Genomic DNA, 230,686 nt, shown 5'->3' on the forward strand with positions numbered 1-230,686 from the left:
TTCACAAATGCGCGGCGCTTCAGGACGAAACTTCCTCTGATGTGGGAGGAGATCTGTCGGAAGCGAGCGCGCGGATTTTGTCGATGGCGGCGTTCGCGGCGCGGCGACTGAGGTAGGACGCTTCATTGAGATCGTACGCCTCGGTTCTGGGAGCAGGACGGGGCGATCGACTGTTGGTCATGAAGTCGATGCGCCAGCTTCCATCCTGGAATTGAAAAGCGTACATGAGCGAACCTCCCGTCCTCGGGGTTCATGGCAGCGTGCAGAAGAGCGCGGCCGACGGTAAGCCGGCCGCGCCGATGCGTTGATCAGGCGAATTCCTCGGCTTGCTGATCCTCTTCCGGGTCGCCGTCCTCGTCGGTGGCGCCGATCTCCGTATCGGAGCCGTCGACGTTTTGGCCCTCGCCCTCGTCCTCCTCGGCGCGTTCGGCCGCTCGGGCGAGTTGGTTCGCGATCTCTTCTTGCGACAGAGCGAACCGCGCGGCCGGTAGCACGAATGTGGCGCCCGCGAGCTGGTCGATGAGGGCGGCGCGGGTCTCCTTGGCGCGAGGACGCGGCAGCACCGAGTGCAGCGCGGCGGCCTTTTCGAGCGCCGCTTTCGAAAGCGACGAGAGGAATTCTTCCGTCGCCATGTTCGGCAGATGCGCGTCCGCGCCGATCGCGTCGCCGACAAGGCGCGCGGCGACGCCGCTCGAATGATAGCCGGGACGGCAGGTGAGGACATGGGCGAGCATGTCGCGCGCGGCCTTCCGAACGAGGGCGGCCTCTTGGGTGATGCGGCCCTCGACGGCGAGGCGACGCGTGAGGCCTCGACGCAAGGGTGCGGAGTAGCCGCTCGCTTTCACATCGACATTCTCGGCCGAGAAGGCGACGACGAGCAGGCTGAGGAGCGTGAAATCGTCGATCTCATTCTCGGCGAGCGCTCGGGCGAGAGCGTCCGTGCGCAAATCGCCGATGATCGCGAGGCCTTTTTGCGTGATCTCGGGACGCGTGCGGGTCGGCTCGGAAGCCGTCTCCACGGCGCCGGCGCGCGCTCCGCTCTTCGCGGTCTTCGGTTCCGCCTTGGGCAGGCGGTAGGCGATTTCTTTCACAGAGCCTTCGCGGGGGTCGACGTAGAAGCCGATCATGTCGCTCTTTCTCGATTGGCCCCAGACCCGCTCGGCTTTCGGCGGGAGCTTCCCCTGGCCATATTCGTCGATTTGCAGGAGAACGCCATTCTTCGGCAGATTGGCTTCGAGCCATGCGGTCTGCGCCGCGAAGTAGGCTTCTACCTGAGTGGTGTAGCGAGAGTCCTGGCCGTCCTGCTCGAACAGGTCGTCCTCCCAGACGATGCCGAACGCCTGCTCCTCGTCTGGCCCGAACTTCGCGTGCTTCGCGTAGATGCGCCGCTTTTGGAGCGCGCGAGCGACATCGAGCCAAGTCACCGTGTCCTGGCCCTTCTTGGGCTTGTGCTTCTTCCATACGGAGGCCTGTTCGTCGGCTCCAACCGCGGCGATGATGCGGAGCTGACTTTCCTGCGGCATGTCGCCTTTGGCGATGTGATCGAGGATCGCCGGATGAATGTGGGCGAGGAGGCGCAATTTCTTGATGGTGCGGACCGGCAGAGCGAGAGCATCGCCGATCGCGTCTTCGGTCCAGTGGTCGGAAATGAGCGCTTCGATGGCGCGCCATTGATCGACCGGCCCCATCTGAGCGCGGGCCACGTTTTCGGAGAGGGAGCGGAGATTGTCGGCCCCGTCGTCGGCGCCGCGGACGAGGACGATGATCTCGGGGAGCTCTGCCGCGATCGCGGCGCGGACGCGCCGATCACCGGCTACAATGACAAGATCGTCGCCATCCGCGCGCACGACGGGCGGCTGCGTGATGCCGATCTTCTGGATGTTGGCGATGAGCTGTCGATCGGCGTGCTCGCCGGGCGCGGTGTGGCGCGGATTGTTGGGATTGGGCTTGAGATTGCGAGGATCGACGTGACGCAATTCCATGATGATGATCTCCTCTTTGAATTTCAAATTGCCGGTCTTCTTCTCGAAGACGAGGATCGAACGCCCCGGTCGCGGACGGCGGGGCAAGGGCGCGCGGAACGCGCGGGAGCGAAGCGACGAACTCTTGCGGCGACGGCCGCGCATGGGGCAGAGCGCCTTTTCTTTGTTCTTCGTTTCGTTTTGACGGAGCTTCTTCGCCCTCTTCGCGTGACGCGGGAGAGCTTCAGCTCACTGTGAAAGATCGAAGAGCGATCCTTGCCGCGGCGTCGGAACGGCCGACGGAGCCAGCGTCGATGTCGTGATCGGCGATGGCGTCGGACCGGCGCGAGGAATCGACTCGTATTTGGCCTTCAAGCGCGCGAGCAGCTCGCGCTCACGGCGCGCGATCTCGGCGTCGCGTCTCGATTGTTCAATCGCGAGAAGATTTGTCGCCGCTATGCGTGATTGGACGAGTATCTCGACGTCGCAAAATGTGAATTCCGCGGCGCCATAACAGGGCCATCGCAGCGTCTGTTCGAGGAATCCTATCTTCCTCTCGGAAGTCACGAAAAAGTTGTTATAAAATCTGGTCCGGTCATGATGAGCAATGTTCCCAAAGCTGTTGGAGAGGCGCACATAAAGCCGGTCGGTGAAGGCGCTTTGTGGACAGTCGTCCGCGAGAAATTTCAGCAGCGCGTTGGCGAACCACGCCTTGTCGTCGGTCGTATGGAACTTGGTCGGCGTGAAGTCCGGGGCCGTCAATTGTGGCGTTCGGAGAGATCGAATGATTGCGGTCGGGAGCATGTATCGTCTCCTGATGAGAAGGGGAGCGCAGCGATCGGCGACGCAAACTCTCGGGGATCGCCCGCGCCGAGGCGTTCGGACCAAGACCATGCCGTCCGAGCCCGCGCCTGGTCGTCAGACCTTCGGGATTTGATGGACGCGCCAGCGTGGCGCGTCAGGCCGCGGAGCTGGCCTCGGCTCGGCCATCGTCGTTCGCGGCAAGAGACGCATTGAGAGCGGCCAGCTCGTCGCGCTTCGCGTCGAGCTCGTCTTCATAGGCGAAGGCCTCGTCCAAACGCCGGCGATAGGCGGGCAGGCGCTCGGCGGCGTCGCGCATGGCGCGCTTCTGCTCGGCCAACTCCACTTCGAAGCGCGAGAGGCAATATTCGAGACGAGAGATGATGCCGAGCGGCGTCAGATCGTGAGAATATTCGATGTCGAGATGTTGGCCGGCGCGCTGCATCGTCAACTCGAGATCCGCGAGCTTCTGGCGCTCGACGGATCTCGCCGTTACGGACAAATCGAAGCCGCCGATATTGGCGATACGCCAGTCGCCGCCCGCGCCTTCGAATTCCTTGGCGCGGATGCCTCTGAGCAGGGCGGCGCCGGCGTCCTTGCGTTCGACGAAACGCTCGCCGTTCACCTCCATGCGGAAGGCGTCGCCGCGGGTCGGGATTCGCCGGGCGATGTCCTGCTCGATCTCGCCGATTCGCTTTTCGGCGTGGCGGAGCGAGGCCTCGGTTGAGGAGATCGTGCGGCGGACGGCGTATTGATCGTCGAAATGCGCGTCGCGCAGACGCTCCAGCCGAGCGATCTCGGCTTCGAGCCCGGCCTTCCGCATGAGCCTCGGGTCGCCCGATGCAATGGCCTTCGCCATGGCGAATTGGTTGACCTGCGAGCCGGCGTCCTCCAGCCGACGGATGCTGCGGTCGCCGGACATGGCCATTTCGATGAAGCGGGCCTTCCGCTCCAGCAATTGCCAGCCGGTGGCGTCGACGCTGCCCTTGGTGGCGTAGGCGTAGAGCTCGATCTCGTCATTCTCGTTGCCCTGGCGCTCGATACGGCCCTCGCGCTGCTCGATGTGCGAGGGGAGCCACGGAACGTCGAGGTGATGAAGGGCGACCAGACGGCGCTGAGCGTTGACGCCGGTTCCCATCGTGTCGGACGATCCGTTCAGGATGCGGATCTTGCCGGCGTTGATGTCCTGGAAAAGGCGCTGCTTGGCGCTCGACTTCTTGTAATCCTGCATGAAGGCGATCTGCTCGGGGGGAACGCCGAGCGCGACGAGCCGCGACTTGATCCAGCGGTAGGCCGAGAAGCCGCGCGTCGCCTCCACATTGAGCGTGCCGAGATCGGAGAAGATCATCTGCGCCGCGCCGGGCAACAGGTAGGGAACGCCATCCGCCCGCGTGTAGCGGCGGTCGGAGGTCTCGCGCCAGATCGCAAAGACGTTGTCGATCAGGGCGTTGAGCTTGTTGCCATCCTCATTGGCGTGGCCGGGGAGGACGAAGCGCAGATCGATGGCGGCGTGGCGACCGTCGGTGATGACGGAGAGGAGAATGTCGTCGCCCTTCTCGGGCTTCCCCTTGCGGGCCTCGATGACGGCGATGCGCTGGGCGAGGATTTTCTGATAGGCCTTGAAGGCGGCGGTCGGCTCGGCCGTGACGATCTGGCGCTTGCCGCCCTTGACGCTCGGCAGGCGGAGATAGTGGCGCAGATCCGATTTGAGCACGACGTCGGCGACCGAGCGATACATGGCCATGAGGTCGGCCACATTGACGAATTCCGAAAAGCGCGTTACCGGCTTGTAGAGGCCGGACGGCTGCAGCTCGAGCTCTGTGCGCGTCTCGCCAAAGGTCGCGGCCCAGGCGTCGAACTCGTGAATGCCCCTTTCTTCTAGCGTCTCCGGCTGCATGAAGCGCTGGAGCGTGAACATTTCGCCTAGCGTGTTCGTGATAGGCGTGCCGGAGGCGAGGAGCAGGGCGCGGCCGGGATTCTTCTCGTCGACGAAGCGGGATTTGACGAAGAGGTCCCAGGCGCGCTGCGATCCGTCCGGATCGACGCCCTTCAGGCTCGTCATATTGGTGGCGAAGGAGAGCTTGCGAAACTCCTGCGCCTCGTCGACGATGAGCTGGTCGACGCCCATCTCGCCGATGGTCAGAAGGTCGTCCTTGCGGCTCTGCAAGGCATCGAGCTTGGCTTGAAGCCCTTCCTTCATGCGCTCGATGCGCTTGCGCGAGATGCGGTCGTCGCCGTCGATCTTCTCCAGCAATTCGGAATAGCTGGCGAGATGGTTCTGAACGAGCGCCTGCTCGAAGGCGGCGGGCGCCGGCACGAATTTGAAGGCGCTGTGGGTGATGATGATGCAATCCCACTGCGCCGTGGCGGCGCGAGCGAGGAATCGCTGGCGCTTGTCCTTGGAGAAATTCGTCTCGTCGGCGACCAGAATGCGGGCGTTCGGATAGAGCAGGAGGAATTCGCGGCTCGCCTGCGCCAGGCAATGGCCGGGAACGACCAGCATCGCCTTGGCGACGAGGCCGAGCCGCTTCTGCTCCATGATGGCGGCGGCGATGGTGAAGGTTTTTCCGGCGCCGACCGAATGGGCGATATAGGTCTTGCCGGCGCTGACGATGCGCCAAATGGCGCGCTTCTGGTGGTCGTAGAATTTGATGACGCTGCTCGCGCCGGGAAGCTGCAGATGGCCTCCGTCGAAATGCCGCGGGACCAGATTGTTGAACTGTTCGTTGTAGATGCGGGTGAGACGCTCGGCCCGCTCGACATTGGTCCACACCCAGCGCTCGAAAGCCGTCTTGATCTTGGCGAGCTTCTCCTTGGCCGCCTCGGTCTCGGCGGCGTTCAGCTCGCGCCGCTCTCTGCCGTCCTCCTTCCAGACGTCGTAGATCTGCGGGATCGAGGAATTGAGCGCGTCGCCGAGCAGCAGGCCGGCGTTGCGGCGCGCCGTGCCCCATTCGGAGGTCGCCTCGGCGCGGCCGGAGAAGGCGGAGAGCTCGACGGTCCAGGAGGCGATCTCGACCGTGTGGCGGATCGAGGCCTTCACGCCGATGACCTCGGCGACGAACCCCATGACGACGTCGATCGGGATCCATGGCGCGCCGAGCCGGGCGGAAATATCCGAGGGCTTCAGATCCTCGGGCTGGACCGGGCCGAGCGCCTCGACATTGCGCCGATAGCGCGCATCTCGCTCGGCCGCGGCGATCGCGGCGGTGAGCTTGGTGCGTACTGGACCGGACAGATAGGCGTCGGCGGTCTGCCAGCTCTCGAAGCCTTCGATCGTCGTCTGCGGGTCGAGGAAGACGCGATCCCCGAGTTCGGCGAGCGCTTCGTCGCGCGAACGGCCGAGGAGGTCGGCGATGCGGTCGATGTCCACATGGCCGAGCTCGTGCAGGGTGACGGCGAGGGCGTCGGCCGCGCTTTCGATCGTCGGCGTCGCCGGCGGATGCAGCACGCGTTCGGAGAAGATCGGCCCTTTTGTCGCCGTTCCGGTCTCGACGTCATAGTCCTCGATCGAGGCGACGAGCCAGACGTCGGGGTCGTCGAGGAAGGGCTGGAGATTGGGGCGGCGCTGCGTCTCGCGCGCCTCGCCGGTCTTCGGATCGGTCGTCTCGGTGATGGTGGTGAGATTGATCGCTCCGAAATTGCGCAGGAAGCTGTTGTAGGCGATGCGCAGGCGCGTCTGGGCCGGACCCCAGGGCTCATTGGCCTCCTGGGCGCGCAGGACCTCGCGGATGGCGTCCCGGATCGGGATGAGAGCGCGAATGATGCGGGCGTGCTTTGCGGGAATGCCTTCGGTTCCCTTGCCGCCGCGCACCTCGATCATGCGCGGCGCGCCGTCGATGATCTGCGTCAGCGCGTCGTCGACAATGACGAAGCTGCCCTCCTTGATTGTCGCGCCTTCCGCGGCCGTGCCGATGCGGAGGGCGGGGCGGCTCGGCGCGGTCGCGGCCAATGCCTCGCTCGGCTGATGGATCCCGCGCGGCAGGCGCGAAACGGCGGCGTCGAGCGCTTCGTCGAGCGCGGCGCGGTCCTTTCGCTGGCAGGTGTAGGTCGGCCCATAGGCGCTGCTGGTTCGCGCATGGAGCCCCATGACCATCTCTGGATGGTCGATGAAATATCGATTGATCGCGAGCGGCTCCTCGCCATCCTCGGCGGGGACCGCCTCGGCGAGGTCCTGCCAGAGCGCGCCGGCGGGCTCCTGGTCGGCGGCGCGCCTCTGCAGGAACAGAATGTCGACGACGACGTCGGTTCCGGCGGCGGCGTTCATTGCCCCCTCGGGAAGCCGGATCGCGCCGACGAGATCGGCTATTGTCCCGATATGGGCGCGCGCCTTGTCGTCGACCTTGTCCATGGTCCAGCGGCTGGTGACAAAGGCGGCGAGGCCGCCCGACTTCAACCGTTCGATCGACCGCGCGATGAAATAATCATGCAGTGAAAGGTCGAGGCGCTCGGCTCCGTCGAGACGCGCGCGCCGGTCGCTGAACGGCGGATTGCCGATGACGAGCTCGAAGCTCTCGGAGAGGCGCGCCTTCGTAAAATCCTCGCGCCGGATCCAGGCGTTCGGAAACAGCTGCGATGCGATGCGTGCGGTGGTGGCGTCCATCTCGACGCCGGTGAGGCTCGATTTGCCGGCGAGCGCTTCCGCCATGAGGGAGAAGAAGAGCCCCGTCCCGCATCCGGGCTCCAGGATCGCGCCGCCGGCAAAGCCCATGCGCTGGACGGCGCGCCAGATGGCGCGAATGATGAACTCGGGCGTGTAATGGGCATATTGCGTGGCGCGGGCGAGGCTCGCCAGCTCTTCGCGCGGGACGAGCCGCTCCAGTTGCTCGCCCAGATCCTCCCAGCCCTCGGCGAAGCTCTCGCCGGCGCGGCGGAACATCATATTGGCGAGGTCCCGCGCGCCGAAGCCGACGAAGCGGCTCAGGACTTCCTGCTCCTCCGAAGTCGCATTCCGCTTTTCAGCCTCGATTTCGAGGGCGAGCCGGATGGCGGCGAGATTGTCGGCGGCGCGGGCTTTCCAGCCGTGAGCGAGCTGGCGGTCGCCGCGCAGCACGAAGTCCTGCGCGGGGATCGAAGGCGCCGCGACGGCCGGCGTTTCGTCTTCTTCGGGGAGATCGGTCGAGGGGCGAAAACTTCCGCCGTCGAGCGTCAAGCCGCCGGAGAGGCTGGTGGAATCGAACAGAGAAAGCGTCAGCTGATTGCTGTCCTTGGCCATAGCGAGAAATCCTTTCGGCGAGCACGAAAAAGCCCGGCGCGCGCTGGGCGGCCGGGCGTGGGCAGTCGGACGAATGTGCGAAGGGGACGGTTCGGGCAGGCGGCGGTCGCCGCACTCACCAAGGCCCGAAGGCGGCTTCGATGGCGGAACGCTCACGTCGATCGACGAGATCGAGCGCTCGAATGTGAAGCGCGGAGCCGGTGCGCGCGCGCGCGACGACATGGGACCAGGCCTCTCTGTCGTCGCGAAATTTCGGCGGACCTTGCTCCGGGTTGTCGAACTTCTGCAGCTCGATGCGAGGCGCGCCGTCGCGATAGCTGCCGCAATCGGATATGACCCAACCATCGCGGCGCGCGGCGTCGTGGTCGAAGGCGTCGAGGCCCAACGCCGCGCCGGTGGCGGCGTCGCGATTTTCGGATTCAGTCGTGCTGAACTGTTGCATCGGAGTCTCCTCTCGATCTTCTTCTCGAAGACCCCGATCCCGCACCGAGGACGAACGGCTGGGGCAAAGGCGGCGCCTCGTGCGCCGGGATCGATCCGGCCCAGCGAAGCGGCCGGAGCGGCCCACCCTTTGCGGCGGCCGTTCGTTCGCGGTAACGCCTTCCATTCATGTTCTTCTTTTTCGATTTCTCCTTTTCACACCTACGAATTGCGCGGCGTCACGAATGGGGCCGAAGGAGCCGAGCCGCGGGCGTCTTGTCACGCGCGATGCGTTCCGAGAGCCAGCGCCGACAATCGATTCTGTCGACGACGCGCTGCGCGCCGAGATCAAGCAGGCAAGCTGCGCCACCGAATGCGTCGAACGAGGGGAACACGCAGCCCTGACTCCAATGGAACCCCCATAGGCCGGTCAATCCTAACGTTCTCGCACAGCGCTGAACGAACGCGATCACTTGTTCGGGATCGCCGTCGTCCCCGGAGACGATGCGAAGACATCCTCTATCGGCGTCGCTGGTTTTCACCGCGAAGCAGACGCGCTCATATCTGGCGTCGAGCTCCTCGGCATATTGCTCATAGAGAGCGAGAGCCGGTGGGACGAATTCGGAACGGCCGAGTGGTAGAACGCAGGAAAAATGCGTGTAGGAGCGGGACATGTCGATGTCTCCTCTGGGAGGCGCGAAACGGATTGTGAAAAACGCGAAGGCGAGAACCGCGGAATTCAGCCGGGACCCGCCGCGTCGCCGAAGGCGCCGGCGGGCAGGCGCCAGCGCTCGGGGGACGTGCGTATCGCCGGCGACCAAAGCTCGGACATGGCGAGCTGCACGAGATCTGGCCGAGCGAGCGCGGCCGGATAGGGTCTGCCGCGATCGGCGACGGCATGGATGGGAGCGTCGCGTTTGACGGTGCAGCCGAAGCGCCGTTCATATACGGCGATCGTCTCGAAGCGCTCCGGCGCCATCCATCTGACCGTCGCCAGCTGATCGGGCGAGGCGAAGATGCAAAGCATGCAGGAGACGCGTCCAAAGCCGAGCTGATAGGCGACATGCGGAACGACGCCGTGACGCCGGAGCAGATCCCAGACTTGTCGTTCCTCCAAGCCGTGGATCGGACGCCAATGATCGACGTGGCGAGGCCGGCGGGTTCCGCCGCGCGTATCGGTGCGATGCGGTTCGAACGTCAGATAGCGAGCCCTCGCTGGGCTCTCCTCGGCGCGCTCGCCGGTGACGACGAGCGCGCACTTGCCGAGAAAGCGGGGCGAATTGCAGATCACGCTTCGCATCACGTCGATTTTCGCGACGGAACTGCACCAGCGAAGCCGCAAATCGGCCGTAACCTGGGGGAAGCGCAGACGCGTGCCAGGACCGCCGCGGCCGCCGAATGTCGCGAGGCTTCCTTCGGTCGTCTCGAACGTTACGGAGGCGGTGGGCTCATTGTCACGCAACATCTCACGACGCAGACCGCCGTCGCGCCACGAGAAGTAGAGCGGAACGCCAAAGGCCGCAGAAATCGCACGGCAATAGCCCGCGGTGATCGGCCAATCGAACGTCGGCGGCCCGCGACCGTCGACGTCGTGATGGTGCAATTCGATTCGCGCGGGATCGGCGCCCTGATCGAGAAGATGAAGGAGCGCTGCGACCGAATCCTTTCCGCCGGACAGCGCAATCAATATGTAGTCGTAGCTCCTCAGATCGGGAGCAATGGAGGATTGGAGGCGAGAGAGAGCATGCGGATGCTCGCCGTCTTCGGGGTTCGTCGATAGGGCGCGCATCATGGCGATCACGCGGCCTCGACGAGGGGCGCGTCGCTATCAGAGGCGTCCTGTTCATCGGAATCGCTTCGGCTTTCGGCGAAGTCGGGATGAAAGGCGAGGCAATAATCGGCCGCCTTCTGCGCCGCCGCCGCCGCGCGAAAGATTTCACGCTTGTCACTCTTCAAACGCTCGATCCAAAATGATAGATAGCTCGCATGGTTCTCGATGTCCGTGGGCAGGCCGAGCTCCGTATTGATCATGCAGCTCGACAGGTCGGCCACGAGTTCTTCGAACGCGTATTTCGCCGAGCCAAAGCGTCCACTGAGATCACGGTTCAGCCGATTTTTAGCGCCAGAAAAATGGGTCAGCTCGTGCATTTGGACAGCGGCGTACGCCTCGGGCGAACTGAACGCACGCTCCATCGGCAGCTGAATATGGTCGGTCGACGGGCTATAGAAGGCCTGGTCGCCGCCGATGCGAACGACGGCGCCGCTGTTGCGCAGAATGATGTCAGCCGCCTCGAAACGACGCCACGGCGCCTCTTCGATCGTCGGGGGCACAAACTCGGGAATACCGTCGATCTGCGACCCGTTGAAAACAGTGAAGGAGCGAAGCAGCGGAATGTTGCGCGTATGCTCCTCGCCGTCCGCCGGCGCGTCGCGATCTTCGACGCATAGGCTCTTGTAAAAGTATATGGTCGCGCCCTTCTCGCCGGCCCGCACTTGCCAGCCCCTATCCTTCGCCTGCTTGTAGCTGCAAAAGCGAGGATCGCCGCTCGCGAAGGAAAATCGCGACATACCCAGCAAGAGCACGTTGATCCCGCGATACCGGCGTCCGGTCGTGGCGTTGATCGGCGAGAGCGGACCGGCGGCCTTGTCGGGGTTCCAGGGTCGGCGCCAAGGGGCGACGCCCTGTTCAAGCGCAGCGACGATGCGATCCGTCACTTCGCGATAGTGATCGCGGCGCGCGGGCGCGCGAGCTTGGCTCTTCTTGAAACCGCTCATTGGTTCGTCCTTTCCATTCTGGTCTCGGAACGAACCTCGACGCCCCGCATCACGGCGGCCGGGGCAAGGGCGGGCTCGCCGCTCGCGGCGAGAACGGGCGCGCGCGCCTTTACCCTTGCGGCGGCGGACGCGCATGCGGGAACGGCGCTTCGCGCTGTCGGTCTGTTTGTTCTTCGGCTGTCGGTATTTTCTGCATGCGCCGCCTATCAGGCGGCACATCCGCTCTGCGTCTCGCGACGAACAATCCATTCGACACGCCTTCGAGGAAAAGTCATCGAAAGCGCTTGCGCCAGTGTCGTGGAGCGTCCAATAGTTACGAAATCTTATTCGTCATGAACTTCGAGGAAAATTCGAATGACGGCTTCAGAGGCAGAACCTTCTCGTTCGATCACGCTCGCGGCCGAGGTCGTCGCGGCCTTCGTCGCCAATAACTCCCTGCCGATCGGAGACCTGGCTTCGCTCATCCAAGCAGTACGCGGAGCGCTGGAGAACCTCGGCAACGCGTCGATCGACCCGGCGACGCCAGCGGTGAAACGAGAGCCGGCTGTTTCGATCCGCAAGTCCGTCACACCCGATTTCATCATATGTCTCGAAGACGGAAAGAGCTTCAGATCGCTGCGACGCCATTTGACGGCGCTCGGAATGAGTCCGGAGGAGTATCGGGCGAAGTGGAACCTTCCTGCCGACTATCCGATGGTGGCGCCCAATTATGCGGCGCAGCGATCGGAAATGGCAAAGAAAATCGGGCTCGGTCAGCTTCGCGAGAAGGCCGCGCCGCGCCAGAAAACCGTCGCCGCCGCGCCGGTCAAGCGTGGACGTCCGGCTAAGAAGAAGGTGTGATCGGCGACCGGCCTGGCTCTGGCAATAGTGCGCCATTCGAAGTGGATCGAGTGGCGCACGGCGCGACGTTTCGTGGCGACTGTGCGACCGGTCACGGATCGGATCGAACAAGGTCCATGACGAGTATTTCGTCAGCGCCGTAGACGAGATGGTTTCCGCATTCTTCGCATTCGTAGCGGCGGGCGTCCGGCTCGCAGCAATCTCTCACGGCGCCGCAGGCGAGACAAAATCCCTGCATCAGCTCCGACGCCTCCTCGATCGCTTCGAGGGTGAAGCGATGGGCGATGATTTTTCCTGAAGTCGAGTAGCGAATGGGCATGAAAGGACTCCATTATTTGGCTGTCTTGGAATTTGCCCAGGCCGATGCGCCTCGACAGGACGTCGACGGGCCGTTGGAATTTTGGGCTGGCCGTGGGCAGTCGGGGCGCGGCGCCATCCCGCGGAGGCAGGGCGCGCGCGATAGCGTCGCCTCTCGCTCGTCTGTTTAAAAAATCTCGAGCTGCTGTCGCGTCTGCTCGGGCGCGACGAGGCGGTAGTTATGATCTTTGATGTTGCGGATGTGATAGTATGCCGCGGACTCGGGATCCTGATAGAGGATGGCTGGTCGACGGCCGGGACGATTGGAGACGACCCGCATGGTCGTGAAGTCGCGGCCGTCCGCGAAGCGCACTGGCTCGTCGAAAACGATCGTCTGTCCGGGACGGGGACGCGGCTTTACAGCTCTGGCGCGTCGCGCTGCGGCGTGATCTCGGCAGCGCTTCCGCCACTCGAGCGCATATTCGTAGTCCGTCTCGGTCAAGAGGTCGAGAATAGCCTCTGGACATTCGGTCTCGCAGGGACCGGCAGATTCGCCTATATCTTTGTAGCCGAAGATGAATCCTTCTCGATCTCTGGGATTGTAGTCGACGAGGCAAACCAAGGCCCAAACGACGTGCTCTCCAGTGGCCTTGGTGACGCACTCGACCGCGGCGTAATAGACGCGCGGCGTCACGAACGCTGATTTCAGCACCTTGGAGACGACCTCCTGCCTCTCGAAAGTGAACTGCGCGTCGAGATAAGCGCCGGGTCCGTCGTGGCCTTCCAGCGATCGCATATAGAGCCAACCCATGATGACCTCCTTTGGAAAGGGAAAACGCGAAAGCAATCCGGCGGGAAACCGGGTCCATGAAGCGCGATGCGCGCGATGCGAGGTCGATCGTTCAGCGTTGTGAAGCGATCGATCGTGGCGGCGGATATTGCGAGACGTCGACCTCGATCTCCTTGCGCGCCGCCCATTGCTGGAATTCTGCGTATCCGCGCGCTCGGAAGGCGTCGACCGCGGCGATCACCTCCGCGTCGGAAATGCCGCTCTCGTAATGAGAGACGCGATCGAGGCGATCATTGTCGACAATCACGCGTGCTTTCGAGTGCCTGTCTCCGCCGATGCGACTGCTTCTCTTTCGCGATTTCTTGCTCGAAACCTAAAAGAGAAACGCCCCTTCGCGCACGGCGGGGCAAGGGCGCGCGGCACGCGCGGGAGCGTAGCGACGGCCCCTTGCGGCGACGTTCGCGCTAGGGGCAGCTCATTGCTTCACTGGGTCTTGATGTCTCTTCTCGCTTCACGCCATGCGAGAAAGTCCGTCTTGTTTCGTTCGAGCCATTGGAGCAGATCGCGCAGTTCGTCGAGCTGGTCGAGCAACGAGTCGAACTCGGATTGGCGCACGTTGCCGCATTTTCTCGGACCGGCTGTCCGTAGGAGCTGCTGGACGACGCGAATCGACGCTGCAAGAGCGGTGAGTGAGTGTCGTTTCTTTCCACCGGTTTCGCTCATCGCTTTCGCCTCAGCCATCCGAAGGATGGCTCACCGACATAGTTCCTCTCCCAAATATACCACGCGAAATCGACTCGTCCTCCGCGCGCTTTCAGCCCCGCGAGAATGACTGGACCTGGCGGCATGGAAGGGCGCGGCGTGATGATCAGCACGCGCCGCGGAAAGGTTCTCTCCAGCCATCTGGAGCGGCGGTCGCCGGAAATCCAGGAGAGGGGCAGGATCATTGCGACCTTTCGTCTCGCGATCTTGCGCGCGCGAATGACGAATTCCCGCGACTTTCGAAATGGCGGATTGCAACAGATGTTGTCCGGCGCCCGCCTTCTGGCCTCTTCGGATAGGAAGTCGACGGCGCGATCGCAGAACATGGATCGAGAAACCAGGTCCTCGCCCCAGGCGTCATTGTAGCCCGCGGCTCTCGCAGCTTCGACGATGCGTCCGAGCCCGCAGGCCGGATCGTAGATCGAACCTTCGAAGTCCTCCTCTTCGAAGAAGCGATGATCGACCCAGCTCTCCTCCACATACCAATCCTGAGGATGCCGCACCCAGAGATGGGCGTTGAGCGCGCGATCGGGCACGGCTGGGACGATTTCGACCGGCTCGGGCCGATCGTGGCGCACCCTGCGGTACTTGCGACGCGCTGGTGTGATCTGGCCGTCGCGATCGGCGAGGATCGAGGACGGCCGCGGGATCAGGTCGTTCATGGGACATCTCCCTATACGATGCGGGCGAGGAGACCTTCACGAACACTTCGACCAGCCGCAGTGACGACAGGTCATGCAGCCGTCTTTCTTGACGAGACCTGGCTGGCTGCATTTCGGGCAGAGCGCTCCGAGAGCGCGCGCCGGCGGATGTTCCTCGGAAGCGTGCGCCACGATCACTTCAGAGGGAGCGAGAAAGCCGGTGTCGATCATGTGGCGTTCGATGATCGAGCCGATCGCGGCGATGAGGGAGGGGACATAACGTCCCTCGCTCCAATGCCCGCCGCGCGGGTCGAACACGGCCTTCAACTCTTCCGCGACGAAAGCGACGTCACCGCCGCGACGGAACACGGCGCTGATCATGCGCGTCAGGGCGACCACCCACGCGTAATGCTGCATGTCCTTGGAGTTCAGGAAAATTTCAAAGGGGCGCCTTTCCCCATTCTCCTCGACGTCATTGATCGTCACATAGAGAGCGTGCTCGCTCTCAGGCCAGCGCAGCTTGTAGGTGGCGCCCGCGAGCTTCTCCTGACGCGGCGCGATCACCGGATGCGGGGGCGTCGGGGGAGCGGCGGACGCAGGCGCCGTGGTCGACAGGATGGAGCCGGTGATCTCATTGGGTCGATAGGTCGTGCAGCCCTTGCAGCCGGAACGATAGGCGTCCACGTAGATCGTCTTGAAGTCCTCGAACGAGATATCGGCTGGGCAATTCACCGTTTTGGAGATCGAAGCATCGACGTGGTCCTGAATCGCGGCCTGCATGCGAATGTGATCGGCGGGCGTCAGGGTCTGCGCGGTGACGAAATATTCCGGTAGTTCCGCGTCCGCGCCGAATTTTTCGCGGTAGAGCCGCACGGCGTAGTCGTCGACTTCCTGCTCGACGAAGGAATTGTCGGGTTGGCGGATCTTGCGCAGATAGGAAAGATCGAAGATCGGCTCGATTCCCGAGGAGACATTTTCCGCGAACAGCGAAATCGTCCCCGTCGGCGCGATCGAGGTGAGCAAGGCGTTGCGAATGCCATGCTCGAAGATTCCGGCTTTGATGTCGTCGTCGAGACTGCGAACGGTCTCCCCGGCAAGATAGGCGTCGCGGTCGAAGAGCGGGAATGCGCCCTTTTCTTTGGCGAGTCCGATCGACGCGATATAGGCGTGTCGATTGAGCAAGCGATTCCAGCGGGCCGCCATCGCGGCGGCCTCGGGCGTCCCGTAGGTCAAGCGGCACATGGCGAGCGCGTCGGCGACGCCGGTGACGCCGAGACCGATGCGCCGCTTGGCCAGCGCTTCCTCCCTGTGTTCGGGGAGCGCGAATCCCGACACGTCGATCGTATTGTCGAGCATGCGCACGGCAATGTTGGCGAGGCGTGCGAGGCCGCCCTCGTCGAGGTGGGCGCGCTCCGTGAAGGGGTCGCGCACGAGCTTGGTGAGATTGTTCGAGCCGAGGAGGCACGCGCCATAGGGCGGCAGCGGTTGCTCGCCGCAAGGATTGGTCGCCGCGATCGTTTCGCAATAATAGAGATTGTTGCGGGCGTTGATCCGGTCGATGAAAATGACGCCAGGATCGGCATAATTGTAATTGGCGCGCATGATCTGGTCCCAAAGGTCGCGAGCCCAGATCGTGCGATACACCTCGCCGCCAAACACGAGTGGCCAGTCCTTGTCTGCGTCGACCGCGTCCATGAAAGCGTCGGTGACGAGGACCGAGAGATTGAAATTGCGCAGGCGAGTCTTGTCGGCCTTCGCGGCGACGAAGGCCTCTATGTCGGGATGATCGCAGCGCATCGTCGCCATCATGGCGCCGCGCCGCGTGCCGGCCGACATGATCGTGCCGCACATGGAATTCCACACATCCATGAACGACAAGGGGCCAGAGGCGTCGGCCCCTACCCCTTTGACGAGCGCGCCCTTCGGGCGGAGCGTCGAAAAATCATAGCCGATGCCGCCGCCGTGCTGCATGGTGAGCGCCGCCTCACGAAGATGCGAGAAGATGGCGTCGAGATCGTCCTCGATCGTTCCCAGGACAAAGCAGTTGAAGAGGGTCACGCGGCGCGAGACCCCGGCGCCGGCGAGGATGCGTCCACCCGGCAGGAATTTGAAATCCTGCAACGCCGAATCGAAGGTTCCCTCCCATTGCTCGGGATCGTTCTCGACGCTCGCGAGGGCGCGCGCGACGCGGCGCCAGCTGTCTTCGACGGTCAGGTCGATCGGCTCTCCGGCGGGTGTCTTCAGCCGGTATTTTTCGTCCCAAATCTGTTGCGAGATCGCGGGCAGCGTCGCGCCTATCGGGCGCGATGGGGTTGCAGATATCATATTCATGATTTGCTCCTCGAGCAGTGAATGGTTTTCTCCGATAAAACCCCGAAGGCTGCCTCACGCCCGTCGGGGCAAGGGCGCGCGGAACGCGCGGGAGCCTCGGCGACAACTCCTTGCGGCGATGGGCGCGCAGGCGGCATATGCGTCTTCAATGATTTTCGGTTCTCGTTCCTTCTTGCGGCCTCTGCTCACGGCCGGCGCAAATGGCTCGGGAGCTTCCGCCAATCGACTGGCTGGCGTGGTGCGCCGCGGCGCCGCTCTGCATCGCGCAGGCGCCCCCTGACGCAGTGCTCCGCGGGTATGTCATCGACGTATAGCGACGGCGCTCCGAAGCCGCGCCGGAAAGCGCAGTAGGAAATGCTGACGCGCCGCATGCCGCGCGTCAGCGCGACGTACGCGAGCCGGCGCTCTTCATCGGCGTCACCGTAATCCGAGGGAAACACCCCCGCCTCCCAGGCGGGAAGAAACACATGCGGGAACTCGAGGCCCTTCGCCTTGTGCAGCGTCATCAGGCGCACGCGGTCGGTTTCGTCCTCGCCGGGGCGGCTGGTGGCGAGCGCCGCATGATCGAGGAGCTCGCGCCCCGTGTGGAACTCGCCGGCGAGCGAGATCAGCTCCTGGAGGTTTTCGAGCCGATCCTCCGAGCTCTCGGCCTTGCTGTCTCGCAGCATGGCGCGATAGCCGCTCGCGTCGAGCAGCAGCGAGATCTGATCGGCGAGCGTGTGCGAGCGATCCTCGCCGATGCGGCGCAGCTGGTCGGCGAACTGCAACCCGGCCGCGCGGCATTTCGCCGGCAGCTCGGCGGTGTCCAGGGCGCGCAGCAGCGAGACATTTCGAAACGAGGCCTCCGCCTCGACCGTCTCCATGGCCTTGGCGCCGAAGCCGCGGCGCGGCTCATTGATGACCCGGCGGAAGGCCTCGTCCGACTGGCGATCGTCGGGCGTCGCGGCGAGACGCAGAAGCGCGAGCGCGTCCTTGATCTCTGCGCGCTGATAGAAGCCGACGTCACCGACGATCACATGCGGAATGCGGGCGCGCATCAAGGCTTCTTCGAAGCCGCGCGACAGGAAAGAGGCGCGATAAAGAATGGCGATATCTTGCCAACCCGCTCCCTCGGCGTGACGGGCGAGCATCTCCTCGACGACGCCGGCGGCCTCGGCCTGGGCGTCGCGGTAGGCGACGACCTCGATCTTGTCGCCATGCTCCTTTCGCGTGTAGAGTGTCTTGCCGAGACGCTTCTTGTCCCGAGCGATGACCGCATTGGCCGCGGCGAGTATGTGACCCGTCGAACGGAAATTCTCTTCGAGCCTGATCCGCTCAGCGCTCGGAAAATCTTGATGAAAACGGCGGATATACTCGATGTCGGAGCCCCGCCATCCATAAATGGCCTGATCATCATCGCCGACGCAGAAGATGCGTCCATGTTGAGCGGCGAAAGACTTCAGCCAACTGTATTGGGCGAAATTGACGTCCTGATATTCGTCCGCGGCGAGCCAATCGAAGCGCGACGCCCAGCGCGCGCGATAGGCGTCGTCCTTGCGCATTGCGAGGGTCGGCCACAGTAGCAAGTCGCCGAAATCCGCCGCGTTCGCCTCGCGCATGGCGCGCTGATAATCGGCGTAGACGCGCGCGGCGGCCCGCAGCGCATGGGGATCGATCGGTTCGCGAGAGCGATCGCTTTTGGCGATCTTGCCTTCCACCCAGGCCGCGGCGCCGGCCGGCGTGATCAGATTGTCTTTGAACTTCGCGATACGATTGCACATGATCTTCAGCGGATCGCGTGCATTGGCGTCGCCGCCCTCCTCGCCATCGAGGCCTTGCGCCTTCATGACGCGTTTGACGAAGCGGCGGCTGTCCTCGGCGTCGACGATGTCGAAATTCGGCCGGAGCTCGGCGATCTCCGGCGCGTCGCGGAGCTGACGGGCGGCGAGCCCGTGATAGGTGCCGAGCCAGGAGGGCGCCGCCAGGCCGTCGAGCGCGGCGCGGATGCGCAACGCCATTTCGGCGGCGGCCTTGTTGGTGAAGGTGACGGCGAGAATGCGCGAGGCGGGAATACGGTCCACGGCGATGCGGTGCACGACCGCCGCCGTCAGCGTCGAGGTCTTTCCGGTGCCGGCTCCGGCGAGGACGAGGATCGGCCCCGTGTGCGCCGCCGCGCGCGCCTGCTCCGGCGTGAGGGTCGCGGCCATCCGGTCGAAGGCCTCGGCGGAGGGGCTATGCTCCGCCGGCGGTTCGTCGAAGCAGGGCTCGAAGCGGTCCCACTCCTCCATGCCGGCGAGCGGGTCGATGTCAGAGTATCTCGACATGGCAATTGGCTCCGTTGCAGCGGATAAGCTCTCCGCGGGAATCGTCGATGGTCGTGAAAACCGTGAAAAGATCGTCGAAGTAGAAGGCGCCCGTGTCGTTGCGTTCGCCGTCGACGACGACGCCCTCGACGATTTGCGAGCCATCGTCGGCTTCGACCTGAACGAGCGTGTCCAGGCGCCGTTCGCCGGTCGGGATGTGTCGGCAACGACGGCGCGTCGCCTCGGGCAGCTGGAAGAACGCTTCGGCCAGTTGGGCGAGCGTGTCGTCCATCGCGAGTTCGTCGACCGCGTCGGTGACGTCGATCGCGTCGCCGAGCTCACCGAGCCTTTGAAGGAAGAGTGCGCTGGCGAGCTTCGGCGGCCACGGCTCCCAGGGCGACATGCCGGGCGGCAGAGGCAGAGGATCGTCGTCGTGCGGATCGAGCGTGATCTGCAGGCTCGCTCTGATGTCGTCTCGGCTCCAGCCGACGACATGATAGGCTTCATTCGCCGCCGCCTGGCGATCGGCGCGCTTATGGAGGGCGTAGCTCTCGTCGGTCCACGGCGGCAGGCGGTAGCGTCGATCGACTGCCCGCTGTAGCCGCCGATCGAGCCGCGCGAAGCCTTCACCAAGATGTTGTTTTAACGGCATTATTGGATCGAATCCGCCGACCAACCCCTCGGTGGCGTCATGAAGAAGCTCGCGCAATGATTCCCGTGGCGTGAGCTTTCCCTCGCCTTCGCGCAGGGCCAGAACGGCGAGGCTGTGCTGGGCGACGCTGAGCGGCAGGTCCCAGGCCGAATATCCGCCCCAGCGATAGGTGCGCGACAGGCCGATCGCCAGATCCTCGTCGGTCCAGGCGTCCGGCTTCGGATCGAGCAGGTCGAGCCGACCGCCCGATTTGAGCAGCATCCAGGCGCGATGTGATGTCATTGTTTCGTCCTTTCTCGTTGGTCGAGCATGTCGTTCCAGTCGCTGTCCTCGACGGGCGGCCGCAGTCGCTCGAAGGCGACGCCGGCGGCCGCGGCGATCAGCTGGTGGCGGGCCGCGTAGCGGTCGCCGGCGGGATTGGCGTCGGCGGCGCTGCAGAAGCGCGCGCCCGGGATCGGCGCGAGGCGCGCGACGATCGCCTCGATCTCAGAGATCGTTTTCGGACCCATGCCGCCGCCGGTCGCCGCATACAGCGTGTCGGCGCGAATGTTCTCCAAGGCGGCGAGGCTGAGCGCGTCGATCGGCGCCTCGGCGAGGGCGAAGCGCGTCGGCGGCTCCGAACCGCCGGGCAAGCGGAACAGGATCTTGTCGCCGCCTCGCACCGATCCTTTGAAGTCCGGTCCGCGGATTTCGATATGGGTGACGGTTCGCCGGTCGTCGTGATGCGCGAACCAGGCGCTTCCGAATGGCCCCTCTCTCACGATGTCGGCGGCGCGAGCCGTCTCCAGGACGCTCGGGGGAAGGCAGCGCTCCTCGATGAGATACCGCCACACCGGCCAGCCGCGCCGAAGCCGGGGGCGCCGCGCCCATCTGATCGGGAGCGGGAGATCGGGGGATCGTCGCCTTTGGATGTCGGCGGCCGGAAAAGTCGGCTGGATCCCGGTGAACCGGCGGAGCACCTTGCGGACCTCGCCGAAATTCAGGCCGGGCTCGAGATGCTGCACCAGATCGAAGACGTCACCCTTCGCGTCGCTCTGCGGATCCCACCAGCCGCGGCCCTCGTGATTGACGATCAGGATTTCTCCCTTGCCACGCCGATATTTGAGGCAATGCTTCGTGCTCTCTCGGCGATCGAGCCGCCATGGCGGCGTCGAGCGCTCCAGCAGCGCGGCGCAATTCGTGCGCGCGCGCAAGATTTCGATCTCCTCGTCATGCCTCATGGTCTCTCGGCGCTCCCTTCGGGTTTCACGGGAAGGGCCGGAGGCCTCGAATCCTCCTTTTCCTTTCCCGAAACGCCGTCGGCCGACCGCGAGGCGGCCGCGCTGCAAGGGCGCGCGGAACGCGCGGGAGCTCAGCGACGAACCCTTGTCGGCGTGGCCGGCGCTAGCGGTAGCCATGTTCCCTCTTCCTTTGCTCCGGATTCCCATTCGTGATTCACTTGTGCGCGAATGCGAAGCAGGCGGGCGTGGAGGGCCGGCATGGCGGCGATGGACGAGATCGCGATCCTGTTGCAGGGCCGCAATGCGGAGGCGAACCGCCATCGGGCCTGGCGCGTCGAAGCCGGGCGCGATCTGTTCGGAAAATGGATGGTGCGCGTGTCATTCGGCCGGATCGGCTGCCGGGGGCGGACATTCGCGCGAGAATTCGCGTCGGAGGACGAAGCGCGCGCTTATGTGCGCGACGGGCTACGTCGCCGGAAAGGCGCCATTCGCCGCTGTGGGGTCGAGTATCGCATCATCGACGCGTCGCCGTCGGCTCTGCCTCTTCTCGCGACGCTCGGAATATCGAGCGCCCCGAAGATATTCGAAGCGGCAGGTCCTCGCCGTGAAGCCTGAACGGCCATCGGATGCCGCCGCGTCGCGGGAAACGCTCGTCGGCTCGGTCGAACGCGTGACATTTCACAATGAGGAGAATGGATTCGCCGTTCTGAAGGTCAAAGCGCGCGGCAAACGCGACCTCGTGCCCGTCATCGGCCATGCCGCTTCGATCTCGGCGGGCGAATATGTTCACGCCGTCGGCGTCTGGATCAACGACCGCACCCATGGGCTTCAGTTCAAGGCCGATTTTCTGAAGACCACTCCCCCGACGACGGCGAAAGGCATCGAAAAATATCTCGGCTCCGGCATGGTCCGAGGCATCGGTCCCAAGCTCGCCGCGAGAATTGTCGCCGCCTTCGGCGTGGCGACCTTCGAAACCATCGAAGCGGCGCCGGAAAGGCTGCGGGAGGTGTCCGGTATCGGGGAGTTTCGCGCGACGCGAATCGCTGCCGGCTGGGCCGAGCAGAAAGCCGTCCGCGACATTATGGTGTTCCTGCACTCGCATAGCGTCGGGACGTCGCGCGCCGTGCGCATCTTCAAGACCTATGGGTTCGACGCCATTCGGGTCATGACCGAGGATCCCTATCGGCTCGCCCGCGACATTCGAGGGATCGGCTTTCGGACCGCCGACGCCATGGCCATGAAGATGGGCGTCGCGCGTGACGCGCCGCAGCGCCTGCGCGCCGGCGTGTCGTTCGCGCTGCAGGAGGCGACCGACGACGGTCATTGCGGACTTCCCGTCGAGAGTCTGCTGACGCTCGCGGTCAAGCTGCTCGACGTCGAACAGGCGCTCGTGCGAACGGCGCTCGATCACGAGCTCGCCGGGTCGGAGGTGGTCGGCGACACGATCGGCGGCGAGCGCTGCGTCTTCCTGCGCGGACTTCATATCGCGGAGCGCGGCGTCGCCGACCGGCTGCGGGCGCTGCTGCGAGGCTCCCCGCCGTGGCCGGTGATCGATGTCGAAAAGGCCGCGCCATGGGTCGAAAAGCGGACGGGAAAGGCCCTGGCCCCTTCGCAGCGCGCCGCGATCGAGATGGCGCTCCGATCCAAAGTGGCGGTGATCACCGGCGGTCCCGGCGTCGGCAAGACGACTCTGCTCGACGCCGTCCTGCGCATATTGGTCGCCAAGGGAGTGAAAATTCTGCTCGCCGCGCCGACCGGCCGCGCCGCCAAGCGCATGGCCGAACAGACCGGCATAGAGGCGAAGACCATCCACCGTCTCTTGGAGGTCGATCCGAAATCCGGCGGGTTTCGGCGAGACGCCGACAATCCTCTCGACTGCGACCTGCTCGTCATCGACGAGACCAGCATGGTCGACACTTCGCTCATGTATGCCCTCGTCAAGGCGATCCCGACGCCATCGGCTCTCCTACTGGTGGGCGACGTCGATCAGCTGCCGTCCGTCGGGCCGGGCCAGGTGCTGGCGGACATCATCGAATCCGGAGCGATCCCCGTGGCGCGTCTGACGGAAGTGTTTCGGCAGGCGGCCGAGAGCCGCATTATCGTCAACGCCCACAGGATCAATCGCGGAGAAATGCCGGAATTGCCGCGGCGCGGCGAGGATTCGGATTTCTGGTTCGTCGACGCCGAGGATCCCGAGAAGGGAGCCGCCAAACTCGTCGAAATCGTTCGCGACCGCATTCCGCGGCGCTTCGGCCTCGACCCTATCCGCGACATACAGGTGCTCTGTCCGATGCAGCGCGGCGCGCTCGGCGCGCGATCTCTCAACGCCGACCTGCAGAAAGCGCTCAATCCTGACCCGCCGGCGAAGGTCGAGAAATTTGGCTCGATCTTCGCGCCGGGCGACAAGATCATGCAGACCGAAAACGATTACGACCGCGACGTGTTCAACGGCGACCTCGGGACGGTCGTGCGCATCGACGAGGACGAGGCCTCACTCGTCGTGAGCTTCGACGCTCGGGAGGTCGTGTATCCGTTCTGTGAGCTCGACGCCTTGGTCCCGGCCTATGCGACGACGATTCACAAGTCGCAGGGCTCGGAGTATCCTGCCGTCGTCATCACGCTCGCCACCCAGCATTACACCATGCTGGCGCGCAATCTCGTCTACACGGCGGTCACGCGCGGCAAACGTCTCGTCGTTCTTGTCGGGCAGCGCCGGGCGCTGGCAATCGCGGTGAGAAGCGGCTCTGGCAGGAAGAGATGGACGAAGCTGAGGGAATGGCTGATGGGCTGACATCGACGAGCAACGATCGGACCCCGGGGGAATGCTGGAGACGCCGGGCTCGTCGTCCAAAGCACGGACGAACGAGGCGCGTGAAAAATGCAAGCACGAGCGCCTCGCCGGCGAACGACAACTGAGCAGCGACAGTGACCTCGGGACGCAGAGCAAAAGGCGCTGGCCCGCAGGCCGAAGCGCAGGGCCGGGAGATTGTGCGTCTACACCAGACGCTCGAGAATTGGCGGGATTGCCGCCGTCTCGCTTACGCCGAGGGTTGGCCGGCGCTCGCCTCCAAAATCATCGACATCGAAATTCGCACACTGGAAACGGAAATTGCCCGACGAGCGCGTGAATTATTTTGAGGCCGCGACGCGAATAGCAGATCCGACATCCGACGGTCCGATCGTGTAGTTCTACCTGTCGGGTGGCCGGGCGGCGGCTCGGGCCGGCGAAGGGCGCCGCGCCGATTCGCGGACGCCTTCGACGGAATTAGAGCGGATACGCCTTAAACCGGCTCATATCCTGCGGCGGCAAAGAAATTTGCGCATTCGGTGGGGGGAACGCTCCTTCCGCAATGCGCCGATCCTGTTCCATAGGGCGAGGAGTTCGGCCTCGATCACTTCGAAGGTCGATCATGGACTGGTTTACCGGCACGCGTTGATGACCATGATCGCCTACGCTTGTCTCCAGTCCCGATCATCTCGTTGGGCGCGCTTGCGATGTCGCTCTTCTGGCCGGCCGTCAGTTTGAGCTTCAGCGGGCGTCCTTGGCGGTCGACTGGGCTCCCGAGCGCAGAACCCAGAATATGGCATTGAGCACCCGCCGATCGTCGCCCTGCGGCACGCTCCACGGCTTGTTAGGAAGATGTGGCTCGATCGCCTTCCATTCGAAATCCGTCAGGTCGCAGCTGCGCAGATTCATGCGCTCCCCTTTCAGGGAGTTGAATCACGCTCGCCTCGATTCTGAAATCCGGCTAGCCGTTTATGAGTTCACGTCCTAGCGAAAGCCTGATCCGTCCTAGGCTCAGGACCTGTTAATTTCGAGAGAGGCGTGATTCAAGGTCTCCGATATGGAGGCTTTGATGGGTGATTTGTTTTTGCTGAGCGAAATGCAGATGGCGCGAATTTCCCCTCATTTTCCCTTGGCGCATGGCGTGCCGCGGGTGGACGACCGCCGTGTGGTCAGCGGGATCGTCTACGTCATCAAGAACGGCCTGCAATGGAAGGACGCCCCGAAGGAGTATGGACCGCCCAAGACGCTCTATAATCGCTTCATCCGCTGGAGCCGGCTCGGCGTCTTCGATCGTATCTTCGCCGCGCTCGCAGGAGAAGGGCCGAAACCGGAGCGGATCATGATCGACTCCACTCATTTGAAGGCGCATCGGACGGCGGCGAGCCTCCTAAAAAAGGGGCTCTTTCCCGCTGTATCGGCCGCACGAAAGGCGGGCTGAACTCCAAGCTCCACGTCGTCTGCGACGGCGCCGGCAAGCCGCTCGTCATGATGCTGACCGAAGGGCAGATGAGCGATCACAAAGGCGCGAGGCTGATGCTCGACGCGCTGCCGCCGTCCTCGGCCCTGATCGCCGATCGCGGCTACGACAGCGACTGGTTTCGTCGAGCGCTCGCGGAGCGCGGGACCGAACCCTGCATCCCCCCGACGAAGAGCCGTAAGAAGCCTCTGGATTACGACAAGGGGCTCTACCGGCAACGTCACAAGATCGAGAACCTTTTCGCCAAGCTCAAAGACTGGCGGCGCATCGCTACCCGTTACGATCGATGCGCGCACGCCTTCTTCTCGGCCGTATGCATCGCCGCCGCTGTCGCCTTCTATCTCAATCAATGAGTCCTGAGCCTAAACTACGTAAGCTTTTTTGTCCGCCCCAACAGTGAAACTGTGGGGCGGATTGGATTTTTCCAAATCGTTGTGGATTGTTGTCGATCAGGAATTCTCGCTGAGCCGCGCTATAGTATCATGGGCCATGCAAACCGACAGCTTAGACCCAGAGGACGCGCTCATCACCGCCCTCACATTCACCCTCACACTTCTACGACAAGATCGGATTTCGTTTGTTGTCGCGCGCCGCGGGCTTACTCATATCGAACGCGACCTCATCCAACGATTTCCGGGCTTCGAAACTCGGATTCCTGATGTCGTCAGAAAGTGGCGTTTCAATCGAGCTCCGCTAGGTTCCAATGCACTCCGCTGATCATTGGGAGCGTAGCGCGTCTACTTTTCCGCTTGAGAACCGTTGCCTTTTATGATCGCTCCGCATCGAATGCACTGCGAAGTCAAGTCGGCACGCGCATGCAGGAGTGATCTAGCAGCTTCGATAAAGTAGGACGCTACTTGGTCTATACTCTCGACCTCCGGCTTTATGTAATCTAGCATGCTCAATATCGGCTTTATACCAGACCCGTCATTCGCATTTTTACTTGACTTTGTATGCCGCACCATTCTCATTACCTCCACTAAACTGTTACACTTTATGCCTTACGCTCGTCTGCTTCGGCCGTAGCATTCCGCAAATTATCGGAAATACGAATGTAGGTCATGCCCAAGTCCATAAACAATGTAGCCAGGATCGGCGGCGGCTGATCCTTCAATAGTCGCTCAATCATTTTGATATGAATCGTCGTTAGTTCCTGCAGAAATTCACGATATAGAATATCCATTGTCGCGTCTTCTTGTCGTTTTTCGCTCAAGTCCGGCTCTCGTACTGAGAAGGGGTATCCCACCTTCCTTCCACCCTGAAAAGAACCGCGATGCTTGCTTGATCCGAGACCGGCCTGGGATGCGGATCGAGGTATTTCACGAGCTCGAGATATGGCTCGGTCTCTCCGTCGAAGCGCATAGGCTCCTTGCCCTCGACCGGCTCGAAGCCCAGAACGCCGCGCCACATCCGCGCGTATTTTGGCTTCGCATGGGTCACCAGACGCTCGTAGCCCTTCTGCGCGACATGATCGAATATGAACCGAGAGCAATATTGGAGGACTCGGGGACCGCGATGCTCCTTTCGGAAGCAGGTGCGCTCCATTTTCGCGAAGTCCCGAAACCACCTCAGGCGTGCGGTTCCGATCGGCTCGTCATGGGCATAGGCGATCACATGCGTCGCCTGATAGTCGTTGCCATCGAACGTCTGACGCGCCGGAACGCCGTGCTCCTCCATGAAGCAAATGCTGCGAACGGCAAAAGCGTGGAGGAGTTGTTCATACTCGGTTATAACTTCGACCCGAATGTGGTTGTAAGAGCCAGTGTCCGCCATGTCCTAAGCCCCAGAAAGTGTGAGCTAAACTCCATGGCCGATAGTGGATGAATGCGAAAAGTCGTGGAACAGTGCTTATTTTCATCGGTTGTTCAAAAACGTTCGAACAAGGCGGGGAAAAAATGGCAGATAAAGAACCCCTGATGATGCCGGACCAAGAGCGCACGCTGCTCGCTGATCTGTGCAATGAAGCCGTCGCTCTCCACGGCGCGGACTGGGACGCGATTCAGCGGCATGTGTCTGACCGCCTCAGAGGGATGAGCGCGCTCGAACGAACGTACCTGATGGAAAAGGTCGAGCGGATTTTGGAAATTGGCGCAATGAATCGTTACCAAAATGGAATGCACTGACGTCATTCATCGATATTGAAAAGCAATCGGAAACCGCGGTCATAGGCCGATGGCCTCGCGTTCAGTTCCAGCTTTTCCCCAAACCACGGATTGGTGGGTCCGAGAACAGATGAGAGCCAATCAAAAACGAGACGCACAGGACGTGATTCCAGTCGCTGACGCACGGCGATTAAATACATAGGCACCGAAATCCGAGCGTCGAGGTTCAATGGAACAGAACTCGGTTCGAGAACCGTATAGCTCGCGAGCAGTCCTATCCCCATCCCTGATTTGACCAGCATGCCATAGGCGAAAGGATGATCGCAGAAGTGTGCGATCGTTCCGCGCTCGCAAAGGTCGAGCCAGCTATCCCAGAGACCTGTTCTTGCCGAGTAAAAATCCGATTGGATGAACCGGTGGCTCGAAATGTTTTCGTGCGTCGGCAACCCGAAATCTCGAATGTAGGTCTTCGAAGCGATCGGAATAAAGTGCAAAATTCCGAGGGGCTGGAGCGCCAGATCACCCGAGTCCACGCTTTTGAAGCCGACCATCATGTCCGTCTGATTTTCCTTCAGATCAGTGATGTTGAACGGCGTCTTCAGATGGACCTGAATTTTAGGATGCTCTCTGGAGAACGCCTCTAAGCTGGGCGCCAAAAAAATCGAGCTGAGAGCGTCCGTAATGCTGATACGAACGACGCCTTCTATTTCCCCCGCTTTGGATTTGATGCCGCTGCTGAGCGCGAAGAGCTGCTGATCTAATTTGCAGACCGATTGGGCGAGCAATTCCCCCTTTTCAGTAAAAATCAGGCCGTGCTTCGTCGGCACGACCAACTGCGATCCCATGAGGTCTTGCAATCGTTTGACCTGCCGGCTGACGGTGGGGTGGCTCATCCCGAGCATGTCAGCCGCGCGGTTGAACGAACCCGCCTTCGCGACGGCCAGGAACACGCGCAGCTCGCCCCAAAACTGGCCGCTCAGAATATCCTGATCCTCCATCGCTTTACGATGGAGGGACTTCTGATCGGACGTAAACGGTTCCATGTCACAACCCGCCCGCCGCAAAGGGAAGCCCCCGCGGTATTTGCCTGAGGCTTAACGTTTGCAGCAAAAATGTGTCGAGTCGAGATTTTTGTGTTATGAGAATGCCTTACAGTGGCGGTCTAGGTTAATTTTCCCGAGGAGGCTCGCGCCTGCATCCCGGATGATCGCGCTCGAATCGCTCTTTCAATCAATCGTCATCCCGCTGTTCACGAGCCGTCTGAGGACTCCGGTGATTTCGGCTGAAGGCTCGGCGCAACTGGCGTTGAAAAATAAAAGTGCTGACCCGTGAGCATCTGCGCCGGGGCGTCGATCGCCGCCGATGGAAAGCAAGAGCCCTGCGGCGTCCATTCATACGTCGATCACACCCGATTTCCGCGTGTCTCGATGACGGGAAGACATTCAGTCGCTGCGGCGACGCCTGAGGACCCTGGCATGACGCCGGAAGAATATCGCGGCGGGGCCTGCCTGCGGATTATGCTATGGGCGCGTCCGACTATGCGGCGCAGCGCGGGAGATGGCAAAAATGATCGGCCTCGGCCTGCTTAGCACAAAGGCCGGGTCACGCTCGGAGTGCCTCTGCGCCCGCCGCACGCGCACGTTTCGCCAAAAGGAAGGTGTAGTCGGGCGCATGAAATGAGCGCCTCGTCGCTAGACGACCTCCAGTTTTTTTGGTTTCCGCCACCGATAGATACTCGGATCGACGCCGGCCACCCGCGCAATCTCCATGATCCTCGCCACCGGAGCGGCAGCCGCCATGGCCTCTCGCTCCTTCTCGGCGAGAGAGTGTTTGCGACGTCGCTCGACTGACGTGATGACATCGATGCAATCCATGGCTCTCTGTAACTAACCTGTGGCTAGTCACAGTGTCATGCCCGACACGCCATTCGTAAGGCAGCCGCCTCCGGACGAATACTACGGACGCAGAATTGAGCTTATTCGATCGTCGCGAGTTCCACCGCGCGAGAGACATTTTGATTCGCGAGGAACCAGCGGTAGGAGCCTGCAATTCCGTCCTCCAGCGAGATTTCAGGTGCCCATCCCAGCGCCCGAATTCGGCTCGAGTCCATCAGCTTGCGCGGCGTGCCATCCGGCTTCGACGTATCGAACACGATCGCGCCCGTAAACTCGACAGCTTTGCGCACTGTCTCGGCGAGTTCGCCGATCGCAATCTCGAAACCGGCACCACAATTGATGTGCTCGTAGCCATCGTAATTGTCGAGGCAGAAGACGACGCCCCGGGCAAGGTCATCGACATGGAGGAACTCCCGCAGCGGCGTTCCGGTTCCCCAAACGACGACTTCAGAGCGTCGAGACTCCTTCGCTTCGTGGAACTTGCGAATGAGCGCGGGAAGCACGTGGCTCGTCTGGAGGTCGAAATTGTCATTCGGGCCGTAGAGGTTGCACGGCATGACAGAGATATAATGGCGACCATATTGTTTGCGGTACGCTTGGCAGAGCTTGATGCCGGCGATCTTCGCAATTGCATACCATTCATTCGTCGGCTCCAGAGGGCCGGTCAGCAACGCGTCCTCTTGGATGGGCTGCGGTGCGAATTTCGGGTAAATGCATGAGGATCCGAGAAAGACGAGACGGTCGACGTCTGCGGTATGGGCCGAATGGATGATATTCGCCTCGATTGCCAAATTATCATAGATAAAATCAGCAGGGTAAGTGTCGTTAGCGTAGATTCCGCCCACTTTCGCCGCGGCGAAGATTATGGCGTCGGGCCGATTTTGTTTCAGCCAGACTTCGACGGCGATCTGATTGCGGAGGTCGACGACTGAGCGATCAGCTTTCAATACTTCGTCGCCTCGCGCCTCAAGATAACGTGTGACGGCCGAGCCGACCATTCCTTTATGGCCGGCGACCCAAATTCTGCGACTGTTCATGTGAAATACCCGTTCTCGAAACACCGCCACAGTCCGTATAAATACGGGCTTTAAGCCTTTTTAATTATCGCCTTTTTTTGTGCTGTGCAATCGATAAAGTCACGATCCGACGGCACTTTTTTTTGAAATGATGAATGGGTTGAGATGCCGCCAGCGCTCGGACCATACCAGCTTTTGCATAGGCTCACCCTCTCCAAAAAAAGCGATCTTAACCCTCGAAAATCAAAGTTCCCCCACGATACTCGGCAACGTTCTGCTTCAAATGCCTCAGGATCGTGTCGTCGCTCGTCGGAATACCAAGTCGCTTCATCATTCGTTCGGCCGGCTGGGCGCCTACGCTGTGTCCGAACACCCGGATGAGTTCGGCGACCTCTCGGTCTTACGCGCGTAAGGCCTCTCTATATCGGATAGCTGCTCTGAGAATGTTTGGCCGTTCACACTCGTCGTCCAGGCACGCCAATGCTCGTATGGAGCTTTACGGTGATCACTGATCCTTGGACCGGGAAGTCCGGGAGCCCCAGACATATCGGCTATGCCGACGCGTCGACCGCGGTAAATGCCGATTTTAATTCCCCAGAAGCGCCGAAGTAAAATTCCCCAGTCCGGCGGGCACGGCGATCGGCCGGCGATCTGATCGGCGCCTCCGTTTTTGGGCGGTCGTCCGCGGCGCCGGAGCGTCGGCGGGATCGGGGCCGGCTGGATGCTGGCTTTTGTCCGAACATGTTCGGGCAAGAGGTCGGCGTGCTCGCGCAGGCGATAGCTCGAGCCTTCGATCTGGAAGACGACGGCATGGTGCAGGAGGCGGTCGAGAAGCGCCGTGGCGACAACGGCGTCGCCGAAGATGTCGCCCCATTCCGCGAAGCCACGGTTCGAGGTGAGAATCATCGCGCCTTTCTCATAGCTGGCGTTGACGAGCTGGAAGAACAAATTGCCGCCGCCCGGCGTGACCGGCAGATTGCCGATCTCGTCGACGATCAGCAGCGCGAAGCGGCAGAAGTATCGAATCTTTTCCCGCAACGTTCCCTCGCGCTCGGCTCTGGCGAGGACCGCGATGATGTCGGCGAGGGAGGCGAAGTAGACGCTGCGGCCGGCTTTGACCGCTTCGACGCCGAGCGCCAGGCAGAGATGGGTTTTCCCCGTGCCGGGCGGCCCGATGAGATGGACGGCTTCGGCGCGATCGATGAACTGCAACTCGGCGAGCGCCATGACGCGGCTCTTGTCGAGCGAGGGCTGGAAGGAGAAGTCGAAGCCGGCAAGCGTCTTGACGGCGGAGAGGCGCGCCATCTGAAGCGCCATTCGCACGCGGCGGTTCTCGCGCAGAGTGATTTCCTCGGCGAGGAGAATGTCGAGGACATCGAGCGCCGTGGCTTCGCCACGCTCGACGGCGCGCAGGGTGACGTCGAGGATTTCGAGGGCGCGCGGCATTCTCAGGCCGACGAGATTGCGTTTGACTCGGTCGATGATCGCGGAGGGCGCGGCGTTCATCGCGAGCCTCCCTGCGCAGCCAGGCGACGGCCCACCGCGTCATAGAAGGCCAAAGGACGTCGCGCAGCGTGATCGCCTGCGCGTCGCACGACGGGCTGCGGCTCTTCGGGCGGGCATCGGCGCGGCGCTGGCGACGACGTTCGACGATGCGCCGGATCGAGACGCTTCTCGCCGCGGCCTTCGAGCGGCGCATGTGTGGCGATCAGCTCGCCGTCTTCGAAGATGCGGATAGCGTCGGCGAAGACATGGACGTCGAGGACGCGCCGCCGGGTGGTGTCCGGCACGCTGTAGAGATTGCCGCCGACGCTGACCATGCCTTCATGCGAGGCGCGTCGTTCGAGCCGCAGCACCGCCTGATAGGCCATGGGCGGCAAAGCTTCGAGCGCCGCCTTCTCTTCGGCGAAGGCCTCATCGACGACGCGCTTCGTCGTGGCGTGGACGCGCGGATTGGCGACCGTGTCGAGCCATTTCCGGAGCTGCGCGTTCAGATCGTCGAGATCGCGGAATGAGCCGCCGAGCAAAAAATCCTCGCGGATATAACGGAACGGCCGCTCGACTTTCCCCTTCGTTTTCGCACGATAGGCTTTGCAGGCGCGCGGTCGGAAGCCGTAATGGCGGGCGAGATCGAGCAGCGCGCGATTATAAACGACGAGACCGTCCGGGTCTTCGCCGATGACGGCGGTCTTCATGCGGTCGTAGAGGATCTCGCGCGGAACGCCGCCGAGCGCCTCGAAGGCGGCCATGTGGCAGCGCAGGACGCTCTGCATATCCTGATGCAGAACGAAGCGCGCCCAGATGAAGCGGGAATGGCCCAGGACCATGGAAAAGAGCCAGACGATGCGCTTGACGCCGGGCGCGTCGAGGAACTCGAGGTCGAAGCGGGCGAAGTCGACCTGCGCCTGCTCTCCGGGCGGGGTTTCGAAGCGGACTTCGAAGCCCTTGAGGCGCGGCGGGCGAAGCTCTCGCAGCAGATCGGTGACTGCGGTGTAGCCGCCGGCATATCCATGCCCCTTGATCTCGCGCCACAACCGGCGGCCGCTCAAGGCCGGATAGGCGGCGAGGCGTTCCCGCAGATAGGCTTCGAAAGACGCGATCACGCGCTCGCGCGGCGGCCGGGCTTTGTAGCTGGGCGCCGTCAGCCCCGCGGCGATGTGCTTGCGGATGGTCTTCCGGTCGATTCCGAGCTGGCGCGCTATGGCGGACACCGAGTCCGCCAGCTACGCTTTAACATTAATAACTTACATAGAAATTTGCGGCTGGCCCCACTCTAGGCTCAGGACTCATTGATTGAGATAGAAGGCGACAGCGGCGGCGATGCATACGGCCGAGAAGAAGGCGTGCGCGCATCGATCGTAACGGGTAGCGATGCGCCGCCAGTCTTTGAGCTTGGCGAAAAGGTTCTCGATCTTGTGACGTTGCCGGTAGAGCCCCTTGTCGTAATCCAGAGGCTTCTTACGGCTCTTCGTCGGGGGGATGCAGGGTTCGGTCCCGCGCTCCGCGAGCGCTCGACGAAACCAGTCGCTGTCGTAGCCGCGATCGGCGATCAGGGCCGAGGACGGCGGCAGCGCGTCGAGCATCAGCCTCGCGCCTTTGTGATCGCTCATCTGCCCTTCGGTCAGCATCATGACGAGCGGCTTGCCGGCGCCGTCGCAGACGACGTGGAGCTTGGAGTTCAGCCCGCCTTTCGTGCGGCCGATACAGCGGGAAAGAGCCCCTTTTTTAGGAGGCTCGCCGCCGTCCGATGCGCCTTCAAATGAGTGGAGTCGATCATGATCCGCTCCGGTTTCGGCCCTTCTCCTGCGAGCGCGGCGAAGATACGATCGAAGACGCCGAGCCGGCTCCAGCGGATGAAGCGATTATAGAGCGTCTTGGGCGGTCCATACTCCTTCGGGGCGTCCTTCCATTGCAGGCCGTTCTTGATGACGTAGACGATCCCGCTGACCACACGGCGGTCGTCCACCCGCGGCACGCCATGCGCCAAGGGAAAATGAGGGGAAATTCGCGCCATCTGCATTTCGCTCAGCAAAAACAAATCACCCATCAAAGCCTCCATATCGGAGACCTTGAATCACGCCTCTCTCGAAATTAACAGGTCCTGAGCCTAGAGCGGATTCGCCTTAAACCGGCTCATATCCTGAGGTGGTGAAGAAATTTGCGCATTCCGTGGGGGAGAACTCCTTCAGCAATGCGCCGATCCTGTTCCATAGAGCGTCGACGGTCCGCTCCGCGGCTTTGCGGAGCAGACCTTTGAGCTTGGAGAAAGCCTTCTCGATCGGATTGAAGTCGGGACTGTAGGGCGGAAGATAGAGCAGCGTCGCGCCGGCCGCTTCGATGGCCTTGCCCACGCCTGCGCCCTTGTGGCTCCCCAGGGAACGAGGACCTGATCGACATAGGCCCGGAACCATTGACCATTGATCGGGCCGTCGAGAACCATCGGCGCCGTCAATCCGGTCAGGCGCAGGCCGGCGACGAATGTCGTCGTCTTCCAATGTCCATCAGGAACGTCGGCGCGCGCCCGTTCTTGCGCGCCATATTGGTCGTGGTCCAGGTCTCGTCGATGAAGACGAGTTTTTCGAGATCGTGATCGAGCTGGCTGTCGAACCAGGCTTCGCGCCGCTCTTTCACGTCCTCCCGGTCCTGCTCGCTCGCATGGGCGGTCTTTTTTTGTAAGTCAGACCGCAGCGGTCGAGGAAGCCCCACAGCGTCGCTCGGCTGGACTTTATCCCGCGTTCGGCGAGGAGCCGCTCCAACAGCTCGCTGGTGGTCAGGTCCGGCGTCGCCTCGATCAGCGCCAGCAGGAAGTCGCGATGCGGGTCGAGCTTGCAGCGTTTTGGCTGCCCCTGTTTGCGCGCGGCGAACCCAGACGATCGCGGTCGCATCGCCGACCCCGAAACGCGCCGCCGCCTGACGCGCCGAAAGGCCCTTCAACGCGGCATCGATCACCCGGTCACGCAAATCCTGGCTGTAGGCTCGAGCAATCTTTCCCCTCCGTCATACACATGACGTAAGGAATCAGGCTCTCGCCGATTCGGGAATCCCGTATTTGAATCGGAAAATGACGAACCCGCTCTAGGCCCCACCGGTTGCGTGCGGTCGGAACGCAGCAGCATCGCGTTGGCACAACTCGCAAATCTTTCGCGCGAGAGGGCTGTCGATCGGTCGAAAGATTGACGAACGCGACGACGTTGCTGGCCTCGAAGACGATCGCCCTGAGACGCGGCTGCGGAGGCTCGTGGAGAGTCGGAAGGCTGATGTCGCTAATCCGCTCGGCACGCGCGGACGTGAGTCGGCGGGCCTCGTAGCGGGCTTGGCGAGCGGTTAGCGGGTGAGGGGGCTCGGCGGGTTGATGGCAGGTGCCCAGTCGACGCGAGAGGGCGGTCGAGACATTTCGGCGCGCCGATTTCCCCACCTTGCGGACCCCGGTTCCCCACTTCCCCACCCCCCTAGAGGGGGTGTGGGTGGGGTGGGGTGCTGGGAACACCCCAGGATCACCGGGTTTCCCCACTTCGCTGGGGAAGGTGGGGAAGCATTCCGAGCACTTGCCGGCCGAATCCCCGGAGCTTATGCTCACAGCGAGCATAGCTGCTTCGCAAGGAGGCTCGCATGCAGGTCCGAACTTACGTCGACTCGCCGAGCCAGCTGGTCCGAGCGCTTGCCAAGCGGCGCGGCTCCGCGGTCCTGGCCGGGCAATCGGGAAAGGAACGCCCTAAGTGTGGCCGGTACCGGGCGACGACGAGCCGCCACGGGCCGCGTGATGATCTCCAAGCCGCCCGACCCGCCGTACGGGCCACGCCGCGCGACGATGCGCAACGCCAGCGGCGGGGTTATCGTGTTGGCGACGTTCAGCATCGAGGCGGGGGGGCGGCGGCCTCTCGGATCGCGCCGAGCGGAGCGCGCTGCGTGATCCTGGCGGAGCGCCCGCCCGCGGTGTTTCAGGGCGCGGCGAGGAATTCAGCGGCGAGGCGAGTGACCCACTCCCTGCGCGTCGTCCGTGCCTCGCTCCTCGACGAAAGCGCCCCGACCTCGGATGAACAGGCGGGGCGTTTTTGTGCGTGGATGGCGGCGCCGAGCTTGAGTGAGGTCCCGAATTGCGAGAGGATGGCTCGTCGAGCTGAGGGACATTTATGAAAAAGATTGTCGTCGCGTTCCTTTTGAACACTGCTTTATCGTCACATGCGCTCGCATTAGGCGGCGTCGTATGCCGTTCCGATGGCGCGGGTGTTAGTGGTTTCATCAATGATCAGCGTGACATCGTAGAGCCGATAAATTGTCTTGGGCAGCAAATTGCCGCGGTTAATAATCGTTCTGCCAGTCAACAAGCCATCGAAGCCGAGGCGCGCCAGATTGCCGAGTTGCAGAGGTTGGTTCGTGAGTTGTCGCAAGAGATCGGTGAGCTCAGGTCGACCCAAGGTCGACGACCCTAAAACGGTGCGTTGATCGCCGATCGCCTTCGGCGATCATGCTCACATGAAACAGCCCCTCCTCGTCCTCCTCGCCCTCGTCTCCACCACGGCCGCCGCGCTCGCGCAGTCATCGACTGTGCCGATCAGCGGCCTCCCGCCGGCGGCGACGCCGTTGTCAGGCAGCGAGATGGTCGCGGTCGTCCAGTCTGGGGCGACGCGGCGGGCAACCGTCTCGAACCTGTTCTCGGCGCGAGCCCTGACAGGCTCGCCCCACGAGTGGGTGTCAGCCGCCGGCTCGGATGGGCGCCTCACCTGCTCGCAGCCTGGGTTTGCGGACATATCGGGGGCGATCAGTCACCTTCAGCTCCCCTCGAGCGGGTCGTTGACGATCCTCGGCAATCCGACGGAGGCACCGGCGGCTGCACAAGACATGCCCGTTGGGGCCGGCGTCTTCTCTGCGCTTTCCAATGCCCCGAATAGCGTGAGCGGGTTCACGATATTCGGGGCCGAGCAAGCCGTGGTCCCGAATAACACGGCGCTGTCAGCGCTCCCGATCAGCTATGCGACGGCGGTCGCGCGTCTTGGATATTCGTCACTTGGCGATGGTCCGGCGCTCGTGTTCACGCCGTCGAACTCAGCATGCACGCTCAACGCCGGCGCCGGTGACGGGGCCTCGCAAGTGCCGTCGCTCGACGGCAAATGCTGGCTCGGGAATTTTGGCGGCGAGGCCAATCTTCTGCATTTCGGCGCGTCCGCGACGGCCGCGGACAATTCCACAGCAATCAACAATTGGCTGGCGCTTCTCGGCACGGCGGCGGGCGGGGACAAATGCCGGTCTTATACCGTAGCCTCGCCCGCCCCGGCATGCGTCATTCTCACGGCGCCCGCAGGCCAGTTCGATTTCAAGTCTCCGCTGGCGGCGCCTGCCGAGGACATAAACAAGGTCACTATCCGCGGGGGCGGCGGGATCACGACTTTCCGCTACACCGGCGCGCCGACCACGCCCGACCTGCTGACGTTCGGCAATCCCGCGCTCGGCGGGATGCACAATTCGAACCATTGGAATATCAGCAACATTCGCGTGACCAGCGCAACGACCATGACGGCAGGCGCCGCCATTCGGTTCAATAAGCTGTCTGACGCTCATTTGGAGAACATTTCGGTCGGTACGCTGGACCTCGAGTCCGATACGCCCGATGTTCGATTGAAGAATTGGGACGGCCTCTATTTCTACGGCTTCCATGAGGTTTTTCTCACAGGGTATCAGATTGCGTTCATGCGGAATGACGGCGTTCGCGCGCTCGGCCTCAACGCGCCTGTGAACGCGAATACGAACCTGATCATGTCCGGCGGTTATACCGATCTCAACGCGGGCGTCGGCATTCATGCGCTGGGGGCGGCCAATCTCTTCGTCGATAACGGCGAGTCGCTCGGGAACACCGTAGCTCAGGTCAAAATCGATAACAGGGGGAGCGTGGCGATCGGCTGCACCACGATGGCAGGGGTTTGCGGAAACCGTGAAATGCTTTTCGGCGCGCAATTCGTCGCGGACGGAACGCAGGTCGGCAGCAATTATGGGTATTACATCGACGACAACTTAATTCAGCCCGGAACGCCATTTCAGGTCAAGGGGCTCGTCGGGTCTGCTGGCACGGGCGCCGCCGATATATACGTCAAGAACTACCCGTCGGGGAACATCTCCATTTCGTCTCCTTTGATCGAGACTAGTCTTGCCGACGCGATCAAGGTCGACGACGCGACGACGCAGATACAAATCGCTCCGGAAACCATTATCGCAAACAATATCGGATACGCGATTAATGCGACTGTGCCGACGAATAATATATGGTTCAGCGGAAGAGCCTATAGCAACAACGGCGGCGCGAACGGCATGACCGCCAATGCTCGGGTGGGGTGGTATACCTACACTGGAACGTATCAGACCGACGGCAACGGAACCTACAGTGTTATAGAGCGTCTGCTCCGCCTGAATTCGAACGCCTATATGCTAGAAGTAGTGGCCACGATCTCGGATGTTGGTGATTCTCCTGCGAATTATTTCCGCATCGGATTGCTCAATGACGCCGATTATTGGCGGCCAGCTGAATTTTCCTTGATGCCAGCCACTATTCCATGCACGATACGCACAACTGTAGGCCAACAATACGCCGCAACAGGCGTATTATACGCATATAATCAGTATATTTCGATTGCAAAATACGACAATGCATCGCCGGCGACCGCAGTCGGGCAGATATATTGTAGCGGGATGGTCGCGACGCAGAAGTTCACGCCGTAGTGGTTGCGGGCCGAGCGTCACGTAGGGTGCTCACGCTTCTCGGCGCGGGGCTCCAGGCGCCGGTCGTTGTCGACGACGAGCTGTGGCCGCGGCTGCTGCGCCGCCAGCGCGTTCATCGCGCCGAGCATCGCCTCGCAAAACGCCTCCTCGAGGGTTTTCTTCGGCTGGTCGAGTGGGTCTTTCCCCTGTTGACTTCGTCAACGGGCTGCTAAGCTCCACGTCGTCTGCGACGGCGCCGGCAAGCCGCTCGTCATGATGCTGATCGAAGGGCAGATGAGCGATCATAAAGGCGCGAGGCTGATGCTCGACGCGCTGCCGCCGTCCTCGGCCCTGATCGCCGATCGCGGCTACGACAGCGACTGGTTTCGCCGAGCGCTCGCGGAGCGCGGGACCGAACCCTGCATTCCCCCGACGAAGAGCCGTAAGAAGCCTCTCGATTACGACAAGGGGCTCTACCGGCAACGTCACAGATCGAGAACCTCTTCGCTAAGCTCAAAGACCGCGGCGCATCGCTACCCGTTACGATCTATGCGCGCACGCCTTCTTCTCGGCCGTATGCATCGCCGCCGCTGTCGCCTTCTATCTCAATCAATGAGTCCTGAGCCTAGCGTTCACCTGCGGGGCAAAGCTACACGTGTATATTGGGGACGGGCTGCTCGGCGATCGGGGCGGCCCGGCGGATGCCGAGGTGCTCGCGGTCTACCACTTGATTTCCAACGTGGCATTGGCTATTCAAACTGTACACCTAGGACTTAAGAAGTAAGAAGTATGGGCGAGAGAAACGAACTTAAAAACGAAGGCTTCGTCAATAAACTGAAACGATACCGGGAGGCATCGGCCCGGGCCGAGGCATTGGCGCAGGAAGAAGGTGCCTTACTCCGGGGCATTTTCGAACAAGCCAACCGATTGGAGCGCGCGAGCGCAACCGATCGCACTTCCCAAGAGAGGGCTGAAGTCAACGCTAGCTGCCAGGCGGCCGTTTCCCGCCTGCGCGAAGTTCAGACTGCTCTTATTGAAGCGACCGCGTGTCTCAATATGGCTCGCCGGGCCTTAGAGCCGCTAGGAGCTTGAATCGGATGAATCAATTGTGGCCTCCATCAGGGCGGCCTGATTTTGCCGGAGGTCGCGATATGGAGCAACGAAAATTGACCTGCCCCTAAAAAATCCCACCTGCATCGATTAGAGTCCGTCCGATTGCAGGGACGGACACGATGAAGAAGAAACGGCTCACGGAAGAGCAGATCATCGGGATTTTGCGGGAGCAGGAGGCCGGCGCGAAGGCGGCGGACCTCGCGCGCAAATACGCGGTTTCGGAGACGACGCTCTACAATTGGAAGGCCAAATTCGGCGGCACTGCGGTCGGACGCAATTTGCGTAAATGTATTCGGCCTCTCGCGAGTGGCCGCTGTTGCGGCCAGGCCATGATGAGATTCGCGCGTATCGTTCCCACTAAATGGTACGGGCTCGGGAGCCCGTTTTTTTGATCGGGCTTACGATACGTGGATCGACTGTTCCGACTTTCATACCGCTCTCTTTCAAAAAAGAGCAACAACGAGAGCGCCGCGACGACTCTAAGCCGCCCGCGAGTTGGACAACGAGAGCGACTATGCATAGAATTCAGCCCGGATCTAAAATGCGAGGAGAGATCGTGTGATCGGTCGATCGTTTGATCATATCGTGAGTCTGGGAGCTCATTGCGAGACGGCGCATCACATCAGGCGGCTTACCGGATCGAACAAGGCGCATGTTTTCGACTGGTTTGTGACGCCGACGCTCTCCTTGGTAGAAATATTGGAGTGCGACTTCGCGGAGATGTTCCTCCCTGAGAATATGCGAGTTATCTTTGACGGCAAGGGCGTGCTCTGCAATAGGTATGGCACTATTCACTTTCACGACTTTCAGGACGGACACCCCGACGGAACCTATGTCCAAGAGCTCGTCGCTGCAGGCTGTCGGTCCAACCGGGACAAGTTCGCCTACCTTGCCAACCGATTCAGATCTATGCGTGGACGAGTTTTGTTTATCCGTGCGGATGATGGCTTTGTCAGCGGCGGTGATCGCAACGGCGACTTCACCGACGAATTGTTTTCGCGCTTTGTGGCGGCGATCGAACGTATTTTGCCGAACGTCGACTACAATCTGCTGTTATTGCGTAGCCAATACCGCGGCGAGCATCCCCGACTACACTTAGACGTCGCCGAAAAATACGGCGAGACCAGATGGGAGGGCAGCGACAGGGGCTGGGACGAGCTCTTCCTCCGTCAGGGTATCCATTTCGTCAAAGCCGAGGAACCGACGGTTTGAGTCACGCGGCGCAGGGCGCTTATCGTGTAGCACATAATAGTGCGCCGCGGCTTCGGCCGGGGCGACGTTTCAAATCGGCTGTCGCAGTCCGCGGTTGTTGAACCAATCGCCTCTTCGGGCGCGACGATCTCGTTGGCCGCAAAGCCACACCGCGGCCGCGTCGCCCGATCGCCTTGGCTTCATCCATCCAGATCGACATGGCGACATTTCGGACCGTAGCAACCCAGTGAATAAGGTGGGATTGCTGCCGTAGCTTCAAAACTGTTTCGGGCAACACAGCAAGCGTCCTGCCGCCAGTGGCCGGCGGGCTTGATGCGAAGACGACAAAACGTAAAGGCGAGTATCTTTGATAAATGCAACCCAGAAAAGTGTCTATCTCCTTTGAATCGTGCCCGAAATTCCATTAATACCCCGTGTCGCTCTTGCCAAGCCTAACTTGATCACCTATAGCTAGGCTAGCTTTAGCGGAAATCGTAACGACTCCCTTACTACCATCAACCTGGCATAAAGTAGACAATTCTACCACTCTTCCGTCTGCCTCGGAGATTGTGTGCCAAAAGGCAATACATGACGAAGATACTTCCTGTCATAATGTGCGGCGGGGCGGGCACGCGCGTATGGCCCGAGTCGCGGGAAACTCTCCCGAAACAATTCATTCCGCTCGTCGGCGAGCTGTCGACCTTCCAGACGACCATTCAGACGCTGTCGGACGAGGCGTTCGACAAGCCCGTCATCATCTCCAACGCCGATTATCGCTTCCTCGTCACCGATCAGCTGCGCGCCATCGGCGCCTCGGCCGATGTCGTCCTCGAGCCCACCCGGCGTGATTCGGCCGCCGCGGTCGCCGTCGCCGCCGGCGTCGCCGCGCGCCGCTCGCCGCAGACCATCGTCGTCGTGCTCGCCGCCGATCATGTGGTGCGCGACCCCAAAGGCCTCGTCGCTCTGTGCAAGAAGGCGGCGGCCGCCGCCNCGGACGGCTATATCGTCACGCTCGGCGTCAAGCCCGACAATCCGGCCACNGGCTATGGCTATATTCGCNCCGGCGAGCGCATCGCCGGCGACGTTTTCAACCTCGAGGCCTTCGTCGAGAAGCCCGATCGCGAGACCGCGCAGCGCTATATCGACGCCGGCTATTTGTGGAACAGCGGCAATTTCATCTTCCGCGCCGATGTGATGCAGGCGGAGATCGCGCAATTCGAGCCGGCGATCGCCGATGCGGCGGAAAAGGCGATCGACGCAGGCCGCGCCGATCTCGATTTTCTGGTGCTGGACGCAGAATCTTTCGCGCGCGCGCCCAAGACCTCCATCGATTATGCGGTGATGGAGAAGACGCGCAAGGCCGCGGTGATCGAGGCCGACATCGGCTGGTCGGACGTCGGCAATTGGCGCGCCGTGTGGGAGCTGACCGAGCGCGACGAACAAGGCAATTCGGTGCGCGGCAATGGCGTCGTGCGCGATTCGCGCAATGTTCATGTGCGCTCGGACGAGACGCTGACGACCGTCGTCGGCGTCGACGATGTCATTGTGGTGACGACGCCGGATGCGGTGCTGGTGCTGGGTCACGAGCATGGCGACAATGTCAAGCAGCTCGTCGATCAGCTGAAGCGCGAGAACCGCCGCGAGGCGGGCGAGCACAAGCGCATCTTCCGCCCCTGGGGCTTTTATCAATCGGTCGATTCCGGCGATCGGCATCAGGTGAAGCGCATTGTGGTGAAGCCGGGCGCGCGCCTGTCGCTGCAGAAGCATTTTCATCGCGCCGAGCATTGGATCGTCGTCAAGGGCACGGCGGAAGTCGGCCGCGACGAGGAGACGCTGCTGGTTCACGAGAATGAATCGGTCTATCTGCCGATCGGCTGCATTCATCGCCTGAGCAATCCGGGCAAGATCGACCTCGAGATCATCGAGGTGCAGACCGGCTCATACCTCGGCGAGGACGATATCGTCCGCCTCGCCGATTTGTATAGCCGCGCCTAGATCGTCTATAGACGGCCGTTCGGCCGATGTTGAAAGCCGCGAAAGTGGATTTGAATTAAGAGGGGTGCATGACGAAACGCGCGCTGCTGACGGGCATTACCGGACAGGATGGGGCCTATCTCGCACAGCTTCTGCTCGGCAAGGGGTATGAAGTCTATGGCGTGATCCGCCGCTCCTCGCATCGCGGCGTCGAGGACCATCGCCTGCGCTGGCTCGGCGTCGCCAATGACGTGCAGCTGCTCGACGGCGATCTCGGCGATCTCTCCAGCCTGCTGCGCATCGTCCAGGAGGTGAAGCCCGACGAGGTCTACAATCTCGCCGCGCAATCCTTCGTCGCCTCCTCCTGGCGCCAGCCCATTCTCACCGCCAACATCACCGCCGTCGCCGTCGCCAATGTGCTCGAGGCGCTGCGGCTCGGCGCCCCCGGCGCGCGCTTCTATCAGGCCTCCTCCTCCGAGATGTACGGCCTCATTCAGGAGCCGATGCAGAGCGAGAAGACGCCCTTCTATCCGCGCTCGCCTTACGCCGTCGCCAAGCTCTACGGCCATTGGATCACGGTCAATTACCGCGAGAGCTTCGGCATGCACGCCTCCTCGGGCATTCTCTTCAATCACGAGAGCCCGCTGCGCGGCATAGAATTCGTCACCCGCAAGGTCACGGATAGCGTGGCGCGCATAAAGCTCGGCCTCGCCAAGGAGCTTCGCCTCGGCAACATAGACGCCAAGCGCGACTGGGGCCATGCGCGCGATTATGTGCGGGCCATGTGGCTGATGCTGCAGCAGGAGACGCCGGACGATTATGTGGTGGCGACGGGCGTCACCACCACAGTGCGCGACATGTGCCGCATCGCTTTCGCCCATGCCGGCCTCGACATGGAGGCGCATGTGGTGATCGATCCGAAATTCTACCGCCCGGCGGAGGTCGATATTCTGCTCGGCGACTCGAGCAAGGCGCGCAAGGCGCTGGGCTGGGCGCCCGAGACCTCGCTCGACCAGCTCATCCGCGAGATGGTGGACGCCGATCTCGAGCGGTTGAAGCCGGGCGCGCGAGCCTGAATTCGGTCGGTGCCGTCGGACCGGAATGGACGGACGAACCAAGCTCGTCGTCGGGGGTTTGGAGATGATCAACCGGTGACGAGCGCATCGAGAGCAATCTCGTGTTGCGCCGTCCCACCGACCACGAGATCGCCAGTGCCGGATTCCCTTTTGCTCCCACGCCACATAAAGGCGGTCTGGCGCTCGACAAGCCGAAGAAAGTATCAAGGGCATATTTCGTCGATCTGCTGTATAGTGCCCAGGAGCAACTCGTTACAAAGCGAGGCATCAAGGATAGCGCCATGACTAGGATTCTCGTTACCGGCGGTTCAGGATTTGTCGGCTCCGCATTGACCAAGGCTCTGCGTGCAAGAGGCTTCACAGTCATCGGCACTGTATCCACTGAAAAGGGCGACTTTGTCCGCTGCGATTTGACGGATCCTGTGTTGGTGTCGGATGTCGTGAGCAAAGCCCAGCCGGACGTGATTTTCCACTGTGCTGCAATTTCGAGCGCCATCCATCCACTTCATCTAGAATATTACGGCACCAACGTCCTGGGCACAAAAAACCTACTTGCGGCGATCAAGGCCCTCGGGCGGCGCACGCGCTTTATATTTTTGTCGACAGCCGGCGTCTATGGCAATCAGAGCGTCGAAGAATTGCACGAAGCCCTGCAACCCAATCCCGTGCACGACTACGGAATGAGCAAGCTCTGCGCCGAATTTTGGATAAAACAGGCTGTCGAATTTTGCGATCCGACGATCTTCCGGCCGTTCAACATTGTCGGCCCAGGCCAGAACGATGCGTTCATTGTGCCAAAGTTGGCCAAGGCTTTTGCACAGGGCGAACGCCAGATCAGGCTTGGCAATCTCGACGTCTACCGCGACTATATCGAGATTACCGCTGCCTGCAGCGTTCTCGCCGATTTCATCGATCAACCGGCTGCGATCGGTGAAACCATCAATCTCTGCTCCGGTAAGGCGACATCACTGCGGGAATTGATCCGCGCCTTTCAGGCTGTTGCCGGCTATGAAATTGAAATTATTCAGGATATGGCGTTCGTCCGGACCAACGAATTGTGGCGCTTGATCGGATCCCGTGAAAAGCTGGATCGTCTATCTCCACGCCGAATGGCTCTGCGTTCGGTGCAGGAAATGGCCAGGGATATGTTTGATTATTACAAGGAGCAGCACGCAACGACCCTTCGCCCCTTGCGCGCGAGATTTGCGGCCGATTCAGCGTAAAGATGCGTCGCAGCGATTTGGATCGGCCTTCGAAGGGCGAAATGATCGAACCGATGCGACGGTAGCAGCGCCTGAGAGTGTCGCGCGCGTCATTGAACTCGCCGTTGACAGATCAGAAGGAATGACGAGAGCACGAAGCGTGACGGTGGTGGAACGCGACCTGCGCTCCGGGCACTCGTCCAGGGTGGGAGACGAATAGCCCGAAATCGACATTTTGGACCGTCAGGATGATGACACACGGGAAACGCTGACCTTCTGCGTTTTCCCTGCTTCGTCGAGCGGACTCGCAAACACATGCCGGCGCGATCTGCGACCAGAGCCATGCCCACCAGTTCCCCGAAGCAGTCTGGTCTCGAGCATGCGGCCGATACACCTTGATCGACCTCCAGTCTAGTGGTACGAATCAAACACTTAAGACCGCGTCAGCGACGCCAAGCCCAGAATGTGGTCCAACCAGCTTCGGACTCTTCCGTCTGATATGCAAATAAGAGGAGTGTTACACAAAATGAATTTGAGATCGCTTTGGCAACAAATCGCGGGCAAGCGCACTGAGTTTCAAGGCCATCTCGATCCCATCGAAGGGAATAGAGTTCGAGGCTGGGCGTGGCGGCCCGATGCTCCACAGGAGCCTGTCTGCGTCAGGATCCTGCTCGGCGAAAACGTTGTCGGGACTGCAGAGGCCAACATATATCGAGCCGACCTCAAGTCTGCGGGAATGGGCGAAGGGTATCACGGGTTCGAAGCGTCGCTGGATTTGAAAGGCGTCACCCAATTCCCCGATGGCGAAATCGTCTTGTCTTTGAGAGCGCAGGAGGATCCGACTCGAGAAATCGATTCTCGTCGCTATTCCTATCAGATGGTCACCGAGCAGGACGATCGGGGCGGTCAATCTAACGAGGACGGCCGCGTGTCAATCGCGGCGACGATCATCCCTCGGGCATTGTTCGCACATCGCCTGGCTTCAATGCAACCCGCCCGGGCGCGAGAGACCACTCGAGGTCGCGTGTGGATCGATCTGACGTTTTCGCTGCGCTGGACAGGCGGCGTTGCGGGTATGGTGCGGGCAGAACTTGAAATCGCCAGCGCGATGAAAAAAATCGATCCCAATGTCGGCTTTTCGGTTCAGATCGGCACCGGTTTCGCGGAGGTCCCACACGAACAATTACGTTGGTTATTTGAAGCGACCAATGTCACCGATGCCTATATGACGTATTTTGGGCGGCAAAAGGGCTCTTCCCCCAAAAGGCATGTCGTTAAGGTTGATGTCCCAGACGGAGACGCCTTCTTCCATCCGTTTGTAGAGCGCGATACGATAATTTCGACGGGCTTTATTCAGGATCACAAGGAACACTATTATTCTATTCTAAAGGATGAATTTCCGGGCGTATATATTTCCTATCTGATTTATGATATCATTTTGATTCATAGCAAAACTGCACATCTTTATCCCAAAGATGGCCAGAAGCTATTTTTCCGATACATGGACTGGGTCTCGCATCATTGTGACTTTTTGTTTTACGGTGGTGAAACTGCGCGAATGGATGCGATCACCCTCCAAAAGAGAGAGCATTGGCCCACTCCGCCAAACGTGGCGGTGAAGTTCGGCACGGATATCGTAAAGTCGACCGATCATAGCCGAGACGCGGATGTGTTGGCGCGGCTGGGCATTTCAAGTCCGTTCGTGATCTGCGTCGGTTCGATCGAGCCGCGTAAAAACCACGACACGCTCTATCGCGCCTATCTTCTGGCCATGCAACGGAAGCCCGAAGGTCTGCCAACCCTGGTCGTTTGCGGTAAACCGGTTTGGCGCGCGGACGACATTCTCCGCTTCCTGCATAGAGATCCTCGGGTGCAAGGCCGGATCATTCATTTGACGCCCTCGGACGAAGAACTCGCGGTATTATACAAAAATTGCGCATTTACAGTGCTGCCCAGCCTATACGAAGGCTGGAGTCTGCCGCTGCCGGAAAGTCTTGCGCAGGGCAAGCTCTGCATCGCGTGTGACACTCCCGCCCTGCGCGAAATCGGCGGCGATATGATTGATTACGCCGAGCCGTTCGACACCAGCACTTGGGCCGACAAGATTATTCTATACTCCAGCAATCAACAGCTGCTACAAGAAAAAGAACAAAAAATCCGAGCGCAGTGGAAGAATATTCTATGGTTCGACACGGCGCAGACCATGTATAATGCCGTTCGCAAATTCTCGGCGCAAACACCTGCCGCGCCCGCGAAAGCCCGGAGAAAGTGTCCGCTGACTCTCTGGGAGGAGCCGACAATCTGGATGGATATCACTTTGTCCTTCCTCCACTGGAAGGGTGGGGTCAATGGCATAATCCGTACGGAACTGGCGTACGCCTATCACTTGCATGTGCTGAGGCCCAATACGCGTTATTTTGCGTATACACATGACTATTTCTTCGAAATAGAGCATGAGCTGCTCGGCTGGCTCTTCCACGCGAGCAATATTTCCGCAGGCTATAAAAACTTTCATGAATTTTGGGAACCGCATGAGGCCGCAGGAACTGGGCATCGCAATCCCTTCCATTCGACGGGTCCGATAGCGTCCCATCCCGCCTATTTGCCTCGGTTCCCCGAAAACGCCATCATCTTTTTCGCCGCCATTGACGGCGATGGCACAGGCAAACTTTCTCGCAACGCCAAAGTCTTCGATGTCAGCTCGCGAGAGGAGCTCCATCTGACGTCCCAACTCGTCTATGATTTCACGCCCTTCCTCATCCCACAATTTCATCTTGAGAATACAGTGAGGAGCTACCAGCCATTCATCGAACATGTGTCGAAAACATTCGACCATATCGTCTATGGCGGCCGCACAGCGCAGCGAGATGGAATAGCAATTCAGAAGCAGAACGGCTGGCCTGTCCCTCCGAGCGCGTTCATCGAGTTCGGTTCCGACCTCGCGCTTGCCGACACGCGCGCAGCGGAGCCTTCTCCCGAGCGTGATCGCGCGCTTCTGTCGGCGATGGGATTGAATGGCAAGTTCGTGATGACCGTCGGCACGCTCGAAGCCCGGAAGAATCACGACATGCTCTACAAGGCCTATCTGCGAATCCTAGAACGATGCGACGGTCAACCGCCGTTCCAGATGGCCTTTGTGGGCAAAAAGGGCTGGAATACGGACGATGCAATCGCGAACATGTCCGCGGACAAGCGTGTCCGCGGCAATCTGGTCATCGTTTCTCCTTCGGACGAGCAACTGGACGCGATGTATCGTAACTGCTTGTTTACATTACTACCGAGCTTTTACGAGGGTTGGAGCCTCACTCTTCCCGAAAGCCTGTCCTATGGAAAATTTTGCCTGACCTCAGACGTCGATCCCTTGAAGGAGACAGGGCGTGATCTCGTCGAGTATATCAGTCCTTACGACACGTACGCTTGGGCCGATCGCATGGAGTTTTTCGCCCACCATCCCAAGGAACTCGCACAGCGCGAGCAGATGATACGTAAGCAATGGAAGCCTCGGAGCTGGCAGGACTCGACGCAAATGCTGATCGATATACTCGTGGAAGCCCACAAGGCCCGTTTTTACGAATTGCCTTCCGCGTCGGATGAGCTTCAACTCGATCGGCTGGCGGCAGCGGAAAGCGCTTAAGGACACGAGGCGGTCTCCGAGCTCACCCCGACGTGGCCCTCGCTGCCATAGAGGACGCGGCTTGCAGCGTTGACCTTCGTCAATCCCGACGGCGCGAGTTTTGGCGTCGTCGGGATTTTTCATTGGGTGCCGCAGAGCTTTTTCACCACCTCGAGAATCGTAGATTCTGGAGGTGGTGAATGCCGCGCTGGCGAACTGAGATTGTCGTACCAGCCTACTTTCGGCGGACACCATCCATGGTGAAGCGTGCAGGAAATGAAATCGGTTGGGTGCAAGCACCGCACGCGACGATCTTGCTCCCAAGATCGTTCCGAGATACTGTAATGGCGCTCATCGCCACCGGCGTGCTCGTGACCCACCTCGGTGCGAAGATCGTTTCAATTGATGCCGGAGATGAATCGCCGCTCGCAATTTGGCTCGGGGCGGGCCATCGCGTTTATAGCAGTCGGTCTCCGCTCATTCGGTCGGCGTAATCTATGGCCGCGACCATCGGGCGCCGGCGGCATCCGGACATTCCATGGGCGTGACCCGTCGATCTAAGCAAAACAGCGAATGCGAGGGAAGCATGAAGGTAGCCATATTGGCCAACTGCAACGGCGCTTCGATAGCGTCTTGCATAAAAGCGTTGAACCCAGGTTTTGACGCACAGTTCACGCTCGTGAGTTCGGATGTTGTGAGCGGAAACGAGTCTCTCGACGCGATCGCCGATAACTGCGACCTTATTTTCACTCAGCCTTTCGTGCGAAAGTTGCTTAAAGACCGACATTTGAAAAAAGCGCATTTTTTTCCGTTTATATCCTTTTCTGCATACCATCCAGACATGACGTTTGTCCGGGGAGGACTCCCATCCGGCAAATATGAAGCGATTAACGCCGAGAGCGGGATGACCACTTACCAATCCGCGATCGCCGTCTTCGGCTATGTTCATGGATTGAGTGTCGACGACATTATCAGTTTTTACAATCCTTGGGTTTATTCCCGGCTCGGCTATCTAGACGCGTGGGAGTCCAGCCGCGCCGACCTCTTCGGCGAAGCTCGTCTTTCGGAAATGCCCTTAGACGCCATGTTCGAGCGTTGGACACGCAACGGTTGTTTCATGTATTCATTCAACCATCCGCATCTTTCCGCGCTGGAAGACATTGCGATGGCTCTTCTCGACAAGGTCAAGATTCCCGCAGTGAGGCGCAATGTGTCGCAATACCTGGAAGACCCATTGCGCGTTATGCCGATCTGGCCGGTCTATCCGGAGATAGCCAGCCGCTATAACATTCCGGGCGATTATACTTTCATTAGGCCGGAACCGCTACGTTCATCGCGCGGCGTGATGTCCTTGCGCGAATTTGTCGAAGTATCCTATGAATCCTTCGCGCGATATGATCGGTCGACGATTCAGCCCCTAAACATGTCTTTGGACTTCATGCGTGAAAAATTGAATTCGACGCCTGCGGTCAGCATGCACGCCGAAGCGGCAAAGCCCGCAAAAGCGCGCTCTCAAAATCCATACAGCGATATTCCCGCTGTCCAATTTTGGAAAAAATCGGTCGCCGCCGTCAAGATCCCGGATCTCGATCCGGTCGTAAATCCGAAATTCAAGTTATCCAAGAACGCGAAAATTGCGACCGCCGGAAGCTGTTTTGCGCAACATATTGCCCGCACGCTCAGCAAAAGCGGCTTTGACTATCTCATTTCCGAAGCCGCCCCCCCTGGAATGAGCGCCGAACGGGCGCATGAGCTCAATTATGGGGTCTATTCAGCGCGTTACGGCAATATTTATACCGTGCGTCAGCTCGTTCAATTGCTCGATAGGGTTTTGGGAAAATTCCACCCACAGGAAGACTGTTGGGAACGACCGGATGGCAAATTCGTCGACCCCCTGCGGCCGCAGATCGAGCCCGAAGGATTTGCCGTGCCCTCGGAAGTTCGAGCGGCGCGAGACGAGCACCTGAAAGCGGTCACGTCCATGCTTCGTGACATGGACGTGTTTATTTTCACGCTCGGACTGACGGAAGGATGGCGATCCCGCCATGACGGCACCGTGTATCCTCTCGCGCCGGGCGTGGTGGCTGGAAAGCCGAGTCCTCACCTATACGAGTTCAAAAACTTCACGGTGTCCGAGGTCATTACCGACCTCGACCGGACAGTGGAGTTGATCAAGATCATCAATCCCGCCTGCAAGATCATTTTGACGGTTTCGCCGGTGCCGCTGATTGCGACCTATGAGCCGGAACATGCTCTCGTCGCCACGACCTATAGCAAGTCAGTGCTCCGCGTCGCGGCGGAACACGCCAGCAGAACACACGAAAACGTCGAGTATTTTCCCTCGTTCGAAATCATTACCGGAACTTACAGCAAAGGACGGTATTTCGACGACGATCTGCGCTCGGTAACCGAGGAAGGCGTAGCTCACGTCATGGGCGTCTTCATGCGGCACTATGCGGACGACGCAGAACAGCCGATTACGTCGCCGCCCCCGATCATGGACGAAGACTTCGCCGAAGCGAAGAGGAAGAAAGTGCTTTTTGGACTCGTCTGCGACGAGGAGGCAATCGCCAATTTTTGATAGGCCTACATCGAGCGTCCGCTTGCGTGACACATCATTCGATTCGACGCGTGATCAAAGCGGGCGACCTTCCTGCAGTGCACGTTGTCGCGGCGCGGCGATGTCACATTAACCTGACGCGGCCGCGCAACAACGGATCGGTGTCGTCTCAGGCGACGGTAGACGCGGACTTCCACGCTGCCATCGCCCTGAGGCGATGCAGACGGATGGCGAGCCCGGAACGACGGGAAGGTCTGGATGGAACGTAAGCGGTGCGAGCGTCCCACCTCGAAAAAGTTTGAGTGACGCCCGATCCTCTTCAAGTGATTTGGCCGTGAGGAGGGTCGGGCGATGGATCATTCCATGCTTGAAGCCATGCATGGTAAGCGCTGTTTTCAGGCCACGTCTTTCGGCGCAGCCGGCGCGGCGTAGGCCCATGGCATGAGTTCATTGAGTTTGCTCGTGAGATGGCCGTCGACGATCTTCGTGAGAACGTCAGGCATGTCGAAACAATCGTCGCCACTTGCAGCTTTCGTAAGCGTTCACCTGGCGCCATTCTGGCGGCGCATGGCGTGGAAGTGGTAGCGGTAGGACATGGATAGCAACATCTATGTCTACGCCTATTGACCTGCCCCCGATATTTCATCCAGCGGCGAGTTGAGTCCCGGCGGTTGATACGCCCGCGGGCGTGGGGTGAGCAACAGGCGATCGGCGGAGCTGGTCGGGGTTGCGCAGCCGATCGCCTGTTGCGGTGAGCGCGGCCGCATAGTCCGCCGGCGTCGCATAGCCGAGCGAAGAATGCGGTCGTCGGTGGTTGTAGTCGTGCGCCCAATATCGGATCTTCTCTCTCGCGTGGTCGAGCCCGAAGAACAGCGTCTCGTTGAGCAGCTCGTCCCGCATGCGACCGTTGAAGCTCTCGCAGAAGCCGTTCTGCATCGGCTTGCCGGGCATGATGAAATGCCACTCCACCTTGTTCTCCTCCGACCAGGACAGGACGGCGTTCGAGGTGAACTCGGTTCCATTGTCGGAAACGATCATGCCGGGCTTGCCGCGCCTTTCGATCAGCGCCGACAGCTCGCGCGCCACCCGCTTGCCGGAAATCGACGTGTCCGGGATCGCCGCCAGGCATTCACGCGTCACGTCATCGACGATGTTGAGGATGCGGAATCGTCGCCCACTGGCGAGCTGGTCGTGCACGAAGTCGAGAGACCATCGGGCATTCGGCTTCGCTTCGACGAGAATCGGCGCCCGTGTTCCCACGGCGCGGCGGCGCGCGCGGCGTTTCCTCACCGTCAGACCTTCCTCGCGGTAGAGCCGATAGATGCGGTTCTTGCCCGAGCGCTCGCCCCGCTGACGAAGCAAGACGAACAGCCGCCGGTAGCCGAAACGCCGACGCGCATTGGCGAGATCGCGCAGCTCGGCTCGAAGCTCGGCGTCGGCCGGGCGCTTCGACGTGTAGCGCGCCGTCTTGCGATCGATCGCGACGATCCGGCAGGCCCGACGTTCCGACAGGCCCATGACGGCCTGAAGGTGCGCGACGGCGTCGCGCTTGACGGCGGGCCCTACCATTTTTTTGCCAGGAGCTCGCGAAGCGCCGCCGCATCGAGCATCTGATCGGCCAAGAGCTTCTTCAGACGCGCGTTTTCCTCCTCCAGCGCCTTCAGCCGCTTGGCCTCGGAAACGTCCATCCCGCCGAATTTGGCTCTTCCAATTGTAGAGCGTCGTCTCCGAAACCGCGTATTTGCGCGCGAGGTCCGCCGCCTTCGCGCCGGCTTCCTGCTCCCGCAAAATCCCGATGATCTGCTCTTCTGTGAACCGTTTCTTCTTCATCGTGTCCGTCCTGCAATCGGCCGGACTCTAATCGATGCTGGTGGGATTTTTCAGGGGCAGGTCAGCGGCGCATTATCGAGGCGGCGGCGAATTATAGCTGTCCGCTCGGCGCCGCGTGATCCGTTCCAGGTCCCGTCGGCGTCATTGCGCGGGAGGCGTGGAAGATGGGTGACATTTTCTTTTCTTCATTTTGACGGTCGCTTCGACAAGGCCCAGTCCAGCGCGGGATTTTGGCCGCTCGGCATGTCGGGCTGCGGCGTGTCGGGGGGAAGCGTCGAAAGCGATTTGCGAAGCGCGCGATCCTTGGCGAGAGCATCATCGACGGCTGCGTTCACCCGCGCCTCGATCGCCTTCTGATCCTCTGAATGCCAGCGATCGAGGATCAGAGTGATCGGCCAGGTCGAGCCTTCGATTATCGCCGAGATTGTACTGCGGTTGGCGTGGTCTCGTGTAGCGCCGAACCAGAGCGCGATCAGGAGATACGCGAATATGGCCAGTTTGAGCATGGATCCAAAAAACTTTTCAAAGAGATTTCCCATCTACCCAATTCCCCAGTTTTTGCTTTCGGATGTGTCGCGGCGCGGACGTCCCGAACCGCCGGCTCGACGCCCCGAGGTATGATCGCGAGACACAGAAGTGGAGAAAGCACATACAGGATTCGATAAACGCCACAGCCGCCCGAGGACGGATCGCACGATGGCTCCACCAAGATAGCGACGCGTTCCCGCCAGATTATGGAAGATTATAGAACAGGAGGGACGACCATTCTAGATGCGCATGCGCTCGGTCCCGGCGCTCGGATCGCGTGAGAGCCGAGGCGTCTTTCGAAGCATTCCACACTCGGAGCGCGAGGCGCTCACGATGATAGATACTGTAACAATTCCAAGGACCAAGCGACGCTATTGACTTGGTGGGCCGGCTCCACGAGCTTCGTGATCGAACAGATGATCGCGCCGTTGCGATCTCGAGTCGGGTCGATGCAGCTCGGACGCTTCTCGAATAATCGAGACGAGTGTGTTCGCGCAGCGCGTTCTGCGAGGTGGGCATGAGTTGTGCGGGGATTGTCGGCGGCGCGGCCCTTATCGTCGCTTCCTGCGCGCCGTTGCGCGCGCAAGCCGATTGTTTCGGCGACCTCGCGGGGTGGGAGGTGTGTTTGCCCGGTCCAGCGCAGCGTGTCGTTACGATTCCCATGCCATCCGCCTCTACCTTCATCGCTGTGGAAGGCTCGGCGCAGCGGCTCGTCGGAATGCATCCCTCTTCGAAGAGAGCGATCGACGAGGGTCTGCTCGGACGCATGTTCCCCCAGGCGCGCGCCATCGACGCGTCTGTCGCCGGCGTCGGCGCGGATGGATTCATGCCAAATGTCGAGACGCTCGCTCTGCTCGATCCGGATGTCGTCGTGCAATGGGGCGATCGCGGCGACGACATTGTCGGCCCCTTGCGCAACGCCGGTATTCGCACAGCGCTATTGCGCTATGGAACGGAGTCGCTCGCGCGCGGCAATCTCGCGCTGATGGCGGATATCGCCGGCAAGCCGGAGCGCGCGAAAGAGCTGATCGCCTGGCGCGCTGCGACGATCATCGCCATAGAGAAGACGGCGCGCGACATTCCGGAAGCGCGGCGGCTGCGTGTCGTCTATCTGCAACGCGCCGCAAGCGGCCTCGCGGCGGCGGGCGCGAACAGCTACAATGATTTCTACATCCGCCTCGTCGGCGGCCGCAACGCCGCCGACGGTCTCGCCGGCGCGCCCGCGATCAACGCCGAGCAGATCGCGCAATGGGACCCGGATGTGATCCTGCTCAACGGCTTCGAGGAGAAGCTCACGCCCGCGCGCATTTATGACGACGAGATATTGTCGGCGACGCGCGCCGCGCGCGAGCGGCGCGTCTATAAAATGCCGATCGGAGGCTATCGCTGGGACCCGCCCAGCCAGGAGAGCCCGCTGACCTGGATGTGGCTCGCCGATCTCCTCTATCCCGAGGCCTTCCACTATGATCTGCGCGCAGAGATCGCGCGCGCCTATCGGCTGCTCTACGGCCATACGCCGTCGCAAGCGGATATGGACGAGGTGCTTCGCGTGCAGATCAACGGCGACGCGCGCTTTTATGATCGCTTCGCGGCGAGCGAGTCGAAATGAGCCTGCTCGTGACCGCGAGCGGCGACACGCCGCAAAAGCGCGCGCTTCCACGCTGGGTGCGAGCGCTCGCCGTCCTCGTGTTGCTTCTCGTCGCCGCGCTGACGGCGCTCTGCGTCGGACGCTTTCAGATCGCGCCGCAAAAGGCGATCGCAATATTGCTGTCGCGCGTCTCGCCATTGACGGCGGATTGGAGCGCGATGGACGAGCGCATCATTCTGCTCGTGCGCGCGCCGCGCGTTCTGCTCGCCGCGCTGTGTGGCGCGGGGCTCGCCGTGAGCGGCGCCGCGTTGCAGGGCGTGTTCCGCAATCCGCTGGTGGCGCCGCAAATTCTCGGCGTGTCGCCCGGCGCGGCTTTCGGCGGCGCGCTCGCCATCTCGCTCGGCTTCAGCGGCTTCGCGCTCATCGGAGCGGCTTTCACCTTCGGCGCTGTCGCGCTTGCGCTGGTCGGAGCCTTGGCGCGCGTCGAGGGCCGCAGCGACACGGTGATGCTGGTGCTGACCGGCGTCGTCATCGGGGCCTTGTTCGCGGCGCTCGTCTCACTGCTGCAGTTTCTCGCCGATCCGAACAGCTCGCTGCCTGCGATCGTGTTCTGGCTGATGGGCAGCTTCTCGGCCGCGACTTGGGCGCGCCTCGGCATTGCGGCGCCCGGCGTCCTCGCCGGCGCCGCAATGCTCTGGCTCATGCGCTTTCGCATCAATGTCCTCTCGCTCGGCGAGGAGGAGGCGCGCGCCCTCGGCCTTTCGGTCGAGCGCGACCGCTGGCTCGTCTTCGCCGCCGTCGCGCTCATAGAGGGCGCGGCGGTCGCCGTCGCCGGCGTCGTCGGCTGGGTGGGGCTGGTCGTGCCGCACGCTGCGCGTCTCCTGGTCGGCTCGGATCAGCGGGCGCTGCTGCCCGTTTCCGCGGCGCTCGGCGCATCCTATCTGCTGCTCGTGGACAGCCTCGCGCGCAGCGCCACGGCGGCGGAGATACCGCTCGGCGTCATCACCGCGCTGATCGGCGCGCCGGTCTTCGCCGCTCTGCTGCGGCAGACGCGCCGCAAGGAGCTCGCCGGATGATCGGTCTCGAGAAGGCCGGCGCGCAACGCGGCCGGCGGTGGATATTCACCGACATCTCCTTCATGCTCGAGGCGGGCCGCATTCTCGCCGTGCTGGGTCCGAACGGGCGCGGCAAGACGACGCTCATCAAGGCCCTCGCCGGGCTCGTTCCGCTCTCCGCCGGTCGCCGCATCGCGCCATCCGTCATCGGCTATGTGTCGCAGTCGATCGGCGCAGACATTCCCTATCGCGCTCTCGATGTCGTCGTCATGGGCCGGGCGCGCGGCCTCGGCCTGTTCGGCGCGCCCGGCGCCGCCGACTATCGCGCCGCGCTCGAGGCGCTGGAGCTCGTCGGCGCGCGCGATTTCGCCGAGCGGCCGTTCGACCGGCTCTCCGGCGGCGAACGGCAGATCGTGCTGCTCGCCCGTGCGCTCGCCACCGGCTCGCCGGCGCTGGTCCTCGACGAGCCGGCCTCGGCGCTCGATCTCGCCAATCAGAACCGCCTGCTCACCGTGCTGAGCGAGGTGAAGCGGCAGGGGCGTCACGCCATATTGTTCTCGACGCATCTGCCGCAGCATGCGCTGAGCGTCTCAGACGACGCGCTGCTCATGCTGGGACCCTCGGAACATTCGATCGGCCCGACGCGCGCCATTCTGAACGAAATCAATCTGACGCGCCTCTATGGGCTGCCCGTGCGGCGCGTCACCCTCGAGGATGAAGGCCGCGCGCCGATCGAGATCGTCGTCCCATTGTTCGCGGGAGCCACGCCATGACGGCCGCCGACCGCGAGACGTTGCTTGTGCTGAGCGGTGACGGACCGCCGCCGAAGGCTTTCGACGCGCCGCTCGCGGCTGGCGCGCTGGCCATGGTGCGGCAGACGGAGCTGGACGACTCGCGCCTCGCGGCGGCGCGCGGCCTCGTCACGACGATGCATCTCGACCAGGTGGAATTCGCGCGCCGCTCGGCTGCGCTCGAAGCCTTCTTCGATCGCGGCGGGCGGCTCGCCTTCATGGGCCATCTCGCGCGGCCATTCCTGCCGGAGCTCGCGCCTTTCGTTCCGCTCGGCGCCGGGCGCCGCGCCGATTTCGCGCTGGTCGCGCTCGACGAGCACGCCGTCTTCGAGGGGATCGACCGCGCGCGGCTGGAGACGCGGCGCGGCGTCGCTGGCTTCTATGGCCGCGGACATGCGCCGGCGCCGCCGGGCGGCCGCGCGCTGACCGGCGTCGGACCGCAGGCGGCGCCGATCGATTGGGTCTGGGACAGGCCCGCCGGCGGCGCGCTACTGATGCACGCCGGCAATGATCTCTGGACCGTCTGCGACGAGCCTTCCGTCAATGTCGCGCTCGCCGAGCGAATCGTCGCCTGGTGCGCAGGAGCAACGGCGCTGTGGTCATGACTCGCATTCTCGCTATTCATCCGGGAACGGCCTATCACTGCGAGACGCTGGAGGCGCCGCGCTATGCGCGTCTTTTCGACGCGCTCGTGCGGCCGGAGGAGCTGGGCGATATCGATCTGTCGCGCTTCGACATCGTGCTCGCGCCGTGCCGAACGCCCGCGAGCCGGCTCGCGCCGCATCGGGCGTGCCTCGAGGCCTATCTCGCCGCGGGCGGCGCCGTCGTCGCCATGGGCGAGACCGATCAGCATTTGTGGCTGCCGTCGATCCGCTTCACCAGCGTGCCGACCAATTGGTGGTGGTGGCTCGAGCCCGGCGCGAGCCTCGGCCTTTCAATCGCCGATCCACGCCATCCGCTGTTCGCGCGAATCGGCGCGAACGACATCGCCTGGCATTTGCACGGCGTCTTCGCGCCGCCCGATGGCGCGCGCTCGCTGATCGACGACGCCGAGGGACGCTCCGTTCTCTATCTCGACGAGGTGACGACGAAGGGCCGCATGCTGGTGACGAGCCTCGACCCGTTCTATCACCACGGATCGCACTTCATGCCGGCGGCGACGCGATTTCTCGACGGCTTTCTGCCGTGGTTGAAGGAGGAGTTCTGAGAACATGACCGACGATTCTCTGACGGTGCTCGATCATGGCGAGCCGATTGCGATCTCCTTCGCGGATATTCTCAAATATCACGGGCGCAGCTTCATCGGCGGGGCCGCGCATGGCTTCAAGGCGATGCAGCGCGCCTTTCCGCTGCTCTGCGCCGACGGCCGTCCGGAGCGCTACGAGGTGACGATCGCCACCGCCTTCCCGGGCCCCGGCGGCCGCGATGCGGTCGAAATGGCGACGCGCGCCGTCACCGGCGGGCGCTATACGGTCGATCTCGATCTCGGCGGCGCCGATGTCGTCGAGAGCCCGCGCGGGCGCTATTTCTTCCGCTTCGCCTATCGCGGCGCCAGCGTCGATGTCACCCTGCGTCCGGGCGTCGTGCGCGCCGAATTCATCGAGCTCGCGCGTCGTGGCGCAACGACGCCGGAAGACAAAGAGCGGCTCGAATGGCTGAAGCAGGACATGGCCGATCGCCTCATGAGCCTGCCGGCGGAAGAGGCCTATCACGCGGCGCCGCACGCGGCTTTGTGATCGGTTCGGACATCGAGAGGACGACAAAGAAGGCGGGCCTATGGCTCGCCTTCTTTCGGTCGGCCCGCCGCTCTGGTGAGCTTTTGCTGGCGCGAGCCTCGGGCTCGCTCGCCTCCGCATGCGAGGCGAGCGTGCGGAAGCCGCATCAGAAATTATGCGTGAGCTTGACGATGAAATTGCGCCCGGGCTCCAGCAGCGGATTGGTCACGCTGCGGCCGTAGGAGACATTGGCGAAAGTCGCGGCGTCGACATAAGCCGTATTGAAAACATTCTCGAGGCCGATGCTGAGGCGCGTGTCGCCGAGCTTCGGCGAGATCAGCACGCCGAGATCGAAGCTCGAATAGAGGTTCAGCACCACATAGCCGGACGTCTTGTATTCCTGCGTCGTGTCGATGCGCGTCTTGCCGGCGGCGGCGTTGAGCACGGCCTGCAGCGAATAGCCGGCGCCGGGCGGCGCGACCTGCACGCCGAAGCGCGCACGGAACGGCGCGATAGAGGGCAAAGGCCGCCCGGTCGTCGTGTTCGTGCCCTCGAGCATGGTGAAATTGCCGAAGAGATTGAGCTCTGGCGTCGCTTGCCAGCGTCCTTCGAATTCGACGCCATCGATTTCGGCGCGGCCGACGTTCTGGCTCTGCGTGTAGGTCGACACGCCCATATAGGTGACCGACTGCGTCTGCAGAAGATTGTGATAGACGCTGTGGAAGCCGGTGATGCTGGCGGTCGCTTCCGCGACATGGAGGCGAAGCCCGCCTTCATAGGTCACGCCGGTCTCCGGCTGCAGATTTGGATTGGGCAGCGAGGTCGCCGTCGAATTGAACAGCTCGGCGTTGGTCGGATGGCGGAAGGCCGTCGATATGTTGCCGACGACGTCGAGGGCGGGCGCGACGCGCAGCACGGCGCCGATGCTGCCCGTCGGCGCCAGCCGGTCGGTGTCGCTGTTGGCCACATAGGCGGACAGCAGCGCGGCCGAAGCGAGCGGCGACAGACGTGTGCGCGTGTTGAAATAGTCGAACCGGCCACCGGCGGAGACGGTGAGCGCTTCGAACGGCGTCCATTCGTGCAGCATGAAAATGCCGCCATTGGTCTGGAAGGATTCCGGCACGGATTGGGTGAGCGGGGAATATCGCAGCGCCGTCACCACGCCATTGGAGAGCGTGGCGGTGATGGAGGTTCCGAGGCTGCCGGGGCGGCGCTCGTAAAAAGCGTCGCCGCCGAATTTCGTCACCACCGAGCCGAAGCCGTCGATCGACCAGGGCGCCACGGCGAGCACGCGTCCGCCGATGACGACCGGCCCGATCACATGGCTGTCCGAGAACACCGTCTGCTTTGCGCTCGTCGTATTGATCGTGGCGAGATGCGTGTCGAAATAATTCACATAGGCGGACGCTTCGACATGGGAGATCAGGCCGCCGGTGAAATCGCCCGAATAGGCGAGGCGGCCCATCAGCAGCTCGTTAGGGCTCTGCCGCACATTGAGATACGGATATCCGGGCGCGCCGCCGACGCCGCCCGCGCGTCCGTCGGTCTCGACATAGCCACGAAAGCTCGCCGAAAAACGTTGATCCGGCGTCGGCGAATAGCCGAGCGAGAAATCGCCGCCGATGCTGCGGTAATCGCCGTTGCGCGCCACGCCCAACGGCGTCTCGTAGGAGAGGCCTTTACGTCCCGCGAGGCCGCCCCTCACCGAGAATCCGTCGCCGGCGCCCTCCGCCCATTCATAGGTGCTGAGCGCCGTCGCCGCGCTTGCGTAACCGAATGACGCGCCGCCGCGCCTGAATCGGAACGGCCCATCGACATTGCTGGAAGGCTGCCGCGTGACGACATTGACGAGCCCGGTGAGAGCGTCGCTGCCATAGAGCACGGAGGCCGGCCCGCGGATCACCTCGACCTGCTCGATTTCTTCGGGCGCGAAATAATTGAGCTGCAGCGTGTTGCGGCCATGCAGCCGATCGCCGTCGACATAGAGCGGCGAACGCATCGTGTTGGAGCTGAATCCGCGCAAATAGATCTGTCCGCCGATACCACCAGCGCGGGCGATGGCGACGCCAGGGGCCTGCGCGAGGATTTCGAGCAGGCCCGTCGGATTGGTGAGCTCGATCTGCTGCCGGTCGACGACGGAGATCGTCTGGGTGATCTGCGTCAGGCTCTTGGCCTCGGCGGGCGCAGGGCCGAGCGGTCCGACAATGGGCCGTCGTTCTTTGCGGCTTGCATCGATATCCACTGGTTGCGCCGCCACGTCGATGGTCGGCAACGCCTCCTGCGCGCGAGCGGCCCCCATGACGAGTGACACGAGGAGCGCCGACGCGACAGTGGAGGATGCTTCGAGAGTGACGCGCGACATGAGTTCGACCTCGCTCGGCTGTAATTCTTGGCCGACGACTACGGTCGTTGAGAAAGATAAACAAGCATACAGCTGCTGAAACAATTCCAATGAGGACCGCGCTCCTGGTCTCATTGGAAATATTCGTAAGTATCGATACCTCTATTGCGCGTGCGACATCCATAAATCATCTAAAAGCGCGAAAAGCAGCGACAGGACGCATCACGATTTGCATTGCCACAGAACACCGTCCTCGGCGCCGCGTGCTGCGAAGCAAAGTCAAAGACGTCGTCTCGGCGCAACAGATCTGCTCGAGGGCGACCGGCCCTGTCTTTGGAATGGCCGCATCGTGTCGGCGACGACGATCGTCGCCGTCGGCGTCAACGCCGAAGGGATGACGATCGCTTCTTCCACCAAATATAGACGCCAGTCGCGGACAGCATCACGACGGCCATGCCGAAAGCGCCGACGAGAATGCGATAGGGCATGCCGAACACGGCGCCCATATGGAGCGCAGCGAGCCAGGAGGTGAGCGTGACTCCGCTGCGGTCGCCCGTCGGCAGGCTCAGCGCGACAAAGTCGCCGGTGTAGGCGTCGAACAATACGGACGTCATCCCCAGCCTGTCGCCGAGATCCAGGCTCGATCGCACGCGGTATTGAATTAGGCCCTTGCCGAGCTTGTAATAGAGCGCATCGGCGCGCTCCACCTCGAAGCCGCGTGCGCGCGCCTGTTCGGCCATCAGCTTCACGCCGATCGCCTGCGCCTCTTCCCATTCGAGCGGCTTCGTCGCATCGTCGCGCTTGGGCCACGCGGGCCATGCCCATGGGGGCGGCGCACAATCGAAGAAGAACTTCGTCACTCCTGTGTAGACCCCGTTCAGATTGAAGAACACGCTCGACCAGACGAAGACGAGCAGCATAGCCCATAACCAGAGCCCGCTCGCGCGGTGCAGATCGAAATTGACCCGGTAGGGTTCTTCCTCACTTCCTGTTGCGGTGGCCGCTACACGGGAAGCAAACGCGCACGAAGGAGTTCTGGCCCCGCTCGACCATACATCGTTCGTTTGAGCGCTTTCAGGCGATTGATTTGTCCTTCCGTCGGGCCGTTGCTCCGCGGCTCGGTGATCGCATTTCTCACCGCGTCGATGTCTCTCTGCGCCGTGCGAGCGAAACGTTGCATCGCGTACAAGCCCGATTTCTGAGCGTCTCTCAGCCAGGCGACGAGCTTACCGACGTTCTTGCTTTTAAGCATGCCACGAAATCGCATGGCGAGTCGACGCATTGTCGCGAACTCTGGCCAGTCCTTCTTCATTGCATCGACTTTCGCAGCCTGATTGCCAGTCAACAGCCCGCGCGGCTTGATGCAGGGCGCCGCGGTAACAATCGGCGAGATCGAACGTCCGGTCGCGGGATCGACAGGTCGCGGGCTCGGAAGAGCCGATGTGCCCTTCACCGTCTTGCATTTCGGATTGCGCCATTTCGCGAAAAGTCGCTCGACGTTTGAAAAACTCCCTGTATAACCGCGCGTTTTGATTTCTTGGAAAAGGCGACGGCCGCGCACGCAACCTTCAGACCAGCGGCGCGATAGATAATCTTCGAAATGTCTTGGTGACGTTGTCTTTGGCGCGGCAGCGCTCCTTTCGGGAAGCGCATCGGCTCGGATCCATTTCATGACCGTGCGGCGATCGAACCCCGTTCGCCGAGCGATGTCCATCACATTTCTACCTTCCTCGTGTAGAGCGCGGACCCGATCGAAAACCGCTTGCCTCGATCGCTCGTTCGCCACTCTGATGAGGCGGCGGTGCTCGCCGCCGCCGTGCTTGTCTCTCACGCTGGCGACATCTTCACCGTCGGCCGGCAGCAAAGGACGAACCGAAATTCCGACCGCGCGGCCGAGTTGAGCCTGAATGGCCTCGCGCAGATTCTGCAGGATGTGAAAACGGTCGGCGATTTGCCGCGCCTGCGGCGCGCCTTCCTCCGCCCCTTGGGCGAACGACCCGCAGTGATCGCGGCTGATAATCTCGACGCCGGGATGCTGCTCGAGCCAGTCCGCAGTCGTGCCCGCGGCGCGTTCTGGAAATAGATCGAGCACTTCCCGCCGCTCCAGGTCCACCACGATGGTCCCGTATGTGGACCCCTTGCGCCACGCCCAATCATCGATGCCCACGACTCGTGTCGTCTCCTCCGAGCGCCGCCCCCTTACCCGTCGTTTGAGACAGCGCAGTATCGTGTCGTCGCTCGTCGGCATGCCCATTCGCTTGATCAAGCGCTCTCCCGGACGCCCGCCGGCGCCATGGCCAAGAAGATAAATGATTTCGGCGGCCCGCTCGGTGCGGCGCGCTCAAGGCGCCGCGACCTCGGGCAGTTGCGCAGTGAACGTCTTACGTTCGCAGGCTTCGTTTCGACACTGCCAGCGCTGGAGGCGAAGCGTCACAACAACAGGGGCGCCTTGCGCCGGCAGATCTTGCAGAACGCGCACATGCCAGCCGTGACGGCGTGTTGATCGCCTTCCACAATCCGGACAGACAGCAGACCGGACGGCCGCCGCCGAAATCCGCCACTCGCTGCCTAGCCGCCTGGCGTCCAAAATGTTTACGCCCTGCCCGAGGGACCAAATCGATTTCCTTTCCATACAGCTAAGCTATGGTCGCTCCCCGGGTCGATCAAGGGCGCAACAGGAAGTGAGGAAGACCCCGGGCTGGGTCAAGCTCGCCGTAGACGTGGCGTCTCCAGCGGTCGCGCACGAAGAACTGGACGCACTGCAGACGACCGGCGCCGCGCTTCTCGCTTTGCCGCCGTTCACCGGCAGGCCGGTGACGGTTCTCAGCGCGAGCAAGCCGATGAGCGAAGCCTCCGAGCTCGCTCGTGACAGCAACGCCAAGCGCGTCGACATTCTGCGCCTCAATCCTGGAGCCCGTCAGGTGTGGGTCGACAGCGACCACGCCATTCCGCTCGAGAAGCCGGAGGCGATCGTCAGTGCCGTCCGCGAGATCCTGTCGACCCTGCGCCGCCCCGAGCGCTGAAGGCGAGCGCCGCTACGACGTTCGGCAAGCACTCGGCGTGCTCATGCGTGGTAGCTGGCTCATGGCGTCAGATTGCGCGCCTCGCCCGATTCCCGGAAATGACGCCGTTCGTAAGCACTGGTACATCTTGTCCCTTGGTGAGCGTCGTCATCTCGCCTAGCTTGGCGCGGCAGTTCGGTCGCCTTCATAGCGGATGCGGTCGGTAGTTTTGGCGATCTTCGACAACGACGGGCCGTCAAAGGCGCCTCATGGCGCGATGCAGGGAGACCAGCAACGGAAATGGCAAGGCAATTACGATTTGCGCACGGCCTCCTATTTTCGCTATTCGCGTTTGCGCTTCATGGCGCCGACCGCGCGTCGGCCGAAGGCGCCTGCCCACCAGGATTTATCCCGGGCGGCGCTATGGTCCCCGGACAAGAAAACGCCGGTTGGACGGGTTGCCTCCACATGTACGACGTCGACGATGGCGGCGGTGGGCCGAGCAAGGGCGGAGATTCCGGTCCTCCTCCTTTCAATGCCGATGAGTTCCGCGCGCTTCTCGAATGGGAAAAACAAGTTGCGCGGGAAAACGAGGAGCGCCTCTTGAAGAGCAATCCTGTTTTGCGCGAATTGAAGCAAGGCGTATGGAAATTCTCACGCTCGCAGCCGAACGATCCCCGCCGGATATGCACCGCATCATTCCTCCAGTCGAATGGCGGCGTGTTGATCATGGATTGGGTGGGCGACGCCAAAGGCACGCTTCTCGCTTTTTTCGGCGGGGCGATCCCACCGACTGCTGACATCCGCACCGAGATGGTTACTCTCACCCAGTCCGGGCAAATCCAGAGAGTTCGCGCATCTCATGCGAGCTTGCCCTGGTCGGCAAAGATCGGAATGATCATATTCGCCGTCCCCTCCACACAGGCGCTGCTCAGCTCGATCGAGGACGCGCAGGATTATTCGGTGGAGCTGCAGGGGCAGGAAGTCATCCACGGGAAGTGGCACAGTGGTTCGACGGCGCGAAAGTGGTTGAGCGCCTGTGTCGGCAAGCGTGGCAAATGACTCGCGATCGGACTGTCGAGCGACTGAGCCATGATTAGAGCGAGAATGAGCATGCGCATTCTCGCCCGCCTCGTCGCAGCAATGTTGGAAAACCGGGGGCGAGATGGTCGAAACTCGCAAGACGTACAAAATCTCCACCCGGTTTGCCACGCGTCTTTGCGTCTTGGCCCTTTTCGCGCAAACCTCGGCCTGCAGCGCGGAATTGCCGCCGGACGTTCCAACGGTACTAGACGCGCGCAAATTCGTCATTTCACAGACCGACGCCGGATGCGACGATACCGAAAACACATACGTCATCAAGGATGACCGAATGATCGTGGTCTCGCAGAGCGGCAAATTCGCCACGATCATCTATGATCTCTATTGCGAGACTTACGCCGTTCGGACGCGCGTGTTCCTTCTGTGGCGGACTCTCCACGGCTACCGGCTGATGCACTTCGCAAAGCCTGTATATGAGCTTCATTGGGCCGACGACGTCGGATCCGAATTGGCGGAGAGGCCCACGGCGATAGGATACGAGGTCGTGACCAGACTTCCGAATGGGAAAATCGATCCGAACAGCCTGGAGATTACGAGCAATGAGCGTTGGGGCGCCCGTCAGGACTCTGGGGAGCAGGGATCATGGCGTTTCCTCCACAATACCGACCGCTATGCGCTGTCTTCGTTCGCGGTTGATCTTTACGGCGGACGCAGTCTCATGCCGACCGAGGGCGATCAACTGAAAGGCGAGCGCTTCATGCTTTTTCCGTCTGGAAAATAACGTCGCCGGGAGCATCGTCGCTTCTCGGAAGTGAATTTCTTACAACCGATGGACGCCATGGCTCTTACCTGCCGCAAATATCGTTTCGTAATTTCCTTCGTTCTCGCGATGGCTCTCGATGCGTCGGTCGAGGCGCTCGCCGCGAGCAGCCCGCTCGAAACGCTGCTCTTCGCCTTCGCGCAGGGCAAGCGGGACAGAGAAATCGCCGCGCTTGCGAACATCGAATGGAAGGGCTTCGCCTATCCCGAGGACTCCGAGAAAGACCTCAGCGTGACTTACCATTTGCGGGGGCAGTTGCGCCTGAGGGGATTTGGCGACGTCGATCTGCCGGTCGGGATCGGCGCGAGCGCGACGAGCAAAAGAGGCAATGAAGGCGACGCCTCGATCGACGTCATTTTCCACAGCGCCAAAGGGGCTCGCGGAATAGAGCTTCAGAAGTTTTATCCGAGCGGCAATTATCAGGAAATTCTCCAAAAGCAGCTGAGCGCCGGGACCGTGACTCTGCTTTCCGACAATTGCAAGACGGACGGATATGGCGATCAGCCCGATGACGAACACACTGCCTTTTTCCGGATCAATCTTCTCGCCGAGCCCAGGCCGATTTTTGTCCGCGCCGGTCGCAATGAGGATGGCGGCAAAAGCAGCCCAGGAGAGACTTTCTTTTCCTTCTCTCTGTTCACGCCCGGGAGCGATATGACGAAGAGATCCTGCGTCACCCGCATCGAGCCACTTCGATGAGTTCGTCGCGGTTCGGAGCACGAACGCAAAGGAGGATGATATGCGAACAGCTTTGTTGGCGTCCTTGTTGATCTTGTTTCTCACGAGCGTAACGGGGCGCGCCCTTGCGGTCGATTGCCCAAACGTGGACGTCGACAAGGTCAAGCGCGCTATCGGCTATCTGTCGGATTTCTACGGCGACGTGCCGTCCTGCCTCGATTGTCAAAGGCAAAGCAAGCCGATCGAGCGGCTGATCTGCCAAAACAGCGGATTGAGGCTCATGGAAATTCTGGACACCAAGGCCGCCGTCTACGCCTATGAGAACGCCACCAAGACGCAGACGACTCATTCGAAGCCGGACTGCTCCTTCGTTCGCAAGCAGCTTTCCAATAATTGCGTCGACGCGGTTTGCGCTTGCGCGAATTTGAAAGAGCACACGAACGACTCGCGAGGCGGAGAGTCCCCCTATTACGGCGAGACGCGTTGAAAGTCGGAGCGATCGCATGTCGATGGAACAACGTTTATGGTATTGATGGGTTTCCGATCGCTGGCAAAAGCTCTCGGTCTTGCGATTTCTCTTGCGTCGTGGACGGCAGATGCGAGCGGCAGGCTGCCAGTCCCGCCATCTTCGCAGATGTTCGCCTCGCATCGCGCATGCGTCTCAGAGATCGAGCGCCAATATGCCGATGACCAGCGACGCATCGCCGAGAAGACAGTCGAGGCCGATGGCTCCAGCCGGGAGACCTCGCTGGAAACATCGGGCATAGAGAGGACGGGGACCAACGACGTACGTTATCAGGCGACCATATGGTATCATCATGGGCGCGTTCGGACTGATCTCGGAAAGATCGAAACGAGCCACAGCTTCGAGACCCGCCTTCAGGAATGCAAAGGCGCGATGCTCCACATGAGTGGAGAGACAGGCTACACATTGAGCACGTTCGAGCCCTGGAAGAAGTCTGCGCCATGACGCAGACGACTCTATCGCGGCGGAAACTCCTTATCGGTGCTCTGGGCTCATGTCCGTTCGCTTATCCGGCGGTGAGCGGCGCGGCGCCCAGCGCCGCGGAGATATTTTCCGATCCGAAGATTGTCGCATTGCTCCACGCGGCCTTTCAGCGGGATAGCAAACGCGCCGCCGAGTTCGTGGCTGCTGGCGCGGATGTGCGCGCGAGAGGCGACAAGAACGTCACGCTGTTGCAATGGGCAATGCTCAACAAGAGCCACTTCGCCTTTCAAGTGCTGCTGAATATCGGCGCCGATCCTGCGCAGCCTGGAATCGACGGCGATACGGCTATCCATTTCGCCGCCATGGCGAATGACTTGGAATATCTGCGTCTTCTCCTCGCGCGCCATGTCGACGTTGACGCCCGCAATGGTCAGACCGGCAGGACGCCTTTGATGGCGGCCTTGATGGGGGAACGGGAGCAGCAGTTCGAAATGTTGCTCGCAGCCGGGGCGCGTATGAACCATGCCGACAACATGGGCAATACCATTCTGCATGTTGCGGCGCAACTCAACGATTCTGCGCGCGTTCTGAGATTGTTGCAGCAAGGAGCCCCGGCGACGGCGCGCAACCGGCAGGGCAAGACTTTCCAGACCTACCTCCTCATGACGCCGGAACGTCTGCTCAACCCAGAGGCATTGCAAGCGCGGCGGAAGATCATAGACTGGATGGCGCAGAACGACGTTCCCGTCGAACGCTGAACGGGTTTGCGCACCGGGAGGCTTCGGCTACGTGCGTATCAGCTTTGCGCGGATCGCCGGCGCATAGGTTCGCCCCACGCGCACTTCCGAGCCGTCGCTCAGAACGACGATCAGCGCCGCGAATGGCGCCTGCTTGATGCGCGTGATGGCGCTGCGGCGCACGATCGCTCCACGATGGATACGTAGGAACTCTTCGCCGTCGAGACGGCGTTCGAGCGAGGACAGGCTCTCCTGAAAGAGATAGTCCGCGCCAGAAACGTGGATGCGCACATAGTCGCGCTCCGCCTGGAAGCGGATTACATTGTCCAGCGTGACGCGCAAATATTCGCCTCGCGCCTTCACCCAGAAGTCGGTCGACTTTTTCGGCTGTTCGGTCAGAGTGCGCTTCAGGGAGGCGATCATTTCCTGCAATTCGGCGACTCGGTCGGCCTGAAGGCGTGCGCCCGCGGCGATCCGCGCGCGCTCCAAGGCGCGAGCGAAGCGTCCCGGCTCGATCGGCTTGGTGACGTAATCGACGGCGTTGGCCTCGAAGGCGCGCAGGGCGTGATGGTCGAATGCGGTGACGAAAACGACGACCGGCGGCTCCGGTCCGAGGCTCTCCAAAACGTCGAAGCCGCTGCCGCCCGGCATTTGGATGTCGAGCAGAAGAATGTCGGGCTGCGTTTGCTCAGCCGCGCGACGAGCCTCCCGGGCGTCGGCGGCTTCCTCGATCCGGCCGACCCATTCCATCTTCGCGAGCAGACGCAAGAGCCTGCGGCGCGCGAGCGGCTCATCATCGACGACGAGAATCGTGAGCTCGCTCATGCGAGCCGCCACGGGAGATCGATGGATGCCCGGTAGCGGCCGGGCGCGACCGGGCCGGATGAAAACGAGCCGTCGCCTTGAAAGCGGGCGTGCACGCGTTCCGCGACGTTGCGCAATCCGACTCCCATGCCGGCGGGCTTCTTGCCGTCATCATCCATCGGCATGTCGTTCTCGACCGTGAGGTGAAGCCTGTCTGCTTCCCGGCGCGCGCGCAGCGCGATCTCGACCTTGCCGACAGTGGCGCCGACGCCGTGCTTGATCGCGTTCTCGATCAGCGGCTGCAGGATCAGGCTGGGCACAAGCGCGCTGCGCACGTCCTCGGGCATGTCGATGCTGAACGCCATCCGGTCGGAAAAGCGCTCCCGCTCTATTTCCAAATATTCTTCTTGAAGAGCCAGCTCATCCGCCAAAGACACGTCATGCATGGGATCGAGCGACAAGGTCGTGCGGAGGAATGTGGAGAGCGACAGGACCATTCGCTCGGCGCGGGTGGCGGAGCCCTCCTCGATCAGGCCAGCGATCGAGTTCAGCGTGTTGAAGAGAAAATGCGGATTTACCTGGTATCGCAACGCGCGCATTTGCGCGGATAGCGCTTCCTCACGGGCAGCGGCTAGCCGACGTCCGCGGTCATGGAGTTCGAAACTGAAGATGAGGCTAACGAACAGACAGGACCAGCCAAAAAACAACGCCGCACCTAAGGCTGTGTCGTTGATGAAACTATTCCAGTCGTGGGTAGCCAGTTGTGGCAAAGGGTAGACGGCTTGAGCGGCGTAGCCCAATGCAGCCCAAACCGGCGCTGCTGCTAGGGAGATCAAGAAGGAGGAAATGACGAAAATCGGCAGGGAGCTTTCCGATGGCCCGCGACGGCTCGCCCATCTATCTAAGCAAAACAAAATATACGAAATCAAGGCTGTAATAAGCCATCCAGATCCATATCGAACAATTTTTTCTACAATATATACGACGCGCTGGGTATAGTCTACAGAGTCCGTTATTTTAAGCATCCAAAGAAGAACCGATGAAAGGAACGCGCCTCCCCAATAGATCAGGCCGAAGCGAATGGTGGCCTGACGGATTGCGCATGCGTTAGACGATCTCTTCATCACCCTTCATTCCCTCTTCGACCTACAGGGCCTTTCCATTCATCGACTCGTGTCGGCGTTCATAGGACGCCGGCAAAGCGGTCTTCGGCATACCGTTCGTCCCCCGACAATAGCGGTTCGCAGATTCTTGCCGCCGCTCGTCGCCGCGCTCGCGCTCGTCGCCGGAAGGCGAGTGAGCCCGCGCTCCAGCGATGCTACGAAGCTGCGAAAGGGACCACGGGGAAGTTTCAACATGGATAGATACGACATTTCGGACATAGCGCCAAACCTTCGGGGCAGCAGGCATTCAGGAGGCCCCGCGATTATCGAGCACAGTGCGACAGCGAGCATCGTTTTGTTCGCGGTGCGGACGAAAGACGCGGACGATTTTCTCGCTCGGGTGCGTCACATGCTGCCGGAGGGCAGCGTGCTGTATGCGCGGCGCGAAGTGACCCGCGCGCAAGACTCGCGCCTCACACACGGGCTGTCCACGCTGACCGAGCGACAACACGACATTCTGCGGCTCTTGATGCATGACCTGTCGAACAAGGAGATCGGCCGGCGATTGAAGCTGTCGCATTTCACGGTACGCAATCATGTCTCGCAACTGTTGAGACAGTTGAACGTCCCGTCGCGCAAGGCTGTCGTCGCTTTGCTGAATGACGCCCTCGCCGCCGATGCGCATGTCCTGCCCCTATCCGATTGACGGCGCCGGACGAGCGTGTTCCTCGCCCCGAGGCGTCATAGGACATTATTTGTCGCGTCTCTCGCAGGAGCAATGCGCGCATCGTACCGGTGCGTCGGCGTAATTGATTTCGCGAGGATCGGATGGCTCCATGCCTTATCCGACGATTTGGGATTTCAAAAACTATGCGAAATTGTTGCGCCTTGCTCATCCTGCTCCTCACCTTCGGCTCGGGGTCTGCGCAGGATTCAAAAAAAGCGCTCCAAGAGTGGATCGACGATCCGAGTCATGGAAGCTTCCAGGGGATGATCCCCCTGAGCGGCAAGAAGCACGGAGACTATCATCGCGGCTATCGCTGCCCGAGCTACGAAGCGGCGACTTTCGTCGTTTCTATCGTCGAGAAGGCCCATCTGCACGAGAAAAAGCCGAAAGTGTTGCGCGCCACGCTTTTGCGCTCGCTCGCCGGACAAGCCTGCGAACCCGCGGCCGCCGGACAATACCGGCCGCTCCAACTCGGCAACGTCTCGCAAATCGATAACGGGCCGGAGGCGGGCGAGGAATGGACCGCCCTACGTGTCCAGGCGCCGGATGGAGCGGAGATTGGACTCGTTTACGACGCGAGCATCTACGGGATCGATGACTGAAGCGCATGTGGAAATGGTGACCGCGATGATCGACTTCCCCGGCGGGAGCCGGCATAGGCTGGCTTGGCGCTATGGACTGGCGCTCGTCGCGATCACTTTCTTCGCCTTCTTGCCGCTGCTCTCTCTCTTCGCCGCGAGCCTCGTCGCGAGCGCCAACAGCTGCACGCTTGATGAAGGCAATCCGCACCCCTGCCTCATCCTCAGTTCGGACGCGGGACAGACCCTCTACAATATGGCGGTCGGCGGCTGGCTGATGATCTTCACCCTGCCCATCGGCGCCGGATTGTTCGTCTTGTGGCTGCTGGTCCTCGTGGTTCACTCATGGCGGCGACGTAAGCGGCCATCGTTCGACTGAACCGGCTGACACGGCGATGAATTTCCCCGCCACGCCGCCATTTTCCTTTGCTCATCGGGCGAACGCTATCCGCTCACTCATTCTTCGAGGTCGCGAAATGTCCAGAAAGACGCCTTCCCTGCCAGCCGGCGCCGGTTTTCGCCTAGTCACCGTCCTCGCGCTCGCATCTCTTCCCGCATTGGCCGCGTCGCCAGGTCCGTTCAGAGCCGTCGATCGCGACTCTCCGTCGAATTATTGGATCGAGGACCGTAGCTGGGGCGGCGGCGCTCGCTTTGTGTTGAATCTGAAACAGAGCCTAGCAGCGGACGCGGCGCACCGAGATTTTCTCGCCGGAACCGAATTCGAAACAAAAGTCCGGGCGCCGTCCCTGAAGTTTCTCGCGGGAGGCGACCCCGAATTTACGTTTGGTTGCGTCGACCGGGATCCGGCGAAAAGCTACTGGCGCTTTCGCGTGGGAATCACGCCGCCCGGATCTGGCATCACGAGCAAGGACGAGATCGCGTATGAGAAGGGCATAAAATATTACTTCGGCGCGCCGGGAATGCTCGTTCTCCTGGGCGAGGCGGACAAGGAGATAAAGCGCATTGCGCTTGCGCCGAGCGACGACGCGCTCGAAACCGCCGCTCTGACGCAAGACGATGTCCAAGCCATCCTGAACGCGTCCGTGATCCGCGCCAAGACGCCGCGGATTTTTTTCGAATCTGGAACCTCGGCGCTGAAAGCGATGATCGACGGTAATCCGAAGCTTCCCTGCGCCGCGCGGTGAGCTCGTGTGTCGATCGGCGTCCCCCCTCTCTCTGGAAAGTCAGGGGCGTAAAATGTCAAAAGCAAAGCGCACGGCGTCGCCAGAGCGTGTGTCGTCACGAACACAGGGCTCGGAGTCTCGCATCGCTCTCGGTAGAGGCCGCCCCTCGGCGGCCGACACGGCGATGAGTCCACCCGCCACGCCGCCGTTCTCTTTTGCTCATCGGGCGAACACTATCCGCTCGCTCATTCATCGAGGACACAAAATGCCCAGAAAGACGCCTTCCATGCCAATCGGCGCCAACTCCCTTCTCGCCACCATGGTCGCTCTTCAAATGCTCGTGGCGCTTCCCGCGATGGCCGCCTCTCCGGCGCCGCTCAGAGCCGTCGATCGCAATCCTCGGGCGAATTGGATCGAGGCCTTTGACTGGGGCGGCGGCGCTCGCTTTGTGTTCGATCTGAAACAAAGCCAGGAAGCGGGCGCGCCTTCCCTGAATTTTCTCGCCGGAGGAGCGCCGGAATTTTCTTTTGGTTGCGCCGACCAGGATCCGACAAAGAGCTACTGGCGCTTCCGCGTGGGAGCCACACCGCCCGGATCGGGCATCACGAGCAAGGACGAGATCGCCCACGAGAAAGGCATGAAATATTACTTCGGCGCGCCGGGGATGCTCGTTCTCCTGGACGAGGTGGACAAGGAGATAAGGCGCACTCCGCTTACGCCGAGGAACGGCTCGCTCGAAACCGCTGCTCTGACGCAAGACGATGTCCAAGCTATCCTGAACGCATCGGCGATCCGCGCCGAAACGCCGCGGATTTTTTTCGAATCCGCAACGTCGGCGCTGAAAGCGACGATCGACGGCAATTCGAAGCTTCCCTGCGCGACGCGGTGAGCTCGCGTGTCGATCGGCATCCGCTCCTTCTCTCTCAAAGGTCAGGGTCAGAAAATGTCAGAAGCAGAGCGCGCCGCGCGCTGCGTCGCCCAAGCGCTCGTCGTCACCATCGCAGTTCTGTGGATTCTCGCGTCGCTGCCCGTCGAAGCCGCTCCTCGGGAGAAACTCGAAGTCATCGACTCGAGCACTCGGTCGGAATGGATTATGGATGAGCGCGCCTGGGGTGGCGGCGTCCGTTTCTATTTTCCCAATGCGAAACATAAATCCGGCCCGACTGACCTGACGCCCAATTTTGCGCTCGGCTGCGACAGCATCGACCCCGGAAAGAGCGTTTGGCGATTCCTCGTAGAGCTCGCGCCGTTAGGCTCCGACGCTTCGGGCGAGGAGGAAACCGCCAATATGAAGAACAAGGCGTATTACTTCGGCGCGCCGGGCACGGCCATCCTTTTTGACGAAATAGACAAGGAGTTTAAGCGCGTTCCCATTCGAGCGACAGCCTGGGGCACATTGGAAACCGGGCGTCTGACGCGCGAACAGGTCAAGAGCTTCACGGAAGCGTCGCAGATCCGCGTCGAGACGCCAAGGGTCGTCTTCGATACGCGCGCTCTTGGGGCCAGTGGTCTCCACCTGATGCCCAAGCTTCCCTGCGCCGCGCCGTGAGCACGGAAGGAGTATCTCGATGTCGGATAGGCTGAAGCAATTTCTCGTCGTCGTCCTCATGACGGCCTCACCCGCTTACGCCGCATCGTCCAGCGTGACTGTGGACGAAAGCGGCGTAGTGGTCGCCGGCGCCTGGGGCGCGCGCAAAGCCTATGCGCCTCTGGATGCGGCCGGTATCTTGCCTGGCTTCCTCGGCGCCTGGGCCATGCGTCCGGAAATCTGTGGCGAGGCGCAGCGCTCATCCTCGTTCCCGGACCGGACCCCCAACGGATTCGTCTGGATCGCCGCCGATCGCATCTCCACCAAATCCGGCCCGCTCGTCGTCGCCAGCGCTTATGTCCGAACGCCAGAGACTTTGACGCCGCGAGACGTAGAAGCCGCTCTGGCCGAGAAGCGCAAAATCGTCATTTCGTCCGAGAGGGAGCGGAACGCCGCCGAGATGCTCGTCGAACTGCGCCCGCTTCGGCAAAGCGAAAGCCATATCTACCAGCTCAGCCTCTCGGACGAGAGGAAAACGCTCGTGATCGAGGAAGCCGGCCGTGAGCGCGTCACATTGAAACTTTGCAAATGAACCGTCTCATGCCCAAGACGACGGGAGAACTTCGGAGGGTCGCGCCTCGCTTCTCGGAGCGGGACAATATCCGCCACTGCGCCCATACGCGCCGGCTGACGGAAGCGGCTGGCTGAATCGGATAGAGGCCGGCAGCAGCGTGCAAGCGCCTGCGCCGGCGTTTCTCATTGCCGGCCCGCCCAGCGAAACGCCAGCACCGCGGCCGTTTCCTTCGGAGGCGCATCTTCCTCGCCGCTCAAGGCGTAACTTATGGGGACCTCGATATCGAATGGCGGCTCGGGCGCCGCCTCGGGAGAAAGAGCGATGGGAATTCGGTAGGTCTGCCGTCCGTCGGCGTCGAGCTTGACGTCCCAACCCTTCGAAGCGCTCGTGGCGCCGCCTCCCGGGACACAGCGCTTCGCCACGAACCTGCGGGCCCTGGCGTCGGACAGATACGCGGATCGCTCGCAGGTCCATGGATCGATGCGGATCAGCGCCGTCTCCACCTGCGAGATCGCGCCGGAAGCGAACTCGATCTCGAGCCATTCGACTCCCTTGCCGGGGACCTCATGGACATCGACCAGTCGCGCCGTGAAATGCGGCATGCGAACGGTATCGCGCCCGGCCGCCATTGCGCCCCCGGCCGCAAGGCTGAAGACGCCGACGACAAAGCGGCATAGAAAAAGTTTTCGTGTCGATATCATCCCGTGTCTCCCAAGAGACTTTTCCACTTGTGGCGCTGCTTCATACGCTGCTCTATCGACAGCGGACCAATCGCGAGACCGCCGACGGATAGGGCCGCACCGTCCGCCATTCGAGAACGGCGCTATCGGACGAAAGGGTGAGCTCTTCCGTAGAATCCCACTTTCCTCCGCCGCCCGAATTTCGAGTGTTGAAAATAATCGTGCGGCGCGAGCTCCCCATAGGGAGAACCCCGAGAGCGATCATTTCCCCTTCCGACTGATGCAGACCTTTGGAATCGATTGCGAGCACGGCGGTCGTTTCTCCCCCGGCGCAATTATGGGCCGAATAGGCCCATTTTCCGTGATATTGCAGGGGAATCTCGTGCAACGGGCGCAGCGTTTCCGCAGCATCAATTCCCTCGGGCGGGGCCTCGTCCGAGACTCCGACAGAGAATTCCAACCGTCCGTTGCTCTTGTGGCGGTAGACGTCCAGCAGCAGCGACGGATTGCCGTCGACGATGGCCGCGCTCGTTTCCTTGTCGATCGTCAACATGGCGCCGGCGATCTCGACGCAGTGCGTCGTCCCCGCAAAATAAGCGTCGACGCTGTCGCCCTTTCGGCGCAGACCTCTTACATGGACATTGAAGCGGTCCTGCTGGAGAATGGCGACCGCGTCGGACAAGGCTTCCCCCTTGTTGCTGACCTGATCCTCCGGCGCGATTTCCGTACAATATTCGGTGAGATAGTCGCGAGCTGCTTTATCGCAGCCGCCTGGTCCTGCAAAGCCGAGCGCAGACGGCCAAAGGCAATATGAACAGGCTAGAAAGCCGACCGTGGCGTTTTGCCGCCATCGTCTTCGAGACATCGCCAGTCCTCGCGTCGAGCCATTCGATCCGTGGCTATTCCCGGCGCCGCACGCGGTCAACATACATGAAGTACCGGTTCGCTTTTACGCTCAACTTCGACCCGCACCGACGATAGGTTCGACTGGCAAGCAGGATCTGACATGAGTGCGAACAATGTGCACCTTCTCTTCGACTTCGTTCATCAGCCGACTTTTGGTCGCTCTGACGCTGCCTCAAATTCTGTCAGCCGTGCCGGCATGGGGCGGCGCCGAAAATCCAATTGCTGAACTCGAACAGCATGAACTCGAACAGGCTGCGCTCGCGTGCCAGTCTCGGAGTTATCAAGAGTTGTTCACCACGATGATCCGGTCGGCAGCCGTGCGAAAAAAATACGCCGCGCCTCAGATCGATTATGAGGAACGCGGCAAAAAGAACGAGACGAGGAAGAGCGCGATTCCGAAAGAGAGCTACGACAAATTTCCGATCCAGATGTTCGATTTCTTTTGGAAAACGACCGTCCCGGCGAAGCCCGGCGACAAAGAAGAATATGTGATGATGGAGTTCAATCAGGGCCAGAGCAATCAGATTTCCGTCGAGTGGACGCGCGTGCATTACCGGGGACCGTACGTGGGCGAGGAGAATTTGGGGACAGCGTACGACCTCGACGGCAAGCCTTATCGTCCGGGAAGGCGAGTCGATGGCAAATTGCTTCTCTACCCGACCAAAGATTGCTGGGAGCTCGTCGCGGATATTCGTTATCTCAGATAGTGCCGAGACGGCGAGCGAGCTGCTGCACGTATAGAGGCAAAAGGCCGGCACATGACGGTCGGCGCGGTCGGAAGCCAGCCAGACTGGTTCAATGGAAATGCCTCATCGATTGAGCCTCCCTTTCGCCATAGGGCAAGGTCGGCGCTTTGCAGCGCTGTTCGCGTCTTGAAGACATTCGGCGGCGAGATCGTCGTCTAAGCGGGAAGGCTGCGACGCCGTGAGCTTTCGCGTTCTGTTAGGAGAGATCATCGTGTCGCTTGGATTCAATCAGCTCAATAGCTCTTTGACTGAACGTAAGCGCTGTTTTCAGGCCACGTCTTTCGGCGCAGTGGGCGCGGCGTAGGCCCACGGCATGAGTTCATCGAGTTTGCTCGCGAGATGGCCGTCGACGATCTTCGTGAGTACGTCAGGCATGTATGCCTGTGGATCGACGCCATTGAGCTTACATGTCTCGATGAGCGAGGCGACAATCGCCCAGTTCTCGGCCCCGCCGTCCGAGCCGGCGAAGAGAGCGTTTTTGCGATTGAGAGCCATCACCCGTTCATTCTGCCCATGTCGGGCAGGAGTTGGAAGTCCATTACCGGTGGCATCCGTATTTTGGCAGCAAGGTTGCTGTACGTCGGGTGGAGCAGCGAGCAACTGGGCAATTTCTCAAAGTGCTGGGGCCTGCCGGCGTTGTGGTCTCGATGGCAGGCTGGATGCTTGATCCCGCCATCTGCGCCGGAATGACGCTTGGCGGCCCGCGTGTCGATGTGGCCGCCCTCGTCGAGTTGGAGCGAGTGTTGATAGGTGCGATCAATCCCGCACAGTGCCGGAGCGATATTGCGATCGTTCCGGAGGAAGGCAATGCAGTCTCCCAAAGCGCCGGCAGTGGAGCCGGCTCGGCAGTTGACCCTGTTATTCGACAACACCAGGCTGGAAAGGCTCGGCTCGGCGGAGCGGGACGAGATCATTTTGGCGTTGGCTCAGATCCTGATGCAGGCAGCCGGCCTCAGCGTCGAGGAGCTTGACGATGACAAGCGCTGAAATCATTCCGGCGGTCATCCTCAAGAGGAAGGCTGTCGTCTACGTACGCCAGTCAACGCAATCCCAGGTGATGACCAATCTGGAGGGCAAACGGCGTCAATATGATCTGGTCGATGTCGCCCGCCAACACGGTTTCGTGGATGTTGAAATCATCGACGACGATCTCGGCCGGTCGGCGAGCGGAACGGTGGCGCGCCCCGGCTTCGACCGCTTGGTGGCGTGGCTGTGCGCCGGGAAGGTCGGCGCTGTTTTGTGCTTCGATGCGTCCAGGCTCGCGCGAAACGGCCGCGATTGGCATCACCTGCTTGAATTGTGTGGGCTCGTCGAAGCCCGCGTCATTGATGGCGAGGGGGTCTATAACCCGTGTCGCCCCAATGATCGCCTTCTTCTTGGCATGAAAGGCAGCATCAGCGAGTTCGAACTCGGCGTGCTACGCACCCGGATGTTGGACGCCGCCCGGTCCAAGGCCGGCCGGGGCGAGCTGCGCTTGTCGGTTCCCTTCGGCTACATCTGGCACCGGGAAGCCGGGCTCGGCCTTGATCCAGATCAGCGCCTCCAGGAGGTTATTCGCGTCATCTTCGTCCGCTTTCAAAAACTCGGGAGCGCGCGCCAGGTGCTGCTCTCGATGAAAGCCGATCAAATCCACTTCCCACGCCCCTCTGACGAGGGCCGCATGACGAGCTTCGACTGGACGCCGATCCGCTACCGTAACGTGATCGCCGTTCTCAAGAATCCCTTCTACGCAGGGGTTTACGTTTACGGGAAAAGTGAGAAACGCACCTCCATTGTCGACGGAAGGGCGCGGCGAAGCTACGGCCATGGCAAGCCGATCGGGACATGGGAGGTGATGATCAAGGATCATCACGAAGGCTATATCGACTGGGCGGAATATGAGCGCAACCAGAAGCAGCTCGCTCTCAACAATTATGGCAGTGCCGGAGGCGTGAAGTCCGGCCGGGGCGGCAAGGCGCTTCTGTCGGGCGTGATGACTTGCCGGCGGTGCGGACGACGACTGAGCGTCGCGTATACGGGCAATCCTCAGAGCCGGCCGGTGTATCGCTGCGACAAGCCAAACCTTATGATGGGGCTGCCACGGTGCATGACCTTTGGCGGCCCGCGGGTCGACGCGGCTGTCTCCCGAGAGTTGTTGCTGGCGGTGGAGCCAATGGCGATCGAAGCGGCGTTTGAGGCGGAGCGGATGCACCGGGAACAACAGGAAGACCAGCAACGCATCCTCGACATGGAAATGCAGCAGGCTCGTTATGAGGCGAGTCTGGCCGAGCGTCGTTACGCCGCCTGTGATCCTGACAATCGTATGATCGCTGCGCAGTTAGAAAAAAACTGGGAGACGGCGCTGCGGCGTGTCCGGGACCTGGAAATACGCCAGCCCGCGGAACGGACGTCAAACATCGAGGTCGACCCGAGCGCATTCTCGAACCTCGCAGACAACTTATCGGCAGCATGGCATGCGCCGAATGTTACGATGCGCGCCCGACAGAAACTGCTGCGGACACTGATCGCCGACATTATCGTCGACGTCGACGATGATGCGCGCGAGGTCGTGCTCACGATTCATTGGCGCGGCGGTCAGCATTCCGAACTGCGTGTCCGTAAACCACGGGCTGGTGAGCATGGATGCGCAACTACCGAGGACGCTTTGGCGGTGATGCGCAGCATGGCCGGTCGCTGGTCGGACGAGCATATCGCCGCGTCGCTCAATCGAATGGGCATGCCCACAGGCCAAGGCAAAACCTGGACAGCGCATCGCGTTGCTTCCGTTCGACGCGTGCGCGGAATCCATGCCTATCGATCTGCGGAAAAGGACGGCGAATGGCTCACCATGAGGGAGGCGGCAAAGCTGTTAGACGTCACACACCATACGATTCGGCGCCTGATCAAAACGGGTGTCCTTCCTGCGGTGCAGGTTGTCGCCGGAGCCCCGCATCAAATACGGGCCGACGACTTGGCGTCGGACCCGGTGAAAACCGCGGTGGCCCGTAAAGGCCGCCCGTGTCGCGCTGTTGACGCGGACACGCTTCCAATGTTTCCAGATACTTGAAGAAGGGGCGCACAATGACTCACGCATCGCGATCGGCCGGATCGCGCGCTCGACGACATTGGAGTCGAGCTCGATGCACCCATCGTCGATGAAACGCGTCAGGCCGTCCCAGCGCGACAACGCATAGCGGATCGCCTCGGCGAGCTTGGTCTTCTGGCTGATCAGCGCCAGCTTTTCTCGCAGCCAGAGCTCGAGCGCGTCGAGGATGGGACGAGATTTTTCCTGTCGCGCATCACGACGCTGGTCGGAGCTTCGCCCGCGGATTTCGCTTTCGACCGCGTAGAGCGCGCCGATACGTTCGAGCGCCTCGCGGCCACCAGAGACCTGTGCGAAGGCATCAGTGTCGCGGATCGAGGACCTCTAGAGACGCATCGGACGAGACGCGATATCGCCGAGGCCCATATGCTCATGTTTGCCGGGAGGACGGACGAGGCGCGGCAGCTCTATTTGAAATGCCGCGGCGAATTGCGCAATGAGGATATCGGATATCTCGTCTTCGTGGCGCCGACGTGGGAGCAGATAATTCGCGAGGAATTCAGTGAATTCTGCGAGGTCGGGCTCCATCATCCTTTGATGGATGAAATCGCCGCCATTTTCCTCGATACAGAGTGGCGACTTAGTACAGGGGCACCGGCGAAGCTCTGGTTGAGGGCGCAAACGAAGACGAACTCGTGACGCCGGGCGATGCTGCGCAATTGATGCTCGTCGGGAAGAGGCAAGCGTGGCGGCGCGCGAGTGGTCTATTATTTTCTCGACGACGCGATCCCGCTCTACGCGCTGCTGGTCAATCCGAAGAACGAAAAGACGGATCTGTCCGCCGAGGATAAGCGGGCCGCCACGCCGCTCGTCGAGGCGATCAAGGCCGCGAGGAAAAGGAAATGAGCGCGTTCGGAAAAGAGCTGATCCAGTCGCTCGGCGAAGCGCTGGCGCATGTGAAGGGCGATGGTCCGGCTGTTGTTCACGTTCCTGTGGATCCGCGCGAGATTCGCAAGCATGCCGGGCTGACGCAGGCGGAGATGGCTCCCCTCATGGGGATGAGCCTGTCGGGCTATCCGGAAATGGGAACAGGGCCAGCGCGCGGTCAGCGGCCCGGCCGCAATGCTGTTACGCGTGATCGCGACGGAGCCGGAAGCGGTGAAAAGGGCGCTCGTGGCGTGACGTTCGAACAAACGTCTCGCGTTCGTTAATGGCGAGGATGCGCCATAACCGGCCATTCGTCGCGGACGACCCGAGGGACCGCTTTCCCTGGATTTCGCGGACGTTCGCGGCGGCGGATCGCCTGGACATAAAGCTGCGGCTTCTGAGGCCCGGCTGAAGCTCTCGTGACGCGCTTCGTTCCCTGATGACGGTCGCGGCGTTAGCTATGCCGAGTTATCGATATGCGTTTGCGCGCGGCGGCGGCGAGAATTGGCGATTTCGCGCGCGATCGGAAGCCTGCGGTCGAAGGCCGGCTCGGCGATGCGTCCGACGAAGATCGCGGGATCGGCGCCGTCGCCGACTTCGACCTGGCGCATGAGGCCGAAGGCGTCGCCGGCGTCGAACACATTGGTCACTGTGCATCGGCGATCCGAGGCCCGGCGGCGCGAGGCCGCAATCGACGCGGTCAAAGGTGGACTTGCTCTGAAATGCTGAGAGCGTCGTTGCACGCCGATGCGGCTTTCCATCTTCGGGAGCTCGAAAGCGATCCTGCGCAGTCCATGCGCCGCTCGACGGCGAGTAGGAAGTGCGCCGTCGCGAAGGCGGTCCGCACGGAACAGCATTTACGCGAGACGTGGCGGAACCATGTGCGCGGCTTCTATCGGCAAGCATGGGGGACGTCACGGTCACGGCGCCCCTGACGACAGCAGAGAGCGCGGCTTAGGCTCGTTCCGCGCGCAGAGTCTACCATCGCAGGATTCTAATTTGCACCGAGAAGTAAAGCAGAGCCCTATTGGAGGCGCTGCGACAGAATGCGCAGCCCCTGAGCATCAGTATGTCACGGTCACAGCGATGACATCTGAATACGCTCCGACAGGCGGCGTCTGACCTGAGTACACCCGTCCGAAGATCGTGAGCGACTGCGCCGATGCGTTCCCGGTTCCCGCTACCGTGTTCGCGCCGATCAAGTCTCCCCACGGCGCGCTTCTCGCGCTATTGCTGTAGAGTCCATAGGTGATCGTGTCGCTGCCTGCGTGCATTTTGCGTTGCGTCGGATCGGTGGCTCCCGACAATCCGCCGGACAGGCCGACCGTATAGGGGAGACCATTGCTGCACGTCAGGCTCATCGTGGATTGCGCATCTATATTCGATCCGAAGCTCAATATGTTCCCAAAATTGAGATTGTTGGCGGATACGCTGCAATTCGCTTGAACAGTCGCGGATGCGGAAAAAGAGACCGCGCTCGATTTTGTCCCTTGGGTCGATACGCCGCAGATCGCGACGGGGCTGAGATTCGGATTTTGAAACATCTCCAAGCTCGTGCTCACGTCGATGAAGTTGTTCGTATAGGTTCCGACGCCCGCGCTCTGCTGGGAGGCGAGAACTGAGCCATATAATGTGACGCTGGCGGAGCCAGAGCCGCTCGTGATCGGAATCAGAATGGATAGCCCATTGGTCGTCGCGCTATAGGCCGGCACATAGGCGCTGTAGGATCCCATCACCGTCGTCAAGCTGGCGTCTTTGTAGATTTCGAACAACAGCGTCTTGGGTCCGCTGATGAGCTGACGTGGCGGCCAGGACGTCGACTGGCCGGGTCCTATGCTCAGGCAAACGGTCGCCGAGACCGCATTGGGGTTTGCCCCCGAACATATGATGGAAATAATCGAAGGTTGCGCCGGAGACGCAGCGCCCGAGAGCACATCCACGATGCCGAACGACATCGTGCCCGACGTCGAGCATGACATAGCCGCGACGGCTTCGCCGCTCGATGTCGTCAGGCCGAGGAAAGCGGTAACGAAAAAAAGAAGGGCGCTCGAGAAAAATTCGTTTATTCGCATGTCACTCGGATCTCCCTATTCGGCCCGGCCGTCTGCGGAGCCTCGAAAGTGCCGCGACAATCCCTGGTTCCAAGATCGATGATGATCGAATTGCTCGCTGTGAGATCGGTCACAAAGGCGCGGCCGTCATAGCCGACGACGAAGGCGCTATCGCTGTCGACGAGCTTGCCGCGGCTTCCGACTTCGATCGGCTTTCCGGCCTTGTCGGTCAGGACGAGGACGATGGGCTTGGCGTTTGCCTTCGCGCCGAAATCGATCGCGACGCCGCTGCGATATCGTGGCGCGACGACCTCTTGGGTTTTCACCGAAACCACGTCGACCGGCAGCGTCATCAGATCGATGTCGACCTTGTTGCGTTGATAGGAGCGGAGCGTCGGTATCAACAAGGTTCCGAGAACATTGGTTTCGCCGACGCGGCTATTGTCATGCGTCACCGTCACGCCGGGAGCGCCGGCGTTCACGATCGCAAAACTATCCTCGACCTTCGGCCCGATAGCGACATTCATGTCGGCGAGCGCGATCGCGCCTTCGAATTGCGCCGCGCCACTCACAAAATTCGCTTGTTGCAGGCCGTTGATGCGGGCTGTTCCGACAGGGGTTCGATAAGAGACCGCCCCGTTCGTCATCGACGTGGGTCCCTGGGTTCGGTTCAGCGACCACCCATAGCTCCCGATGCTCGCTTCCATGTTCTTGCTGGCTTGCGCATTGAAGCCGATACGGCCTTTTCCCGTTGTCGGATCGAACACGGTCTGCGCGCCGCCTCCGACTTGAACATTTCCGCCGATCGGGAAGGAAACTCCCGCGAAAACCCCTTTGTTTTCTATGCCGGAAATATTGCCGAAAACAGTGACGAACAAGCTTCCCTCATAGGGAAGCTGTCGCGAGTACGAAGCGGTCAATGTTTGAGAGGCCATGAGCCGGTTCGATTGCCAAGCCCAGATTCGATCCCTGTTGTCAGGCGTGATCTGCGCGAAGGTGAACGACGCATTGCCGCCGATTACAGGGAGTTTCGCGCCCAGAGAAATGCGATTGATCATGCGCGGCGGATGAACGAAAACGAGGTTCGCAGCCAGCTGTTGATTGGTTTGAGGAGTATAGAGATAGAATGAACGGGAGTCGGCGGCCCAACGGGCTGCGGTCGCAGAGGCGAGATCGTCGAAAGCGCCGAAGGTCTGCTGCGTGCTGGCGCTGAATGAAACGCCCAGCGGCGTCATCACATTATATGACGCATAGCCTTGGCCGCCGAGCGCTGTGAGATAGCGGGACCCCGAGACGGCGGCGGTCAGCGAGCCGAATCGTCCAAATTGCGTCGCCGCCCCGATGCTTCCATTGTAGAGCCCGGAGCCGAGTTCCGCATGCCCGAGCACAGTCAATTGGTCTGTCACGCCATACCGAGCGCTCGACGAGACGACGGGCCTGTTGTCGTAATCATTCGAGCGATAGGCGTAAAATTTTCGCGCGAATCCCGCTTCGAACGTGTAGTCGAAGAGGCCCGAGGCGATGAGGCGCTCGTTCGTGAATAGAGAGAGATCGGTTCTTGTTTCCCGTCCAGATGCATCTCGAATGACGACTTCGGCATTGCCATTCGCGGACGAAACGGGAAGATTGGCGATGCGAAACGGCCCCTCCGACACCTGTTGCGAAAATATAGGCATGCCGTTGACGAGCACGTCGACTGATGACGGCACCGCGGCGCTTCCCGAGATAGAAGGCAGCGCCGCGGTCACAATGTCCGGGCGCATGGAGAAATTTCTTTGGATCTGCATCCCGCCGAGTCGCATCGGCCTCGTCCAATCGAGGGCGCCGGAAATCGTGTCGCCGGCACGATACATGGTCTGCGTGTCGGGATCGGCGTATGCGTAAGCGGTCTCGAGTCTCAAACCGATGGTATTATTGGCGCGGTATAGATTGAAGTTGTTCGTGTTTCCGATGATGCCTGTCTGCGTCACGACCCCATAGGGACTGAAAATTCGGATATCCGTGGATAGGCTGGCCGCCGTGATCGCCGGCCTCCAATGTGTGATCGCAGTGGAGGACGAAGCGAACATCACATAATTCACCAAACCTCCCCATGACGACGTCGCGCTTGGAACGGCGGGACGTTCGCCGCGGCTGTCGTAAATTTTTGGAATGCGCTGATCGTCGGACAGATCGAAATAGAGCTGCTGCTTCGGCTCGTCGTAACGATAGGCCAATCCAGAACCATTCAGAACGACCATATCTTTGCGCCCGCCCGCGCGTGGCGGCTTGACCCCGATGTCCTCGAGATCGCCTCGCTCGACCGCGAAGACGCCGTCTGGCGATTTCCTGGCGGATACGAGCAGACCCGTCGATTTGCCATTTACGTAAGCTTCCAGACGGAGGTCCAAAGTCCCTGTGGACGCACGATCGCCTTCCATATCGGCGATCGTATTTTGTTCGAGCTCAAGGGCTCGCGCGCGGCTTTCGGTAAGCGCGCATTCTATGAAAATGCAGCTGGCGGCTATGATGCTGAGCCGCCGCAATGTCGAACCTATCGCGGTTTTGCGACGATGGATATGAACTCACGATCTACAGTAGCCGAAACTTTTCCGTCCCGGAGGTCGAACTTTCCTGGCAATTTCCAACGTCTTTCCGAGTGTCCTAATGCATAGCCCGCCAGCCCATTCGCGATGGGCTTGCCGTTCAGAGAGAGAGCAGAGATTTTGGCTCGACGATCGCCTTCGTTTTTCGCGACGAGGAACCGACCGCCGTCGCGATTCGTGACAAACCAGGATAGGCGAGGCTGACTTCGCGTCTCTTCATAGAAAAAAATGGGAATGACATAGCGCAGCGCCACTGCGATAATCCCGTTGCGTCGCATCGTGGCGTCGGGGATTTCGTCGACGACGAGACGGTAGCTTTCTTCACCTGCAATCGGCGCTTCGACAATTCTCACCACGCGTATCGTATATTCCGCGCCAGGGCCGATCTCGGCCATGGGAGGCGAACAAACGACATTTTGCGTCGGCTCCAGGACATCCTCTCCATGCTCCTGTCGCCAGACGAAAACGCGGACTTGGCCATTGATCGGTCGATTTCCGCTGTTTCGAAGCGTGATCGTCACCGTCTGTTGTGGAGCTGCCGCCTCGAGCGAGATCGGCGAAACTTCGAGCGAGGCGGCGGACGCGCCGTCGAAGACGGCTGCGCCGCAAAACAAAGAGAAAACGAAAAATAGCCGCTTTGATTTCACTGCAATTCCTCTGCGGACGATGAGGTCGAGCAGCGACAAAGGCGCCGGCATTTCTCGCGAAATGCGCCGGCTGCGCGATGTCTTCGATCACTCATGAGATTGATCGGGCGCCCCTCGCCGAAAAGCGAAGTGGCCTCGTTCAAAAATTCACTGTCACGGTAATCGTATCGGAATACGCATCGGGAGTGCTGAACTGCCCGGCCGGGATTTGCCCATAGACTGTCAGGAGCTGAGGAGCGCCAGTGCCAGTGCCCGAAACCCAGCCAGGCGCTACATCATCCCAATTTATCGAATATCCGGAGTTTTGAAAGAGCGAGTAATTCAAAAGCGCCGACGATCCTGCAGCCTTCATCTGACGCGTCGTGGTGCTCGCGCCATACAATCCTTGGTTCAATCCGACATTGTAAGGGGTGCCGTTCGTGCAGCTGACAGTGAGAGCGGACGTCGTTTGATTGAGGACTCCACCGTAATTGCCGAAGAGCATCGGGAGCGCCGAAACCTCACAAAGGCTCGTCACATTCGCCGACACGGTGAACGTGGTCGTGACGGTCGCCGCTTCGGCGTGATTCGCAAAAGCAAGCGCGATGATTGCTCCGCCGAGAGCTGATTTAAACGATCTATACATAATAATCCTCGTCGTATAGCGATGCATGAAGGAAAATTGAGCGAGATGAAGGTCGCGCACAAAGACATATACAATATATTGTCCCTTTAATATCATTATATATTCAGAATGCAAATGGGTGTTTTTACGCAAATAGTTCTATCGTGCGCAAAAACACGCGCTTTGGTTCGCCGGACGGGGCCGCGGGCGCAGCTGCCGGTCTCGACGGCAGCCTCTTTCGAGTTCCGAGTTCGTTCAACGCCCACCGCATAGCGGCGGCGGACCGACAAGCCGCCGACGGGCCCTCGTAGTCGATGATCAACTCTCTCGAAAAGGCTCCGGCTGAGCATAGGCGGCGAGAAAAACGCCGACTCCGGTGGTGATCGTGCGGTTGCGCTCGGTCGCCGACAATGCCGACTCGTCGCCGAGCATGGCCCGCAACTGAAGGTCGCCACGGATCAGGCCGATAAAATGCTTGGCGACGTCGCGGGGAACGGACCGGCGGAGCGAGCCTGCCGCCATTGCGGTCTCGAACACCTCCGCCAGTCGCGCGATCAGCCTGTCCGGCCCGTTCTCGTAAAAGAGCTTGCCGAGTTCGGGAAAGCGCGGGGCCTCGGCCGCGACGATCCGGTTCGTGGCCACCACGTCGGGCGACAGCAATAGATCGAGCACCGCGCCGGCAAGACGCTCCATTTTGCTTCTCAAATCCGCGGCGCCCGTCACCCCCGACACCAGGCCGGATGAAAACCGGTCGCCGGCCGCCCAGATCACAGCCGTGAACAATTCATCCCGGCTGCCATAATGCGCGTAGAGCGTCGCCTTGCTGACGCCGGCTTCCTGAGCGATCGCCTCCATCGATGTTTCGGCGAAGCCTCGGCTGAGAAACAACCGGTGAGCCGCCTCGACGAGGCGCTCGACCGTTCGCGGCCCTCTCGTCCTTACTTTCGGCCTGCCGGGCTCCGCCATTGCGATCCTCATTCGATATCCATAACTGAACGACATCGTTCAATAGTTGACGGTTCGCATGGTTATTGATAGCCTTTTGCGGTGGAAATGCAAAACCAACCCGTTCATTTGAACGGGGCGCGATGTTTCGGAAGAGATGGTCGCGGGGCTGCGCGCGCCCGTCCAATCCCACAAAGCACGCCGTCGCCGTCAGGGTAGGCAAGAGGGAATCATGACCAACATTGTCTGCGACAAGCTCGGCATTCGCTACCCGATCCTGCAAGGGCCGATGGCCTGGGCGTCGGACAGCAAGCTCGCCGCGAGCGTTTCCAACGCCGGCGGGCTGGGAATCATGGGGCTCGGCTTTTGCCCGCCGGCCGTCTTCGAGGCCGAGATCCGCGCGGCCCGAGCCCTGACGGAGGCGCCTTTCGGCCTCAACATCATCACCTGCCTGCCCGACGCCGACAAGCTGCTGGAAATCACCCTGCGCCAAGGGATCAGGGTCGTCGAGATCGAGACGTTCCCCGCCTATTTCGACACGCTTCCGCGTTACGTCGAAGCGCTCAGGAGCCACGGCGCCGCGACGATCGGCAAGGCGTCCTCGGTGTCGGAGGCCAAAGTGTTCGAAGCGGCCGGGGTCGATTTCGTTTCGGTCAAGGGGTACGACGGCGGCGGTCATATCTTCGGCCTCACCGGCACATTCTCGCTGATACCCCAGGTCGTGGACGCCGTTTCCATCCCCGTGATCAATTCGAGCGGCGTCGCTGATGGACGCGGCGTCGCCGCTTCGTTCATGCTCGGCGCCGCCGGCGTCGAGGTCGGAAGCCGCTTCCTGGTAGCCGAGGAATGCCCGATCCACGCCAACTACAAGAACGCCATCGTCACCGCCGGGGAAGGCGACACCGTTCTGACCGGCGTCAGCGCCGGCGACGGGGTGCGTGGCGTCAAAAACCGGCTGACGGATGAAATGCTGCGCCTCGAACGGGAACTGCCGCCCGACGACGCCGCGGAGCGCATCCGCGAGATCGGTCGTGGCGTCTTGCGCGCGGCGGCCGTCGACGGCGACGTCGAGAACGGCAGCCTCGTCGTCGGCCAGAACCTCGGGCTGCTCGACGCCAAGTTGCCGGCGCGCGTCATCATGCAGGAATTGATCGCCGGCTATTCGAGGGTCGCGCCTCGAGCAACGTGAACCGGGCAAGTTCGACCTGCTCCGCAAACGAGCGTCCGGGGAGACGAGTCGGCGTTACCGCCGTCCGCCGAGCGACGAGGCGTTGCCTCCATGGCCCGGACCGATGTCGTAGCGAGCGTCCGATCACGCGTCATCGAGCGGAGAAAATCCATGACGACCTATGAAATGCGCATCTACACGCTGAAATCCGTCGAGGCCGCCACGGCCTATCGCAAGATCTGGATCAAGCATATCGAAAGCCTGAAAGCATTCGGGATCGTCACACATGGCGTGTTTACCGTTGCGAGCGATCCGGCGAAAGTCGTCGCACTCGTCGGCTATCCCGAAGGTGTCGATCCCAAGGCGGCCTCTGATCGCTATATGGCCAGCGATCTGTTCAAGGCGGACATGGCGGGTTTCGACATCGCCTGGCTCTCCTGCGTGGAGACGATATTGCTCACCCCCGAGACATTCTCTCCTCTCCGGTGACGAAACTCTCGAAATCGCTCCCGAAGCCTTCCAGCTTCTGAAAGACCGCTTTGAGCCGGTCGCGCCGGACGAGGGTCGCGTGGAGACGTGGGCCATTAGAAATGCGCGACGAACCAGTCGCGCGCCGCCGGACAGGATTGGGCGAAGCTCTCGCAGTAAGGAGCGAATTGACCGCAGGGTAGCGTCGCAAATTTCTTTGGTTCGCCGGCCCGTTCGAATACTTGGCGCGAGACCTCGAATGGCATCAGCGTAAGCAAAAGCATTTTCTCTTGAGCGACGCGATCCCGCAGCCGCTGCAGGACGCCCGGCCCGGGGAATGTCGCCTTTCGGCGCAACCCGACGTTGGGCCTGTCGGCGCGACAGGGCTGCAATGGGGCATTTGCGGTCATTCGGCCACGCCGACAAAGCGGTCGCCGCTGGCAAAAAGCGTAGCGGAATGAACCGCAATCATCACTTGGCGGCTCGACGCTCATGAGAGCGAAAACATGCAGATCGAGCACCCGTCTGGACGCCGACTCGGACCCCGACGTCGGATCGACGCGATCTGGAGCTACGCTGAAACTTGCACTGCGACGCTTTGCCGAGCGTCGCGGCCCGACTTGCCCAGCGTCTCATGCCCGAGGGCGCCACAGCGTGAAGCCGGCCTCTCTCGATAGTGGGTGGATGCGGAATCCTTAGCCCGCTGGCTCGAGCCGATCCATTTGCAAATCCCCCGGCTCCGGAGTAACGCTCGGCCATTCGTCGACTATTTCAGCATCTTGAGCATGAACCAGCATCCGCCGCCCACCGACATGCCGCAGCCGCTGCGCTTCTCGAGCGGCGACTTCGCTTCGCCCGATCTCGCGCTCGAGCGTTTTCGCCAACTCACAGAGGACATCTGCGATGTGATCGTGCTCGGAGAGACGAAGGATTTTCACGTCTCTTCGGCGACCCTGCACCTGAGCGGCGCTCTGTTGCTCGAAGCGCGGTCGAGCGCTCTTCGTTACGACCGCACGCCTAGACATGTGGCGCGCGGGATCGATCATTTTCAACTGGTCATGTATCTCGGCGGCGGGGCCGAATTCTTGGCCTCGGACCACACCTATCTTCAGCGGGCCGGAGACGTCAGTCTCATCGACATGGGACAGCCGAGCCTGACGCGGGAAATGCAGGCGGACGACGGCGTCACCCGAAACATCAGCTTTGTCCTGCCGAGGGTGTTGCTTGCGCCGCTGCTGAGCGCGGCCGATAGCGGACCTACGGTCAGAATCATGCCGCGTGAAGCGCCCTATACGCGCATGCTGAGCGACTGCATGCTCGCGTTGCGACGTTGCGCTTTGGAGCTGACGCACAGTGAAAGTCAAGCGGCCGTCCAATCGCTGGCGCAGCTCGCAGCGGGAGGATGCAATCGGCGCTGGGAAGACGACCAGTCGCCGGCCAGCGCTTCCCAGGAATCATTGCGCGCCCGCATCAAGACTCATATCGAGAACAATCTCGGCGTGGCGTCGCTCGGGGTCGAACCTCTTTGCCGCGAGTTTGATTTGTCACGCGCCGGCCTCTATCGTCTTTTCGCGCCGCAAAGCCCGATGAGCTATATTCACGAAAGGCGCCTGCACCGCGCCTTCGCCATGCTGATCTCGCCCGCTTTCCGCACGTGGCGAATCCTCGATATCGCCTTGGAGTGCGAGTTCGCTTCGGATGCGACTTTTATTCGCGCATTCCGTCGACAGTTCGGCGTTTCGCCCGGCGAGGCGCGCAAGCTCGCCGAGCAGAAAGTTCTCGGCGCGCCCCCAGGCGGCGGCCCCTCGCATCCGCAGCCGGACGCCGAAGCGTCGCGCTGGGTCTCGCAGCTCACGGGCGCCGTGCTGGCGAGGAACGACCTTTAGGCGAATCCCATTCGCCTGCGTGTCCATCAAACAGCGCTGGTTCAACGCCCGGCCGAAGCCGAAGCGCACTCCACCGACCTAGGACGCGATGGCTTTTCTCCATCCCCATCCGTCATTGAAGTCACCAAAGAAGTGCGTTTTGTCGATGCCCAGTTTTATCGGGTTGCCGGAAACGTCGCTCGGATCGATGGGTTCGAACAGCGGATTTACGAGGCTAGCCGGCGGATTGCTTCCATCCTGCCATATCGTCGGATTGCCGCCCCGATAGTATTCGTTCGGTTTTATGACCAAAGGGTCATCCTTGCTTTTCAACACACGGATCTCGTACCAGACCTGGTCGTCGGCCGCGGGCGGGGTCGTGCTGCCGGGCGGAGTCCATCCGTGAACGCCGCCGTAATGCAGTGCGCCGTCCGGGCTGTTCGCGAACGGGTAGTGCCCCGGCGGATGAGGATAGGCACCGTCCCCAGCCCCCCAGGATCGATAATTGCGCCCAGGCAGTTCGAGACCATCCGGCCCCCATTGTGGATCGTTCTCCGCGCCGGTCCGATTGGGGCTGATGACCCACTGTTCGTAAGTGAGCGGCAGCAAGGCTCTATAGAAGGCGCGCTTCGCAGACACTGCGATCGCCTGCGCGAATGTGCGTTGAACAGCGGTTCCGAACGCCCATGATCCATTCGCATGCGCGCCGGCTTGCTCGAGCTTGCCCCAGTTGCTGAAAAGGATGTCTTCGATGTGGTTCGTGAGGTCAACCAGTTGATCGAAACGCGCGAGCAAATCCTGCGCGAGGAGGTCCGCCCGGTTCCATATCTTTTGAGAGTTCGGCCGGCTGCTGCCGCCGCTCTCATGACCTGGGCTCAAAGCGGAGGCGAGTCCGAACACATTCGCAACGAGGCCGAGCGGCGCCGCGATCTCCTCGGCCGGAGTGAAGCCCAAGATAGAGGATGCGACGGACAAGGAATACCCGACGATGTCCAACCAATCGAGGCTCGTCGTCTCATGCTCATGCCTTTTGGCGTTCGCGAGCGCATTGTCGATGACCGTTCGGGCTATCGATTGCAAATCGACATAGCCGCTGAATGTCGCGTCCCTGAATACCCGGCGCCATTGCGTGACGATGTTCTTCATCGCCGCCACATAGAGCATCTCGGTTACGAGCTGCGTACGCACATCGTCGAACTCGGCTTCCGTAAAAGCGCTCCCGGCCGGGTATTGCAAATTGCCGGTCGTCAGAGCGAGGCCATCCCAATCGGCGGATTTCTTCAGCACATATTGCGGACGAAGGTCGACAATTCCTGAGCCCGGCCAGAGCTGATCGGCAATATGCGCCATCGCAGCCCGATATCCGGCGCCTTCCGCATAGGGCCAGTCCTTTGCTGGCCCGAACGCCACTTCCCATAGCCGCGTCGCTTCGAATTCAGGGCTGGACGAGCTGGTCTGAACGCTCCACTGCCATTGCCGCGTGCGGATCAGCGTGCCCACCAACCGAGGGCGCGACTGAACCTGTCCGGTCTGCCCTTGGATGAAGTTGCGCCTGCCATCGTAGGGATGAGTGCTGGCCACCACCGTAAGGCCGCCGTTCGACGTGCCCTGGTTGTACTGCTGGAAACCGAACGCGGTGACGATGTCGTGGCCTGCGCCGCTGGTCAGCGCGCCGATCTGTCCGGCTACTGTCGGGTAGCCCGGATTCCAAACCCGATAGAGGGCGTTCGTGGGATTTTCGGACCCATCCGATACGGCGAAAAGCCTGCCGTCCCATGTCGGAAAATTCTTTGCTTCGACGTCGTCGTTGGCCCAGCTCGGAGAGCCGTTGGGCGTATTGCCCCACCACTGTCCCTGACCGAAGGTCTGCAGCACGAGAAGCGCACCGGACGCTTCGGCGCGGAAGTAATCCAGCGCGGCTGCAAGACCGATGACGCCGCTGCCGAACTTTCCGTGTTTCGGGTCTCCTCTCTCCCCCTCCACAGCGGCCCCCCTGGGAAGACAGAGTTCGAAAGTGAGATTGGCGCGCAGGTCTAATCGTTCGCCATCGAGCGCGACCAGCTGAAGCGCCGTCGCGCCATTCTGGATGCTCTCGGAAGGAAAGGCTCGGTCGCTGATCTTTATGACGTTGCGAGTGTAGCCGTCCGATCCGCTCGCCTCAGTATCGAGCGCCAGCATTTCGGGGGAAACGAAGGAGAACGCGTTGCCGGACGCCATTTGCAGATAGCCTTTCAGGCTCCCTCCCGAATCCGGAGCCGAAAGATCTGTGCTGTTCTGCCATGCCTGGCCCGGGTTGAGCCCCTTGCGGCCGATGACCGAAAAACGTCGTTTGGCCAGAATCCAGGCGCCGTCGGGACTTTCTGCAACGGCGCCGACGCTCCCGAGGATTTCTCGAAATAGCTTTTCGTCGACCGCTCCAGGAGTCCTGTGGCCCTGAGGGCGCGCGGTCACGATTACGATCTCGTCGCCGGTAAGCCGATTTATGTCCGCCTGCAGTTTCTGCAAGTCGTTCTCATTGTAGGAGAGATCGCTGATTTCGGTCAGAACCGTCTGATCGAGCACGAGCATGCGCAACCATTCGGAGGTCGATCCATAGTTCCGGCTCCCGATCCGAATATCGCCTTGCTCGTCGATGGTTTGAATAGGCAGACCCATCGGATCATCGGTCGGAACAACCGCGATCTCGACCTCGTCCACGCCGATGAGTTCGTCCGCCGGCGCCTCGTCTCCGCTGTTCAGAACTTCCGAGACCGCGAGTCGTACAAGGTAGCGGCCCGGCGTATTTCCGACGAACCTTGCCCGCGAATTCGCCGGATCGCTTATTTCCGCCTGAGCGCCGGTCGGTCCTTCGGCAATGCTCCAACGAAACCGAAGACGGCTGCCGTCGAATGCAGATTTCGATTCTGAACCGTCGAGAATTATGGAATTGCCGACGGAAACGATTCGACTCCGGCCTGCTCCTGCGAGTGGAGCAGTCTTGGCGATAGTGATCGAGCGCGCTATTCGGCTCGACACATAGTCGCCGCACGGAACATCCTCTACGAGAAGATTGTCCCCGTACGTGAGTCCATCATCGGCGCTGAGGTCTACTCCTGCTCGGAATCGATCGGAGCGGACGCGAACCTTCGCGCCCGATCCGGGATGCTCGAACAGCACCCGACCGTTGAGGACGGCTCGCTTCACCCGTGTCTGGCGATTTTCATCGAGCTCCAATTGCGCGTGACCGGATTCGGTGATTTGCCACGCAGTGAAAGAGAATCCGACCGTCTCCTGAGTCGCAGTAATGCATTCGCCGACTGCCGCCATGAATGTGCCCGGACCGAGATCGAAATCCGTGCCGCGTTCGAAAACGGCGCTTCGTACCCCCGAGACCGGTTCGCTGAAACGGCAGGTCACATCTCGACCATTTAGACGCGCGCGAAAATCGTCAGCCGGAGCCCATACGCTCACGGCCAACAACGGCTCTTCCAGATCGTGAATTTCGAGCGGGGAAACGATGTGGATGCTGCCTATTCTGCTTTCACTTTCGACACTCATTTGTTCCTCAGAAGAATAAGAGAAAAGGAAAAATGCTCGTTGGGAAGCTAGACGCCCGAGAACCTGCGCTGCCGCAGTCCAGGAATGCGAGGCGCCGCGAGACCTTTTTATCAAAAAAGGCGAGATGCCGCTTTGCCGGATGTTCCACAGCGATATGCCCGCCGTCTCATGTTGCGAGGCGGCGTCACGGACCGAGCCCGGCGAGGAGAGTGCCGGTGAGCTGTTATCGCCCAGCGGACAAAATTCTGGATCCGGCTGCGGGTGGGCCGGTTCTGGGGCAAAGACTGGAAATCGCGAGAATCGCTGTCTCGGAACGGCGAAGTTTGAAGATGCTGACGATACGCGCCAACAGGTCCGTGAAGCCGAGAACATTGGTCTCGATCAAACTATGATAGTCCGAGTCCGTGGCGCGCACCCTGTCTATCAGGCGGTTGGGCGAAGGGGACGTTTTGCACTGATCAATCGTATCCCGAGATCACCGCGTCGATTTCGATCCGCGCGTTGTCGCGCTCCAGCAGCAGCCGACGACGATCCCCCGGCGCGCCATGGAGCTTCGACAACACAGCCTCCTTACCGGCGCCCCGAATTTCAGCGCCGTTGACTGCGACGAGTTCGTCGCCGATTTCGGCTCCTTCTATGACTGCATCGGCTCCGGCGGTCCTCGCCTTGCGAACAAAGTTGCCGATGAAGTAGCGATCATCGCGCCGAACGAGGGTAAGACCCGGCTGATCGAGTTCGTGCAAATCAACGCTCCGCTGCTTTTGCCAATAGGTCATTCGGTTCGGGTAGTCGATTGTCAGCTTGTAATCTTTGAGCACATTCCCGCCGAGCCAGCCGATGACGGGTTTCGGAGCCGCCTTTCTCCAATTGTCCCAAAAGAAGTCGCCGAGCAATCCATCGGCGAAGACGCCGAGTATCGGGGCGGTCGCCAGTGCGCCGACATTGTCGAGGGAGAGCGCGCCGACCGTCATTCTCGGAATGCGGAACACGACGCCGTCCTTCTCGAAGGCGAAGTCGACCATATTGGCGTTGGCCGGACCGACCGCGCCAAAAGCGCGCCGCCAGTCAGGATGCTGCGCCATCCAACCCCTCGCGACATCGCCTCGCACCCAGCTGTAGCCGGAGCCAGCGTCGAGCGCGAGCGGGTAAACGCTTTCGCCGATTTTGGCCTGGATCGCGATGACGCCGGTCTTTAAATTGACATCGCACGGAACGGCGACGCCCTCTGGTTTTCGGGTCCCGGGCTCCGCGATAGCGAAGGAGTGACGACCATAGTCGAGAGTCACAATGAACTGCTGTAAGAGGCTCGTCGGCAGCATAGCTTCGACCGGCTTGGGCGCGAAGAGATGTCGAAAGTCCGGAACGCCGAGTCCGCCATCGCCATCCACGACGTCGCCCGCCTCCGCCATGATCGCGCGGTCCCCGACCCAGAGTCGTAGCGGTCGCCCTCGGTCGATGGCCAACTCCTGATAGAGCGTCCGCGTCAGAACCGGCGCAGCCATACCCATGTTGAACCAAACGAGCGCCTTACGCGCTCCCCCCTCGGGCGTCTCGAAGGCGACGTCCAGCAAAACACGGCTGGTGTCGAGGATCATAGGAATTTCGCCAGTCGTGAAAGCCGCGGCCGTTTGCGGCGGAGGGCCTTTTCGCGCCGCCTCGGCCGGCGCGACAACGCAACTCAGAAGCAAGGGAACAACCAAAAGCGGACAACGAGGAAAATCGGTCATGGCGAAGCCCAGCCACAGAATGAATCAAACGGCGTCTTTCAAGGATCCCGCCTCGTCATCCGGCGTATATTCCATCAGGTCACCGGGTTGGCAGTCGAGATAGTGGCAAATCGCGGCGAGCGTCGAAAAGCGAACGCCATTCACCTTGCCCGATTTGAGGAGAGAGAGATTCGCCTCGGTGATGCCGATCGCCTGCGCGAGCGTCTTTGAGCGCATCCGGCGTTTGGCCAGCATGACGTCGAGGCGCATGATGATCGGCATCAGACGAATCCATCCCGTTCCTGCTCGATCTCACGACCGAACTCCATGACGTCGGCGATGACGAATGCCAGCGCGCCGAAGATCAACGACATGACCTCGTCGAGGTGAAACCAGATCGGGTCACTCGTCACGCCCGCGAGCATGATGACGCGATTGGCGACGAATGGCGCGGCCGAGTAGAGAATGAGGCCTACGCCCATGAATTTTATTCGGCGCGCATTTTCGAAGGCGAACACGATCCCATCGGCATAGAGACGAAACAACCCGCGCGCCTCGTGAAGAATGAACATGATCGGCGCAGTGAGCAGGCAGATGGCGACGGCGCCCGCCAGCCGCTGGCTCGGGGCAAAGGCCGAGAGAGCCACGCGGCCGCCCGCCGGATCGGGCGCTCGTCCGATCCATAGTCCTCCCGGACCAAATGAGAGCAGCGGCCCGTCATAGAGCAGCGCCGCCATGGCGAGCGTCAGTGTAAACGCTGCAGCCAATGCGAAGGCGACGGTCAGCGCGGTCGCGAGCAGGTCGCTTCTGCGTCGGATTGCGACCCGTCTTGGCTGATCCTGCGTCGCAGCTATCGGCCGAGAGGGAAAGAGCGTGACATTGTCCATGTGGACCTCGGCATTCCGTTATTGCCATAGATAAATAATTATCGTAATGCAATAATATTATGCCGATTGGAGTTCCCATGTCCAGCCCAAACTGCCCATTTTGCGCCGTGTCGTCGCTGACCCTCGTCGCAGAAAACGAACTCGCCATCGCCATCCGTGACAAGTTTCCGATACGCCCCCTGCACACATTGGTCATTCCAAAGCGTCATGTCGCCGACATATTCGAGGCTTCCGCGGCTGAGCGAGAAGCCGTTCACGAACTCGCATCACGATGCCGCACGATGTTGATGGACGAAGATCCGACGATAGGCGGATTCAACGTCGGCTCGAACATCGGTGAAGCGGCGGGACAAAAAATATTCCACGCGCATCTTCATCTTATCCCGCGACGGGTCGGCGATACTCCGCCGCCACCGGCGCGTCCGGTCGCGTGAAGCGAGTCAAGGCATTTCTATGGCTTCCACGATTGTCCTCATTCGGCACGGCCGCGTCGCGATTGAATCCGACGGGCTCTTCTCACGCGAGGACTTCCTTCGCTTCGTTGAAGATTACGATGCTGCGCCCCTCTGCCCGGATTCTCGCCCTGCGGAAAAATTGACCGAACGGCTGCGACTTGCTCGCGGGTTGTTCGCGAGCGAACTGCCGCGCGCGAGAGAATCGGCGCGCATCCTTTTTCTCGATCGAGACGTTCGATACGACGCGATGTTCAATGAAGAACCGCATCACGTCGTTCCATGGCTCCAATTTCGAATGCCGCTCCTGGCCTGGTTCGCTTGGTCACGCGTCGGCGAAGCAATGAGTCCATCCCTGCATCGAGCGGTCGCCGCACGCGGATCGATCGCGGCGAAGCGGTTGATCGTCGAGGCCCATCACGGCCCCACAGCTCTGATCGGTCATGGCTGGGTCAATCGTTTCATTGCGCGTTCGTTGATCGAAAGCGGGTGGAGATGCTCCCTGAGACACGGAGGTTCAGAGCCGTGGTTCTTCCGTCTCTTTTCCTCATGCGAATGACTTCGGTGATGACCAGAAGAAAGGCTATGCTCATGAAAGTTCGCATTTGGGCTTGGAGCGCGACAATTTCCTTTCTCGTCGTTGTTATCGGTTTCGCGTGGAGCGCCACTCTTTTCGCTCAAATTCTCGCGGCGATCTCCATTTCCTGCGCGTTCGGGCTCGCGTGCCATGCCTATGGCGTAAGGCACGCCGTCGCACTTCTCCTCATTTGCTCGGCTATAACGTTCACCATCGAGAACATTGGCGTGGCCACGGGGCTGCCGTTCGGGCTCTATCACTTCACGATCGGCGCCGATCTACCGCGGATCGGCGTCATCCCGCTCGTCGTCGGCGGCCTATGGTTCGGCATGGGATATTGCTCATGGGTCGTCGCCGGCGCCCTGCTCGACCACGCCGACGGACGGCTGAACGAGAAAGGCAATGTGATCGCTCTACCCCTCGTCGCGGCTTTCGTGATGACGCAATGGGACGTCGTCATGGATGCGCCGAGCGCGACCATCTCTGGAGCATGGATATGGCATAGGGGCGGCGCCTTCTTCGGTGTGCCGATCTCCAACTTTTTCGGGTGGTTCTCGACTTCGTGGCTGTTCTTTCAGGCCTATGCTCTCTATCTGCGTCGGCAAGAGCCGGCGCTGGATTCAGCCCGTGCGCAGAGCCCCGAGTTTCGGGTGGCGGCCGTCTTGCTTTATCTGAGCGCCGGTCTCACTCATCTGACGCCCTGGCTTATCGGACCGGGCGGAGATACCGTCGACGGCGCTGGTCATGTTTGGCGCATCGATGACATACGTGAAAGCACCGTCGCCGTCATGCTATTCACGATGCTCTTCTCTTCCACACTCGCGTTGCTGCGCATCGGTCGTGAGCACGCTGGCCCCGCAAACGAGTCGTCCGCGCTTTGCGGTTTTCACCTGCGCGCCGTCGCCGCATTTGCTGACGAATTTCGCGATCAACGAGGCATTTCTCGGCGAGAAAATTACGGCGACGGACCTTGAAAATGGCAATTCGCGCCTCCGGATTCGATAGGCGGCGGCGTGCCTGCGTTGCGCCAAAACCTCCGACGCCACGCGGTGAACCCACGCGAGTCGATTGCCCAGATTTGGTCCGACATACTCCATCCATCAGATGACAGCCCAAGCCCTGTATCGACCGCGTCCGGTCAACTCGCGAAGGTTCGACGAGAGTTCGTCGATCATCGTAGTGGCGGCTTGTTGAGAGACCCGAAGCTCCTTGGCGGCGAGAGGGACAGTGACGACCGGCGAAGCGAGACACAATTCGACGAGCTGCGGCATCCTCGAATTGGTTCTTCGGCCTTTGCATTTTCTGAGCAGGAGCTCGCGCGCGAGCGTCAATCTGTCGAGTTCCTTCGAGTCCGCCTTCGCCATCGCTTCGATCGCACATGCGAATGCGATCAATCGAGTTTCCAAATCATCCCGGCCGACTCGCCGAAATTTGGCCTGTCGAAATCCAGAATGCAGCGCGGTGAGATGATGTCGTGTCTTTCCACGGGATCGGAGCAAGGCCGCGGCGAGCAAGGAGCCGAGCCAAGCGCTGCGCTGCAACGGCTCGATCTCCTCCCAAGCATCGAGCGCGACGCTTGCCGCCATCAATGGCGGAAGGTTCTGGCTGCGGCCCAAACGCTCGCGCCACTCCGCGAGACGGGCCTGATCGTCCCAATCTTCGTCGTAGACCAAACCAGAGTCGTCTCGCTTCGGCGGAGCCGGCTGGATTCGCTCTATCGGGCGTGACGTTCGCGCCAGCAATTCGTCGATTTCGGCGAATTCTCCTGTAATGATCGTCTCACCGTCCTCATCATCCAGCTCTCCATCCGCCGCTTCGTCCATGGCGCCCGAACCAGCGGTTGGCTCAAACACCGCATCATTCGATCTCCCTGCCCCACGTAGATTGGCGAGGCCCTCGGTCGTCAACGCCCAGGCCGGTTCGCGATCGGCTATGCGACGACGCGTGAGTAGAACGGCGTGGGCCCGCACGAGCTCGTGCGTCGGCGTGCGGACGTCCATTCCGGCGTCATGAAGCACGAGATCTTCGAGCTGCACGAATTCGCCCGCGCGCCACAAGGCGGCGCAGGCGTCGTGGAAATGCGCGCGAAGAATGAACGCTTCGGCGACGGGACTGGAACGAAGCCGCTCGTCGAAACGCGCGAGGGCGTCCGACGCGCTCTCGAAGGGCGCCTGCAGAGGCTCGAATGAAACCGAGCCGGGAAGATCTAACCCCATTTTTAATCCTGCACGAATCAAGACGATTATCAATTTAGTGCGAATGTAGCTTGAGTGATAGAAGATACATTTGTCTGTTTCGTCACCCTGATCGAAATGCGCCGCCGCGGCTGGCCGAAAGCAAGCCTCGGAACGGCTCCGGAGGCGAGCTTTCGGCGCGAATCGACGAAAAGGGCGTTTTGCAGGCCTTTCTTCTGCTCACCACTATGTCGCGGCGGCGAACTTCAGCCTTCGGATGCGCTTCGAAACGAACAGTTGTGGATAGTCGTCGGCAATGTAGCGCTTGGCTTGGCCCCTAGGACGCCCTGCCCTGTTTCGATCCGCGAGCCGCTTTAACGGCGCTGCAAGCGTTCGACCGATGAGAATCGGTGCTCAGGCCGTGTTGGACCAGAACGAAGTCTTCTTACCGTGCTTGCCGCGTATCCGGGCTAAGAAGGCTTGGTGCGTCTCATGCTTTCCGAAGTCAGCGATATTCGCCGCCAACCCCGCGCATTCCAGTAAATGGCGCACCGCGTGCCTGTAGCGGCTGGTTCGACTTTGATCGAGCGCGAATACGATCATGGCGCGCAACGCCAGCGTCGCCGCCAATGGATGCTTTCCGGCCAGGGCTTCGGCACCCGGCGACAAAATTTCATAGCGATCTCCGTCGAGATCCCGGGAGCGCTGTAGGACAAGCTTTGCCGCCCGATCGAGCGCCGGCCATGACGCCAGGAACCACAGCGCCTGTTGGAAATTGGCGTGGCTTTCGACGATGTCGAGCGCTTTTGTTTCCACCTCGATATCGTCGAAGTCGGGAAGGCGCTTCAAATGCTCGCGTAAATGCCGCTCTGACAGAAAGCGCTCGAAGCACGACCAGCGCGCTGATTGCGCCTCTTCGCTTCTACTCAGCGCGTCGAGCGCCGCTATGCGCGCGTCGTCCCATTCGAACTCAGGGCGGTCGGCGCGCTCGCGCTCGGCGGCTTCCACAATCTGCAGCGCCTCGTCGGCGCGGCCGGCGGCGGCGAGCCGTCGGGAAATTTCCGCCGCGATTTTCGGAAATTTCGTCGCTCGTGTGTCATATTGCGCGATGAAGGCGTCGACGTCGCCCTGCGCGTCGGCAATGTCCCTCAACGCAAACCGGATGACGCTGGCCTGATGGCGATTCTGGATATCGTCTTCAAATATCGGACCGCTCGACGACCAGCCGATTTTGCGTCTTTCGTGATTCGCGAGTTTTTTCGTCGGCTCGTTGGACAGCGTGATGAGACGCTGCTTCAAATGCACGAGACCGGAGTCGCCGAGCGAACCGCTCAACGTGGCGATGAGGTGGTCGTATTGTCCATAGTCGTTGGCGAGCAGCGCCTGATATGTGCGGTCGGCCAACTCCACTGCGTTACAACGTGCGGTCTCGGCCAAGCGAGCGAGGTCCTTTGCTCCTTGGTGAAAAACTCCGATGATCGTGCCGCTACTGTCGTCGCAGCGCGCGAACACCGAAGCGGCGAGCGCTGTGAAGCTCCACATGAGATCGAGCGCTACTTTCGGATCCGCCGGTCCGACGTGATCGACGATTGCGCGTCGCTGCGTTTCGAGATCGTCGACGAGAGCGCGGCGTTTCTGCCAATCGATGAAGGCGCTGGACCGGGAGATCGCGGCGAGGCGTTTGCGAATTTCTCGTGAGGCGTCGGCCGGACTGCGGGCGCCGGCAAGCGCAAGGCGCAAACGTCGCTTTACGGCAGCGTCGCCACTGCTGATTTCCATCAACAGTTCGGCGAGCCGCGCGGCGCCGAGCGCTTCGAGGTTTTGAGCGTTGAGCGTGTTTTTCGACGCCATGAGGGAGTTTATAGCCGAATCGAGTTTCGCGGAGGCGTCGCAACTGTGACGGGGGCGGTCCGGTGGGGTGCCCGGTTAATTAAGCCGCCTTAAAACCTCAGGTCAACTATTTAAGGAGGCGTCCAGTTGCTTAAATAAGATGCCTGGGTCATGCTGCGCCCATGAGCGTTCAGAATTCCCATAGCTCTCGGCTCGGTCGATACGTGGAGGCGACTGTCGGCGGCGAAGTTGTACGCGCCTTCGTTCCCCCTCCTCTGCCGCCGAGCCCGAACATCGACCTCCTGCCCCTTCTCGGTCGCCTCAGTGCCGCGGAACGTGCGCTCGGCCGGCTCGATGGAGCAGCCATTCTGCTGCCGCGGCAGGAACTTTTTCTCTACATGTATGTCCGCAAGGAAGCCGTGCTCTCATCGCAAATCGAGGGCACGCAGTCGACCCTCGCCGATCTCCTTCGGTTCGAGACCGAGGCGCAGTCCGGTCAGCCGATCGACGACATTCGAGAAGTCTCGAATTATGTCGATGCGATGATGTATGGCCTCGAGCGGCTCGAAGACTTCCCGCTCTCGCTTCGACTCATTCGTGAGCTCCACGCCCGCCTTCTGCAGAGCGGTCGTGGTGAGACGAAAGACCCCGGCGAATTTCGTCGCTCGCAAAATTGGATCGGCGGCACGCGGCCAGGCAACGCGTTGTTCGTGCCGCCACCCCCGAGCGAGGTCAGCGGCTGTCTCGACGCCTTCGAGCGCTTTATTCACGAAACTCGATCGCAATTGCCGCCGCTGATCAAAGCTGGCCTGCTTCACGTCCAGTTCGAGACCATTCATCCGTTTCTCGACGGCAACGGTCGCGTCGGGCGCCTTCTGGTGACGCTGTTCCTGTGCGCCAATGGCGTGCTGCGCACTCCCCTCCTCTATCTCAGCCTTTATCTGAAGACGCATCGCGCGGACTATTATCGTCTTTTGCAAGAGGTCCGCGAGAATGGCGCTTGGGAGAGCTGGCTCGAATTTTTTCTGGAGGGCGTTGCCGAAACAGCGAATCAGGCCTTCGAAGCGGCCGTGCGGATCGCCGGTCTTTTCGCGAGCGACCGGGAGCGGATAGCAGCGGAGAGCGATCGGACGGGGTCATCTCTTCGCATTCACGACTTGCTTCAGCTGCATCCGTTCGTCACCGCGAACGACCTCGTCGCGCGTGCCGGGTTGAGCGCGCCGACAGTCAATGCGGCGCTGGCCGATCTCGAGCGTTTGGGCATCGTCGCGGAGATCACGGGCCGTCGGCGTGGTCGCGTTTTTAGCTACCGCGCTTATCTCGACATTCTCGGCGAAGGAACGGCTCCGCTGCGAGGGTGAACTCCGTTTCTCGCCTCGGGTGTTTGCAGAGAGCGCCCCTCCCGTTCGAGGAGCCTTTCCTCGACGAGGCGCAGGTTGAACGGAAATCGGAAGTAGATCTGTGGTGGGAACGATGGCGCTCGTACTTCACGAGCGATGGTCTGAGGCCGAAGATCGCCCCTCTCCGCTTAGCCACCCGTCAAGTGACGTCGCCCTCTTCGCGCTCCCTGCCCTCTTTTGTGAACGGTTCGGGATCGACTTGGGGGCGTCTTGCGGGGCAGTCCCTTCCGACGACTGCGGACGCGATGGGGTATGACCTAGTGAGGTCGCGAGCGAGAAGTTGGGCCTCGGTCGTCGACACTCACCAAGCGAATTTTTGATCGGGCGGCCGTTGTCTCTCGACCGCCCTGTCCAGCTTTGATCTCGACGCGGGCGCGCGACGGCCGGTTGACCGCTCTCCGCCGAGTTGCACGCGGACAACTTAGGAACGAGCGTGACACGCTTTGGTTCAAAACAGGTCCGATGAGTGGCCCTGGACGCCTCCCGTCGAAACTTGCGGGTGATTTACGTGCAACACCACCTTCGTCCCCGTGAGAGCGTCCCGCGTGGGGGCGTGGATGCGCCCAAAAAAGGGCTGGTTGCAGTGAGGGGAGTGATAGTTGATTGCATTCCCGATTTGCGGCGTCGTCGAGAGCGCGATCGATGATGTGTGAGGGGCGGCCTCATAGGGCGCGTGGGAAACAGCGGCGCTCGAAAAGCGAATAGCCCGAATCGCCACGGCATTCGGCTCTCCGCAGAGGCCCGGTCGGGTGCGAATGCCACTCCGACACTCTGTCGTATTGTTGGGTGATAGAACTTCGCTCGCATCGATTCAAGTTGCACGCGTGCAACTCCCGAGGGGGCGCAACTGTTGGCCGAAGCCGGCGCGATCGAAGCGGCCGAGTTGTCCGCGTGCAACTGGGGAATAGGGCCGCCTGGCGGCGAAGGCGTTGGACGCGGCGGTAACCTCTCGTTAAATAAAAACTCCTTGCGATGTGGAGCGAATCGGCCCTTATACTTCGATCAGCGCATTTCAGGGCCAACAGCTGAAATTTCCGCAGATCCAGGGAAGTCAAATGCCGACATCGATCATAAGCCAGCAGCGGGGTCCCGACGACCTGCGGTCGCTGATCAATGCCGACGCCGCCGAGTTGTCGATGCGCCTTCGCGCGCAGCAGATCAGGGATTTTCCGCCGGCCGCGCAGAAGACCATTCGGCGATTTTCCCCTGCGGAGGCCGCACGCTTCATCGGGATTCACGAGGGCTATTTGCGACAGCTCGTCGCGGAAGGGAAGGGGCCTCCGGCCCAGCCGAACAATCGGCGGACCTATTCGGTCGAGGACATCGACGGCCTCCGCGCCGAACTCGACCACAATGGCAAAGGCGCGCGCCGCTATGTGCCGCATCGCAAGGACGGCGAGCCTCTTCAAATCGTCTCGGTGATGAACTTCAAGGGCGGAAGCGGCAAGACCACGACCGCTGCACATCTCGCGCAATTTCTGGCGTTTCGGGGATATCGCGTGCTGGCGGTCGATCTCGATCCGCAGGCCAGCCTCTCGACCTTTTTCGGTCATCAGCCGGAGCTCGACGTCGGCGAAGGCGAGACGATCTACGGAGCCATTCGCTACGACGCGCAGCGTCGCGACATGGCAGAGATCGTCCGCGCCACGTACATACCGAATTTGCACGTGGTTCCCGGGCAATTGGAGCTCATGGAATTCGAGCATGAGACGCCCAAGGCGCTCATGGGACGACAGGAAAATAGCTCGCTGTTTTTCGCGCGCGTCTCCGAGGCGCTCTCGCAGGTGAGCTTCGCTTACGACATCGTCGTGATCGACTGTCCGCCGCAGCTCGGCTTTCTGACCCTTTCCGCGCTCTGCGCCGCGACCGCGGTCTTGATCACCGTGCATCCGCAAATGCTCGACGTGATGTCCATGTCGCAGTTCTTGAACATGACGGGCAGCCTGCTCGACGTCGTCGCCAACGCTGGTGGCGAGACGCAATATGATTGGATGCGATATCTGGTGACGCGCTACGAGCCGAGCGACGGCCCGCAAACGACGATGGTGGGGCTGCTGCGCTCGATCTTCGGCTCCCGAGTGCTCACGCATCCGATGGTGAAGAGCACGGCGATCGCCGACGCCGGCCTGACGAAGCAGACGCTCTATGAAGTCGAGCGGCAGCAGTTCACGCGCGGAACCTATGACCGCGCGGTCGAAGCGCTGGATCTCGTCAATGGCGAGATCGAAGGCCTTATTCGCGGCGTTTGGGGGAGAAGCTGACGATGGCGCGGAAAATCAGCTTCGACGCGCCTTTGGAGGAGACGCGGCCTCAGGAGGCGGAGGCGCGCGCCGCAGCGCCGCATCCGGCGCGTCCGCTTCTCGGTCTCGATCGTCCGATCAAGCAATCGAGCGCTCTCGGCGCCATATCGCAATCCTTGGGCGACATTTCCGAGCGTGTGAAGCGGGCCGAGCAGATCGAGCAGAAGCTGGTCGCAGGCCAAACCGTCGTCGAGATAGACCCCAGTCTCATCGACGCCTCCTTCGTGCCCGATCGCATGGATTCTACGCCGGAACAGAATGCGGCGTTTCGCGAGATGATCCGCGAGCATGGGCAGAATGTTCCCATTCTCGTCCGCCCGAAGCCGCCGGAGCGTTTCGAGGTGGCCTTCGGCCACCGCAGATTGCGCGCCGCTCGCGAGCTCGGCGTCAAGGTTCGCGCCGTCGTGCGCGATCTGACCGATGAGCAGCTCGTCGTCGCGCAGGGGCAGGAGAATAGTGGACGGACCGATCTCACCTTCATCGAGCGCGCGCGCTTCGCGGCGCGGCTCGAGGATCGGAAATTCTCGCGCGAGATCATCATGGCGTCTCTCAATGTCGACAAGGCCGCGCTGTCGCGCCTCATCGCCATCGCGACGCGCGTTCCCGGCGCGCTGATCGACGCGATCGGCCCCGCGCCCGGATTTGGCCGCGTGCGCTGGCAGGAGCTGACCGAGCTTCTCGATGTGGAAGACAATCGCGCGCGGGCGCGCGCCATTGTGGCGGAGCCCTCGTTCGGGGATTTGGACACCGATAAAAGGTTCCAAACCCTCTATGACCGGTTGCGCGTTCGCGAAGCCCGCCTTCGCCCCGAGACATGGAATGCAGAGGATGGGACGCGCGTCGCGCGCATCATGCGCTCCGGCAAAAAGCTGACGCTCACATTCGACGATCGTGTGGTCCCGCAATTCGGCGATTTCGTCGCCGAAAGGCTGCAGCTTCTCTATGAGGAGTACAAGGCCGGCGGAGATCGCGGGAGCTGACGCTTCTTTCGCGCCGCGTATCTGGCGCTGTTTTAGCGTTTCACGAAACCAACGGAGATTGATCGCAAAAGAAAAAGGCCCCCGTCACGTCGCCGTTCCGGAAGCCCCTTCTTTGTGTTGGCGCTCGAAGAATCACACTTCCGCAAATCGCTGTCAAGAGTCGGCGCCGTTTCGGTGAGCGGATTTCTTTTGCCTGAATGAGGCAAAGGAACATGCAGACACGTCCAACGACGCCCTTCGGGCGGCGGCCGCTGTCGCTCGCCATGGTGGCGAGCCAGGCCGCGACCGAGAATTTTGCCGCAAGGCCGGGCGCATCCGAAACCATCGTCCATAAGTGGCGATTATTTCGGGCGCTCACCGAAGCCAAAGAGCCGCTCGGCGTCACCGAGCGCGCGCTATCCGTATTGCACGCGCTGTTGAGCTTCCATCAGGAGACCGCGCTCAGTCTGCCGGAGACCAATGCAAAGGCGGCGGAAGCCGGCTCAGCTGGCGGCGGCATCGTCGTGTTCCCGTCGAACAGGGAGCTTTCGATCCGCGCGCATGGCATGGCGCCGGCGACGCTGCGCAGGCATCTCGCCTGTCTCGTCGATGCAGGGCTGATCATCCGCCGTGATTCCCCGAATGGCAAACGCTTCGCCCGAAAAGGGCAGGGGGGAGCCATAGAGGACGCATTTGGCTTCGATCTCGCGCCGCTCGTGGCGCGCTCGAGCGAAATCGAGAACCTCGCCGAGGAGGTGCGGGCCGAGAACCGTGCGATCGCGCTGCTGCGGGAAAAGATCACGCTCACTCGCCGGGACATCGTCAAGATGATCGAGACCGGATTGGAGGAGGGCGTTTCGGGCGACTGGGACGGCGCGCACCAACAATATGCGACGCTCTCGGGGCGCTATGGGCGGGGGATTTCGCGCGCCGATCTGGAGGCTTTGGCCGGCGAACTTGTCGCATTGGCGACGGAAATCCACAAGCTGTTGGAAGCGCACATAAAAGCTCAAAATATGAGCGGCAATGAGTCTCAAACTGAGCGTCACATACAGAATCAAACCACAAACTTTTCTGATCTTGAACCTAGCCTTCAAGAAGGCAGGACCGATCCACCCCGGCCAAACCTCGAACAGAGCAGGGGGCCGATCGTTCGAGCGCCGGAAGTATCCTCGGAACGCTCTCAAACTGTCGATTCCAAGCCAGCGCTTCGAGCCTATCCGCTCGGCATGGTGCTGGAGGCCTGTCCGGACATCGTCGATTACGGCAGAGGCGGCGAAATTTCCTCATGGCGAGACCTGGCGGCTGCGGCGGCGACGGTGCGCTCGGCGCTCGGCGTTTCGCCAGACGCCTGGTCGAAAGCCTTGGACGTCTTGGGCGAGCATGACGCCGCGATCGTCATCGCCGCGATCCTGCAACGCGGCGATGAGATCAAGAGCGCCGGCGGTTATCTCCGCGTCCTGACCGAAAAGGCGAGGGCAGGGGAATTCTCGCTCGGGCCGGTGCTGATGGCCCTGTTGCGAGGAAAGGCAGCGAAGGCGGCGAGAGATCGCAAGAGGGCGGGGTGATGTCGGAATGGATTTCCGGACGAGCCTCGGCAGTCCGCTCGATCACCGTGTTTCGGCGCCGAGCAACCGAAGTTTTTCCGCGCGGTCGAGCAGGCTTTTGACGGAGGAGGGCGCCCAGCGGGCTCCGCCGCGCGGCGTGCGCTCATACATGGCCTCGAGCTGCGCGCCGATTTGTGCGAGCGTCAGATCGGGATTGGCCCGTTTGATCCCGGCGACGAGCGTGACGAGGCGTTCGCTGCTGACTTTTCGGCTAGCGGCTTGATGAAGGAGGCGGGGCTCGATCAAACCCTCGGCCACGAAGCATTTGACCGCGCGCTTGAGGCGCTCGACGGTCCATTGGGGCAGGGGAGCGCCGCTGGAGCTATCGCGCTTGGCGTTGAGCACGCGCACGACATCCTGCCAGCGGTGATCCGGGCGCATTTGCCGGACGACCGGCAGCCAATGTTCGGCTGTTCGATTGATGCGCTCGAAATAGTTCGCCGCCTTCGCGTCGACGATGCGCTGGATGGCGTCGCGGTCGCCGGCGCGGAGTTTTGGATTGCCGCCGATGCGGCCGCGCTTTTTGGCGGCGCGCAAGCCGTCTTTGGTGCGCTCCTGGATCAGCGCGCGCTCCAACTCGGCCACGGCGCCGAGAACCTGCAGGGCGAAACGGCCCTGCGGCGTTGTCGTGTCGATGGGATCGGCGAGCGATTTGAAATGCGCGCCCTTGGCGTCGAGCTCGGCGATCACGGCGAGGAGATGCGACAGTGAGCGGGCCAATCGGTCGAGCCGCGCGACGACCAGCACGTCGCCGCGGCGCACCCGCGCCAGCGCCTTGGCCAGCTCCGGCCGCGAGGCCTTGGCGCCCGACATATGCTCGCGAAAAATCTCGACGCAGCCGGCCGCCTTCAGCACATCGGTCTGCGCGTCCGTGACCTGATCCTCGGTCGAGACGCGGGCGTAGCCGATCAGCCGTCCCTTGATGTTCGAATCCGTCATCGGGAGGCGACTTCCGATCCGCCGCGGTCGGAGAGAAGCGACAGCAGGGCAGGGTTCGTGTAAATTTTCTCCCTGCCTGCCTCAATTTCCTGGAGGAGCCCGAGGGACACGAGGGCTTTCAGATAAACGGAAGCGGATTGGCGCTTGGCGATGCCCGCGCCGACCAGATCGGCGATTCGGCAATAGGGATTGACGAATATGATCTCGGCCAATTCGCGAGAATAGATCTTTGGCAAGTCGCGCCGAATTCGTTCGGCGGTCCCGTCGAGCAGGTTACGGATCGCCCATATTTTTGCGGTCGACCATGTCGCGGTTTCGCGTATGGCGGCGAGCATGAACAAGATCCATGGCTCCCACGCGTCGTCCGTCGTGACGGCGAGTAGGCCATCGTAGTAGGACTTTTTATTATCAATGATATAGCGGCTCAAATACAGGACGGGAATATCGAGCAGCCCTTGTTCGACGAGGAACAGCAGATTGAGAACTCGGCCCGTGCGACCATTGCCGTCTGTGAACGGATGGATCGCTTCGAACTGGTAATGCACGATGGCGAGCCGGATCAGCGGATCGACGCCGTCATCCGTGTGGATGTAGCGCTCCCAATTGGCGAGTTTGTCGCGCAGCAGTCCGGCTCCTTCGGGCGGGGTGTAGACCACTCGGCCGGTCGCCTCGTTCAGCAGCGCCGTGCCCGGGGTTGCGCGGATATCGAGGTCCACTCCTTTGATGGTCCGACATATCTCGATGGCGCTCCGCGTCGAAAGCGGGCGGTCCTTCAGACTCTCGAAGCCCTGATAAAGCGCCGTGCGATAGCGGAGCGCCTCCTTGGTCGCAGGGTCGACGCCGGTTTCCGGCCGGTTGGCGAAGCGGAAGAGCCTGTCCGTGGTCGTGACGATGTTTTCGATCTCGGAGCTTGCTTGCGCTTCGAGGAGCGGAATCGAATTGATCAGAACCGACGGGTTGGGGATTAGCTGGCCCGAGATCTTGAGTTCCGCCAGCGCCGCGCGGCCCCCGACGCAGGCCTTGAGAATGGCCTTGGTCTCGACGTCGTGGCGCGGCGGCAGAGCCGGAAGTTCATTGTAAGGGCGGGCAGGGTCGAACAACATGTCGAAGAAGCCTGTGTCGATCGACAGATTGCTCCCGACATGTCGATGAGATCGACAAATGCCGAAAACGTGTCGATGATTCGAGTTTCTATCGACATGCAAGCTCCAGCGCAATAGGCAAATACATAATTGTATGTGACAACAAATCGACCGTTTGAAACCGCATCCGAAGGCCGAAGTTCCGCGCCGTCACGAGGGGGCGAGCAGGAGAATGGCCGGAAAAATAGTCCTTTTCGTCGAATTGCGGGCCGAAAGCGCGCCTCCGGAGCCGTTCCGAGGCTTGCTTTCGGCGGCCGCCGTGACGCATTTCGATCCAGTCGGCGAAAGAGAAAATAGCATCATCTATCACTCAAGCTAATTTCAATTTAGATTGATACCTGTCTTGATTCACACGGAATTGAACTGGGGTTAGATCTTCCCGGATCTGTTTCATTCGAGCGCTTGCAAGCGCCCTTCGAGAGCGCGTCGGACGCCCTAGCGCGTTTCGACGAGCGCCTTCGATCCAATCCCGTCGCCGAAGCGTTCGTTCTTCGACCGCTACGCCGGCTAGATGGGACGGGCCGAGAAGGATCGTCAGGTCTGCCTCGCGCATCTCATTCGCCAACACTCTTGCAGCAACGCGCAATACGCAAACGACTGGAGCGCCGAGCTCTACGCCTATATCCACTCGGTGATCGAGACTGGAGGCCGCCGCGCCATCGACGCTTACGAAGCGATCGGCCTGACCCTCGCCGGAAAGCCACTCGCGGAGGCCGCCCCGTCCTGAGCGATCCCGCTCGCGCCGAAACCTCCCCCGTCCGCTGCAAAATCGGCCTCTCCAAAGCCAGCCCGCACCCACCTCGCGGCCGCCAGAGATGATGGAGCCTGAGCAATTACCTCACGCCCTGTCATCGACGAGGCCGCTCGATATTCATGTGGTGTGACAACCTTTTCCCTGACCATCGGGACTGACGAGCCCAAATATTTTCTGGAAAGCGCTTGCAAAGCTCACGCTGATGCGCAAAAAGCTCGCGCGCTGAACACCATTATGATGGATCATTTTCGCTTTGTTCTTCTGAGTTGCGAATTCATGGTCCTCGGTTACTAGATTTGAGGCCTTCGATGTTTCCTCGCCGTGCTTTCTTCGGACCGAATTATGACAATCGCGCTCGCGCAATTTTTCTAGCATTCGCCGCTATTTGCCTGTTGAGCATCGCTGGTCAGATATCCGCGGCCTCGGCTGAAGACGGAGTGGCGGACATCGCCGCCAGCGCTGGTCTCGATCGCCACGCATCGGTGGGGCAGACCATTCAGCTCGATGCCTCCGGGTCCACCAGCGCGAGCGGGCGTGCGCTGCGCTACCGTTGGGCGATCACCCAGCGGCCGTCGGGCAGCGCCGCAGGGATTTCCGACAGCTCCGCCGTACGGCCCGTGTTCAAGGTCGACGTCGCGGGTGATTATATCTTTTCGGTCACGGCGCAGGCCGAGGGCGGCGACGACGATCGCAGCTCGGCGCGAGCGAGCGTCGTAGTCTCGACACAAAATGTCGCCCCTGTAGCCGACGCCGGCCTCGATCGGAAGGTCTCGGTCGGTGCGACCGTTGCGCTCGACGGCGCGCGCTCCTTCGATGCCGACGGCGACGCGATTGCCTATCGATGGACGCTGCTGCGCCGGCCTGCGCATAGCGCCGCCGCCCTGTCGTCGACGACCGTCGCGCGTCCGACATTCGTCGTCGACTCAGAGGGAGCCTATGTCGCGCAACTCGTCGTCGTCGACGCCACGGGCAAGATCAGTTCGCCGTCGTTGGTGACATTCTCTACGCGTGTCGCTTTGCGCGGCCGCGCCAGCGCGGGGCCGGCGCAACTGCTCGCGCAGGGCGCCACTGCGAGGGTCGACGCCGACGGAACCTATCTGCCGCCCGGAACAGCGGCCGTCACCAATGTCGGCTGGACGTTGCTGTCGAAACCCGCCGGAAGCGCCGCGCGCCTCAAGACGGGACCAGACGCCCGTCAGGCCGTGACGCTCGACCGCTCCGGCGATTATGTCGTGCAGGCGACGCTACAGGTCGTGGCGCGGGGCAGCGAAGACAGCCATGAGCACAGCCGCGAGGGCGACCGTGGCGACGATCACGGTCGCCCTCGGAATCGGGACCGCGACCGCAGTCACGACGATGATCACGAAGGGAGTGAAGGGACCCGCTCGCGTGGCGGTGCGCGCCCGGTCACGAGCCTGCTGACCACCGGCAATGTTCCCCCTGTGGCGAACGCAGGCGACGATCAGCGCGTCGCAGCCGGAGCGAAAGTCACGCTCGACGGCTCGCGCTCTACCGATGTGAACGGCGACGCGCTCACCTATCGCTGGGCGTTGATCTCGCGACCGGCGGGATCTTCCGCCGCGCTCGACGATCCCACCTCCGTCAAGCCCGGTTTCACGGCTGATGTCACCGGTTCCTATTTCGCCGAGCTCATCGTCGACGATGGGTTCGGCCATGCGCGGCCGGCGACAGTCGTCATCACGACGGAGGTCGCCGCGCCGATCGCCGATGCGGGGCGCGATCCGCTGGCGCGCGCGGGCGACATCGTTTCCCTCGACGGCTCGGCGTCGCGCGATCCGGAAGGCGGCGCGCTCTCGGCCAGCTGGACGGTCCTCGGCCTCGGCGACCAGCTTCCGGGCGCGCTCGCCAATGCCTCTTCTCTCACGGCCGCCCTCGCCATCTCGCCGAGCGGAAAGGACCGCTCTTCCGGCCCGACGCCGAAGCTCGTCGTGGCGCAGTTCACCGTCGAGAACCGTCTGCTGTTCTCGACCGACGACGTCGTCGTCTCCACGGTGGAGGCGCGTCCTGTCGCCGCGCCGCGGCAGGTCGGCGTCGCCTATCGCGGAGTCGTCGTGGGGCTCGACGGCTCATCCTCCATCAATCCCAATCTTCCGGCGACGCCGAACGGCGGGCTCACCTACAAATGGTCGCTGCTGTGGCGCCCCGCCGGCTCTGCGGCGGGCATCGGCAATCCGACGAGCGCGCTTCCGACGTTGAAGCCCGACGCCTATGGCCGCTATGTCGTTCAGCTGATCGTGTCGGACGGCGTGCTCAACAGCCGGCCGCGCACGCTCGTCGTCGAGGTGACGGCGCAGAAGCCGGTCGCTGCGATCTCCGCCAAATCCCCCGTTCTCGTCGGCCAGACGGCGAGCTTCGACGGCTCGACTTCCGTCGACCCGGACGGCAATCCGCTCACTTTCGCCTGGACGTTGAAGAGCGCGCCGGGAGGCAGCCGCGCCGCGGTGACCGACGCCGCCGCCTCCGTGGCGCATCTCGTTCCCGACGTGGCGGGCTCCTATACCGTCCAGCTGGTCGTCTCCGATCCGTATAACGCCTCTGCTCCGACGACAGCGACGATCGTCGCGCAGGGCGGTTTCACCTTCACGCCGGTGCCCGCGCAGAGCGTCGCGCTCGGCTCGAGCGTCTCCTTCACAGTCGCCGCGACCGACTCCAGCGGCAAGCCGGTGAGCTACGCCTATTCCGGAGCTCTGCCTCAGGGGGCGAGCTTCGATGCGACCACCGGTGCGTTCAAATTCAGGCCACAGAGCAATAATCCACCCGGCTATTCCTTCACCTTCCAGGCGACGAATGGGAAGGATGTGATCACGCTGACCGTTCCCGTGACGGTGACGGGGACGCCGGTCGGAACGACGGCGAGCCTCACGGCCAAGGTCTATGACGCCGTGAATTACGCGAATGGCGTGTCGACTCCGGTCGTCGGCGCGGCGGTCTCGATCGGCTCGATCGGCGCGACCAGCGACGCGACCGGCGCGATCGCCCTTTCCGGCCTCCCCGCCGGGCAGGGGACGCTCGTCGTCGCGGCCAGCGGAGCCACGCCCGCGCCCGACGGCTCGTCCTATCTCGACACGGTCCTCCCGGCGCCGCTGATCGCCGGCGTCGTCAACACGCTCGACGGCCCGATCCTTCTGGCGCGGGCCTCCGGCGGGGGCAGCGTCGGCGGCTCCGGCTCGACGACGATCACCAATTCTGCGCTCGGCGTGACGCTGACCATCGCGCCCAATTCGGCCTTCACCGCCAGCGGGGCGCCCTATACGGGTCAGGTGTCCATCGGCTCGCTGCCCGCGGGCACGCCGATCGGCCTGCCGGCCGGCTTCGCGCCCTGTCAGCTGCTGGTCGTCTCGCCCACAGGCGTCACCTTCAATCCTCCGGCCCAGCTCACCCTCGCCAACAATGACAGGCTTCCGCCCGGCGCGCAGGTCGATCTCTGGGCCTTCGATCCGCAGCTCGCCAGCGCCCGCGTCGTCGGAATCGGCCAGGTCTCGTCGGACGGCGCGCGCATCTCCACACTCATCGGGGGCGTTCCGGGCGGCACAGTGCTCGCCATGACGCCCCGCCACGCCGGAATGGTCGAACGCAAGACGCAGCCCGCCGACATATTCAACCCCAGCGCGCTCGGCGGCGGCGATCTCGCGACGAGCTTCTCGCCGCCGGGAATGCGCGAGCTCGGCGCCGCGCGCGGTCTGACTTTCGTCTACCATTCGACGACGGCCAACGCCCGTCCGATCGTCGACGCCGCGGCGCAGTTCGGCGCTGGGCTCGGCCTGCCGCAGACGCTGACGAGCCGGCTCACCCTCGCGAATATCGCGCAGCAAACGGCTTCGACGACCAATTTATCGACCCCGATCGCGGGCGCCGGCCCTCTCGATCCGGGCCGCGACAATGGCGTCATACAGGCCGGCGTCGCCGATGCGACCAATCTCGTCTCGGGCTCTTATCGCTATTCACTGCTCACCATCGCCAAATTCGCCTGCTCGGCGGTCGGCGCGCAGGCGACGGGGACGCTCGTCGTCAATAATCAGGCGAAAAGCCCCTTCGGCGCCGGCTGGCAGCTCGCCGAGCTGCAGAAGCTCGAGAAGCAGGCGGACGGCTCGCTCGCCATCGTCGAGGGCAATGGCCGCACGCTGATCGCGCATCCGGAGCAGGCTCCGGATTTTCTGCCCGACCCGGTCTATATCCCCGTCAGCGGACCTTTCCTCGGCGCGACGGCCGATCTGCTCGGCAATGGGCTTCCGTCGATCCTGCGGCTCGGCTGGCGGGACGGCTCTCTCAACGTCATTCTCAATCGCGGCGGCCGGCAATTCGTCAAGAGCGCATCGCCGATCATCGGCGACGCCGGCTCGCAAAACGCCAATGGCACTCTCAACGTCGATGTGACGGATGTCGCCGCCGGAGATGTGACCAGCGACGGCAATATCGACGTCGCCTATGTCAACTCGCGGCACAATCTCGCGAAGATTCTCGTCGGCGGCTCGGGCGGCTCCTTCCTGCCCGTGCCGCTCGCCGTCGAATCCAACGGCGCCGGCGGCGCCATTGTGATGGGCGACTTTATCGGGGATGGCGGCGGCCATCTCATGATGAGCGAAAATCAGGGCGGCTACCCCGATCTTCACATCATCTTCAACGACGATAGGAACAATTTCACCTTCCATCACGACGCGCCACGACTGCCCGGCTACAATGTCACCCATGTCAAAGTGCGTCTGCCGGGCTTTCAGCACGACACAGTCGCGGTGCTGACCACCGACGGCTCGCTCTCCTTCACCTATGGCGGAAACGCCGATGGCTTCGGCGGCCATTGGTCGCGCGGGCCGAGCGGTCTCGGCTATTGGCAGGTGGACGGAGACGAGTGGGTCTTCGACACGATCAGAATGCCGACGGCGCTCGGGCCGGTCGGCCCGTCACGCGCGCTCGCCACCGCCGACATCGACGCCTCCGGCCTGCCCGCCTTCGCCGTCGCCGCCTCCAACGCCGTCTATATCGTGCAATGGCGCCAGACCGGAGCCGGCAACCAATATATCCGCCAGACGCTCACGCTTCCCGGCGGCCTCGCGCCCGACAGCGTGACGCTGGCTCCGCTCGCCAATGGCAATCGTCCGAGCCTCATCGTCTCGGCGAAGAGCGCGGGGTTCTATGTCTTCCTCAATGACGGCAAGGGAAATTTCAATCCGACGCCGGTGAAGATCGACACGCCCTTCCGCGTCGGCTTCGAGATCGACGTCGCCGATTTCGATGGCGACGGTGTCGCCGACGTCGCGGTCAACGACATCGACAATGATCGCGTCGCCATTTATTTCGGCAAGCCGCATCCTGACGGCGCCTTCGTCTCGCCGATCGGCGATTACACGCGGCTGGTGCAGAATGGCGACGGAAGCTATCGGCGCATCTACAATGACGGGACCACCGTCACTTTCGGCGCCGACGGCTTCCAGACCAGGCTCGTCGACGCCAATGGCAATTCGACGGACTATTCGTACAACGGCCAGGGCCAGCTGACGCGGATCGTCGGGCCGACCGGCGTGACGACGAGCTTTTCCTATTCCGGCTCATGGCTCGCCTCCAGCACCGACGGCGCCGGCCGCACGACGAGCTATGAGCACGACGCCGCGGGCAATCTCACCAAGGTCGTCGACCCGCTCGGCAATGTCACGCAATATCTCTACGATGGCAATCGTCAGCTCGTCACGACGATCGATCCGAATGGCGGCAAGACGAGCAGCAGCTATTCATCGACGGGCCAGCTGAAGAGCCAGACCTATCCCGACGGGAGCACAGTGAAGCTCGACGTCTCGCGCGCGCTCGGCCTCGACGCTTTGGGCGTCGATCTCGGCGGGCCGACCAATGCGGCTTTCGTGCCCGTTGAGGACCGCATCACGCAGATGGTCGACGCCAAGGGCAATCTCAGCGAGTCGGAGGTCAATGAATGGGGCGCGGTGGTGCGCGTCACCGACGTTCTCGGCCGCGTCTCGCGCTTTTATCGCGATGACGCCAATCATGTCGTGCGCAGCGAAATCCCCGCTGGCGCGAGCACGGGCGCAATATCGCCGAGCCCTCTCGGCCTGCCGCAGATCGGCGCCTCGGACACGCTGATCGAGGAATTTCTCTGGGACGAGCGCGGCAATCTCCTGCAGCGGCGCGAGGGCGTCGGACATGCTGCCGATCCGGTGAGCGGCAGCCTTCTCGAGCGGGTCAGCTCTTATGTCTACGAGCCGACCCACGACAAATTGATCCAGAAGACCGACCCCGAGGGCAATGTCTCCAAATGGAGCTATGATGCCAACGGCAATATGACGGCGATGACCGACGCGCTCAGTGGGGTCACGGCCTATACATATGACGCCCGCGGCCTCGCGCTCACCAAGACCGATCCACTCGGCCATGTGACGAGCTATGCCTACAACACCAGCGGCAATCTCGCGCGCACGACCGACACGACGGGCGCGGCCTTCGACCGCTATTACGACGGCAGCGGCAATCTCATCCTCACCGTCGACGCAGTGGGAACCGCGATCGCCCGCAATCGGGCCTCACGCTACGACGCGAATAATCGTCTCGTCCAGCAGACTTCCGCCGCCGGCCAAGTGACGGCGACGAGCTATGACGGCAATAGCAATGTCATTCAGATCGTCGATCCGGCCGGCAATGTCACGCGGCGCAGCTTCGACGGCGACAATCGTCTCGTCTCCGAGACGACGCCCGACGCCGGGACGAGCAGCTTCACCTATGACGCCAATGGCAACCGGCTGACGGCGACGGACGCCTCGGGCGCGGTGACGAGCTATGCCTATGACGCCGCCAATCGCCTCGTCACGGTCACCGACGCGCTCGGCGCGACGCGCAGCCTCGGCTATGATCTGCGCGACAATGCGGTGAGCGTCGTCAATGCGCGCGGTAAGCAGACGCAGCTCGGCTATGACGTCTACAAGCGCCTAGACCTACGCGTCGATCCGTTGGGCGGTCGCTGGCTGACCCGCTATGACCGCAATGACAATCCCGTCTCGCTCTCGACGCCCACGGGGCAAAGCCAAGCGCTCGCCTATGATCGGCTGCAGCGGCTGATCGGGGAGGGCGGGACGAGCTTCTCCTATGACGCCGCGTCCAATCTGGTGTCGACGCGCGGCGACAATGGCCTCGGCTATGATTTCGGCTATGACGGGCTGAACCGCCCAGTCGGCATGCAGACGGCGGGCTATCCGCTCTCCGTCGTCTTCTCCTACGCCTATGACGCGCTGTCGCGGCGCGTGTCGATGAACGACAGCCTCGGCGGCGTCACAGCCTACGCCTATGACGCGGAAGATCGCGTCACGGCGATCGGGACGCCATGGGGCCAGACCATTACCCAGAGCTACGACGGCGCCGGCCGGCCGCAGCGTCTCGTATTTCCCAATGGACTGGAGGCCGATCTTTCCTTCGAGGCGCAGACGGGGCGGCTCGCCAGCCTCGCACATCGGCCGACGCCGGCCGGCAATCCCCTCCTGAAATTCGACCACGCCTATGATCTGCGCGGCAATCTCTCCGCCCTCGCCGAGCTCTCGGGAACCAAGACCTTCTCCTATGACGCCGTCGAGCGTCTGACCGGCGCGAATTTGGTCGCTCCGCCGCAGCAGATCGAGAGCTATTCCTACGATCCGGAAGGCAATCGCATCGCCTCCCATATCTCGGCGAGCTACGCCGTCGACAACGCCGACCGTGTGCTGGAGAACGCCGACAATCGCTACGAATGGAGCGCCGACGGCCAGCTGACCAAGCGCACGCCCAAGAATGGCGGCGTCGCCTGGAGCTTCGTCAGCTCGTTCCGCGCCCGCACGAACCAGATGCGGCTCGACGCCGCTCTCGGCTCCGACGGGACGACCATCGGCTTCGTCTACGACCCGTTCGGGCGTCTCGTGTCGCCGCAATGGCCGGCTCCGCGTGGTAATGAGGAGCTCTATTACGACGGTCCCGACGTCGTGCTGGCGCGGCGGCGTCTCGCCAGCGGCGACCAATGGGTGCGCTATGTCCACGGCCCTCTGGACGACCAGCCGCTGGCGACGGAAGTCTATGCGCAGGGCGCGGCTCCGACGCCGGGGACGGGATCGCAGTTCTACTATCATGCCGATGGCGAAGGCTCGATCCGCCTTATCACCAACGCCGGCTCCACCGTCTTCAACCGTTACGACTATGACAGCTTCGGTCGGCGACTGGCGGTGGTGGAGAGCCTTCCCTTGCAGCCCTATGGCTGGAAGGGGCGGGAATGGATCCCCGGCCCTGACATTTATTACAACCGCGCGCGCTTCTACGATCCGGCGCTCGGGCGCTTCCTCGCCGAGGATCCGCTCGGCTATGGCGGCGGCGATTCCAACCTCTACAGCTTCGCCTGGAACAATCCGAAGAATTGGAGCGATCCGAGCGGGCTGAGCGCCGCGGCGGAAGAGGGGGCGATCGATCAGGCGACTGTCGGCGCCATTCTCGGCGGCGGCATCGTGACGACGGCGGAGGGGACCACCGCGCTGACGACTGGCGCAGACGCGGCCTTTGTGGCCGCGCGCAGCGGCAGCGCAGTTCAGAAGATCGGCGCGCGCATCGCTTGCACTTTCTTCGTGCTGGCCGACGCGCTCTCCTTCGCCAACGACCCATCGCTAGTCGGCGCCTATGACCTCGTGACCGACATGTCGTCCTGCGCGGTGAAGGCGGTGAAGAAACCGCAGCCTCCGACGCGCAAGTCCTCGCCGTCGCCGGGATGCTCGATCTCGGGCTTCTCGTCCTTCGAGGCGGGGACGCCGATCGAGACGGCGCAGGGCCGCCGGCCGATCGAGGAGATCGCGATCGGCGATCTGGTCGCGGCGCGCGACGGCTTCACCGGGGAGGTAGGCTGGCGTCCGGTGCGCGAGCTGTTCCGCCGCACGGCGCCGAGCATCGTTCATCTGACGCTCGACGGGCCGGATGGACGACGCGAGACGCTCAATGTGACGAGCGAGCATCCGTTCTTCGTGGCGGGCAAGGGCTGGACGGAGGTGCGTCGGCTCGAGAGGGGCGACCGGATTATCTCCGAGCACGACGCGACGCTCGCGGTGACCGATGTCTCAATGGAAGAGCAGCCGACGCTGGTCTATAATTTCGCGGTCGGACAGGACCATAATTATTTCGTCGGAGACGAGGGCGCAGAAGCGCATAATGCGCCAGGATGGTTCTGGAAAAATGTGTTGAACAACACGAACACACCCAATTCTATAAAGGGGTGGATTCAAACGGAACTAGCGAGAACGAAAGGGGATTGGTCACGAATAAGAAACCCGCCCGGAATGGATTGTGGTCACTACCCTTCGAACAGAGGCGCCCATGACCCGCGGTCACGCCTTGAGTGGGCCGCCGATAATAGAGCTCGTCCAGGCCTTACCGGAAGGAACCCGCTATGGCGATAGATCGCAGACATTCGAATCGCGTTCTCAGCGCAGCGGGCTTGGACGGCGAGCGTCTTGCCCAGGCGATTTCCTCCGGCAAAATAGTTTTCTCTGAGCCGGCAGAGCCTAGTTCAAAAGAATTCGTTGCCTTGATCAACTTAGCTAACGCTGAGCGGCGAAGCGAGAAATTTACTGGCGGAATGCTAAGATTTGGAAAAGTTTGGGCTTTAGAAAAGAACGACACATTAATGGAGTTCCAAATTGAAGATGAGCGAGGCAAAATTCGTAGTGCCGTTCCATTCTGGCCGGCTGAAAAATATGCAGCATACGCAAGAGACGCCCTCGGATTGACAGCTAATATACGCGAACTCGATATTCTGGAATATATTTTTAGTGTCTTAGCTGTTGATTTGCCAGCCAAAAAACTGTTTGCAGCGAGGTTTTGGCTTCCAAGCAAGCGTACCGTAGTCGATCCTCCGCGAATCCTTGCAAAGAAACACCTTGAAAGTATCGCGTGGTATTACAAGGTTGAGAGCGGTCCGTTGGCGTCGAAAATGTCCGATGAAGAATATCGTATCGCTCTCAAGGACGCTTACCATCGGCCGATGAAGTGCGGCCCCAAAGGTAAGCTGCCTTGACAGCGCCCCTGTTCCGCGAAGACGCTTCCCCAACGGGCTCGAAACCGATCTCTCCTTCGAGGCGCAGACGGGGCGGCTCGCCAGCCTCGCGCATCGGGCGACGCCGTCCGGCAATCCCCTCCTGAAATTCGACCACGCCTATGATCTGCCCGGCAATCTCTCCGCCCTTGCCGAGCTCTCCGGAACCAAGACCTTCTCCTATGACGCCGTCGAGCGTCTGACCGGCGCGAATTTGGTCGCTCCGCCGCAGCAGATCGAGAGCTATTCCTACGATCCGGAAGGCAATCGCATCGCCTCCCATATCTCGGCGAGCTACGCCGTCGACAACGCCGACCGCGTGCTGGAGAACGCCGACAATCGCTATGAATGGAGCGCCGACGGCCAGACAATTGCTCTTTCATCTGATCAGCCGGCTCTACGAACGAACCTCGATCATCGTCACCACCAATCTCGCTTTTGGCGAATGGCCGAGCGTGTTCGGCGATGCGAAAATGACCAGCGCGCTGCTCGACCGCCTCACTCACCATTGCGACATCGTCGAAACTGGCAATGAAAGCTGGCGCTTCAAGAACCGCGCCTGACGCCCCCGATCAAATCGCGAACCGAAACGCACTCGCCCCGGCTGCGCAACCCCGCCAGGCTCCGCCGGGGCGAGCGCTCGCGTTCCGCCCTATGAAAAATGGGGGTCAATTTTGAACGCCGATCGGGGGTCAATTTTGGATGCCGATTGACAGAGGAAGACCCACCGAGAGTGAAGCAGAGCCGAGTTAACGGCAACGCGACAGAAATGGCGTCCTTTGAAAAGATCGTCCACGCGCAGCATCGCCCATAACCCCAGCGCCCCAGCGTCTGGTTGTGCCCACGGAAAGATTATGTACGCTCACGCCGTTCGCGCCAGAACCCGCGGACGGAGGCCGGCTGCATTGGCTTCTATGAGCAATTGGATGATGGGCGCGTCAAGTCTTGCGAATATTCCACGCTTTGCGGCGCCGGAAATACCATTCTCAGGCACGCCCCCCGCGACGGCCCGGCGGCAATCTCGACATGACCACCGTGCAATCGCATGATCTTCTGAACCAGATCGAGCCCAAGGCCCGCGCCGCTCCCTGCGTGACTGAGACGGTAGAAGGGCTCGAAGACTTGTTCGTGTTCTTCCGGCGGGATGCCGTCGCCCTCGTCGCACACGTCGATCCATCCGGCACTAGCGACACGGACCGTGATCGTTCCACGTCGGCCGCCATGATCGATCGCATTCTGCACGAGATTGGCCAACGCTCGTTCGAGCGCCGTTTCGTCCCCCAGAGTCACGACGCTGTCGGCTTCTGGCTCGAACGCCATGTCATACCCCGCAGCAAAGGCGAGTGGCGCAAGGTCCAGAACGACCTTCTCGGCCATGACCGCTAGGTCCACTGGATTGCGCGAAGCGTCCCCCTGATCGAGGCGCTGAAGATCGAGGAGTTGCCCCGCCAACACTGCGAGGCGTGAGGTGTCTTCTAGCAACCGTGCCCGATCCGACCCGGCTGGCAGGGCAGAAATACGGGTTGTCAGAATGGCGATCGGAGTGCGCAGTTCGTGTGCCGCATCGGCAAGGAAGCGTTTGTGTCTCTCATATCCCCGATCGAGACGGTCCAGCGCCTGATTGACCGTCTTCACGAACGCAACCACCTCGGCAGGCACGCGATCCGTCGAAAGGCGCCCCCCGCTGCGGTCGATGTCAATGTGTTCCGCATCCTTCGCGGCTTTGCCCAATCCGGCCATCGCGCGGCGGACGGCGAAGGGCGTGACCAGAATAGTCGCCAGCGTCGTGAGCCCGATGATGGGCAGGACCACGTTGAGAAACAGCGGTTGCGCCGTCGCGATGACTTTACTTGCCGAAAGGCGTCCCTTCGCCGCCGCCAGCATCTGAAGACGGCCGGCTTTCGTCTCCACCCAACGAACGACAGCGATCGGTGGAGTGTCATCACTCGGATGCGCGCCCAGACGGGCCTGGTCGATGTGGTCTAGCGCGTTGGCAACGGGTACTAGATCGGACGGGACGGCGCTTTCGGATAGCCGATGCCCCTGGGCATCGCGGACGAGGAACCAGAGATCGGGATTTTCTGATCGAAGGCGCGTCAGATCGGGCGTAGCGGTCAACATCAGTTCACCTTGGGGCGCACGCTCGACAGCTTCGGTCAAGACATCGATCGTGCTGCCTTCGTATTCGTTGCCCAAGGCGCCACTGCGCCACATCAGGCCGATGACCGTTAGGATGAGCACACCAAGCAAAGCCAGCATGGCCGCCTGCGTGACCGCGAGATAAACGACGAGACGCCATTGGAGCGATCGGGGATACCGCAGCCTCATGGCGCCTCGCGTAGTAAATAGCCGACACCGCGAACGCCGTTGATGATGACGCCGCCATCGGCCAGCTTTCGCCGCAACCGAGATACCTGGGTGTCGAGTGCATTGGGCTGCACCTCGTTATCCAATGCAAAGACCGCCTCCATCAGCAAAGCGCGCGGCACCATGCGCCCCAGGCGGCGCAGCAGCGCTTCCAGTACGAGGATTTCCCGCCGTGTGAGATCCAACACCTTGTCTTCGATGCTGGCTTCGCGGTTCATGAAGTCGAAAGACAGGCGACCGGCACGAATGCTGGTTGATTGCACATTGGCGGGTCGGCGCAGCAGCGCGCGCAAACGCGCCATGAACTCGTCGAAGGCGAAGGGCTTTGCCAGATAGTCGTCCGCCCCTTGGTCGAGTCCCGTCACGCGGTCGGAGAGATCGCCGCGGGCCGTGAGAACGAGGACCGGCACGAAATTGCCTTGCGCCCGCAATTTCGGAATCAGGGAAAGGCCGTCCCCATCGGGTAATCGGCGGTCCAGCACCATGGCGTCGTAAGAGCACGCTCCCACAATTACCTCAGCTTCAAAGAGGGTTGGCGCATGATCCACAATCATGTCATGGCGGGTCAGCGCGGCACGCAGCGCAGAAGCCATCTCGGGCTCGTCTTCGACCAATAACACTCGCATGTCGCCGTTTCACTCTTCCAAGTCTGCATGGAAAATACAGGTGTCTTTTAAAGCGCCAACATGGCGGTAGCCTTGCAGAAAACCACCCAGAAGCCGGTTTCGCGAAATTTTATCACGAATGTTCCGCGACACACTGCCGACAGCGAACCGTGAGACATTTTCCGAAACGGCACTTCAGGAAAGGGCCGATTGGCTGCGCTCACACAGAGATATCCATAATGAATTCAAAGTCCTCCCAGGCTTCACCAGCCCTGTCATCCGCCCCCAAACCTAGTTCCTGTATGCCGTTTGCCGCCGCAATTCCATTCTTGCGCGAATGGATGCGCAGCCCGCGAAGCGTTGCCGCAGTTCTACCCTCCGGGCAAGCGCTGGCCTCGCTGATTACAAAGGACATCTCAGCGGTAACCGGACCTGTCCTCGAGCTCGGTCCCGGCACCGGCGTTTTCACCCAGGCGTTACTCGCACGCGGTGTGCGACAGCAGGATTTGACGCTGATCGAATACGGTTCCGACTTCGCCCGACTGCTCCAGAGGCGGTTTCCCGAAGCACGGGTGCTCTGGATGGACGCCGCCTTGCTCGACCGGCACGAACTCTATCGGGATGCTCCGGTCGGCGCTGTGGTCTGCGGGCTTGGTTTTCTGAACATGCCGCAAGAGAAGATCGCGGCGATCGTCAAAGGAGCCTTCCGCTATTTGCGCCAGGATGGGGCCTTTTACTTCTTTACCTACGGAGAGCGCTGCTCTGTCCCGGATGCGGTACTCGCCGAACTGGACCTGGAGGCCACCCATGTCGGCAAGACGTTTCGTAATGTGCCGCCAGCAGCCGTATATCGCATAACTCGGCGATGGCCGGGACAAGGATGATGCCGATGGACGCTTCCCCTCTCCTGGCGCAATTCCTCAGCCTCGGCCTGCTGGGAACTGTCCTTATCGCGCTGACCGAGAAACTTGCACCGGTGGTGCCGTCCTACGTGATGCTGATGCTGCTCGGCATGACCGTTGCTGACGTCAAGGCTCTTGTCGTGATGATCCTGGCAACTGCCGCCGGCTCACTCACGGGTTCCATGATCTGGTACGGAATCGGCCGCTCGATCGGCGGGCCGCGCATCGAGATGGTCGTGGCCCGCTTTGGCAAATATATCTTTCTCAAACCACAGGTTTATCAACGCCTCGCCGATGCCTACTGGCATAACCACTTCCGGGTCACCCTGATCGGCCAGATCGTTCCAGTGGCGCGGATTTACTTGGCGCTGCCCGCCGGTGTCCTCAGACTTCAAGCCGCCCCCTTTGTCGCGGCAACGGCCCTTGGCATTCTTATGTGGAACACGCCTTTTCTGGTGCTGGGATTTCTGTTGCGCGGCACCGGCCACGATCCTGCCCATGTGGGTTTTTGGAGTTCGATCATACTGGTCGCGTTGGAGATTGCGATCTTCTCCAGCGTTCGGCGCTTGGGCTTTCCACCGATAGACTGCGAACAGCCGGACGGTTCACTTCCAGCAAATATCAGGGCGGCGAAGCTGATTCGGCAATGAGTATGTCGCCTGGCGCGCAACCGAGAAACTCGCAGATCCGGGCGAGCGTTTCAAAGCGCACAGCTTTGACCCGCCCTTGTTTCAGCAGGGACAGATTGGCCTCGGTGATGCCAACATATTCGGCGGTCGGCCCCCCTTTGGTGGTGTAGCAGTTCGGGAGCAAGCCGCTCGCGACGCGCGCTTTTCATTGCGGCGTAGCGAGCGGCTTTGCGATCGGCGAAAGCGTCGAAGCTCTGCCGCAACGTCTTTCCGTCGATGGCGATGAAGCGGGACGGCGCGGCGGCGCCGCAACTGTCGAGACTTTCCGCATGACGGCGAAATGCCTGCTCGAGCTCGTTGGGATCGATCTGTCGCAGGATTCCGCGCACGGAGGTGTAGGCTGGCGCTCTTCGCAGGGCGGCGTCTGGGAACGCCGCATTGAGCACGCCGAGCCTCGCCTGGATCAGGGCGTGGATTTGCCGATACGACCGGGCGCCGCTCAGCATGGCGATGATCGAGAATAGGATGACGCCGACCTGGTTGTAAATTTTGCCTTCGGCGCGCCGCCGATCCGGGATGGCGGCAAGGCAGGATGCGAGATCGATCGTCGTCATGGGGCAACCTCTGATTCGGGTTGCTCCCCATAGATTCAGGCACTTCCAGGCATGAAAAGCGAAAAATAACATCAATTCATCAGACAAAGTATAGAGCGTTGAACAGCCCTGCTCGCCCATGCCACACGAGTCCAGACGCCGAGCGTTTCTTCGCATCCACTTCGACGTGCATGTAGAGCGGCGCCAGCCGACGTGGACGCGGTTTTTGTGTCGGAAACGTATCGAAACAGAAGCCGAGTCGTCCGCCGTTTCAATGAAAAAGCGGAACGACTTCATGCCCCGATGCGCCATGACCCGAATGGAGGAGCCCGACATGCCCTCGAGGCGCATGCTTTCACATGCGTGCTTTAAAGATCAATTGCCGAAGCGATAGCTCAAGCCGAGCTTGATTTCTCCCTCGCCGGACTCGCGCCTCAACTTCACGCCGGGTGAAATCGGCGTGAAATATTCGCGTTGCGTCGGTAGACCATCGACGCGATATTCGATCTTGGCGCGCCATCGGTCGTCTAACGCATATTCAACGCCGAGGCCCAGCGTAGGGCCGACGACAATATCGTTGCGATGAGCCGCAAAGGCGCCCGAGTAGTAATGTCTCGAGACATCCGCGAGGAACAATCCGCCTGTTGCATAGAAGAGAATGCGATCGAAGGCATAGCCGACGCGGCCACGCATCGACCCCTGTAGGCCGACCCTGTCCACGACGCTGTCGCCGAAGACCGTCTCCGCCGAGCTGCGGGCGTTCGCGAAATTGATATCCCCGATGAGGCCGAACACAAGCGGACCGCTGTGCCAATCATAGCCTGCGTGTAGGCCACCGATTAAACTGTCGCCGTGAATGGTCCTCGACGTGAGCGTCGCTCCGGTCGGGACAAACACATTCCGCAGGCGGGTCGCAGTCCGCGCATAGCCGATCTGTGCGCCGACATAGAAGCCTTCGAACAGAAAGACAGGCGGCGGGGGAACGAAAACAGGCGGGGGAGGGACGAAGTAGCTGCGCGGCAAATCAGCGGCGTCGGCGGCCGTCGTGCAGAAAATCAGGACCAGGGCGGTGAAGCGGTGTTTACATGTCATCTGCTGTTCTCGGTGGAGAAGATGAGAGTAGGTATGCGTAACNGACCTTCCAGGCATGTGCGGTCTGACCGCTAAATGAAGTCTATGCTTGCTAGATTGCATGAACATTGCAGCGACAGCGTCGATTGCATAATAAAATCTCTTGTCAGATAGATTTTTAATGCAGANATTATTTTTCTCCCGTTCGCTCGAGGATCGTCATGCGCAATCTTTTCTGTTCCGCCATCCCCGCTTTTTGCCTTGTCTGCGCCCGCCTGCAAAGGGGCTGGGGACGCACACTTCTGTCGCATAGCGACAGGCGACATCGCCTCGTCTGAGCAAGGCCGCAATCTGCTCGCCGAATAACACGCCAACGCGCTGCCAACCGCCAGCAGCCGGGCAGTGACGCTAAACGGGATCCGCCATGTCTTCCGATACCATTCGCGCTGCATACGCGGCCGCCGCGCTCGCCTCGACAACCCTTCTTGTCGGCTGCGCTTCCGACATCATGAAGAATTATGTCGGCAGGCCGGTCGAAGATGTCATCATCGATTACGGCCCACCCTCCACCGTGCTCGAACTCGGCCGTGACGAGCGCGCATATCAATGGCGCAAGGTTTCAACCGATGTAGTGGCCGGCTCGACCAGCGGTGAGATCAAGAATACTTGGCGCGGCGCGCGCTACGAAGAAACGGTGACACCGGGTTATGTCCAGGAGCGGGAATGTTTCTACACATTTTACGCACGCGGCGGGGGCAAGGATTGGTATGTGACGAGCTTTCGCAAGCCGAGGCTCGAATGTGAGTGAGGCGTTCGAGCCTGTCGGAAAATCGCCGCAAGGCAGCCTCGGATATCCGCTACGGGCGGCGCCTGCGCGTGACGAGACGTGAGGGATACAATGCGCATTCTGCTGCTCGAAGACGAGCCGGAGATGGCTTCCGTGCTGAAATCGGCGCTGGGTCGCCGCCATATCATCGTCGACCATGTGGCGACGATCGCCGACGCCGAGGCGGCCGCCGCCTTCGGTCTCTATGACGCGCTCGTTCTCGACCGCCGCCTGCCCGACGGCGAGGGGCTCGATTTGATCCCAAAGCTGAGGGCCAGCCATGTCGATGCGCCGATCTTGATGCTGACGGCGCTCGGCGGCCTGGACGACCGTGTCGCTGGCCTCGATGGCGGCGCAGATGACTATTTGACCAAACCCTTCGCCGTCGAGGAGCTGATGGCGCGGCTCCGCGCCTTGAAGCGCCGGCCAGCAAACCTGCGTTCCGAGACGATCGTGATAGGCCGCCTCACCTATGATTTTCACCACCGCGAGGCGCTGGTCGGCGACAAACCACTGGAACTGCTTCGCCGCGAGCAACTGGCCTTGGAGGCGCTGGTTCGCCGCCCAGGCAGGGCGGTGCTACGCGCGACGCTGGAGGAATCGGTCTACGCCATGGATGACGAGATCGGCTCCAATGCGCTGGATTCTCATCTTTCACGGCTTCGCCGCAAGCTCGACGAGGCCCGCGCCGGCGTCGAGATCAGGGCGATCCGCAATCTCGGCTATCTCCTGCGCGCCACCTCATGAAAAAGTCCAATCCATATTCGTTGCAATGGGTGCTGGTGCGCAGGCTCATCCTGCTGCAGGCAGCCACGCTGCTCGTCTTCCTCGGCCTGCTCACTCTGGTGTTTTTCATCGCGCAGCCGCGTCTTGCTGTCGATAACGAGGTGGCTACGCAGCTGGTGGCGGGCGCCTTGGGCCGAGACGGCGATGGTCGGCTCATTTTGCGCGACACGTTTGAGCTCGAGAGCTTCCGCAAAAGCTTCCCCGGCCTTTGGTTCGTGGTGCGAGACGAAAAGAGCCAGGAGCTCAGGCGAGGCAATGTCCCTGCCGCCTATGTTAGCGGCGGCGACGAGCTGCTCAGACAAGTCGATCGTGCAACCTTGACCTTCGAGCCGGAATGCCCGCACCCTGCCGCGTCCTACGCCAATCTGGATTCGCCCGCGGGGCGAGTAGGCGTGCTGGCGTCTACTATCGCCTCACGTGACGAAAATACGGGCGTCGAGATCAATGTCGACCTGCATATCGATCTCGCCCGTAACGCTGATGGCAGCACCAACTGGCTGCGCGTCGGGCCGATCCTGGTCATCGTCACGCTCGTCGCGCTGCTACCGATCGTCACTGTCATGGGTTTCACGACGCTGCTGACAACGCCGGCGGTCGTGCGCCGTTCGCTCGCCGGGCTTGTCGCCACCGCCGAGGAAGCCGGCGCCATCGACATCGACAATCGTGCCGTGCAACTGCGGACCGAGGACGTGCCGCAGGAGATCGCGTCGCTGGTGCAGGCATTCAACCGTGCGCTCGCCCGCCTCGGCGAAGGCTATGAGAAGCGCAATCGCTTCCTCATGGACGCTGCACATGAACTGCGCACTCCGATCGCCATATTGCGCACACGCGCTGAATTGCTGCGCGAGGATCCGGAAAGCCGGCGCCTGCTGAAGGATATCGAGCGGCTGTCGCATCTAGCGCAGCAATTGCTCGATCGTCAGGTGCTCGATCATTCTACCGGCCCGCGCGACGTGGTCGATCTGGTCGATCTGGCGAGGATGCTCGCCGCCGATTTCGCGCCGCTGGTGCTGGAGGCCGGGTATGAGTTCTCGTTCGAACCGTCCGACGGCAAAGCGCCGGTCTGCGTCCGGCCGCAGCAGATCGAGCGCGCCGTGGCCAATCTTTTGCGCAACGCCATTGAGCACGGCGGCGGCTCGGGCTGCATCACTGTCGTGGTCGACGAAACAGGCGGAGTGGAAGTCCACGACGAGGGACCTGGAATCCCTCTCGACGAGCGCGAACGCGTGTTCGATCCGTTCTATCGACTACGCCCGCGCTCGAGCGGTGCAGGTCTGGGCCTGAGCCTCGCTCTCGAGATTACGCGCCTGCACGGCGGCGCCATCGAAATCCTCGACGGCGCGTGGATAGGCACACATATCCGGCTGCAGTTGCCTCTGGCGGAAGCTAAGAAGCCTGCCATCAAATCCAGTTGCGTCGCGCGAACCAGTTGAGCTCCGCACTGCGCTCGAGACAACCTGACGAGGATCCCTCATTTAGATACGACTCTCGACACGGCCGCATTCTTGGTGGCCGCGAAACATCAGGAAACCAGTCGATGCCGTGCGAGGAGCTATGCCGGAAAGTGGGTGATGACGGCGTGAGGAGAGCGGCGTAACGGGGTTGGTGTCCAGCCTGTCACGTTGCTCTTAACTGAGCGAAAGCTCGCCCGCGTCTTTTCCGATAGTTAGCAGAAAACACGATTGCTCTTAACCGGGTCATCCTCACTTTCCGTGCTCGACCATTGACGAAAGCGGCAACATCCGCGCGCGCAGGAGTTCGGCTCCTGCGCGGCCATACATCGAGCGCTTGAGAGTTTTCAGCCGATTGATTTGTCCTTCTGTTTGTCCGTTGCTCCAGGCTTCCGTCACTCCATTCTTGACGGCTTCGATGTCGCGTCGCAACGTGCGGACGAAACGCTGGATGGCGAATAGCCCGGAGCGGTTCGCGTCGTTCAGCCAGGTTTCGAGCCCCTCGACGTTCTTGCTGCGAAGAATGCCACGAAAGCGCATGGCGAGTCCGCGCATAATCACAAAGTCCGGTGAAGCGTCTTTCAGAGCCGCCACCTTCGCCGCCTGAGCCGGCGTTAACTGACCACGCGGCTTCATGCAGAGCGCCGCCGCGGCAATCGGGGAGATCAGCCACCCGGTCGCTGGGCAATAGCACGAGGCGTCGCTGGCGCTTCGGCAAGGACGTCCCCTGTTGTCGTCGGCTCCGTTTTCGCGGGCTTTGGCGCGAGCACAGAAGATAACGACGGTGCGCCACGTTTCGTGAGCCCCCATCGCGCCAAAACCCGCTGCATATTCGAATAGCTGCCCAAATATCCTCTCGACTTGATTTCCTCGAACAATTGATGGCCTCGGGTGCACCCGTCCGACCAACGGTTCAGAATGTAGTCACGAAAATATTTCGCCGAAGTCGGGGTGGGCGTTCTTTCTCTTCGAACCGGCGCCGTGGTCGCGAGCACCCACTTTTTAGCCGTGCGCCAGCCAACGCCCAAATCCCTGGCGATATCCCGCACCGTCGCTCGCGCACTTTTCAGAATCTGAACGCGATCGAAGATCGCTTGCCTCGAGCGGTGATGTGCTTGCTTCGTAAGACGCCGATGCTCCGCCATCTCCAAACGTCCCTTCGTCGCGCGCGAGAGCGAGCCCTTGCGCTCATCCGCGGCGTCCGGCAAAGCCGGACAAGCCATCCCCCTGTCGGAGCGGCTCATTTGCTTCTCGATCATCTCCCTCAAATTTTGCAACAGATGGAAGCGATCGGCAACTTGCCGTGCCTGTGGCGCGCCTTTCCTCGCGCCCTGCGCATAAAGGCCACAACGATCGCGGCTGACAATCTCGACCTCGGCGTGCTGGCCGAGCCACACGGCTGTCGACGCGGCCGAGCGATCAGGAAGCACGGCGACGACTTCGCGCCGTTCGAGATCCACCATGATCGTTCCGTAGTTCACGCCCTTGCCCGCGCGGGCGCGGTGCGGGCAAACTCCTTGCTCACACCGCCGCCGGCTCGACGCGCAGCGCGGCGAGGAATTCGGCGAGCTTCTGGCGATCGGCCTCGGCGAGGGGCTTCAGCGGCGGCCGCGGCGCGCCGGCCGGCAATCCGCGCAGGGCGAGCCCGGCCTTCACGGTCGTCGGCAGGCCGCCCACCACGATGAATCGCAGCACCGGCAGAATGTCATAGAACAGCGCCCGCGCCCGCACGATGTCGCCCGCCTGCACCAGATCGAACAGCCGCGACGGCCGATCGTCGAGCAGATTGGGCGCGGCGGTGCACCAGCCAGCGGCGCCGGCGGCGATCGCCTCCAACGCCATATGGTTGGCGCCGTTGTAGAAGGGGATCGCGCCGTCCGACAGCTTATGGATCGCGTGCATGCGATTGAGATCGCCGCTGCTCTCCTTGATGAAGCGCACCGTATCGAGCTCTCGCACGAGCCGCACCAGAAATTCCGGCGACATGTCCACGCCGCTGGTCCCCGGATTATTATAGGCCATGATCGGCAGATCGGTCGCTGCCGCTATGGCGGCGTAATGATCGAAGATCTCGGCCTCGGTCAGCTTCCAATAGGACACCGGAATGACCATCAGCATATCGGCGCCGATCTCGCGGGCGTAGTGCGCCTTGGCGACGGCGGCGGCCGTCGTCAGCTCGGCGATTCCGACGATCACCGGAACGCGGTTGGCCACCGTCTCGACGCCGAGGCGGGCGCCATGGCGCCATTCCTCGTCGGTCAGATAGGCGCTCTCCCCGGCGCTGCCGAGGAAGGCGACGGCCGCCGGCTGCGAGCGCAGCAAATTTTCGGTCACGTGGCGGAACGCGCCGTCGTCGATCCCGCCATCAGCGGAAAAGGGCGTGACGGGATAGGCCACGATGCCGCGAATCACATTGGTCCGAGTCGCATTGGTCATGGCGATCCTCACTTCGCTTCTTCGCGGATCGCGAGGCGACCGGCGTTCTGAAGCATGGGGGCGTTCTCGCAGGCGAGATAGCGCGCGGGCTTGTCCAAATCGGCGTTGACGTGATGGTGCCAAGCCCAGACCGGAATATAGACGGCGTCGCCCGCCTCCCATTCGATGCGGCGGTCCTCGATCATCGAATAGCCGCGCCCCTCGAACACATAGAGAATGGTCTCATAAGTGTGGCGATGGCGGTTGGAGCGGCCGCCCGGCGTGAGCCCGCCGACCGTGAGGCTGATGGCGTGCGACGGCAGATCGATGAAATGCACCGGATGCTTGCGCTCGGCCGAATAGGCGGCGCGCGCATCGTCCTTCTCGACACCGCGATGTGCGAGCCGCTCCGGCAAAATCACCTCGAATATCGGCGGCGTCTTGTCGAAATCGGCCGAATGAAAAACCCGTTGGGCGGACATGGCCCGTCTCCCTATTTGGTTGCGACGGCCTGTCTTCATTCGAATATGAGGATCGGTCCAAGACTTGTTTTCGATAATGAAAATAGGTTTTGCCTATGATATAGGAGTCCGATGGATTTTCGACGGCTCCGCTATCTGATCCGCGTCGGCGAGGAGCGCAGCTTCACCCGCGCCGCCCGCTCGCTCAATGTCTCGCAGCCGACGCTCTCCCAGCAGATACAGGATCTCGAGGCGGAGCTCGGCGTCGCTCTTTTCACCCGGACAGCGCATAAGGTCGAGCCGACCGAGGCCGGCCTGCTGACCATAGACTGCGCGCGCCGGGTATTGGCGGAGACGGAGCGGCTGCGCGAGGCCGTGCAGGAATATCGCGGACTGAAGCGCGGCCGGCTGCGCATCGGCGTGACGCAGACCTTCAACGCGCTCTATCTGCCGCAGATCGTCACCGCCTTCGCGCGCGACTATCCGGCGATCGACCTCGAGATCCTGGAGCTCGCCAATGACGAGATCGACGCCGGCGTCGAGGCCGGGACGCTACATCTGGGCGTCGGTCTTCCTCGCGCGCACACCAAGAGCCGCTCCCAGCCGCTCTATGCCGACACACTCATGTTTGTCTGCGCACGCGGGCACAGGCTGGCCGAGGCCGAGAGCGTCCCGGCGGCGCGCCTGTCCGAGGAGAGCATAGCTTTGCTCGGCCATGGCTTTCGCACGCGGGCGGCAGTCGACGACTATCTCGCGGAGGCGGATATGACGCCGCTGCGCGTGATCGCCTTCAATACTTTCGCGGCCATTCTCAATGTCGTCGCCTCGGGCGATTACGTCTCTATCGTACCCGCCGACGTGCGCCATGTGTCAGGACTCGTCTCGGGCGTCGCGGCGCTGCATTTCGCGCGGCTGGAACCCGGCCCCGGCAGCCGCACGATCTGCCTACTGAGCGCGCCGGACGACAGGACAACGCCGGCGGTGATCCGCTTCGCCGCGCGCATTCGCGATTATTTCGCCGCGACGAAGCGATGACGGTCAGAGCTTTCGATGGTTCTGGAGCAAAGAGCGGGAGCGAAACATAATCCTTCGGAGGGCGGAACCGGACGCTGGGGTTACGGGCGATGCCGAGCGCGGACGTTCTTTTCAAAGGACGCCATTTCGACCGCGAAATCATCGTTCTCTGCGTGCGCTGGAATCTGCGATACGAGCTCGGCGTCCGAGATCTCGTGGAATTGATAGCGGAGCGCGGCTTGTTGTTGGTCCACTCGACCATCATGCGCTGGGTTCCGAGCCATCGCGATCGCCGACGTGGAGCGAGTATTGGACGGGACCGACCTTCATCGTCATCGATAGGCTCGCGCCAGAACAGGCCTCAGCAACGTCATGAGGAGGCCGGCGACACTGTCCGATTACGTAGCCGGCTGCGGGCGTTTGTCCCGCGCTTGCTATCCGGCCGTCGCACGGTGCTCCCGAAAGGCCGCAGCCAATGTCCGAAGCGCGGCGCGCGACTTGCGATCGGTGAGCGTCGAGTGCAGCACGATCTCCGACGACGGCAGGCGCGGCAACCTGAAGCGCTCGCCGATTTCGATGGCGCCGGGCGGAGCAAGGCGACAGGAAAAGATGGCCATGGCGAGTCCGGCCGAGACGGCTGCCGCCACCGCCGACGAGCCGCCACCCAGGAACACTTCCGTCCAGGCGATGCCCGCCTCATCGAGAGCACGGGTCGCAATATCGCGCACGCCGCAGGACGGCGACAGGGCGGCCAGCCGCAGAGGCTCGCCCTGCCGATGCTCGAAATTCGGCGCGGCGAACCATCCGAAATGTTCGGGGCCGAGGACCTCGCCATCACGCCGGTCGTCTTCGCGACGAATGATACAGGCGTCCAGTTCTCCGCGATCGAAGGCGTCGAGCAGCGTGCGCGAATTCTCCAGGCGGACTTCGATGCGCAGGCCCGGATCATGCGCGTTGAGTTGCGCCAGAAGGGTCGGAAGCTCCGGTCCGGCCACATGTGCGGCGATGCCGAGCCCGAAGCGGCGCGGGGTCGTGGACGCGAGCGCCGACAGCGCGGCTTCGTGCGCGGCAAGAAAGTCGCGAGCCCGGTCGAGAAAGAGGGCGCCATGCGCGGAGAGCCGGACGTGGCGCGGCGTGCGCTCGATCAGCCTTTGGCCAATCCGCTCTTCCAGGCGACGCAGCTTGACGCTGATCGCGCCTTGCGTGGAGCCGAGGGCCTCGGCTGCTCGCGTGAAACTTTGCAGGTCAGCGACGGCCACGAAAGCCTGTACCGACTCGACATCGAGGGATGCCATTTCAATCATCCAGATTTGTTGTCTCTAAAATACTCAGCCATACCATTCTTATATCGTCAAGTTTCGCCTACGATCAGGTTCATCAACAACAGTCCCTCGCAGGACTGCCGTGGCGCCCCGGCCTTAGCCGCTGTGGGTGAACGGCCGCGCGCGGGACGCCGAGCGATCTCGCGCTTGAAAGGCCTAATCATGTCTTTTACTTCCTCGCGGCAAGGCAACCTTGCCTTGGCCGCCATCTGCTTGTCGGCTTTGATGTTCGGCTTCGAAATATCAAGCGTTCCGGCGATCCTGCCGACGCTGGAGAAAGTTCTTCACGCCGACTTCCAGCAGCTCCAGTGGACGATGAATGCCTACACCATCGCCGTGGCGACGGTTCTCATGGCTGCGGGCACACTGGCGGATCGCTTCGGGCGCAAGCGTCTCCTCATCGTCGCCATTGTTGCGTTCGGCGGCACGTCCCTCCTGTGCGGCCTTGCCCCCGACATGACAATCCTCATCGTCGGGCGCGCGCTCCAAGGCGCGAGCGGCGGCGCCATGCTGATTTGTGGGATCGCAGTGCTCTCGCATCAGTTCAGCACGGCGGCCGATCGCGCCCGGGCTTTCGGCTGGTGGGGCATCGTTACTGGGTTTGGCCTCGGCTTCGGCCCGGTGATCGGCGCCGGGATCGCCGCCCTCATGGGCTGGGCCTGGGTGTTTCTGATCCACGGCTTCATCGCAGCGCCGACGGTCGTTCTGGCTTGGAGCGCTGTCCGGGAATCGAAAGACCCGAAGGCTCGGCGGCTGGATCTCGCTGGCGTCGCGACCTTGTCACTGGCCGTCTTTTGCGTCGCTTACGTCGTCACCCAGGGCAGCGAACTCGGCCTCACCAGCCCGATCGCGCTGGCGATCGTCGCCACGGCCACCCTCAGCCTCATCGCCTTCATCATTGTCGAGCAGATCACGCCGCACCCGATGTTCGATTTCTCGGTGTTCCGAATCCGGCCGTTTTCCGGAGCTCTGTTCGGCTCGATGGGCATGAATTTCAGCTTCTGGCCGTTCATGATCTATCTGCCGATCTGGTTTCAGGCAGGACTCGGACTCGATGGTCTGATCGCCGGCTTGGCGCTGCTCGCCTACACCCTGCCGACGCTCGTTGTGCCGCCATTCGCCGAACGCCTCTCACTGCGCCTAGGAGCCGGGGCCGTCATCCCGGCGGGACTGTTCGTGATCGGTCTCGGCTTTTTCACAATGAAGATCGGAACAGGCGGTGGTCCGGCGGCCTTGCCGACAACGTTGGTTGGCGCGTTGCTGGCCGGGATCGGCCTCGGAGCGACCAACACGCCGGTCACCAACACCACGACCGGATCCGTGTCGAGCGACAGAGCCGGTATGGCGTCCGGCATCGACATGAGCGCCCGGATGATCTCGCTCGCCATCAACATCGCACTGATGGGCTTCGTCTTGCTCGAGGGTGTTCTGAAGCGCCTGAGTACAGCGTCGGGATCATTCGACGCGGCGCAGCTTCGGCGCTTCGCCGAACAGATCGCGGCCGGAAATGTCGCCGCTCTAGATCAAGCCGCCCACGGAGCGTCGAAGGTGATCGGTCCTGCCGCACTGGCCGGCGGCTTTGGAGACGTGATGCTCTACGGCGCCATCGGCGTCTGGGTGCTGGCCGCACTCAGCTTCTTCACCTTCGGGAGGAGGAGAGATGTCGATGGCGCGTCATGAGGTCGGAGCCCGTCAGCCCGCCGGTCCTTGCGTCCTGCGCTATGCCAATGTCGGCGCGGTCGAGCGACGAGCGACCTCGACGAACAGATTTCCGGCCCGCGACAACGGGCGCGCGGACGAAGCGACGAGCCCGAACTCGCGATGCAGCGGTGAAGTGAGTTTCGAAACCCGGAAGCCGCGTTGCTGTTCCGGCAGGGTGGATTCCGGCACGAGGCTGACACCCGCGCCCTCCCGCACCAGGGCAATCGCGCTCGACCAGTCGCGCACCTCGATCTGCACGTTCTGGAGCGTCAATCCAGCCGCGTCGGCAAGCGAGCGGGCGTTCGTATGGCACCCGCCGGTGGCGAGAACGAAGGGCGCGGCCGCCAGTTCGTCGAACGGAAGCGACGGTCGTCGTGACAAGGGATGCGCCGCCGGCAGGATCGGAACCCAAGCATCCCGTCCGAGCAGAACGGCTTTTCTGGCCGAAGACGGGTTGAGAACGACCCCGAGGTCGATCGATCCCGTCGCGAGCCAAGCCTCCACTTCCAGGTCGTCGGTTTCGAGCGGCACGAGGTCGATACCCGGATGGAGCGTGCGAAAACGCCGAAGCAGGGGCGGAAGGACCGTGGCGAAGACGCTTGGAAACCCCGCCAGGCGGATGGCCCCGGTCTCCTCGCCGATCAGCGCCATTGCCTCCCTTTCGATCGCCTCCAGATGCGAAAGAGCCGTACGCGCATGGTCGAGCGCGCGCTCTCCGAAGGCGGTCAACTCGACACCCCGTGGTTGCCGAATGAGCAGCTTCACCCCGAGGCTCTCTTCGAGCGCGGCCAGGGCTTGGCTCATCCCCGATTGGGTGACGCCGAGCTTGTCCGCGGCTGCGGTGAAGCTGCCGGCATCTGCGACGGCGATAAGGCTCTGGAGCTGGGTCAGGTTCATAGTAGGTACACTTATACTAGAAAAATATTCGAGTAATTTTTATTATGCCATGGGACCTGCGAGTGTGGGTGGCTATCTTTCCCCTCAGCGAGGCCCCAACGATGAAGCTCTATTTCGCGCCCGACACCTGTTCGCTTTCGCCGCACATCGTGCTTCAGGAGCTCGGAATGCCCTACGAGCTCGTCCGCGTGGACAATCGGACGAAACGCACATCCACGGGAGAGGACTTCCTCGCCATCAATCCGAAGGGCTATGTCGCGGCACTCGAACTCGATACCGGCGAGGTTCTGACCGAAGGAGCGGCCATCGTTCAGTATTTGGCCGACCTGATGCCGGAGGCGGGATTGGCTCCGGCCGCCGGTACGCTGGCGCGGGTTCGGCTGCAGGAATGGCTCAACTTCATCACCAGCGAAATCCATTCCGGATCGAGCCCGCTGTTCAATCGAGCCTTGCCGGAGGAGGTGCTGGTGATCTTCCGGGACCGGCTGTTCCGGCGCCTCGACTTCATCGAGGTGAACCTCGCATCTCGGGATTATCTGGTGGGCGACGGCTTCACGGTCGCCGACGCCTATCTCTTCACCGTGCTCGGCTGGATGAAGGGGTTTTCGATCGATCTCGACCGTTGGCCGGCGACCACTCGCCATATGCAACGGATCGGCGCGCGGGCGTCCGTCCAAGCTGCTTTGGCACGGGAGGCGGAGATTCCTCCCGTCGAATGACACGCAAGTTCGACTTCGACCCGTTGATCGGAGAGCTGTCGGTGGTCGCGGCGCGCGGCAGAGAAGATTCAGGGAGCGTCGTCTCGTCGGAACTTTCCCGGCGCACAGCCGACGACCCGCCGGAAGGTTGTGCTGAAGGCCGCTTCGGATTCATAGCCGATGGAAAAGCCGATCGCCCCGACACTGTCGTTCGTTCGTTTGAGCCGCTCAGCCGCGAGCATCATGCGCCAGCGGATGAGATAGTCCAGGGGCGGTTGTCCAACCGCTTCCCGGAAGCGCGCAGCGAAAGTGCTGCGCGACATGCCGGCGATGGCTCCCAGTTCGGCAAGCGTCCAATGGCGAGCGGGCTCGGCGTGCATGGCGCCGAGCGCTCTCGTCAGCCTCGGATCGGACAGCGCCGACAACCATCCGGCGGGTTTGTCCGTTCCGGAGGCGAGCCAGAGCCGCAAGACTTGCAAGAGCATGATCTGGGCGAGGTGCTCCGCCATCAACATGCCACCTGGAGGCCGATCTTTCAGTTCCGCAGCCAGTTGCTCCAGCGCCCGGCGCAGAACGGCAGCTTGGTTCGAGGCGTCACGCACATGAACGATTGCCGGCAAGGACCCGAACAACATTCCGGCATGATCGCCCTCGAAAGAAAAGCGCCCCCCGATCAGGAAGAAGTCGCCGCCGCCGTTGCAGGTCGCGATGCCGTCGACAGCCTGATCATAGATCGTGGGAGATTCGATCGGGGGCAATGCGAGGTCCGTCGCGAAGAGGAACGGCCGGCCGCGCGTGAGCAGGAAGCAGTCGCCGACTTCGATCCGTCGCGGTTCCGGCTCTCCGTCGACCTGGACCCAACAGGCGCCGCGCATGACCGCGTTGAACTTGATGCCTTCATGCGGGGGAAAGCGAATCGCCCACTCACCGCCGGCGTCGAGGCCCGCGCTGATGGCGGTTTTCGGCTTCAGAAGCGACAGAACATCGGACAATGGGTCCAAGGCAAAAATCCAGACGATCGAGAAGGAACGGCGGATTATACGGCATGGATCGTGCGAACGCCACGGGTCATCATTCCTGAGAGCAAACATGCGGGCGAAACCGCACCTCTCGGAGAGACACCATGATCGACCATCAGAAACCGCTTGGATCCGGCTTTGGGGCAAGAAGCACAGCGACGGATGTTCTCGCCGATATCGATGTCGCCGGTAAACGCGCGATCATCACCGGAGGGTATTCGGGGCTCGGCCTGGAAACGACCAGGGCGCTCGCCGCATCGGGAGCCCAGGTCGTCGTTGCCGCGCGCAATCCAGCGGCAGCAGCGGTAGCCACGAAGGACATCGGCGGCGTGACGGTCGAGCCGTTGGACCTTTCGCACCTCGACAGCGTGCGCGCCTTCGCTGAGCACATCCTCACCGGTGGCCAACACATCGATATTCTGATCAACAACGCGGGCATCATGGCCTGCCCGGAGACGAGGGTAGGACAGGGCTGGGAGGCGCAGTTCGCCACCAATCACCTCGGGCATTTCGCGCTGACAAACGCGCTTTGGCCGCGGCTCGAAGGTGGTGCACGTGTCATCTCGGTCTCATCGGCCGGCCACCACAATTCGCCGATCAACTGGGACGACCTTCATTTTATTGGCGGCTACGACAAATGGCGTGCCTACGGCCAGTCGAAGACGGCGAATGCGCTCTTCGCCGTCCATCTCGGCCGGCTTGGGCGCGAGGCCGGCGTGCAGGCCTTCTCGCTTCATCCGGGAAAGATCTTCACACCGCTCCAGCGGCATCTGGCGCAGGCGGAGATGATCGCCGAGGGCTGGCTCGACGTGAGCGGTGCGCCAGCCGACCCGACCTTCAAGACGCCAGCCCAAGGCGCGGCGACGCAAGTTTGGGCCGCGACCTCGCCGATGCTCGACGGTCTTGCCGGTCTCTATTGCGAGGATTGCGATATTGCCGTGCGCGCCGAGACTACAAATCAACCGTTCGTCGGTATTCGAAATTACGCCGCCGATCCCGATCAGGCCGAGCGGCTCTGGACTGAACCGCGCCGGGATTGCCGGAGGCTCCAACCCTTGAGAGGATGGAGCCATGGATACGAAGAAGAAAACATCGAACAGATTTTCACCTGAGGTTCGGGACCGGGCGGTTCGGATGGTGCTGGAGCACCGCGGCGACCATGCCTCGCAATGGGCGGCGATCGCCTCGATCGCGGCGAAGATCGGCTGCACGGGCGAGACGTTGCGGAACTGGGTCCGCCAGGCGGAGCGCGATTCCGGCGCCCGCCCTGGCGCGACGACGGATGAGCGCGAGCGGATCAAGGCGCTGGAGCGGGAGAACCGCGAGCTGCGGCAGGCCAATGAGATCCTGCGCAAGGCGTCGGCTTATTTTGCGGCGGCGGAGCTCGACCGCCGCTCGAAACAATGATCGCCTTCATCGACGCTCATCGGGAAGCGCACGGGGTCGAGCCGATCTGCAAGGTCTTGCCGATCGCCCCTTCCACCTATTGGGCGCATGCGGCGCGCCGGCGCGACCCTGCGAAAGCCTCGGCCAGAGCGCGCCGGGACGCGGTCCTTCGCAAGGAGATACGGCGCGTCTATGACGAGAACTTCCAGGTCTATGGCGTGCGCAAGGTGTGGAGGCAGTTGGACCGGGAGGGCGAAAAGGTCGCGCGCTGCACCGTAGCGCGGCTGATGCGGAGCATGGGTTTGCAAGGGATCGTGCGCGGCCGGCCGGTCAAAACGACGGTGAGCGACCGCAAGGCTCCATGCCCGCTCGACAAGGTGAACCGGCAATTTCGGGCGGCGCGGCCGAATGCGCTGTGGCTGTCCGACTTCACTTATGTCTCGACTTGGCAAGGCTTCGTCTATGTGGCTTTCGTGATCGACGCCTTCGCTCGGCGGATCGTCGGTTGGCGCGCCTCGCGCACGGCGCATGCGGGCTTCGTGCTCGACGCGCTCGAGCAGGCGCTGCATGATCGTCGGCCGGTTCACAGCGGCGGCCTCGTCCATCATAGCGACCGCGGCGTTCAATACGTCTCTATAAAATACACCGAGCGCCTCGCCGAGGCCGGCGTCGAGCCATCGGTCGGCAGCGTCGGCGACAGCTACGACAACGCGCTCGCCGAGACGATCAACGGACTCTACAAGGCCGAGCTGATCTGGCGAAAGGGGCCGTGGCGAAGCTTCGAGGCGGTCGAGTTCGCCACGCTCGAATGGGTCGACTGGTTCAACAATCGCAGACTGCTGGAGCCGATCGGAAACATTCCGCCGGTAGAAGCCGAAGCGCGCTATTATGCGCAACTCGAGGAGCCCGCCATCGCGGCGTGACTCAGACGAAATGGCCTCCGGCGATCCCGGCGCGGTTCAGACGCTTTCCGCCGAACTCACTGGCATCGATGCCTTCGATGCATCGAGGTGATGCCATGCGGGTGGGCGGCGCCAAAGAGCGTGACAGGAGCGAAGACGCCGTGCTGGGGAAAAAACCTATTCATTTCATCTGTCTCCCGCCCGCAGTTCAGGAGAACGGAAGGCCGGGAAGTTCAGCTGTTACAAACAGAAATTCCCTTGTGCAGCTTGGCTTCCTGTCGCTGCACCGCCTATTTCAATACGGCCAGGGCCGGCTCGATCAGCGCCTCCAGTTCCGCTCGCGTCGCGCCATCCCGTGCCTGGAAGGAGATGGCCTGCAGAATGCCGTGATAGAAGGCTGCGAGCTGCGCGACGTTCGTGCCCGTCGGCAGCCAAGTGAGGATGACGCGGAAGACCCTCCTAAAGCGAGAATTCCTGATACGAAAAGTTGCTCACGCAAAATTTGCACCGCAACCCTTCGTCGTCGCCGTAGAGACGACGAATGACGACAAGCCACACAAGATCATCCTGCGGCGCGTGAAAGCGTTCAGCAAGGCGGAGTTGCGCAAGCTCGCCGGCGCAGCGCTCGAGAGTGGCGCCGCTGTCGTCTCCGATGGACTGAACTGTTTCGCCGCCGTGACGGAGGTCGGCTGCAGGCACACCGCGATCGTCACAGGGTCGGGAGCGAAAGCTGCAAAAATCCCGGCCTTCAAAGGGGTCGACACCGCCCTCGGCAATATCAAGGCGGCGATCGTCGGAACCTATCGAGCCGTCGGGAAGAAACATGTCCCGCGCTACCTCGCCGAATTCGAATACCGTTTCAATCGGCAAGACGATCTCGTCGACATGATCCCGCGCCTCGCCGTCGTCGCGACAGCAACAGCCCCGATGCTCTACCGCCTCCTCAAGCTGGCGGACTTTCAGCCGTAAGCAGGAATGCCTTTGTCACGGGACTGTCAGCAGATCTGATCGCCTTTCCGCTACTTCGGTCCGGTCAGCATCTTGTGAAGGACGCCCGCGAATCTGTCGAACCGCGCCGAACCATTGCGGATCGCGAGCACCAGTCGAATGTTCGGCACGGTCGGGAGCCCAACGTCTTTGGACATGATCGCATGATCGGGGCCGACCGCGCTCTTCGGGAGTATTCCCACTCCCAACCTCGCGCTGATGGCCGAGCGGACATTTTCGTAGGATGCGCTTGAATAGGCGATCGAATATTTAACGCCCGTCGTCTCCAGCGACTGAATCGCCGCGCGCCGATAGGCGCAGCCGTCTGGAAAGGTGACGAGCGGTAGCTCACAGCTCGGATCAAAACGATATCTCTCGCGGGCGACCCAGAGCAGCGGCTCCTCACGAATGATCCGCATATTACACTCACAGCCAACGCGGTTGTCCTCCGCCATGTCCTTGTAGAGAACGATATCCAGCGCGCCTCTGGAAAATTGTTCTTTCAATTGCTCCGACAGGCCGGAAACGACTTCGACGCGCAGATTGGAATTGCTCTCGACGGAGCGTGCGACGAGGGAGTTCAAATGCTCGACCTCGAAGTCGTCCAAGACACCCAGCACGATCCGGTCAGATGCATCCTGCTGTCTCATGATCCCTACCGTGTCGTTGAGCTTCACCAGAATCTCACGCGCCGGTCCAATGAAGCGATGGCCATCCTCGGTCAGTCCCGCGAAGTGGCCGCGATCACGAACGACGAGCACGCATCGAAGAATGTCCTCCAACCTTTTGAGGCCCTGCGTGATCGCCGACTGTGAGCGCGCGAGTTCGTTGCCGGCACGCTGAAAACCGCCATGGTCGCTGACCGCCACGAAAGCTCGAAGATGCTCGAGCGTGATCCTACGATCTCCCATGATCGCATCCGATCGCGCGCGGTCGTTCTGCAAATCGCTCATGCTCGCCTCATATGCTGTCGATGACAAGGCATATTAGGCGCACTTATATCGCCCGCAAATTACTAATTTTACTGCAAATGCCCATTCGCCCATAGTTCTTCACAACTCGCGAGGCTCGTGATGTTGCGGAATTCTCTCTCTGTTCTAGTGCTCGCCTTCAGCGCAATTTGGAGTTCAGCTTTCGTAGCCGGAAAGATAGCTCTCCGCGATTACGATCCTTTCACGGTGCTGGTCGTCCGCTTCACGATCGCGTCGCTCCTTCTCGGCGTGCTCGTCGTCGCCACGCGACCGAAGCCGAATAGGAACGCTGTCGAGACAGGCGTTCTGCTCGGCCTGTTGAACAACTGCGCATATCTTGGTCTGACGTTCTATTCGCTGAACTATATCTCGCCCGTTCTAGTCGTCGTCATCGTCAGCTGCGCACCATTTTTCACTCTGCTGCTGTCTTGGCTTTTCGAGAGCGAAGCGATGTCGCTTCGACAGGCGGCGGGCATAGCGCTCGGATTTTCGGGCGTACTCCTCGCCACCGGCGTCGATTTCGGGGAGATCGCGAGTCTCACGGGCATTGCTCTCGCCATTTTGGGAACTGCCTCGTTCTCATTGGCGACGGTACTGTTCCACGCGCGAGCACAGCACTATCCGATCAATCAGTTGAATCTCTGGCAGTCCGTGACCGGCGCGGTTGTCCTGTTGCCTATCGCCTATTTCTTTGGAAGACCTTTGATCGCGCCGACGACCGAGAGTGCTGCGGCCATTCTCTATCTCGTGATCGTGGTGACGATCGGCGGCATGGGACTGTGGCTACTGCTCATAAGACTGACCGGCGCCGCCATGGCGTCGTCCTACCACCTCCTCAATCCATTTTTCGGCGTCGTTCTATCCGCTCTCGTGCTCAAGACGCCGTTACGCATTCTCGATTTTTCCAGCGCTGCGATCGTCGCGAGCGGCTTGGCGCTGGTTATTTCAGCCCCAAGAAAGAAGGAGTAATACGATGACCATTACCGCAATAGATTCTCGTATCAGTGTTTCACCAACCGATTTCTTCGAGCTGCCTACCGTGCTGCGCAGGTTGCGGTGCAAATATCACGGACGGCTGCGCGAAGGGGACTGGTATTTCCTGAGGGTCAGGCAGCCAGCACTGCGCTCCAGATTTCGGGCGCAGTTCCGCCTGCGGCTTTGAATTTGCCCAGTGCGAATTGACCCTTCCTGATGCGATGCATGAGTTCGACGCCGGCGATCGTGATCGCCGCATGTCGGAACCGCTTGAACCCGAGCATCGGCCCCAAACGAAGCTTGATGGATCGGTGATCCTGCTCAATCAGATTATTCAGGTATTTCGATGATCGAATTCGAGTCCGCGCGCCGCCTCGATACTGCGCGAGAAGCTCGCGCGCCGCCCGATGGGACGCCTGATATCCGTCGAGCGTGATTTTGCGCGGCGGCCGACCGTGGCGCGCGAACGCGCGACGGAAAAACGCTTTGGCGGCGGCGACATCTCGCTTCGCGCGCAGCAAAAAATCCACTGTTTTTCCCACCTGGTCGACGGCGCGGTAGAGATAGACCCAGCGCCCCTTGATTTTCACGTAGGTCTCATCGACGCGCCACGATCCGCCGACTTGGCGCGCAAAACGGTTCCACCGCTTTTCGAACTCCGGAACGTAGCGCTGAACCCAGCGCATGATGGTCGTATGGGCCAACGACAAGCCGCGCTCCGCCATCAGTTCCACGAGATCTCGGAAGCTGAGCTTGTATCGCAGATACCAGCGCACGCAGAGAACAATGATTTCGCGGTCGAAATGGCGTCCCTTGAAAAGCTCGTTCACGCTCAGCATCGCCCATAACCCCAGCATCCGGTTCCGCCCTCGCAGGGATTATGTTCCGGTCACGCCGTTTGCACCAGAGCCCGCACGCCGACGCACGAGCTCGTGCGAGCCCATGCCGTTCTGCTGACGCGCCGTCGCATTGCCGATCGCGAGCCGGGATGGGCGCTGACGACCGATGGCCTCGCCAGTCTGCGTGGCGCAGGGAGACTGCACGGCGCGGCGTGCGAGCCAACCTCTGGTTCGGGCGCCATGGCCGAAACGGCGGATCGGGAGCTGGATGACGAGGATGACGAGACGATCCGTACAGGAGAATTCGCCGAAATCGATGCATTGCTGGCGCGAACGTCGCGGGTGATAGAGCGAAGCGAGCCCGCGCCTCTGAAGCGCGACGACTCTGGTTTGGTCTACGACGAAGATTGGGATGAGGAGGCCCGCCTCGCGGAGTGGCGCGAATGTCTGGGCCGCACTCAAAAGCTTCCGCCTTTGATGGCGGCAAGCGTCGCGCTCGATGCTTGGGAGGAGATCGAGCCGTTACAGCGTAGCGCTTGGCTCGGTCCCTTGCTCGCCGCGGCCTTGCTACGTTCCCGCGGAAAGACGCGGCACTGTCTCACAGCGCTGCATTCGGGGTTTCGACAGGCCAAATATCGCCGAGCTGGGCGAGATGATTTCGAATCACGATTGGCCGCGTTCGCATATGCGATCGAAACCATGGCGAAGGCAGACTCGAAGGAACTCGACAGATTGACGCTCGCGCGCGAGCTTCTGCTCAGAAAGTGCAAAGACCGAAGAGCGAATTCGAGGATGCCGCAACTCGTCGATTTGTGTCTCGCTTCGCCGGTCGTCAGCGTCTCTTTTGCCGCCAAGCAACTCCGGGTCTCACAACAAGCCGCGACGACGATGATCGGCGAGCTCTCGTCGAATCTTCGCGAGTTGACCGGACGCGGGCGATACAGGGCGTGGGCTGTCGTTTGAGGGCGTGACGCGCACGGACGAAGTTCGCGTTCGACACACAATTCATGGAGAGCAGAGCGCAGTGTGTCGGCGACATTTTAATCAGCAACCATCGTATATCGCGTTGTCCCATCCTCGAAGCTTTTCCATGAACTTGCTTGCCGCCGGTTGAATGTTGCCGGGGAACGAGCCCAAGCCAGGTGACGAAGTCGTGTCCGCGTTTGAAACCAGCCTTCGGCGGCGCGAAGGTCTCGATCGCCATGGCCGTAATCGGTCCCACGCCGGGCATCGTTAATAGGCGACGGCTTATCGCGCCTCGCTTGGCTTCTCGAGCCGTCGCTTTGCGCGCGAGCCCGATGCGCGGGCGAAGGGCGGCGAAGTCCAGGGCGAGCGCGTCGACGGCGGGAGCGGCCCGCCGTCGACCCGAGTGACGTCAGAAGGTCGCCCGGAGCGAGCCGAACACGCTGATCGGCGCGCCGACGGTGATGCCGGCGGCCGAATCCGAATGCGGATAATAGGTCGTGTCGAGGAGGTTCTTGATGTTGAGCTGCGCCTCCCAGGCGATCGCGTCGATCGTGAACTTGTATTTCGCCAGCAGATCGACGCGCGCATAGGCGGGCAGCTTCACCTTGTTCTGCAGATCGGCATACGCCTCGGATTTCGCGACGACGCCGGCTCCGATCGTGAGGCCGGGAATCCACTCGTCCATGGCCTTGGTGACGAGAACGGAGCCGTTGACGTCCGAGACGTTGCGATAACGCTTGCCGAGAATGGCGGCGTCGTTGTCGCGCGTGATCTTCGAATCGATGAATGTGTAGCTCGTCACGATATTGACCGTATCGGAGAGCTTCCCGACGTTTTCCAGCTCCACGCCCCTATGCGTGACTTCACCCGTCGCGATGACGAAGCTGGGATCGACCGGATTGATCGTCGCGATGTTGCGACGCTTGATCTCGAAGATGGACAAGGTCGAGGACAGGAGGCCGCCGAGCGTGTCGAACCGCGCGCCGAACTCCGCCTGCTTCGCGATTTCCGGCTTGAACGTCTCGCCGTTGATGTCCTTTCCGTAATTCGGGCCGGCGAGTCCGTCGGCGTAATTGGCGAAGACGGAAAAGTCGGGAGCCGGCCGCCACAATAGGCCGACGCGCCAGCTCGTATAGGAATTATAGACGTCATTCGGGTTGCGGACAGCTCCGGCGCGTGTGGTGTTGAAAGCCGACCCGGCCCTGTCGAAGCGAACGCCCGGCGTGAGGAAGATTTCACCGGGGACTCCGACGCCTGTCAAACGAATCTGATCCTGAGCGAACACGCCCCACCAATCCGTCATCAGGTCCTGAAAGAAGGGGACGCCGTAGGCGAATTTGTTCCCATAGGCCGGCGCGTGGAGATCGATCGGCGGACAGCAGGCGGAGAAATAGGGGCCGCTCGCCGAGAAGTGGTTGCGATCATATCCCACGAGAAATGTGTGCTCGAGCGGGCCTGTGCTCGCTTTCGCTTCGACGCTGACCGTGCCGAACAGCGCATAAGTGTTCCGGTCGCGCTGCGCGCTCTGGAATCGCGAGAGGCTGTTCTGACTGGCGTCGAGCCCGAGCGGCCACATCGAGTCGAAGCCGCTCAAGCCCGTCTGCCAGTCGAAGGCCGCTCTCATTTTTACAGAATCGGAGAAGCGATGCTCGAGGCTGGCGCCGAGCAATATCTCGTCAGAATAGGACCGGTCGCCTGGCTCGCCGAAAAAGCGGCTGCGCGGCACATTTGCCGGGGCGCTCTTGACGCCGGGAATGCCCGGGTCGACGGACGGAATTCCCCAATCCATCGCCGTCCTCGCGTGCGTATACTCCAGCTCGAATTTGACCTTCGTGTCCTCGCTCGGCCGCACCACGACAACCGGCGCTAGGAAGACGCGTCGCGCATTCACGAAATCCCGAAACGAGCCGGACGTCTCGAACGCGCCATTGAAGCGATAGGTCACGGCGCCGCCCGCCAGAGCCGGACCTGTGACATCGACCTCGGTGCGATATTTGTCGTAGGAGGCGAAGGTCTGCTTCAGCGAGTAGGACGGGGTCGCGAGAGGCTCCTTCATCACCAGATTGATGGAGCCGCCGGGGTCCTGGCGGCCGTAGAGCATTCCGGTTGGACCTTTCAGGACCTCGACCCGTTCGACATTGGCCATGTCGCGATAGCTGCCTGCGCGATTGACGTCGATCGGCATGCCGTCGCGCAGCACCCAGAACGTGTCGAATCCTCTGATCCAGAATTCATCGATCCCGCCGCCGAATCCTTGCCCGGGTGTGACTCCCGGCGTGTATTCGAGCGCATCGCGCAGAGCGAAGGACGCGGTGTCCTCGATCTGCTGGCGCGTGACGACATTGATCGTCGCCGGCGTGTCGGCGATCGGCGTGCTGGTTCTCGTCGCGCTGACCGAAGTCAGCGCCTTGTATCCGATCACCGGTCCGGCGGTCGTCTGCGTGACGGCCGGACCCGCGGCGCCCCGCGCGGAGCGGTCGGCGCCGATATCGATCGTCGGCAAGGTTTCCTGCGCGAGCGCGGCAGGGGCGCCGGCGAGCGCGGCGGCGAGGGCGGCGGCGGAAAGGCCGCGGGATTGGTCGAAACGGGGCATAATGATCTCCCGGCGCGGCGCAGGCGCGCGCGCAGTGAAGTGAGAAAAAGAGTGTGGTGCTGTGGCGGGTCAGGCGCGCACGGGCGGCGCGCGCGAGGACCAGGAGCTGCGCCAGCCGGCGGGCGTCGGAGCGCCGATCGCGGCATGGCGCGCGATGCGCGAGCGGATCGGCGGGCGCTGCCGGAGGACATATCCGTCCGCCTGGCACGGACCGAGCGCGAGCGCCTCGTCGAATCCCCGCGCGCCGCAGAAGGCGCAGCACTGGGCGTCGTCGCCATGGCGCCGCGGATGCTCCGCCTCGCCAGCGGCCCTCGCGCAGTCCATGCTCCGCGCCGACGTGGCGTAGCCCGCGTCTCGCGCCGGCGCTCGGCTCGTCGCGGCGGCCGGCGCGACACCTTGCCACGAAAGCAGCAGGAGGACGAATGCTGCGGCGAGGCGGCGCAGGAGCGTCGCGCTGCGGCGCCGCTCGCTCGATCGCCGATCCTCGCGCTGATGCATGTTGCGTCTTCGTCCGTTTGCCGGAGGCGAGCGGTCGCCGCGAATGTTCCGCTTATCGAGACATGTATCCGATCCACTCTTACGGCGTCCTCACGGCCGTTCCGCGCGCGATAGGATCGGCGACTGTTGCCGATCTGCCACAGCTGTTTCGCCTTTGGGAGAACATTGTTATGGTCGAAGCGCCACTCCACGCCGCTGCTTCCTCGCCGAGGAAATGGCATCAGGACGCCTCGAGATGCGGATTCTCATTGTCGAAGACGATCGCGATCTCTCGCGCCTGCTGCGACGGCGGCTCATCGGCGCCGGCTATGCCTGCGACAAGGCGGGAACGATGGGCGAGGCGCTGGAGGCGCTGCGGCAGCTTCCCTATGATCTGATGCTGCTGGACCGGCGATTGCCGGACGGCGACGGCATAACGGCGATCGGCCGCTCGCGGGGATTGCAGCCGGCGCTCAACATCATCGTGGTGAGCGCGATCGACGAGAGCGAGGAGAAGGTGCATGGTTTCGACGCCGGCGCCGATGATTATGTGACCAAGCCCTTCAACGGCGCCGAGCTGCTGGCGCGCATTCGCGCGCGCCTGCGCCAGAAGGAGGGCGTCAAGACGCTGCCGCTGCTCGTCGTCGGCGATCTCTCGCTCGATCTCGACGCGCGCCGCGCTTTTGTCGGCGAGGCGCCGCTCGATCTCAATCGGCGCGAGTTCCTGCTGCTCGAGGCGATGATGCGTCGCGGCGATTGCGTCGTTACGCGCGAGGAGCTGATGGGCCAGATCTACGGCTTCGATCGCGCGGTTTCGAACGGCGCGCTGGATACGCTGGTCTCGCGGCTGCGCAAGAGTCTCGCCGGCGCCGGGGCCGGCGTCGAGATTCTGCTCATTCGCGGGCGCGGCTACATGCTCACGGAGACCGACGGATGAAGGCCGCTCCTTCGCTCGCGCTGCGCGTCGCGCTCTGCCTGCTCGTCGCGCAGGTGCTCGGCGCGTCGATCACCATCATCGTCGTTCAGCTGCATTGGGCGACGCAACCAGAAGCGCGCAGCGGCGGGCAGTGGAACGACCTCGCCGAGCATCGGATGACGGATCTGATCGTGCAGTCCATCCGCCGCGCGGAGGACGGACGCCTCTTCTTCGAGCCCATCGACGCGTTGAGGGAGGAATATGCGCGCTCGCCGAAGCTCGAGATCGCCATTCTCTATGCGAGCACGAATGAGCCGATCGAGGGATCGGCGCCGCGTCTCGCCGATCTCTTCAGCCGGGCGCCGGCGGTTCGCTTGAAGCATTCGATCTTCACGCTGGCGGACGAGCCGGACATCGGCGCGCGCGGGCATGTCGAAGACGTACGCACGCCCTATGGCCGCATGCGCATCGCCATGTTCGGACATTTGTTCGACTGGACCGACGTGCTCGGCCTCGTCTCCGATATTTTCCCCGAGCATTTCAATAATTACGCGATCGACATCGTCGGCGTCATGCTGATCGGCTGGCTGGCTCTGAAGCGCGGGCATATGCCGTTGCGTAGACTCGCGCGCGAGGCGGAGCGGATCGAGCTCGACTCGCTGCATCAGCGCCTACCGACCGAGGGCGTGCCGGCGGAGATCATGCCGCTCGTCACAGCGATGAACAGCGCGCTCGCCCGCCTCGACGAGAGCGCCGAGCGTCAGCGCCGCTTTCTCGCCAACGCCGCGCATGAATTGCGCACGCCGGTCGCCATTCTCGTCGAGCGGCTCTATGGACCGGAGGAGCCGCAGCAGAAAAATCTGATCCGCCGCGATGTGGCGCGGCTCGAGAATCTCGTCGAGCAATTGCTTTCCAACGCGCGGCTGGACCGGCAATCGGACAAAAGTCTCGGGATGATCGATCTCGTCGCCATCGCCGAGAGCGTCCTCGACGACCATGCTCTTCTCGCCGCGAAGATGCGACGCAATATCGCGCTAGAGCACGACGGCGCCCAGCGTTCGGCGCGCGGCGATCGCCGCGCCGCGGAGAGCGTCGTCGCCAATCTCCTCACCAATGCGCTGCGCGCCGAGCCGGAAGGTGGAACCGTGACCCTGCGGGTCGGCGACATGACGATCGAAGTCGTCGATCACGGCGAAGGCGTGCCGGCGGAGGAACGCGGCGCGGTGTTCGAGCCATTCTGGCGCAAATGCGACGCGGAAGCGGGAACCGGACTTGGGCTCGCCATCGCCAAGGAGCTGATGGAAAAGCTCGGCGGTCGCATCTGGGTCGAGGAGACCCCGGGCGGCGGCGCGACATTCAAGCTGAAATTCTGGATGGCGCAGACAAAAGAGCTGGGGTCGCCGGAAGAACCGTATCCTTCTCCACGATTCGATATTCGATGCGCCCGTTCACCGGGGCGCGTATCGTCGTCTCGTCGAGAATGACCTTCAATCGGGCGATTTGCGCCTTCGCCTCCGAGTGTCGCGTTGCCTTTAACTCCGCGAATCCTGCGTTAGGAGCAACTGAATTGCCTTTAACGTGCGAGAGAAATCATGAACATCGGCGCTCGACCATGATGCCGTTGCTTATCCACTCATTGAAAACATGATAAAATCTATGGTTCTCTAGTGAGCAGCTTTTCATGTCAGGAATTCTCGCGTTAGGAGCAATAAAGCATCGAATCCGTGGCGCCTTTAAGAGCAATTTCTCGAATTAGGGGCAATCGAGATTTCTATTAAAATATTGAAACATATAGCATTTTTATTCGCGCAATTAAGGGCAACCCGACAGGAGCGGATTCCTCCATTCGTTATCGTGAGTGGCCTGTCGCGGCTGGATTACTCGCGTCAGATTCGAGCCGCAGCTCCTTCCCGTTGGAACGTACGGCCGAGCGATTCGTGGAAAGCTTTCGCGCGCGCCGTTTCTTCAACCAGATATAGACGCCCGTTACCGAGAGCAGCGTGACAAAGAGGCCGAGCGCGCAGACGAAAATCTGAAACGGCCGGCCAAACACGCGCGTCATATGCAGCGCATAGAGCCAGCTCTCGACCGTATTGCCGGCGTGCTCGCCGGTGGGCAGACGCAGCCGCACCAGCGATCCGTCGTTTCCGTCGAAGGCGATGACCGTGCCGCCACCTTTGGGCGAGCGCTCGAAGACGTCGCGGTCGGTTCGGATCTCATAGCTGTAGACTCCGCCCATCGAACTATAGGCGAGACCGAGCGGCGCCACGATCCGGAAGCCGCGCTCCTTCGCGAGTTCGGCGGCAAGGCGCTTGCCATTGGCGCGCGCCGCCCGCCAATCGAGGGCCGGCGCGTCGTTCACGCCGCGCGCCATCACCTCTTTGAGGATGACCATCGGCGATTGGTAATCGAAGATTTTCTCGGTGACCCAGAAATAGACCGGCTTCATGTTGAACAGCACGCTCGACCAGGCGAAGACGAACAGCATCGGCCACAACCACAGGCCGCTCGCGCGATGCAGATCGAAATTGACGCGATAGGTGCCGCCGCGCCATTTCACCAGCCAGGCCGTCTTCCAGCGGCGGAAAAAGCCGCCGAGCGAGTTCGGCAAAGTGAGATAGAAGCCGACAAAACAATCGATTGTCCAGGCGATCGCCACAATGCCGAGCGTGAAGGAGCCGAGGGTTCCGAGAACCAGCGTCCAATGCAGCTTGTAGATGAAGGGCATTAGATTGACGAGCCCTTCCGAAATATCGCCGCGTGTCCGGCGGCCGAGTTCCTGTCCAGTCCAGGGATCGAGGAACAATTGATCGAAGCCGGTGACAGGACCCGGCTTGCCGGTCGCCCGATCGATCGGATGCGCGAAATTGACGAGAACCTGATCGGGCTCCGCATAGAGCACGCTTCCGACGCGCCGATCGGGAACGATCGCCTGGGCGCGCTCCGCGAGAGTGGCGAGATCGAGCGGCGCGACGCCTTGTTGCGGCGCGGCGAAGAGCTGCGGAGCGAAAACGCGCTCGAGCTCGGTGTTGAAAGCGAGCAGGCTGCCGCTCAGCGCGACGACGATGAGAAATCCAGTCATCGCCAGCCCCACCAAGCGATGCAGAAAGACGAAAATCGAACGGATCATGGTGTGGCCTCCGAAAATAGCTTCAATCGCGCCGGCGGCCGTGCGTCCGCTGCGCCCGGCCGCCGGCGCGATCACATCAGAATTTTACCTTTAGCGAGCCGACGAAAGTGCGCGGCGCGCCATAGGCGGCGTTGAGGGCGCCGTCGCTGCTCTCCAAATATTTCGTGTCGGCGATGTTCATGACATTGAGCTGCGCCTCGATCGGAACATTCTGCAACACGAAGCGATAGCCGACCATGGCGTCGAAGCGCACATAGGCGGGGAGCTGCCAGGAATTGGTGGTGTTTCCCTGCCGCTCTCCATTGGCATAGAAGCCGCCCCCGAAGGTGAAGCCTTCCTTGCCGCCCGACGCAGTGTCGTATTTCACCCAGAGATTGCCGGCGTGGCGCGGAATTCCGGGCCAGCGCTTGCCGAGAATGGCGCCCGTGCCGGTGATATTGCTCTTGAGGACGATCGCGTCGCTGTTCGTGTAGCTGCCGATGATGCTGATATTGTTGGTGATCTGTCCCGCCACGTCCAATTCGACGCCGCGATTGCGCACCTTTCCGGCCGCGATCTGGAAGCTCGAATTCGGAAAGCGCGGGTCCGGCGTCAAAATGTTGGAGAGATAGATGTCGAAAGCGGCGATCGACCCGGTCATCCTGCCATCGAAGAGGCTCGCCTTGGCGCCGACCTCGAATTGTTGTCCTTCTTGAGGCTTGAACGGTGTGGCGTCGGCGCTTTGCGCGGCCGCGTTGGAGTTGGAGAACGACTCCGAATAGCTCGCATAGATCGAGAAACTCTCGTTGAGCTTCACCAGCAGGCCGCCGTTCGGCGAGATTTTCCGCTCGGTCCTGTTCCCCTTCCAGGACGGATTGTAGTGGCCGTCGCAGAACGGATAGCACTGCGCGCCGGCCGCCGATTGCGTTGCGCCGAATATCTCCGTGCCGCGGTCGAACGCCGCGTCGTAGCGGCCGCCGATCAGGAAGTGGATGAAGTCTTCGTAGGAGATGTCGTCTTGGACGTAATAGCCGAAGTTGATCTGATTGGAGCGAGACAAAAGGTTGCCCGAACCTTGGCCGATGAATCCGTGCAGCGAGTAATAGTCGATGCCGCTATAATTGGGCGCCCAGACGTTGAGAGCCGGGATCGGCTGCAATGGAAAGCCAGCAGGCGGCGTGCCAGGAGGATTATCGTCCTTGTAGACCTGATGATACCAGAGGTAGTCGAAGCCGAAGAGCAGCTTGTGCTTCAATGGTCCGGTTTCCACCTCGCCATTCACATATAGATTCAGATAATACATGTCACTATAGCCGCAGCTCCAGATGAGCTTGCGGTTCATTTGGCCGGTCGTGAGATTATAGCCGCGCGACAGGAGATAATATTGCATTTCGTCGGCGTGATTATAGTGGAAGCGGTTCGTCACCGACCATTGATTGTCGAAACGATAGGTCCAATCCGCCGCGACGAGAATGTGCTCCATCACATCGGGAAATTCGTCGTACCATTTCGGGTCGAGCTGCGTCCAATTGCGCGGAAGGCCGGCCGGGCGGCCGACGAAGCCCGGCACGGCGAAGCTCTGCGCCAATGCTGGGACCATCTGGCCGTAGCTGACGCGGTTGGCCGTTTGGAGATGGTCGTATTGGAAGGAGAGATTCGCTTCGAATTGCTCGATCGGCCGCCAGGCGAGGCGCGCCAGAACCGAGCCATTGTCGCGATGCCGGAAATCGATGAAGTCGTCGGCGCGGTCATAGACGCCGATCACCCGGTAGAGGAGCGTCTTCTCCTTGTCGAGCGGCCCGGTCGCGTCGATGGTGGTGCGTGAGAGGCCCCAGCTGCCGAACTGCTCCTGCATGCTGTAGGCGGCCTCCTCCTGCGGCCGCTTGGTGACGAAATTCACCATGCCGCCCGGCTGAATGCGGCCATAGAGCATGGCGGCCGGCCCTTTGAGGACTTCGACGCGCTCGATGAAGGCCGTGTCCGACGTGTTGGCCAAGCCGTTCAGCTTCAGCCCGTCGCGATAGGTGTTATTGCCGTTGGAGAAGCCGCGGATCAGGTAGGCGCGTAATAGGTGAACAGGCCCGTCTGCACGCCGGAGACGAATTTCACCGCCTCCTGAGTGTTGAGGACCTGATTGTCCTCGAGCACTTGTCGCGGAATCACGACCACGGCGCGCGGCGTGTTGATGAGCGGCGTGTTGGTCTTCGTCGCCGTGAAGGCGTTGGTGCGCGCATAGCCGGTCTGCTTGCCAGCGTCTAGGCTCAGGACTCATTGATTGAGATAGAAAGCGACAGCGGCGGCGATGCATATGGCCGAGAAAAAGGCGTGCGCGCATCGATCGTAACGGGTAGCGATGCGCCGCCAGTCTTTGAGCTTGGCGAAGAGGTTCTCGATCTTGTGACGTTGCCGGTAGAGCCCCTTGTCGTAATCCAGAGGCTTCTTACGGCTCTTCGTCGGGGGGATGCAGGGTTCGGTCCCGCGCTCCGCGAGCGCTCGGCGAAACCAGTCGCTGTCGTAGCCGCGATCGGCGATCAGGGCCGAGGACGGCGGCAGCGCGTCGAGCATCAGCCTCGCGCCTTTGTGATCGCTCATCTGCCCTTCGGTCAGCATCATGACGAGCGGCTTGCCGGCGCCGTCGCAGACGACGTGGAGCTTGGAGTTCAGCCCGCCTTTCGTGCGGCCGATACAGCGGGAAAGAGCCCCTTTTTTAGGAGGCTCGCCGCCGTCCGATATGCCTTCAAATGAGTGGAGTCGATCATGATCCGCTCAGGTTTCGGCCCTCCTCCTGCGAGCGCGGCGAAAATACGATCGAAGACGCCGAGCCGGCTCCAGCGGATGAAGCGATTATAGAGCGTCTTGGGCGGTCCATACTCCTTCGGAGCGTCCTTCCATTGCAGGCCGTTCTTGATGACGTAGACGATCCCGCTGACCACGCGGCGGTCGTCCACCCGCGGCACGCCGTGCGCCAACGGAAAATGAGGGGAAATTCGCGCCATCTGCGTTTCGCCGAGCAAAAACAAATCACCCATCAAAGCCTCCATATCGGAGACCTTGAATCACGCCTCACTTGAAATTAATAGGTCCTGAGCCTACGGCGTCGGTCTGTCAAAGGCCCGCCAGATGCGCATGTCGAGCGGCGAAGGCCTCCTCCGACTCCTGCTCCCAATAGCGCCGCGACGCGCCACTCGGATCGACTGGCCGCCCGAGCGCCTCTCGCTCATGCTGCCAACATATGTCGTAGGATGGGATGCGATCTGCGGCGAAATAGGCGGGCTTCTTACCATGATGGGCGAGACCGCCTGCGTTCAGACTGCAGGGCGCCCGCGCGGGATTGAGCCAATTTCCTGCAACGGGCTCTTCTTGCACATGGATTTCGCGAACGACCTGCTCGAACCAATATTCCGGTCGCGCCGCCGGGCCGCCATTGCGCCGACGACGCATGGCCAAGCTCTCCGCAATATGCGGGAATCGAGCAGCGATCTCGGCGTCCTCGACGATACGCGTCGGGCCGGAGATGGTGACTGCCGAAAACCAGCTATGATCATCCCACAAAAGCAGCGACGACCAAGGGTTCGACCAGAGCTTAGCGGCGTGGCCATGGACGGCGTTGCCGGCGAAATAGGGGACGAGCGTCAAAGTCTGGCTGTTGTGGCGGGCAACGAAGCCCGCCATGCCCAACTCACCGTTGCGCGGCGAAACGCCGGGCAGTCCGGATGCTGAGACTGTCGCCTGCAAAATCTCGAATTGGCATGCGAGCAGGCGATCGAGCGGCAGGAGCGGCGTCCAGCGCGTTCGCGCGACGTCTGTCGCGTCGCCGCGCGGTCGCTTGACGAAAAGATTTTGTGAGCATTGCGTGAACGCTTCCTCCACTCCGCCAACGAGGAACACAGCGATCGATCCCGTCGCGGCGGCGGCGCGACGCCAGGGATCGAGCGCGCCAGCAGCGAGCCCATAGTCATACTCGACCTGAGCGGGCTCCAGAGCTTCGACCGCAAACAGCGTAAGATGCAGACCCATCGCGTCCGGATCATATGGATGCAGCGCGAGGAGCGCCAATTTCCCGCTGCCGAGCGCAGACCCGACGACATTGATCATCGCCCCAGAAGCCGAGCGCGCGGCGGCCCGCACGCCCGGCTCCGCGCATAGTATCGAAGCGCCGCTCGCGAGGCGCCTGTAGGCCTCCGGCGCATGGCCGTCGCCAGCGAGCCAATCCTGCAATGCGCGCGCTTCTTCATCGTCTTGCGGTCGCGGCAAGAACGCGGCCGCGGCAATCGTCTCGCGATCGAGAACGACGAGTGGCGACGCCCCGTGACGAGCCTCCGCCATAGCGAGGGCGACATGTCTCACTCGCGACCACGACGCGCCGTGACCACCGCCGCCTGCGGCAAAGACAGCTTGGATCGCTGTCTGGGCGTACGCGCCCATCGTCGGATTGAGATATTGGCGGTACTGACGATCGTAAAAATTATCCGCCCCTTTCATCGTGGCGGAGCCCTGCTTGGATGCATTCGCGTCGCGCAAATATTGGAACACATGTTCCGCCGCAGGCCCCGGAGAGCCCGCGCGACGCAACCATCGCTCGGCGAAGGGCTCGCGCAGTCCTCGGGGGAGAGCTCCCACTAATCGACGCAGCATCGCGCCACGGCGGTTCGCCTGGCGCTGATTCTCACTGGCGATTTCGTAGGCGCGAGCGCGAAAGCCCGGAAAGGAACGGAATGATATCGACATGAGAGGTCCCAGATCTCAGGATAAAACGTGGAGCCATCCGATCGTCGCGAGATCGATCGCGCCGAAGCACCGGTACGATGCGCGCATTGCCTCTGATAAAGACGCGGAAAATAATGCGCTATGACGCTTCGCGGCGATGAACGCGCTCGTGTCACGCCGTCAATAGGATGGAGGCAGTCTATGTGCATCGGCGACGAGAGCGTCATTCAGCAAAGCGACGATCGCCTTGCGCGAAGGCGCGTTCAATTGTCGCAACAGTTGCGAGACATGATTGCGTACGGTGAAATGCGACGGCTTCAAGCGTCGGCCGATCTCCTTGTTCGACAAGTCAAGCATCAAGAAACGCAGAATATCGCGTTGTCGTTCCGTCAGCGTGGACAGTCCGTGTGTGAGGAAAACGTCGCGCGCCCCAAAGGCTTCGCGCCGCGCATAAAGCACGCTGCCCTCCGGCAGCATGTGACGGACGCGAGCGAGAATATCGTCCGCGTCTGCGGTCCGCACCGCGAACAGCACGACGCCGGCCGTCACATTATGCTCGATCGTCGAGCGGCCTCGAGATGTCCATTGTCCCGAAGGTTTGGAGCCATGTCCGAAATGTCGTATCTGTCCATGCTGAAGCATCCGTGTCATTCCCTTCCCAGCTTGGTAACATTGCTGGAGCGCGGGCTCATTCGACTTCCGGCGATGAGCGCGCGTGCGCCGACGAGCGGCGGCAAGAATCTGCGAACCGCTACTGTCGGGGAACGAACGGCATGCCGATGACGGCTCGATACGGATGGCGGATCTCGCCAGAGATTATCATGACTGCAATATGCAGCGGCGACGATCCGCAGGCGGTGGCGAATGAAACGGAATTTCAATGAATGGCGACACGAATCGAAGAATGGAAATAGTCTCGGGGTAAATCGAAGAGGAAATGCAGGATGACGAAGCGATCGTCCCACGAATGCGCCATCCGTCAGGCCACCATCCGCTTCGGCCTGATCTATTGGGGAGGCGCGTTCCTTTCATCGGTTCTTCTTTGGTTACTTAAAATAACAGAGTCTGTAGACTATACCCAGCGCGTCGTATATATTGTAAAAAAAATTGTTCGATATGGATCTGGATGGCTTATTGCAGCCTTGATTTCGTATATTTTGTTTTGCTTGCATAGGTGGGCGAGCCGTCGCGGACCGTCGGAAAGCTCCCTGCCGATTTTCGTCATAGCCTCCTTCTCGATCTCCCTAGCAGCGGCGCCGGTTTGGGCTGCATTGGGCTATGGCGCTCAAGCTGTCTACCCTTTGCCGCAACTGGCGGCCCACAATTGGAATAGTGTCATCAACGACACAGCCTTAGGTGCGGCGTTGTTTTTTGGCTGGTCCTGTCTGTTCGTCAGCCTCATCTTCAGTTTCGAGCTCCATGACCGCGGACGCCGGCTAGCCGCCGCCCGTGAGGAAGCGCTATCCGCGCAAATGCGCGCGTTGCGGTACCAGGTAAATCCGCATTTTCTCTTCAACACGCTGAACTCGATCGCCGGCCTGATCGAGGAGGGCTCCGCCACCCGCGCCGAGCGAATGGTCCTGTCGCTCTCCACATTCCTGCGCACGACCTTGTCGCTCGATCCCATGCATGACGTGTCTTTGGCGGATGAGCTGGCTCTTCAGGAAGAATATTTGGAAATAGAGCGCGAGCGCTTTTCCGACCGGATGGCGTTCAGCATCGACATGCCCGAGGACGTGCGCAGCACGCTTGTGCCCTGCCTGATCCTGCAGCCGCTGATCGAGAACGCGATCAAGCACGGCGTCGGCGCCACTGTCGGCAAGGTCGAGATCGCGCTGCGCGCGCGCCGGGAGGCAGACAGGCTTCACCTCACGGTCGAGAACGACATGCCGATGGATGATGACGGCAAGAAGCCCGCCGGCATGGGGGTCGGATTGCGCAACGTCGCGGAACGCGTGCACGCCCGCTTTCAAGGCGACGGCTCGTTTTCATCCGGCCCGGTCGCGCCCGGCTGCTACCGTGCGTTCATCGAGCTCCCGTGGCGGCTCGCATGAGCGAGCACACGATTCTCGTCGTCGACGATGAGCCGCTCGCGCGCCGCAGGCTCTTGCGTCTGCTCGCGAAGATGGAATGGGTCGGCCGGATCGAGGAAGCCGCCGACGCCCGGGAGGCTCGTCGCGCGGCTGAGCAAACGCAGCCCGACATTCTTCTGCTCGACATTCAAATGCCGGGCGGCAGCGGCTTCGACGTTTTGGAGAGCCTCGGACCGGAGCCGCCGGTCGTCGTTTTCGTCACCGCATTCGACCATCACGCCTTACGCGCCTTCGAGGCCAACGCCGTCGACTACGTCACCAAGCCGATCGAGCCGGGACGCTTCGCTCGCGCCTTGGAGCGCGCGCGGATCGCCGCNGGCGCACGCCTTCAGGCCGACCGAGTCGCCGAATTGCAGGAAATGATCGCCTCCCTGAAACGCACTCTGACCGAACAGCCGAAAAAGTCGACCGACTTCTGGGTGAAGGCGCGAGGCGAATATTTGCGCGTCACGCTGGACAATGTAATCCGCTTCCAGGCGGAGCGCGACTATGTGCGCATCCACGTTTCTGGCGCGGACTATCTCTTTCAGGAGAGCCTTTCCTCGCTCGAACGGCGTCTCGACGGCGAAGAGTTCCTGCGCATCCATCGCGGCGCGATCGTGCGCCGCAGCGCCATCACGCGGATCAAGCAGGCGCCATTCGCGGCGCTGATCGTCGTTCTGAGCGACGGCTCGGAAGTGCGCGTGGGACGGACCTATGCGCCGACGATCCGCGCGAGGCTCATGCGAGCATAGCGTGAGCGGCGTCTCGGCGGACTTCATAAGACCGCGCCGCCGTCCTTTCAGCGCGGTTGGCGATGCAGGATCGACAGGATCTCGCGGACAGCGGCGACGACCGCCTCCGGCTTCTCGAGCGGAATGGCGTGACCACTGTCGACCCACAGCTGGCGGGCGCCGGGATTGAGGCGGAGAATGTCGACTCGCTTTGCATTGCTGTCGCGAGCGAGCTCGGAGGTTTCGCTCATCGGCGCGCTCGCGCTCAGGACCGTCACCGGCCTTCCGGTGAACGGCGGCAGAGCGAGGAGCGCCGCGCCGGTCGCCGGCAGGGCATCCAGCTCTTCCTGCGCGACCGCAGGAGACGCCACATCGACGACGAGCTTGACCCAGACCGGCCATTTCTCGCGCGCGCCAGCGCCGCTCAACTGCTCTGGATGCGTCGAATCGACCAGCACGAGCCCCGCCACCTCGTCGGGATGACGACGCGCGTAGAGTTGGACATAAAGCCCACCGATAGAATGACCGACCAGCACATAGGGCGGCGCGATCCCCTTGGCCCGAAGGGTCGCGCGGAGCTCCTCGACGATGGTGACGCCGGCGCGCGGCGTCGTCGCCGGCGCGCTCGCGCCAATGCCGGGACGATTATAGGCGAAGACGGTGGCTTCGGTCGCGACGTCCGACAGAACCTTCGACCACCACTCCAATCGACCGCCGAGTCCGCTTTCGAACACCACGGCCGGCCTGCCCTTTCCCGCTACGACGTGCTCGACCTTTCGCTCCGCGAGAACCGACGTTGCGACGCCATCCATCGAGGCGCAGCCGCCGACTGCGAGAATCGTGACGAGAAATGTCGCGACGATTCGGCCAGAACGTCGAATGCGAAGCAAGGCGTCCCGCGCTGCTTTCTCTCGCTTGCGCCGAGTCTCGACCCTCATCGTCGATCGTCCCGCGACATCGACGCCAGAACGCGGCGATATGCAGGGACCATCGACTGCGGATCCGACGCCCGACGCGCTTTGATTTCGTTCTCGATCAGGCGCTCGAAAATCGCCACGAAGTCGTGCCTTCTCGTGTCGGACGAAGCGCTTCCGTCGAAGTCCCCGCGGGCGAACCGAATCTGAAGCAGGATCATCGAGCGTGATCTCGCCTTGCTCGACGTCGCTCTTGCCCCACGTCACATATTCAGCCTTCGTCATGTTCGCCTCGAAGGCAGGGCGCTGTGGTTCCTCGGAGACCCTTGTCGCCGCCGCCTTCGGCGGCTGTGCGCAAATTGGGATCGTACCAATTTTCATCGCTCATTCCTACACTGGAAAGGCTAGAGCGCTTTCCGATCGAACGGAATCGTTCGATCGATCAGAATTCGCTCCCACGCGAGAATCTAGAGCGCTATCCGATCCAATCGGATTGGATAGCGCTCTAGGGAGACGTCGTTTTTTTGAAAGTCTGGCTTCGGCCTGCTTCAGTAACACTCAATTGGACGCGCGCGCCTAGAGCGGATTCACCTTAAACCGGCTCATATCCTGAGGCGGCGAAGAAATTTGCGCATTCGGTGGGGGAGAACTCCTTCAGCAGTGCGCCGATCCTGTTCCATAGGGCGTCGACGGTTCGCTCGGCGGCTTTGCGGAGCAGAGCTTTGAGCTTGGAGAAGGCCTTCTCGATCGGGTTGAAGTCGGGACTGTAGGGCGGAAGATAGAGCAGCGTCGCGCCGGCCGCCTCGATGGCCTTGCGCACGCCAGCGCCCTTGTGGCTCCCCAGGTTGTCCATCACGACAATGTCGCCCGGTGAGAGCGTCGGAACGAGAACCTGATCGACATAGGCCTGGAACCATTGGCCATTGATCGGGCCGTCGAGAACCATCGGCGCCGTCAATCCGGTCAGGCGCAGGCCGGCGACGAATGTCGTCGTCTTCCAATGTCCATGTGGAACGCCGGCGCGCAGCCGCTCGCCTTTCGGCGCGCGCCCGTTCTTGCGCGCCATATTGGTCGTGGTCCAGGTCTCGTCGATGAAGACGAGCTTTTCGGGATCGAGATCGAGCTGGCTGTCGAACCAGGCTTCGCGCCGCTCTTTCACGTCCTGCCGATCCTGCTCGCTCGCATGGGCGGTCTTTTTTTGTAAGTCAGACCGCAGCGGTCGAGAAAACCCCACAGCGTCGCTCGGCTGGCCTTTATCCCGCGTTCGGTGAGGAGCCGTTCCAACAGCTCGCTGATGGTCAGGTCCGGCGTCGCCTCGATCAGGCCGAGCAGAAAGTCGCGATGCGGGTCGAGCTTGCAGCGTTTTGGCTGCCCCTGTTTGCGCGCGCCGCGCTCACCGGTCTGACGCGCGCGGCGAACCCAGACGATCGCTGTCGCATCCCCGACCCCGAAACGCGATGCCGCCTGACGCGCCGAGAGGCCCTTCAACGCGGCGTCGATCACACGATCACGCAAATCCTGGCTGTAGGCCCGAGCCATCTTCCCCCTCCGTCAATGCTCATGACGTAAGGAATCAGGCTCTCGCCGATTCGGGAATCCTCTCTTGAATCGGAAAATGACGAACCCGCTCTAGTTGCTCGGGAGCACCAGTACACTATCGATCTGAGGCTAGGAGACCCGGTCTGAGCTGCTGGCAATAGATAACGGAACTATCGGGCTCTACGCGGAGCTCGCGCTGCTTGTCGACCGGCGGCGTCATGGCGTCCGCCGGCTCTTCGCGCCGATAACGACAGTCGGCGTGCGCCTCGCAATCATGGCTGGGATTCGACGCCGCTGTCGAAGTGGGAGTGACGCGTTATGAAATCCGCGCGGAAACCGCGCCAAATCGCTGTCGCGGCGTTTCGTGAGCGTTCCTCGACGGCGCGCCGACGCCTTGTGCCGACGAACGTGTTCGTGTCGATCTGGACGGGCGCATCGGCTGCGGATCGTCATATAGGCCCCGAGGCACCCAGCGTCGGCCTACGCCTCGCGGACGACGATCCTGTTCGCCACAATGCCGATCGAAGCGGAACCAGTCGGCATGAGAGTAACCAAAAAGCACCAGTACATCGCTCGCGTTGACGAACGGGCCGCGTGAAAAATAGGTATTGTCCGCGAATGTCCACACGAGGATTGGCTATGTCTCGCGCTCGATGGCGTCACGTTGCTAGGGTCGGCTTTCTATCGAGCTCAGATCGCTTCACGCGGCAAGTCGTCGTGCGCCAGCGCTACGACCTTGACGATCCAGATTCGGAAGGTGTGACGAACGTCGATGCCGGACGGCAGAGGCAATCGTTTTTCCGATCGACGGATGGAACGGCGCATGCGGCCCCTCGCCACTGTGCGCTGGAGCACAGACTGAGGGAAATCGTCTCCAATAGATTTTCGGGCATTGGGAGACGAGGCCCGCCGGAGCGCAGCCGGGGAGGTCGATATCCTGCCGAGGCCGCGGTTCAGATTTCGCGCCTCACGGGTTCGACTGCAATTTTGAACGAGCCGACCAAGCGCCGATGGAGGACGACAGGAATGAGCCGCATCTTACTATTGTCTGCATTGGTCGCCATCGGCGCCACCTCGGCGCAAGCTTCCTGCGAAGCGAACTTCTCCTCGCAGGGCGTTCCTTTGCTGACCCCGCTTTCATACAAGACGTGGATGCTATTCCCGAAGCTCGACGCCAAAAAGGCGCTGGATCGTCTGGCGAGCGCGGTCCTCGCCGAAGGCTATTCCGATATGAACGTGGACAAGGCCTATGGCGCCATCACCGCGTTGCAGGAAACCACTGGATCCGGATTGCCGCAGACGCTTCGCATCGTCGCTCGCAGGGTGAACGCCGGCACGCGGGTCGATGCATTCTTTTCCATCCAGGCAGGCCAGGTCACGACAGAGGAGCTCGTGCGGGGAAGTCTGTGCAACCTGATCGCGGCAGCGATCGGCTGAAATAATCCTGTATCGCAACGACATTGATCTAGGCTATCATTCGTCATGCCGCCTCCGACAAGATCACGATCGACAAATGCAAAGGGATCATGGCTATAATCGAAGGCTATAGCGCCGACCAATAGGTAGGGAACTCCATGGGTAGACTTATTTCGATGTTTCTCGCATTCGGACTTGCTGCAATCTCGCTCAGCGGATGTCAGTCCGTCCAGCAGTCGGCGGCAAGCGCCGCATACACATGTGAAGCCGCTGGACTTCGGCCGGGAACACGGCGTTTCGATCGGTGCCAGGAAGCGAACTTCGCGCAAAATAGGGCGCAGTCGGACGAAGCGGCGACTGCCGTCGCGGCCGCCGCAGCCGCAGGGGTTATCGGGGGCGCGGTCATCGGAGCGGCCGCCTCGCGGCCTTCGTACGGCTATTATGGACCCCGTTACTATCGTCCCTACTATTACTGACAGCAGAGCATCGAGCGCGTCTCTTCTGCGCTCGAAGGCGGAGCGGACGACGACACGCGACAGCGTGGTCGTCGCGCTCTCGTTAACCGGGAAAGCATGAACACCCGGGGCGTCGCGTCGATCGACGGCGTTGTGCGGCAGGCGCGCAAGATCGACATGGCGTCGCGCGATCAGCGCATTCCTTATGGCGATATGCCGCGCGAGATCGAGCCGCTGGTCGAGACGATCAACGAGGCGCTCGCGCGTCTCGACGCCGGCGTCGCGCGGCAGCGACGCTTTCTCGCCAATGCCGCGCATGAGCTGCGCACGCCATTGACGATCATGAATGCGCGCATCGAGAGCCCCGAGAAGCCGACTTTCGAGCAGGATCTCGCGCGCGATGTGCGCCGGCTGCGCAACATCGTTGAGCAATTGCTAGTCTACGCGCGTTTCGGCAAAGGCGAAGGCGTGTTCGAGGAGGAGATCGATCTCGTCGCGCTCACCCAGCGCATCGTCGACCATTATGCGCTCGTCGCGGTCCGCAATGGGTCCGACGTGGAGTTCCAGTCGGAGAGCGAGCGGACGCCGATCCGCGGCGACCGTTGCGCGCTCGAGAGCGTCGTCGGCAATCTGATCGACAATGCGTTGCCCGCCGAGCCACGCGGCGAAACCGTGGTGGTTTGCGTCGGCCCGGGCGCGACGATCGAAGTCGCGGACCATGGCGAGGGGGTGGTCGAGGCCGACCGCGAGCGGGTGTTCGAGCCCTTCTGGCGCAAGAACGAGACGACGCCCGGCGCCGGGCTCGGCCTCGCCATTGCGCGCGAATTGGTCGAGGCGCACGGCGGGGCGATCGGCGTGACGGAGACTCCGGGCGGCGGCGCGACCTTCACGCTCGCCTTTACGCACGAGGGGCGACGCAGAGTTGTGGAGCCTATCTCGGTGATCGCCCGAGAAATCGGTATCCTCGTTCCGCGCGACGTCTCGCGTTTCGACACGTCGCGCCGCATGGCGACACTCGTCGTGTTCGCGCGCGAGATGGAAGCGATCCTCACCGAGGCCGCTCTCGCCATGTTCGGCAAGTTGCTCGGCTCTGTGTTCCGCCGCGCCGAAAACAAGCACAAGGAGAATCTCCGTCGCGCGCGCCAAGGCGCTCGATGCTCCGACACGGGCGTTGCTCGCGACCGCTTCATCGATTTCGAGTCCGAGCCGCCGAGCGCGCACGCGCGCGGCAATACGCGCGCCCTCGAATGTGTCTTCGCCAATCTCTTGGACAATGGAATCAGGCTAGTATCAGTTTTGTTTCAACGGCTTGCGCTTCTCGAACCACCAATTGTCGAGCAGGAGGCTGTAGGGAAGTATCGGATAGCGCGGCGTCTTCTCCGGATGTTTGAGCCTCGCGTCGTGAGCGGTCCAAATTTCCGAGGCGTGATAGAGCGGCACAAAATAGAACCCCGACAACAGAACGCGGTCGAGCGCTCGGGCCGCCATTATCAGCTCGTCCCGAGTCTTTGCCGCGAGCAGCGCGTCGATCATCGCCGACACGGCCGGCGAAGCCCGGCCTGCGAAATCGCCCGCAGCCTCCATAGCGATCTCGCTCCAGTGAACGCGCTGCTCGCCTCCCGGCGCCGCCGCGCTGATCCATCGTGCAATGAGCATCTCGTAATCGAACTGCTGACGTCGCCGCACGAACTGGACATAGTCGACGAGCCGCACCCGGGCGTCGATGCCGATTTTCGCCAAAGAAGCAGAAAAGGTCAGGGCGATGCGCTCCTCGTCCCGGCTGCTGACCAGGATTTCAAATTGCAGCGGCGCGCCATCCTTGACCAGCCCCGTATCGGCCAGTGCATATCCGGCGGCCCGGAGCAGCGCCTGCGCGCGTCGCGACAGCTCCCGGTCGCGCGCCGTGCCGTCATGTATCGGGGGCCGCCATTCGCCGGCCATCACATCCGCTCGCACGACATTCGAGAACCGGGCGAGGAGGCGCATTTCGACCGCGCTCGCAGCATGGCCCGACGAGGAAAATTCGCTCTCGTCGAAATAGCTTTTCGTCCGCCTGTAAAGATTGGAATAGTAATTGGCGTTGATCCATTCGAAGTCGAACATCATCCCGATCGCCTCCCGCACGCGCACGTCACGAAACGCCTCTTTGCGGAGGTTGAAGAGAAAACCCTCTATGCCGACGGGACGCGGCGGCGTGATCGCCTCCTTGACGACACGACCATCCTCGACGATCGGCAAATCATAGCCGTTCGCCCAGCGGCCGGCGCTCATCTCCTCGCGAAAGTCGACGAGGCCGCCCTTGAACGCCTCGAACAGCGCGCCGGCGTCACGGTAGTAGTCGACATCTATCTCATCGAAATTGAACATCCCACGCCTTACCGGCAGGTCCTTTCCCCAATAGTTCGGGTCTCGCCGAAGCACGAGCCGCTGGCCGGGCCGGACATCGGCGACGAGATAGGGACCGGACGCGACCGGCGGCGAGAGGCTCGCATCGGCGAAATGCTCCACATCGGTGGCATGCAGGGGCAGGACGGGAAGAGCGGCGAGCTGGAGCGGCAGCTCCCGGTCGTCGGTCCCCGTGAGATCGAAGACGATCGTGTGCGCGTCGACGATCTCGGCGGCTCCAACCCGGCCGAATGTCTCCCTCAGCCGCAGCGCGCCCTTCTTCCTGAGAAGCTCGAAGGTGAACAGCACATCGGCGGAAGTGATCGGAACGCCATCGGAAAAATGCGCGCGCGGATCGAGATGAAAAGTCGCGCGCCGACGCGCGTCGTCCATCTCGACGGAGCGCGCGACGAGCCCATAATAGGTCTTCTGCTCATCCTCGGAGCGCGTCATCAGCGTTTCATAGACCGCGCCGAGAAGAAAAAGCGGCGACCGAACATAATTCACGTTGAAGCGATTGAGACTCTCGAAGGCGCCGAACATCCCGAGGCGAAGCTTTCCGCCCTTGGGCGCGTCGGGATCGGCGTAGGGCAGATGATCGAAGTTCTCGGGCAACGCCGGCGCTCCGACGATGGCGAGCCCATGCCGCGGCTCCGCGGCCCGAGACGCATTTCCCGCCGGCTCGACGAGCCCGACCCCGACCACCGCGAGCGCCGTGAATGAAAATCTGCGCCATTCGCCGCGCGCAGCTTCGAAAACCGCATTCATCGCCGCACCCTTTTTATCTCGCCGATCAGGCGCGCGTCGCTCTACCGCCGCGCGCAACATTTTCCTCCGACAGCCATGGAGCCTCGCGCGCTCACCGGCGGAATCTCTACCCCATCGACGAGCTCGCGCGGACAAATGCGAGGATCGAGGACCGGCATGGGACTTGTTGGACGAGGCTGTCGGCTCGTGTCGTCGCTCGGGCCATTTCGATTTCATGCTCAGCCGAAACGTTCACGATACTCTTTTGGACAGACGCCATGCACACGGAGGAAGGCTCGCCGCAAGATTTCCTCCGAGCCGAAGCCGCAGCATCCCGCGATGCGCTTGGTCGGATGATGCGTCTCGAGGAGAAGCCGCCTGGCGGCTTCAACCCTCCGCCGTTCCACCCCTTGGCCGGGCGTCATGCCCGTCTCCTCGCGATAGCGCCGAGAGAAGGTTCGCTCGCTCATCCCGGCTTGGTCGGACAGGCGGCGCAAGGACATATCTTCCGTGAGATTGTCGTCGATCCAAAGATGCAGCTCCACAAAGCTGTGGTTGGGCGCCTGCAGCGTCACCGCATCGCTGAATTGCGCCTGGTCGCCCGGCCGCTTCGGAAACACGACGAGGCGCCTGGCGACCGTCAGCATGATCGGGCGCCCGAGATCCTCCTCGACCAGCGCGAGCGCGAGATCGATGCCGCTGGTCACGCCCGCCGACGTCCAGATCGGACCGTCATGGATGAAGATCGGCCGCGGATCGACCGTGACGCGCGGAAACTGGTGAGAGAGCCGCGCGCAAAACTCCCAATGGGTCACGGCGCGGCGCCCGTCGAGAAGGCCGGCCGCCGCGAGGATGAACGCCCCCGTGCAGACCGAGGCGACTCGTCTGGCCGAGAGCGCGCGCTGCTTGACCCATTGGGCCAGTTTTTCTTGTTCCGCCGCTTCCGTCGCGCCGCGCCCTCCAGCAATGACCAAAGTGTCGATCCTGGCGCCCGCCGCCTCGAAAGGCGTGGTCGCGATCACGAAGCCGCCGGTCGCGACGATCGCGTCGGAGGCGCTGACGCCGCGAATCTCGTAAGCGGGCGGCAGGCCACGGCGCGCGAGAATGTCATTGGCCGTCGTGAAGACCTGAAACGGCCCAGTGACGTCGAGCAGCTGCGCCCTGGGAAAAGCGAGAATGTCGACGATCCGCGATGTGTTTGGCGGGATTGGTTGGATTTTTGGCGACACAGCCGTTTGCGTCCCTGCTAGCTTGCCATGCCTAGCGCGATAACGGCCTCTCTCGAGGGGCTGGACGTTCTCGAATGACGGAATGCGGCTGTCCGGCGCCAGCGGTGGGGTCCGGACAGTGTGGCGGAGCAAGAAGCAGTATAGGAGGCCGAGTTGAAAACTGCAACTACGACTATCGTTACGAAGTCCAGCGATCCGAGCGGATCAGATGACTTCAGATCCTCCGCCTCCAGCGATCATCTCTTCATGAGCCGGCGTCGAATGTTCGCGTGGCCGACACCTCCGCTGTCCATGGATTTCGCTATTCCGGACAGCAAAATATTGCGGCGAACGCCGCAAGTATAATCCTTATTCATCTGCATAAGTTCTGAACTGCGCGCCTGTCGCCGGCAGAACTCTTTCGCGCGCCTTCGACCCTTCGGCGAAGCGCCCGGATCGACGCCCCTACCCCCCCACGACCTCGCAGCATGATCGAGAGCCCTGAAATGCAAGACCGGATCGATCGTCGCAGGCTCCTCGCTCTCGCCGGCGCCGCCGCCGTAAATCCGGCGCTCGGACAAGAGAAGGGGAGCGCCCATTTGCATGCCATGATGGCCCCGGACCCGACGGCGCCGAAAGTGGCGATGCTCGTCTATCCGAAGATGGTCGCTCTGGACCTGATCGCGCCGATGACCGTCTTCACGATCATGCGCTGGAACCTCCAGCTGATCTGGAAGGAGCGAACGCCGGTGTCGACCGACGTCGGCGTTTCGATCGCCGCGAATTCGACTTTCGCGGAAGCTTATTCCGACCCCGACATCTTGTTCGTGCCGGGCGGCTTGCTGGGCACGATCGCCTGCATGCAGGATCCCGAGGTCGTCGATTTCGTCGCGAAGCTCGGCGCGCGCGCCAAATGGGTCACGAGCGACTGCACCGGCAGTCTAATCCTCGGGGCGGCAGGGTTGCTGCGAGGCTATGACGCGACCTCGCATTGGGCGGTCGCCGATCTCCTGCCTCTGCTCGGCGCGCGCCATGTCGATAAGCGCATCGTGCGTGATCGCAACCGTTTGACCGCCGGCGGCGCGACTGCGGGCATCGACTTCGGTCTCGTCCTGGTTTCGGAGCTGGCGGGAGAGGAAGCGTCACGCAGAGATCAGCTCATCCTCGAATATGCGCCCGCTCCGCCCTTCCGCAACGGAACGCCCGACGAAGCGGGGCCGGAGCGCGTGGCGGAGATGCGCAAGGGGAGGGTCTGGATGGACGAGCAGGCCCGGCTCGCCGTCGAGGTCGCACGTCGCCGGCTCGGGCCCGGATGACGTCCTCGGCCGTGAGAACTGCGCTCCGACGTCGGCGTGAAGCCGAAGACGCTCACGATCTCCGGCGCGACGGCCTCTGCTCCATCTGCGGGACGGCGCCGCGGTCGCGGATCTTCGTCGCGATCAAAATGCAATGATCAATCTACAGAGAAAGAACGGCCTGATGTCCACCTCGCGCTCCCTGCTCGCCTTCTTGCTGCAAGCCGGCGCCTCGGCGCCGGCGATCCTCGTTCTCGCCTCCTCGTCACAGGCTCACGCGCAATCGTCCGAGGCGCTCCCGCCCATCGAAGTGGGACCACAGCGAGCCGCGACAGGGGAGACTCGATCTACCGACCCGTCCGCTCAGAGCTATGTCCGCGAGCAGGCGCAATCGACGCTCAAGCTCGCCGCGCCGATCCATGACGTGCCGCTCTCGGTCCAATTCGTGATGCGGCGAGTGATCGAGGAACGTCAGGCGCTCACCGTCCGCCAAGCGATCGAGACCGTGAGCGGCGTCGAGAGCAGCAACGCCTTCCCGGGCTCGCTCGCGTTCCGCATTCGCGGCTTCATCGACGCCGGCGCGAGTTTGCGCGATGGTTTTCGCGAGACCAGCAATCAACAAGACGTGCAAGGGATCGATCATATCGAAGTTCTCAAAGGGCCTGCATCCGTCCTCTACGGCGGGTCCGTCGCGTCGGGCGGAATCGTGAACATCGTCACCAAGACGCCCCTCGACGCGAATTTCCTCCATGTCGACATCGCGAGCGGCAGCTATGGATTGGTCCGGCCGACCTTCGATCTGAATCGCGATCTCATGGGCGATCATTCGCTGCTGGTTCGACTCGACGGCGCCATCGACCGGTCGCACACGATCAAGCAATTCGGCGAGCAGGAGAATGTGTTCCTCAATCCCAGCATATTGTGGCGCGCGACCGAGCAGGACCAACTGCTGCTGCGCGGACAATGGTTCAACAGCGGCTTCAGCTATGGCGCCTATCAGGCCCCGCTCGCACAGCAGACGCTCGCGCTGCCCCTCTCCTTCAGCTACATGGATCCCAATCAGAGCCAATCCCACAAGGACGCCGAGCGCGTCAGCCTGGAGTGGACCCACAGATTCGACTCCGGCGTGAAACTCCGCGTCGGCATGAATGTGTCCGATGTGAATTATTCGCTCGGCACAGACCGCTTCTCGCGACTGACGGTAGCGGCGAACGGATATACGCTCTCCCGCTCCGTTCAGTCCGGCCCCGCCTGGGTTCAGGATTATGATTGGCAAAACGAGCTGTCGGGAACATTCACGACGGGGCCGCTGCAGCATGACTGGCTCGTCGGCGGGGAAGCCTATTGGAGCCTCAATCACACGATCGGCTACGCCGTCACCGTGCCGACTCTGAATCTCCTATATCCCGTCTACGACGTCGCCATCGGCGCGCCGAAGCTCTCCTCCAATACGAGATCCCGCGTCAGTGACTTCTCCGGCTATGTTCAGGACTTCGTCACCCTCGCTCCGCATTGGCGTCTCCTCGCGGGCTTGCGCTATGATTCCATCACGACGAGCAGCCTCAATCCATTGTCGTTGACGCCATGGAGCATCAACCGCGCGCAAAAATTCTCGCCGCGTTTTGGTCTGACCTTCGAGCCCATCCCCGAGACGGCTTTCTTTTTCAATTGGTCGAACAGCTTCGTGCCGACGACCTCTGTGACATCCAGCGGATCCCCACTGCCGCCCAGCGCGTCGCAACAATGGGAGGTGGGCGTGAAGCAGAAGGCTTTCGACGACCGTGTCCAGGCCACGCTCGCCCTCTACCAGCTGACCAGAACCAATGTGCCGACGACCGATCCGACGAATACGGCGTACAGCGTGGCGTCCGGATTGCAGCGGAGCCGGGGAATCGAGCTCGATGTGGCGGGAGAGATCGCTCCCGGCTGGAACATCGTCCTCAGCTATGCGCACACTCTCGCGAAGGTGCTTCAAGACAATCGCCTTCCGGTCGGAGACCTTCTCGCCGGCGTTCCCCGCCATTCCGGCAATCTGTGGACGACATATGAGTTCCAGCCCGACTCGCCGCTGCACGGATTCGGGCTCGGCGCGGGACTGCGCGCCGAGACGCAGAGAGAGGCCGCTCTGCCCAACACATTTCTGCTTCCCGGCTATGTGCGGCTCGACGCGTCCGCATGGTATCGCTTCGACGTCGCCAGCCAACCCTTCAAGCTCCAGGTCAACTTCCAAAACATGACCAATCGGCAGATCTACGATACGGACGGAGCAAACACGTTGAGACCGATGCAGCCGTTCACAGCGATCGCCAAGCTCAGCACGGAGTTCTGAGTGGCGGAAGCCAAGTGTCGATGGGGTCGCTGGTCAAATCGGCCTCCGATCGCAGTTATGAGGTTGAATCCGTCATGCGCGATGGGGCGCCTCGATCGTCGTCATGCCCGCCTTCAGCGAGGCGCGCGCGACGCGAAGCATCACCACTGTGAACTTATCTGCATTGACGAAAATACATTCATTGGGAAGCGATCGATGTTTCAGCGACCCGATGGCTCGCGAAATTGCCGACTATCGCCGCCGGGGCCGCACATAACGAGTTCGCCGACCGTCATCAGCGAATGAAGCGCATCACGCGCCCTGCGGCCGAGTCACGCTAATCCCGCCGCCGCGAACGTCCGGGATGTCCAGAAAGCGGTCTCTCGGATCATGCCGATCGAACGTCGGCTCCTGGCGCGACCTGCCCCGTTCGGGAAAGACGAACGAGGCACTCTGACCCATAGCGGCCCCGACCTTCCGGTAGGCTGACGTCCGGTTGCGCCGACAGCGGACGTTCTCGTAGCCGGGTGGATGCGCGCGGGAATCCTGCGAGCCGGGGTCCAACGGTCGTCAGACAACGCTCTCCGACTTCGCCTCGAGCGCGTGGAGAGCGCCTGACTGTAGCGGCCCCGGTCTGAGCGAATGAACCCCGACGCGTTGCCGGAGGCGCTCTACGTCGACCAAGCATAGCAAAAGGGGCGATCAACCCCGGCGCACATCACGCGCAAATTCGAAGGCGGTCGACCTTTGAGACGCTGTCGACTACGGCGCGGAAAGGCGCCTTCCGTTAGGCGCCGCCATTGCTGGCGTTCCCTGCTTCTGGCGACGGAGCCTCTACCGCGTGACAAAGGAGCTATTGCTTCGCTTGGCGTTCCAATATCCGTAGATACCGACTGATTTGTCGCGACAGCAGAAGCCGGCGATCGAAGGCGATTTGGTTTATCGGCGCGATGAATATTTCTCGCGGCGGCGCGGAATCATGAACGGCGAACTTGCACATGGGGCCACGGGCGTCTCGCGAGTCGAGCACGTCGGTGACGGTCAGTTTGGGCGCCATAGTCTTGTTCGCCGTACGCCTGCGAAGAAACGTCAGCAGGGCGGGTTTGGCGTGCGCCGCGAGCGGAAGCGCCCCTCGCACCATCTTCAAGAGTCCTTCTCTCGTAATTTCGCAATCCATGTTGAACCACTTGTCGTTACAGGCGATTTTGCTATTCATCGGAGATCGGCTGAGACTTGGTGATACGATGCAACGCCGAATGCGCGTCATCGTATCGTTCGTCGGCTCGTCAGCCTATCCGGCATTGACGATTTGCGAACTCGGCGCCAAGGCCCTGGCCGCATGGGCGGCGCCAGCGACAAAGCTGCTCTCGCGAAAAGGCTTCCAGCCGATAATCCTGGAAAGGCATGACTTTTGGCTTCGCGACCGCCCGACTTCGAAGCGCCGATGCACGGCGGGGACGGGTCATGCCTTTCTGCGTTCCGAGCATATGCTCAATCATTGAACACCCCTGTCAAAACTATGCACCAATTCAGAATTTGGCGCGTTGCATCCAGAGTGTCGGAGCGCTTTCCTGCTCGACTCGCCTCACGCCCGTCGAAAGTGTCAGCTCGAACGCCCTTATCACGCCCTTCTCTAGCCGATCGCTCAGCCGATCAGCCGACGCGCTGCTTGGCGAGCTTCCGAGCAAGGGTTCGCCTGTGCATGCCGAGCCGCCGTGCAGCCTCCGAAATGTTGAAGTTCGTTTCCGCGAGCGTTTCATGGATCCGTTCCCACTCGAGCGTCTTGATCGAGCTTTGACGCTGTGACAATACGACCGTGCTGTCACCTTCGCGGCGCGTGAAGGCAGCTTCTATATCGTCGACGCTCGAAGGCTTTGCGAGATAGTGACAGGCGCCAAGCTTGATCGATTCGACGGCGGTCGAGATGCTCGCGAAGCCGGTAAGCACGACGATCTTCGTCGAGGGGTCGCGTCGATGCAGAATCTTCACGCATTCCAGTCCCGATCCGCCGGCGAGCTTGAGATCGACGACGGCTTTGGATGGAGTTACGGTCGCGAGCGCGGCGTCGAGCGTTTCCACACCGTCACAAACGCTGACGCGATATCCTCGTCGCTCGAAGGATTTCTGTAGCGCCCGGGCGAAGGACGCATCATCCTCGACGATCAGGAGGAAGGCATCAGGATACGCCATTTCGATTCTCGACCGACATTGCGCCTATGGGAATTTTCAATTCGACGATTGCGCCGCCGCGTGCGCCGTTTCGTGGTTCGATCGATCCCCCGAGCTTGCGCAGGACATTGACGACGAGAAAGAGGCCAAGGCCGCTCTCGGGCCGATTCTTGGTCGATCGATAGGGTTTCCCGAAGCGATCGAGGATATCGGAAGGAAAGCCCGGTCCTTTGTCCCGCACCGTCAGCACCAGGATATCGCCCTTTCGTGTCGCCTGAAGTCCGACCCAGTCTGGAGACGCCTCCAACGCATTGTCCAGTATGTTGAACAGCGTTTGTTTGAGAATGAGATCGGGCGCTATGGCGCTATCGACGCCGATGCGCTTGCAATAAGCGAAATGCGCAGGGGCTCGACGGCTTCGCCATTCGCGCGCCAGGTCGTCGAGAAATCTCACGATCGTCGTCCGCTCCATGCGCTCCGCGCGAATTTCGCCCGCGTTCAGCAGGACGCGCGACACGATCTCCTTGCAACGGACGAGCGCGGTCTTCATCTCGTGCAGCTCGTCGCCGATCTCGGGGTCGTTCGCCAGCAGAGGCATTCGCTCCCAGTCTTGCAGGATCACCGACAGCGTCGCGAGCGGCGTGCTCAGCTCATGCGCCGCACCGGAGGCGAGCAGCCCCATGCGCACGATATGTTCTTGCTCCACCGCATGTTGCCGCATTTGCGCGAGGCGAGCGTCCTGGTCACGGAGATTACGATTGATGCGGGTCACGAGAAAGACCAGGAGCACGGCGGCCAGAACGAAGCAGACGAACATGCCGTGGATATGGAGGTCGAAAAATTTCGACGAGCCGCGCATGTGATCATGCGCATGCGCCAGGCCGATCTCACGGTAATGCCCTGTGAGCCAGATGAAGCAGCCGCCAGTGAGGACGACGATCGTCCAAGTGAATGGCGGCTGCAAAAGAACAGCGCTGAGGATGACCTGCAGCAGGAACAGCGAAATGAATGGATTCGTCGCGCCGCCGCTGAGGTAGAGCTGAATCGTCAGCGTCGCGACGTCGAACAGCAATTGGACGAACAGTTCGGTGTCGGCGATCGGCGTGTCGCTCGAGCAGCGATAGAGCGTGACGATATTGAGAAAGAAGAGAACGACGATCACCTCTCCCATTTCGAAAATCGGAAGAGGGATGTCGAGCCAGAGATGGGCGACGGCGATCGATGCGATCTGACCGCAGATCGCCACCCAGCGCAGAGTGACAAGGAGCAGGAGATTCTTCGCGTTCGTCGAGTCGTCGACCGAAATCGGCGCTATCCTGTCCTTTGTCCGAGGCCATCGAACACCCCGCCGGCTCAGCGCCGCAACCCTGATCGAAGAAGTCATTTCTCCGCCCGCAGGCCGTGAAAAAATCCGGCGATATTGTCGATGTCCGCATCGCTGAGCGGTTTCGCCATTTCCGTCATGGTCGGATTATGACGCTCTTGCGCGAGCCTGTAGTCCCTCAGCGCCTGCGCCAAATAGTCGCGATTCTGTCCGGCGAGATGCGGGACGCCCGGGACGACGGCGCGGCCGTTCTCGCCATGACAGGCCATGCAGACCTCGGCCCGTTTCCGCCCCGCCGCGACATCCGGCATTTGCGCGAGCGCCGTTTGGATGGGGACGAAAGCGAGGATCGCGACCGCCGCCGAAGAGATCAGCATCGTCGATCGCATCTTCTGTCGTCGCAAGGGAAGCGGCGCGGACGGGACGCAGGCGTTCGATAGGGGCGCCGCGCAAATTTCATGCGTCATCATCATGCTCCAGACAATCAGGGGAGGAAGACATTCTTGACCCAGACGGCGGCGCCATAGGTGAAGAAAGTCGCGATCCAGACGATCAAGACGGCGACGGCGGCGGAACTGAGCCGAGCGACGTTCGCTCCGGGAAAATAGACGTCCCTTACGCGGCCGGCCTGATAGCACAAGGTGAGATAGAAGCCGCCGACGAGTCCGCCGACGCCCAGAAGCGTGGTCGCGAACAAGATCGCCGAGGGCCAATCGACATTCACCTTGTAGTCGTCGATCGAATAGCCAAAAGTCGACAGCATGGAGACGCGAATGATTTCTCGCCAAATGGACAATAGGAGGAGCATGGCCACGCCTGCCCCGAGAAACAGATAGCCACGTCCTGGCGCGCTCTTTGTCCAGACCAGCCAGGCGAGAGCGGGAAGCGACAGGGCGAGCAGAAAGGCGAGTGGATGCGCGACGAGATGGCCGCCGGGCGGAAGATCGGCCGTCCACCAGAGAAACAGCGCCAGTGACACGGGCGAGCCGAAGACCGCGATCTTTCGCCCGAGCGTGCGCGCGAAGGCGAGATAGGAAGGATCGATATCGGAGCGCGGCGCGAAATAGTCGGCATAGGCGAGAAGAAACACGCCGACCGCCGGCGCGGATAGGCTGATGATGAAGAGATAGCGCGGCCATTGAACGGCATGCAGCCGCGCGCCGCTCGTGTCGACGCCGCCACCGGGCGCATACCACTCCATCCAGCGCTCGGGGAGCAGCGCCTGGTAGGTCAGCGCGTGCATGATCAATCCGTCGAGCAGAAATATCACCAGAGCGACGACGGCGTAGGCGATCACGACACGTTTCGCCGAAGCCTCGTTCTTCGCGTAGAAGACGAACCACGAGCAATAGCCAACGATCAGAGTCGCGATAAAGCCGATCGCCCAGCTCGCTGACAGGACATTCGACGCATACCATTGCGGGTCATAGATCACCTGCGTGAACAGCAGAGGCGCGACGCCGAGCACGATCAGCAGGGAGACGCCGATCTTGGCGACGCCGGTCATCGCGGCCGAAAGCCGCGCCCAATGCGGCCCGTTTTTCCGGAGCAGAAAGCCGGCGACGGCGAGAGCGCAGGCGCCGAGGGTCAGCAGAACGAAGGCGATGTGCAAGACCCATGTGCCGACAAAGAGCGCCTCGAACAATCCGGGCGCGCCGGGCACGCCGGCGGGATCACGCATGGCGTTCATCATGGAGCCGATAGTCATCGTTCAATTCTCCTTGGAGCCGGACGGCGGCGCCGCGATCGTCGGGTCGGCGCGCCGTGCGCCGCCGGCGGCCGCGAGATAGCTCGCAATCGCATCGGATTCGTCGGGCGGCAAATCGATGCGGGGCATATAGGGGATCGCGCCGTGCTTCAGCGGGCCGTTCAGAAAGGCTGCGATCAGATCCTTGTCTCCCGAGCCATGGAACTTGTCGGGCAGGCTGCGCAAGGGCGCGCCCGGCTCCAGTGAATGACAGTTCGAGCAGGCGATTTTCGTGAGCAGCTCGCCGACCTCGAGACGGTTGTCGGCCGTCACGGAGCGCAGGCGATCGGGAATGAAGGGGTGAAGCGCGAGCAGGCCTTTCTCGGCGATCGCATCGACCTCGCCGACGACGCCTTTGCCGGGCGCATCGCGCGAGATCACTTGGTTGCCGTAGATGTATTGGCCGACGACATAGGGCTTGCGCATGCTCTCGCGCATCCGTTCTTCCGGCCAGACGCCGATCGTCGCCAGCAGCAGGAACAGTGCGATGGCGAGCGGCGGCTTCACGAACTGCGGCCTCGCCCAGCCGATCAGCAGATAGAGCGTCGTGACGACGAAGACCGCAATCATGCCGTCTGCGTAGCGCGGCAGAAGATGCGAACGCAGCATGATCAGCGCATTGCCCGGCAGCGTCTGCAAATAATAGAGGAACATCATCACGGCGAAGAAGCCGCCGCCGACGCCGATCGGCGCCAGCAGGCGCATGACCGACACTTTGAGATCCACATCCTTCATTCCCGACGCCACGATGAATCCGACGACGACGGCCATGACCAGCATCGAGCCGGTGCGGATTCCAAGGTGCGCGAAGAAATTGAGATTGTAGAAGGCGTCGTTTGTCGACCCGGTCTCGTACCAGGCCGCGTTTCCCGGCCACATCATGAACGACAATATGCCGACGATCAGCAGCATCGTCGCCCAGGAGGCGAGCGCGAAAGACCACGTCAATTTCAGATGTGTGAGCGGGTCGATCTTGCCGATCAGATAGACGAGCGCATAGACGCCGATCACCTCGACCGTGAAATAGACCCATTCGGTGGCCCAGACCCAGACGAAATTGTGAATGAGGCCGCTGACGCCACGCGGGCTCGCCACAGTGATCGCATACCAGATGCCCGGGCCGGTGATCGAGCCGATCACATAGGAGAACACCAGCAGGAATACGCCGAAGCGCCTGATGAAGTCGAGCAATTGCGGCTGGGCGTCCCGATACGCCTTGGTCTCCAGAATCGCGAAGAGAAAGGCCGCTCCAACCGACGTATGCGAGGCGAGGACATGAATGACCCCGATGATCCCCATCACCCATGCGGAGCCGATATAGGGCACGTAGAAAGTGGGATAGGCGCCGATAATGTCCATCGTCCGGCTTTCTCGTTTTTGACGGATTGTTCGCTCTGACTATCGCAGAGGCGGCCGGAGCGGGGATTGGACAAAACGCCCAATGCGACAACCGGTCCTCGCCGCCGAGAGCGGCGACTTCAAACTTGCGTTGCGCGACAAGCATCGCGGATCGTCGCGACGCGACGATCGCGACTTCCCGACGTTCAGAAATTGGCGATGGCTTAGAATACGCTCTAAGCGCGTTGATTTACCGAATTCGCCCTCGGGCGGCCCAATGCGTAAGCCAAAAGGCCGACGCCGATCAGCAAGGCGGCGGCGATCGCCGAGGCCGGTCGCATGATCAGCGCGGAGACCATTATGCCGCTCGTCGTCGACAGAAACACGATGGCGGCGCATAGCTCGAGAAGCTTGTCCAGCGCGCGGCCGCGGCGCATTTGGTGTCGAAGCCATCCGACGACGACCGCGCCCGCCGAAAGGCTCAGCGTGACGCCGGCGAACTCCAGGAGATCGCGAAGTCCTGCACTCCAAATAACGATGAGGCTGAATGCCGCCTGGGACAGTATCGCGAAGCGCGGATAATCGCCATCCAATCGACCGAACGCAGCGGGAAGAACGCCGTCGTGCGCCATTCTCGCATAGACGCGCGGTCCACTCAGCAACATGGACGACGCCGAAGTGACGAGCGCGAACGCGATGAGCGCGCTCAAGGCCTGCTCCGCACGCGGACCGCCGATCGCCAGCGCGGCGAGCGCGCCGGATTCGGCGACGCCGCGGATTTGTCCCGGGGGCGCGCCATAGAGGATCACGGCGCTCACGCCGAGGTAGAGCGAGATGACGAGAAGAGTTCCCGAATAGAGCGCACGCTCCACCGTGCGGCCGCCGCCATCGATATCTCCCGTGACATAGACAGCGGCATTCCAACCCGAATAGGCATAGGATATCCAAACGAGCGATCCGGCGAAGGCCAGGAGTGGGAAGGTTTCGAGCGAAGGCGGCGGCGCGGCGGCAAAGGCGGCGCCCGCCTCGGGCGCGCCGAAGGCGATGAACACGACAATCGCGCAGATTTTGATCAGGACCGCGAGATTTTGGGATACGACGCCCTTCGCTGGCGCGCCGGCGTGGAGCAGGCCGAGGCCGATCACGATGAGTGTGGCGACCCATGGCGCCGGCGCGCCGGGACCGCCGGCGCGGGCCAGATAGAGTTGCGCGCCGAGCGCCGCCACGGCGATCGGCGTGGTGAATCCCGCGACGAGAGAAATCCATCCCGCCACGGAGCCCAACGCAGGATGCAGAGTGTTTCGCAAGAAGACATACTCGCCGCCGGACTCTGGAAATTCGGCGGCGAGGTCGGAGTAGATCACGACGCCGGCGAGCGCATAAACGCCGCCCATCAGCCAGGAGAGCATGACGAAGGCCGGCTCGCCGAGATCCGCCAGAGCGAAGCCAGAGGTCGTGAAGACCCCCGTTCCGATCGTATTGGCGATGACCAGCGCGACCGCGCCGGAAAAGCCGAGGAGCTTCCCCTTGCGCGGCCCCCGCTCGCCGCCGGACGTGCGGCCCTCGGCGGCGGGCTCGAAAGATGCGCCCATCAATCGCGCTTCTGATAAACGAGGAAATATTGCCGCGGCAGGAAGTCGTGCGTCTCGACCAGCGAATAGCCGGCGGCTTCGAGCTCCTTCGTCACTTTCTCGGGCGGAATTCGGTGTTCCACGGGCGGTCCGTCCGGCGAGTCTGCCTTGAAGTCGACGATCGCCAATCGTCCCTTCGGCCGCAGCGACGATTTGAGCGCAGAGAAATACTGCGTGCGATTTCCGATATGATGATAAGTGTCGACGACGAGAGCTAGGTCGACGGGCTCGGGAAGATTGGCCTTGTCGGGACTGGACTGTACGGGCGTGAGATTGGTGAGGCGCTCGCGCGCGGCCCTTTCGCCGAGATAGGCCACCATGTCGGGCTCGACATCGGCGGAATAGAGCTTGCCGTTTGGAATGCGGCTGGCGATCCGAACGCTGAAATAGCCGGTGCCGGCTCCGATATCAGCCACGCGCGCGGCGCGATCGAGATGCAGCGCGTCGACGACCTTCTCTGGATTCTGCCAGGCGTCGCGCTCTGGATCGTCGAATTTTTTCGCCCATTTGGCCGCATCGTCGAAGCGTTTGTGAAACGCCCCGTCGGAAGAGGGGCCGGCATGGTCGCCGTGACGGCCGCCTTTGCCGTCATGCTCCATCGGCGCTGCGGTCTGCGCGAGCGAGAGAGGCCCGACGGCGCCGACGCCGATCAGCGTGAAAGCGGCGACCGCCGCGCGAATAGCGCTATTCATCTTTTCTCCCCTTCGAGATCGAGTGACGTTCGTCATGGTCTTCATTGGCTTCCCACCCGCATAGATGTCGCCCGTTCGCCAAGATGGCAGCGTCATTTTTTCACTCGCGGAGTCGCCGGCGTCGCAACTCCGTCAGGCCGGTCGTCGCGTCCTTCGATCCATCTATAGGCTTGCCAGGATTTGCCGCAGCGCATGGCGCATTGCCGACACTGTTCCAGGCCGATCCGCGCAGCCCTCCCCTTGCGCACCCAATGTTCGAGCAGCGCGCGCGCCGTCTGCGGCGTTATGTCGAAATGCGCGGCGACATCGTTGACCGTCGCCTCCTTCCGAGACGCCAGAAAACCCGCGAGCTCGATGAGCATCAGACTTCGACGCCCGCATTCGCGGGGACGGTCTTCGGCCGTGGTCCGACATAGAAGCTCGCGGCGCCGAGAAGGACAAAATAGGCGAGGACGCCGATGATCCATGCGGCGGACGAAGAGGGATGCGATACGAATGTTCCGATTTGATAGAAGAGAACGGCGGCGCCATAGCCGAGGCTCAGCGTCCAGAACACCATGAAGCCCGTCCATCGTCGGCTCGTCTCGCGAGCGGTCGCGGCCGTGGTCGCGATGCACGGATAGCACAGCAGCAGGACGAGATAGGCGAGCGCTCCGACTTTGCCGTCGAACCGCGTCGCCAGAGCGGGGGCGAGTCCGGCCGCTGCGCCATGCAGGCGCACCGGCGCACCGATTCCGACCAGCGCGGCGAGATTTCGCGGAACGGTCATGGCGGCGCGATACAGCCTTTCCCGCAGATCGAAGCCTCCTCCCGTCACGGGCGACGTCTGATGCGCGCCCGCGCTGGACGGAACGGCGCCTTGCCGCGCATGGCTCTCATGCGCCTGCTCGGACGCCACCGGCGGCGCATGCTCCGTCGCCTCGTGCTTCGGTTCGGCGGCGTGAGGCGGCGCAGGCGGAGCCGCGGCCGCGCGCTCGGCGGCGGCTCGCGCTCGTTCCTCGGCAAAGGCCGTGCGCGCCTTCTCCTGGGCCACGTCGACACTCGGCAGAACCTTGGAATCGATGCGGGCCATGCGCTTGCGGATGTCCTTCGCGCCGACGCCTTCGACGCTGCCGACGAGCGGATGCGCGCCGCCTTGTGGATCGATCAGGACGAGGTCCCGGCGATCGCCTCGTGCGAGAATCCATTCAGCTTCCGCCACCGCGGCGACGAAGGCTTGCGCCGAGGCCGCGCCGCGCCACAAGGCGGTAATGCGCGCTTTCGCTTCCGCCTCGCCGAATGCGCTGTCCCCCTCGGCCTCGCGCTGCGGCGGCTCGTGGCTGCGGCTCTCTAGGCTCGGCGTCTCCGCCTCGATGGTTTTCGCTTCCGGCGGGCTCGCGCGCGTGGCGACTCCGCGCGCAGGTTCGGGCGCCTCGTCGTGGCGCTCTGGCGAGGCCGATGGCGCGTGCTGGGCCTGCTCCAGATAGATCGAGCTGAGCGTGCTCACGATGACGACCTTGTGCAGCACGCCGGTGAGCAGCGCGACGGTCGCCGGCCAATTGTCTTGCGTGACGCCCATCGGCGCCAGGATCGGCGTGATTGCGCGACCGCCCGCCGCGAGCATGGATTGCTCGATCGGACTGCGGTCGAAGGAGCCGTCCGTGCCCCAGGCGCTCAAAATCTTCACCAGAAACACCAGCGGTATGATGTATTTGCCGACCTTGAAGAGGAACATCTTCAGCCGGATCCAGGAGTTGATCAGCACATTGCGCAGCTTGGGCCAATGATAGGACGGCAGCGTCAACACATGCAGCGACCGTTCCTCCGGCAATAGGCTGAATTTCATCAGCAGCGAGGTGAGCATCGCGAAGAGAATGCCGAGCAGATAAATGCCGAAGACGACGAGCTGTCCATGCACGGGAAAGAAGGCCGCGGCGAACACCGTATAGACCGCGAGACGGCCGCCGCAGCTCATGAACGGGCTCATCAGCACCGCCACGATGCGGTCGCGCGGGCGCTCCATCGTGCGCGTCGCCATGATCGCCGGGACATTGCATCCGAAGCCGACGACCATGGGAATGAAGGCGTTGCCCGGCAGACCCAGCGATTTCATCAGCCGGTCCATGACGAAATTGGCGCGCGACATATATCCGGATTCTTCGAGCATAGACACGAAGAGATAGAGAAAGCCGATGATGGGAATGAAGGTCACCACCTGCAGCAGGCCGTTGCCGAGTCCGTCGGCCAATATCGCGGTCAGCCATTTCGGGCTGCCGATCTCGCCGAGAAGATAGCGCGGCCCCTCGACGAAGAAGGTTTCCGACATCATCACGAAGAATGGCCGGAACGCCCGGCTGAGCGCGATGGTGAACCAGAACAGGCAATACATCACCGCGAGGAAGATCGGAATGCCGAGAAAGCGGTTCAGCGCGATGCGGTCGATGAGATCGGATGCGGTGACGCGCGTCACGCGGCGCTCCGCTATTGCCTCCTCGGCGACGAGATGCGCGAAACGATAGCGAGCGTCCGCGATGAGCGTGTCGGGCTCGCTCTTCGTCTCGTTCAGTATTTGTTCGGCGTGGCGCGCATGCGCCGCTCTGACCTGCGGCGCGACCTTGCTCGCAGCGAAGCCGTCGCCCTCGAGCAAGCGAAGCGCCAGCCATCGCGGATCGAGACCGCTCGATTGCGTCGCGCCGATCTCGCCAGCCAATTCGGCAATCGCGTTCTCGATGGCCGGGGGATAGTCCAGCGAGAAGCGCGACGGCTTCGTTTCGCGGACCCATCGCTCGATCTCGGCCTCGAGACTGTCCAATTGCTTTCGACGCGTCACGACGACCGCGGCGACGGGACGATCGAGGCGGCGCCGCACGGCCTCGGCGTCGATGCGCGCCTCGCGCTCGTCGAGGTCGTCCATGACATTAAGGACGACCGCCACTGGCGCGGCCATTTCCAGCAATTGCGTCGTCAGATAGAGCCCGTGCTCGAGATTGGACGCGTCGATGATATTGATGATGAGATCGGCGTCGGCGGAGAGAACATAATCGCGCGCGATGCTCTCATCGACGGAGGACGCTTCGTCATGCGTGTCCAGCGAATGGATTCCCGGCAGGTCGACGACGCGATAGCGCCGGCCCGCGAAATCGAAAGCGCCGACCTTCTTCTCGACGGTGACGCCGCCCCAGTTCCCGACGCGCTGATGCGCGCCGGTCAGGCCGTTGAACAGCGTCGTTTTGCCGCAGTTCGGATTGCCGACGATCGCGATCGTCACGGCGCCCTTCGGTTCGAAGGTCGGCTCTGGCTCGGCGATGCGCTCGACCATCAATGCCGAAGCTTCATCGCCGCGCAGGCTCAAATCCGCGCCGCGCACGCGAATTTCGACAGGATCGCCGAGAGGCGCGACGCGGAGGATCGTGAATTCGGCGCCCGGAGTGAGGCCCATAGACAGCAGCTTCTGTCGATGACCCGCATTTCCCTGATCGAAGCCTATGACTCGGCCCCGATCCCCGACTTTCAGTTCGCTGAAACCAATGCTCATCGTCGCCGCCTCGCGATGTCGAGCTCACGCCATGTTTCGTCAAAATCCGAAATTCAACGCCGTGTTGAGCTCCCAAGACTGCCCCAGCTGTGGGCCATTCAATCGCTGATAGATAGGCGCTCCCGCCTCGACTGCGATCCGAACCGGCTTCATGCCTTCGGACTTCAGAAGATATTCGAAGCCCCCGAGAAGCTTGACGCGTTCGCCGCCTTGATAATCGGGAACCGTTCCTTGCTGCGCGCCCCAGATCAGCACGTCATGACCATAGATGCGGTCCCATATCGTCGCAGCCACGCGGCCGGTCGCAGCGAGGCCGGATGCGATATCATAGGCGCCCCAAGCCGAGATCTCGTTCGATAATCCCCTGAGATAGCCGGACTGGTTCTCCCCGAGCGCCGCGCGTCCCCGATATATGAGGCCCCACGACCAAGCGTCCACTTTTCCCCTATAGGTGAAGCCGAACAATCCGTCATAGGTCCCCGTTCCGAGCTGCAGCCCGTAATAGGCGCGCTTCTGGAAGAACACTCCCGAGGGATGCATGTGGATGATCTCCTCGGAAATGCTTCCTGTCGGCAGGCTGAGGCCGAGATTCACATGTAGGTGATGAATGTCGTCCTCATAGAGGCGGACGAGCCCCTGCAGCATTGTGTCGCCCCAGCCCTGCGTCGCGGAATTCGTCGGGCCGAGCGGCGTCGATCCGTTCGGCCCCCTGAAAACGGTCATGGACATGTTCTTGTCGGACAAAGCCCCCATGACCATGACGTTGAACCAGTCCGTGACCCCGAACATTCCATGGAACATGTGCATTTGCATTTTCATATTGTCGGGAGCGTTTCGCAGCGTTCGCGTCGGATTGGCCGCAAAGAAGTTCGGCAGAGCGAAGACGCTGTTTGGAACCCACGGAATCTGCGTCACCTGATAGGGCGCGATCGTCGAGCTCCCGACGTAATTGCCCCGCATCACGCCATAGCTCGGTGTATAGGCGAAACGCATCTCTCCGGCGCCGACCATATGCGCGCCGTAGACGCCCGCTGGCACGACCGTATGGACCTTTCCTTTATGCTCCCCGTCATGCTCCTCTTTTCCGCCGCTGGCCCCTTTGAGTCCGCCCGCTCCTTTGTGTCCGCCGGCCGAGGCGTCAGCGACATGACTCGCGCCCTTCTGCTTCCAGCCATGCTGACCGCCCGCGCCATGATGGCCCGAACGCGCGCCCGCGCCCGCATGGCCCTCGCCGCCTTTTTGGATTCCATTAGCGTCGCCGCTATGCGAATCGGAGGCGTCTCCATCGCCCTTTGCGCCCCCTCCATGCGCTCCCTCCGCATCGCCGCCCCCATGTCCGGCGGCGGCGACATTCGAAGCGAAATGATAGTTGAGACCGACCCGAGCAATGCTGCCACTCATGCGCGGCGACGAGACGACCGAGCTGGTCCAGTCCGCCGGCACGCCATTGGCGCCGCCGAATGCGTTCGCGGCGAGCGGATAGGCTTGCGAGGCGGTGCGGACTTTTCCGCCATCCAAGGAAAAATAGAGATATTCCACCTTGAAGCTCCAATCGGGCATGAACATCCATTCGACGCCGGCGCCGGCGGTCCAGCCGGTTTGCGGCGTCAGAGTGGCGAGACTGCCGATCGCATTCTGTATAGGGAGGCCCGCCGCATTGGCGTAGAGAGACGACAGCGCGATCTTGTGCTCGACCCCTCCGAAAGCAAAGCCGCCGGTGGCGTAGACCAGCAAGGTCGGGTCCACGAGATAGCCGAGCCGTCCGCGAAGCGTGCCGAGATATTGCAGCGACGACGCTCCACTCGCGGAATTGGAGAGAGTGTCGCCATTGACGAGGATATTGCGAGCGAATGTCGCGCCGCTGCTATTCCGGTTTCCGGCGCCGACGCCCTGGAAATCGACCTCGACGCCGGCGACGAGCGGGCCGAGATATTTGCTTCGATAATTATAGCCGATTTGAATGCCGCCGAGGAACCCTCCGACGCCGCCGCCGGCCAGCTCGCCGTTTTGGATAGCCCAGAACGGCGCGCGCATCGGCCACATCACCGGATCTGTGAGATATTTTCCGGTGACTGCGGGCGCGGTCGTGAAGCCGATGGAGCCGGCGCTCGCCGCGACGCCTCCAGCGTCGAGACCTGCGTAGTAGCCTTCCCATTTCGGAAGCGGGAGAATGGGCGCGGGTTCGCGCAACGGAAGATCGGCCGCCAAGGCCGCTCCGAAAGCGAACGCCGAAGCGCTCGCCGATAAAAGGATCCGCGATCTCATGGTTTCGTGCCTCGGTGGAATGAATCTTCTGAAACGAATTGGATGAGCCCTGCGCAATCGCGCGAAATTGGGCGCGACGCTTCATGCGAAGCGCGTCCTGCGCGCCTCGTCACGAATAGTGAGGACTGTCGGGAATTAGGCGCGTGGCGGCGCTCTCGGCGACCCGGAGCTCATCCATCCACATCGCCGCACGTCAGCGACACGAGGTTCGAAGGAGATCGTCGACACATTGGATTTAGGCGGGACTAGGTGGGCAAAACCTCTCGGCTCGGCGATGACGTCGGCCGCCCCGTCACGCGTTCCAGCGCTACAAAGAATGCAGCACCCACAATGGTCTCGACGCTCGTTGGCAGGGATCTCGTCGGCGCGCGGCGTCCCGCAATCGGCGACCATTCGAAGCGATGACGCGCCATGCCCGGCGCCGGTGGCGGCTTCCCCGAACGCAGCAGCGACGACATGAGCGAGGCTGCTGATTATGAAAAGACGAGCGATCAAGCCCACGAAAATTGCGCGAGCGCGCCATCGTCGCCGTATCGGCGGGGAATCCATCGGAGAATCCGTAATGATATCGCTGCCTATATCATCACGGGCGGGCAAAGGCCCGTCAATCAGCGTGAGCCCGTAGCACCTGATTGAAATTACGGCATCATCAGGAACAGCCGTCACGAAGAACGCGTCCCGTCAGATCGTCGGTCTCGGCTGTAAGAATTCTGGGAGGCATTGATCGGACTTGGAGGCGCCGAGTTCCGATTACCGCTGCTGATCAGCCTGTTCGGCTTCACGGCGCTGGAAGCCCGGATCCTCGACCAACCAACCTCTTGGATCGTGAAGCTCGCCTTTCGCCGGCCTTTCCAATCGAGCGCGCCATCGGCGATTATCGTCCCCGCCAAAAACCAACAAGCGTCGCCCATTTGACAATCGACCGGGCCCGCGAGCTTGGTTTCGACCTGACGGATATTTTATTTTGGAAACAGGAATTCTCGCGACATCGATCAGACACACGCGGCGCGCGCAGCCGACGCCCGCCGACTGATGGAAGCGCTTCGACGATGCTTGCCTCTCATGGCGCATCCGCCAGGACGGTCGCTGACCGCATCGATCGCGGCCGCGCGCCGCCGAGATTCGGATCGTCGATGCCGAGAAACCAATGTGTTCGACGGCGACGACGACACCCCCGCGATCTTCGTCACGCCGATCGCCGAGCTCGCCTTCGATCGCCGGCATTCGATCGCGCGCGCCATCGCCCTTTATCGTCGCGGCCGCGCAGTGCATGTCGCCGACCGTGCTTAGCGAACCCCGACCGTCGGGAAGCGAAACGCACCGCGAGACCTTCAGCCGGGCCGCGCAAGATCCGCCACCGCGAACATCCGCGATTTGAAGAGAAAGCAGTCTCTCGGGTCATGCAGGTCGAATGGCCGGTTATGGCGCGACCTCCCCGTTCCGGACGGCGAGGGGGGAACTATGACCCATTTCGGACCCGCGCCATGCGAACGGCGGACGTCCGGCTGCGCCGATAGGAGACATTCCCGTGTCCAGGCGAAAGGAGGTCGTCGTTTGAGGAAGAGCGGGTACTCCCGCCGATTTATTCGTGGCGCCAGACCTTCACCGACGATGCCACGAGAATCAAGGAGAGAGCCGGGATCAAGAGCTGATCCGACGCGATCCCGAGAAGACGTCCGCCTATGAAGGTTCCCGCGATCGAGCCCAACGCCATGATGAGGACGAACGTCTTGTTGCGGGTCACGACGCCAAAGGCGCTGTCGCGGCTGTAACGAGTGAAGCCGACGATCATGGTCGGCAGACTCACGGCGAGCGAGAGGCTGCCGGCGAGCTTGATGTCGGCGTCGAAGAGCAGCACCAGAGTCGGAATCAACAGCTCGCCTCCCGCGACTCCCATAAGCGAGGCGACGATCCCGATGCCGAAGCCCGCGACCACGCCGGCGACGATCAGCAACGGTCCCGAAACGTGCGCGGACGCCGTCGTCGCGCCATGTCCGAAAGCCAGCGCTCCGGCGATCAGCACCAGAAGCACGCCGAGGATCCGATACAAGTTGCGGGAGCTCAGCTTCGTCGCCCATCCTGCTCCGAGCCACGCGCCCACCAAGCTGCCTGCGAGCAAATTGAGAATGATCGGCCAATTGGAGGCGACAGCTGCAAAGGGGACGGACGCGGCGCGAAACGGCAGAGCGGTCGCGACGACGATGAGGCTCATCGCCTTGTTGAGGATGACCGCCTCGAGGGCGCGAAATCGAAACGGCCCGATGAGCAGCGGCAGTCGAAATTCCGCGCCGCCGAGACCTATCAGCCCGCCGAGCGCGCCGATCGCTGCGCCGCCGACGAAAGCGAAAGCCTGCCTGGGCTTCGTCATGAGCCGATTGGTTCCACCGTTCTCGCCCACAGTGGATGACGACGCGGACTCTGACGGAACGGGCATATCGGACCTCCGATGGGTTTCGGATCGCGACGCACGACGCAATACCCGAAACAGTACGAAATCGAAGATAGTGGTTCGCTAGCCTCGAAAACGCGGCTTCAAATGCAATGGAAAAGCATCAATGTAAATATGAAGGGACTGAAACGAGGTGACGCCGCATCAGAAATATGCGAAAAGATACGAAATGCTACCGATATGGATATAGGCCGTGCTGCCAGACGAACGTCGCGCCCTGACCGCCGAGGACGTCGCCGAGATGCTGCATGTCAGCAAGAGTGGCGTATATGGCCTGATCAAGAACGGCGACATCGGCCATTACAAGGTCGGTCGAAAGATCCGATTCACCGAAGCTCATGTGCGGGAATACGTCGAACGGTCCGGCAAGACCGCGCGCGCTGCGATACGCAATGGTCCGTCGGCGCTCGACGAGGACCGTTATTTCGATTTGTCGCCGGAACGCCGAAGCGCGAATGGTTTCGTCATCTGCGGCCAGGATCTGATACTCGACATTCTTTCGAACTTCATGCGCATGCATGGCGTGATGGCGTTGCGGGCCTACATCGGCAGCTATGACAGCCTCGTCTCCCTCTATTTGGATAAGGTGGGCGCCGCGACCGCACATCTTTGGGATAGTTCGACCGACGACTACAACGCGCCCTATGTCAGAGCGCTCGTGCCCGGAGTCCGTTGCCTGATCGTGAATGTCACCTACCGTATGCAAGGTTTTTACGTCGCCAAGGGCAATCCGAAAGGCATCCGCTCGTGGCGCGATCTCGCGCGAGACGACATCACGATGATCAATCGCGAGAAGGGCGCCGGCTCACGCGTGCTGCTCGACGAAAACCTCGGCCTACTGGAGCTATACGGCAGCAGAATCAAGGGTTACGACAATGAGAACCAGTCGCATCTCACTGTGGCGAGCGCGGTGGGGAGAGGCGACGCGGATGTTGCTGTCGGCAACGAGAAAATTGCCCGACAGGTCGAGAATGTCGATTTCGTTCCGCTCAAGAAGGAGCGCTACGACATTGTCATCAAGAAGGAGCAGCTCGAGACTGCGGAGATAGCGACAATGTTGAAAATCCTGCGCTCCGATAGGTTCAGGAACGAATTCGAGAACATTGGCGGATATGATATCCGCGACATCGGAAAAATCGTCGCCGAAACGTGAGCCGGGCGCTCGAAAATCTGTCGATGGTTCGAGGCTCGTAGTGCTCGAGCCTAATCTATCGACCTTCGACACACGAACGAGGAATGAGCTCCGTAGCCCTATCGAATGGGGTCCCATGGACCACGCACAGCCGGGTCGACAGTCGCTGGAGCAGGCCGTTTCACTGGTCGCCGCCACGACGCGCGCAGTGACGCCGCGACGCGTCGAGACTGCGGCCGCGCTTCATCGGGTCGCGGCGGCAGACATCGAAGCGCCGGCGGCGATACCGGCTTTTCACCAGGCCCTCGACGACGGATGGGCGATCAAGGCGGATGACACGCTCGGCGCTTCGCCCTATGCGCCGGGAATTTCGAGCACGGTTCCTCGGCGCGTCAGTATCGGGGAAACGCTGCCCGATTTCGCCGACGCGGTTCTTCCATTACCAAAGGCGTCGGACCAGTCCGGCGCTTTCGAGATTTGGGGAGCGATCGCACGGGGCGAAGGCATGCGCGCCGCCGGAAATGATTTGCGTCGCGGAGAGATTATCGCCACCGCGGGAACCCGACTGGACGAGCGACATATTGCTCTCCTGAAAATCGCTGAGATCAGTGACGCGCTCGTGCGCATTCCGCGCGTAATGATCGTCGGGGCCGGCGTCGTCGGCGATTGGCTCGCGGATCTCGCGAAGCAAGAGGGCGCCGACTGCGCCATGATCGACACGGCTGCGCGAGCCGACCCTTTGGAGATGGCAGATATCATCCTCGTCGTCGATCCGAGCGAATGGCGCGATCGCGCGCAGCGACAGGAGAGAACGCTGTTCTCGTGCATCGCGATGCGTCCGGGAGAGATGACGGGTTGCGCGGTTCGAGAGTCGCCGGGAGCGCCCCACTCATCCGAGACGGCGACCATCTTCGTCGGCGCGCGTCTCGAGTCCGCTTTGGCGGCTTGGCTCTTGCTTATCCGCCCGTGCCTGCGCCGGCTCGCCGGCGCCACATCTCGCGACGGGACCGCCAGCTTGCCTTCGACTCGAAAGATCGTATCCGCGCCGGGGGTCAGCGAATTGACATTGCTGCGCCGCCTGGACGGCGAGGCAAAGACGGGCGCTCGGTGGGAGCCTTTGGCAACGGGGGACATCCCCTATTCGGCGATCGCCAATGCCGACGCTTGGCTGCTCGTGGACGCCCAGTCCGAAGGTTTCGCGGCCGGTGAGATCGTGACCGGGCAATTCTTGTGAGATCGGCTCGAAGCGCATGAGCAAGACCGACGACCATCGCGACATCTCGGCAGTGACGCAAGAGCAATTCCTCACCGTGCTCTCGCGCGAGGAGGCGATGCGGCGCTTCTACGCCTGCCTCGCCATGCGGCCGCTCGGCGAAGAGACCGTCTCGCTCGGCGAAAGTCTCGGCCGCGTGACGTCGCAAACGCTTCGTTCGCCGATCGACGTTCCGCCTTTCGATAGGGCGCTGGTCGATGGCTTCGCCGTTCGAGCCGGCGACGTCACGAGCGCGAGCGAGCAGGCGCCGATTTGCCTCGCGCTCAATCCAGAATCGATCGCCTGCGGAACCGCTCCACGCCTCGAAGTCGCGGCAAGCTCCGCGACGCCGATCGCGACGGGCGGCCCTCTGCCGCGCGGCGCCGACGCCGTTTGCATGGTGGAGCACAGCGATCCGGGCGAGGCCGACGACGTTCTAATCCGTCGTGCGCTGGCGCCGGGGCAGAACATCGGCTTCGCCGGCGCCGATATCGCGCGCGGCGAAACGCTGCTGCGGCGCGGATGCCGGATCGGCTCCCGCGAGATCGGCATGATGGCGGCCTGCGGCGTCGCCAGCGTCGCAGTCTATCGCAGGCCGCGCGTCGCGATCCTCTCGACCGGCGACGAGCTCGTCCAGCCGGGCGAGCCGCTGCGCCCAGCGGCGATCTATGACTCCAACGCGCCGATCGTCGCCGCGGCGGTGCAGGAGAACGGCGGCGCGCCCATCGTTCTCGGCGCCATAGGCGACGATGAGGCGGCGCTGGAGGCGGCTCTGCGAGATGCGCTCGCACGATGCGACGGCGTCATTCTGTCGGGCGGCACGTCGAAAAGCGCGGGAGATTTGACCTATCGCGTCGTGGCGCGGCTCGGCGAGCCGGGAATAATCGCCCATGGCGTCGCCTTGAAGCCGGGAAAGCCGCTGTGCCTCGCCGTCGTCGATGGCAAGCCCGTCGTCATATTGCCGGGGTTCCCGACCTCGGCCATGTTCACCTTCCATGATTTCGTCGCGCCGGTCATTCGCGCGATGAGCGGGCTCGGCGCGCGTCTCGACGCCTCGGTCGAGGCGACGACTCCATTTCCGATCCTCTCCGACCTCGGTCGGACCGAGTTCGTGATGGTGGCGTTGACGCAGCGCGAGGACGGGCTGAAAGCCTTTCCCTTGGGCAAGGGATCGGGAGCCGTTTCCGGCTTCGCCCGCGCCGACGGATTTCTGAGGATCGACGCGCTGGCCGATCATCTCGAAGCCGGCGCGCGCATGCAGGTGACGCTGTTCGATCCAGAGCTGCGCGTCCCCGATCTCGTGATCATGGGCTCGCATTGCATCGGGCTCGAAATCATCATCGACGCGCTGGCCGAGGCGGGAATAGCCGTTCGCGTCGTCGCGATCGGCAGCATGGGCGGGCTCGCGGCCGCACGGCGGAACGAATGCGACATTGCGCCGATCCATCTGATGGACGAGAAGACCGGGGTCTACAATGCGCCCTTCCTCGGACCGGAGCAGCGCTTGGTTCGAGGATGGCGCCGCATGCAAGGCCTCGTCTTTCGCGCCGGCGACGCCCGCTTCGAAGGCCGCGCCGTCGAGGCGGCGATCTCTGCGGCGCTGGCCGATCCCACCTGCCTCATGGTCAATCGTAATCAGGGCTCCGGCACGCGTATCATGATCGATCGACTAATCGGCGCCGCGCGTCCGAATGGTTATTGGAATCAGCCGAGCTCACACAATGCCGTGGCGGCGGCGGTCGCGCAGCAGCGCGCCGATTGGGGGGTCGCGATCGAGCCCGTGGCGCGCGCCTATGGATTGAGTTTTCTCCCGATCGGCGAGGAGCATTATGACTTCGTGATCCCGCTTTCGCGGTGCGAGGTCCCCGCCGTTCGCGCCTTCATCGAGGCGCTCGGCCGAGAGGATGTGCGGAGGGAGTTGGGCGGCATGGGCTTCACCGCCGGCGCGCCGAAAGAAAGCGAGACGCCATGCGCGTGATCGGCTTCGCCGGCTGGAGCGGCGCAGGAAAGACCACGCTCATCGTGAAACTGGTTCCGCTTCTACGCGAGCGCGGCCTCACCGTCTCGACGCTCAAGCACGCGCATCACAATTTCGACGTCGACAAGCCGGGCAAGGACTCGTGGCTGCATCGCGAGGCGGGCGCGACGGAGGTGCTGGTCTCATCCTCCAATCGCTTCGTCCTGATGCACGAATTGCGCGGCGCCCCGGAGCCGCGTCTCGCCGATCTGTTGCGGATGCTCGCCCCCGTCGACCTGGTTCTGGTCGAGGGCTTCAAGACCGATCCGCATATCAAGATCGAGGTTCATCGCGCCGCCAATGGCAAGCCCTTTCTCCATCCCAATGACGAGACGATCGTGGCGCTGGCGAGCGATCTGGCGGAAGGCGCGCTTCCTCACGCCTCGCTCGACGATGTCGAGAGAATAGCAGATCTGATCGACGCGCACGCTCGCCCGATAGACGAGACCATAGCGACGCTCGAAACAGCGTATGCGAGCTTTGATTCCGAGAAGGATTAGACATGGCGCAGCTCGGCAAGGACAGTTTTTCGGCCGGCGAGAAGCCGATGCGCGTCGATGACGCGGTCGCGCTCCTACTCGCGCGCATCCCATGCGTCGAGGGACTCGAGAGTGTTTCGCTCTTTGCCGCCGAGGGGCGCGTTCTCGCCGAGGCGCTCGTCGCGCCGATCGATTTGCCTCGCTTCGACAATTCGGCCGTCGACGGTTATGCGGTTCGCTTCGGCGATCTGACGCCGGGCGCCGAGACCATCCTCCCGGTCGGCAGCCGCGTGGCGGCGGGACATGCGCCGGAGCCGGCGTTGGAGAGCGCCGCCGCCGTGCGCATCTTCACCGGCGCGTCCATGCCGGAAGGACTGGACACCATCTTCATGCAGGAGGATTGCCGTCTGCTGGAGGACGGTTCCGTCGCGCTGCCCCCGGGCCTCACGCTCGGCGCCAACCGGCGCCTGCGCGGCGAAGACATAAGCGCCGGTGATCCGGCCTTGCCGAAGGGCCGGCGCCTCACACCGGAAGACATAGGCCTCGCCGCCGCGCTCGGCGTCGCGCATCTTCCCGTTCGGCGGCGCTTACGTGCGGCGATTTTTTCCACCGGAGACGAAGTGCTTTCCCCTGGCGAGCCATTGCGTCCGGCGGCGATCTACGACGCGAACCGTTTTCTGCTGCATGCGCTGCTCGGGCGCCTCGGCGTCGAGGTCGACGATCTCGGCGTGCTCGCCGACGATCCCGACATCATCAGCAGAGCCTTGCACGAGGCGGCGGCGACGCACGATCTCGTATTGACCTCGGGCGGCGTGTCGGTCGGAGAAGAAGACCATGTGAAGAAGGCGATCGGCGCGGAGGATTCGCTCGCCTTCTGGCGTCTCGCCATCAAGCCCGGTCGCCCCGTCGCCATGGGCGTGATCGGCGGAACGCCTTTCGTCGGCCTGCCCGGAAACCCCGTCGCCGTCTTCGTCACTTTCGTTCATGTCGTGAGGCCGCTGATCGCGGCTCTCTTAGGCGCCGCATTCGAGCCGGCGCGCAGGCTCGCGGTCACATCCGGCTTCAAATATAAGAAAAAGAAAGGGCGGCGCGAATATGTGCGCGTGTCGCTCCGCGACGACGCGACGGGCGATACGATCGCCGAGAAATATCCGGTCGAGGGCGCGGCCGTGCTGACGTCGCTCACGCGGACGCATGGCTTCGTCGAATTGGCGGAGGATGTCGAGCGCGTCGCCCCGGGCGACAAGGTCGCCTTCGTCGATTATGCGCTTTTGAGGTAATCCGCGGACGCTTCGTGAAACGTCCGCGGGCGTCGCCTTACTCTGCGGCGTTCTGCGCCAACGCCGGCCGAACCCGCGCCGCGCAGAATTTGAACTCCGGAATCTTGCCGAAGGGATCGAGCGCCGGATTGGTCAGCAGATTGGCGGCCGCTTCCGCATAGCAGAAGGGCATGAAAACGAAGTTCTCCGGCACATCGCGGTCGGCGCGCACCTTGACCTCGATCGCGCCTCGGCGCGTCTCCAGCAGGATGAAGTCTCCGGCTGCGAGCCCCATCCGCCGCATGTCCTTGGGCGTCATGAACGCGGTCGCCTCGGGCTCGATCTCGTCCAGCGTGCCGGCGCGGCGCGTCATCGAGCCCGTGTGCCAATGCTCGAGCACGCGGCCCGTCGACAACACCATCGGATAGTCTGCATCCGGCAATTCGTCCGGCGGCGACACATTGGCTGGCACGATCTTGCCGCGCCCGCTCGCCGTCGGAAAGCCTGATGCAAAGATGATCTCATTGCCGGGCTGATCCGGCGCATCGACCGGATAGGTCACGGCGCCCTCGCGCTCCAGCCGCTCCCAGGTAATATTATTCAGCGACGGCATCGTCCTCGCCATTTCGGCGAAAATCTCCGAGGGGCCGGAATAGCTCCAGTCGCAGCCGAGGCGCTTCGCCACCTCCTGAATGATCCACCAGTCCTGACGCGCGTCGCCCGGCGGCGGCACCACCGCGCGCGCCATCTGGACGCGACGATCCGTATTGGTGAAGGTCCCCGTCTTTTCGGCGAAGGCGGAAGCCGGAAGAATGACGTCGGCGTGGAAGGCCGTCTCCGTGACAAAGAGGTCCTGCACGACGAGATGCTCGAGCTTGGCGAGCGCGGCGCGGGCATGATTGAGGTCCGGGTCAGACATCGCCGGATTCTCGCCCTCGATATACATGCCGCGGATTTCATCGGCGTGAATCGCATTCATGATCTCGACGACGGTCAGCCCGCGCTTGGGATCGAGCTTTTGCCCCCAGAGCTCCTCGAAGAATTCGCGCACCTCGGCCTTCTCGACCGATTGATAATCCGGATAGACCATCGGGATGATGCCCGCATCCGACGCGCCCTGCACATTGTTCTGGCCGCGCAGCGGATGCAGGCCGGTCCCGGACCGGCCGACCTGTCCAGTGACGAGCGCCAGCGCGATCAGGCAGCGCACATTGTCCGTTCCGTGGACATGCTGGCTGACGCCCATGCCCCAGAAGATGATGGAGGAACGCGAGGTCGCATAAGCGCGCGCCACCTCCTTGATGGTTTGCGCGTCGATCCCGCAAACATCCTGCATCTTCTCGGGCGGAAAATCGACGATGCGCTGGCGCAGCTCCTCGTAATTTTCCGTGTAGCCGGCGATATATTGCTCGTCGGTCAGGCCTTCCGTGATGATCGTATGCAGCATCGCGTTGAGCAACGCCACATCCGCGCCGGGCTTGAACGAAAGATGCTTCCATGCGTGGCGCGACAAGGGCTGGCGGCGCGGGTCCATGACCACGAGCTTGGCGCCGCGCTTCGCCGCATTTTTGATGAAGCTCGCGGCGACCGGATGATTGCTCGTCGGATTAGAGCCGATGACGACGATGAGCTCGGCGTCGAGCGCCGCTATGAAGGGCGCCGTCGTCGCGCCGGAGTTCAGTCCCTCAATCAGCGCGGCGACGGAGGAGGCGTGGCAGAGGCGCGTGCAGTGATCGACGTTGTTGGAGCCGAATCCCGTGCGCACGAGCTTTTGGAACAGATAGGCCTCTTCATTCGAGCCCTTGGCCGAGCCGAAGCCGGCGAGCGCTTTCGAGCCATGCGCATCGCGCACGCGGGCGAGTCCTGCCGCCGCCGCTTCCAGCGCCTCTTCCCAGCTCGCCTCGCGGAAATGGGTGAAGGGATTGGCCGGGTCCACCTGAGCGTCCGCGCTCTTCGGTGTGTTCGGCAGACGAATGAGCGGCTTGGTCAGGCGATGCGGGTGATGAATGTAATCGAAGCCGAAGCGCCCCTTCACGCAGAGGCGATTATGGTTCGCCGGGCCGTTCTTGCCCTCGGCATAGACGATGCGATCGTCCTTGACCTGATAGGAGACCTGACAGCCGACGCCGCAGAAGGGACAGAGCGAATCGACCGTGCGGTCGGGATGGAACTTGCGCTGCTGCGTGGCGTCGTCGATCAGCGCCGCCGGCATCAATGCGCCGGTCGGGCAGGCCTGCACGCATTCGCCGCAAGCGACGCAGGTGGATTCGCCCATCGGATCGTCGAAATCGAAGACGATCTTCGAATGATGATTGCGATAGGCGACGCCGATCACATCATTGACCTGTATCTCGCGGCATCCGCGCACGCAGAGGCCGCATTGGATGCAGGCGTCGAGATTGACGCGCATGGCGGGATGGCTCGCATCTCCCTCCCAGCGCTCCGCCGCGGGGAAACGGCTCGTCGTCACGCCGCTCTTCTCCGCCCAGATCCAGAGCTTGGATGAAGGATCATGCGTCGTCTCACGCGGCGGCTGATCGGCGACGATCAGCTCCATCACCATCTTACGCGCCGTGACGGCGCGGGCGCTCTGCGTCTCCACCTTCAATCCCGCGGTCGGCTTGCGCATACAGGAGGCCGCGAGCACGCGCTCCCCTTTGATCTCGACCATGCAGGCGCGGCAATTGCCGTCCGGGCGATAATCGGGCTCGGGCGAGAAGCAAAGATGCGGGATTTCCGTTCCGACCCGCTTGGCCACCTGCCAGATCGTCTCGCCGGGCGCGGCTTCGACCGTCTGGCCGTCGAGCTCGAAAGAAATTTTGTCGGTCATCGCTTCCATCCGAAAAGATCGCTCACTCGGCCGCCTGCCGCGTGGGCCCGAAATAGCGGATCACGCTCATCAGAGGATTGGAGGCGGCCTGCCCCAGGCCGCAGATCGAGGCATCCCGCATCGTCTGAGACAATTCGGCGAGCAGCGCCTCGTCCCATATCGGGCGCTCCATCAGCTTCACGGCCTTCGCCGTGCCGACGCGGCAGGGCGTGCATTGCCCGCAGCTCTCGTCCTCGAAGAAGCGCATGAGATTGATCGACACGTCGCGTATGTCGTCCTTGTCGGAGAGCACGACGACGGCGGCGGAGCCGATGAAGCAGCCATATTCCTCGAGCTTGCCGAAATCGAGCGGGATATCCCCCATGGAGGCCGGCAGAATGCCGCCCGAGGCGCCGCCCGGCAGATAGGCCGCGAAGCGATGGCCCTCGGCCACGCCGCCGCAGCATTCGTCGATGAGCTCGCGAATGGTGAGGCCGGCGGGCGCGAGCTTCATGCCCGGCTCCTTGACGCGGCCGGAGACGGAATAGCTGCGCAGGCCCTTGGAGCCGTTGCGGCCCTGGCTCGCCCACCAATCGGCGCCCTTCTCCAGAATGTCGCGCATCCAATAGAGCGTCTCGACATTGTTGATGAGCGTCGGACGGCCGAAAAGGCCGACCTGGAACGGAAAAGGCGGCTTTTGCCGCGGCAGCCCGCGCTTGCCTTCGACGCTCTCGATGAGCGAGGATTCCTCGCCGCAAATATAGGCGCCGGCGCCGCGGCGCAGATGCACTCGCGCGCCGCCCGTCGGAAGCTTCGCGATCTCGCGCCGCAGAATCTCGTGGATCGCAGGATACTCATCGCGCAGATAGATGTAGACGTCGGTGACGTCGACGACATGCGCGCCGATCAGCATGCCTTCGAGGAAACGATGCGGATCGCGCTCGAGATAATAGCGATCCTTGAATGTGCCCGGTTCGCCCTCGTCGCCATTGACGCACATGAGGCGCGGACCCTTCTCGGCCCTCACCGACCGCCATTTGCGGCCTGTCGGAAAACCGGCGCCGCCAAGGCCGCGCAGACCCGAATGATCGAGGCCGTCGAGGACCGTATCGACACTGAATTCGCCCGTACGGATTTTCGCCAACAGCGCATAGCCGCCCGCCGCGACATAGGCGTCATAGCCGATGTAGTCGGGAATATCGGGATGGGTGTGGCCATGCTCGGCCGCGTGCAGCACTGTCTCGGTCTTCGCCGCATCGACGAAATAATGACCGACCTCGGCGACCGGCGCCGTGTCGCAGCGGCCGACGCATGGCGCGCGCACGACGCGAATATCTGGGCCAGCCTTCGCCTGCAATTCGGCGAACAGCCGCTCCGAGCCGTGAATCATGCAGGAGACCGACTCGCAGACCCGGATGGTGATCGACGGAATTTTCGGATCGCCCTCCTTCACCACGTCGAAATGCGCATAGAAGGTCGCCGTCTCGAAAACTTCGGCGAAGGAGAGGCCCATCTCATCGGCGAGGCTGGCGAGATGCGCGGCGGAAATCTGCTGATAGCGATCCTGAATGAGATGCAGATATTCGATCAGAAGATCGCGCTGGCGCGATCTGTCGCCCAGCAGCTCGGCGATCTCATGCGCGGCGTCGGGGTCGATCTGACGACCCTTCGGCGTCGCGCGGCCCCGGCGACGCCCCGCGCCGGGATGCTCGAATTTGAGAACGTCATGGACGTCATGCTTGCTCACGCCGTTAGCCCTTTTTCGAAATTGAGAGCATCGCTCTCGGCCGCTCTTCCGCAATCGATGGTCGTACGGTCGCAGCGAAGCCTCCGCGGAGAGCGGCCGATTGGAGATCTATATACACGCATTACATGTCGAGGCTTAGCAAGTTTTTTGGGCGGCCGCCGTTAGAATCGGCGCCATCCGCCTATTTTCACCACCTCTGTCTATATTGACTTTCAATGCTGCGCTGCAATATCTCTATAACAATGTAAATTGAACATATAGCGAGGCTCCCATGGCGTTGTTCTCCTCCTCCCCGACGCGCCGGAGCTTGCTCATCGGCGCTGCGCCCGCGGCGTTCGCTCTCACTTGCGGCCTGTCGCCGCGGGCGCGCGCCGATACTGCTCCCCTCGTCGTGCTGACCAGCTTTCCCGAAGAGCTCACGACGCGATACGAGCGGGAGTTCGAACGACGATACCCGGACGCCCATGTCCAATTCGTCTGGAAGCACTCACGCGACGCTCTCGCTCTGTTGAGTGGACCAGACCAGGGAGGCGTCGACGTCTATTGGGCGCCTTCCCCCAACTTCCCCCTTCTACGTGATCAGGGAGCGCTCCGCCCGATCGCCGTCGATCGCGCGGTCCTGCCGGGGCGCGTCGGCAATCAGCCGCTATCGGATCCGTCCGGGACGTACGAGGCCTACGACCTCGCAGGCTACGGCTTCGCGCTCAATCCGTCTCTGCTTCGGGAGCGCGGCCTGCCCGAGCCGAAAAGCTGGGGCGATCTCGCCTCGCCTATTTTTGCCGACCAAATCGTCGCTCCCATTCCGAGCAAGGTCGGATTTGCGCCGGCTTTATATGACGTCATCTTGCAAGCAGAGGGCTGGGAGCGCGGCTGGGCGATCGTGAGCGAGCTCGTCGCCAATGCTCGCCTCGTTGCGCACGGGCGCGGCCCCACCGCCTCGGTCGAGGAGAGCGAAGCGCCGATCGGACTGACGATCGATTTCCTGGCGCTCTCGGCTCGCGCCAATGGCGCGCCGATCGCCTTCGCTTATCCAGCGCGCACCGCATTTCTGCCGAGCAATATCGCCGTCACCTCGTCGACCCGGAAATTCGATACGGCGAAGGCCTTCGTCGACTTCGTCCTCTCCTGCGACGGACAGAAAATATTGCTGGAAGCGGACAGCGTACGGCATCCGGCGCGTCCCGACGCCTATCGTCGGACCGGGAGCGAGGCTCTCATCAATCCTTTCGACCTGCGCAGCGAGAATATTTTCGACTATGACTTCGACCTCGGGCGCCATCGGCCGGGGATCGTTCGTGCGCTATTCGACATCGCCTTCGCGACGCGCCATGCCGAGGTGACGTCGCTCTGGCGGTCTATCCATGACGCAGAGACTCGGCTCGGCAATGCGACAGGAAGAGAAGCTGAGCGAATCGCCGAGGCGCGTCGCCTCGCCGGTTCGGTTCCTGTTTCCACTCGCCAAGCCGATCGTGCGGAATATCTCGCGCAATTCGCAGGTCGCGATGCGCCGGATGCGGAGATTCTGGAGCGATGGAACGCCGAGCTCGCCGCTTCGAGAGCGACAGCGATGGCGTTGCTGCACGCCCCATTGCCCGGTTGAATAATAACATCCCATCTTGATGGGGCAGCGCACTCTAGCGCGCCGATATGTCGGCGAGGATAAACTTCATAGTCGCGCCCGCGTAGCGCTCGAACGTCTGTGTTCAGGCGATCCGACGCGACGAATGTCCGCGAACTCCAGGGAAAGCGGCCCCTCTGGTCGTCCGCGACGAGTGACGGCTTAAGGCGCGAGTTCCTCCTTCGCGACGACGAAGGAGGAACTGTGACCCGAAGCGGTCCTGTCCTTCCTGTAGGGCCGACGGCCGGCTACGCCGATAGCCGACATTCCGGGATCTGGCGTCGCTCGGCGTCCGCTGGCTCCTCGGCGGACGTTACGCCTGGTCCCGCCTCTGGCCGTGTTGCGCTTCTGAAACAGAGATAGGGCTTCGCTGGCTCGCCGTCCCCGAGCTTAAGAATGGCCAGCATCGGGGGGCTCGATATTTCGATTTGCCGTCCGCGGCGGCACAATTCGAGCCGTGTCGAGAGGCGCGCGGAGTGACGCATCCTTTTCCTGCATCCGGATCTCCCCACAGAACTTTTCAATTTGCTCGCTATGGACACGGTCATCGTGCACGCGGATCGGCCATTTCGCAGGGTACGTCCCCCGCGAGCGGAAGCGATACGCGCAGGGTGGCACCCCCGCCGGGGGTGTCTTCGACCCAGATGCGTCCTCCCAGCTTGTCCATCAACTCCTTGGCGATCGCCAATCCCAGACCAGCGCCAGGACTGGTGTTTTCCTTGCGCCAGAAGGGCTCGAAAATAAGCGCGCGGTCGTCGGGAGAGATACCTGGTCCATGATCGATAATGCAGATCTCGGGTCCGGGGCCGACGCCCACGATCACGGAACCGCCGACCGGCTCCGCGCGCAGAGCATTGCCGATGAGATTGGCGACGACGCTCTCCAGCGCGAGCCGCTCGCCGCGGACCGAGATGATGCTCGCGCCGTCTTGCGAAAATTCGAGATTGCGCCGCATCTTGAGCGCGAGCCGCACATGGAGGTCGACCATCGCGCGGCCAAGCTCGACGATGTCGATCGTCTCCTCGAGATCGTCTCCGCGCTTTTCGAGACGTGCGCCGGCCAGCAGCTGCTCGACGATATTGCGGATGCGTGAAGCGTCGCGGCGCAGATCGGTCATCAGCCCTTGCTGCTGCGGCGCGTCGAGGCGTTCGAGAAGGATGGCGACGGGCGTGCGCAGCTCATGGGCGGCGTTGGCCAGGAAGCGTCGCTGACGCTCCGCGCCTTCGTCGAGACGCGCGAGCGCGCCGTTCATGGAGTCGACGAGCGACGAGATTTCCGCCGGAACGCCTTCGAGCGGCAATCGCTGATGGAGTGAGTTCAAATCGATTCGCTCCGTTTGGCGCGCCACTCGCTTCAGTGGCTCGAGCCCGCGCTTGAAGGCGAGCCATCCGACGCCGACGGCGACGAGAACCTCGAGAACGAAATATCGAAGATAGCTCTGGAACTCGATCTGAAGCGTGCGCAGAAGATCCCACCACTCGAACAAATGGCCGTAAATCGCAACGGTGACGCGTCCAAGGGGCGTCTCCATCAGCGAGAGATGGCCTTTGCCCACCTCGAAGCCTTCGCCGTCGATGGAGAAATGCATGTGAGTGGTGCGGATGCGGCGCAAAATGACGAGTTCGGAGACGAGCGCCGGAGACGAGCCGGCCAGCGCCGCTTTCGCGTCCCAGTCGAATACGGCGAAGCGTAAATTCGGCGCGCGCTCCATCTCGGCGCACAGAGCCGGCGAAGGGTCGATCAACAATTCGCCGCTCATCGAACGGCGCAGAGACCCGGCCACAATGTCGTTCGTCCTCGGAACCGCGAGCTCGTTTTTGTCGCGCTCGAACATGAGCAGCGCGCCTTCCTCGACGAAAAGCTCGATCGCCAGCGTCGTCAGAACAACGCCGACGATCTGCGCTGCGAGGAGATAGAGAACGAGGCGCCGAGACAGAGAGGGCGCTCTCACACCTCGGCCTCGGTCAAAATATAGCCCCGTCCGCGCACAAGATCGATCTCGACGCCCGCGTCGGCTTCCGCGAGATGCTTTCGCAGCCGCGACACCAGAGTGTCCAGCGCGCCGGGAGAAACCGCGTGGTTCACGCCATAGACGTCCTCGAGCAGATCGGTTCGCGACGCGACGCGGTCCGCTCGCCGCATGAAGGCCTCGAGCAGGACGAATTCGCGCTTGTGAAGGTGAAACGGCCGACCTCGGACCAACGCCTGCCGCGCCATCACGTCGAAGGATAGCGATCCGACGACGATCGGCGGCAGTGGCGCGCCGCCGCCGCCCTGGCGTAGGCGGGCGCGCACGCGCGCGAGAAACTCCGGCCCGTCGAAGGGCTTTGTCACATAGTCGTCGGCGCCGGCGTCGAGGCCCGCGACCTTGTCGCGATTGGCGTCGAGGGCAGATACCATCATCACGCCGATTCGCGGGCGCAGCGCGCGGATCTCGCCGATATGAGCGGCGCTGTCCCCGTCGGGCAGGCGCCGGTCGAGCAGAACGAGATCATAGGGGAATTGGCGCAACGCCTCGAGCGCCTCCCCGATGGTAGCCGCCTTGTCGCAAGAAAAGCCTGCCCGGTCGAGACGTCGTCCGATGAGCAGGGCCATATCCGGTTCGTCTTCGACGACGAGGAGCCGCATCCTCGTTTCCTCCCACAACCCCGACGACGAAAGTCGGGCGCTCCCCGAGAATACGGATTTCAACGGGAGATGGAAGAACTGTGGCGCCGGCGCAACAGCGGGCGGCTTTTTTGCGGCCGTCCGTGGCGGCAGATCGGTGTAAGACGGAGAGATATACGGTCTGGCGGCAACCAGCGCTGACCTTCACGAGGGGCGCCCGGCCGAGGAGCCCCATGTTCAGTCGATCGAGCAGCCTGCCACGCGCGCGCCGAACCAGGGTCTCGGCGCGCGCTATCCACGCCTTGCTCGTCGCTCTGCTCGCCTTGCTTCAGGTTTCATTGAAGCCGGGGGCGCTCCCGTCGCTGGCGGCGATCGAGGGCTGGAGCCGCGTGATCGCGTCGCCGGCGCCTTCCTGCGACGGCGACGCGGGCGATCGCTCGTCCGGTCATGATCGTCGCCATGTGCAATGCTGCCTGCTGTGCAATGGACGCGATTCGAGCGGGACGGCGCCCGATGCGCCACGCATCGTCGTCGCGACGACGGCGCCTATGCTCGTCCGGCGTGTGTCGATCCGGCAAACAGGCGCGCCACGCGCGCAGCGTCCGCTCGGCTTTGCGACATCCTGGTCGCCACAGGCGCCGCCGACCTTCTCCTGACCGCCCCGTCCGTTCCGACCTTCGTCGAACGCGCAGAATGCGCCCAAGGAGAATTCCCCATGTTGTCTTCGATGCTATCGCGTGGCGTTTCCGCCAGCGCGTTGACCCTCGCTCTCGTCTCGGCTTCCGCGCTCGCCCAGGAATCGCTCCCGACCATCGATGTCGGCGCGGATTCCTCGAACGGCCGACAGCCCGCCGCGGGCTTGCCCGGCGGAGCGAGCGATCCAGCCGCCTACCACAAGCCCAATTCCACGACGGCGACCAAGACCGACACGCCGATCAAGCTCATTCCGACCAGCGTGCAGATCGTGCCGCATCAGGTGCTGCTCGATCAGCAGGCCGTCGTGATCGACGACGCGATCAAGAATGTCAGCGGCGTCTTCTCCTCTCCCTATGTGGGCCTGCAGGGGGGCTGGAACATTCGCGGCTTTCTCGACTACGCCTATTACTTGGACGGCGTGCGGGTGAATCCCTTCACGGCGCTACCGCCGCGCGAGACCGTCGATGTGCAGCAGATCGAAATACTCAAAGGTCCGGCCTCGATTCTCTATGGCCGCATCCAGCCCGGCGGACTCGTCGAGGTCACGACCAAGCAGCCACAGGCGGAGCCGCATTACGAGCTGCAGCAATTGTTCGGCTCCTACGGCCGCTATCGCACGACGCTGAGCATGACCGGGCCGCTCGATGCGGAAAAGAACCTGCTCTATCGTCTCGACGCCTCCTATGAGAGCGCCGACGCGTTTCGCGAGGGCTTGCACGGCAATCACGTCTTCGTCGCGCCGAAGCTGAAGTGGTCGCCGACGCAGGACACCTCTGCCACCTTCTATCTGCAATATTACAGCGGTCGCGACCCGATCGACGGCGGCATTCCGGGGCTCTATAGCAAGCTCGTCCCGAAATCGTTCAATGTCGTGGCGCCTGTGCCGATCTCGCGCAATTTCGGGTCGCGCGACGCCGCTCTACTCACGCGCTATGATCTGCGTCTCGGATATCGCTTCGAGCATTCCTTCGACGCCAATTGGAAGCTGACGCACCGCTTCGATATGAACATACGCGATGTCCCCGAAAAATGGGTGGATGTCTACAATCCAAATCCCGCGGGCTGCTCGCTCGCCGGCTGCCGGGTGGACCGAGACGCTCTTTCGATTACTCCGAACACGGAGCAAAATTATTTTACAAGCCTCGACGTGAACGGGCATTTCGACACATTCGGCCTGTCTCACACTCTGCTGGTCGGCGCGGATGGCTATCACACGAAGAACGATGCGACCCTGACATTCAACTGGTCGAATGTTTCGCCGTCCGACCTGTTCAATCCGGCGAGTCCCGGCGACCTTCTCCCTTACACGGCCGCCGTCGACTCGTCCTTCCGGCAGGTGATCCGCGAGAGCTGGTACGGCGTCTATCTGCAGGATCAGATCGCGCTCCCTTACGATTTTCATCTGCTGGCCGGGTTCCGTTACGACTCGGCTCATAACTCGACCGACCGGACCAATCGCGTTCCCGTCTTCTCGACCAAATACACCGTGGTCGACGCCGATGCGGTGAAGCCGCGCGTCGGCTTGCTGTGGCAGCCGCTTCCGCAGCTCTCGCTCTATGGAAATTATGTCGAGGGGTTCGGCGCCTCCAGCGGAGTCAACGCCGACAATTCGGCCTTGCCGCCCGAAGAGGCGCGTCAATGGGAAGGCGGCGTAAAGCTCGATCTCTTCGATAGCCGGCTGAGCGCCACCGCTTCCTGGTTCGACATTCTGAAGACGAATGTGCGCACGCCCAGTCCCGATCCAGCGCTCAATGCGGCAGGATTCAAGATCTCCACCGGCGCCGTGCGCAACAGCGGCGTCGAGCTCGACGTCCAGGGTCAGGTGACCGACGAGATCAAGCTCATTGGCAGCTACACGCATATCGACTCGCAGATCGTCTCCGACAACAGCGGCGCGCAGGGCAATCGCTGGTGGGGCGTTCCGCGCGACGCCGGGAGCCTGTGGGCGGTCTACGAGCCACAACTCGCGCTCTTGCGTGGCGTGGCGTTCGGCGCCGGCTTCGTGTCGCGCGGCAGCGTCGAGGTCGACCGCGCCAACAGCTTCAGCATTCCCGGCTATACGGTCGTCGATCTGATGGCGCGTTACGGCTTCGACTATCTCGGCAAGAAGGTGACCTTCCAGCTCAATGTCGGCAATCTGCTCGGTCAGACCTATTACATCTCGTCTGGTTGGACAGGCGGATTCATTCCCGGCGCGCCGCGAACTTTCAAAGGCTCGGTGAAGGTCGAATTCTGATCGCTTCGCGCGGAGCAGCCTCGATCCGCTCCGCGCCACGCGCCTTTTAAATGGAAAGCTCATGACGCGCGGATTCTGGCTCCTGCTCCATCGTTGGATCGGCCTCGCCGTGGCGGCCTTCCTCATCGTCGAAGGTCTTACCGGGGCATTGCTCGCCTTCCTGCCGGAACTGAACCACTGGCTGACGCCGCAGCTCTATCCGGGTCCTCATGCGGGCGTCGAGCTCGACTTGGGAACCCTCGCATTGCGCGCCGAGGCGCTGGCACCGAACGCGCGCGCGAGGACGGTGTATCTCGGTCGCATCGGCACGGCGCGCATCGGCATGGAGGCGCGCGTCGAATCGACGCCGCTCGATTTCGACTATCTCTGCCTCGATCCTGTCACGGGAGAGGAGCTGGGGCGGCTGCGATGGAACGACGCCCCGACATCGATCGAACGCATCATGCCTTTCGTCTACAGCCTCCACGAGACGCTGGCGATGGGGAGCGTCGGCGAATGGATATTGGGCTTCGTGGCGCTCGCCTGGACGATCGACTGCTTCATTGCTTTCTATCTGACGTGGCCATCGACGAAGGGCGGGACGAGCTTCCGATTTTTCGCCCGCTGGCGACAGGCGTGGACGGTGAAGCTGCGCTCGTCCTTCTTCCGCATCAATTTCGACATTCATCGCGCCGGCGGCCTATGGCTGTGGGCACTGCTCTTCGTCTACGCCTGGTCGAGCGTCTGCTTCAATATGAACAGCGTCTATACGGGCGTGACGCGCCTTCTGCTCGACTATGATCGACCCGTGTGGGCGCAGTCGGCGGAGGGCGCCGTTCGAGAAGCTCGCGCGCCGATCGGGTGGAGCGAAGCGCAATCCATCGGCGCACGCCTCATGGGCGAGCAGGCGCTCGCGCACGGCTTCTCGATCGATCGGCCTCTGGCGCTCTATGCGCTGCGCGGAAGAGGGCTTTACGAGTATCGCGTGCGTTCGAGCCTCGACATCGGCGATCGCTACGGCTCCACCGCGCTCTTCTTCGACGCCTATAGCGGAGAGCTGCGACGCCTCGATGCGCCAGTCGGCCAGCACGTCGGAAATACGCTCACGACTTGGCTCCTAGCGCTACATATGGCGAATGTGTTTGGCCTGCCCTACCGAATTGTGGTCGTCCTCTTGGGGCTCGGGATCGTCGCTCTCTCGGTGACAGGCGTCTACATCTGGTGGAGAAAAAGAGCCGCCCGACGTGTGCAGCGTTGGTCGAGCGGCGCTTCCTGAAGCCCCGAGCCGTCCGGCGATACGCGGGGCCCTATTGCGTCTTCCTCGAGCGACCTTCCGAGGAGCGAATAAGGGAAGATTGCGCTGTCGCGTCCCATCTTCGACGAAGTGTTCTGGCCAATCGTCATCAACTATGAATTGGCTAGCGGCCTCAATGCGGATCAGTATCACAAACCGCAGAAATATCGTACACAAGGGAGCAACAACCGAACGCCGTGAACGTCCGCAATGTTCGGAGAAAGCGGCCTCTCGGGTCAAGCAGGTCGAACGGCCGGTATGGCGCAACCTCCCCGTTCGTGAACGTGGAAAAGTGACCCGAAGCGGCCGCGTCCCTAACGAAGAGCCGACGACTGGTTCCGCCGATAGCCGACATTCCCCCGTCGGCGCGACACGCGCGCTCCGGCCCTCCTCAAGCGAAAGGTCGGCGCTTTTGCTGCTTCGATGCGACCGATCGGTTTCTTGAAGATCGGTGCGAGAAGCTGCGTCCGCCGTCAGCTCGGCGTGACGTCAGACATTGCGGACCGTCGGCGGTTGGTTTTCGGCGCATGGAGCGCGCCTCGCGCCCCTCTCTTTTTCCACCAGATGTAGACGCCGCTCGCGGAAAGAGCGGCGACCGTGACGCCGAATAGGCTGACCGCGACCTGGTAGGCAGGGCCGAACACATTCGCCGAATGTAATTCGGCGAGCCAAGTCGAAACAGTCACGCCGCTATGTCCGCCAGTCGGAAGAGAGACGTTCAGTAATTCGCCGGTATAGACGTCTATGTCGATTCCTGTGGCGCCGTATTTTTCGCCTATATCCAGGCTCGAGCGTACCCGATAGTTGAACACTCCCTTCTCGCGCAGATGATAGAGCGCGATCGGACGTTCGATCGTGAAATTCAGCGCTTTCGCCTGTTCGGCCATCCGCCTCGATGCGATTGACTGCGCTTCCTCCCATTCGAGAGGCTTGCGGCCTTCGACGGGGAGCGGGCGCGCTGCGAGACTAGGACGAGGATAATCTAAGAAAAAGCCCGTGACGCGCGAATAGACGACGTCCAAATTCATCATCACGCTGGACCATGCGTAAATCAGCAGCATAGCCCACAGCCAGAGCCCCCCCGCTCTGTGGAAATCGAAATTGACACGGTAGAGCGAGCCGCTCCATTTCACGAGCCATGCCGGTTTCCATCGAGGGAAAAAACTCTTGCGAGAGCGTCCGCGTGCGCGCGGCAATGTGAGCGCGAAGGCGACGAAGCAGTCGATCGTCCAAACGAGTGCGACAACACCGAGAATCCACCCACCCGGATCGTCGAGAGCGAGCGCATAATGAAGCTTGTAGACGAAGGGCATGACCTCTGCGCGGCGCGTCGGGAATACGCCGAATTTCAGTCGGCCCAATTCGACGCCTGTCACCGTGTCGAGATAGATCTGGTCGAAAGCGAGTGGAGGCGCCCCTTCGAGCGCCTCCATCGTCACCCAGGCTGTGCCTATGTAACCGAGGTAGACCTGCGTTGCTCGCGCCTGTGGCGCGAGCGCTTCGGCGCGACGCGCCAGAATGGCGGCGTCCAACTCTATCCCGGCGTGGGGGCCGGGATAGAGATCGGGCGTGATCCAGTGGTTGATTTCGTTCCAGAACGCCAGAAGGCTTCCGGTTAGACCCACGACGATCAGAAATCCCGCGATGGCGACTCCGGCCCAGCGATGCAGCCGAACGAGCGCTGCGCGGATCATTTCAATACTCGACCTTGAGAGAGCCGATGACCTGAAAGCGTTCGCCGGGGAAGATCGAAAGACGCGGGTCGAAATTGGTGAACTGATCGGCGCCCTGATAGTATCTGGTGTCGGTCAGATTCTTGAAATTGAGCTGGGCATTCCAGTTTGTTCCTTCGTATTTCCATTTATAGCCGACCATCGCATCGAGGACGGCGTAGGCGGGAAGCTGAAACGTGTTCTGGTTGTCGCCCTGGCGGATGTCGACATAGCGGACGCCGAGGCCGAAGCTCGCGCCTTCCTTGGACGCGTAGCCGTTCCAGTCGTATTTCGCCCAGATCGAACCGGAATTGCGCGGCACATTCGGCCACCACCGCCCGGAGACATCGACATAAGTCCCGAGATCAGAACTGTAATCGGAGAGCTTCAGTATCTTTGTCCGTGTATGCGCATAATTGCCGATCACGCTGAGATGATCGTCGATGCGGCCGGAGATGTCGAGCTCGATCCCTCGACTGCGCACATTTCCGGTGATCGAGGTGTTGAGCGTGCTGAGGTCCGCCGTCGCAATGTTCGTCTTGGTGAGCTGATAGAAGGCGAGCGTCGCCGTCAGCCTATCGTCGAAGAATTTTCCTTTGAGTCCTCCCTCCCACTGCTCGGAAATTTGTGGGCGGAGAGGTTGTCCGTTGGCGTCCTTGCCGTTGTTGACTCCGAAAGAGTTCGACCAGTCTCCGAACGCCGCGAGCCACGGCGTCGCCTCGAATAGAACGCCCGCGCGCGGGCTGAATCCATGCTCGCCGTATTTTGGAACATTGACCTGCTCCATCGTGGTCGGGGGATTTCCAAAAAAATCCGAATAGCCGTAGCCATGCACGGCGTAGTCCCACCGCCCGCCGCCGATGATATGGAGCCTGTCGAACAGCGTGATATGATCCTGCGCATAGAAGCCGGAATTTTGTTGCTTGAGCCGGCCTGGCTGGCAGCCGCTGACTTGGGCGCACCAGGAGTCGAGGTTCGCTTGGGTGAATTTCCAGGACGGAACGCCGCGCCAGGGCGCCCATACATTGACGTCGAGGTCCGGGTCGGCGACATATCCGCCGCCATAAGTCCGGTACTCGCCCGTGACCTTATTGAAGTCGTAACCCAGAAGAACCTCGTGCCCGACGCCGAATGTGTCGAACTTGCCGATCACGTCGGCGTTCCACGCCCAGTCGCGCTCGTGGTAGTGCTGCGCGAAGACATTGCGGTGCAAGACTCCGGTCGCGGGATCGAAGGCGGAAGAATAGGCGAAGCCGTCGACGGGGACGAGATTGATGTCATCGTCCTTGTAATTGCGGGCGAGAAAGCGACCATTGAATGTCCATGACATGTCTGCGTTCTCGTATATTTTGTGCTTGACGCTGACGCCGTTGAAAAGCGTCAGGAAATTGCTGTAGGGCAGGTTCGGATCCTGCAGGTTCCGCGTGGTGGGGATCTGGATCGGCCGATTTCCCAACGCAATGACGCCGGACTCCTGCTTGAAGCGCTGCTTGGAGACCTCGACCTCATAAGTGATTTCGGTCTGCTCGAATGGTCGCCACGTCACCGCGCCCGCGAAGTCGAAGCCATCCCCAGAGACGAAGTCTCTGGAGGTCGAATCATAGCTCTGGAACGCCCCCGTGAAACGGTAGAGCAGCGTCTTATCGTCATTCAGCGGGCCTGTGGCGTCGACGAGCGTTCGATACAGCGCCGACGAGCCGATCTGCTGCTCGACCGAATAGTGCGGCGTAGCCGACGGCTTCTTGGTGTTGAGCGAGATCATGCCGCCAGGATCGCCCTTGCCATAGAGCATGGCGGCTGGACCCTTGAGCACTTCGATGCTCTCGACATTGGAGGGGTCCAAAGGCCCGAGCGCCAGGAAGACGAATGCGCCTGGGCCGGCGCGCAGCTCATTGCGGAATATCGAAAAGGTACGGAATCCACGAATATTGTAGACCGCATTCCCGCCGAGCGCCGGCTCGAACCAGACGCCGCTGACGTTCTGGAGCGCCTCTCGGACGGAGTTCTCCTTGCGATCGTCGATGACGGCGCGGGGCACGACCTGAATCGACGCCGGCGTGACGAAGATCGGCGTGTCTGTCTTCGTCGCCGAGCTCGCGTTCGGAGCGGCGTAGCTCGGACTGCCGATGGCGTCGCCCGGAGCAGCTCGTGAGGGAACGGTCGCGTTGGCGCGCGCGGCGCTGTCCGCGCCGACGTCGATCGTCGGCAGCGCCTCTTGGGCGAACGCGGCGGACATGAACACAAAGGTGGAGGCGCCAGCGGAAACACCGCGCAGCAGTCGAGAAGGCCTCATGATTTGTCCCTGATGCGGCCGCTATCGGCCGTTTGAACCGAGATCGTGCGAGTGCGGTCCGTTCGGACCATTCGATGGATCGGATCAGGAAAAATGCGGCGGCGCGCGCGACGACCAGGCGCTCGCCCAGCCCGCAGGCGGTCTGACTTGCGCGGAAGCAGGAATCCGGGACAATCGGGCGCCGTTCGCGTCGACAGGCTCGCTGTCCACGAGGGCGAGAAGAGCCGTTGCGCAATCGGCGTCGCATCCACCGCAGAGGATGCAACAGTCGTCGAGATGATGTCGCGTGTCGCCGGAGCCGCCGCCGAGCCCCCATTTCGCGCAAGCGATGGAAGCGCCCGAAGCGAGAAGGGCCGTATCGCCGTTCGGCTGGCCCCGGGGCCGAAACGGCAGACCGATTGTCGTAAGAGCCTGAAGAGCGATCGCGACGGCCAGGAGACAAGCGACGACGACGCGAAGCCGGTTCGCGGACCGACGGCGCGCGGTCTCCCGCCCTGTCGTCCTCGCTCGCATCATGCTCTGGTCAACCTCCAGGACAATTCGGCCTTTTCGACCACGGTCGCGGTCGATGCACGATAAGGCACGAACGTCTTGCGAAGATGACCCGGCGAGAATTGCCGAAAATTCAGGGCGATCGTGATACAAATGACACAGTCAACGATAGGGTCGATGTCCTGCCATTGCTTTCTTGCAACTTTTGGACGCTTCCCTATGGAATGGCGGTCGGCCCATTCACGCGGGCTGGGGATCTTGGGAGCGGCGCCCATGCGTATCTTATTGGTCGAGGATCAACCGGAACTGGCGACCAGCGTCGCCAAGAGAATTCGACAGGCGGGCTACGCCATCGACACTTTCGGCACCATTCGCGACGCGGATGCGGCGTTGGACGAGCAATCCTATGCAATCGCCGTGCTCGACCGCCGCCTGCCGGACGGCGATGGACTGTCGCTGGTGGCGCGCATCCGGGGCAAGCATCCTGGTAGCCGGATATTGATGCTGACGGCCCTGGACGCGATCGACAGCCGCATCGAGGGATTGGACGCGGGAGCAGACGACTATCTCGTCAAGCCTTTCGCCATAGAGGAGCTGATGGCGCGTATTCGCGCGAGCTTGCGACGGCCCGGCGGCGAGCGCGCGCCGCCAGTGGAAGTGGGCGCGCTTTCGTTCGACCTGGAGACGCGTACGGCTTTTGTCGGTGGCGAGCCGGTCGTGCTGCTTCGCCGTGAGCTTGCTCTTCTGGACGCGCTGATCCGGCGCGTCGATTGCATCGTCTCGCGCGAGGCGCTGGTTTCGGCGATCTACGGGCTCGACGAAGACATAGAAGAGCATGCGCTGACGAAGCTCGCTTCCCGGCTGCGCGCGCGCCTGGCCGAGCTGAACGCCGGCGTTCTCATTCATGCGGCCAGAGGCTTGGGGTATATGATAACGGACGCGGCGCCCAAGAGACCGAAATGACGATCGGCCGCTCGCTCGCGCTGCGCGTCGTTTGCTATCTGGTCCCGGCGCAGTTCGTCGCCTTCGTCGTCGCGCAATTGTCGATCATGGGCCTCGGCGCGACCCATTTGTGGTTCGTCGATACGAGTGTCGACGAATTCGCCATCCATCGCGTCGGACGGATGGTGATCGACTCGCTGACCAAAGGAGCGGACGGCCAAATGCGGCTCGCGCCGACCGAGGCGCTGCGCGCCGAGCTCGAGCGCTCGCCCGGCTTGAAATATGCGGCCTTCGATGTCGAAAGTTACGAGGCGCTCCCGGGCTCCTCCCCAGAACTCGCGGTAACGCTGTCTGGCGCGATCAGAGTCAACTCCACCCACACGCATTTCGTTCTTCCTTCCGATCCGAAGTCGGTCCCTCACGGATACGCCGACGCCAGAACGACGCCTTATGGAACTTTTCAAATCGCCGTCTATGGGGAGAAATTTCAATGGATCGACCTTCTCTACGCCATCAGCGAAGAATTCCGATGGTCGTCGGTCGATTTCGTTTCGACCACTCTGCTATCGGTGGGAGCGGCTTGGTTCGCCGTGCGGCGTGGATTGGCTCCGCTGCGCTCCTTGTCACAGGAGGCCTCGCGCATCGATTTGGAATCGCTCGATGCGCGTCTCTCGACCGCAGACGTTCCCTCGGAGGCGGCGCCCCTCGTCAGAGCCGTCAACGAGGCGCTGTCGCGTCTCGACGCCAGCGCGACCCGACTGCGTCGCTATATCGCGAACGCCGCGCATGAGCTGCGCACGCCTCTGGCGATTCTGCGCACGCGCATAGAGGACAGCGAGGACGCCCCGACATTCAAGAGCGATCTCCTGCGCGACGCTGGTCGGCTGCAAGTGGTGGTCGAGCAGATGCTCGTCGCGTCTCGTTTGGCCGAGAGCCAGCTTCCACTCGATCAGATAGTCGATCTCGCCGAGGCTGTTCGTCAGACCGTGTCCCGTCATGTCCTGCTCGCATTGCGATGTGAACGCTTCATCGAGTTCGAGACAAGCGACCCAGCTCCGAAAGTCAGAGGCAATCTTCGCGCGATCGAATGCATAATCGCGAACATCGTCGACAACGCCTTGCGGGCCGAGCCGATTGGAGGAACGGTGCTCGTGCGGGTCGGCTCCGACGCTGTCGTCGAGGTGATCGACCATGGGGAGGGGCTCTCGCAGTCCGATCAGGCGACGGCCTTCGAGCCATTTTGGCGGAAGAGCGACGCGGTCCCCGGAACGGGACTGGGGCTCACCATCACCAAGGAGCTTTTTGACAAGCTCGGGGGACGTATCTGGATCGAGGAGACTCCGGGCGGAGGAGCGACATTCAAACTCGCATTTCAAGCGATACGATGAGGGATTCGCCAAGACCGCCCCCCAGGCGAGGGTCTGAGCCGCTACGCGAGCCCGTCCAGCGGGTCACTCGTTCGCGCGTCACCGACGTGGAATAGCGAACCCCGCGACCGTCACGAGAACTTCAGCCGAGCCAGGGGATCCGGATCTTTATGCCCTGCCGATCCGGTGGCGCGAACGTCCGCGAAATCCAGGGAAAGCGGTCCCTCTGGACGTTTGTGACGAATGGCCGGTTATGGCGCAACCTCCCCGTTCCGGGACGGCGAACGGGGAACTGTGAACCCTTTGCAGTCATTCGGAACTCGAGGGCTTAACGGCAGAAAAAAAGATACCGGACTTGCGAGCCTGGAGGGAGGACGCTGAGGTCGCCGGCTCATTCATCGAGCATTGAAATAATGGCGCAAGAGCGCAAGTCCGCCCTGCGACGTCCAATCCACTTCGCCGGTGATGTAGCCAGCGACGCGCCCTCGCGGATCGATCACATAGGAAATCGGCATTCCGCGAAGGATTGAACCGCGCCGGGATCGCCGGAGGCCATTTCGTCTGAGTCACGCCGCGATGGCGGGCTCCTCGAGTTGCGCATAATAGCGCGCTTCGGCTTCTACCGGCGGAATGTTTCCGATCGGCTCCAGCAGTCTGCGATTGTTGAACCAGTCGACCCATTCGAGCGTGGCGAACTCGACCGCCTCGAAGCTTCGCCACGGCCCCTTTCGCCAGATCAGCTCGGCCTTGTAGAGTCCGTTGATCGTCTCGGCGAGCGCGTTGTCGTAGCTGTCGCCGACGCTGCCGACCGATGGCTCGACGCCGGCCTCGGCGAGGCGCTCGGTGTATTTTATAGAGACGTATTGAACGCCGCGGTCGCTATGATGGACGAGGCCGCCGCTGTGAACCGGCCGACGATCATGCAGCGCCTGCTCGAGCGCGTCGAGCACGAAGCCCGCATGCGCCGTGCGCGAGGCGCGCCAACCGACGATCCGCCGAGCGAAGGCGTCGATCACGAAAGCCACATAGACGAAGCCTTGCCAAGTCGAGACATAAGTGAAGTCGGACAGCCACAGCGCATTCGGCCGCGCCGCCCGAAATTGCCGGTTCACCTTGTCGAGCGGGCATGGAGCCTTGCGGTCGCTCACCGTCGTTTTGACCGGCCGGCCGCGCACGATCCCTTGCAAACCCATGCTCCGCATCAGCCGCGCTACGGTGCAGCGCGCGACCTTTTCGCCCTCCCGGTCCAACTGCCTCCACACCTTGCGCACGCCATAGACCTGGAAGTTCTCGTCATAGACGCGCCGTATCTCCTTGCGAAGGACCGCGTCCCGGCGCGCTCTGGCCGAGGCTTTCGCAGGGTCGCGCCGGCGCGCCGCATGCGCCCAATAGGTGGAAGGGGCGATCGGCAAGACCTTGCAGATCGGCTCGACCCCGTGCGCTTCCCGATGAGCGTCGATGAAGGCGATCATTGTTTCGAGCGGCGGTCGAGCTCCGCCGCCGCAAAATAAGCCGACGCCTTGCGCAGGATCTCATTGGCCTGCCGCAGCTCGCGGTTCTCCCGCTCCAGCGCCTTGATCCGCTCGCGCTCATCCGTCGTCGCGCCAGGGCGGGCGCCGGAATCGCGCTCCGCCTGGCGGACCCAGTTCCGCAACGTCTCGCCCGTGCAGCCGATCTTCGCCGCGATCGAGGCGATCGCCGCCCATTGCGAGGCATGGTCGCCGCGGTGCTCCAGCACCATCCGAACCGCCCGGTCCCGAACCTCAGGTGAAAATCTGTTCGATGTTTTCTTCTTCGTATCCATGGCTCCATCCTCTCAAGGGTTGGAGCCTCCGGCAATCCCGGCGCGGTTCAGATGAAGGGCGTCTCTCGCGTTTCGGACGGCGGCGCGGCGATGCGCCTCACGGGGTCGAGGAACGAAAGGAGATGTGTGAACCCTAGACGCTCGAGGAAAGGCGCGACAGCCGACTTGCCCTGCCGATCGACCGACACCGCCACCACCTCGATATCGGCCCCTTCGAAGAGCCATAGGCTTTCGAGCATCGGCACTTCCCGACGGCATGGCGGACACCATGTCGCCCAGAAGCTCAACAGCACGACCTTTTCTCGAAGCGAGCGAAGATCGATGTGCTCGCCATCGATGCGTTCGATCTTCACGGACGGCGCCATCGCCAGCGGTCTGAACTCGGTGAACTGCGACGTGGCCGACGTGAGCGGTGGCGGGGCGTCTGATTCCGATCCGGCTTTCACGGAACTCGCCGACACGGCGCCAACAAGATTGGCCGCCATGGCGGCGAGGAGCAGCCGAGCAGTCGCGATCATGTTCGGAGGCCAGACAGTCGCGCGAGGCGACGTCCGGTCTCTTTTACGATGAGAGGGACCGGGGCCGATCGACCGATCCCGAGGTTCACGTCTCGGCAACCGTGCCGCCCTGCGCTGCGCAAGCTTCGGTGGATTCGGCGGGCGCCCATCCCTGACCCTTGCAGGAGTTCAGGCCCTTGCAGGAATTGCAGGCGCTCTTGCAGGCGCTCATTCCTTTGCAGGAATTGACGCCCACACAATGGACGGGGCTCGCCGTCTTTGCGAGCGCGCTGGTCGCAGCGCCACTGACGGCCATGGCGACCGCGGCGATGGCGAGCGACGCTCCGCATACGACTTTCATCTTCATAGCGTTTTCCTTTTCGGTTCAGTTCGAGTCTGTGCATTGCTTTGGGCGGTTCGCGACGCGAAAATCCACTCTCGCGTCCGATAATGCTGGTCAGAGGCGCTCTCGCGCGAGATTGGCCGCCGCCGACGCGTCAATGAGATATTCTCGGACCAATAAGCGCGCCCGACGTAAGCGAGCTTTGGCGGTCTGGACGCTGACGTCGAGGCCCTCGCATATCTCGGTGATCGTCAACTCCTCGAAGTCGCGCAAAAGGATCACTTCCAAATAATGCGCGGGCAAGGATTCGAGCGCGAATGCCAATTCCATCCGCAGTTCGTTCATCGGGCGTGCCGTGAACCAATCGGCGATCCTTTCCTCGTCCAGTTCCTCGTGGGCGAACATCCGTCGCGACAGGCGTCGGCATTCGCGACGCACGACCGTGAACAGCCACGCGGCGAAGGACGCCGCAGTTCGCAGCGAACGCAGGCGCTGCACGACAATGAGAAGCGCCTCCTGCACCGCATCGTCGACCTCGCTGGTCACGCAATGGCGCCTGGCGTAGCGACGCGCGTCGAACCGGCATTCGACGAGCAGCCGGTCGAGCGCGGCGGCGTCGCCCCCTTGGGCGCGGACGATGAGATCATACGAGCAAGCCGCCATCGCTTTCCCCTCAGTGACCGAGCCGACGCCCCACCATGGCGCAGGCGGGACAAAAGCCCAGCAGCCCGCTCGTCGCCGCGATAAGCCCCATAGCGCCAATGCCCCAGCCTGTCGGCGTCGCGCCGAAATAGGCGACGGAGGCGACCAAGAGCCCAGCGCCCATCGCCACCCGGACGACGCGCTCCCAGCCTGGAACATTCTTCACATACAGCATCTTTCTATCTCCCATCGTGGTCGGAGGATCATTCCTCGACCGAGAAGGAGGGAGGGAATTCGAAAAAAGATTCGCGGCCACGTAAAAAATGTTACCGCATGGCGGCGCGCGGACTCGGCGTCGGCGCTGCCCACTCGCTGACGCTGCTGCTGAGATCGTCGATAGTGCCCCCGGCAACCGAGAGCCGGTTTGCTCCTGAACCAGTACGAGAGCCAATGTCGAACGTCCGCTCCTGGTTTCTGTCTCAGGGCGGTGACGGAGATCCCCTCATGGCGCGACCTCTCCGTTCGCGGAAAGCGAACGAGGAACTCTGACCCAAATGGACGATTCGCCTCGCCTTCAACTTCACGCGACGCCACGAGATCTCGGCGACGCTTAAAGAGGCGCTGCGTGGCCTTCCGGGTGGCAGCTAGCCTAACCTCGGAAGAGACGCGCCCAAATGGGATGCAATTTTGTGATTTTCCCTGTCCAGAGACTGGTTTCGGCCTGCCGTGCTCCATCGCGCACTTCGGCGGTGCTCTGCGCGACGCCGCGACCTTGTCAAACGCCGCAAACCGGGGGAAAGTCGGAACCGAACCTGGGCCATCCGGCGAATCCCTGATTCGCATATTTGAAGCCTGCTCTCGTTCGTCCCGCGCCAAGCCACTCCGCGCAGGTGTACAGATGAAAACACGTCCGATCCTGGTTTGGCTGCATCGCTGGACCGGCCTCTTGATGCGGAGGCCCGGTAGCACTCACCACCTAGCCTCGAAGGCCCGTTTGGCCTGTTAAAGACAAAGTTCGGGCGTCGCAGGCGCGACACCCTGCTCGGGGATAACCGCGGATGAAGGTCAAGTGGGCGGAGGCGCTCAAGCCCGTTACGGCGATTCTCGGCGATTATTGGCGTCAGTCGAAATTGACGCTGATCGTCGTCGCCGGCATCACGACGCTCTCGACGCTGGCGTCGGTGGGCGCGCCCTATCTCTTTTCAAAGTCGCTCGATCGAATTTCCGCAGGCGAGCCGGTCGAGCAGACGCTGATCGGGTTCGTCGTCTATGCAGGCCTTTTGGGCGTCGCCACGGTCCTGCGTCACGCCGTCGACTATCTCACTTTCATGACGAGCGAGAATCTCAACTTTATCGCCGGCGTGAGCTTTTTCGAGCGCATCCTCAAAAAGACGACCGACTTCTTCATAGAACACAACTCCGCCGAAATCCAAAGCGCGCAAAGTCGCGGCCAATCAGCGCTGAACGGTTTTGTGCAACTCGCCCTCGGAATTATTGTCCCGAGCATCGCCCAAATAGCTCTAACGATCGCCACGCTCGGCGCGGTACTGAGCGCCGATATCGCGACGATCGTCTTCATTTATGGCGTCGTCTTCGTCGGCTTCACCTATCTGGCGAACAAATGGACCAACCAGCATCTGCACGCTGCGATCGAGTCGATACAGGCCAATGCGCGTTTCGTCGGCAACGCCATGAATGCCATGGAGACTTTGCGCCATTTCGACAGCCAGGAATGGCTGCGGCGGAAATTCTCAGCCAAGGCGCGCGAGATTCGTGACAGGTGGCGCCGCTTCTGTCTGGAGCGCGTCGGATACGGCACCTTCTTTGGCGTGATGCTCGCGCTACAATTTGCGATCACTTTTTGGCTTCTGCTACCGAAATATCGGGCAGGAGCCGTGACCGTGGGCGATCTCGTCCTTTTCAACACATTGCTTTTGCAATTGAACCAGCCCTTCGAGATGGTCGGGCACGCGATCGACAATCTGGCGCGCTCTTATTCGCAATTCATGCCTTACGTCAAGATGTGGCTCGCGCCGGAAGAAGCGGATGCAGAGCAGGGGAGCCCGCTCGAGATTCGCGAGGGGCGCATAGAATTCCGGAGCGTATCCTTTTCCTATCCCAATGGCCGCGGCGTCGAGGACGTGCGCTTTGCCGCCGAGCGCGGTCGCTTGAACTTTCTGACCGGCAAGACAGGCGCCGGAAAAACGACGATCTTCCGCGTGCTTCTCAAATCGCTTGCGCCCGCAAAGGGTCAAATCCTGATCGATGGGACGGACTTGGCGTACGTTGGTCGACGCCAATGGTTTTCACACATTGGCGTCGTTCCTCAAGAGATCGTTCTGCTCAACGACAGTCTGCGAACCAACATCGTGCTGGGGCGGCAGCCAGATGAAACGAAGCTTCGGGAGGCCGCAGCCCGGGCGGCCATCCTGGATTTTATCGACGCCTTGCCCGCAGGATTCGAAACGCTGGTGGGCGAACGCGGCCTAAAACTCTCCGGCGGGGAGCGTCAGCGCATCGCTATCGCGCGCGCGCTCTACGCCGAGCCTGAGTTCCTCTTTCTCGATGAAGCCAGCTCGGCGCTCGACGAGGTGACAGAGCGGGGAATCATGACGGAGATCCGTAATATCGCGGACGACGTGACCGTATTGGCGATCACCCATCGCAAGGTGACAATCGGCGCCGACGACCATGTCATAGAGCTAAGTGAAGCAGATGCTCTAGCCAACCAAGCCGATGCGGGCTGACACGCTGGCGCTTGCGACGGCTGACCTCCGGCGCGGCCTCTGCGCGCCGCGGCTACGTTTCGAGGCGCAGCGCCGTTGCCCGGGAAGTGCACACTTTGGTGCGACTCCCCCCTTCCCGACGGCGAAGGAGGAAATGTGACCCGAAGGAGACCCTTTCTCCCGATTGGCCGACGTCCGACAATTGCCGATAGCCGACATTCGCGTGTTCGGCTGAACGCGCCCGCCGACGAATGGACCTGCCCGCTCTCAGGTTGTGGCGCCTATGCGACAGTCTAACAATGTTTTCGTAACTGTGCCGCCTCGGCCTTGACAGTAGCGGCGACCGACGTTCTCAATCTCTCCCATGGAGAGGGGCTCTATAGGCATGATCTCGGCTGGGCGAGGGCTCTTGCCCTACGTCCTCGCCTTTTTGTTTGTAATCAAAGCAGCAGCTCCCATCATTTCAATTTCATGGACGGCTCCGCATCTGAATGACGCAGGCTGGAGCCTCGACAAATTCGATGGTCGAGCGCCATGCAGCGCCGATGTGGGCGGTCCGGACTGGCCTGCTCATGGCCACCAAGACCGTGGGGAGTGCATTTGCTGCGCTTCGAGCGTTCGCGACGATCTGACCGCGGTCACCGCCTCCCTACTGGCGGCGAGCTATTTTCTCGCTGATTTGGCGCCGAGTTCGAAGGCCGAGCTCGATTATGAAATTGTGTTTTGGCGCGCGCCGGGTTGGACGAACGCCTGGTCGTCACGAGCGCCGCCGGCCGTGTGAGAAGATCGGCCGTCCGCCGTCGAACAAGCGGCGAGAGATCGGCACACCTCCGAAGGCCGCCCCCGACGCCGGTCTCGCGACCGCTGGGGCGCTGGACCGCGCACCATTCGATTTCCCTTTGCGTCCATCAGGTTCGTCGTCTATGTCCGACAGCAAATTCGGCGTTCTCGCCCAAGCCTTCTTCCTCCGCCAACCCGATCTGCTCAGATTTCTCAAGCGCAGGGTGGGGTCTCAGGACGCGCCGGACCTGCTCCAGGAGACCTATGTCAGGGTGCGCCGTTACGCGGCGAGCGAGGCGATTTCGAACCCGGAAGCCTTTCTCTTCAAGACGGCGAGCAACATCGCCAAGAACCATCGATCCCGCCTCGAGATGGAGCAGAGATATGTGGACGCCGGCGATGTTCCCGAGGACATTCCAGAAGGCTACCCGCTCCAGGATGATCAATTCGATGGGCAACGCCGCGTACAGCGCCTCGAGGAGGCGATCCTGAGCCTGCCCCCGCGCTGCCGCGAGGTTTTCATCCTGCTGCGCATAGAAGAGTTGCCGGCCGAAGAGGTCGCTCGGCGGCTCGGCATTTCCCGCAACATGGTCCAGAAGCACTTGCATCTGGCGCTCCAGCGCTGCCATGACGTGCTGGAGTGAGGTCGTTTTGCAAGCTTCGATATCAGATCGTCGGCGAAGGCCTTCTCGGAGAAAGCCGCCATTTCCCGACGCGGCGCGGTCAATTTCGATCGGCTCTTCGGGAGGAAGCCTGAATGCATAGCGACCCGTCGCCTTCCGGAGACCAGGAGCGGCGCGAGGCTGCGATCGATTGGCTGGCGCGAATCAGAACCGGAGCGATGACGCGCGCGGATCGCGACGCCTTCGACGCATGGCTCTCGGCGGACGAAGCCAACCGCGCGGCCTTTGAAAAGGCTTTCTCCCTATGGCGAGATTTGAAAGGCGTCTCGATCCCGGCCGCCGCGGCGGCGTCCCGACGGCCGCGCTGGCCGCTGGCCGCGGCCTCTCTCGCCGCAATCCTGTTCCTCGTCTATTTCGGGAATGATCTCGTAATTTTCTGGCGAGCGGATTTCTCCACAGGCGTCGGCGAACTGAAGACCGTGACGCTAGAGGACGGATCGCGCATAGAGCTCAACGCCGATACGGCGATCGCCGAGCATTATTCCGGCGACCGACGGCGTCTCACGCTTCTGAAGGGCGAAGCCTGGTTCGCCGTGGCGAGCGATCCGGTCCGGCCATTCGTCGTCGAAGCGGCAGGAGGGACAACGACGGCCCTGGGAACCAGCTTCGATATTGCGATGAGCGCAGGAAGAGCGCAGGTCTCGGTCACCGAGCATAAGGTCACTGTCGCCGCCGCGGGGCGGACAGCGATCGTCGAGGAAGGACAGCAATTGTCCTACAGCCCTGATCTTCCCGCCCAGGCCGCGCATCCCGCGGATGTCGAGGACGAAGCGGCGTGGCGGCGCGGATATCTCATCTTCCACGACAAGCCGCTCGCCGATGTCGTCGCCGCCGTCAACCGACATTTCCACGGCCGTATCCTCATCATGACCCCGTCGATCCGCGACCGAAAGATCAACGGCCTGTTCCGGACATCGGAGCCCCTGGAGTCCATTCGCGCGATCGAGCTGTCGCTCGGCATAAGAGCGGCATATCTAGGAAACTACATAATAATTTTATGGAGCTGAACCGTCGTCTGTCGCCTGTGGTCGCAACAGCGCGCAAATTCATCGCGACCCGACGTCAACAATCGGCCGCGCCGATTGTCTGAATCATTAGAGGCGCTTTTTTCACCCGCCTCCGAATGATGCGACGGGAGGCGACGCAAAATGAAAAAGAAGCATGAGCCGCTTGGAGCCGCGGCGGCCTTCGGACTGCTCGTGCTTGGCCCTGGCGTCGGCGCTCTGGCGCTGGATGCGTCGCCCGCCTGGGCGGCGCTCGAGACGAAAAATTATGAAATTCCACCCGGGCCCGTCGCTACGGCGCTGCGCCGCTTCGCCGAGAAGAGCGGCGCGATATTGGTCTATGACTCCGAGTTGACGAGAGACAAGACGACCGCGGGCCTCGATGGCGCCGCCACGATCAACGAAGGGCTCGCGAGGCTTTTGTCGGGCACCGGCCTCTCCTACACGCTCGCGCCCGGCGAGAAGGCCGTTTCGATCGTGCTGGCGCAGAACGACACAGAAACGCGGAACGACGCGAGCGGCGCGACGCCGCTGCCGGCGATCGACATCGGCGCCGAAGAGGGGCGACCTCGAGCAACCGGACGTCCAGGCCTCGGCCAGGGGCCCGGAGACAGGCGCACCGGCTATCGCGCCGAAAGCGCGCCGACCACATTGAAGTTCGACGCGCCACTGATGAAGACGCCGATCTCGGTCGGCGTGGTGACGCGCCAAGCGATGGACGATCAGCAGGCGATCTCGGTCGGCGATGCGCTTTTCACCAATGTCAGCGGCGTCACGCCCTCGACCGCGCAGCTCGACGTGTTCAAGGTTCGCGGCTTCTTCAACGTGCTCGGCAATATGTACAAGAACGGCCTGATGGAATATCGGGTGCGCAACCTCGACACGACCAATCTCCAATCGATCGAAGTGCTGAAAGGCCCTGCGGCGATGGAATTCGGCAGAGGCGAGCCGGGCGGCGTCATCGATCTCGTGGTCAAGCGGCCGCTGACGACGCCATACTACTCCATTCAGGAGCAGGTGACGTCCTATAGCGGCACACGGACGACGATCGACGCCACTGGGCCGCTGACCGAGGACAAATCGCTGCTGTATCGCGTCAACGGCACTTTTTTTCGCACCGATTCCTATCGAAATTTCGTGACGGACAGAAATTTCTTCGTAGCTCCGACGATCAGCTATCATCCTGTCGAGCAGTTCCGCATCAATGTCGATTTCGAATATCAGAACAGGACCTGGGTCGACGATTATTTCATCCTGCCGGCGGTCGGCGGCGCCCCGGCCACTATTCCGGTCGGCCGCTATCTGTCTTCGGCCTCGCTCATGACCAGCATGCCGGATCACGTCGAGCGCACGCGCATCGCCTATGACATGAGCTATGAATTCCTGCCGGGCTGGAGCCTGACCAATCGGCTCAGCTACTCCAGCATGGCGACGAGAAACGTGAACATCGCACCCTTGGGCTTCGATCAGGCGACCGGCGTCCTCAGCCGCTACGCCTTCGTCGTTCCTGGCACGACGGATCGGACCTTCGCGACCAATCTCGATCTGAAAGGCAAATTCCAAACGGGACCGGTCTCACATTCGATATTGCTGGGGCTCGACGCGCTCAAGAATTATATGCCGATCAATCTCCAATATCAGCCGATACTGAGCACCATCAACATCTACGCGCCGAACTCATGGCAGATCGAGAATCCCTATAGCAATCCCGTTTACAGCAAATCCGGTCAGAAATGGACGGGCATTTACGGCCAGGACATGCTCTCCTTCTTCGACGACACGGTTCACCTATTGCTGGGAGGACGCTTCGATTGGGCGGAGACGAGCAACAACAAGAATCTCAAATCCGCCGTCGGCGCAGAGGCGAGCTATGTGAGCACCTACAATACCGCGTTCAGCCCGCGTGTCGGCATCGTCTATCAGCCGCAGCCATGGCTCTCGCTCTACGGCAATTTCACGCAATCTTTCGGTGTGGCCAATTCGACGCGCGTCGGCGTTCCGCTCGCGCCTCAGAAAGGCGAGATGTACGAAGGCGGGCTGAAGGCCGAGCTCCTCGACAAGCGGCTCACCTTGACCATGTCATACTTCGACATTTTCAAGACCAATGTTCCCTATACCGATCCGACCAACGCCAACAACACGCTGCTGATCGGCAAGGCGCGCAGCCAGGGATTCGAATTCGATCTCAAAGGCCGCATAGACGACAATTGGAGCGTCATCGCCAATTACACGCATGACGATGTGCGAACCGTAGAGGGCGCGAGCTCCTACAATCCGCTGACGCTCATCACGACGCAGCTCGCCATCGCCGGCGCCAAGCTGCCGGGCAGTCCGCGCAACTACGGCAATCTCTGGGTGAAATACGACGCCGATGGCGAATTGAGCGGTTGGAGTCTCGGCGGCGGTCTCACCGTCGTCGAAAGCGCGCTCGGCGACAATGCGAACTCCTTCGTCCTGCCCGGATACACACTGGTCAACGGCATGATCGCCTACAGCACGAAGATCGCCGGCTACACGGTGACGGGCCAGCTGAACGTCAAGAATATCGGCGACGCGACCTATTATCAGACAGCCGCCGATCGCTACACGATACTGACCGGTGTGCCGCGCACCTTCCTCGGCTCGCTGCGGCTGGAGTTTTGATCAAACGACGGAGAGGATCGCAGTGGCGAAGGTCCGCGAAATCCAGGGAAAGCGGTCATTCGCTCGGTCCGGGTCGAATGGCCGCTCCTGGCGCATCCTCGCCATTAACGAACGCGAGACGTTTGTTCGAACGTCGCGACACGAGCACCGTTTTCACCGCTTCCGGCTCCGTCGCGATCACGCGCAACGGCATGGCGGCCGGACCGCTGACCACACGCTGGCCCTGTTCCGACTTCCGATAGCCCGATAGCCCGATAGCCCGATAGCCCGATAGGCTCATCCCCATGAGGGGAGCCATCTCCGCCTGCGTCAGCCCGGCGTGCTTGCGAATCTCGCGCGGATCCACAGGAATGTGAACAACAGCCGGACCATCGCCCTGTGAGCGGCGCTTTCTCCGGCGTCGAGGGCGTCCGCACCTCCTGGAAGTCGCAGCCGGTCACCGGACCTGGCTGCTCGAGGCTGGAGGCGCCGCAGATGCGCTCGCCGCCACCCCCACGCAGCGAAGCATTGCGAGGCTGCGCGAATTCGTTCGTGCGGTCTCGTGCAGGCCGTCCAACTTCAGGCGGCCCTCCGCGCGCAATGTCACCGTCGACCTCGCGTGGTGTCCCGTGCTCGGCATTTCTGTCGCTCTCCGCCTCATCCTGCCGCGCGCCAAACAAGGTGAAAGCTCACACCATGTTTGGCGCGCGTCAGTTCGCCGATCTTGATGTGGACGGCCTCTCCTCAACGGCATCATAGCGCCAAGGCGTGGTCGCCTTGCACGAGCGGCGCGGAGCTTTCACCGAAGTTGGTTCGCCCAGGCCGGCGTCCTATGATCCACGAATGAGAGTGCTGCATTCATTTAGGCAGGGGAGTTGGACGCCATGGGGAAAACCAAATGCGAAGGGTGCGGCCATCAGACGCCGAGCTTCGAGATCGTCGAATATGGTTCGATGGAAAACGGATACAAACAGCTTTGCCGCCGCTGTTTCAATAGCGAAGCGGCCGCTGCCGCCGGCCTCAAAGATTTCGAGCATGTGGAATTTGACCCCATACGTCTGAAAGACAGCGGAGGAAAAGTCCATGAATTCCATTTCCGAACATTCTTGTTTGGGACTGGCGTCGCTTTGGACGCGTTCGAACTTCGCAAGGGCGCCCCGGCGGGCTATCAGTTCCAAGTGATTGCGGGCCCCGAAGAAGACCTTCTCGCCATGCTCGGTCGGCTGATCGCAAAGATACAGCGTGCCCTTGCCGTAAAACATCTCGAGGACGGCGAGCACGGTCTGCAGATCGCAAAGGCCGGCGTGGTGCGCGCCCTCATCGACTGGGATCCCGCGACAGATGGCCGCCTGCCGCTCCTTATCATTGATGGACGGGAGATTTCCTGGGAGGATTTCGGCCGATGCCTGATGTCATTCGAGGGATTCCAGTTCAAGTTGGAGGTGCACGACAAAAGCGATGAAGTTTGACGCTGCTGCGCACTGAGGAAGAGAAGACCCGTGCTGAGGCCGAAGTGGTTTGACGAGGCGCAACTTGCGCCGACCCGCTTGTGAATTCCCCGTGACCTGCCCCCGATATTTCATCCAGCGGCGAGTTGAGTCCCGGCGGTTGATACGCCCGCGGGCGTGGGGTGAGCAACAGGCGATCGGCGGAGCTGGTCGGGGTTGCGCAGCCGATCGCCTGTTGCGGTGAGCGCGGCCGCATAGTCCGCCGGCGTCGCATAGCCGAGCGAAGAATGCGGTCGTCGGTGGTTGTAGTCGTGCGCCCAATATCGGATCTTCTCTCTCGCGTGGTCGAGCCCGAAGAACAGCGTCTCGTTGAGCAGCTCGTCCCGCATGCGACCGTTGAAGCTCTCGCAGAAGCCGTTCTGCATCGGCTTGCCGGGCATGATGAAATGCCACTCCACCTTGTTCTCCTCCGACCAGGACAGGACGGCGTTCGAGGTGAACTCGGTTCCATTGTCGGAAACGATCATGCCGGGCTTGCCGCGCCTTTCGATCAGCGCCGACAGCTCGCGCGCCACCCGCTTGCCGGAAATCGACGTGTCCGGGATCGCCGCCAGGCATTCACGCGTCACGTCATCGACGATGTTGAGGATGCGGAATCGTCGCCCACTGGCGAGCTGGTCGTGCACGAAGTCGAGAGACCATCGGGCATTCGGCTTCGCTTCGACGAGAATCGGCGCCCGTGTTCCCACGGCGCGGCGGCGCGCGCGGCGTTTCCTCACCGTCAGACCTTCCTCGC

183 protein-coding genes, 14 pseudogenes and 2 other annotated features (1 of these 199 cut by a window edge) are annotated in these 230,686 nt (G+C 62.0%); of the genes and pseudogenes, 93 read left to right on the plus strand and 104 right to left on the minus strand.

Features of this window, described 5'->3' with window-relative positions; genetic code table 11:
• Window positions 1–308: 308 nt before the first annotated feature.
• From METLW3_RS0121405 to METLW3_RS0121435, 6 genes are all read right to left on the minus strand, one after another.
• Entirely contained in the window at window positions 309–2,126 is a 1,818-nt protein-coding gene (locus tag METLW3_RS0121405; protein ID WP_348625825.1) for a ParB N-terminal domain-containing protein, read from the minus strand.
• Between the two features lie 84 nt (window positions 2,127–2,210).
• A complete protein-coding gene (locus tag METLW3_RS26125) occupies window positions 2,211–2,765 on the minus strand; it encodes a hypothetical protein (RefSeq protein WP_084484916.1) in 555 nt (184 codons plus the stop codon).
• A gap of 154 nt (window positions 2,766–2,919) precedes the next feature.
• Window positions 2,920–7,974, minus strand: coding sequence for a DEAD/DEAH box helicase family protein (locus METLW3_RS0121415; RefSeq protein ID WP_024881823.1), 5,055 nt, complete (start codon window positions 7,972–7,974; stop codon window positions 2,920–2,922).
• A 115-nt stretch (window positions 7,975–8,089) separates the two neighbouring features.
• Window positions 8,090–8,416, minus strand: a complete 327-nt coding sequence (locus METLW3_RS0121420) for a hypothetical protein (protein ID WP_024881824.1) — start codon at window positions 8,414–8,416, stop codon at window positions 8,090–8,092.
• A 717-nt stretch (window positions 8,417–9,133) separates the two neighbouring features.
• Window positions 9,134–10,186: a phosphoadenosine phosphosulfate reductase family protein gene (locus METLW3_RS0121430; RefSeq protein ID WP_245267481.1), complete on the minus strand. Its 1,053-nt coding sequence runs from the start codon at window positions 10,184–10,186 to the stop codon at window positions 9,134–9,136.
• A gap of 5 nt (window positions 10,187–10,191) precedes the next feature.
• Window positions 10,192–11,418, minus strand: a complete 1,227-nt coding sequence (locus tag METLW3_RS0121435) for a zincin-like metallopeptidase domain-containing protein (RefSeq protein ID WP_245267471.1) — start codon at window positions 11,416–11,418, stop codon at window positions 10,192–10,194.
• Window positions 11,419–11,523: 105 nt separating this feature from the next.
• On the opposite strand from METLW3_RS0121435, the gene METLW3_RS0121440 reads away from it, so the two are divergent.
• Entirely contained in the window at window positions 11,524–12,009 is a 486-nt protein-coding gene (locus tag METLW3_RS0121440) for a MucR family transcriptional regulator (protein WP_024881828.1), read from the plus strand.
• Window positions 12,010–12,100: 91 nt separating this feature from the next.
• Here the strand turns inward: METLW3_RS0121440 and METLW3_RS0121445 are convergent, their stop codons facing one another.
• The 9 genes from METLW3_RS0121445 to METLW3_RS0121490 all read right to left on the minus strand — a co-directional run bounded on the left by METLW3_RS0121445 (window position 12,101) and on the right by METLW3_RS0121490 (window position 20,984).
• Window positions 12,101–12,328 (minus strand): hypothetical protein, encoded by a 228-nt coding sequence (locus METLW3_RS0121445; RefSeq protein WP_024881829.1) that lies wholly within the window; start codon window positions 12,326–12,328, stop codon window positions 12,101–12,103.
• Between the two features lie 165 nt (window positions 12,329–12,493).
• On the minus strand, window positions 12,494–13,117 hold the full coding sequence (locus METLW3_RS0121455) for a hypothetical protein (RefSeq protein ID WP_024881830.1): 624 nt from the start codon (window positions 13,115–13,117) through the stop codon (window positions 12,494–12,496).
• 91 nt (window positions 13,118–13,208) lie between these two features.
• Window positions 13,209–13,403 (minus strand): hypothetical protein, encoded by a 195-nt coding sequence (locus METLW3_RS0121460; protein ID WP_024881831.1) that lies wholly within the window; start codon window positions 13,401–13,403, stop codon window positions 13,209–13,211.
• Window positions 13,404–13,579: 176 nt separating this feature from the next.
• The gene (locus METLW3_RS28465; protein WP_157516630.1) at window positions 13,580–13,819 is read right to left on the minus strand and encodes a hypothetical protein; all 240 of its coding nucleotides are present in this window, start codon (window positions 13,817–13,819) and stop codon (window positions 13,580–13,582) included.
• Window positions 13,816–14,520, minus strand: coding sequence for a hypothetical protein (locus METLW3_RS0121470; RefSeq protein ID WP_024881832.1), 705 nt, complete (start codon window positions 14,518–14,520; stop codon window positions 13,816–13,818). Before METLW3_RS0121470 ends, METLW3_RS28465 begins: the two co-directional genes overlap by 4 nt.
• A 36-nt stretch (window positions 14,521–14,556) precedes the next feature.
• On the minus strand, window positions 14,557–16,830 hold the full coding sequence (locus tag METLW3_RS0121475; protein ID WP_024881833.1) for an adenosylcobalamin-dependent ribonucleoside-diphosphate reductase: 2,274 nt from the start codon (window positions 16,828–16,830) through the stop codon (window positions 14,557–14,559).
• A gap of 185 nt (window positions 16,831–17,015) precedes the next feature.
• Window positions 17,016–19,133, minus strand: a complete 2,118-nt coding sequence (locus METLW3_RS0121480; RefSeq protein WP_245267472.1) for a UvrD-helicase domain-containing protein — start codon at window positions 19,131–19,133, stop codon at window positions 17,016–17,018.
• The gene (locus METLW3_RS28925; protein WP_024881835.1) at window positions 19,117–20,046 is read right to left on the minus strand and encodes a hypothetical protein; all 930 of its coding nucleotides are present in this window, start codon (window positions 20,044–20,046) and stop codon (window positions 19,117–19,119) included. The genes METLW3_RS0121480 and METLW3_RS28925 overlap by 17 nt, the downstream gene beginning before the upstream one ends.
• On the minus strand, window positions 20,043–20,984 hold the full coding sequence (locus METLW3_RS0121490; protein WP_024881836.1) for a DUF3991 and TOPRIM domain-containing protein: 942 nt from the start codon (window positions 20,982–20,984) through the stop codon (window positions 20,043–20,045). Before METLW3_RS0121490 ends, METLW3_RS28925 begins: the two co-directional genes overlap by 4 nt.
• 258 nt (window positions 20,985–21,242) lie before the next feature.
• Here METLW3_RS0121490 and METLW3_RS26140 point away from each other — a divergent pair, with 258 nt between their 5' ends.
• The gene (locus METLW3_RS26140; RefSeq protein ID WP_051465567.1) at window positions 21,243–21,599 is read left to right on the plus strand and encodes a WGR domain-containing protein; all 357 of its coding nucleotides are present in this window, start codon (window positions 21,243–21,245) and stop codon (window positions 21,597–21,599) included.
• Window positions 21,589–23,775, plus strand: coding sequence for an ATP-dependent RecD-like DNA helicase (locus METLW3_RS0121500; protein ID WP_024881838.1), 2,187 nt, complete (start codon window positions 21,589–21,591; stop codon window positions 23,773–23,775). The genes METLW3_RS26140 and METLW3_RS0121500 overlap by 11 nt, the downstream gene beginning before the upstream one ends.
• Window positions 23,776–24,540: 765 nt before the next feature.
• Here the strand turns inward: METLW3_RS0121500 and METLW3_RS27765 are convergent.
• A pseudogene (locus tag METLW3_RS27765) lies at window positions 24,541–24,675 on the minus strand (transposase); the annotation flags it as partial.
• Window positions 24,676–24,841: 166 nt separating this feature from the next.
• Between METLW3_RS27765 and METLW3_RS27770 the strand changes: the two are divergent.
• Window positions 24,842–25,602, plus strand: a protein-coding gene (locus METLW3_RS27770; RefSeq protein WP_157516632.1) for an IS5 family transposase whose coding sequence is annotated in 2 segments (ribosomal slippage) — window positions 24,842–25,175 and window positions 25,175–25,602 — 762 coding nt in all. Because the reading frame shifts where the segments join, the coding sequence is not laid out codon by codon here.
• Window positions 25,603–26,243: 641 nt separating this feature from the next.
• Here METLW3_RS27770 and METLW3_RS0121520 read toward each other — a convergent pair.
• The gene (locus METLW3_RS0121520) at window positions 26,244–26,462 is read right to left on the minus strand and encodes a hypothetical protein (RefSeq protein ID WP_157516633.1); all 219 of its coding nucleotides are present in this window, start codon (window positions 26,460–26,462) and stop codon (window positions 26,244–26,246) included.
• Window positions 26,459–27,022 carry a hypothetical protein gene (locus METLW3_RS0121525; protein WP_024881842.1) on the minus strand — a complete coding sequence of 188 codons (564 nt, stop codon included), beginning with the start codon at window positions 27,020–27,022 and terminating at the stop codon, window positions 26,459–26,461. Before METLW3_RS0121525 ends, METLW3_RS0121520 begins: the two co-directional genes overlap by 4 nt.
• Window positions 27,023–27,069: 47 nt before the next feature.
• On the opposite strand from METLW3_RS0121525, the gene METLW3_RS0121530 reads away from it, so the two are divergent.
• Window positions 27,070–27,372, plus strand: coding sequence for a hypothetical protein (locus METLW3_RS0121530; RefSeq protein ID WP_198022832.1), 303 nt, complete (start codon window positions 27,070–27,072; stop codon window positions 27,370–27,372).
• A gap of 2 nt (window positions 27,373–27,374) precedes the next feature.
• On the opposite strand, the gene METLW3_RS0121535 is transcribed toward METLW3_RS0121530, so the two are convergent.
• The 6 genes and pseudogenes from METLW3_RS0121535 to METLW3_RS27780 all read right to left on the minus strand — a co-directional run bounded on the left by METLW3_RS0121535 (window position 27,375) and on the right by METLW3_RS27780 (window position 34,747).
• Window positions 27,375–28,394, minus strand: a complete 1,020-nt coding sequence (locus tag METLW3_RS0121535) for a LysR family transcriptional regulator (protein WP_024881844.1) — start codon at window positions 28,392–28,394, stop codon at window positions 27,375–27,377.
• A gap of 932 nt (window positions 28,395–29,326) precedes the next feature.
• Window positions 29,327–30,283 (minus strand): GDP-L-fucose synthase, encoded by a 957-nt coding sequence (locus METLW3_RS0121545; RefSeq protein ID WP_024881845.1) that lies wholly within the window; start codon window positions 30,281–30,283, stop codon window positions 29,327–29,329.
• Between the two features lie 645 nt (window positions 30,284–30,928).
• Window positions 30,929–31,768: pseudogene (gene istB, locus METLW3_RS26155) on the minus strand (IS21-like element helper ATPase IstB); the annotation flags it as partial.
• Window positions 31,765–32,985, minus strand: coding sequence for an IS21 family transposase (istA, locus tag METLW3_RS26160; protein WP_051465569.1), 1,221 nt, complete (start codon window positions 32,983–32,985; stop codon window positions 31,765–31,767). The gene istA and the pseudogene istB, both read right to left, overlap by 4 nt.
• A gap of 63 nt (window positions 32,986–33,048) precedes the next feature.
• A protein-coding gene (locus METLW3_RS27775; protein ID WP_157516632.1) for an IS5 family transposase occupies window positions 33,049–33,809 on the minus strand; the annotation gives its coding sequence in 2 pieces (ribosomal slippage) (window positions 33,049–33,476 and window positions 33,476–33,809; 762 coding nt in all).
• A 76-nt stretch (window positions 33,810–33,885) separates the two neighbouring features.
• Window positions 33,886–34,747, minus strand: a pseudogene (locus METLW3_RS27780) (IS630 family transposase).
• Between the two features lie 1,145 nt (window positions 34,748–35,892).
• Here METLW3_RS27780 and METLW3_RS28475 point away from each other — a divergent pair.
• From METLW3_RS28475 to METLW3_RS28490, 11 genes and pseudogenes are all read left to right on the plus strand, one after another.
• Window positions 35,893–36,192: a hypothetical protein gene (locus tag METLW3_RS28475; RefSeq protein ID WP_157516635.1), complete on the plus strand. Its 300-nt coding sequence runs from the start codon at window positions 35,893–35,895 to the stop codon at window positions 36,190–36,192.
• A gap of 43 nt (window positions 36,193–36,235) precedes the next feature.
• The gene (locus tag METLW3_RS0121605) at window positions 36,236–38,470 is read left to right on the plus strand and encodes a hypothetical protein (RefSeq protein WP_157516636.1); all 2,235 of its coding nucleotides are present in this window, start codon (window positions 36,236–36,238) and stop codon (window positions 38,468–38,470) included.
• Between the two features lie 26 nt (window positions 38,471–38,496).
• On the plus strand, window positions 38,497–38,682 hold the full coding sequence (locus METLW3_RS0121610; RefSeq protein WP_024881851.1) for a hypothetical protein: 186 nt from the start codon (window positions 38,497–38,499) through the stop codon (window positions 38,680–38,682).
• A gap of 556 nt (window positions 38,683–39,238) precedes the next feature.
• Window positions 39,239–39,541 (plus strand): hypothetical protein, encoded by a 303-nt coding sequence (locus tag METLW3_RS28485; RefSeq protein ID WP_157516637.1) that lies wholly within the window; start codon window positions 39,239–39,241, stop codon window positions 39,539–39,541.
• A gap of 140 nt (window positions 39,542–39,681) precedes the next feature.
• Window positions 39,682–39,822 (plus strand): annotated as a pseudogene (locus tag METLW3_RS26175) (transposase); the annotation flags it as partial.
• Between the two features lie 298 nt (window positions 39,823–40,120).
• Window positions 40,121–40,774 (plus strand): DUF1796 family putative cysteine peptidase, encoded by a 654-nt coding sequence (locus tag METLW3_RS0121620; RefSeq protein ID WP_084484919.1) that lies wholly within the window; start codon window positions 40,121–40,123, stop codon window positions 40,772–40,774.
• Window positions 40,775–41,341: 567 nt separating this feature from the next.
• A complete protein-coding gene (locus METLW3_RS0121625; RefSeq protein ID WP_024881854.1) occupies window positions 41,342–42,748 on the plus strand; it encodes a mannose-1-phosphate guanylyltransferase/mannose-6-phosphate isomerase in 1,407 nt (468 codons plus the stop codon).
• A gap of 68 nt (window positions 42,749–42,816) precedes the next feature.
• Entirely contained in the window at window positions 42,817–43,803 is a 987-nt protein-coding gene (gmd, locus tag METLW3_RS0121630) for a GDP-mannose 4,6-dehydratase (protein WP_024881855.1), read from the plus strand.
• 101 nt (window positions 43,804–43,904) lie between these two features.
• Entirely contained in the window at window positions 43,905–45,026 is a 1,122-nt protein-coding gene (locus METLW3_RS26180) for an NAD-dependent epimerase/dehydratase family protein (protein ID WP_157516638.1), read from the plus strand.
• Window positions 45,027–45,531: 505 nt separating this feature from the next.
• The gene (locus METLW3_RS0121640) at window positions 45,532–48,639 is read left to right on the plus strand and encodes a glycosyltransferase (protein WP_198022834.1); all 3,108 of its coding nucleotides are present in this window, start codon (window positions 45,532–45,534) and stop codon (window positions 48,637–48,639) included.
• A 565-nt stretch (window positions 48,640–49,204) separates the two neighbouring features.
• Window positions 49,205–51,199 (plus strand): GSCFA domain-containing protein, encoded by a 1,995-nt coding sequence (locus tag METLW3_RS28490; protein WP_210163778.1) that lies wholly within the window; start codon window positions 49,205–49,207, stop codon window positions 51,197–51,199.
• 621 nt (window positions 51,200–51,820) lie between these two features.
• Here METLW3_RS28490 and METLW3_RS0121660 read toward each other — a convergent pair.
• Together METLW3_RS0121660 and METLW3_RS27100 are read right to left on the minus strand one after the other, a co-directional pair.
• Window positions 51,821–53,008, minus strand: a complete 1,188-nt coding sequence (locus METLW3_RS0121660) for an IS3 family transposase (protein WP_245267473.1) — start codon at window positions 53,006–53,008, stop codon at window positions 51,821–51,823.
• Window positions 53,009–53,193: 185 nt separating this feature from the next.
• Window positions 53,194–53,547, minus strand: a complete 354-nt coding sequence (locus tag METLW3_RS27100) for a hypothetical protein (protein WP_134188250.1) — start codon at window positions 53,545–53,547, stop codon at window positions 53,194–53,196.
• Between the two features lie 650 nt (window positions 53,548–54,197).
• Here METLW3_RS27100 and METLW3_RS0121675 point away from each other — a divergent pair.
• The 6 genes from METLW3_RS0121675 to METLW3_RS0121700 are packed head-to-tail and all read left to right on the plus strand — an operon-like array spanning window position 54,198 to window position 58,706.
• Window positions 54,198–55,145 (plus strand): ABC transporter substrate-binding protein, encoded by a 948-nt coding sequence (locus METLW3_RS0121675; protein WP_051465571.1) that lies wholly within the window; start codon window positions 54,198–54,200, stop codon window positions 55,143–55,145.
• Window positions 55,142–56,200, plus strand: coding sequence for an iron ABC transporter permease (locus METLW3_RS0121680; RefSeq protein ID WP_024881862.1), 1,059 nt, complete (start codon window positions 55,142–55,144; stop codon window positions 56,198–56,200). Before METLW3_RS0121675 ends, METLW3_RS0121680 begins: the two co-directional genes overlap by 4 nt.
• Window positions 56,197–56,952: an ABC transporter ATP-binding protein gene (locus METLW3_RS0121685; protein ID WP_024881863.1), complete on the plus strand. Its 756-nt coding sequence runs from the start codon at window positions 56,197–56,199 to the stop codon at window positions 56,950–56,952. The genes METLW3_RS0121680 and METLW3_RS0121685 overlap by 4 nt, the downstream gene beginning before the upstream one ends.
• The gene (locus METLW3_RS0121690; RefSeq protein WP_024881864.1) at window positions 56,949–57,575 is read left to right on the plus strand and encodes a hypothetical protein; all 627 of its coding nucleotides are present in this window, start codon (window positions 56,949–56,951) and stop codon (window positions 57,573–57,575) included. The genes METLW3_RS0121685 and METLW3_RS0121690 overlap by 4 nt, the downstream gene beginning before the upstream one ends.
• Window positions 57,572–58,177, plus strand: coding sequence for a hypothetical protein (locus METLW3_RS0121695; RefSeq protein WP_024881865.1), 606 nt, complete (start codon window positions 57,572–57,574; stop codon window positions 58,175–58,177). The genes METLW3_RS0121690 and METLW3_RS0121695 overlap by 4 nt, the downstream gene beginning before the upstream one ends.
• 4 nt (window positions 58,178–58,181) lie before the next feature.
• On the plus strand, window positions 58,182–58,706 hold the full coding sequence (locus METLW3_RS0121700; RefSeq protein WP_024881866.1) for a hypothetical protein: 525 nt from the start codon (window positions 58,182–58,184) through the stop codon (window positions 58,704–58,706).
• Window positions 58,707–58,851: 145 nt separating this feature from the next.
• Here the strand turns inward: METLW3_RS0121700 and METLW3_RS0121705 are convergent, their stop codons facing one another.
• The 3 genes and pseudogenes from METLW3_RS0121705 to METLW3_RS26195 all read right to left on the minus strand — a co-directional run bounded on the left by METLW3_RS0121705 (window position 58,852) and on the right by METLW3_RS26195 (window position 63,658).
• Complete coding sequence (locus METLW3_RS0121705; RefSeq protein WP_024881867.1) at window positions 58,852–61,047, minus strand: TonB-dependent receptor; 2,196 nt, start codon at window positions 61,045–61,047, stop codon at window positions 58,852–58,854.
• A 359-nt stretch (window positions 61,048–61,406) separates the two neighbouring features.
• Window positions 61,407–62,000: pseudogene (locus METLW3_RS0121710) on the minus strand (PepSY-associated TM helix domain-containing protein); the annotation flags it as partial.
• Between the two features lie 29 nt (window positions 62,001–62,029).
• Window positions 62,030–63,658 (minus strand): annotated as a pseudogene (locus tag METLW3_RS26195) (ISL3 family transposase).
• A 49-nt stretch (window positions 63,659–63,707) separates the two neighbouring features.
• Between METLW3_RS26195 and METLW3_RS0121725 the strand changes: the two are divergent.
• The 3 genes from METLW3_RS0121725 (at window position 63,708) to METLW3_RS0121740 (ending at window position 65,850) form a co-directional block, all read left to right on the plus strand.
• Entirely contained in the window at window positions 63,708–64,049 is a 342-nt protein-coding gene (locus METLW3_RS0121725; protein WP_024881870.1) for a hypothetical protein, read from the plus strand.
• Window positions 64,050–64,496: 447 nt separating this feature from the next.
• Window positions 64,497–65,090, plus strand: a complete 594-nt coding sequence (locus METLW3_RS28495; protein ID WP_134188249.1) for a hypothetical protein — start codon at window positions 64,497–64,499, stop codon at window positions 65,088–65,090.
• A gap of 103 nt (window positions 65,091–65,193) precedes the next feature.
• A complete protein-coding gene (locus METLW3_RS0121740; RefSeq protein ID WP_024881873.1) occupies window positions 65,194–65,850 on the plus strand; it encodes a hypothetical protein in 657 nt (218 codons plus the stop codon).
• A gap of 39 nt (window positions 65,851–65,889) precedes the next feature.
• Here METLW3_RS0121740 and METLW3_RS28500 read toward each other — a convergent pair whose 3' ends face one another.
• Window positions 65,890–66,672, minus strand: coding sequence for a hypothetical protein (locus METLW3_RS28500; protein WP_157516640.1), 783 nt, complete (start codon window positions 66,670–66,672; stop codon window positions 65,890–65,892).
• A gap of 40 nt (window positions 66,673–66,712) precedes the next feature.
• Between METLW3_RS28500 and METLW3_RS0121750 the strand changes: the two genes are divergently transcribed.
• Genes METLW3_RS0121750 through METLW3_RS0121760 form a run of 3 tightly spaced genes read left to right on the plus strand, consistent with a single transcriptional unit; the run spans window position 66,713 to window position 68,274 of the window.
• Entirely contained in the window at window positions 66,713–67,054 is a 342-nt protein-coding gene (locus METLW3_RS0121750) for a hypothetical protein (protein ID WP_024881875.1), read from the plus strand.
• 36 nt (window positions 67,055–67,090) lie between these two features.
• Entirely contained in the window at window positions 67,091–67,537 is a 447-nt protein-coding gene (locus tag METLW3_RS28505) for a hypothetical protein (protein ID WP_157516641.1), read from the plus strand.
• Window positions 67,534–68,274 (plus strand): ankyrin repeat domain-containing protein, encoded by a 741-nt coding sequence (locus METLW3_RS0121760; RefSeq protein WP_198022836.1) that lies wholly within the window; start codon window positions 67,534–67,536, stop codon window positions 68,272–68,274. The genes METLW3_RS28505 and METLW3_RS0121760 overlap by 4 nt, the downstream gene beginning before the upstream one ends.
• Window positions 68,275–68,301: 27 nt before the next feature.
• On the opposite strand, the gene METLW3_RS0121765 is transcribed toward METLW3_RS0121760, so the two are convergent.
• Together METLW3_RS0121765 and METLW3_RS26200 are read right to left on the minus strand one after the other, a co-directional pair.
• Window positions 68,302–69,078 (minus strand): LytTR family DNA-binding domain-containing protein, encoded by a 777-nt coding sequence (locus METLW3_RS0121765; protein ID WP_024881878.1) that lies wholly within the window; start codon window positions 69,076–69,078, stop codon window positions 68,302–68,304.
• Window positions 69,075–70,181, minus strand: coding sequence for a histidine kinase (locus tag METLW3_RS26200; RefSeq protein ID WP_036310100.1), 1,107 nt, complete (start codon window positions 70,179–70,181; stop codon window positions 69,075–69,077). The genes METLW3_RS0121765 and METLW3_RS26200 overlap by 4 nt, the downstream gene beginning before the upstream one ends.
• Window positions 70,182–70,413: 232 nt before the next feature.
• Between METLW3_RS26200 and METLW3_RS26205 the strand changes: the two genes are divergently transcribed.
• From METLW3_RS26205 to METLW3_RS0121805, 7 genes are all read left to right on the plus strand, one after another.
• Window positions 70,414–70,866, plus strand: coding sequence for a LuxR C-terminal-related transcriptional regulator (locus METLW3_RS26205; protein ID WP_083967284.1), 453 nt, complete (start codon window positions 70,414–70,416; stop codon window positions 70,864–70,866).
• A 182-nt stretch (window positions 70,867–71,048) separates the two neighbouring features.
• The gene (locus tag METLW3_RS0121780; protein WP_024881881.1) at window positions 71,049–71,489 is read left to right on the plus strand and encodes a hypothetical protein; all 441 of its coding nucleotides are present in this window, start codon (window positions 71,049–71,051) and stop codon (window positions 71,487–71,489) included.
• A complete protein-coding gene (locus METLW3_RS0121785; RefSeq protein WP_198022838.1) occupies window positions 71,482–71,844 on the plus strand; it encodes a hypothetical protein in 363 nt (120 codons plus the stop codon). The genes METLW3_RS0121780 and METLW3_RS0121785 overlap by 8 nt, the downstream gene beginning before the upstream one ends.
• A 97-nt stretch (window positions 71,845–71,941) precedes the next feature.
• A complete protein-coding gene (locus METLW3_RS0121790; RefSeq protein ID WP_024881883.1) occupies window positions 71,942–72,610 on the plus strand; it encodes a hypothetical protein in 669 nt (222 codons plus the stop codon).
• A 265-nt stretch (window positions 72,611–72,875) separates the two neighbouring features.
• Window positions 72,876–73,478: a hypothetical protein gene (locus METLW3_RS0121795; protein ID WP_024881884.1), complete on the plus strand. Its 603-nt coding sequence runs from the start codon at window positions 72,876–72,878 to the stop codon at window positions 73,476–73,478.
• Between the two features lie 6 nt (window positions 73,479–73,484).
• Window positions 73,485–74,138, plus strand: a complete 654-nt coding sequence (locus METLW3_RS0121800) for a hypothetical protein (RefSeq protein ID WP_024881885.1) — start codon at window positions 73,485–73,487, stop codon at window positions 74,136–74,138.
• Between the two features lie 19 nt (window positions 74,139–74,157).
• Window positions 74,158–74,709 (plus strand): hypothetical protein, encoded by a 552-nt coding sequence (locus METLW3_RS0121805; RefSeq protein ID WP_024881886.1) that lies wholly within the window; start codon window positions 74,158–74,160, stop codon window positions 74,707–74,709.
• Between the two features lie 164 nt (window positions 74,710–74,873).
• Here the strand turns inward: METLW3_RS0121805 and METLW3_RS0121810 are convergent, their stop codons facing one another.
• Together METLW3_RS0121810 and METLW3_RS0121815 are read right to left on the minus strand one after the other, a co-directional pair.
• Entirely contained in the window at window positions 74,874–75,320 is a 447-nt protein-coding gene (locus tag METLW3_RS0121810) for a hypothetical protein (RefSeq protein ID WP_024881887.1), read from the minus strand.
• 124 nt (window positions 75,321–75,444) lie between these two features.
• Window positions 75,445–76,053 carry a hypothetical protein gene (locus METLW3_RS0121815; RefSeq protein WP_024881888.1) on the minus strand — a complete coding sequence of 203 codons (609 nt, stop codon included), beginning with the start codon at window positions 76,051–76,053 and terminating at the stop codon, window positions 75,445–75,447.
• 337 nt (window positions 76,054–76,390) lie between these two features.
• Between METLW3_RS0121815 and METLW3_RS0121820 the strand changes: the two genes are divergently transcribed.
• Complete coding sequence (locus METLW3_RS0121820) at window positions 76,391–76,984, plus strand: hypothetical protein (protein ID WP_083967282.1); 594 nt, start codon at window positions 76,391–76,393, stop codon at window positions 76,982–76,984.
• Window positions 76,985–77,290: 306 nt separating this feature from the next.
• Here the strand turns inward: METLW3_RS0121820 and METLW3_RS0121830 are convergent.
• Window positions 77,291–77,524, minus strand: a pseudogene (locus METLW3_RS0121830) (transposase domain-containing protein); the annotation flags it as partial.
• Between the two features lie 306 nt (window positions 77,525–77,830).
• On the opposite strand from METLW3_RS0121830, the gene METLW3_RS0121835 reads away from it, so the two are divergent.
• Both METLW3_RS0121835 and METLW3_RS0121840 read left to right on the plus strand, forming a co-directional pair.
• On the plus strand, window positions 77,831–78,010 hold the full coding sequence (locus METLW3_RS0121835; RefSeq protein ID WP_024881891.1) for a hypothetical protein: 180 nt from the start codon (window positions 77,831–77,833) through the stop codon (window positions 78,008–78,010).
• Complete coding sequence (locus METLW3_RS0121840) at window positions 77,997–80,069, plus strand: recombinase family protein (protein WP_024881892.1); 2,073 nt, start codon at window positions 77,997–77,999, stop codon at window positions 80,067–80,069. Before METLW3_RS0121835 ends, METLW3_RS0121840 begins: the two co-directional genes overlap by 14 nt.
• Here the strand turns inward: METLW3_RS0121840 and METLW3_RS27795 are convergent.
• Window positions 80,070–80,378 (minus strand): annotated as a pseudogene (locus METLW3_RS27795) (transposase); the annotation flags it as partial. It abuts the gene before it with no gap.
• Between the two features lie 93 nt (window positions 80,379–80,471).
• On the opposite strand from METLW3_RS27795, the gene METLW3_RS28510 reads away from it, so the two are divergent.
• The 3 genes from METLW3_RS28510 to METLW3_RS26215 are packed head-to-tail and all read left to right on the plus strand — an operon-like array spanning window position 80,472 to window position 81,256.
• Entirely contained in the window at window positions 80,472–80,744 is a 273-nt protein-coding gene (locus METLW3_RS28510) for a hypothetical protein (protein ID WP_157096269.1), read from the plus strand.
• Window positions 80,745–80,804: 60 nt separating this feature from the next.
• The gene (locus tag METLW3_RS28515; protein WP_157096268.1) at window positions 80,805–80,951 is read left to right on the plus strand and encodes a hypothetical protein; all 147 of its coding nucleotides are present in this window, start codon (window positions 80,805–80,807) and stop codon (window positions 80,949–80,951) included.
• The gene (locus METLW3_RS26215; RefSeq protein ID WP_245267474.1) at window positions 80,948–81,256 is read left to right on the plus strand and encodes a helix-turn-helix transcriptional regulator; all 309 of its coding nucleotides are present in this window, start codon (window positions 80,948–80,950) and stop codon (window positions 81,254–81,256) included. Before METLW3_RS28515 ends, METLW3_RS26215 begins: the two co-directional genes overlap by 4 nt.
• A gap of 174 nt (window positions 81,257–81,430) precedes the next feature.
• Here the strand turns inward: METLW3_RS26215 and METLW3_RS0121865 are convergent, their stop codons facing one another.
• The 6 genes from METLW3_RS0121865 to METLW3_RS0121890 form a co-directional block, all read right to left on the minus strand.
• Window positions 81,431–81,622: a hypothetical protein gene (locus tag METLW3_RS0121865; protein ID WP_024881894.1), complete on the minus strand. Its 192-nt coding sequence runs from the start codon at window positions 81,620–81,622 to the stop codon at window positions 81,431–81,433.
• 414 nt (window positions 81,623–82,036) lie between these two features.
• Window positions 82,037–83,044, minus strand: a complete 1,008-nt coding sequence (locus METLW3_RS0121870; protein WP_024881895.1) for a spore coat protein U domain-containing protein — start codon at window positions 83,042–83,044, stop codon at window positions 82,037–82,039.
• The gene (locus tag METLW3_RS0121875) at window positions 83,035–85,263 is read right to left on the minus strand and encodes a fimbria/pilus outer membrane usher protein (RefSeq protein WP_198022840.1); all 2,229 of its coding nucleotides are present in this window, start codon (window positions 85,261–85,263) and stop codon (window positions 83,035–83,037) included. The genes METLW3_RS0121870 and METLW3_RS0121875 overlap by 10 nt, the downstream gene beginning before the upstream one ends.
• A 293-nt stretch (window positions 85,264–85,556) precedes the next feature.
• Complete coding sequence (locus METLW3_RS0121880) at window positions 85,557–86,306, minus strand: molecular chaperone (RefSeq protein ID WP_024881897.1); 750 nt, start codon at window positions 86,304–86,306, stop codon at window positions 85,557–85,559.
• An 88-nt stretch (window positions 86,307–86,394) separates the two neighbouring features.
• Window positions 86,395–87,012, minus strand: coding sequence for a spore coat U domain-containing protein (locus METLW3_RS0121885; RefSeq protein WP_198022842.1), 618 nt, complete (start codon window positions 87,010–87,012; stop codon window positions 86,395–86,397).
• A gap of 165 nt (window positions 87,013–87,177) precedes the next feature.
• The gene (locus METLW3_RS0121890) at window positions 87,178–87,825 is read right to left on the minus strand and encodes a TetR/AcrR family transcriptional regulator (RefSeq protein WP_198022843.1); all 648 of its coding nucleotides are present in this window, start codon (window positions 87,823–87,825) and stop codon (window positions 87,178–87,180) included.
• A gap of 211 nt (window positions 87,826–88,036) precedes the next feature.
• Between METLW3_RS0121890 and METLW3_RS0121895 the strand changes: the two genes are divergently transcribed.
• From METLW3_RS0121895 to METLW3_RS28520, 3 genes are all read left to right on the plus strand, one after another.
• Window positions 88,037–88,993, plus strand: a complete 957-nt coding sequence (locus METLW3_RS0121895; RefSeq protein WP_024881900.1) for a nitronate monooxygenase — start codon at window positions 88,037–88,039, stop codon at window positions 88,991–88,993.
• A gap of 150 nt (window positions 88,994–89,143) precedes the next feature.
• Complete coding sequence (locus METLW3_RS0121900) at window positions 89,144–89,461, plus strand: NIPSNAP family protein (protein WP_024881901.1); 318 nt, start codon at window positions 89,144–89,146, stop codon at window positions 89,459–89,461.
• A gap of 764 nt (window positions 89,462–90,225) precedes the next feature.
• Window positions 90,226–91,326, plus strand: coding sequence for a helix-turn-helix domain-containing protein (locus METLW3_RS28520; protein WP_024881903.1), 1,101 nt, complete (start codon window positions 90,226–90,228; stop codon window positions 91,324–91,326).
• 78 nt (window positions 91,327–91,404) lie between these two features.
• On the opposite strand, the gene METLW3_RS0121915 is transcribed toward METLW3_RS28520, so the two are convergent.
• The 4 genes from METLW3_RS0121915 to METLW3_RS0121930 form a co-directional block, all read right to left on the minus strand.
• Complete coding sequence (locus METLW3_RS0121915) at window positions 91,405–94,842, minus strand: hypothetical protein (protein ID WP_157516643.1); 3,438 nt, start codon at window positions 94,840–94,842, stop codon at window positions 91,405–91,407.
• A gap of 458 nt (window positions 94,843–95,300) precedes the next feature.
• On the minus strand, window positions 95,301–96,437 hold the full coding sequence (locus METLW3_RS0121920; protein ID WP_245267475.1) for a peptide-binding protein: 1,137 nt from the start codon (window positions 96,435–96,437) through the stop codon (window positions 95,301–95,303).
• A gap of 156 nt (window positions 96,438–96,593) precedes the next feature.
• Window positions 96,594–96,830 carry a helix-turn-helix transcriptional regulator gene (locus METLW3_RS0121925; RefSeq protein ID WP_024881906.1) on the minus strand — a complete coding sequence of 79 codons (237 nt, stop codon included), beginning with the start codon at window positions 96,828–96,830 and terminating at the stop codon, window positions 96,594–96,596.
• On the minus strand, window positions 96,830–97,435 hold the full coding sequence (locus METLW3_RS0121930; RefSeq protein ID WP_024881907.1) for a DUF2975 domain-containing protein: 606 nt from the start codon (window positions 97,433–97,435) through the stop codon (window positions 96,830–96,832). Before METLW3_RS0121930 ends, METLW3_RS0121925 begins: the two co-directional genes overlap by 1 nt.
• Window positions 97,436–97,512: 77 nt before the next feature.
• On the opposite strand from METLW3_RS0121930, the gene METLW3_RS0121935 reads away from it, so the two are divergent.
• Genes METLW3_RS0121935 through METLW3_RS0121950 form a run of 3 tightly spaced genes read left to right on the plus strand, consistent with a single transcriptional unit; the run spans window position 97,513 to window position 99,438 of the window.
• On the plus strand, window positions 97,513–97,869 hold the full coding sequence (locus METLW3_RS0121935) for an HIT family protein (protein WP_024881908.1): 357 nt from the start codon (window positions 97,513–97,515) through the stop codon (window positions 97,867–97,869).
• A 19-nt stretch (window positions 97,870–97,888) separates the two neighbouring features.
• Window positions 97,889–98,446: a hypothetical protein gene (locus tag METLW3_RS28930; RefSeq protein WP_198022845.1), complete on the plus strand. Its 558-nt coding sequence runs from the start codon at window positions 97,889–97,891 to the stop codon at window positions 98,444–98,446.
• A gap of 32 nt (window positions 98,447–98,478) precedes the next feature.
• A complete protein-coding gene (locus METLW3_RS0121950) occupies window positions 98,479–99,438 on the plus strand; it encodes a carotenoid biosynthesis protein (RefSeq protein ID WP_198022847.1) in 960 nt (319 codons plus the stop codon).
• A gap of 126 nt (window positions 99,439–99,564) precedes the next feature.
• Here the strand turns inward: METLW3_RS0121950 and METLW3_RS0121955 are convergent, their stop codons facing one another.
• On the minus strand, window positions 99,565–100,701 hold the full coding sequence (locus tag METLW3_RS0121955) for an RHE_PE00001 family protein (RefSeq protein ID WP_245267476.1): 1,137 nt from the start codon (window positions 100,699–100,701) through the stop codon (window positions 99,565–99,567).
• 351 nt (window positions 100,702–101,052) lie between these two features.
• Window positions 101,053–102,489 carry a DUF6880 family protein gene (locus METLW3_RS0121960; protein ID WP_024881912.1) on the minus strand — a complete coding sequence of 479 codons (1,437 nt, stop codon included), beginning with the start codon at window positions 102,487–102,489 and terminating at the stop codon, window positions 101,053–101,055.
• A gap of 161 nt (window positions 102,490–102,650) precedes the next feature.
• On the opposite strand from METLW3_RS0121960, the gene METLW3_RS0121965 reads away from it, so the two are divergent.
• From METLW3_RS0121965 to repC, 4 genes are all read left to right on the plus strand, one after another.
• Window positions 102,651–103,829: a Fic family protein gene (locus METLW3_RS0121965; RefSeq protein WP_024881913.1), complete on the plus strand. Its 1,179-nt coding sequence runs from the start codon at window positions 102,651–102,653 to the stop codon at window positions 103,827–103,829.
• Window positions 103,830–104,923: 1,094 nt separating this feature from the next.
• Window positions 104,924–106,129 (plus strand): plasmid partitioning protein RepA, encoded by a 1,206-nt coding sequence (gene repA / locus METLW3_RS0121970; protein WP_024881914.1) that lies wholly within the window; start codon window positions 104,924–104,926, stop codon window positions 106,127–106,129.
• A gap of 2 nt (window positions 106,130–106,131) precedes the next feature.
• Window positions 106,132–107,148 carry a plasmid partitioning protein RepB gene (gene repB, locus METLW3_RS0121975; protein WP_024881915.1) on the plus strand — a complete coding sequence of 339 codons (1,017 nt, stop codon included), beginning with the start codon at window positions 106,132–106,134 and terminating at the stop codon, window positions 107,146–107,148.
• Window positions 107,149–107,360: 212 nt separating this feature from the next.
• On the plus strand, window positions 107,361–108,695 hold the full coding sequence (gene repC, locus METLW3_RS0121980) for a plasmid replication protein RepC (protein WP_036310105.1): 1,335 nt from the start codon (window positions 107,361–107,363) through the stop codon (window positions 108,693–108,695).
• A gap of 42 nt (window positions 108,696–108,737) precedes the next feature.
• Here the strand turns inward: repC and METLW3_RS0121985 are convergent, their stop codons facing one another.
• Both METLW3_RS0121985 and METLW3_RS0121990 read right to left on the minus strand, forming a co-directional pair.
• A complete protein-coding gene (locus tag METLW3_RS0121985) occupies window positions 108,738–109,673 on the minus strand; it encodes a recombinase family protein (protein ID WP_024881917.1) in 936 nt (311 codons plus the stop codon).
• Window positions 109,670–110,776 carry a Fic family protein gene (locus METLW3_RS0121990; protein WP_024881918.1) on the minus strand — a complete coding sequence of 369 codons (1,107 nt, stop codon included), beginning with the start codon at window positions 110,774–110,776 and terminating at the stop codon, window positions 109,670–109,672. The genes METLW3_RS0121985 and METLW3_RS0121990 overlap by 4 nt, the downstream gene beginning before the upstream one ends.
• Window positions 110,777–111,326: 550 nt before the next feature.
• Here METLW3_RS0121990 and METLW3_RS0122000 point away from each other — a divergent pair.
• The 4 genes and pseudogenes from METLW3_RS0122000 to METLW3_RS27105 all read left to right on the plus strand — a co-directional run.
• Window positions 111,327–111,542 (plus strand): hypothetical protein, encoded by a 216-nt coding sequence (locus METLW3_RS0122000; RefSeq protein ID WP_024881919.1) that lies wholly within the window; start codon window positions 111,327–111,329, stop codon window positions 111,540–111,542.
• A 464-nt stretch (window positions 111,543–112,006) separates the two neighbouring features.
• Complete coding sequence (locus METLW3_RS0122010; RefSeq protein ID WP_198022848.1) at window positions 112,007–120,988, plus strand: PKD domain-containing protein; 8,982 nt, start codon at window positions 112,007–112,009, stop codon at window positions 120,986–120,988.
• Window positions 120,979–121,605, plus strand: coding sequence for a DUF2750 domain-containing protein (locus METLW3_RS28525; RefSeq protein ID WP_157516644.1), 627 nt, complete (start codon window positions 120,979–120,981; stop codon window positions 121,603–121,605). Before METLW3_RS0122010 ends, METLW3_RS28525 begins: the two co-directional genes overlap by 10 nt.
• A 386-nt stretch (window positions 121,606–121,991) precedes the next feature.
• A pseudogene (locus tag METLW3_RS27105) lies at window positions 121,992–122,186 on the plus strand (ATP-binding protein); the annotation flags it as partial.
• A 349-nt stretch (window positions 122,187–122,535) separates the two neighbouring features.
• On the opposite strand, the gene METLW3_RS0122025 reads toward METLW3_RS27105, so the two are convergent.
• Both METLW3_RS0122025 and METLW3_RS0122030 read right to left on the minus strand, forming a co-directional pair.
• Window positions 122,536–123,951, minus strand: a complete 1,416-nt coding sequence (locus METLW3_RS0122025; RefSeq protein ID WP_024881923.1) for a HAMP domain-containing sensor histidine kinase — start codon at window positions 123,949–123,951, stop codon at window positions 122,536–122,538.
• Window positions 123,948–124,616 carry a response regulator transcription factor gene (locus METLW3_RS0122030; RefSeq protein WP_024881924.1) on the minus strand — a complete coding sequence of 223 codons (669 nt, stop codon included), beginning with the start codon at window positions 124,614–124,616 and terminating at the stop codon, window positions 123,948–123,950. Before METLW3_RS0122030 ends, METLW3_RS0122025 begins: the two co-directional genes overlap by 4 nt.
• A gap of 281 nt (window positions 124,617–124,897) precedes the next feature.
• Here METLW3_RS0122030 and METLW3_RS27810 point away from each other — a divergent pair, with 281 nt between their 5' ends.
• On the plus strand, window positions 124,898–125,479 hold the full coding sequence (locus tag METLW3_RS27810; protein ID WP_084484927.1) for a methyltransferase domain-containing protein: 582 nt from the start codon (window positions 124,898–124,900) through the stop codon (window positions 125,477–125,479).
• Between the two features lie 5 nt (window positions 125,480–125,484).
• Window positions 125,485–126,147 (plus strand): VTT domain-containing protein, encoded by a 663-nt coding sequence (locus METLW3_RS0122045; RefSeq protein ID WP_024881927.1) that lies wholly within the window; start codon window positions 125,485–125,487, stop codon window positions 126,145–126,147.
• On the opposite strand, the pseudogene METLW3_RS27815 reads toward METLW3_RS0122045, so the two are convergent.
• The 3 genes and pseudogenes from METLW3_RS27815 to METLW3_RS0122055 form a co-directional block, all read right to left on the minus strand.
• Window positions 126,119–126,271 (minus strand): annotated as a pseudogene (locus tag METLW3_RS27815) (helix-turn-helix domain-containing protein); the annotation flags it as partial. The gene METLW3_RS0122045 and the pseudogene METLW3_RS27815 overlap by 29 nt on opposite strands.
• Window positions 126,198–127,070 (minus strand): transposase family protein, encoded by an 873-nt coding sequence (locus METLW3_RS29360; protein WP_024881928.1) that lies wholly within the window; start codon window positions 127,068–127,070, stop codon window positions 126,198–126,200. The pseudogene METLW3_RS27815 and the gene METLW3_RS29360, both read right to left, overlap by 74 nt.
• A 24-nt stretch (window positions 127,071–127,094) precedes the next feature.
• A complete protein-coding gene (locus tag METLW3_RS0122055; protein WP_024881625.1) occupies window positions 127,095–127,811 on the minus strand; it encodes an outer membrane beta-barrel protein in 717 nt (238 codons plus the stop codon).
• 403 nt (window positions 127,812–128,214) lie between these two features.
• Between METLW3_RS0122055 and METLW3_RS0122060 the strand changes: the two genes are divergently transcribed.
• From METLW3_RS0122060 to METLW3_RS0122070, 3 genes are all read left to right on the plus strand, one after another.
• On the plus strand, window positions 128,215–128,598 hold the full coding sequence (locus METLW3_RS0122060) for a hypothetical protein (RefSeq protein WP_024881626.1): 384 nt from the start codon (window positions 128,215–128,217) through the stop codon (window positions 128,596–128,598).
• Window positions 128,599–128,688: 90 nt separating this feature from the next.
• Entirely contained in the window at window positions 128,689–129,363 is a 675-nt protein-coding gene (locus METLW3_RS0122065) for a response regulator transcription factor (RefSeq protein WP_024881627.1), read from the plus strand.
• Window positions 129,360–130,835: a HAMP domain-containing sensor histidine kinase gene (locus METLW3_RS0122070; RefSeq protein ID WP_024881628.1), complete on the plus strand. Its 1,476-nt coding sequence runs from the start codon at window positions 129,360–129,362 to the stop codon at window positions 130,833–130,835. The genes METLW3_RS0122065 and METLW3_RS0122070 overlap by 4 nt, the downstream gene beginning before the upstream one ends.
• A 270-nt stretch (window positions 130,836–131,105) precedes the next feature.
• Here METLW3_RS0122070 and METLW3_RS26230 read toward each other — a convergent pair.
• From METLW3_RS26230 to METLW3_RS0122085, 4 genes and pseudogenes are all read right to left on the minus strand, one after another.
• Window positions 131,106–131,537 (minus strand): annotated as a pseudogene (locus tag METLW3_RS26230) (transposase); the annotation flags it as partial.
• A complete protein-coding gene (locus METLW3_RS27820; protein WP_084484929.1) occupies window positions 131,519–132,334 on the minus strand; it encodes a transposase in 816 nt (271 codons plus the stop codon). The gene METLW3_RS27820 and the pseudogene METLW3_RS26230, both read right to left, overlap by 19 nt.
• 40 nt (window positions 132,335–132,374) lie before the next feature.
• Window positions 132,375–133,289, minus strand: a complete 915-nt coding sequence (locus tag METLW3_RS0122080) for a dihydrodipicolinate synthase family protein (protein ID WP_036310107.1) — start codon at window positions 133,287–133,289, stop codon at window positions 132,375–132,377.
• An 8-nt stretch (window positions 133,290–133,297) separates the two neighbouring features.
• The gene (locus tag METLW3_RS0122085; protein ID WP_024881930.1) at window positions 133,298–133,750 is read right to left on the minus strand and encodes a cupin domain-containing protein; all 453 of its coding nucleotides are present in this window, start codon (window positions 133,748–133,750) and stop codon (window positions 133,298–133,300) included.
• A 111-nt stretch (window positions 133,751–133,861) separates the two neighbouring features.
• Here METLW3_RS0122085 and METLW3_RS0122090 point away from each other — a divergent pair, with 111 nt between their 5' ends.
• Together METLW3_RS0122090 and METLW3_RS29175 are read left to right on the plus strand one after the other, a co-directional pair.
• Window positions 133,862–134,764: a LysR substrate-binding domain-containing protein gene (locus tag METLW3_RS0122090; protein WP_024881931.1), complete on the plus strand. Its 903-nt coding sequence runs from the start codon at window positions 133,862–133,864 to the stop codon at window positions 134,762–134,764.
• A gap of 89 nt (window positions 134,765–134,853) precedes the next feature.
• Window positions 134,854–135,018 (plus strand): annotated as a pseudogene (locus tag METLW3_RS29175) (IS6 family transposase); the annotation flags it as partial.
• A 159-nt stretch (window positions 135,019–135,177) separates the two neighbouring features.
• Here the strand turns inward: METLW3_RS29175 and METLW3_RS0122100 are convergent.
• Window positions 135,178–136,038, minus strand: coding sequence for a LysR substrate-binding domain-containing protein (locus tag METLW3_RS0122100; protein WP_024881932.1), 861 nt, complete (start codon window positions 136,036–136,038; stop codon window positions 135,178–135,180).
• Between the two features lie 189 nt (window positions 136,039–136,227).
• On the opposite strand from METLW3_RS0122100, the gene METLW3_RS0122105 reads away from it, so the two are divergent.
• Window positions 136,228–137,745, plus strand: a complete 1,518-nt coding sequence (locus METLW3_RS0122105) for an MFS transporter (protein ID WP_024881933.1) — start codon at window positions 136,228–136,230, stop codon at window positions 137,743–137,745.
• Window positions 137,746–137,784: 39 nt separating this feature from the next.
• On the opposite strand, the gene METLW3_RS0122110 is transcribed toward METLW3_RS0122105, so the two are convergent.
• The gene (locus METLW3_RS0122110) at window positions 137,785–138,663 is read right to left on the minus strand and encodes a LysR family transcriptional regulator (RefSeq protein ID WP_024881934.1); all 879 of its coding nucleotides are present in this window, start codon (window positions 138,661–138,663) and stop codon (window positions 137,785–137,787) included.
• 101 nt (window positions 138,664–138,764) lie between these two features.
• Between METLW3_RS0122110 and gstA the strand changes: the two genes are divergently transcribed.
• Complete coding sequence (gene gstA / locus METLW3_RS0122115; RefSeq protein WP_024881935.1) at window positions 138,765–139,382, plus strand: glutathione transferase GstA; 618 nt, start codon at window positions 138,765–138,767, stop codon at window positions 139,380–139,382.
• A 68-nt stretch (window positions 139,383–139,450) separates the two neighbouring features.
• Here the strand turns inward: gstA and METLW3_RS0122120 are convergent, their stop codons facing one another.
• The gene (locus tag METLW3_RS0122120; RefSeq protein WP_024881936.1) at window positions 139,451–140,362 is read right to left on the minus strand and encodes an AraC family transcriptional regulator; all 912 of its coding nucleotides are present in this window, start codon (window positions 140,360–140,362) and stop codon (window positions 139,451–139,453) included.
• 122 nt (window positions 140,363–140,484) lie between these two features.
• Here METLW3_RS0122120 and METLW3_RS0122125 point away from each other — a divergent pair, with 122 nt between their 5' ends.
• The 3 genes from METLW3_RS0122125 (at window position 140,485) to METLW3_RS26240 (ending at window position 143,637) form a co-directional block, all read left to right on the plus strand.
• Complete coding sequence (locus METLW3_RS0122125) at window positions 140,485–141,492, plus strand: SDR family NAD(P)-dependent oxidoreductase (RefSeq protein WP_024881937.1); 1,008 nt, start codon at window positions 140,485–140,487, stop codon at window positions 141,490–141,492.
• Window positions 141,452–142,689 (plus strand): IS3 family transposase gene (locus METLW3_RS0122135; RefSeq protein ID WP_198022806.1). Its coding sequence is split into 2 segments (ribosomal slippage): window positions 141,452–141,749 and window positions 141,749–142,689, totalling 1,239 coding nucleotides; the frame shifts between segments, so codons are not numbered across the junction. Before METLW3_RS0122125 ends, METLW3_RS0122135 begins: the two co-directional genes overlap by 41 nt.
• Window positions 141,742–141,858, plus strand: a sequence feature (AL1L pseudoknot). It overlaps the preceding gene by 117 nt.
• A gap of 396 nt (window positions 142,690–143,085) precedes the next feature.
• Window positions 143,086–143,637, plus strand: coding sequence for an IS1595 family transposase (locus METLW3_RS26240; RefSeq protein WP_157516647.1), 552 nt, complete (start codon window positions 143,086–143,088; stop codon window positions 143,635–143,637).
• A 50-nt stretch (window positions 143,638–143,687) separates the two neighbouring features.
• Here the strand turns inward: METLW3_RS26240 and METLW3_RS0122150 are convergent, their stop codons facing one another.
• The gene (locus tag METLW3_RS0122150; protein ID WP_024881939.1) at window positions 143,688–144,608 is read right to left on the minus strand and encodes a LysR family transcriptional regulator; all 921 of its coding nucleotides are present in this window, start codon (window positions 144,606–144,608) and stop codon (window positions 143,688–143,690) included.
• Window positions 144,609–144,728: 120 nt separating this feature from the next.
• Here METLW3_RS0122150 and METLW3_RS0122155 point away from each other — a divergent pair, with 120 nt between their 5' ends.
• Window positions 144,729–145,595 (plus strand): DMT family transporter, encoded by an 867-nt coding sequence (locus METLW3_RS0122155; protein ID WP_024881940.1) that lies wholly within the window; start codon window positions 144,729–144,731, stop codon window positions 145,593–145,595.
• 137 nt (window positions 145,596–145,732) lie between these two features.
• Here the strand turns inward: METLW3_RS0122155 and METLW3_RS0122160 are convergent, their stop codons facing one another.
• Entirely contained in the window at window positions 145,733–146,440 is a 708-nt protein-coding gene (locus METLW3_RS0122160) for an IS6 family transposase (RefSeq protein WP_036310110.1), read from the minus strand.
• A gap of 81 nt (window positions 146,441–146,521) precedes the next feature.
• Between METLW3_RS0122160 and METLW3_RS0122165 the strand changes: the two are divergent.
• Window positions 146,522–147,403 (plus strand): annotated as a pseudogene (locus tag METLW3_RS0122165) (RHE_PE00001 family protein); the annotation flags it as partial.
• A 79-nt stretch (window positions 147,404–147,482) separates the two neighbouring features.
• On the opposite strand, the pseudogene METLW3_RS27830 reads toward METLW3_RS0122165, so the two are convergent.
• From METLW3_RS27830 to METLW3_RS0122175, 3 genes and pseudogenes are all read right to left on the minus strand, one after another.
• Window positions 147,483–147,713: pseudogene (locus METLW3_RS27830) on the minus strand (transposase); the annotation flags it as partial.
• A 102-nt stretch (window positions 147,714–147,815) separates the two neighbouring features.
• A complete protein-coding gene (locus tag METLW3_RS0122170; RefSeq protein ID WP_024881943.1) occupies window positions 147,816–149,999 on the minus strand; it encodes a TonB-dependent siderophore receptor in 2,184 nt (727 codons plus the stop codon).
• A 69-nt stretch (window positions 150,000–150,068) separates the two neighbouring features.
• Window positions 150,069–150,497 carry a hypothetical protein gene (locus METLW3_RS0122175; RefSeq protein WP_024881944.1) on the minus strand — a complete coding sequence of 143 codons (429 nt, stop codon included), beginning with the start codon at window positions 150,495–150,497 and terminating at the stop codon, window positions 150,069–150,071.
• 235 nt (window positions 150,498–150,732) lie between these two features.
• Between METLW3_RS0122175 and METLW3_RS0122180 the strand changes: the two genes are divergently transcribed.
• Entirely contained in the window at window positions 150,733–151,413 is a 681-nt protein-coding gene (locus METLW3_RS0122180) for a response regulator transcription factor (protein WP_024881945.1), read from the plus strand.
• Complete coding sequence (locus tag METLW3_RS0122185) at window positions 151,410–152,876, plus strand: HAMP domain-containing sensor histidine kinase (protein ID WP_024881946.1); 1,467 nt, start codon at window positions 151,410–151,412, stop codon at window positions 152,874–152,876. The genes METLW3_RS0122180 and METLW3_RS0122185 overlap by 4 nt, the downstream gene beginning before the upstream one ends.
• Window positions 152,877–153,241: 365 nt before the next feature.
• Here the strand turns inward: METLW3_RS0122185 and METLW3_RS0122190 are convergent, their stop codons facing one another.
• The 5 genes from METLW3_RS0122190 to METLW3_RS27110 form a co-directional block, all read right to left on the minus strand.
• Window positions 153,242–154,522: a PepSY-associated TM helix domain-containing protein gene (locus METLW3_RS0122190; RefSeq protein WP_024881947.1), complete on the minus strand. Its 1,281-nt coding sequence runs from the start codon at window positions 154,520–154,522 to the stop codon at window positions 153,242–153,244.
• A 76-nt stretch (window positions 154,523–154,598) separates the two neighbouring features.
• Window positions 154,599–156,605, minus strand: a complete 2,007-nt coding sequence (locus tag METLW3_RS26245) for a TonB-dependent siderophore receptor (protein WP_245267482.1) — start codon at window positions 156,603–156,605, stop codon at window positions 154,599–154,601.
• A gap of 164 nt (window positions 156,606–156,769) precedes the next feature.
• Window positions 156,770–157,530 (minus strand): IS5 family transposase gene (locus METLW3_RS27835; RefSeq protein WP_157516648.1). Its coding sequence is split into 2 segments (ribosomal slippage): window positions 156,770–157,197 and window positions 157,197–157,530, totalling 762 coding nucleotides; the frame shifts between segments, so codons are not numbered across the junction.
• A 76-nt stretch (window positions 157,531–157,606) separates the two neighbouring features.
• Complete coding sequence (locus METLW3_RS0122210; RefSeq protein WP_198022853.1) at window positions 157,607–158,719, minus strand: pyridoxamine 5'-phosphate oxidase family protein; 1,113 nt, start codon at window positions 158,717–158,719, stop codon at window positions 157,607–157,609.
• A 669-nt stretch (window positions 158,720–159,388) separates the two neighbouring features.
• Window positions 159,389–159,757, minus strand: a complete 369-nt coding sequence (locus METLW3_RS27110) for a LuxR C-terminal-related transcriptional regulator (protein ID WP_245267477.1) — start codon at window positions 159,755–159,757, stop codon at window positions 159,389–159,391.
• Between the two features lie 395 nt (window positions 159,758–160,152).
• Between METLW3_RS27110 and METLW3_RS26255 the strand changes: the two genes are divergently transcribed.
• Both METLW3_RS26255 and METLW3_RS0122230 read left to right on the plus strand, forming a co-directional pair.
• Complete coding sequence (locus METLW3_RS26255) at window positions 160,153–161,262, plus strand: histidine kinase (RefSeq protein ID WP_036310119.1); 1,110 nt, start codon at window positions 160,153–160,155, stop codon at window positions 161,260–161,262.
• Window positions 161,259–162,035: a LytTR family DNA-binding domain-containing protein gene (locus METLW3_RS0122230; protein WP_024881953.1), complete on the plus strand. Its 777-nt coding sequence runs from the start codon at window positions 161,259–161,261 to the stop codon at window positions 162,033–162,035. Before METLW3_RS26255 ends, METLW3_RS0122230 begins: the two co-directional genes overlap by 4 nt.
• A gap of 47 nt (window positions 162,036–162,082) precedes the next feature.
• On the opposite strand, the gene METLW3_RS0122235 is transcribed toward METLW3_RS0122230, so the two are convergent.
• The 3 genes from METLW3_RS0122235 to METLW3_RS29310 all read right to left on the minus strand — a co-directional run bounded on the left by METLW3_RS0122235 (window position 162,083) and on the right by METLW3_RS29310 (window position 165,292).
• The gene (locus METLW3_RS0122235) at window positions 162,083–162,952 is read right to left on the minus strand and encodes an alpha/beta fold hydrolase (RefSeq protein ID WP_024881954.1); all 870 of its coding nucleotides are present in this window, start codon (window positions 162,950–162,952) and stop codon (window positions 162,083–162,085) included.
• 568 nt (window positions 162,953–163,520) lie between these two features.
• Window positions 163,521–164,467 (minus strand): IS630 family transposase gene (locus METLW3_RS0122250; RefSeq protein ID WP_157096109.1). Its coding sequence is split into 2 segments (ribosomal slippage): window positions 163,521–164,128 and window positions 164,128–164,467, totalling 948 coding nucleotides; the frame shifts between segments, so codons are not numbered across the junction.
• A gap of 690 nt (window positions 164,468–165,157) precedes the next feature.
• Complete coding sequence (locus tag METLW3_RS29310) at window positions 165,158–165,292, minus strand: hypothetical protein (protein ID WP_256388639.1); 135 nt, start codon at window positions 165,290–165,292, stop codon at window positions 165,158–165,160.
• A 201-nt stretch (window positions 165,293–165,493) separates the two neighbouring features.
• Between METLW3_RS29310 and METLW3_RS0122260 the strand changes: the two genes are divergently transcribed.
• Entirely contained in the window at window positions 165,494–165,904 is a 411-nt protein-coding gene (locus METLW3_RS0122260) for a hypothetical protein (RefSeq protein WP_024881959.1), read from the plus strand.
• An 869-nt stretch (window positions 165,905–166,773) separates the two neighbouring features.
• Here the strand turns inward: METLW3_RS0122260 and METLW3_RS0122270 are convergent.
• From METLW3_RS0122270 to METLW3_RS0122280, 3 genes are all read right to left on the minus strand, one after another.
• On the minus strand, window positions 166,774–167,484 hold the full coding sequence (locus METLW3_RS0122270; RefSeq protein ID WP_157516649.1) for a hypothetical protein: 711 nt from the start codon (window positions 167,482–167,484) through the stop codon (window positions 166,774–166,776).
• A gap of 144 nt (window positions 167,485–167,628) precedes the next feature.
• On the minus strand, window positions 167,629–169,491 hold the full coding sequence (locus METLW3_RS0122275; protein WP_024881962.1) for an extracellular solute-binding protein: 1,863 nt from the start codon (window positions 169,489–169,491) through the stop codon (window positions 167,629–167,631).
• 218 nt (window positions 169,492–169,709) lie between these two features.
• Window positions 169,710–170,699: a helix-turn-helix domain-containing protein gene (locus METLW3_RS0122280; RefSeq protein ID WP_024881963.1), complete on the minus strand. Its 990-nt coding sequence runs from the start codon at window positions 170,697–170,699 to the stop codon at window positions 169,710–169,712.
• 485 nt (window positions 170,700–171,184) lie between these two features.
• On the opposite strand from METLW3_RS0122280, the gene METLW3_RS0122290 reads away from it, so the two are divergent.
• Entirely contained in the window at window positions 171,185–171,994 is an 810-nt protein-coding gene (locus METLW3_RS0122290) for a DJ-1/PfpI family protein (protein ID WP_084484948.1), read from the plus strand.
• A 163-nt stretch (window positions 171,995–172,157) separates the two neighbouring features.
• Window positions 172,158–174,302 (plus strand): TonB-dependent receptor, encoded by a 2,145-nt coding sequence (locus METLW3_RS0122300; protein ID WP_198022855.1) that lies wholly within the window; start codon window positions 172,158–172,160, stop codon window positions 174,300–174,302.
• Window positions 174,303–175,134: 832 nt separating this feature from the next.
• Here the strand turns inward: METLW3_RS0122300 and METLW3_RS0122305 are convergent.
• Entirely contained in the window at window positions 175,135–175,497 is a 363-nt protein-coding gene (locus tag METLW3_RS0122305; protein WP_024881966.1) for a hypothetical protein, read from the minus strand.
• Window positions 175,498–175,537: 40 nt separating this feature from the next.
• Here METLW3_RS0122305 and METLW3_RS0122310 point away from each other — a divergent pair, with 40 nt between their 5' ends.
• Window positions 175,538–175,783 (plus strand): hypothetical protein, encoded by a 246-nt coding sequence (locus METLW3_RS0122310; RefSeq protein ID WP_024881967.1) that lies wholly within the window; start codon window positions 175,538–175,540, stop codon window positions 175,781–175,783.
• A 151-nt stretch (window positions 175,784–175,934) separates the two neighbouring features.
• On the opposite strand, the gene METLW3_RS0122315 is transcribed toward METLW3_RS0122310, so the two are convergent.
• The 12 genes from METLW3_RS0122315 to METLW3_RS0122380 form a co-directional block, all read right to left on the minus strand.
• Window positions 175,935–176,471 (minus strand): response regulator transcription factor, encoded by a 537-nt coding sequence (locus METLW3_RS0122315; protein WP_024881968.1) that lies wholly within the window; start codon window positions 176,469–176,471, stop codon window positions 175,935–175,937.
• The gene (locus tag METLW3_RS0122320; protein WP_245267478.1) at window positions 176,458–177,621 is read right to left on the minus strand and encodes an ATP-binding protein; all 1,164 of its coding nucleotides are present in this window, start codon (window positions 177,619–177,621) and stop codon (window positions 176,458–176,460) included. The genes METLW3_RS0122315 and METLW3_RS0122320 overlap by 14 nt, the downstream gene beginning before the upstream one ends.
• A 209-nt stretch (window positions 177,622–177,830) precedes the next feature.
• Complete coding sequence (locus METLW3_RS0122325; RefSeq protein WP_024881970.1) at window positions 177,831–178,151, minus strand: c-type cytochrome; 321 nt, start codon at window positions 178,149–178,151, stop codon at window positions 177,831–177,833.
• 107 nt (window positions 178,152–178,258) lie between these two features.
• The gene (locus METLW3_RS0122330; protein WP_024881971.1) at window positions 178,259–179,482 is read right to left on the minus strand and encodes a hypothetical protein; all 1,224 of its coding nucleotides are present in this window, start codon (window positions 179,480–179,482) and stop codon (window positions 178,259–178,261) included.
• Between the two features lie 3 nt (window positions 179,483–179,485).
• Window positions 179,486–180,880: a hypothetical protein gene (locus tag METLW3_RS0122335; protein ID WP_024881972.1), complete on the minus strand. Its 1,395-nt coding sequence runs from the start codon at window positions 180,878–180,880 to the stop codon at window positions 179,486–179,488.
• Between the two features lie 215 nt (window positions 180,881–181,095).
• Window positions 181,096–182,451, minus strand: coding sequence for an amino acid permease (locus METLW3_RS26260; protein WP_024881973.1), 1,356 nt, complete (start codon window positions 182,449–182,451; stop codon window positions 181,096–181,098).
• Window positions 182,451–183,182, minus strand: coding sequence for a class I SAM-dependent methyltransferase (locus METLW3_RS0122345; RefSeq protein WP_024881974.1), 732 nt, complete (start codon window positions 183,180–183,182; stop codon window positions 182,451–182,453). Before METLW3_RS0122345 ends, METLW3_RS26260 begins: the two co-directional genes overlap by 1 nt.
• Before the next feature lie 92 nt (window positions 183,183–183,274).
• Window positions 183,275–183,544, minus strand: coding sequence for a FeoC-like transcriptional regulator (locus METLW3_RS28935; protein WP_024881975.1), 270 nt, complete (start codon window positions 183,542–183,544; stop codon window positions 183,275–183,277).
• Window positions 183,544–186,696 carry a ferrous iron transport protein B gene (gene feoB / locus METLW3_RS27120; protein WP_084484934.1) on the minus strand — a complete coding sequence of 1,051 codons (3,153 nt, stop codon included), beginning with the start codon at window positions 186,694–186,696 and terminating at the stop codon, window positions 183,544–183,546. The genes METLW3_RS28935 and feoB overlap by 1 nt, the downstream gene beginning before the upstream one ends.
• Window positions 186,697–186,735: 39 nt before the next feature.
• A complete protein-coding gene (locus METLW3_RS27125; RefSeq protein WP_157516651.1) occupies window positions 186,736–188,904 on the minus strand; it encodes an outer membrane beta-barrel protein in 2,169 nt (722 codons plus the stop codon).
• A gap of 807 nt (window positions 188,905–189,711) precedes the next feature.
• A complete protein-coding gene (locus tag METLW3_RS28940; protein WP_198022857.1) occupies window positions 189,712–190,185 on the minus strand; it encodes a hypothetical protein in 474 nt (157 codons plus the stop codon).
• A gap of 358 nt (window positions 190,186–190,543) precedes the next feature.
• Window positions 190,544–191,329: a sulfite exporter TauE/SafE family protein gene (locus METLW3_RS0122380; protein WP_024881979.1), complete on the minus strand. Its 786-nt coding sequence runs from the start codon at window positions 191,327–191,329 to the stop codon at window positions 190,544–190,546.
• A gap of 274 nt (window positions 191,330–191,603) precedes the next feature.
• Between METLW3_RS0122380 and METLW3_RS0122385 the strand changes: the two genes are divergently transcribed.
• From METLW3_RS0122385 to glp, 5 genes are all read left to right on the plus strand, one after another.
• On the plus strand, window positions 191,604–192,563 hold the full coding sequence (locus METLW3_RS0122385) for a helix-turn-helix transcriptional regulator (RefSeq protein ID WP_024881980.1): 960 nt from the start codon (window positions 191,604–191,606) through the stop codon (window positions 192,561–192,563).
• Window positions 192,564–192,678: 115 nt separating this feature from the next.
• A complete protein-coding gene (locus METLW3_RS0122390) occupies window positions 192,679–193,776 on the plus strand; it encodes a hypothetical protein (protein ID WP_024881981.1) in 1,098 nt (365 codons plus the stop codon).
• A 16-nt stretch (window positions 193,777–193,792) separates the two neighbouring features.
• Window positions 193,793–195,772 carry a molybdopterin biosynthesis protein gene (locus METLW3_RS0122395; protein WP_024881982.1) on the plus strand — a complete coding sequence of 660 codons (1,980 nt, stop codon included), beginning with the start codon at window positions 193,793–193,795 and terminating at the stop codon, window positions 195,770–195,772.
• On the plus strand, window positions 195,763–196,311 hold the full coding sequence (mobB, locus tag METLW3_RS0122400) for a molybdopterin-guanine dinucleotide biosynthesis protein B (protein ID WP_024881983.1): 549 nt from the start codon (window positions 195,763–195,765) through the stop codon (window positions 196,309–196,311). The genes METLW3_RS0122395 and mobB overlap by 10 nt, the downstream gene beginning before the upstream one ends.
• 2 nt (window positions 196,312–196,313) lie before the next feature.
• Window positions 196,314–197,570 carry a gephyrin-like molybdotransferase Glp gene (gene glp / locus METLW3_RS0122405; protein ID WP_024881984.1) on the plus strand — a complete coding sequence of 419 codons (1,257 nt, stop codon included), beginning with the start codon at window positions 196,314–196,316 and terminating at the stop codon, window positions 197,568–197,570.
• Window positions 197,571–197,607: 37 nt separating this feature from the next.
• Here the strand turns inward: glp and fdhF are convergent, their stop codons facing one another.
• Together fdhF and METLW3_RS0122415 are read right to left on the minus strand one after the other, a co-directional pair.
• The gene (gene fdhF / locus METLW3_RS0122410; protein ID WP_024881985.1) at window positions 197,608–200,379 is read right to left on the minus strand and encodes a formate dehydrogenase subunit alpha; all 2,772 of its coding nucleotides are present in this window, start codon (window positions 200,377–200,379) and stop codon (window positions 197,608–197,610) included.
• Between the two features lie 22 nt (window positions 200,380–200,401).
• Window positions 200,402–202,105: an NAD(P)H-dependent oxidoreductase subunit E gene (locus tag METLW3_RS0122415; protein ID WP_024881986.1), complete on the minus strand. Its 1,704-nt coding sequence runs from the start codon at window positions 202,103–202,105 to the stop codon at window positions 200,402–200,404.
• 271 nt (window positions 202,106–202,376) lie between these two features.
• On the opposite strand from METLW3_RS0122415, the gene METLW3_RS26285 reads away from it, so the two are divergent.
• Window positions 202,377–203,705, plus strand: a complete 1,329-nt coding sequence (locus tag METLW3_RS26285) for an extracellular solute-binding protein (protein ID WP_024881987.1) — start codon at window positions 202,377–202,379, stop codon at window positions 203,703–203,705.
• A 562-nt stretch (window positions 203,706–204,267) separates the two neighbouring features.
• On the opposite strand, the gene METLW3_RS0122425 is transcribed toward METLW3_RS26285, so the two are convergent.
• Entirely contained in the window at window positions 204,268–205,674 is a 1,407-nt protein-coding gene (locus tag METLW3_RS0122425) for a HAMP domain-containing sensor histidine kinase (protein ID WP_024881988.1), read from the minus strand.
• Complete coding sequence (locus tag METLW3_RS0122430; RefSeq protein WP_024881989.1) at window positions 205,671–206,351, minus strand: response regulator transcription factor; 681 nt, start codon at window positions 206,349–206,351, stop codon at window positions 205,671–205,673. Before METLW3_RS0122430 ends, METLW3_RS0122425 begins: the two co-directional genes overlap by 4 nt.
• Window positions 206,352–206,563: 212 nt before the next feature.
• Here METLW3_RS0122430 and METLW3_RS0122435 point away from each other — a divergent pair, with 212 nt between their 5' ends.
• From METLW3_RS0122435 to METLW3_RS0122445, 3 genes are all read left to right on the plus strand, one after another.
• Window positions 206,564–206,986, plus strand: a complete 423-nt coding sequence (locus tag METLW3_RS0122435) for a hypothetical protein (RefSeq protein ID WP_157516653.1) — start codon at window positions 206,564–206,566, stop codon at window positions 206,984–206,986.
• Between the two features lie 59 nt (window positions 206,987–207,045).
• On the plus strand, window positions 207,046–209,262 hold the full coding sequence (locus METLW3_RS0122440; RefSeq protein ID WP_024881991.1) for a TonB-dependent siderophore receptor: 2,217 nt from the start codon (window positions 207,046–207,048) through the stop codon (window positions 209,260–209,262).
• Between the two features lie 61 nt (window positions 209,263–209,323).
• Complete coding sequence (locus METLW3_RS0122445) at window positions 209,324–210,517, plus strand: PepSY-associated TM helix domain-containing protein (protein WP_024881992.1); 1,194 nt, start codon at window positions 209,324–209,326, stop codon at window positions 210,515–210,517.
• Between the two features lie 491 nt (window positions 210,518–211,008).
• Here METLW3_RS0122445 and METLW3_RS0122450 read toward each other — a convergent pair whose 3' ends face one another.
• A complete protein-coding gene (locus METLW3_RS0122450; RefSeq protein ID WP_024881993.1) occupies window positions 211,009–212,229 on the minus strand; it encodes a PepSY-associated TM helix domain-containing protein in 1,221 nt (406 codons plus the stop codon).
• Window position 212,230: 1 nt separating this feature from the next.
• Window positions 212,231–214,540: a TonB-dependent receptor gene (locus METLW3_RS0122455; protein WP_084484937.1), complete on the minus strand. Its 2,310-nt coding sequence runs from the start codon at window positions 214,538–214,540 to the stop codon at window positions 212,231–212,233.
• Between the two features lie 765 nt (window positions 214,541–215,305).
• On the opposite strand from METLW3_RS0122455, the gene METLW3_RS0122465 reads away from it, so the two are divergent.
• Both METLW3_RS0122465 and METLW3_RS0122470 read left to right on the plus strand, forming a co-directional pair.
• Window positions 215,306–215,995 (plus strand): response regulator transcription factor, encoded by a 690-nt coding sequence (locus METLW3_RS0122465; RefSeq protein ID WP_024881996.1) that lies wholly within the window; start codon window positions 215,306–215,308, stop codon window positions 215,993–215,995.
• The gene (locus METLW3_RS0122470; RefSeq protein WP_024881997.1) at window positions 215,992–217,362 is read left to right on the plus strand and encodes a HAMP domain-containing sensor histidine kinase; all 1,371 of its coding nucleotides are present in this window, start codon (window positions 215,992–215,994) and stop codon (window positions 217,360–217,362) included. The genes METLW3_RS0122465 and METLW3_RS0122470 overlap by 4 nt, the downstream gene beginning before the upstream one ends.
• A gap of 545 nt (window positions 217,363–217,907) precedes the next feature.
• On the opposite strand, the gene METLW3_RS0122480 is transcribed toward METLW3_RS0122470, so the two are convergent.
• The 5 genes from METLW3_RS0122480 to METLW3_RS0122505 form a co-directional block, all read right to left on the minus strand.
• Window positions 217,908–219,145, minus strand: a protein-coding gene (locus METLW3_RS0122480) for an IS3 family transposase (protein WP_198022806.1) whose coding sequence is annotated in 2 segments (ribosomal slippage) — window positions 217,908–218,848 and window positions 218,848–219,145 — 1,239 coding nt in all. Because the reading frame shifts where the segments join, the coding sequence is not laid out codon by codon here.
• Window positions 218,739–218,855 (minus strand) — a sequence feature (AL1L pseudoknot). It overlaps the preceding gene by 117 nt.
• A gap of 47 nt (window positions 219,146–219,192) precedes the next feature.
• On the minus strand, window positions 219,193–219,630 hold the full coding sequence (locus tag METLW3_RS27130) for a TlpA disulfide reductase family protein (RefSeq protein WP_198022859.1): 438 nt from the start codon (window positions 219,628–219,630) through the stop codon (window positions 219,193–219,195).
• Between the two features lie 118 nt (window positions 219,631–219,748).
• Window positions 219,749–220,009, minus strand: coding sequence for a hypothetical protein (locus METLW3_RS0122495; RefSeq protein WP_024881999.1), 261 nt, complete (start codon window positions 220,007–220,009; stop codon window positions 219,749–219,751).
• Window positions 220,010–220,099: 90 nt separating this feature from the next.
• Entirely contained in the window at window positions 220,100–220,648 is a 549-nt protein-coding gene (locus METLW3_RS0122500) for a sigma-70 family RNA polymerase sigma factor (protein ID WP_024882000.1), read from the minus strand.
• A 10-nt stretch (window positions 220,649–220,658) separates the two neighbouring features.
• A complete protein-coding gene (locus METLW3_RS0122505) occupies window positions 220,659–220,862 on the minus strand; it encodes a DUF2892 domain-containing protein (RefSeq protein WP_024882001.1) in 204 nt (67 codons plus the stop codon).
• 823 nt (window positions 220,863–221,685) lie between these two features.
• Here METLW3_RS0122505 and METLW3_RS0122510 point away from each other — a divergent pair.
• From METLW3_RS0122510 to METLW3_RS0122530, 4 genes are all read left to right on the plus strand, one after another.
• Window positions 221,686–223,374, plus strand: coding sequence for an ABC transporter ATP-binding protein (locus METLW3_RS0122510; protein ID WP_024882002.1), 1,689 nt, complete (start codon window positions 221,686–221,688; stop codon window positions 223,372–223,374).
• 695 nt (window positions 223,375–224,069) lie between these two features.
• Window positions 224,070–224,777 (plus strand): RNA polymerase sigma factor, encoded by a 708-nt coding sequence (locus METLW3_RS0122520; protein WP_245267479.1) that lies wholly within the window; start codon window positions 224,070–224,072, stop codon window positions 224,775–224,777.
• A 113-nt stretch (window positions 224,778–224,890) separates the two neighbouring features.
• Complete coding sequence (locus METLW3_RS0122525; RefSeq protein WP_024882004.1) at window positions 224,891–225,823, plus strand: FecR family protein; 933 nt, start codon at window positions 224,891–224,893, stop codon at window positions 225,821–225,823.
• A gap of 141 nt (window positions 225,824–225,964) precedes the next feature.
• Entirely contained in the window at window positions 225,965–228,463 is a 2,499-nt protein-coding gene (locus METLW3_RS0122530) for a TonB-dependent receptor (protein WP_024882005.1), read from the plus strand.
• Window positions 228,464–228,518: 55 nt separating this feature from the next.
• On the opposite strand, the gene METLW3_RS26295 is transcribed toward METLW3_RS0122530, so the two are convergent.
• The gene (locus METLW3_RS26295) at window positions 228,519–228,761 is read right to left on the minus strand and encodes a hypothetical protein (RefSeq protein WP_198022863.1); all 243 of its coding nucleotides are present in this window, start codon (window positions 228,759–228,761) and stop codon (window positions 228,519–228,521) included.
• A 565-nt stretch (window positions 228,762–229,326) separates the two neighbouring features.
• On the opposite strand from METLW3_RS26295, the gene METLW3_RS0122540 reads away from it, so the two are divergent.
• Complete coding sequence (locus METLW3_RS0122540) at window positions 229,327–229,911, plus strand: hypothetical protein (RefSeq protein ID WP_024882007.1); 585 nt, start codon at window positions 229,327–229,329, stop codon at window positions 229,909–229,911.
• 110 nt (window positions 229,912–230,021) lie between these two features.
• Here the strand turns inward: METLW3_RS0122540 and METLW3_RS0122545 are convergent.
• Window positions 230,022–230,686, minus strand: a protein-coding gene (locus tag METLW3_RS0122545) for an IS3 family transposase (RefSeq protein WP_157516655.1); it runs 522 nt beyond the window's last position. Within the gene, window positions 230,022–230,686 belong to an annotated coding region that runs on past the window's edge; the region does not span the whole gene.

The sequence above is a fragment of the Methylosinus sp. LW3 genome (genome assembly GCF_000527115.1).
Lineage (GTDB): Bacteria > Pseudomonadota > Alphaproteobacteria > Rhizobiales > Beijerinckiaceae > Methylosinus.

What these genes read in the sequence shown, in the direction of transcription:
- METLW3_RS0121405 (WP_348625825.1), bottom strand. Translation starts at nt 2,126, where the DNA reads ATGCGCGGCCGTCGCCGCAAGAGTTCGTCGCTTCGCTCCCGCGCGTTC.
- METLW3_RS26125 (WP_084484916.1), bottom strand. Translation starts at nt 2,765, where the DNA reads ATGCTCCCGACCGCAATCATTCGATCTCTCCGAACGCCACAATTGACG.
- METLW3_RS0121415 (WP_024881823.1), bottom strand. Translation starts at nt 7,974, where the DNA reads ATGGCCAAGGACAGCAATCAGCTGACGCTTTCTCTGTTCGATTCCACC.
- METLW3_RS0121420 (WP_024881824.1), bottom strand. Translation starts at nt 8,416, where the DNA reads ATGCAACAGTTCAGCACGACTGAATCCGAAAATCGCGACGCCGCCACC.
- METLW3_RS0121430 (WP_245267481.1), bottom strand. Translation starts at nt 10,186, where the DNA reads ATGATGCGCGCCCTATCGACGAACCCCGAAGACGGCGAGCATCCGCAT.
- METLW3_RS0121435 (WP_245267471.1), bottom strand. Translation starts at nt 11,418, where the DNA reads ATGGATTGTTCGTCGCGAGACGCAGAGCGGATGTGCCGCCTGATAGGC.
- METLW3_RS0121440 (WP_024881828.1), top strand. Translation starts at nt 11,524, where the DNA reads ATGACGGCTTCAGAGGCAGAACCTTCTCGTTCGATCACGCTCGCGGCC.
- METLW3_RS0121445 (WP_024881829.1), bottom strand. Translation starts at nt 12,328, where the DNA reads ATGCCCATTCGCTACTCGACTTCAGGAAAAATCATCGCCCATCGCTTC.
- METLW3_RS0121455 (WP_024881830.1), bottom strand. Translation starts at nt 13,117, where the DNA reads ATGGGTTGGCTCTATATGCGATCGCTGGAAGGCCACGACGGACCCGGC.
- METLW3_RS28465 (WP_157516630.1), bottom strand. Translation starts at nt 13,819, where the DNA reads ATGAGCGAAACCGGTGGAAAGAAACGACACTCACTCACCGCTCTTGCA.
- METLW3_RS0121470 (WP_024881832.1), bottom strand. Translation starts at nt 14,520, where the DNA reads ATGAACGACCTGATCCCGCGGCCGTCCTCGATCCTCGCCGATCGCGAC.
- METLW3_RS0121475 (WP_024881833.1), bottom strand. Translation starts at nt 16,830, where the DNA reads ATGAATATGATATCTGCAACCCCATCGCGCCCGATAGGCGCGACGCTG.
- METLW3_RS0121480 (WP_245267472.1), bottom strand. Translation starts at nt 19,133, where the DNA reads ATGTCGAGATACTCTGACATCGACCCGCTCGCCGGCATGGAGGAGTGG.
- METLW3_RS28925 (WP_024881835.1), bottom strand. Translation starts at nt 20,046, where the DNA reads ATGACATCACATCGCGCCTGGATGCTGCTCAAATCGGGCGGTCGGCTC.
- METLW3_RS0121490 (WP_024881836.1), bottom strand. Translation starts at nt 20,984, where the DNA reads ATGAGGCATGACGAGGAGATCGAAATCTTGCGCGCGCGCACGAATTGC.
- METLW3_RS26140 (WP_051465567.1), top strand. Translation starts at nt 21,243, where the DNA reads ATGGCGGCGATGGACGAGATCGCGATCCTGTTGCAGGGCCGCAATGCG.
- METLW3_RS0121525 (WP_024881842.1), bottom strand. Translation starts at nt 27,022, where the DNA reads ATGGCGGACACTGGCTCTTACAACCACATTCGGGTCGAAGTTATAACC.
- METLW3_RS0121530 (WP_198022832.1), top strand. Translation starts at nt 27,070, where the DNA reads ATGAATGCGAAAAGTCGTGGAACAGTGCTTATTTTCATCGGTTGTTCA.
- METLW3_RS0121535 (WP_024881844.1), bottom strand. Translation starts at nt 28,394, where the DNA reads ATGGAACCGTTTACGTCCGATCAGAAGTCCCTCCATCGTAAAGCGATG.
- METLW3_RS0121545 (WP_024881845.1), bottom strand. Translation starts at nt 30,283, where the DNA reads ATGAACAGTCGCAGAATTTGGGTCGCCGGCCATAAAGGAATGGTCGGC.
- METLW3_RS28475 (WP_157516635.1), top strand. Translation starts at nt 35,893, where the DNA reads ATGAAAAAGATTGTCGTCGCGTTCCTTTTGAACACTGCTTTATCGTCA.
- METLW3_RS0121605 (WP_157516636.1), top strand. Translation starts at nt 36,236, where the DNA reads ATGAAACAGCCCCTCCTCGTCCTCCTCGCCCTCGTCTCCACCACGGCC.
- METLW3_RS28485 (WP_157516637.1), top strand. Translation starts at nt 39,239, where the DNA reads ATGGGCGAGAGAAACGAACTTAAAAACGAAGGCTTCGTCAATAAACTG.
- gmd (WP_024881855.1), top strand. Translation starts at nt 42,817, where the DNA reads ATGACGAAACGCGCGCTGCTGACGGGCATTACCGGACAGGATGGGGCC.
- METLW3_RS0121640 (WP_198022834.1), top strand. Translation starts at nt 45,532, where the DNA reads ATGAATTTGAGATCGCTTTGGCAACAAATCGCGGGCAAGCGCACTGAG.
- METLW3_RS28490 (WP_210163778.1), top strand. Translation starts at nt 49,205, where the DNA reads ATGAAGGTAGCCATATTGGCCAACTGCAACGGCGCTTCGATAGCGTCT.
- METLW3_RS0121660 (WP_245267473.1), bottom strand. Translation starts at nt 53,008, where the DNA reads ATGAAGAAGAAACGGTTCACAGAAGAGCAGATCATCGGGATTTTGCGG.
- METLW3_RS27100 (WP_134188250.1), bottom strand. Translation starts at nt 53,547, where the DNA reads ATGGGAAATCTCTTTGAAAAGTTTTTTGGATCCATGCTCAAACTGGCC.
- METLW3_RS0121675 (WP_051465571.1), top strand. Translation starts at nt 54,198, where the DNA reads ATGCCATCCGCCTCTACCTTCATCGCTGTGGAAGGCTCGGCGCAGCGG.
- METLW3_RS0121680 (WP_024881862.1), top strand. Translation starts at nt 55,142, where the DNA reads ATGAGCCTGCTCGTGACCGCGAGCGGCGACACGCCGCAAAAGCGCGCG.
- METLW3_RS0121685 (WP_024881863.1), top strand. Translation starts at nt 56,197, where the DNA reads ATGATCGGTCTCGAGAAGGCCGGCGCGCAACGCGGCCGGCGGTGGATA.
- METLW3_RS0121690 (WP_024881864.1), top strand. Translation starts at nt 56,949, where the DNA reads ATGACGGCCGCCGACCGCGAGACGTTGCTTGTGCTGAGCGGTGACGGA.
- METLW3_RS0121695 (WP_024881865.1), top strand. Translation starts at nt 57,572, where the DNA reads ATGACTCGCATTCTCGCTATTCATCCGGGAACGGCCTATCACTGCGAG.
- METLW3_RS0121700 (WP_024881866.1), top strand. Translation starts at nt 58,182, where the DNA reads ATGACCGACGATTCTCTGACGGTGCTCGATCATGGCGAGCCGATTGCG.
- METLW3_RS0121705 (WP_024881867.1), bottom strand. Translation starts at nt 61,047, where the DNA reads ATGTCGCGCGTCACTCTCGAAGCATCCTCCACTGTCGCGTCGGCGCTC.
- METLW3_RS28495 (WP_134188249.1), top strand. Translation starts at nt 64,497, where the DNA reads ATGTACGACGTCGACGATGGCGGCGGTGGGCCGAGCAAGGGCGGAGAT.
- METLW3_RS0121740 (WP_024881873.1), top strand. Translation starts at nt 65,194, where the DNA reads ATGGTCGAAACTCGCAAGACGTACAAAATCTCCACCCGGTTTGCCACG.
- METLW3_RS28505 (WP_157516641.1), top strand. Translation starts at nt 67,091, where the DNA reads ATGGTATTGATGGGTTTCCGATCGCTGGCAAAAGCTCTCGGTCTTGCG.
- METLW3_RS0121760 (WP_198022836.1), top strand. Translation starts at nt 67,534, where the DNA reads ATGACGCAGACGACTCTATCGCGGCGGAAACTCCTTATCGGTGCTCTG.
- METLW3_RS0121765 (WP_024881878.1), bottom strand. Translation starts at nt 69,078, where the DNA reads ATGAGCGAGCTCACGATTCTCGTCGTCGATGATGAGCCGCTCGCGCGC.
- METLW3_RS26200 (WP_036310100.1), bottom strand. Translation starts at nt 70,181, where the DNA reads ATGAAGAGATCGTCTAACGCATGCGCAATCCGTCAGGCCACCATTCGC.
- METLW3_RS26205 (WP_083967284.1), top strand. Translation starts at nt 70,414, where the DNA reads ATGGATAGATACGACATTTCGGACATAGCGCCAAACCTTCGGGGCAGC.
- METLW3_RS0121785 (WP_198022838.1), top strand. Translation starts at nt 71,482, where the DNA reads ATGACTGAAGCGCATGTGGAAATGGTGACCGCGATGATCGACTTCCCC.
- METLW3_RS0121790 (WP_024881883.1), top strand. Translation starts at nt 71,942, where the DNA reads ATGTCCAGAAAGACGCCTTCCCTGCCAGCCGGCGCCGGTTTTCGCCTA.
- METLW3_RS0121795 (WP_024881884.1), top strand. Translation starts at nt 72,876, where the DNA reads ATGCCAATCGGCGCCAACTCCCTTCTCGCCACCATGGTCGCTCTTCAA.
- METLW3_RS0121805 (WP_024881886.1), top strand. Translation starts at nt 74,158, where the DNA reads ATGTCGGATAGGCTGAAGCAATTTCTCGTCGTCGTCCTCATGACGGCC.
- METLW3_RS0121810 (WP_024881887.1), bottom strand. Translation starts at nt 75,320, where the DNA reads ATGGCGGCCGGGCGCGATACCGTTCGCATGCCGCATTTCACGGCGCGA.
- METLW3_RS0121820 (WP_083967282.1), top strand. Translation starts at nt 76,391, where the DNA reads ATGTGCACCTTCTCTTCGACTTCGTTCATCAGCCGACTTTTGGTCGCT.
- METLW3_RS0121835 (WP_024881891.1), top strand. Translation starts at nt 77,831, where the DNA reads ATGCAGTCTCCCAAAGCGCCGGCAGTGGAGCCGGCTCGGCAGTTGACC.
- METLW3_RS0121840 (WP_024881892.1), top strand. Translation starts at nt 77,997, where the DNA reads ATGACAAGCGCTGAAATCATTCCGGCGGTCATCCTCAAGAGGAAGGCT.
- METLW3_RS28510 (WP_157096269.1), top strand. Translation starts at nt 80,472, where the DNA reads ATGCTCATGTTTGCCGGGAGGACGGACGAGGCGCGGCAGCTCTATTTG.
- METLW3_RS26215 (WP_245267474.1), top strand. Translation starts at nt 80,948, where the DNA reads ATGAGCGCGTTCGGAAAAGAGCTGATCCAGTCGCTCGGCGAAGCGCTG.
- METLW3_RS0121870 (WP_024881895.1), bottom strand. Translation starts at nt 83,044, where the DNA reads ATGCGAATAAACGAATTTTTCTCGAGCGCCCTTCTTTTTTTCGTTACC.
- METLW3_RS0121875 (WP_198022840.1), bottom strand. Translation starts at nt 85,263, where the DNA reads ATGGTCGTTCTGAATGGTTCTGGATTGGCCTATCGTTACGACGAGCCG.
- METLW3_RS0121880 (WP_024881897.1), bottom strand. Translation starts at nt 86,306, where the DNA reads ATGCCGGCGCCTTTGTCGCTGCTCGACCTCATCGTCCGCAGAGGAATT.
- METLW3_RS0121890 (WP_198022843.1), bottom strand. Translation starts at nt 87,825, where the DNA reads ATGGCGGAGCCCGGCAGGCCGAAAGTAAGGACGAGAGGGCCGCGAACG.
- METLW3_RS0121895 (WP_024881900.1), top strand. Translation starts at nt 88,037, where the DNA reads ATGACCAACATTGTCTGCGACAAGCTCGGCATTCGCTACCCGATCCTG.
- METLW3_RS0121900 (WP_024881901.1), top strand. Translation starts at nt 89,144, where the DNA reads ATGACGACCTATGAAATGCGCATCTACACGCTGAAATCCGTCGAGGCC.
- METLW3_RS28520 (WP_024881903.1), top strand. Translation starts at nt 90,226, where the DNA reads ATGAACCAGCATCCGCCGCCCACCGACATGCCGCAGCCGCTGCGCTTC.
- METLW3_RS0121915 (WP_157516643.1), bottom strand. Translation starts at nt 94,842, where the DNA reads ATGAGTGTCGAAAGTGAAAGCAGAATAGGCAGCATCCACATCGTTTCC.
- METLW3_RS0121920 (WP_245267475.1), bottom strand. Translation starts at nt 96,437, where the DNA reads ATGATCCTCGACACCAGCCGTGTTTTGCTGGACGTCGCCTTCGAGACG.
- METLW3_RS0121925 (WP_024881906.1), bottom strand. Translation starts at nt 96,830, where the DNA reads ATGCCGATCATCATGCGCCTCGACGTCATGCTGGCCAAACGCCGGATG.
- METLW3_RS0121930 (WP_024881907.1), bottom strand. Translation starts at nt 97,435, where the DNA reads ATGGACAATGTCACGCTCTTTCCCTCTCGGCCGATAGCTGCGACGCAG.
- METLW3_RS0121935 (WP_024881908.1), top strand. Translation starts at nt 97,513, where the DNA reads ATGTCCAGCCCAAACTGCCCATTTTGCGCCGTGTCGTCGCTGACCCTC.
- METLW3_RS28930 (WP_198022845.1), top strand. Translation starts at nt 97,889, where the DNA reads ATGGCTTCCACGATTGTCCTCATTCGGCACGGCCGCGTCGCGATTGAA.
- METLW3_RS0121950 (WP_198022847.1), top strand. Translation starts at nt 98,479, where the DNA reads ATGAAAGTTCGCATTTGGGCTTGGAGCGCGACAATTTCCTTTCTCGTC.
- METLW3_RS0121960 (WP_024881912.1), bottom strand. Translation starts at nt 102,489, where the DNA reads ATGGCGTCGAAAAACACGCTCAACGCTCAAAACCTCGAAGCGCTCGGC.
- METLW3_RS0121965 (WP_024881913.1), top strand. Translation starts at nt 102,651, where the DNA reads ATGAGCGTTCAGAATTCCCATAGCTCTCGGCTCGGTCGATACGTGGAG.
- repA (WP_024881914.1), top strand. Translation starts at nt 104,924, where the DNA reads ATGCCGACATCGATCATAAGCCAGCAGCGGGGTCCCGACGACCTGCGG.
- repB (WP_024881915.1), top strand. Translation starts at nt 106,132, where the DNA reads ATGGCGCGGAAAATCAGCTTCGACGCGCCTTTGGAGGAGACGCGGCCT.
- repC (WP_036310105.1), top strand. Translation starts at nt 107,361, where the DNA reads ATGCAGACACGTCCAACGACGCCCTTCGGGCGGCGGCCGCTGTCGCTC.
- METLW3_RS0121985 (WP_024881917.1), bottom strand. Translation starts at nt 109,673, where the DNA reads ATGACGGATTCGAACATCAAGGGACGGCTGATCGGCTACGCCCGCGTC.
- METLW3_RS0121990 (WP_024881918.1), bottom strand. Translation starts at nt 110,776, where the DNA reads ATGTTGTTCGACCCTGCCCGCCCTTACAATGAACTTCCGGCTCTGCCG.
- METLW3_RS0122000 (WP_024881919.1), top strand. Translation starts at nt 111,327, where the DNA reads ATGGGACGGGCCGAGAAGGATCGTCAGGTCTGCCTCGCGCATCTCATT.
- METLW3_RS28525 (WP_157516644.1), top strand. Translation starts at nt 120,979, where the DNA reads ATGGCGATAGATCGCAGACATTCGAATCGCGTTCTCAGCGCAGCGGGC.
- METLW3_RS0122025 (WP_024881923.1), bottom strand. Translation starts at nt 123,951, where the DNA reads ATGAGGCTGCGGTATCCCCGATCGCTCCAATGGCGTCTCGTCGTTTAT.
- METLW3_RS0122030 (WP_024881924.1), bottom strand. Translation starts at nt 124,616, where the DNA reads ATGCGAGTGTTATTGGTCGAAGACGAGCCCGAGATGGCTTCTGCGCTG.
- METLW3_RS27810 (WP_084484927.1), top strand. Translation starts at nt 124,898, where the DNA reads ATGCCGTTTGCCGCCGCAATTCCATTCTTGCGCGAATGGATGCGCAGC.
- METLW3_RS0122045 (WP_024881927.1), top strand. Translation starts at nt 125,485, where the DNA reads ATGGACGCTTCCCCTCTCCTGGCGCAATTCCTCAGCCTCGGCCTGCTG.
- METLW3_RS29360 (WP_024881928.1), bottom strand. Translation starts at nt 127,070, where the DNA reads ATGCGCCTCGAGGGCATGTCGGGCTCCTCCATTCGGGTCATGGCGCAT.
- METLW3_RS0122055 (WP_024881625.1), bottom strand. Translation starts at nt 127,811, where the DNA reads ATGACATGTAAACACCGCTTCACCGCCCTGGTCCTGATTTTCTGCACG.
- METLW3_RS0122060 (WP_024881626.1), top strand. Translation starts at nt 128,215, where the DNA reads ATGTCTTCCGATACCATTCGCGCTGCATACGCGGCCGCCGCGCTCGCC.
- METLW3_RS0122065 (WP_024881627.1), top strand. Translation starts at nt 128,689, where the DNA reads ATGCGCATTCTGCTGCTCGAAGACGAGCCGGAGATGGCTTCCGTGCTG.
- METLW3_RS0122070 (WP_024881628.1), top strand. Translation starts at nt 129,360, where the DNA reads ATGAAAAAGTCCAATCCATATTCGTTGCAATGGGTGCTGGTGCGCAGG.
- METLW3_RS0122080 (WP_036310107.1), bottom strand. Translation starts at nt 133,289, where the DNA reads ATGACCAATGCGACTCGGACCAATGTGATTCGCGGCATCGTGGCCTAT.
- METLW3_RS0122085 (WP_024881930.1), bottom strand. Translation starts at nt 133,750, where the DNA reads ATGTCCGCCCAACGGGTTTTTCATTCGGCCGATTTCGACAAGACGCCG.
- METLW3_RS0122090 (WP_024881931.1), top strand. Translation starts at nt 133,862, where the DNA reads ATGGATTTTCGACGGCTCCGCTATCTGATCCGCGTCGGCGAGGAGCGC.
- METLW3_RS0122100 (WP_024881932.1), bottom strand. Translation starts at nt 136,038, where the DNA reads ATGGCATCCCTCGATGTCGAGTCGGTACAGGCTTTCGTGGCCGTCGCT.
- METLW3_RS0122105 (WP_024881933.1), top strand. Translation starts at nt 136,228, where the DNA reads ATGTCTTTTACTTCCTCGCGGCAAGGCAACCTTGCCTTGGCCGCCATC.
- METLW3_RS0122110 (WP_024881934.1), bottom strand. Translation starts at nt 138,663, where the DNA reads ATGAACCTGACCCAGCTCCAGAGCCTTATCGCCGTCGCAGATGCCGGC.
- gstA (WP_024881935.1), top strand. Translation starts at nt 138,765, where the DNA reads ATGAAGCTCTATTTCGCGCCCGACACCTGTTCGCTTTCGCCGCACATC.
- METLW3_RS0122125 (WP_024881937.1), top strand. Translation starts at nt 140,485, where the DNA reads ATGATCGACCATCAGAAACCGCTTGGATCCGGCTTTGGGGCAAGAAGC.
- METLW3_RS0122150 (WP_024881939.1), bottom strand. Translation starts at nt 144,608, where the DNA reads ATGAGCGATTTGCAGAACGACCGCGCGCGATCGGATGCGATCATGGGA.
- METLW3_RS0122155 (WP_024881940.1), top strand. Translation starts at nt 144,729, where the DNA reads ATGTTGCGGAATTCTCTCTCTGTTCTAGTGCTCGCCTTCAGCGCAATT.
- METLW3_RS0122160 (WP_036310110.1), bottom strand. Translation starts at nt 146,440, where the DNA reads ATGCTGAGCGTGAACGAGCTTTTCAAGGGACGCCATTTCGACCGCGAA.
- METLW3_RS0122170 (WP_024881943.1), bottom strand. Translation starts at nt 149,999, where the DNA reads ATGCCCCGTTTCGACCAATCCCGCGGCCTTTCCGCCGCCGCCCTCGCC.
- METLW3_RS0122175 (WP_024881944.1), bottom strand. Translation starts at nt 150,497, where the DNA reads ATGCATCAGCGCGAGGATCGGCGATCGAGCGAGCGGCGCCGCAGCGCG.
- METLW3_RS0122180 (WP_024881945.1), top strand. Translation starts at nt 150,733, where the DNA reads ATGCGGATTCTCATTGTCGAAGACGATCGCGATCTCTCGCGCCTGCTG.
- METLW3_RS0122185 (WP_024881946.1), top strand. Translation starts at nt 151,410, where the DNA reads ATGAAGGCCGCTCCTTCGCTCGCGCTGCGCGTCGCGCTCTGCCTGCTC.
- METLW3_RS0122190 (WP_024881947.1), bottom strand. Translation starts at nt 154,522, where the DNA reads ATGATCCGTTCGATTTTCGTCTTTCTGCATCGCTTGGTGGGGCTGGCG.
- METLW3_RS26255 (WP_036310119.1), top strand. Translation starts at nt 160,153, where the DNA reads ATGACGAAGCGATCGTCCCACGAATGCGCCATCCGTCAGGCCACCATC.
- METLW3_RS0122235 (WP_024881954.1), bottom strand. Translation starts at nt 162,952, where the DNA reads ATGAGGGTCGAGACTCGGCGCAAGCGAGAGAAAGCAGCGCGGGACGCC.
- METLW3_RS29310 (WP_256388639.1), bottom strand. Translation starts at nt 165,292, where the DNA reads ATGCGCCGTTCCATCCGTCGATCGGAAAAACGATTGCCTCTGCCGTCC.
- METLW3_RS0122260 (WP_024881959.1), top strand. Translation starts at nt 165,494, where the DNA reads ATGAGCCGCATCTTACTATTGTCTGCATTGGTCGCCATCGGCGCCACC.
- METLW3_RS0122275 (WP_024881962.1), bottom strand. Translation starts at nt 169,491, where the DNA reads ATGAATGCGGTTTTCGAAGCTGCGCGCGGCGAATGGCGCAGATTTTCA.
- METLW3_RS0122290 (WP_084484948.1), top strand. Translation starts at nt 171,185, where the DNA reads ATGCAAGACCGGATCGATCGTCGCAGGCTCCTCGCTCTCGCCGGCGCC.
- METLW3_RS0122300 (WP_198022855.1), top strand. Translation starts at nt 172,158, where the DNA reads ATGTCCACCTCGCGCTCCCTGCTCGCCTTCTTGCTGCAAGCCGGCGCC.
- METLW3_RS0122305 (WP_024881966.1), bottom strand. Translation starts at nt 175,497, where the DNA reads ATGAATAGCAAAATCGCCTGTAACGACAAGTGGTTCAACATGGATTGC.
- METLW3_RS0122310 (WP_024881967.1), top strand. Translation starts at nt 175,538, where the DNA reads ATGCGCGTCATCGTATCGTTCGTCGGCTCGTCAGCCTATCCGGCATTG.
- METLW3_RS0122315 (WP_024881968.1), bottom strand. Translation starts at nt 176,471, where the DNA reads ATGGCGTATCCTGATGCCTTCCTCCTGATCGTCGAGGATGATGCGTCC.
- METLW3_RS0122320 (WP_245267478.1), bottom strand. Translation starts at nt 177,621, where the DNA reads ATGGGAGAGGTGATCGTCGTTCTCTTCTTTCTCAATATCGTCACGCTC.
- METLW3_RS0122325 (WP_024881970.1), bottom strand. Translation starts at nt 178,151, where the DNA reads ATGCTGATCTCTTCGGCGGCGGTCGCGATCCTCGCTTTCGTCCCCATC.
- METLW3_RS0122330 (WP_024881971.1), bottom strand. Translation starts at nt 179,482, where the DNA reads ATGACTATCGGCTCCATGATGAACGCCATGCGTGATCCCGCCGGCGTG.
- METLW3_RS0122335 (WP_024881972.1), bottom strand. Translation starts at nt 180,880, where the DNA reads ATGGACATTATCGGCGCCTATCCCACTTTCTACGTGCCCTATATCGGC.
- METLW3_RS26260 (WP_024881973.1), bottom strand. Translation starts at nt 182,451, where the DNA reads ATGGGCGCATCTTTCGAGCCCGCCGCCGAGGGCCGCACGTCCGGCGGC.
- METLW3_RS0122345 (WP_024881974.1), bottom strand. Translation starts at nt 183,182, where the DNA reads ATGAATAGCGCTATTCGCGCGGCGGTCGCCGCTTTCACGCTGATCGGC.
- METLW3_RS28935 (WP_024881975.1), bottom strand. Translation starts at nt 183,544, where the DNA reads ATGCTCATCGAGCTCGCGGGTTTTCTGGCGTCTCGGAAGGAGGCGACG.
- feoB (WP_084484934.1), bottom strand. Translation starts at nt 186,696, where the DNA reads ATGAGCATTGGTTTCAGCGAACTGAAAGTCGGGGATCGGGGCCGAGTC.
- METLW3_RS28940 (WP_198022857.1), bottom strand. Translation starts at nt 190,185, where the DNA reads ATGCCGGCGATCGAAGGCGAGCTCGGCGATCGGCGTGACGAAGATCGC.
- METLW3_RS0122380 (WP_024881979.1), bottom strand. Translation starts at nt 191,329, where the DNA reads ATGACGAAGCCCAGGCAGGCTTTCGCTTTCGTCGGCGGCGCAGCGATC.
- METLW3_RS0122390 (WP_024881981.1), top strand. Translation starts at nt 192,679, where the DNA reads ATGGACCACGCACAGCCGGGTCGACAGTCGCTGGAGCAGGCCGTTTCA.
- METLW3_RS0122395 (WP_024881982.1), top strand. Translation starts at nt 193,793, where the DNA reads ATGAGCAAGACCGACGACCATCGCGACATCTCGGCAGTGACGCAAGAG.
- mobB (WP_024881983.1), top strand. Translation starts at nt 195,763, where the DNA reads ATGCGCGTGATCGGCTTCGCCGGCTGGAGCGGCGCAGGAAAGACCACG.
- glp (WP_024881984.1), top strand. Translation starts at nt 196,314, where the DNA reads ATGGCGCAGCTCGGCAAGGACAGTTTTTCGGCCGGCGAGAAGCCGATG.
- fdhF (WP_024881985.1), bottom strand. Translation starts at nt 200,379, where the DNA reads ATGACCGACAAAATTTCTTTCGAGCTCGACGGCCAGACGGTCGAAGCC.
- METLW3_RS26285 (WP_024881987.1), top strand. Translation starts at nt 202,377, where the DNA reads ATGGCGTTGTTCTCCTCCTCCCCGACGCGCCGGAGCTTGCTCATCGGC.
- METLW3_RS0122430 (WP_024881989.1), bottom strand. Translation starts at nt 206,351, where the DNA reads ATGCGGCTCCTCGTCGTCGAAGACGAACCGGATATGGCCCTGCTCATC.
- METLW3_RS0122435 (WP_157516653.1), top strand. Translation starts at nt 206,564, where the DNA reads ATGTTCAGTCGATCGAGCAGCCTGCCACGCGCGCGCCGAACCAGGGTC.
- METLW3_RS0122440 (WP_024881991.1), top strand. Translation starts at nt 207,046, where the DNA reads ATGTTGTCTTCGATGCTATCGCGTGGCGTTTCCGCCAGCGCGTTGACC.
- METLW3_RS0122445 (WP_024881992.1), top strand. Translation starts at nt 209,324, where the DNA reads ATGACGCGCGGATTCTGGCTCCTGCTCCATCGTTGGATCGGCCTCGCC.
- METLW3_RS0122450 (WP_024881993.1), bottom strand. Translation starts at nt 212,229, where the DNA reads ATGATCCGCGCAGCGCTCGTTCGGCTGCATCGCTGGGCCGGAGTCGCC.
- METLW3_RS0122455 (WP_084484937.1), bottom strand. Translation starts at nt 214,540, where the DNA reads ATGAGGCCTTCTCGACTGCTGCGCGGTGTTTCCGCTGGCGCCTCCACC.
- METLW3_RS0122465 (WP_024881996.1), top strand. Translation starts at nt 215,306, where the DNA reads ATGCGTATCTTATTGGTCGAGGATCAACCGGAACTGGCGACCAGCGTC.
- METLW3_RS0122470 (WP_024881997.1), top strand. Translation starts at nt 215,992, where the DNA reads ATGACGATCGGCCGCTCGCTCGCGCTGCGCGTCGTTTGCTATCTGGTC.
- METLW3_RS27130 (WP_198022859.1), bottom strand. Translation starts at nt 219,630, where the DNA reads ATGGCGGCCAATCTTGTTGGCGCCGTGTCGGCGAGTTCCGTGAAAGCC.
- METLW3_RS0122495 (WP_024881999.1), bottom strand. Translation starts at nt 220,009, where the DNA reads ATGAAGATGAAAGTCGTATGCGGAGCGTCGCTCGCCATCGCCGCGGTC.
- METLW3_RS0122500 (WP_024882000.1), bottom strand. Translation starts at nt 220,648, where the DNA reads ATGGCGGCTTGCTCGTATGATCTCATCGTCCGCGCCCAAGGGGGCGAC.
- METLW3_RS0122505 (WP_024882001.1), bottom strand. Translation starts at nt 220,862, where the DNA reads ATGCTGTATGTGAAGAATGTTCCAGGCTGGGAGCGCGTCGTCCGGGTG.
- METLW3_RS0122510 (WP_024882002.1), top strand. Translation starts at nt 221,686, where the DNA reads ATGAAGGTCAAGTGGGCGGAGGCGCTCAAGCCCGTTACGGCGATTCTC.
- METLW3_RS0122525 (WP_024882004.1), top strand. Translation starts at nt 224,891, where the DNA reads ATGCATAGCGACCCGTCGCCTTCCGGAGACCAGGAGCGGCGCGAGGCT.
- METLW3_RS0122530 (WP_024882005.1), top strand. Translation starts at nt 225,965, where the DNA reads ATGAAAAAGAAGCATGAGCCGCTTGGAGCCGCGGCGGCCTTCGGACTG.
- METLW3_RS26295 (WP_198022863.1), bottom strand. Translation starts at nt 228,761, where the DNA reads ATGGCTCCCCTCATGGGGATGAGCCTATCGGGCTATCGGGCTATCGGG.
- METLW3_RS0122540 (WP_024882007.1), top strand. Translation starts at nt 229,327, where the DNA reads ATGGGGAAAACCAAATGCGAAGGGTGCGGCCATCAGACGCCGAGCTTC.